Source organism: Streptomyces sp. NPDC007991 (assembly GCF_042958445.1).
Classification (GTDB): domain Bacteria; phylum Actinomycetota; class Actinomycetes; order Streptomycetales; family Streptomycetaceae; genus Streptomyces.
On sequence record NZ_JBIBJD010000014.1, the window covers coordinates 1 to 179,754 of the forward strand.

The window sequence follows — 179,754 nt, forward strand, 5'->3', positions numbered from 1 at the left end:
GCACTCACCAACGTCGTCAGCGGCTCCACCGCCTGCGACGGCATCGACGCCACATCCAGGCGCCCCTCACGCAGCTCATGCACCGCCGCGACACTGGCCCGCGCCGTCTGAAGACTGCGCACGGCCTCCCGGGCAGGCTCGATCAGGGCCCTTCCGGCCTCCGTCAGCACTGCCCTGCGCCCGATGCGATGGAACAGCTCGGAACCCAGATCACGCTCCAGAGCCCGCACGGCCTGCGACAGCGACGGCTGCGACACATACAGAGCCGAGGCCGCGCGGTTGAATCCCCCACGATCAACGATCGCGAGGAAGTACTCCAGCTGCCGAATGTCCATACGCGCCCTCCCGCCGTCCAGGATTTCCTTTCCCAGGGGTATCGCCGCCGTCCCGATGGGGGTCCAATGGTAGAAGCAGGCTCTCCGCGCAGAGCCGGTCAGAAGAGGCACGCAATGGACCCATGGTTGATTTGGTTGATCATCGCGGCCGTGCTGGCCGCAGCGGAGATCTTCACCCTCACGGCCGCACTCGGAATGCTGAGTGCCGCCGCGTTCGTCACGGCGGGGTCCGCCGCGCTCGGGCTGCCGGTGCCGTTTCAATTCCTGGTGTTCACCGTCGTCGCCACAGTCACCGTGCTGTTCGTACGCCCCATCGCACTGCGCCACGTATTCCAGCCCCCAACAGAGCGCTTCGGCGTCGACGCACTGGTCGGCAGGGCTGCCTATGTCGTCTCGGAGGTGACGGGACTGGGCGGCAGGGTCCGCATCGACGGCGAGGAGTGGACGGCCCGCGCCTACGACGAGACGCTGGTCATTCCTGCTGGAAAGACCGTCGACGTCATGGAGATCAGCGGCGCGACAGCGATCGTCTACCCCCGGGACTGAAACCATGGAAACCACGGCGTTCTTGATTGCCGGCCTGATCGTCGCGCTGATCGCGGTTTTCACCGTGGTGCGGGCGGTCCGTATCGTGCCCCAGGCACGCGCTCGTAATGTCGAGCGGCTCGGCCGTTACCACCGGACCCTGACACCCGGCCTCAGCCTCGTGATCCCTTACATCGACCGGGTTCATCCGGTGATCGACCTACGCGAACAGGTCGTCTCCTTCAAACCGCAGCCGGTCATCACCGAGGACAATCTGGTCGTCGAGATCGACACCGTTCTGTATTTCCAGGTCACGGATCCGCGAGCGGCTTTCTACGAGATCGCGAACTTCCTTCAGGCGGTCGAGCAGCTCACCGTCACCACCTTGCGCAACGTCGTGGGATCCATGGACCTGGAAAAGACCCTCACCTCACGGGACACCATCAACAGCCAGCTCCGCGGCGTGCTGGACGAGGCCACCGGCAAGTGGGGACTGAGGGTCAACCGGGTGGAGATCAAGGCCATCGACCCCCCGCAGTCCATCAAGGACGCGATGCAGAAGCAGATGCGAGCCGAGCGGGACAAGCGAGCCGCGATCCTCGGAGCCGAGGGACAACGCCAGTCGCAGATTCTCACCGCCGAAGGCGACAAGCAGGCCGCCGTCCTGCGTGCGGAGGGAAACCGAACGGCCGCGATCCTCCAGGCCGAGGGCCAGTCCCGGGCCATCGACGAGGTGTTCCAGGCCGTGCACCGCAACGACCCCGACCCCAAGCTGCTCGCCTGGCAGTACCTCCAGACGCTGCCCCAGCTGGCGCAAGGCTCGGGCAACAACTTCTGGGTGATCCCCAGCGAGATCACCGCCGCGCTCCAGGGGATGTCCCGCGCCTTCACCGAGGTACTGCCCCCGTCGCCGGCCACCGTCGCGAAGCCCTCGGACGACATGGCCGCCCAGGCCGCCGACGACACGGCACAGGCGGCGCAAGCCGCTGCCGCGGCCCTCGCCGACGCCGCCAAGGCCGAGGGCGTCAACCCTGATGCCCTGCCGTCTCAGCCGCCTCGTTGACCACGTCTGCCTGGCCGGGACGCCGGCACGCAGCAGCTGCCCGCGCACCTCGCGCATGAACGGCGGGGGCGGGGTCAGCTCGGGGCCGACCGGCCACTTCCTCCTTCTTCTGCGGTCTCTGCTCCGTCTCCCTCCCCGGCCACATCCTGCGATCAGAACCCCGATCGCGTGGGCGCCGCCGTGCTGCTTGAGCACCTCGGCCGGGTCCTCCCTGCGGGCGTCGATGAGGACGCCGCTCGGCCCTCACACGGTGCGGAATCCGGCCTTCAGCCGCGTGGCCGAGGCCACCGCTGCGCGTGCGGCCGGGCAAGCCGCCGTGCACGGTGTTCCTGAGGGATGGTTACGAAGGCTGCGAGAGGAGGGGACCGTCATGCCGAGCAGGGTGCTGGTCGCCTACGGGACGACGAACGGATCGACCGCGCAGATCGCGGAGGCCATCGCCGACGTACTGCGCAGGCAGGGACTGACGGCCGAGGCCATGCCCGCCCGCGCCGTGGCGAGCGTGCAGTCGTACGACGCCGTGGTGGTCGGCGGTGGCCTGTACGCGGGGCGCTGGCACAAGGACGCGCGCCGCTTCGTGCGACGTCACGCCCGCGAGCTGGCCCGGCGTCCGCTGTGGCTCTTCAGCAGCGGCCCCCTCGACCCGTCGGCCTCGGAACGCGACATCCCGCCCGTTCCCGGCGTCCGACGGGCGATGATCCGGCTCGACGCCCGGGAGCACGTCACGTTCGGCGGCCGCCTCGAAGAGGGAGCCAAGGGATTCATCGCCCGGAAGATCCTCTCTTCCGGAAAGGGCGGAGACTTCCGCGACTTCGGTCAGATCGAGGCATGGGCCGCGCGCATCGCCGGCGAACTCGTGAAGGAGCCGCCCCGGAGCTGAATCGACGGGGGACCCGAACCGCTGTCACGCCGCAGCCAGGGCCGCCGTCCCCAGGGCGATCAGCCCCACGGTCTTGAGGACTTCCAGGCCGATGTACATGACGTGGGCGCGTGAGCGGGGGAGATCCTCACCGGTGAGCACCCGGTCGGTGCGGCGGTTGAGAACCGGGCGGACAACCGCGAGCTGCACGGCGAGCAACGTCACCGCACAGGCGGTGCACACCGCGACGAACACGCTGGGCGAGCCGGTCGCCACGGCCGCCACGACGACCACGGCGAGGACCGACTCGACGATGTTGAGGGCCCGGAAGACCAGCCGGCCGATGCCCAGCCCCAGCGGGACGGTCACGCCCGGCGCGCGGAACTTGAGGGGTGCCTCCAGGAACGAGATGCCCAGGACCATGCCCAGCCAGGTGAAGGCGGCCGCGCCTGCCACGGCGGCCGAGGGTGCGTTCATGAGACGGCTCCCGGTCGTCGGTTCGTTCGACCGTCCAGTGTGCGGCCCCGGCGCCCTCTCGGGATACCGGGGCCGGGATCCGCAGCACCCATCTACTGACGGACGAGCCGTGACATCGCGGGCCTGCCTGGCAGCTGTCGTAGCCGGGGGCTCTGTGTCGTCGATTGTGTGCGCCGGTCAGGGGATCGCCTCCTTCACCTGCTGGCAGCGGGCGCAGTAGCGGGCCTGCGGCACGATCATCAGCCGTCGCCGGTCGACGGGGCGCCGGCAAAGTTGGCAGGTGCCGTAGGAGCCCTCCTGCATGCGGGCGAGAGCCGCTTCGACGTCGGCGAGGACCATACGGGCGGACGCCGCGAGTTTGACGCGGACCTCCACCTGCGCGGCGGTCTGCCGCCCGCGCCGGTCGTCGGCACGGGAGGCGGCGGGCCCGGCGAGCTGACGCAGTTGCTCTTGGCGGAACAGACGCTGTTCGTGCAGGTTGTCGCGCAGCGCGGCGAGGTCGTCGGCCGACAGATGGGCCGTGCTCCCGCCGATGGTCTGGTGGGTCACCACGTCACCCCTTTTGAGGCAGGGCGTAGGAGGTCGGTACGGGCGTCGGGCAGTCGGTCGGTCAGGTGGCGAGGCGCCGGCAGGCGACGCAGTAGCGGGTGTAGGGCAGGATCTCCAGGCGTTCCGGGGGGACGGGTTTGGCGCAGCCCAGGCACGTTCCGTAGGTGCCGTCCTCGACGCGGGTGAAAGCTTCGTCGATCTCTTTCAGGACCCGCTCCATCGCGGTCTTCTGCACGGCCAGCAGGTGATCGTCGTCCGCGCTGGGCCCGGCCTCGTCGAGGGCCTGCAGCTGCGCCAGGCGCGAGGTGCGGGCATGTTCCAGCCGCTGACGGGCGTCGTGAAGGTGGGGCTCGGCCCGGGTGACATCGAGCGACATGATCGGTCCCTTTCTCGGCGGCACAGGCGGCATACGGCACACCTGGGCGGGTTCGTGTGTCTTCCACCCTGGCCGGACCGGTGGCGGATACCCATCGGGCGCGGGGCCCATTTGTGCCGGGGCGGGGGATCCACGCGGTCGCGTCGTGAGTGGCGCGCGACCTGGGAAATGGGGGCCGGGCCCCATCGACGGGCCGCCGCGCACGGCCCGATGATGGAGGTGAACCGAGGTTTTCCAGGGGTTTTCCAGGAGAGGCGGAGGGCCGGTGTCCTTGTTCTGGCGGATCTTCGCCCTCAACGCCGTGGTACTGGGCACAGCCACGGCCCTGCTGCTGTGGGCCCCGGTGACCGTCTCCGTGCCCGTTCTGCTCACCGAGGCGGTCATCCTCGTCGGGGGGCTGGTCGTCATGCTCGTCGCCAACGCCGCGCTGCTCAGGCTCGGCCTGGCCCCGCTGGGCCGGCTGACCAAGCTGATGACCACCGTGGACCTGCTGCGTCCCGGCCAGCGCCTGCCCGCGTCCGGCGGCGGCGAGATCAACGAGGTGATCCGTACGTTCAACGCCATGCTGGAGCGGCTGGAGCACGAGAGGGCCACCAGCAGTGCCCGGGCCCTGCTGGCCCAGGAGGCGGAACGGCGCCGCATCGCGCAGGAACTCCACGACGAGGTCGGCCAGAGCATGACCGCGATCCTGCTGGAGCTCAAGCGAGCCTCGGACGAGGCACCGCCGCCGCTGCGCGAGCAGTTGCACGAGGTGCAGGAGATCACCCGGGAGAGCCTGGACGAAGTGCGCCGGCTGGCCCGCAGGCTGCGGCCCGGAGTGCTGGACGACCTGGGTCTGGTCAGCGCGCTGATCTCGCTCACCGAGGACTTCGCCACCCACACCGGATTGCAGGTCACCCGTCGTTTCGATGCCGACCTGCCGGCCCTGGCGCCGGAGACGGAACTGGTCCTGTACCGCGTCGCCCAGGAGTCGATGACCAACGTCGCCCGGCACGCGGACGCCACCCAGGTCACCGTCGCCCTGCGCCGCACCGACGACCAGGTGGTGCTGGCCGTCACCGACGACGGCTGCGGTGTCGAGGCCCCCCGAGAAGGCGCCGGCATCCGCGGCATGCGCGAACGGGCGCTGCTCGTCGGAGGCAGCCTCGAGATCACCCCGGCACCCGACACCGGCACCCGGGTCCAGCTCACCGCGCCCGTGTCCAGGAAGCAGCCCTGACCATGCCCGAAACGACCACGAACGCCACGACGGGGACGAGCACGATCCGCATCCTGCTCGCCGACGACCACGCGCTGGTGCGCCGCGGCGTGCGGCTCATCCTGGACCGGGAACCGGACCTCGAGGTGGTCGCCGAGGCCGGGGACGGCGCCGAGGCCATCGAGATGGCCCGCACCCGCGACGTCGACCTGGCCGTGCTGGACATCGCCATGCCGCGTCTGACCGGCCTCCAGGCCGCCCGTGAACTGGCCGCCCTCAAGCCGGGCCTGCGGATCATGATGCTCACGATGCACGACAACGAGCAGTACTTCTTCCAGGCCCTGAAGGCCGGTGCGAACGGGTACGTGCTGAAGTCCGTCGCCGACCGGGACCTGGTCGCCGCGTGCCGGGCCGCGATGCGGGACGAGCCGTTCCTGTATCCGGGCGCGGTCACCGCGCTGATCCGCAACTACCTCGACCGGGCCCGCCACGGCGAGGAGACGCCCGACCAGATCCTGACACCCCGCGAGGAAGAGGTGCTCAAGCTGGTGGCCGAGGGGCATTCCTCCAAGGAGATCGCCGACCTGCTGTTCATCAGCATCAAGACCGTCCAGCGGCACCGCGCCAACCTGCTCCAGAAACTCGGCCTGCGGGACCGCCTGGAACTCACGCGGTACGCCATCCGCGCCGGCCTGATCGAGGCCTGAGCCGCCGGGGCGCACGACCATGAAAGAGGGATGGTGCATGCACCGCATCGCGCGCACCGCCCCCGCTACCGGCGGCGCCCGACGCCCAGTCGCGCTCCTGGCGGCCGTCCTCCTGGCACTGCTGACCGCACTCGGCATCGCCGGTCCGCCGCCCGGCACGACGGCCGAGCCGGTGGCCGCCGCGGTGGCAGGGGCCGGCTGGTACGGGGACACCGGCCCGGGGGCGGGGGACGGGTGCGACGCCGTTGGGGCCTGTGGGCCGAGCGTCGGCGAGGGGTGTGACGTCGTCGGTGCCGGCGGGTCGCGCACTGGCGATGGGTGTGACGTCGTCGGTGCTCACGGGACGCGCACCGGCGACGGGTACGACACGGTCGGGGCCTGGGGGCCGAGCGTCGGTGAGGAGTGTGACGTCGTCGGTGCCGGCGGGTCGCGCACTGGCGATGGGTGTGACGTCGTCGGTGCCCACGGGACGCGCACCGGCGGCCCGTGCGACACCGTCTCTGAAAGCGGGCCGCGCGCCGGCGACGGTTGTGGCGCCGTCGGGGCCAACGGGCCCTCCGCCGACGCCGGATGCAAAACCGTCGGTGTCCACGGGCCGCGCGCCGGCGAGGGGTACGACACGGTCGGTGCCCACGGGCCGCGCGCCGGCGAGGGGTACGACACGGTCGGTGTCCACGGGCCGCGCGCCGGCGAGGGGTACGACACGGTCGGGGCCTGGGGGCCGAGCGTCGGCGAGGGGTGTGACGTCGTCGGTGCCCACGGGCCGCGTGCCGGCGGTGGATGCGACGCCGTCTGCGCCGTCCGCGTGGCAACCCGCCCGGAGCCCCACAGCGAGCATCCCGGCCCCCGCGGGCACCCCGCCACCCGCCCCACCGGCACTGACGTCGCCCCAGCCGTCAGCGCCGCGCGGGCCCCCGCACCGGCCGTGCACACCCCCTGCTCGGATCCCCACGCACTCCGTGACCGCGGTCGGGCACCCCCTGCGGCCTCCGGCATCTGACACCCCCCTTTCCCTCCCTCTCCTCGACAGCACCCCGGCCGCGTCCGCGTGGTCGTGGTCGCGCCTGCCGGAGGCCCCCGTTGAACCGTTCCGTGCGTGTGAGGGCGCTGCTCGCCCTCGCCGTGATCGCCCTGTCCCTCTACATCGCCGTCACCGTGCCGGTCCGCCTCGGACTCGATCTGCGCGGTGGTACGCAGCTCGTGCTGGAAACCCGCTCCACCCCCACCACCGACGCCGACCGTGAGGCCACCGACCGCACCCTGGAGGTACTGCGCGGCCGTATCGACGGACTCGGCGTCGCCGAACCCACCCTCGTCCGCTCCGGTGAGAACCGGATCATCGTCGAACTGCCCGGCGTGCAGGACCCGGAGAAGGCGGCCGAGGTGCTGGGCCGTACCGCACAACTCACCTTCCATCCGGTGCTCGGCACCGCCGACCAGGCCGTCGACCGCACCGACGAGTCCTCCCGGCCGCTGCCGAAGCGGCCCCGGGAGCACGTCCTGCCCGACGAGTCCGGCACGCCGCTGCGTCTCGGGGCCGCCGCGCTGACCGGAGAGGACGTCAAGGAGGCCGCCGCCCGGTTCGACCAGCAGGGCGGAGCCGGATGGCACGTCACCGTCGGCTTCGAGGGCGACGGCCGCGCCGGCTGGGCCCGGCTGACCGGTGAGGCCGCCTGCCACCCGGCGGGCGATCCGGCCCGGCGTGTGGCCATCGTCCTCGACGACAAGGTCATCTCCTCGCCGCAGGTCGAGCCGTCCGTCGCCTGCGGGACCGGCATCCGCGACGGCGCCACGCAGATCACGGGCTCCTTCACGCCGGAGGAGGCCCGGGAGCTCTCCCTGCTCGTCAACGGCGGGGCCCTGCCCGTGCCCGTCGAGACCGTGGAGCAGCGCACCGTCGGCCCGACGCTCGGGGCGCAGGCCATCACCGCGAGTGCCTGGGCTGCGGCCATCGGCACCGCGCTGACCTCGCTGTTCATCATCGGCGTCTACCGGCTGATGGGTGTCCTGGCCGCTGTCGGCCTGGTCTGCTACGGCCTCGTCTCCTACGCCGCCCTGGCCGCGCTCGGCGCCACCCTGACCCTGCCGGGCCTGGCCGGTTTCGTCCTGGCGATCGGCCTGGCCGTGGACGCCAACGTGCTGGTCTTCGAACGGGCCCGGGAGGAGTACGCGGCCCGCCGCCGGCCCAGTACGCGCTCGGCGCTGGCGGCCGGCTTCCGCAACGCCTTCAGCGCGATCGCCGACTCCAACATCACCACGCTGATCGCGGCCGCCCTGCTGTTCTTCCTCGCCTCCGGGCCGGTGCGGGGCTTCGGCGTCACCCTGGGCATCGGGGTGCTCGGCTCCATGTTCAGCGCTCTGGTGATCACCCGCGTGCTCGCCGAGGCCGCCGTGAGCCCCCTCCGGGTACGCCGCCGCCCCCGCCTCACCGGCATCGCCACCACCGGCGCGGTCCGCGACCGCCTCACCCGCCGCGCCCCCCGGCTGATGCACCGGCCACGCCGCTGGCTGGCCGTGTCGACCGCCGCGCTGGTCCTGGCCGGCTCGGGCATCGCGGTGCGCGGCATCGACCTCGGTGTGGAGTTCACCGGTGGCCGCCTGATCGAGTACTCCACCACCGGCCCCGTCGATCCCGACCGGGTCCGCACCGCCCTCGCCGACGCCGGATTCCCCCGGGCCGTCGTGCAGTCCTCCGGCGGAACGGGCCTGACGGTGCGCACCGATCCGCTGACCGACGCCGAGGAGACGGAGGTCACCGGGACCGTGCGCGATCACGCGCGCGGGGCCGACAAGGTCCGTGACGAACTGGTCGGCCCCAGTCTGGGCGAGGAGCTGCGGCGCGGTGCCCTGATCGCGCTCGCCGTGGCGCTCGGCGCCCAGTTCGTCTACCTCGCGGCACGCTTCCGGTGGGTGTTCGGCACGGCGGCGGTCGTCGCCCTCGCACACGACGTGGTGATCCTCGTCGGCGTCTTCGCCTGGCTTGGCAGGCCCGTCGACGGAGTGTTCCTGGCGGCGCTGCTCACCGTCATCGGCTACTCGGTCAACGACTCGGTGGTCCTCTTCGACCGTGTGCGGGAACTCGCCCGCAGGACCCCCGGTGCGCCGCTGCCCGACCTCACCGACCGGGCCATCGCGCAGACCCTGCCCCGGACCGTGAACACGGGCATGGGCGCCGCGTTCATCCTCACCGCCCTCGCCGTGCTCGGCGGGTCCTCGCTCACCGACTTCGCCCTTGCTCTGCTCATCGGTCTCGTGGTCGGTACGTACTCCTCCGTCCTCACCGCCGCCCCGGTGGCGATCGGGCTCCACCACCGCACCCCGTACCGGCAGCCGTCCGTCCGTACCTGACCCGGCCGGGGGACCGGGCGCGGGAGAGGCGGGTGAGCTCGATGCTCACCCGCCTTCCCCCGTCCGTGCGCGCCGCCCTGTCAGTGCGGCTGCCGCTCGCCGTGGTAGCGCTGGGCGAGCCGGGCGAGGGCGACCGCGCCGAGCAGGAGACCGAAGTCGCGCAGCGCGATGTCGTAGTAGTCCGGGATGGTCAGCAGGTTGACGATGATCCCGGCCAGCCATCCGGCCACCAGCCAGGCCCCGAAGCGCGGGGCGAGAGCGACGACGAGACCGGCGACGATCTCGACGACGCCCACGGCGTACATGGCGTCCTGGGCGCTGCCGGGCACGATGTCGTTGATCCACGGCGCGAGGTACTTGGGCCAGTCCACGAGCAGGTTGGCGAACTTGTCCAGCCCGAACAGGATCGGCGCCACGGTGAACCCGACGCGCAGGATGACGAACGCCTGGTAGCCGGGATCGCCGAGCTCAGCCCTCCGGGACGCGACGGACCGGGAGGGGCGGGTGGTGGACGTCATGGCGCACCGTTCCTTCTATCGGCAACTCTCACCAACAATAGAAGCGCGGGCGGCTTCTTTAGTCAATGCCCATGGGTTTTACACTGGTGTTCGTGGATCACCCGAAAGAAGCACCCCACCCCGACGTCTCCGCGGTCGCCGCCCTGGACGAGCCGACCCGCAGGCGTCTGTACGACCACGTCGTGCGCCAGCCGGGGCCGGTCAGCCGCGACGAAGCCGCCACCGCTCTGGGCCTGGCGCGCCAGACCGCGGCCTTCCACCTGGACCGCCTGGCCGACGAAGCGCTCCTCGACGTCGTCTACGAACGGCGCAGCGGACGCACCGGTCCCGGAGCGGGCAGGCCGGCCAAGCTCTACAAGCGCTCCGCCAAGCAGGTCACCGTCAGCCTGCCCGAGCGCCACTACGAGCTCGCCGGACGGCTCCTCGCCCAGGCCCTGGAGGAATCCGAGGCCACGGGCGAACCGGTCCGCGCCGTCCTGCACCGAAAGGCCCACCGCCTCGGCGCACGGCTCGCCGGGCAGAGCGGCCCAGGAGTGTTCGACCTCCTGGAGGAGCACGGGTTCGAGCCCCGCCTCGACGGGGACGCGATCGTGCTGGGCAACTGCCCCTTCCACGCGCTCGCCCGCGAACACACCCAGACGGTGTGCGGCATGAACCTCCACCTGCTCCGCGGCGTCCTCGACGGGCTGGAGGACACCAGTCTCCACGCCCGCCTGGCGCCCAGCCCCGGCCACTGCTGTGTCCGTCTGGAGCCGGTTCCCGCCCCGCCCGCGACCGCGAGTCCCTGACCCACCACTCGCCGCCCGCCAGCCCCTTCCCCCGTCACACGAGAGGCACGTCATGGACCTCGCCGGATCGATCACCAGCCACGCGTCGGGCAGCCGCACATCGGGCAGCGACGACCTGCCCGCCCCCTCCGCGAGCATCCCCCGCCCGCAGGCGTCGGCACCCGCCCCCAAGCCCCTGCGCGTCGTGCACGACACCGACGGCATAGACCTGGCCGAAGCCGAACGCGCCGCCGCGAGCTTCCTCGCCGCACTCGGCCTCGACACCGGCACCGAAAGCCTGCACGGCACCCCCGGCCGTATGGCCCGTGCCTACGCCGAGCTGTTCAGCCCCCGCCCCTTCGACCTGACGACCTTCCCCAACGACGAGGGCTACGACGAGCTCGTGCTGGCCCGCAGCATCCCGGTGCGCTCGGTGTGCGAGCACCATCTGCTGCCCTTCACCGGCACCGCCCACGTCGGCTACCTCCCCGGCCACCGCATCCTCGGCCTGTCCAAACTGGCCCGCGTGGTCGAGCACTTCGCCTGCCGGCCCCAGGTCCAGGAACGCCTGACCAAGCAGGTCGCCGACTGGCTCCAGGCCCATCTCGAACCCAAGGGCGTCGGCGTCGTCATCGAGGCCGAGCACAGCTGTATGACCCTGCGCGGCGTCCAGGCCACGGGCTCCAGCACGCTCACCTCCACCCTCCTCGGCACCCTCCGCCACGACGCCCGCTCACGCGCCGAGTTCCTCTCCCTGACGGGGCTGCACTCCTGAAGCGCCGCGGGGCTCCTCAGGAACCCGGACGTACGCTCGCGCCCGCTCCCGTGCGGCGCGAGCGGGCCAGGACCAGCCCGCCGAGGACCGTGGCGATCAGCCCCACCAGCATCGCCACATAGGCCCCGCCCAGCCCGTTGCCGGTGCCGATACCACCGTCGGCGGTGGCCGCGACCAGCCCGCCGAGGGCCAGGCCGGTCAGCCCCGCCGCCATGGCCGCCCCGGCCACGAGAGAGGGGTTGACGGAGCCGATTCGGCCGGCCGGGCGGGCCAGGGCCAGACCGGCGACGACGAGGCCGGCCAGCCCCAGCAGCGCGCCCGTGGCGGCTCCGAGGCGCCCGGGACCGGAGTCGTAGACGGCGGCGGCGAACACGTGATGAGCAGACATCGAGATGCTCCTTCTCTTCCCATGACCGGATGCCGTCCGAGCATGTCCGCCCGGGCCGGCCCCGGTCGTCCGGCGGACGCGGACACTTCGCACTGCCGCCGACGCCGCAGCGGCCTGCCGCGAAAGCCGCACGGAGGCGTGCGCGTACCGCATGTGCGGTAGCCGGCCACTCGCCCGCGAGGCGGACTCGCCCGGGGCGGCGGCCGGTTAGGGTGCGTGCATGAGTGCAGGTGAGACCCGGGTCCGGGCTCTTGTCGGCGACTGGGTCATCGCCGTGGGCGTGGCGGGGACGCTGCTGGTCACGGGCGTGTCCGGGCAACCCTCCGCCACGGACCGGGACATGCTCGGGTACGCGCTGCTGACCGCCGGCGGGCTGGCCCTGGCCGCGCGCCGCCGGGCTCCGGTCCCCGTCCTGGCCGTCACCGGGCTGTGCGCGGTGGCGTATCAGGCGGCCGGCTTCGATGTGCCCGCCGTCGCCTATCTGTTCGCGGTGTACGCGGCCGTGCGGGCGGGACACCGGGCCGCCGCCGTCGCGGCGAGCCTGACCGTGCTGGGCGCTCTCCCGCTCGCCGCTCTCGCCTCGGGACTCCACGACACGGGCGAGGCGTTCGCGCGGGCCCGGGGCGCCCTCGAAATCGCCTGGCTGATCGCCGCCGGGGCCGCCGGGGAAGCGCTGCGGCAGGCCGAGCGGCGGGCGGACGAGGCCGAACGCACCCGGGAAGAGACCGCACGACGCCGCGCCGACGAGGAACGGCTGCGCATCGCACGGGAACTGCACGACGCTCTGACCCATCAGATCTCGGTCATCAAGGTGCAGGCCGACGCGGCCGTCCACGTGGCGCGCAGACGAGGCGAAGAGGTACCGGAGGCCCTGCTGGCGATCCGGGAGGCCGGCCGCGAGGCGGCCAGGGAGCTGCGCGTGACGCTGGAGGCGCTGCGCGACGACGACACGACCCCGCCGCGCGGCCTCGACGACGTGCCCGACCTGGTGGAACGGGCCGGCGGAACGGGTCTGAAGGCGACCCTGACGATCGAGGGACAGCGGCACGACGTGCCGGCCGCGGTCGGCCGGACCGTCTACCGGATCGTCCAGGAGTCGCTCACCAACATCGCCCGGCACGCGGACGCCGACACGGCCTCGGTCCGCATCGACTGCCGTCCGGACGCCCTGTCCCTCCGTATAGACGACGACGGCAAGGCCACCACGGCCGTCGCGCCGGCGCCCGGCGTCGGGCTCCAGGGCATGCGTGAGCGCGTCACCGCCCTCGGCGGCCGGCTGCGGGCGGAGCCGCGCGGCGAGGGCGGCTTCACCGTCCAGGCCGAACTCCCCCTGGACGGGGCGTCATGATCCGGGTCCTGCTCGTCGACGACCAGCCGCTCATCCGCAGCGGATTCCGCGCGCTCCTCGACCTGGAGGACGACATCGAGGTGGTGGCGGAGGCCGCCGACGGCGGCGCGGGCCTGGAACTCGCCCGCGAGCACCTGCCCGATGTCGCGCTCGTCGACATCCAGATGCCCGTCGTCGACGGCATCGAGGCGACCCGGCGCGTCGCCGCGGACCCGGACCTGGCCGGGGTGCACGTCGTCATCCTGACCAACTACGGCCTCGACGAGTACGTGTTCGACGCGCTGCGCGCCGGCGCCGCCGGATTCCTGGTCAAGGACATCATGCCGGAGGACTTCCTGCACGCCGTACGCGTCGCGGCGCGCGGCGACGCCCTGCTCGCCCCCTCGATCACCCGCAAGCTCATCAACCGGTACGTCACCCAGCCGCCCCTCGCCCTCACCGGCTCGGCGCTTCAGGAGCTGACCGGCCGTGAACGCGAGGCCGTGGTCCTGGTCGCGCGGGGCCTGTCCAACGACGAGATCGCCGACCGGCTGGTGATCAGCCCGCTCACCGCGAAGACCCACATCAACCGGGCCATGACCAAGCTCCACGCCCGTGACCGGGCCCAACTCGTGATCCTCGCCTACGAATCCGGCCTGGTCGCCCCACGCGACTCCTGACACCGGCGGCCCGTCGTCGCGGTTCGCCGGACCCGCCGGCCCGCAGCGGGCTACTGTACGCACACGCCGCGCCGCTCTCGGTCGACCGAGGAGGAAACCTGTGTCATCGCCCTGCGGCCCCGAGCACGCTCCCGCCGGAGATGTGGGCGCAGCACTCATGATGATCGACTCTCGGCTCAAGGCCATCCACGACGGCAGGTCCGGGACCGACGCCGAGCAACAGGCGCTGACCGACCAGTTCGCCGCGTCCTTGGGGCCGCGCGGGGTCGACGACATCCTCGACGGCGCGTGCACGCTCATCTACATGTTCATGCAGTGGCTGCGGATGGCCTACGAGGACCACGACAAGGACGTCATCGAGTGCGTCGTGCCCAACCTCGTGGCCACGATGCGCATGATGCCCAGGAGCGTCCGTCCCGAAGCCATCCCCACCATGGCGGGACTGGTCGTCGCGGCGGGCACCGGCCTGAGCCCCAGTCTGTGGCGCAAGCAGTACGGAGACTGGACCATGGACGAGATGAATGCCCTGGAAGCCACCGCCTTCCTGCTCGCGGAGCACATCAACCGAATCACCGACGACCGCGACTTCGCCACCCGCATGATCACCGAAGCCCTGACCAGGGTGGACGAAGCCTGAGGCGTTCAACCGGTGTGGAGGATCCGGAAGCGATCGGGATCCACCGGGTCTCGGTCGACGACGTGGACCGGCGGCACGGCCCATTGCCACACGTTGATGCCCGGCACGCGCGAGAACCGGATCCGACCGCGGGTGCCCGCCACGTCCACGCGCGGCCAGGACGCTGCCGTGCGCGCCCGGTCCGTGCCGTGCGTACGCAGCAGGCCGGCGAGGACGGCGATCGTGTCGTAGCCCTCGAAGGCCACGAAGGAGGGCGCTTCGGCCAGGCGTTCGCGGAGGGTCGTCTCGACGCGTGCACCGAGTGGGCCGAGGCGCTCGGGCCGGTAGCGCAGGAACGGGATCGCGGCGCCGTCGTCGCCCAGCGACGTCGCCCATTCCGTGAACTCCGGCTGCCCGGCCGGAGCACCGATCATGACCTGGGCGAGGCGCTGGTCGCGGCGGACGGACCGGACGATCGGCACGGCCGGCTCCGGATGGCCGACCAGAAGGAGGAGCGCTGTCGCGCCATGACCGGCGAGTTCGTCGCAGACGGCCGCCGGGGTGAGCACGCTCATGTCGAGCTCGATGACGGTGCCGCCGCGCGTGGTGAGGTGCTCCCGCAGAATGCTGGTCCCGGAGGCCCAGTAGACACTCGGCTGGGCGGCCACGGCGATGCGGCGGTGGCCCGCGCCGAGGAGGAAGTCCGCGTAGACCCGCCAGCCCCGGGACTGCGGCGGGGAGAGGCGCGCGACCCATTCCGTCGGCTGTTCGGTGAGCGTGTCGAGAACCGCCGACGAGCAGAGGAACGGCAGCCCGAGCGCGTCCGCCCTGGCGGCGGCGGCGCGAGCGACCACGCTGTGATACTCCCCGGCCAGGGCGGCCACGCCCAGGCCGGCCAACTCGTCCACGGCCGCCGCGGCCCTCTCGGGATCAGCCGCGGTGTCCCGGACCACCAGCTCGAGAGCCCTGCCGGCGATCCCGCCCGCGTCATTGACCTCATCGACGGCCAGCTCGAGCCCGGCGAGCAGGTGCCGGCCCGCCTCGACCCAGCCGGGCCGGGCCAGCGGAACGAGAGCGCCGATCCGCACGGCTGGTCCGTCGGTCCGCTCCACTCCAGGGGCCATGGCGGCGTATGCATGGGTGGGCGCCTCCCGCGTGACGATTCCGTCGCCGAACCTATACGACCCCAGGTCCCGCGGGTTCACGGGTAGTCCGCGCTCCGGGTGGCGATGTGCCGTGACCGGGGGCGCTGTTCAGCCGCGGTCGGAGGTGGCCGAGGCGTCCTCGGTGGACGCCCACGCGGCCAGCAGCCGGAGGGTGTCGTGGTCCGGGGCGGCGGGCTCGGCGGAATAGGCGGTCAGGGTCAGGCCCGGCTGCGAGGGCAGTTCCATCGCGTCGAAGTCGAGGGTGATCTCACCGACGGCCGGATGGCGGAAGGCCTTGCGGCCGGTGTGGTGCAGGCGCACGTTGTGCTTGGCCCAGGCGGTGCGGAACTCCTCGCTGCGAGTGACGAGTTCGCCGATCAGCCCGGTCAGCTCGGTGTCGCCGGGGGCCCGCCCGGCCTCCGTGCGCAGCAGGGCCACCGTGGTGTTGAGGGACTGCTCCCAGTCGGGGAAGAAGTCCCTGCCCGCGGGGTTCAGGAACTGGAAGCGGGCGATGTTGACCGTCCGAGCGCCGTGGTCTTCGAACAGGGGGGCGTACAGCGCGCGCCCCAGGCGGTTCACGGCGAGGATGTCCAGACGGCCGTTGCGGATGAAGGCCGGGGAGTCCGACATGGAGTCCAGGACACGCAGCACGCTGTCCGGCAGCGGGCCGCGGGCGCGGTTCGTGCGGCGGGCGGGACGCCTGGCGACGGCCCGGGCCAGGTCGTACAGGTGGGCGCGCTCGGCGTCATCCAGCCGCAGAGCACCCGCGACGGCGTCGAGGACCTCCTCTGACGCCCCGGCGAGGTGACCGCGCTCCAGACGGACGTAATAGTCGACGCTGACCCCGGCGAGCAGCGCGACCTCCTCACGCCGCAGCCCCGGCACGCGCCGGTTGCCTCCGTGGGCGGGCAGGCCGGCCTGCTGCGGGGTGATCTTCGCGCGCCGGGAGGCGAGGAACCCGCGGATGTCGCTCTCGGTACTCACGGGTTCCAGGCTAGGGCGGCCGGTGCGGATGAGGGGGGTCCTGTCGGTACCTGGAACGACCGTGCCTTCCCCGCCCGGCCGGCCCGCGGTTTCCTCGAAGGCGGTGGATCCGCGGATCCACCGGAACGTACGCGAAGTCATCGCAGGGAGTCATGAGATGCCGAAGCAGTCCGCGCCTCAGGAGCTGGCCCGGATCGCGCCGAAGCTCGTCGAGGTCACCGACGACGTGCTCTTCGGCGACGTATGGGAACGTGCCGAGCTGTCCCCGCGGGACCGGAGCCTGGTGACGGTGAGCGTGCTGGCCGCGCTGTACCGCAGCGAGCAGTTGCCCTACCACCTGGGTGTCGCGCTGGAGAACGGGCTCACGGTGGAAGAGCTGTCCGAGGCGATCACGCACCTGGCCTTCTACGCCGGCTGGCCCAACGCCATGACCGCCGTCACCCAGCTGAAGAAGACCGCCGACGAGCGAGCCTCGTGACGCCCGGCCCGCCCGCACTCGGCCACTTCTTCGGAGCAAGGAGAACAGTCGTGGAACACATCACGCAAACCCCCACCGTCAAAGCCCCGGCAGAGCGTTTCGCCGGCGAGGTCTACCTGAACATGATCGAGGCCCCCTCCGACCCGGCCCGCCTGGCGTCCGCGCTGGTGCGGTTCACGCCCGGTGCCCGGACGAACTGGCACTCCCACGCCAAGGGCCAGGTCCTGTACGTCACCGACGGCGTCGGTCTGGTCGGCACCCGCGACGGCGGCGTGGTGCGGATCACCGCCGGGGAGACCGTCAAGTGCCCGCCCGGCGAGGAGCACTGGCACGGTGCCACCGACACCAGCCTCATGGCGCACATCGCCATGGTCGTCGGCGACGAGGACGGGGACGGCACGACCTGGCTGGAGCCCGTCACCGGCGAGCAGTACGCCGCCGCCCTGGCCGCCGTCGGCCACTGACAGCGCGTCCGCTCGCCGACGGCACACCGCCGTCGCCCGAGGGCTGGGCGCGCCCACGACGACGGCCGGCGAGTGCCGCAGCCGGGTGGGAACTCACCGGTCCCGCTTCACCGTTCGCGCGTCGATCCAGGTGCGGATCGCCGACGCGGTCGTCCGCGCGTGTTCCCGCATCATCGTCAGGTGGTCTCCGGGGACGTCCACGACATCGTGCGCCGCGGGCCAGGACGTCCGCCAGTCGTCCGCGCCGGCCGAGGCCGCCATGGCGGGCGTGGGCCGCAGCGCGCGGACGAGGAGCGTGGGCGTGGCGACCGGCTCGGGGTCCCAGCCGAGGAAGATCCGGTTGTAGGCGCCGATCGCGGCCAGGGCGCTGTCGTCGTCCCCGGCGACGAGGGGCTGTCCGGTGTCCTGCGCCGGCGGGGCGGCCAGGGACAGCAGCCAGTCCTTGCCGCTGTTGTCCGGCGATATGTGGTACGTGTCCAGCAGCACCAGGCCCGCCGGTGCCCGGCCCATGGCCTCCAGCTCGTGGGCCACCACGTGCGCCACGTTGCCGCCCGCCGACCGCCCTACGACCACGAAGGGCCCGTCCCCGACATGCCGCAGGACGCTCTCGGCCTGCGTGCGGGCCAGGGCGTGGCGGTCCTGGGGTACGGCCGCACCGGCGCCGATCCCGGGGTGCGGGAACTCCAGGACCTCCAGATCGTCCTGCAGAGCGCGGTGAAAGCGGGGGAAGTCCCCGCCGTCCGAGGCGACCGACGGATGGTAGGCCGGGACGTAGACGACCGTCGGCCGTCCGGAACCGGAGCGGCCCGAGGAGCGGCGGATCGGGGGCAGCGCGTGCTCACGGCCCTGGGCGGCCGTGAAGGCGGGCAGCGCCCAGGACGCGGTGACGAGCAGGTGCATCGCCGCCACCGGCTGTCCGGCGGCACTGACCGTCCGGAACAGGGAGGAGAGGGTGTGCGCCGGCCGCTCGGGCCCGGTGGCCCCGGCGGCGTCGGCGGCTTCTGCGGTCTCGGGAGCCGGTTCGTCGTCCAGCAGGCCGAGCAGGTGGCGTGCCAGTTCCTCGGCCGTACGGTGCTCGAACACCACCGCGGCCGACAGCCGGAGCTTCAGCGCCGTGCTCAGCCGGTTGCGGATCTGCACGGCGGTGAGGGAGTCGAACCCCAGGTCGGCGAGGGACTTGCCGGCCGGCAGCGTCTCGGCGTCCGGGTAGCCGAGCACCGCGGCCACGTCGCCCCGCACCAACTCCACGAGCGCCGGCTCCCGTTCGCCGGGGGCCATCGAGGCCAGCCTCTTCCGCCAGGTTCCCGGCTCCGGCATCCGGCCGGGGGAGTTCGAGGCCGTCGTCACGGCGGGCGGCCCGCTGTGCCGGACGAGTCCGCGCAACGGCGCCGGCAGGTGCCCCGCACCGATCCGGCCGGACCGAAGCGCCGCCCGGTCCAGCAGGATCGGCGCCAGGACCGGCTCCGTCGAGCCCAGCGCGGCGTCGAACAGGGCCATGCCCTGCCGGGTGGACAACGCCATCAACAGGTCACGTGCCCGCGGGCGCTGGGGGATCTGCCCCGCCGCCATGCCCCCGGTGTGCTCCCACGGCCCCCACGCCAGCGAGACCGCCGGCAGCCCCTCGGCGGCGCGGCGGAGGGCGAGCGCATCGAGGAACGAGTTCGCGGCCGCGTAGTTGCCCTGCCCCGCCCGGCCCAGCAGACCGGAGACGGAGGAGAACAGGACGAACGCCGAAAGACCCAGGTCCCGGGTCAGTTCGTGCAGGTTCAAGGCGGCGTCGGCCTTCGGCCGCAGCACCGCCGCCATCCGCTCGGGGGTCAGCGAGTCCAGCACGCCGTCGTCGAGAACCCCGGCGGCGTGCACCACAGCCGTCAGCGGCGGCTCGCAGCGCTTGACCACCTCGGCCAGCGCGGCACGGTCGGCCGCGTCACAGGCGACGATGCCGACCCGGGCCCCCAACTCCTCCAGGGCGGTGCGCAGTTCCGCCGCCCCGGGCGCCTGCGGCCCACGGCGCCCGGTCAGCAGCAGATGCCGTACGCCGTGTTCGGCGACCAGGTGACGAGCCAGCTCCGCGCCCAGCGCGCCGGTGCCTCCGGTGATCAGCACCGTACCGTCCGGGCCGAAGGAAGCCCCCGCGCCTGGGGCGGCACCGGCCGCGGCCAGCCGCAAAACCGTCACCTGCCCGTCCCGCACCCGGAGTTGTGACTCCCCGGTGGCGACGGCCGACGGCAGCATCCGCAGTGACTCGGGCCGCCCGTCGACATCCACCAGGACGACACGACCGGGCAGCTCCGACTGCGCCGTGCGCACCAGTCCCCAGACCGCCGCACCGGCCAGGTCCGGTACCGGGCCGGTGGCGTTCCGCGTGACCACGACCAGCCGTGAGCCGGCCGTGCCCGGGTCGTCCTGCCAGTCCTGGAGCGCTGCGAGGACGCGCCCCGTCAACTCGTGCGTCGCCGGCAACGGATCGCAGCCGGTCGCACGGGCGACGGCTGTGACGGCGACGAGATCGGGATCCGTGCCGCCGGGCAGATGCCCGGCGAGGTTCAGCTCGTCCGGCCCGCGCACGGCCCACGCGCCCTGATCGGCGTCACCGGAGACGTCGAGGACGTCCCACTCGGGCCGCAGCAGACCCCTTCCGACGAAGCCGTCCGTCACATCGGCCCCGTCTGTCCGGTCGGCGGGGAGTTCCCTGGTGGTCAGCGCGTCCACGCGGGCCACGACCTGGCCGGACGAGTCGGTCAAGACCAGCGAGACCGTGTCCGGGCCCGTCGGCGTCGCCCTGACCCGCACCTGCGTGGCTCCCCAGGCGTGCAGGCTCACCCCGCTCCACGCGAACGGCACCCGGACCGTGCCCGAGCCGGCGGACGCGGCCAGCAGCGGCGCGTGCGACGCCGCGTCGAGCAGTGCCGGGTGGAGTCCGAAGCGGTCCGCTTCCGAGCTGGCGGACGCGGGCAGCCGGACCTCCGCGAAGACGTCGTCGCCGCGCCGCCACACGGCGCCGACCCCCTGGAAGGCAGGCCCGTAGGCCAGGTCGGCGTCGGCGAGGGCGGCGTACGCGCCGGTGAGGTCCACCGACTCGGCGCCCCGGGGCGGCCACTGGGCCGGCTCCTCCCGCGGAGCGCGGACCCGGCCCAGATGTCCCGAGACGTTCCGGGTCCATGGGGCCGCGGACTCCTCCGGCCCCGGCTCCTCCGGTCGGGAGTAGACGTCCACCGGCCTCCGGCCCGAGTCGTCGTCCCGCGCACCCACCACGACCTGGACCCGTACCCCCGCGGAACCGGACAGCGCGAGCGGCGCCGGCATCACGAGTTCGTCGACCGCCCCGCAGCCCACCTCCTCGCCCGCCCGCAGGGCCATCTCCACGAACACCGTCGCCGGCACGACCACCCTCCCGGCGACGACATGGTCCGCGAGCCAGGGCTGCGTCGCGAGGGACAACGACCCCGTCAGCACCGTCCGGTCGGTGTCCGGCACCGGGAAGGCCGGCCCCAGCAGGTCCCCGGCGTGGGCCGTCGCCGGGCGCGGTGCGTCCAGCCAGTACCGCTGCCGCTGGAAGGCGTACGTCGGCAGATCCACACGGCGCGCACCGGAACCCGCGTACACCGCCGCCCAGTCGACCGCGGCCCCGGCCACATGCAGCCGCGCCACGGCCGACAGGAGTGTCTCCGGTTCGTACGCACCGCCGCGTGTGGCCACGGCGAGAACGGAGCCGCTCGCGGGTGCCTCGGTCAGACAGTCGGTGGCCGCCGCGGTGAGTACGGGGCCCGGGCCGAGTTCCAGGCAGACGCGGACTTCGTCGTCCGCGAGCCGGTGCACGGCGTCGGCGAAGCGCACGGGCAGCCGGGCATGCCGCGCCCAGTACTCGGGCGAGCACAGTTCCTCGGGCTCGGCGAGCCGGCCCGTCACGGTGGAGACGATCGGGATGCGCGGCGGTCGGAAGGTCAACTCGCGTGCCACACCCAGGAATTCGTCGAGCATCGGCGTCACCAGGGGCGAGTGGAAGGCATGACTCACCCGCAGCCGTACCGCCCTGCGGCCGCGTGCCTCGAAGCCGGCCGCTACCGCGAGCGCGGCGTCCCGTTCCCCGGAGATCACGACCGAACGGGGCCCGTTGACGGACGCGATGGTCACCTGCGCCTTAGACCCCGCGAGCGCTGTGACGACTTCCTCCTCCGTCCCGTCCAGCGCCACCATCGCACCGCCGTCGGGCAAGGCCTGCATCAGCCGGCCGCGCGCGCCGACGAGCGTCGCGGCGTCGGGCAGATCGAGCACGCCGGCGACGTGCGCGGCCGTCAGTTCGCCGACGGAGTGGCCCACAAGGCGGTCGGCCCGCACGCCCCACGACTGGAGCAACCGGAACAGCGCCACCTCGAAGGCGAACAGTCCGGCCTGTGCGAAGTCCGTACGGTCCACCAGAGCCGCTTCCGGCGAGCCCGGCTCGGCGGACAGCACCGCGCTCAGCGGCCGGGGGAGACGGTCGTCCAGGTAACGGCAGATCTCGTCGAAGGCGTCGGCGAAGACAGGGAAGACGGCACGCAGTTCGGCGCCCATCCGAGGGCGCTGGGCACCTTGCCCCGTGAACAGGAAGGCCGTACGGATCTCCGGGTCGGCCAGTCCTCGGACGACTCCCGGGGCGAACCGGCCCTGCGCGAAGGCGTTCAGCGCCTCCAGCATCCGGGCCCGGTCACCGGCCGGCACGAACGCGCGGTGGGGGAGGGCGGAGCGCGACACCGCCAGCGAGTGGGCGATGTCGGTGGGCGACAGGCCCGGCCGGTTCGCCGCAGCGACCGCCAGCCGCCGGGCCTGGGCGCGGAGGGCGGTCTCGTCGGCGGCGGAGATCAGCCACGGTACGGCGGCGGAGAGCGGCCCGGGATCGGCAGCCGTCGCGGCTGTCTCCCGCGAGTCAGCCGACTCCGGCGAGACAGGCGTCTCGCTTCCCGGCGCCTCTTCCAGAATCACATGCGCGTTCGTCCCGCCGATCCCGAAGGCCGAGACCCCGGCACGCCGTGGCCGGTCCGAGGCCGGCCACGGCCGGGGTGCGGTCAGCAGTTCCACGCGGCCGGCCGACCAGTCGACGTGCGGTGTGGGCGAGTCGGCGTGCAGGGTCCGGGGCAGTTCGCCGTGCCGCAGGGCCTGCACCATCTTGATGACGCCGGCGACACCGGCCGCCGCCTGGGTGTGCCCGAGGTTGGACTTGACCGACCCGAGCCACAGCGGCCGCTCGCGGCCCTGCCCGTACGTGGCCAGCAGGGCCTGCGCCTCGATTGGGTCGCCCAGCCGCGTGCCCGTACCGTGGGCCTCCACCGCGTCCACGTCATCGGCGCGCAGCCCCGCGTCCGCCAGCGCCCGCGTGATCAGCCGCCGCTGTGCCGGGCCGTGGGGCGCGGCGAGCCCGTTGGACGCGCCGTCGGAGTTCACGGCGGAGCCGCGGAGCACGGCCAGGACCGGATGGCCGCGCCGCCGCGCGTCGGACAGCCGCTCCAGCAGGACGAGCCCCACGCCCTCGCCCCAGGCCGTGCCGTCGGCCGCCGCCGAGAACGACTTGCAGCGCCCGTCCGGCGACAGCCCGCGCTGCCGGCTGAACGCCAGGAACGGCTTGGGCGTCGCCATCACCGTGACCCCGCCGGCCAGCGCCAGCGAGCACTCGCCCGAGCGCAGCGCCCGCGCCGCCCAGTGCAGCGCCACGAGTGAGGACGAGCAGGCGGTGTCGACCGTGATCGCGGGACCGCGCAGACCGTACACGTACGAGATCCGCCCGGAGGCCACACTGCCCGCCGAGCCCAGCCCCAGGTGCGCCTCCAGCTCGTGGGAGCGGGTGAGGCGGGCGGAGTAGTCGCCGTACATCACGCCCACGAACACACCGGTGTCGCTCTCGCGCACCGACGCCGGGTCGATCCCGGCCCGTTCCCACACCTCCCAGGACGTCTCCAGGAGCAGCCGCTGCTGCGGATCCATCGCGAGCGCCTCGCGCGGCGAGATCCCGAACAGCCCGGCGTCGAACTCCGCGACCCGGTGCAGGAACCCGCCGTGTCGCGTGTACGACCTGCCGATCCGGTCGGGATCGGGGTCGTACAGGGCGTCCAGGTCCCAGCCGCGGTCGGCCGGGAACTCCGAGACGGCGTCCCGCCCCTGCGCCACCAACTCCCACAAGTCTTCGGGGGAGTTGACGTCACCGGGATACCTGCAGCCCATGGCGACGATCACGACGGGATCGTCGTCCTCGCCGGACCGGCCCCATCCGCCGTACGCCTGCGGATGCCCCACGGGCCCGCCCTCGAAGAGCGCCCCGCGCAGGTACCGGGCCACTTCGGCGGGTGTCGGGTGGTCGAAGACCAGCGTCGACGGCAGGTCCAGACCGGTCAGCGCGCCGAGTCGGTCCACCAGCTCGACGACGCCGACGGAGGTCATGCCGAGATCGGTGAACGGGCTGTCCGCGCCGGGCAGATCGCCCGGTGCACGCCGGCAGACCTCGGCCGTTTCGGTGAGCACCGTTTCGCGCAACGCGCGCTCCTGGTCGCCCTGCGAGAGGGGCACAAGCCGCTCCCGCAGGGCGGCAGGGGCGGTGTCGGTCGCGGCCGGGGCGGGGGCGGCCAGCTCGTGCCGGGCGATCTTGCCGGAGGCGGTACGCGGGACGGCGGCGATCTCGCGGATCTCGGCCGGCACCTTGTAGTCGGCCAGCCGGGACCGGCACTCGGCGAGCACCTGCCGTGCGTCGAACCCCTCCGGACCCGGTACGACGTAGGCGACCGGCACTTCGCCGAGCACGTCGTGCGGCGCCCCCACGACCACGGCCTCGGACACACCGGGGCACTGCGCCAGCGCCTGCTCGATCTCCGTCGGGTGGATGTTCTCGCCGCCGCGGATGATCAGCTCGCTGACCCGGCCGGTGAGCCGCAGATGCCCGTGCTCGACACGGCGCCCGAGGTCGCCGGTGCGGTACCAGCCGTCCCGCAGCGCGGCGGCCGTCGCCTCGGGCTGCTCGTGGTACCCGGTCATCAGGCCCGGCCCCCGCACCCAGACCTCGCCCTCGGACCCGTCCGGGACGTCCTCGCCGCCGAGCGGGTCGACGACGCGCACGACCATGCCCGGAACGGGCGGCCCGCAGGAACCGTCGACCCTCGGCCCCTCGGGACGGTTCACCGCGATCATGCCGCAGGTCTCGGTACTGCCGTACGCGTCCAGGAGCGGCGCCCCGAGGGTCTCCTCCACCGCCGTGCGCAGTGCGGGACCGCTCGGCGCGCCGGCCACGAGGCACAGCCGCAGCGCGGGCGGGGCCTCGCCGCCCCCGTCGAGCAGCTGGTGATATGTCGCGGGGACGCCGGCCAGCAAGGTGAAGGGCCCGGCGTGCGCGGTGAGCAGCTCCTGCCGCAGACCGCCCGGCGGCAGCAGGTCCCCGGCGATCCGGGCGCTCGCGCCCACGGCCGTCACGCCCAGGATCGCCAGCGAGTGGCTGAAGCTGTGGAACAGCGGAAGCGGCCAGAGCAGCCGGTCGTCCGGCGAGAGACCGAAGATCGGGGCGTAGCAGGCGGCCACGGACCACAGCGCGGCCCGCTGCGTGGACAGCACGCCCTTGGGCCGGTGCGTGGTGCCGGAGGTGTAGAGCATCCAGGCCGGATCGTCGAGGCCGAGCGTGTCGATCTCCGCGTCTGCGCTGCTCTCGGCCGCGCTCCGGAACGATTCGGCGCCGTCCGGGACCGGTCCGCTCCCGGTGACCAAGGCGCCCAGGCCGTCGTACGGCGCTCCCAGGCGCCGCAGTTGTGCGAGGTGCGCGGCGTCGGTGATGACGAACGCGGCGCCGCTGTCCCGGAGAAAGTGGGCCAACTCGGCGTCGGAGGACCGCGGATTGAGCGGAACGCCTACCATCCCGGCGCGCAGGACGGCGAGGCAGCTCTCCACCGTCTCCACGCGGTTGCCGAGGCAGATCACGACCCGGTCGCCGCGCCGCAGCCCTGTCCGGACGAGGTGCGCGGCCAGGGAGCGCGTGCGCCGCTCCAACTCGGCGTAGGTGACGCCGCGCACGGAATCGGAGTAGGCGATCCGCTGCCCGGTCACCTCGGCGTGCCGCCGTAACAGCTCCGGCACCGGTCGGATCAGCTCGTCACGCCTCATGTCCCGCCTTCCGCAACCCCGCGCCGCAAATGATGTTGAGCCTAAGCGAACCCCGTGGCCGGCAACGCAGCACACCCGCCGCAACTCATCGGACGGCCGGCCCGGCAGCTCCGCCCGGTCGGTCCAGCCGGGTCCACGGCCAGGCGATGTCCGGATACGGCGGCGGCGTGAGGTCGGCCGGGTCCCAGAGCCGGGGGCTGCTCGTCGCCGACAGAGCGGGAGGACGCCGTGCTCGGCCGCCACCGCGGAGACCAGGTTGACATCCCGCCCGGGTGAGCAGTGAGTCCGGAGCGCACAGCCCCTGCCGGACCGCCACTGGGCCGGGCCATGCGTGCCTCTCGGGGTGGTGAGCGGTGGTGGCCGTCCGCCCGGCGAGCCGGGACGGCGCGCCAAGGAGCTTCAGGCTGCAGGCCGGGCGGCCTCCAGGTCGGCGATGGTGCCCGACATGATCGTCCGCACGTGCTCGGTGATGTGCTCGGCCGGCCAGTCCCACCAGGCCACCGCCAGCAGCCGGGCGACGTCCTCGTCGCTGAAGCGGGTGCGGATGAGGCGGGCCGGGTTGCCGCCGACGATGCCGTAGTCCGGGACGTCGCCGGTGACCACGGCGCCGGAGGCGATGATCGCACCGTGCCCGATCCGCACGCCGGGCATGACCGTCGTGCTGTGGCCGAACCAGACGTCGTTGCCGACGACGGTGTCACCCCGGTTGGGCAGGCCGGTGAGCAGGTCGAAGTGTTCGGCCCAGGAACCGCCCATGGTGGGGAAGGGGAAGGTCGAGGGGCCGTCCATACGGTGGTTGGCGCCGTTCATGATGAACCGCACCCCTGTGCCCAGCGCGCAGAACCTGCCGATGACCAGCTTCTCCGGCCCGTAGTGGTACAGCACGTTGCGCGTCTCGAACGCCGTCGGGTCGTCCGGGTCGTCGTAGTAGGAGTACTCCCCGGCCTCGATCAGCGGGGACTTCACGAGCGGCTTGAGTAAAACCACCCGGGGGTGCTCGGGCATCGGATGAAGGACGGTCGGGTCGGCGGGTACCAGCATGGGGGAGGGGTCCTCATCGGTGGCGGGGTCGTGTCCGGTCCATGATCCCCCGAGGGCGGCCCGCGCGGGGGCGAGTGCGGCACGCCGAGGCATCACTCCTGCGTCTTCCGGGCAGGGGAGACGGTGTTCCGGTCCGTGTCGAGCGCCTCAGGGAGCTTTCGTGTCCACAACCGACAGGGATGCAGCCGCGCCGGAAAGAGGGGACGACACCCCGCTGCGGCGCGCCATAGGCCCCAAACTCCTGGTGCTGTTCGTGATCGGGGACATCCTCGGCACCGGCATCTACGCCACCACAGGGCAGGTCGCCGGCAAGGTCGGCGGGGCGCTGTGGCTGCCGTTCGTCATCGGGTTCGTCGTCGCGATCCTCACAGCCGCCTCGTACGTCGAACTTGTCGGCAAGTACCCGAAGGCCGCCGGAGCCGCGCTCTACACCCAGAAGGCGTTCCAGGTCCCGTTCGTGACGTTCATCGTCGCCTTCATGGTCATGTGCTCGGGCCTGTCCTCGGCGAGCGCTGCGGCCCGCGCGTTCAGCGGTGACTACTTGTCCGAGTTCACGGACCTCCTCCCGCCCACCCTCGTCGCGATCCTGTTCATCCTCGCGCTGGCGGGCCTGAACCTGCGAGGCGTGTCGGAGTCGGTGAAGACCAACGTGGTCCTCACCGTGGTCGAACTGACCGGCCTGCTCGTCATCCTCACGATCGGAGCCTGGGCCGTCCTGACCGGTGACGGTGAACCCTCCCGGCTGGGCGAGTTCCAGGCGGAGGGCACCGGATACACCCTGCTCACCAGTGTGCTGGGGGCGACGGCCCTCGGCTTCTTCGCCTTCGTGGGCTTCGAGGACTCCGTCAACATGGCCGAGGAGACCAAGGATCCGGTGCGGACGTTCCCGCGCGCCATCTTCACCGGCGTCGCCGTCACCGGCACCATCTACGTCCTGGTCGCCCTGGTCTCCTCACTGCTCGTCGACTACCGCGTCCTGGAGGACTCCAGCGGTCCGCTGCTGGAGGTCGTCAAGGCCGGCGGGCTGGACTTCCCGCCCAAGCTCTTCGCCCTGATCGCCCTGTTCGCGGTCACCAACTCGGCACTGATCAACATCATGATGGCGTCCCGCCTCTGCTACGGCATGGCGAACGAGCGCATCCTGCCGCGCGCCCTGGGCCGGGTACTGCCCCGGCGCCGCACCCCGGTCGTCGGCATCGTCTTCGTCTCGCTGCTCGCCATCGGCCTCGTCTCCACCGGGGAGATCGAGGGCCTCGGCGACACCACGGCCTTCCTCCTGCTGTGCGTCTTCGCCGTCGTCAACATCGCCGTCCTCGTCCTGCGCCGGGACCGCGTCGAGCACCGCCACTTCCGTACGCCGACCGCTCTGCCGGTGCTCGGCGCGCTCACCGCCCTGATCCTGGCCAGCCCGTTGTCCGACCGGCCCGCGGAGGTCTACATCCGGGCGGGCGTGCTGGTGGCCATCGGCATCGGCCTGTGGGCTGTCAACAAGGCAGTACTGAAGGTGCGCGGCGAGGCGTGAGCGAGGCGTGAGCGGCGCGACTGCCCGGCGGTGCGCCGCGAACCGCACCGGGCCACCACGGCTCCCGCGCGACGGCGGGAGCGTGATGGCCCGGCAGAGGGGTGTTTCCCAGTGGCCCGGTCAGCGGGTGAAGGTGACCCGGTGTTCCTTCAGGGCGCCGCAGTTGGAGCCGTACACCTGCACGTACACGTTGCTGATGCTGCCGCCCCAGTCGACGCAGTGGCCCTTGCCGTAGACGTAGGTCGGTCCGGCGAAGGACGAGAAGCGCCCGGCGTCCTCGTGGAACTCCTCGGTGTCGGGCACGGAGATCCACGCCGACATGTCCACGGCGGTGCCCGGGTTGTTGCGGATGGTCGTGACGCAGTTCTGTCCGTTGGCCGCGTTGTACGTCAGGTAGACCGTGCCCAGGGAGCCGACGGCCGCGGAGTTCACGGTCTTGTAGGCGCTTCCGCAGACCTTCTGCGGAGTGGTGTTGGGCGCGGCGGAGGCGGGTGACGCGAGGGCGGTCGTGGTCCCCACGGTCAGCGCCGCCAGGGCCGACGCGGCCAGGACGGAACGGGTGAATCGCATATTTCCCCCTTGCAACTCTTCGAGTGGTTGCTCCTGCATGATGTGACCCGCCGGACGCTCAAAGGGTTGTGCGTCAGTTCGCGGGAAAATTCGGGGAGTTGGGGGCGTGAGCGCGCGAATCCGGCTCGCCGGTCCGGGGGCCGGTGTCTCGTCGTCGGCGGCCGGTGTCCGAGGATGCCCACGCTCCGACGTGTTTACTCGTGAGTCACTTACAGTGCACGGGAGATCCCGAGGATCTGCTCAGGGGTGTCACACATGCTGCACATCCCCCTACCGAAGTCTCGTTAGCGTTACAGCTCGATCCCACGTACGAACGGGACCAGGGCGCGGCCGGCGAGCCGCCGACACAGCAAGATCGGGAAGACCACACATGGACTACTGCTCCTCGTGCCGTCGGCACCTCAACGGCGCCTTGGTCTGCCCGGGGTGCGGCGCCTACGCCCCGGACATCGACCCCGCCGCCGACGGCCTGACCGGCCCGGCCGCCTCCGGCGCGTGGCGCGACGCGAGCGTGTGGGACGACGGCAGCGTGTGGGAGACGGACCGCGCCGGCACGCGTGAGCTGCCCCTCGCGTACACCGGAACGTCCTTCAGCTCGTCCGGCGGCCACGAGGCCCAGGCCACGGATCCGTCCGACGGACACGACGCCCCGGAGACCGCCACCGACGGATACCAGGCCCCGCAGCAGGGCCGCGCGGCGCGGCGCCGTCAGATGGCCCGCTGGAAGAAGAACCAGCGCCGGGCCGTGGTGGCGACCGCCGTCGCGCTCGTCGGAGGCGGTCTCACCGTCGCCGCCATGAAGGGCGACTCGTCGCAGGGCATACCGTCGGCCATGGCGCCCGGGGACACGACCATGGGCGGCGCCGACGGTCAGGCGCCGGAGTACACCGAACCGACGTCGACCCGGCGCGAGAACCAGCGGTCCTCGCCCACGCCCGCCGCCCCGCCGCACGCCGACCGCACCGCGCAGCGCGAGCAGCCCCGGGCCGCCGCTCCCCGCAGCACTCCGGCGGACCCGCGGACGGACGCGGCCACAGCGTCCCGCGAGCTGCCGAAGACGACCCAGCCGAAGACCAGCGTTCCGGACACCGTCGGCTCCGCGACCGGCGGCGCCGGCAAGTCCACATCGACGGTGACCGAGCAGCGGACGACCCCGCCCGCGGCCGGGACCGGCGACGACTCCCAGCAGGCCGCGTCCCCCGAGACGTCCACGGCGAGCCCCACCCCGTCCGCGACGCCGCCCTCGAACTCCGGTTCCGGCTCCGACTCCAAGGAACTCTGCCTGCTCGTCATCTGCTTGGGCTGAGTAGCCTCGGACGCATGACAGACGAGTGCTTCCGGCATCCGCGGCTCGCCGCGGTCTACGACCCGCTCGACCCCGGCCGTGCCGATCTCGAACCGTACCTGCGCATGGCGGAGGAGTTCGGGGCGCGCCGGGTGCTCGACATCGGCTGCGGCACGGGCGTGTTCGCGCTGCGGCTGGCGGAACGCGGCGTCGACGTCGTCGGTGTCGACCCCGCCGGCGCGTCCCTGGACGTGGCCCGCGGCAAGCCGGGCGGCGAGCGGGTGCGGTGGATCCACGGCGATGCGACGACCCTTCCGCCCCTGACCGCCGATCTCGCGACGATGACGGGCAACGCGGCCCAGGCGGTCGTCGATCCCGAGGACTGGCGAAGGACTCTGCGAGGGGCCCGTGCGGCACTGCGGCCCGGCGGCCGGTTCGTGTTCGAGACCCGGGTGCCGGCCCGCCGCGCCTGGGAGGAGTGGAACCGCGAGGCCACGCACTCCGTGACGGACGTCCCCGGCGTCGGCGCCGTCGAGTCCTGGGCCGATCTGCTCGATGTGCGCGGACCGCTGGTGACGTTCCGGTGGACCTATGTGTTCGCCGCGGACGGGCAGGTGCTGACGTCGGAGTCGACTCTGCGCTTCCGCGAGCGGGGCGAGGTCGAGGCGGAACTCGTCGCGCAGGGCTATGTCGTGGAGGACGTGCGCGACGCGCCCGACCGGCCGGGCCGGGAGTGGGTGTTCGTCGCGCGGCGTCCGCGAACGGCCGGCTGACGCGCGGGCCCTGCCGCCTCCGCGCGAGCGGGGTCCGCCCGGACAATCCCGGTCGGCAGCAGTGTGACGACCGAGGCGGACCGGAACCGGCCGTCCCCGGCCGGGGAGCCGCAGCCCGCACCGCCCGTGAGCGACGCGACCGTCACGAGGACCGCGAGCGCGGCGGCGCCGCGCGGGAGCATGCGCCGCGCGCACAGCACAGGGGGCGGCCGGTGTCCCGGTCCGCCCCCTCACGGACTGCGTGTCAGCAGTCCGGGACTCCGGCGATCTTCTGGCCGCCCCGGATGTACAGGTTGTTCACCCAGGCGATGTCACTGCCGGCGAACTCCTGCACCGCCGTCCACCAGTTGTTGGTGCCGACGGCCGGGTCGTGCACGGTCTGGCCCTGCGTCTGGCACACGGCGTCCGCCCACCACTTCGAACGGACCGCGAGACGCGGCGAGTCGGAGGTCGGCTGCTGGCGCAGGTTGACGTCGGTGGCCCAGACGTAGACGTCGGTCAGGGCCGGGTCGCCGTTGTTGGCGGCGGCGGCCGGGGCCGCCTGGGCGGTGGTGGCGAGGCCGCCGACGGCGAGCGCGGCGACGGCGAGGCCCATGGCGGTACGGCTGATCGTTCGCTTCATGTGTCTGTCCCCCGTTGGACGATGGTGTGGTGGGTGGAGCGTGGTCATGGTCGGGTCAGCAGCGCGCCGAGGCGGGCAGGTCGCCGTGCTCGTCGCCCTTGAGGTAGACGGCGCTGACGTAGCCCTCGAGGAGCTTCACCCAGACGTCGTTGGAGTAGCCGTTGTCGGTGATGCGCTCGCCGCGGGTCCAGCAGTAGGCGCCGAGCGGCTGGCCCGCCGCAACGGTGGCGAGGATTCCGTAGGAAGTGCCCGGCCCGTAGCGGACGTTGACGTTCTCGTACGGCACGACCGCGTACGGTGCGGCCATGACGCGGGCGCCGCCCTGCCCGCCGGCGGCGGACGCGGCGGCGGTCCCGGCGGTGAGCGGGCCGAGCAGTGCGAGCGCCCCGGCGCCGACGAGCGCGGCTCCGGCCAAGATGCGAGTGGACATGGTCGAGTTCCCCCTGAGGTGTGTCCGACGCTCACCACTGTAGGGAGGCCAAGGGCGCCGCGGTCCCTGACAATTGTCAGGGTCGTGCGCGCCAACAGGGGTACGGGCGAGGGTAATTGGCCCGCTGACCGCGGGCGGCGCGATACGGCCGAAAACCGCTCGACGACCACACCCGCCGCTGTCTACGATCCACGGCGCGGCATCGCGTGTCGGTCACCGGCCGGGTGAGACATGGAGGCGCCGCGGAGATGCCCGTGGAGGCATTCAACCGTGTCAGTCGAGTTCAACCACACCATCGTCCTGTCCCGTGACCGGGAGAAGTCCGCCCGCTTCCTGGCGGAGATCCTGGGTCTGGAGGTCGGGGCACCGGCCGGGGTGTTCCTGCCGGTGACGACCGCCAACGGCGTCACGCTGGACTTCCTCACCATCGACGCCGACATCCCCATGCAGCACTACGCGTTCCTCGTCTCCGAGGACGAGTTCGACGAGGCCCTCGCCCGGCTCGTCGCGGCCCGGATCCCCGTTCAGGCCGACCCGCACGGCAACCACCCGCGCAAGATCAACCGCAACGACGGCGGCCGGGGCGTGTACTTCCTCGACCCGGCGGGGCACGGCCTGGAGATCATCACCCGCCCGTACGGTGCGGACCCGTCATCGCCGCTGAACGGCGTCACGGAGGACGTGCCCGGGGCGATCTGAGCCGGCCCGGGCCGGGGGCGGGAGTGGGCGGACCGAGCTGCTCTGGGCCCCGGCCCGGCCGTTCAGGCGCCGTCCTTCAGCGCCACGGGAGCCGGCTCCGGGCCGGGGTCCGGCGCGTGGTCGCGGCGGGGGAGCAGGACGGGGGTGAGGAGAAGGAAGACGCCGGCCAGGGCGATGGCCGTACGGGGGCCGGTCAGGTGGGCCACCAGGCCCCACAGGGCGGTCACGGCGGCCGTGGTGGCCTTGCCGGTGGCCGACCATGCGGACAGGGTGCGGGTGACCCGGTCCGCGGGGGTCCGGTCGAGACGGTACGTGGCGAACACCGGGTTGAACACGGCACAGCAGGTGATCAGCCCGAACTCGACCACCATGACCAGCGCCAGCCCTGCCGCACCGGGACCGACGAAGGCCAGCCCGAGCGACCAGCACGCCCGCAGCACCCCCGCCGTGAACAGGACGCGGTGCCGGCCCCACCGCTCGACGAGCCGTGGTGCCAGACGTGAGCCGAGCAGGCCGCCCGTGCAGGGCACCGCGAAGGCGAGCGCGTACTGCCAGGGGGCGAACCGCAGCTCACCGACCATCAGGACCATGAGCGGGGGAGAAGCCGCCATGATCAGGGAGTTGGCGAGGACGGTGTTGAAGAAGAGCGGGCGCAGCGCCGGGTCGGCCAGGATGTACCGCCAGCCCTCCAGCAGGTCGCCCGCCCGGGGCCGGGTCTCGCCGGTGGCGGGGCGCGCCGGGTGGGTCTCCTCGCCGCCCATCGCCCGGAGGCCGAACGCCGAGAGCAGATAGCTCACCGCGTCGGCCACCACGGTCGTCACCGGACCGAACAGGCCGATCGCGGCCCCGCCCAGCGGCGGCCCGACCATGCTGGCCGTCCAGCTCGTCGCCTCGAACCGGCCGTTCGCGACGAGCAGGTCCCGCCCCGGCACCAGATCCTTCAGGAACGCCCCGGCCGCCGCGTTGAAGGTGATGTCGGCCGCAGCGACGGCCACCGACACCAGCAGCAGTTGTACGAAGCCCAGCCGTCCCAGGGCGAACGTCACGGGGATGCTCAGCAGCACCGCGCACCGGACCAGGTCCGTCGCGATCATCACCGGCCGTTTGCGGCGGACCTCCACCCACGGCCCGAGCGGCACCGACACGGCCGCGCCGACCGCCGGTCCCACCGCCGCCAGCAGCGACACCTGCGTCGGACCGGCGTCCAGCGCAAGCACCGCGAGCAGCGCGAACGCGTCGAACGCGAGCCATGTGCCGGCCGTGCTGACCGCGTACGCGCCCCACAGCCACCGAAACCGCCGCCCCAGCGACCGCCTGCCCGCCATACCCGGCGCACACCCCCAGCTCCCGCGGACAACCCGGTGTTGACCGGCAGCCATCCTTGCGGGCGGCGGGGAGCCCGGGCAAACAACCGTCCCGCACCCGTGACACAACGGTTGGTTGTGCCAGAGCGAGGGACGGTCCGCCTGTGGGACGTCTCAGCGCTGGTAGAGACCCACCAGCGTGCCGTCCGCGATGCGGCGCTTGTAGACCTCCTCGTGCACCTGGTCCGGGCGGGGCGCGTCGGGCAGGACGCACGGCTCGGACAGGGCGTAGAGCCGGAAGAAGTAGTGGTGTGCGTCGTCCCCGGGCGGGGGATGCGGGCCGCCCCAGCCCGGCTGCCCGTAGCCGTTCACGAGTTCCGTGCCGCCCGGCGGGCAGTGCCCGGCCTCGACGCCGTCGCTGTGCGGGTCGATGCCGACGACGACCCAGTGCGCGAAGGTGCCCGACGGGGCGTCGGGATCCTCGCAGAGCAGGACCAGCTCGGCCGCGTCGTCCGGTACGCCGCTCCAGGTCAGCGGCGGAGAGACGTTCGGTCCCTCGTACGCGTACCGGCGCGCGATGAAGGAGTGGTCGTTGAACGCGTTGCTGCGCAGTTCGATGCCGGTCATGTGCCCCGGGGTACCCCCGCGGGACCCGGACATGCGGTTCGGGACCGACCGCCTCGGGTACCCGGGAACCGGAAAGAGGTAGGGGACGGAGGATCACGAGGATGTCTCCCCTGGCAGAGGACCCGGCGGCACACCCCCGGGAGGACCGCCGCGCCCCCGCCCGCACCGCACGGCTGCGCAACCGCATCCCCGAGCCCGACGAGGAACCCGACCTCCTCGGCCAGTACCTCACGCAGATCGCGGCGACACCGCTGCTCACGGCGGAGGACGAGGTCCGGCTGGCGCGGCGGATGCAGGCCGGCCTGCGGGCGCTGGAGGAACTGGAACGGGCCGACGCCGGTGAACTCGCCCTCGCGCCTCGGCGGCGGGGAGAGCTGGAGGAGGCCGCACGGGACGGGCAGGCCGCCAAGGACCACATGGTCCGGGCCAACCTCCGGCTCGTCGTGTCGATGGCCAAACGGCACGCCCGCCGGGGGCTGCCCCTGCTGGACGTCATCCAGGAGGGCAACCTGGGGCTGATCCGGGCCGTGGAGAAGTTCGACCACACCAAGGGCTTCAAGTTCTCCACCTACGCGACCTGGTGGATCCGCCAGGCGATCGAGCGTGGCCTGGCCGCGCACGCGCGCACCGTCCGGCTGCCGATGCACGTCGTCGAGCAGCTCCAGAAGGTCGCCAAGATCGAACGGCGTCTGCAACTCGACCTGGGACGCGAACCGAGCGTCGACGAAGTGGCCCGCGAGAGCGGCCTCACCGCCGACAGGATCGGCTGGCTGCGCCGCGTCGGCCGGGAGGCCGTCAGCCTGGACACGCCTGTGGACGAGACCGGCGAGACCGTCGTCGGCGACCTCATCCCCGACACCGAGGTGCTCCAGGCCCCGGAGGTGGCCGAGTACCAGGCCCTCGCCGAGGAACTGCACGAGGCCGTGGGCCTGCTCGCGCCCCGCGAGGCCATGATCCTCAGCCTCCGCTACGGCCTGCACGACGGCCACACCCGCAGCCGCGACGAGGTCGCCCGCCGCGTCGGCCTGACCCGCGAGCGGGTACGCCAGCTGGAAAAGGAGTCCCTCGCCCACCTCCGGGCACCCGAGAACCGCGAGCGCTTGATGGCCTGGGCGGGCTGACCCCCCGGCCTGATGCGGCACCGCTGGACCGAGCGGCCCCTCGTTCCTCCGCCCGACGGCATCGCAGGACCGGGCGGTCTGCGCCGCCTGCGGTTCGCCGCCTGGGGGGTGCTGTCGGCTGGCGGCCGGTCGAGGGGTCACCGCTCATCGGCTGTGCGCCGTGCCGGGCTGCGCGGTCGAGCGGCCTCGCGTTCCTTCGCCGGCGGCCTTGCCGGACCGGGCAGCCGGGCTGTCCTCGGGGTCCATGGCCTGATGGAGTTGTGGCCCGGCGACCGGCCGAGTTGCCACCGGTCCGTCTGCAGGCCGCGCAGCCGGGCGGGGCGGCTGAGCCGCCTGGGGTCCGTCGCCTGAGGGTGATGTGGTCCGGCGGCGGGCCGAGCTGCCTCCGGTTCGTCCGTCGGCGGCGTTGTCGGGCGGCCACCCGCGTTCCTCGGCTGGCGGCAATTCGGACTCGGCGGTTGGTGCCGCCTGCGGTTCGCCGCCCGGGGGGTGCTGTCGGCTGGCGGCCGGTCGAGGGGTCACCGCTCATCGGCTGTGCGCCGTGCCGGGCTGCGCGGTCGAGCGGCCCCGGAAGTCGCCGGCGGCCTCGCCGGACCGGGCAGCCGGGCTGCCCTCGGGGTCCATGGCCTGATGGAGTTGTGGCCCGGCGGCCTGCCGAGCTGCCCCGCTTCATCCGTCGGCCGCACTCCCGGGCCGGGCAGCCGGGCCGTCGCCGCTCATCGGCTGTGGGGACGGCCGGACCGGTGGCCGGTCGAGCTGTCCCCGGTCCATCGGCCCGGGGCGTTGTCCGGCCGGCCGCCCGGCTGTTACCGGTTCGTCCGCTCGGGGCGTCGTCCGGCCGGCCCCCGAGCCGTCACCGGTTCGTCCGCCCGCTGCCCCGTCCCACCGACCGCCCGAGCAACCACCCCCTTCACCAGCCCGTCAACGTCAGAGAGCCGTCCGGCGCCGGCGTCACCCGCACCCCGTCGCTGATCCGGTCGAGTATCAACCGCAGCCACCTGCGGTCCGCGTGGGACGCGGCCTGCAGGCGCATCCGGCGGGCCCGGAACGGCACCATGCGCAGGTCCGTCAGGCGGCCGCTGTCCGCCTCGACCGAGGTGAGGTACGCCAGGCGCAGGTCGTCGCGGTACTCCTCGTAGCCGGTGATGCCCTCGTAGTCGTCGACGAAGTCGCCGCAGCCGTACAGGATCAGCCGGTCCCGGTACACCTCCAGCGGGCGGGGGTGGTGCGAGGAATGGCCGTGGACGACGTCGACCCCGCCGTCCACCAGGGCGTGCGCGAAACGGACCTGCTCGCGGGGGACGTGGAACCCCCAGTTCGTCCCCCAGTGCACGGAGACGACGATCAGGTCACCGGCCCGGCGGGACCGCCGGACGTGCCCCAGTACGGTGTCGGCCGCGGCGGGCGAGAGCTCCGGCAGGTACGCCACACCGGGCCGGTCCGCCGTCGCCGCCCAGCCGGACGGGATGCCGCTGGAGCGCGCGCCGAGGGCGAAGACCAGCAGTCGGCGGCCACCGGGGAGGGGAACCGGTGCGGGCGCGTACGCCTCGGCGGCGTCACGTCCCACACCCGCCGTCCGCAGGCCCGCCCGGGCCAGCGCGTCCAGCGTCTCCAGCAGACCCGGGCGGCCGAAGTCCAGGACGTGGTTGTTGGCCAGGACGGCCACGTCGGGCCGGGCCACGGCCAGGGCGGGCAGGTTGGCCGGGTGCATCCGGTAGTGGATCTCCTTGTCCGGGGCGAACGTGTCCGCGGACGTCACCGACGTCTCCAGGTTCACGATCCCGGCGTCCGGGGCGGCCTCGTCCAGCACCCTCAGCGCCTCGCCCCACGGCCAGGACGGGCCGACGGGCGCGGGCACCGGGCCGTGCGCCGACTCCGCCAGCCGGACGTAGGTCCGCGCGTCCTCGACGTACGCCTCCCGCAGTGCCGGATCACCGGGGTGCGCCAGAATCTGGTCGACGCCGCGCCCGAGCATCACGTCACCGCACAGGAACAGCGTCACGACGCCGCCGCCCACCCCTCCACGGTAGGCGCCCGGCCCGCGGGGTCACGCGTCGACCGTCACCGCGCACGACCACCCGTACGGCCCCGGCCCGATCCGCAGTTCCTCCCACGCCACCGCCCTCGGGACCGCCCCGGTGATCTCCACGTCCGCGAGGCCGGTGACCGCCAGCCGTACGTCCAGCCCGCCGTCCGCCTCGTCCGCCTCCACGTCCACGGGCACCTGGCCGTACACCTCCAGCCGGAAGATGATCTCGTCCAGCAGCGAGGCGAGCAGGTCGTCGTCGCTGGCCTCGGCCAGCCGCACCCGGTCCACGGCGGTCGGACGCACTCCGGAGACGTCCGCGAAGCACTCCACCATCGCCAGGACGGCCTCGGCCAGACAGTGCTCCCGGCACGCCGCCCACGCCTCGATCCGGATGTTCTCCGGATGCGGCACCGCCCGGTGCCCGCACTCGCCCGTCCGCCGTCCCTGCCCGTCGTCGCCCCTGTCAGCGCCCATGAACATCGACTGCCCGAGGCTGCCGCACCCATGCAGTGAGCGGCCCGGCGGCGGATCAGACGGGCTCGTCCGCGAGGTACGGCGGCGCCGGGTCGTACTGGATGTGGCGCCGTACGGCCCGCGCGTGGTCCCGGCCGTGCAGCCGCCCCACCAGCCACAGCGCGCTGTCGATACCGGCCGAGACGCCCTGGCTGGTGACCAGGTTGCCGTCCACGACGTAGCGGACGTCCCGGACGACCGTCACGTCGCCGCGTGCCTCGAGGGCGTCCTCCTGGCCCCAGTGCGTGGCCACCCGCCGCCCGCGCGCGGTCCCCGCGGCGTGCAGCAGGAACGTGCCGGTGCACACGCCGTGCACCCACGCGGCCCGCTCCGCCGTCTTCCCGACCCAGTCGGTGACCACCGGGTTGTGCAGCTGCACCTGCGTGCCCCGGCCGCCCGGCACGTGCAGCACGTCCAGCGGCGGATGGTCGTCGAAGGTGCGGTCGGGCAGGACGCGCATGCCCTTGTTGCAGCGCACGGGGCCGGAGTGCTCGGCGACGAGCACGGCCGAGTCGGCGCCGTCGCGGAGCATGGCGGAGACCGTGAAGACTTCCCAGGGCCCCACGAAGTCGAGCTCCTCGGCTTCCTCGAAGACCAGCAGGCCGTATGTCGTCATACGGGTTCCCCTTTCTGTGAGACGTGGTGAGCGTTCCTACGGGACGTGGTGCGCGCCGGCGGGTTCCGCGGTGGAGCGGAAGCGGGCGCGGTAGTCCGACGGCGCGATGCCGAGCCGGCGGTGGAACGTGCGGCGCAGGGTCTCCGCGGTGGTGAAGCCGTAGCGGCGGGCGATGGCCTCGACCGGTTCGTCCCCCTCGGTGAGGGCGCGCTGCGCCGCCTCGACGCGCACCCGCTCGACGTACGCGGCCGGCGGCACACCCAGTTCGGCGGTGAAACGGCGCTGCAGGTGCCGCGGGCTCAGCCCGGCGCGCGCGGCGAGGCCGGCGATGTCGTGCCGGGCGCCCGGATCGGCGTGGATCGCGGTGACGGCGGCCCGCACCGGGTCCGTCGCAGGCTGCCGTGACCACAGCGCCACGCTGAACTGCGACTGGCCGCCCGGCCGGCGCAGGAACAGGACCAGGTGGCGGGCCACCGCGTGCGCGACGTCCCGGCCCAGGTCGTCCTCGACGAGGGCGAGCGCCAGATCCATCCCGGCGGTCACACCGGCCGACGTCCACACCGGCCCGTCCCGGACGAAGATCGGTTCGCAGTCCACCCGCACCTCGGGGTGCTCCCGGGCCAGCTGCTCCCCGCGGGCCCAGTGCGTGGTGACCCGGCGCCCCTCCAGCAGCCCCGCCGCCGCCAGCAGGAACACGCCGCTGCACACCGAGGCCACGCGCCGGGCACCGGCCGCGGCGGCGGCGATCCAGGAGACCAGCGCCTCGTCCTGCCGCGCCTGGTCGACACCCCGGCCGCCGACCACCACGAGCGTGTCGATCCCGGCCGGGCCGAGGTCCGCCACGCCGTGCCCGGCATGCACCAGCAGCCCGCTGACCGACCTGACCGGTCCCGCCCGGGATGACACGACCTCGATGACGTAGGCGTCGCCCGCGCTGTGGAACACCTCGTGCGGACCGGTGAGGTCGAGCGGCTGGAAGCCGTCGAAGACGACGAAGACGATACGGCGGGACGTCATGCCCTCCACGCTCCTGCGGCCCCGGGTCTGGCGTCAACGACACGCACCCCACCGATCGCGCCATGGCGGCGGCGGGGTGGGACGGCTGCCGCAGTGTGGGTAGGCGGGCGGCAGGACGATCGAACCGGGGGAGAGGAGGCCCGTGATGATCTCCCAGACGGTCACCGTGCCCGTCGGCGGGGCGGCCCTCACCGGCGATCTGGCCGTGCCGCTCGCCGCCCGCGCGGTCGTGCTGTTCGCACACGGCAGCGGCAGCTCCCGGCACAGCCCCCGCAACCGCGAGGTCGCCGCCGGCCTGCGCACCGCCGGGCTCGGCACCCTGCTGATCGACCTGCTCACCGAGGAGGAGGAACGGCTGGACGTTCGCACCGCCGAACTCCGCTTCGACATCCCCCTGCTGGGCCGCCGGCTGGTGGCCGCCATCGACTGGCTGGCACAGTGGCCCGGTACCCAGGGCCTGCCCGTCGTCCTGTTCGGCGCCAGCACCGGCGCGGGCGCGGCCCTGGTCGCCGCCGCCCGACGGCCCGACCGGGTGCCCGGAGTCGTCTCGCGTGGCGGGCGGCCCGACCTGGCCGGCGACGCCCTGGACGCCGTCCGGGCGCCGGTGCTGCTGATCGTGGGCGGCCGGGACCAGCACGTGCTGCGGCTCAACGAGGAAGCGGCCCGGCGGCTGCACGTCCCGCACACCCTCCACGTCGTGCCCGGCGCGACGCACCTGTTCGAGGAGCCGGGCGCCCTCGACCAGGTCACCGAGGTGGCCCGCCAGTGGTGCCACGACCAGCTGCGGACCGCCGCGGGCTGACGGCGGCCCGGCGTCAGCCGCCCACCGGCAGGTCGATGCGCAACCGGGCGCCCTGCCGCAGCAGTTCCCGCTGCACGAGCCGGTACGGCACACCGCGCGGCCCGTGCCCGTGACGCACGGTCAGCGCGGCGCACACCCCCGCCGCCTGCCCGGTCGCCATCGCGATCGGCATGACCCGGTACGACGAGTGCGCGACGTGCGTCCCCGAGATGCACCGGCCCGCCACCAGCAGCCGCTCCGTGCCCTGCGGCACGAGACAGCGCAGCGGGATGTCGTAGAAGCTGCCAGCGGGCACCCGTTTCAGGACCGTTCCGGAGCCGCGCGGGTTGTGGATGTCGACCGGGTAGGCGCCGTGCGCGACGACGTCCGGGAAACGGCGGGCGGCCAGGATGTCGTGGCCGGTGAGGTGGTAGTCGCCCATGATCCGCCGCGTCTCCCGGACGCCGATGTGCGTGCCGCTCTGCACCACGTACGACTCCTCGAAGCCGGGCACGCGGGTGCGCAGGAAGCGGTCGATCTCCGCGAGTTGGCGCCGGGCGGTGTACTCGGCCCGGGTCAGGTCCCACACGCTGGTGCCCAGGACCCTGTTCACGCGGGTGCTGTTGACACTGACCTCGCGCGGATGCGGCGTCGCGAAGAACAGGATGTCCTCGCGTGGCAGCCGCAGATCACCGTCCGCCCGGGCCTCCTCGACCAGGTCCCACAGGCCGTGCACCCCGCGCCACTGGTCGGGGTGCTCCCGCACGTACTCCGCGAAGTCCGGCCGGGCGAAGTCCGCGACCCGGAACATCAGCGTCATCGGCTGCACCAGCCCGTCCTCCGGCCGCCCGATCTCGTACGGCGCCCCGCAGGCCGCCGCGACGTCGCCGTCGCCCGTGCCGTCCACGACCACGTCGGCGTCGATCACCACCGGCCCCGACTTGGTCTCGAACACCACACGCCAGCCGTCGTCGAGGCGCAGCGCCGTGGAGGCGAAGGCGTGGAACAGCATCCGCACGCCCGCCTCGTCCATCATGTCGAGCAGGACCAGCTTGAAGAGCTCCGGATCGAAGGGGACCGTGTACCCGGTCCTCGGGGAGGGCTTCAGACAGCCGCCGCGCCCCATGAGCCGGTCCAGCAGCCGCCACAGCACGCCCTGCACGACCGGCTCGCCCTCGCCGTGGTCGGTGGGCAGCAGCCGGGCGTCCACGCCGGACTCGGTGAACGTGGCCTGCTTGTGCTCGTTGTGGAACGACATCAGCGGCATGACCAGCGCCGCCGTCGCGTTGCCGCCGAGGAACCCGTAGCGCTCCACCAGGACGACCTCGGCCCCGGCGTCGGCCGCCGCGACCGCCGCGGCGAACCCGGCCGGGCCGCCGCCGACCACCAGGACCTCCGTGCGGCCGCCGTGCCGGGCGGGCCGCTCGGGCAGGGTGACGGTGCGGGGATCGCGCGGTTCTTGCAGGATCGGCATCGGTGTCCTCCCGCGGGCGGGGCCTCGGCGGCGCCGGCGTCACACGCCCAGCGGGCGGGGTTCGGCGGTGGGCGCGGGCGGTGGATCCGCCTGCGTGTCCAGGAGGGCGGCGGCGCCGAGGGCGGGCTCCGTCCCGCCGTCGACCTCGTCCAGCAGCAGTCCGCAGCGCGTGCAGGTCACCAGGGCCTGCCTGGACAGCTCCCGCACGCGGGAGTGCAGCTCCTCCCGGCGCTCCGGGTACTCGTCCCACAGCCGGTCCACCTCCGCCAGCAGCAGCCCGGCCTGCTCCCGCGCCACGCCCACCAGGGCCGGAGCTCCCATCCGGCGTGCGAAGTCGAAGACCTTGCCGGAGTAGGGGAGCGGCAGCACCGGCAGCCCGGAGAGCGCCGCGAAGATCACGAAGTGCAGGCGCATACCGACCGCCAGGTCCAGGTGGCGCATGAAGCCGAGCACCTGCCCCGGGCTGTACGCGCCGTGCAGGATCCGCCCCTTGTCGGGCGCGGTCATGTGGGACAGCACGGCGTGCGCGTGCCGCACGTCGTGCCGCTCCATCGGCAGGAACACCACGTGCGCGTCCAGCCGGCGGACGAGGAAGTCGGCGACGTCGGCGAGCAGCGCGTGGTAGTCGCCCTCGTCCAGCTTCTCGGCCGCCCGGCCCGGCTCCCGCACCGACATCCCCACCAGACGCGAGTCGGTGGGCACGCCCTCCTGGCGCATCATCTCGTCGGTGAACGGCTGCGGCTCCAGCAGCAGCGCCGGGTCGGCGGTGACGACGACGTCGCGTTCGACCCCGACGTCCTCCAGCACCAGCTTGGACTCCTCGTCCCGCACCACGACGTCGTCCATGTCCGCCAGTACCGTGCGCACGGCCTCCCGGTCGTCGGGCTCGCGCAGCGGGCCGGCGCCGATGGCGTAGGCGAAGGTGCGGATGCCGCGCTCCTGGGCGGCCCGGACCAGGCGCAGATAGCGGCGAGCCTCGCCGTCGAAGAGGAGCCCGCCGCCGCCCAGGACCAGCAGATCGAGCGAGGCCAGGGCGTCCAGGACCTGGTGGCGGCTGACGCCCTCCCAGTCCACCACCTCGTCGGCGCCCGGGTGGTGGGCCCGGGTGTGCTCGGCGTTCCGGCTGAAGACGACCAGCCGCGCCCCGGGCCGCTGGGCGCGCAGACAGTGCAGGACACAGGTCAGGATCGACTCGTCGCCGATGTTGAAGCCGCCGTACGAACCGAGCACGCCGATGCGCGGGTCCGGCCGGGCGGGCTGCGGATGAGAAGGGGCCGTGGTCATCCGGGTGCTCCCGTCGCGTCGGAGTCTGCTCAGTGACTGGTGCGCTGCGCCGGTGGTGCGGAGGGTCGTGCCGCACGGCCGGAAACACCCCGCGCTCCGAGTGTGACGGAGGTCCGGAAAGTACGCATTGTCCGGTAGGTGAGGTGTGCATTGTCCGGTGGGCGGAGGGTACGCGGGAGCCGGATCGGCGAAGGGCCCTCTCCGTGCGGGAAGCAGAGGTGACCGTCATGCGCTTCCGTGATCGCCGGCAGGCCGGCGGGGAACTGGCCGAAATACTGCGCACCCGGCAGAGCGAGGGGGCGCTGCCCGATCCCCTCGTCCTCGCCCTGCCCCGCGGCGGGGTCGCCGTGGCGCGCGAGGTGGCCGCGGCGCTGGACGCCCCGCTCGACGTCCTCGTCGTACGGAAGATCGGGGCGCCCTTCCAGGAGGAGCTCGGCGTCGGCGCGATGGCCGGGGACGAGGTGCCGCTCCTCGACGAGGACACCATGCGTCACCTGGGCCTGCGGGAGGCCGCCCTCGCGCCCGTCATCGAGCGGGAGCGCGCGGAGCTGCGCCGCCGCGAGCGGCTGTACCGGCAGGGCCGCCCCGCACCCGAGCTTCGCGGACGCACCGTGATCGTGGTCGACGACGGCCTGGCGACCGGTTCCACGGCCCGGGCCGCGCTGCGATTCGTCCGGCGTCAGGCGCCCGAACGGGTGGTGCTGGCCGCGCCGGTGTGCTCCCCGGAGGCGGCGCAGCTGATGCGCGCCGAGGCCGACGAGGTGATCTGCCTGTACCAGCCGGCCGCGTTCATGGCCGTGGGCCTCTGGTACGAGAACTTCGACCAACTGACGGACCAGGACGTCCTGGAGGCGCTGCACGCGCAACTGTGATCCATTGTTCACCTGTCAGGTATGGCGGAAATCGGCCACGACGGACAACGATGTCCCATCCCCACACCTGCAACAGGAGCAACAGTGAACGTGTCCACCACCGTGTGGCTGCTGACCGTGGCGGCCCTGTGTCTGCTCGTCGCCGTCGACTTCTTCGTCGGGCGCAAGCCCCATGACGTGTCCGTGAAGGAAGCCGGGACATGGACGGTGGTGTGGATCGTCCTGGCCGTGCTGTTCGGGCTGGGGCTGTGGTACTTCGGTGGGAGCGGGCCCACCGGCGAGTTCTTCGCCGGGTACATCACGGAGAAGTCGCTCAGCGTCGACAACCTCTTCGTGTTCGTCCTGATCATGGGGAAGTTCGCGGTGCCCTCGCAGTACCAGCAGCGGGTGCTGATGGTCGGCGTCCTGATGGCGCTCGTGCTGCGGGCCGGCTTCATCGCGGCCGGCGCGGCGATCATCTCCGCGTTCTCCTGGGTGTTCTACCTCTTCGGCGCGTTCCTGATCTGGACCGCCTGGAAGCTGGTCCAGGACGCCCGCAAGCAGGACCACGAGGAGGAGTACCAGGAGAACAAGCTGCTGAAGATGGCCGAGCGGCGCTTCGGTGTGGCCGACCGCTACCACGGCACGAAGCTGTTCATCACCGAGAACGGCAAGCGGATCATGACGCCGATGCTGGTCGTGATGCTCGCCATCGGCTCCACCGACGTGCTGTTCGCCCTCGACTCCATCCCCGCGATCTACGGCCTCACGCAGGACCCGTACATCGTGTTCACCGCGAACGCCTTCGCCCTCATGGGTCTGCGCCAGCTGTACTTCCTCATCGGCGGCCTGCTGAAGAAGCTGGTCCACCTCTCCTACGGCCTGTCGATCATCCTGGGCTTCATCGGCGTGAAGCTGGTGCTGCACGCCCTGCACGAGTCGGGCGTCCACGTGCCCGAGATCAGCATCCCCTTCTCACTCGGCTTCATCGTGCTCGTCCTGACGGTCACCACCATCACCAGCCTGCGGGCCTCGAAGAAGCAGGAGGCCGAGACCGAGGCCGAGGAGGCGGAGGGGGTCACCGGGTCCCGGTAGGTTCTGCCGGCCGGGGGTCAGACGACGCCGTCCGCGCGCAGGGCCGACACCTCCTCGTCGGTGCGCCCCAGCTCGGCGAGGATCGCCTCGGTGTGCTCGCCGACCGCCGGCACGGGGTCCATCCGGGCGGGCAGGCCCGCGAGGTCGGCCGGCGGGAGCAGGGCCTCCACCGTGGCGCCCGGCACCGCGACCTCGCTCCAGCGGCCGCGGGCGGCCAGCACCGGGTGGTCCAGGAACGCGGCGACGTCGTTGACCCCCGCGCAGGCGATGCCGATGGCCTCCAGGTCCTTGAGGATCTCCGCGGAGCCGGAGCGGGCGAAGCGCTCGGCGACGATCGCGTTGAGCTCCTCGCGGTGGGCGACGCGGTCGGAGGCGGTGGCGAAGCGCGGATCGCCGACCAGTTCCGGCCGGCCGAGGAACTCGGCGCACAGGGCCGCCCACTCCGGCTCGTTCTGGATGGAGAACAGCACCTCCTTGCCGTCGGCGGCCTCGTACGTCCCGTACGGCGCGATGGTGGCGTGCTGGGTGCCCAGGCGCGGGGGCTGGGTGCCGCCGTACCGGGTGTAGTAGGCGGGCTGGCCCATCCACTCCGCCAGTGCCTCGAACAGCGACACGTCCACCGGGTGGGCCTCGCCGGTGACGGCACGGGTGTACAGGGCCGTGAGGACGCCGCTGTAGGCATACATCCCGGCGGCGATGTCGGCGACGGAGATCCCGGTCCGGGCGGTCCCCTCAGGGGTTCCCGTCAGGGACACCAGACCGGTCTGGCACTGCACGAGCAGGTCGTAGGCCTTGCGGTCGGCCCAGGGGCCGGTCGTGCCCCAGCCGGATATCGTGCACGGGATCAGACCGGGGCGGCGGCCGGCGACGGTGGCGGCGTCCAGACCGAGCCGGCCGGCGGCGCCCGGGGCGAGGTTCTGTACGAACACGTCGGCGCCGTCGAGGAGTTCGTGCAGGATCTCGCGGCCCCGTGGATCCTTGAGGTCCAGAGTGAGGGACTCCTTGGAGCGGTTGAGCCACACGAAATAGCTGGAGTGGCCGTGCACGGTCGTGTCGTACCGGCGGGCGAAGTCGCCGCCGCCCGGCCGCTCCACCTTGATGACACGGGCGCCGAGGTCGGCGAGCTGCCGGGTGGCGTAGGGCGCGGCCACGGCCTGCTCCAGGCTGACCACCGTGACCCCGGCCAGGGGATACCGCTGCACGCTCATGCCTCATGCTCCTGAACCTCGTACCGGACGGCGCCCGGCCAGTCTCTCCCAGCCGGACGGCGGTGGCTAAGGGGTCCTTGCACGATGAGCGCAAGGACCCCTAAGGCCGGGCCAGGTGCCGCATCGCCAGCGCCAGTTGCAGCCGGAGCCGGCCCTGCGGGGTGCGCACCGGCCAGCCGAGCAGGTGCTCGGCGTGCGCCAGCCGGTCCTGGAGCGTGGAGTGGTGGACGTTGATCTCGGCGGCGGCCGCCCGCAGGCTCGCAGTGGACGCGACCGCGTGCAGGGTCGCCGGCAGCCAGGGCGTGCTCGCCGCGGCCGTCTCCAGGGCACGGACGTCCGGCGGCGGCTCGGCGCCGGGTACGACGAGATCGGCGAGGAGGGCGATGCCGCCCAGCTCCTCGGCGTACACGACGCGCGGTCCGGGGTCCTGCGGGGTGCCCTCGGCGGTGAACCGCAGGGCGATATGGGCCTCGGCCCACGACCGGGGCAGCTCCAGCACGGGCACGGCGGGCCCGACGCCGAGCCGTACGCCGGCGCCGGCCTCCGCTCCCGCGGGTACGACCGCGTCGGTCTCCGCCCCGGCGGGTACGGCCCGCGGCCGCTCGTTCAGCGGGGCGAGAGCCCGGGCCGGAAGAGCGGGATCGAGGCCGAGGCGGCGGGCGGCATGCAGCCGGGCCGCTTCCGGGGCCGTGCCGTCGAGCAGGGTCTCGACCAGCGCCGGATCGTCGGCCGGGGCCCGTCCGCGGGTACGGTCGAGCACGAGCCGCAGCACACCGGCGGCCCGCTCGAGAATCACCGCGTCGACCACACTGGACGCGCCCCGGGCGTGCCCGACATCGACCTTGTTGTGTGCCGCCCTGACCCGGTCCGTTGTCATGGTGTCGGGCGCTGCTCCGGTACGGGCGGTGCCCGGCGCGTCGTGGGCGGCAGCGGGTCGGTGCGTGCCGTTGGCGTCGGCCGCCGCGCGGGCATGGTCGGTCTCGACCGCTTGGGCCACTGCCCCCGCGCGGTCGATGTCGGCCAGGTGGGATGCGGACCGGGCGCTGTCCGCTCTCACGGCGCCGGGCGTCGAGCCGTCAGGGCCGGCGTTCGCAGGGCCCGGCGCCGGCCCGTCGACGTCCGCGTTCGCAAGGCCGGGCGTCGGCCCGGCGGTGTCACCGTTCATTGCGGCGGGCGCCACCCCGGCCGGGATGGCGTTCACCACGTCGGGCGCCGTGCCGGACCGCTCCAGCCACAGGGCCGCCGTGCCGTGCGGGGACAGCCGTGCGGACGGCCACGTGGGGTCCGGGGGCACCTCCGTGTCCTGTCGCGTGCCGTCGGGCTCCACGCGTACGTGCACGCGCCGTTCGGGGTCGACCAGCCGGGCCGGGCAGCCGGCCAGTACGGCGGCACCGCGTACGAGTGCCTCGACACCGGCCCTGGACTCGGCCAGGCGGTCGAAGTAGGCGATGACCCGGACCGCCGCACCGGCATCCGGATCGAGCGCGCTCAGGCGCCCGGCCAGCTCTTTCATGGGCCCATGGTGCGGCATGCGGCCGCCGAACGGGTCCCGCTCGCCCGGTCTCCCCGCCCGTCACACGCCCAGCAACCTCCGCAGCCAGTTCACATGCGCCGCCCGCGCCGACTGGGACAGCGCCGCCTGGGGTGCGAAGCCGTCGAAACCGTGGAAGCCGCCGGGCCAGACGTGCAGCTCGGCCACTCCGCCGGCCTGCCAGATGCGCGAGGCGTAGGCGACGACCTCGTCCCGGAAGGTCTCCGCGGAGCCGACGTCGAGGAACGCCGGGGGCAGCCCGGTCAGGTCCTCCGCACGGGCCGGTGCCGCGTACGCCGGTACGTCGGGGCCGCCGCGCCGTGAGCCCAGCAGCGCCGTCCAGCCGGTCTCGTTGGCGGTGCGATCCCACACCCCGAGGCCCGCCATCTGGTACGTCGACGGCGTGTCGTTGCGGTCGTCGAGCATCGGGCACATCAGGACCTGCCCGATCGGCTGCGGCCCCTTGCGGTCCCGTGTGAGCAGGGCCAGGGCCGCGCACAGCCCGCCACCCGCGCTGGCGCCCGCGATGACGATCCGCTCGGGGTCGGCACCGAGCTCGGCGGCGTGGTCCGCCGTCCACAGCAGCCCGGCGTAGACGTCCTCGATCGGCGCGGGGTGCGGATGTTCCGGCGCCAGCCGGTACTCCACCGACACCACCACCGCGTCCAGCACCTGCGCCCACGCCAGCGGGACGTCGACGCCGACCCTGTTGTTCCCGATGACCATGCCGCCGCCGTGCACGTGGTAGATGACGGGCCGCGCTCCGGCGCTCGCCGGAGCGGTCGGCCGGCAGATCAGCAGCGAGATGCCGGGCTCGCCCTGCGGCCCGGGCACCTGCCGGTCCTCCACCTCGAACGTCCCGCCCATCGTCAGGTCCATATCGGCCAGCAGCTGTATCCCCGGGCCCTGGCGCACCTCGGCGATCCCGTCCAGGGTGAGCCCCGGGCTGATCATGTCCTTGATCAGCTCCAGGGCTCCGGCGAGTTCCGGGTCGAACGGGGGCGGAACATGCGTCATGACGTCTCCTCGGGTGAGGTCGCGGTGGCTCGTGCCGCCAGGATCGGTCCCGCCGCGCCGGACCCGGGCGCCGCCGTCCGGCGGAACCTCCCCGCCGTACGGCGGGTGGCACACCGGTGGCGGGCGAGGGCCACGGCCGTGAGCGCCGCGACCAGCGCGCACACCCCGGGCCACCCGAAGCGGCCGTACGCCCGCACACCCAGCCACGAGCCGACGGCGCCACCAAGATACGCGCAGGTCATATAGGCGGTGGTGAGCCGGCTGCGCACCTCGGCACGCAGCGCCTGGATCCGCACCGTGTTGGCGACCATGCCGGACTGCATACCGACGTCGAGCAGCAGCGTGCCCACGACCAGGGCCGCCACCCCCACCGCACCGCCCGCACCACCCAGCGCCAGCACCGCGGCCGAGACGCCCACCACCAGGAAGCACACCCGGTTGACCGCGTCCGGCCCCCGACGGTCGACCTGGCGGCCCGCGACCGGCGTGCACACCATGGTCACCGCGTTGACCAGGGCGAGCAGCCCCACGGCCCCCGTGCCCAGGCCGTACACCGGCCCGCTGAGCAGCAGCGCCGCACCCGTCCACACGGCGGAGAAACCGGCGAACACCAGCGCCTGGTACAGGCAGGAGCGGCGCAGCCCGGGTTCCGTACGCAGCAGCCGCAGCGGCTCGGCCAGGAGCGCCGGACAGCCCTGTGAGGAGGGCGGGGACGTCCGGGGAAGCAGGCGCGCCGACAGCGCGGCCACCGTCAGCGACAGCACGGCGGCCAGGACGTACGGGGCCCGCCAGCCCAGCCAGTCGCCGAGCGCGCCGCCTGCGGTGCGCGACAGCAGCATGCCCGCGAGGGAGCCGCTCAGCAGGGTGCCGCCGGTGACGCCCCGCCGCTCCGGCGGCACCAGACCGGCCGCCAGCGGCCCGGCGAGCGGGGCCGCCACCGTCGTCACCCCCACCAGGGCACTGGCGGCGACCAGCGGCACCAGCCCCGGCGCGGCGCTCGCCGCGAACAGCCCGAGACCGGTGAGCGTGAGGAGGGTGACCAGCAGCGGGCGGAACGGAAGGCGGTCGCCGAGGGGGACGAGCAGGCAGATCCCGGCCGCATAGCCGAACTGCGTCGCGGTGACGACGCCGGCGGCCGCGTCGGGCGAGACGTGCAGCCCGGACGCGATCAGCGGGCTGAGGGCCTGCGGGAAGTAGACGTTGCCCACGGCCGCGCCGCAGACGAGCGCCAGGGCGAGGACCACCCGGGGACTCGCGCCCGGGTGCGCGGTAGGCTGCCGTCGATCGTGATCCGTCATGGACCGAAGTCCACGCCATGGCAGGGCGGTTGCCAAAGGATGTAGCGGGGGCCTTAATGATCAGCTTCCGGCTCGACACCGCGGACCTCGCCGACACCCGCTTCGCGATCTCCCCCCTGCGCGAGGTGATGGGCAGCCTGCGAGCCCTGCGCGCCCCGGCCCTCTACCCCCTGCACGTCCGGTGGCGCGCCGCCGTGCTCCAGCGGCTCGACCCGGCCGACGTCCGGCTGCTCGCGGCCCTGGTGGGGGACACCCTGGCGCTGCCCGACTTCCTGACCCCCCGGCCGGAATCCTTCGCGCCCGCCCTCGACGAGCAGCTGACCGTCGTTCGCGCCACACCCGCCCAGACCGTACGCCGCGACCTGCTCGCCGCCCACGCGCCCCGGCCCCTGCCGCCGGCCCTGCGGGCGGTCACCGCGCCCGGCGACGCACCCGTCGCGGAGCTGCTGGAGGAGCTGTGCGCACTCCTGCGGCGGTACTGGGAGGCGGCGCTGCTGCCGTCCTGGCCCCGGATGCGGCTCGTACTGGAGGCCGACATCACCCACCGGGCACGGCGGCTGGCCACGGGCGGTGCCCGGCTGCTCTTCGCCGACCTGCACCGCAACCTGCGCTGGGACGACGGTGTCCTGCGTGTCGACCGGATGCGCGGACACCACCACGTCGACGGCTCGGGACGCGGCCTGCGCCTGGTGCCGTCGCTGTTCGCGCACCAGCCGGCGCCGCCGGTCAGCGCCGCGGAACCGCCGATGCTCGCCTACCCGAGCCGGGGCGCCGCCACCCTGTGGGAACCGGAGCCCGAGCCGGACGCCCCCGCCCTGACGGCCCTGCTCGGCGCGCCCCGCAGCACCCTGCTGCGGCTGCTGGCCGAGCCCCTGCCGACGGTGGAGCTGGCCCGGCGCCTCGGGGTGACCCCGAGCGCCGTGTCCCAGCATCTGCGCGTCCTGCACGCGACGGGCCTGGTCACCCGCGCCCGCGACGGCCGCCACGTCCTCTACCGGCGCAGCCCGCTGGGGGAGAGCCTGGCACAGCACGGCAGGGCCTGACCCGTCAGCGGTTCGCCGTACCGCACCGGGCCGGAGCGGACCCGGACGGCGGCCTGCTGCGCGAGACGACGCGCATGCCGCAGCCGTCGACGACCCGGACCTGGAGCGAACCGCAGCCGCAGCGCGTCCACTCCGTGCGGCCCGTCGCGGTGGTGTGCCGGGACAGCACCTGGAACGGCTCGCCTCCGTCCGGCCAGCCGCAGTGCGGGCAGACGGTGCCGGTGGTGCTGGTCATGTCGGTGACTCCTCGTATGTCCTGGCTGGTTGACCGTCGCGACACAGCCAGGGTGCGCCGAGGATCCGTACACGTCCAGGTTGACTTTGTGGACGTCATTGTGAAGCGTGGGCTTCATGATTGACCTGCGCCGGCTGCATGTCCTGAGGGCGGTCGCCCACTACGGCACGGTCACCGCGGCCGCCCGAGCCCTGCACTTCACCCCGTCCGCCGCCTCCCAGCAGATCCGGCAGCTCGCCCGTGACCTGGGCGTCGACCTGCTGGAGCCGCAGGGGCGCGGGGTCCGCCTCACTCCGGCCGCCGAGAGCCTGCTGGCGCACGCCGACGCCATCCAGGCCCGCTGGGACCAGGCGGAACTCGATCTGCGGGCGGACCACGGCGCGCCGTCCGGGGTGCTGCGCGTGACGGGTTTCCCCGTGGCCATCTCGGTCCTGCTGGCGCCGATGGCGGCCCGGCTGGGGGAGCGGCACCCGCGGCTGTCCGTACGGATCACCGAGGCGGGCGTCCCGGAGAGCTTCGACCTCCTCTTCGAGGGTGACATCGACCTGGCGATCGTCGAGTCGACCCCGCACAACCCGCCGTTGAGCGACACACGCTTCGACCAGCGGCCGTTGCTCGACGACCCGTTCGACCTGGTCGTCCCCGACGGGCACCGACTGGCCGGACGGACCCGGGTCGATCTCGCGGAGGCGGCGCACGAGGCGTGGATCGCGCCGGTGGAGGAGAGCGCCTGCCGCCCGCACGTCCTGTCCGCCTGCGGCGCGGCCGGTTTCACCCCCGACGTCGTCCATCACGCCCTGGACTGGAACGTCGCCGCCCATCTCGTCGCCCACCGGCTGGGCGTCGCCCTCATCCCGCGCCTCGCCCATCTGACCCCGCATCTCCCGATCACCCGGGTGCGCTGCGAAGGCAACCCCCACCGCAAGCTCCTGACCTGCACCCGCGGCGGCGGCCACGCCCGCCCGGCGGTGGCGACGGCCCTGAGGGAACTACGGGAACTGGCCCCCACGACAGTCGCCTGAAGCGCTGACTGCTTCAGGGGCGCGGGGAACCGCGCGAACCCTCGTCACCGCCCGGGCGCCCCCACCCGCAGCGCGTCCATCACGAGGTCCAGCAGGCGATCGGCGCGTGATTGCCAGTCGGTGGCGGGGTCGATCGTCCAGAGGCCGCCGACGGCCAGGAAGAGATCGTCCGCGGTGATGCCCGGGCGGATGGTGCCGGCCTTCTCGTTGGCGCGCAGGAGGAGTTCGGCCGCCTCGGTCAGCGGCGTAGGGGCCGGTTTCGCCGGCTTTCCCGGCCCGCCGGTGGCCTGGCGGATCGCGTCGGCCAGACCGGCCTTCGTCATCGCGAACTGCGCGCAACGGTCCAGCCATTCACGCAGCGCCCGGTCCGGCTCCCGGCACTCCAGCAGCGGTGCCGCGGTGTCGGCGACCTGCTGCATCTCGTGCCGGTAGATCTCCATGACGAGCGCCTCGCGGCTCGGGAAGTGGCGGTAGAAGGTGCCCTGCCCGACGCCCGCCTTCTTGGCGATCGCGCTCAGCGGCGCGTCCGCCGCACGGGTCAGTTCGACCAGCGCAACCTCCAGGATGCGCTCGCGGTTGCGCTGCGCGTCCGAGCGCAGAGGAGCGTTGCTCTTGTGCCGCACTGGCCCTCCTCGCGGTCCTTGGCCGAAACCCGGCCCTTGTTAAGCGGACAGTTGTCCGTTACGTTTCCGGGTAACGGACAAGTGTCCGCTTGCTCCATCGTATCGGCGGGACGCCTCTGCCGACAGTCCGAGACGGCTGTGCCGCGGCCGGCCTGCCCCGCATCCTGCACCGTTGCGAACCTGCCCCGCCACCCGCACCCCTGCCGCCTCATCTTGCGACGTGAGAAAGAAGACTTCCATGCCCCCATCGACGTCCAGCGACCTCACCCTGTCCGTCAACGGCGAGAAGTACACGCTGACCGTCGACCACCGCACGACTCTCCTCGACGCGTTGCGCGAGCGCCTGGATCTGACCGGCACGAAGAAGGGCTGTGACCAGGGTCAGTGCGGTGCCTGCACGGTCCTGGTCGACGGTCGCCGGGCCGTGTCCTGCCTGCAGCTGGCGGTGGCGGCCGAGGGGCGTGAGATCACCACCATCGAGGGCGTGGCCGACGGCGATCAACTGCACCCGGTGCAGCAGGCGTTCCTCGACCTGGACGGTTTCCAGTGCGGTTACTGCACGCCGGGCCAGATCTGCTCGGCCATCGCGGTGATCGAGGAGCACGCGGCGGGCTGGCCCAGCGCCGCCACCGACGACATACGCCCCGAGGCGGGAGCGCCACCGCTGACACCGGAGGAGATCCGGGAGCGGATGAGCGGCAACCTGTGCCGTTGCGGCGCGTACGTGTCGATCGTCCAGGCCGTGGCCCGCGCCGCCGAGGCCAAGGGGGCTGCGGCATGAGGGAGTTCGGCTACCAGCGCGCCTACGACGTCTCGGGCGCCGTGGCGCTCCTCGAAGGCGACGCAGAAGCCCGTTTCCTGGGCGGCGGCACCAACCTCGTCGATCTGATGAAGACCGGTGTCGAGCGGCCGGCTCTGCTGGTCGACGTCCGGGAACTGCCCCTGGACGGTATCGAGCCGACCGGTGAGGGCGGGCTGCGCATCGGGGCCACCGTCACCAACAGCGACCTCGCCGCCCATCCCGAAGTCCGGCTCCGTTACCCGGCGTTGGCGCAGGCGGTGCTGGCCGGGGCCTCCGGGCAGCTGCGCAACATGGCCACCGTCGGCGGGAACCTGCTCCAGCGCACCCGCTGCGGCTACTTCGCCGACGTCTCCTCCGCCTGCAACAAGCGCGATCCGGGCAGCGGTTGTCCCGCGATCACCGGTGAGCACCACAATCACGCCATCCTGGGCGCCTCCGACCACTGCGTGGCGACGCATCCCTCGGACATGGGTGTGGCGCTCGCCGCGTTCGACGCCGTCGTGTCCTACGAAACGGCCGACGGGCCCGGCGAGGTGCCGCTCGCCGACTTCTATCTGCCCGTGGGTGAGACCCCGCATCTGGAGACGGCGCTGCCACCCGGTGCGCTGATCACCGCCGTCACGCTGCCGCCCGCCCCGGTCGCGGCCCACTCCCGCTACCGCAAGGTGCGCGAGCGGGCCTCGTACGCCTTCGCCATCGGCTCCATCGCCGCCGCCCTCACCGTCCAGGACGGGCGTGTGCAGGACGTGCGCCTGGCCTTCGGGGCGGTCGCCTCCCGCCCCTGGCGGGCCCGCACGGCCGAACACACCCTGATCGGCGCCCGGGCCGACGCGGAGAACTTCGCGGCCGCCGCCGACGCCGAACTGGCCGAGGCGAAACCGCTGCCCCACAACGGATACAAGGTGACCCTGATGCGCAACCTCGTCGTCGCCATGCTCAGCGAACTCGCCGAGGAGGCCACCCGATGACCACCGCCGCCCAGCGCCACGTCGGCACCGCCCACACCCGCGTCGAAGGCCGCGACAAAGTCACCGGCACCGCCCGCTACGCCGCCGAGATCCCCTTCGCCGAACTCGCCCACGGCTGGCTGGTCCTGTCCACCGTCGCCCGTGGCCGCATCCGCGCCGTGGACACCGAACCCGTCCTGGCCATGCCCGGTGTCCTCACCGTGCTCCACCACCACAACGCCCCGCGCGTCGACAGCGACTACGTCGGCCTGCTGGGTGCCCGGCCGGACCCGACGGTCGCCCTCTTCCAGCACGACCGGGTGGCCCACATGGGCTGGCCGGTGGCGCTGGTCGTGGCCGAGACGTCCGAGCAGGCCAGGGAGGCCGCCGAGGCCCTCGTCGTGACGTACGACGAGGAGCCGCACGACGTCGCGTTCTCCGCCGAGCGGCAGACCGAGGCGTATTCGGTCGACGGCCACCTGCCGGCCGTGGTGGAGAAGGGCGACCTGGACGCCCAACTGGCCTCCTCCGCCGTCGTGGTGGACGCGGAGTACACCACTCCGGAGGAGTACCACAACCCGATGGAGCCGCATGCCGCGACGGCCCTGTGGGAGGGCGGCCGGCTGGAGGTCGTCGACTCCAACCAGGGCACCATCTGGGTCGCCGGCGAGCTCGCGAACCTGTTCTCCCTCGACCCCGCCTCGGTGCGGGTGCGCTCCGAGCACGTCGGCGGCGGCTTCGGCAGCAAGGGCGTCCGTGCGCACCAGGTGGCCGCCGTGATGGCCGCGACCGTGCTGCAGCGCCCGGTCAGGGTCGTCATGACGCGTCGGCAGATGTTCTCCCTCGCCGGCTACCGCAGCCCCACGGCCCAGCGGGTCCGGCTCGGCGCCGACGCCGACGGGCGGCTGCGCGCCCTGGAGCACCAGTCCCTGAGCATGACCTCGTCCGTGCACGAGTTCGTGGAGCCGAGCGCCGCGGCCTCCCGGGCGATGTACGACGCCGACGCGCATCACACGGCCAGCCGGATCGTGCGGCTCGACGTGCCCACCCCGACCTGGATGCGGGCCCCCGGGGAGGCGTCCGGCTCGTTCGCGCTGGAGTCGGCGTTCGACGAACTCGCCGAGCGGTGCGGCATCGACCCGATCGAGCTGCGCGTGCGCAACGAGCCCGAGCGCGGTCCGGTGTCGGGGCTGCCGTTCAGCAGCCGCAACCTGATCGCCTGCTTCCGGGAAGGCGCCCGCAGGTTCGGCTGGGCCGACCGGGACCCTCGGCCCGGCGTGCGCCGCGACGGCCGCTGGCTGCTCGGCACGGGGACGGCGGCGGCCTCCTTCCCCTCGGGAGCGATGCCCTCCACGGCGGCCGTCACCGCGGAGGCGGACGGCACCTTCACGGTGGGGATCAACGCCGCGGACATCGGCACCGGCGCCCGGACCGCGCTCACCCTGGTCGCCGCCGACGCCCTCGGGGTGCCGGCGGACCGCGTCCGGGTGCGCCTCGGGGACAGCGACCTCGGCCCGGCGATGATCGCCGGTGGTTCGATGGGCACCCGCTCCTGGGCGTGGGCCGTCACGGCGGCCGCCGAGGAGCTGCGGCAGAGCCTCGCGCCGGGTGCCGACATTCCGCCCGAGGGCATCACCGTACGGTCGAACACGGCCGAGGCCATCGGCGGCCTCGCCCAGAAGGAACGGCACTCCTTCGGGGCGCAGTTCGCGGAGGTCGCCGTCGATCCCATGACCGGTGAGGTCCGGGTACGCCGCATGCTGGGCATCTTCGCGGCCGGCCGGATCGTCAACCCGCTCACCGCCCGCAACCAGCTGGTCGGCGGCATGATCTGGGGCATCTCGATGGCGCTGCACGAGGAAGCCGTCCGGGACCGGTCCACGGGCGGTCTCTACGGCGCCGACCTCGCGGGCTACCACGTCGCCGCGCACGCCGACATCCCGCACATCGAGGCGGACTGGGTCGACGACCCCGACCCGGACGACCCGGTCGGCATCAAGGGCATCGGCGAGGTCGGCATCGTGGGCGCCGCCGCGGCGGTCGCGAACGCCGTGTGGCACGCGACCGGCGTGCGCCACCGGAACCTGCCCATCCGCCCCGACCGTGTCCTGCTGGCGGGCGGCGATGCTTGACCTCGCCGGGCAGCTGCACGAATGGGCCGAGGAGGGCCGGGACTTCGCCGTCGCCACCGTCGTGGCGGTCGGCGGCAGCGCTCCGCGCCCTCCCGGCGCCGCCCTGGCCGTCTCCGCCGACGGTACGGCCATCGGCTCGGTCTCCGGCGGCTGTGTGGAGGGCGCGGTGTACGACCTGTGCCTCCAGGCCCTCCAGGACAGGGAGACCCGGGTCGAGCGGTTCGGCTACAGCGACGAGGACGCCTTCGCCGTCGGACTGACCTGCGGCGGGGTCATCGACATCATGGTCACCCCGTACGACGCCGACAGTGCGGCCCAGACCGCCGCACTGTCGGCCGCCGCCCACGACGAGCCGGTCGCTCTCGCCCGGGTCGTCCACGGACCGGCCGGCCTTCTCGGCCGGGCGGTGCTCGTACGCCCCGACGGCACCCACGAAGGCGGCCTCGGCGGCCACCTGGACCTGGACCGCACGGCGATCGCCCAGGCCCGCGCCCTGCTGGAGAACGGCCGCACCAGCACCGTCGAGATCTCGGAAGACGGCTCGCACTGCCCGGGCGGTCTCACCCTGCTCGTCGAGTCGGCCGTCCCACCACCCCGCATGATCGTCTTCGGGGCGATCGACTTCGCCGCCGCCCTCGTACGCGCGGGCAAGTTCCTCGGCTACCACGTCACCGTCTGCGACGCCCGTCCCGTCTTCGCCACCCGGACCCGTTTCCCCGACGCCGACGAGATCGTCGTCGACTGGCCCCACCGCTACCTGGCGAGCACCGACACCGACGCCCGGACCGTGCTGTGCGTGCTCACCCACGACGCCAAGTTCGACATCCCCCTGCTCACCGAAGCGCTGCGGCTGCCCGTCGCCTACGTCGGCGCCATGGGCTCCCGTCGCACCCACCAGGACCGCAACCGGCGGCTGCGGGAAGCGGGCGTGAGCGAGCGCGAGCTGGCCCGGCTCAGGTCTCCCATCGGCCTCGACCTCGGCGCCCGCACCCCCGAGGAGACCGCCCTGTCCATCGCGGCCGAGATCATCGCCGTACGGCACGGCGGCACGGGCCGGCCGCTCGCCGGCGCGGACACCCCGATCCACCGGGACGGGCGGACGGCCGGGCCGCTGCCGCAGCCGGTCTGAGCGGTGCCGTCACCGACTACGTGCAAGAGCCGACGAGATGCGGAGCCGACGGCATGCCGGAGGGGCCGCGGCCGGTGACGGCCGCGGCCCCCTCCGTGGCACCGCGCGTGAGCGGGTCAGGCGGCGGCCGGCTCCGTGGCGTGGCCGTGCAGACGGGCGATGACCTCGGTCAGCTGCGCGGCGACCTCGGCGTCGTCGGCCGGGTGCGTCTCGGCGAAGCGGGTCATCGAGCCGGGGATGGACAGCTTGACGTCCTCCAGCACCTTGCCGCCGGCCACGCCCACGGACTTGCGGGTCTCGTCGTGCGCCCAGACACCGCCGTACTGGCCGAACGCGGTGCCGACCACGGCCACCGGCTTGCCGCTGAGGGCACCGGCACCGTACGGGCGGGACAGCCAGTCGATGGCGTTCTTCAGGACGGCCGGGATGGTGCCGTTGTACTCGGGCGTGAACAGGATCAGGCCGTCGGCGGCGTTGGCGGCCTCACGCAGCTTCGCGGCGGCGGCCGGTACGTTGCCCTCGACGTCGATGTCCTCGTTGTAGAAGGGGATCTCCGCCAGCCCCTCGAACAGCTCCACCTCCGCACCCTCGGGGGCGAGCTTGACGGCGGCCTCGGCGAGCTGGCGGTTGTGCGAACCTGCGCGAAGGCTGCCGACGAGGGCGAGGATACGAACAGACATGGTGACTCCCACGTAGTGAAGGACGGCTCCGAAACACCGCCGTTACGATCCGGACCGGGGTCCGTTTATTGTTCTAGCATCCTAACCGGACCGCGGTCCAGTTTTGTTCCCGATGCTTTACGCTGGCTTCATGGCCACCGTTCCGCCCTCCCTCCCGACGCCACAGGAGTCCGTCGGCCACCCTGAGCTGCTCCAGCTGGGCACCGCCCTGGAGCCCGACGAGCCGTGCCTGCGGGCCGACGCCGCGCGCAACCGGGCCCGGCTGCTGGAAGCCGCCGCGCGGCTGGTGGCGGAGCGCGGCGCGGACGCCGTGACGATGGAGGCGGTGGCCGCCGAGGCCCGCGTGGGCAAGGGCACGGTCTTCCGCCGGTTCGGTGACCGCACCGGCCTGCTGACGGCGCTGCTCGACCACTCCGAGAAGAAGTTCCAGGCCGCGTTCCTCGCCGGGCCGCCGCCGCTCGGACCCGGAGCGCCGGCCGTGGAGCGGCTGCGCGCGTTCGGCCGCGCGATGCTGCGCCGCTCGGCCGAGGAACTGGAGCTGCAACTGGCGGCCGAGCCGGGCGCCAGCCGCCGCTTCACCACCCCGCCCCGCCGCGTGCTGCGCCACCACGTGGCCATGCTGCTGCGGCAGGTCGTCCCGGAGGCGGACTGCGAACTGCTCTCCCACACCCTGATGGGCCAGCTCGACCCGGCGCTGATCCACCACCTGACCAGGCAGTGCGGGATACCCCTGGCCCGTCTGGAGGATGCCTGGGCCGACCTCGTCGACCGGGTGACGGGCACGGCCGCCGGCGGCTGAGCGCCCGTCCGGGGCTCCCGTGACCGCTCACGGCTTCCTCACAACTCCCCCGCCCGACAAGCGCATTGGGGCTTCTGCCAAGATGCCGTACGTCATGGTGCAGATACCCAAAACGCCCGCGCCCCCGTCACCCGCACCGCTGCGCTCCGTGCCCACGAGCGCCGATGTGGCCCGCCTGGCCGGCGTCTCGCGCGCGACCGTCTCCTACGTCCTCAACAACACCAGCGCCGTACGGATCAGCGAGCCCACACGCCGCCGGGTCCACGAGGCCGCGAGGGAACTCGGGTACGTCCCGCATGCGGCGGCCCGCAGCCTGCGTGCCGGGCACAGCCGTATGGTCCTGATCCCCGCGCCGACCTTCCCCGTCGGCCCGCTCTACAGCCGGTTCCTCACCGGCCTCCAGGGCGCGCTCGGCAGCCTGGACTACACGGTGGTGCAGTACGGCACCGGCGGCCCGCACGGCGACGAAGCCGCCCGCGCCTGGGCCGAGCTGCGGCCCGTGGCGGTGCTCGTGCCCGGTTCCGGGCTCGGCCCGCGCGGGGTGGCGGTGCTCAAGCGCTCGGGGGCGCGGGCCGTGGTCACCCTCGGCCCCGAGACCATCGAGGGCGCGCACGCCCTGCTCATGGACCACGACGTGGTCGGGCACAGCGCGGGCTCTCACCTCTACGACCGGGGCAGGCGCCGTATCGGCGTCGTCGTCCCGCAGGAACCCGGCCTGGAGGCGTTCTCCGCGCCCCGGCTCGACGGTGTGCGCCAGTCCCTGCGGGGCACCGACGCGACCGTGACCGAGCTGCCCCTCGCGTACGACGAGGAGGCCGCCGCGCGTCTCGCCGCCCGCTGGCGGGGCCTCGGCCTGGACGCCGTGTTCACCTACAACGACGAGTACGCGATGCTGCTCATGCGGGCCCTGAAGGACGAGGGCATCCGGATCCCCGAGGAGACGGCCGTGATCGGCGCCGACGACCTGATGCTCGGCCGGCTGCTGCGGCCACGGCTCAGCACGGTCCGCCTGGAACTGCCCTCCGGCCGGGAACTCGCCGAACTGGTCGACCGAGCCGTGCGCAAGCCCGGCACCGAGCCGGAGACGCACAAGGTCCTGGGCGCGACGGTGCTGCACCGCGAGTCGAGCTAGGTGTGCTGTCCGGGCAGCGTTTCCCGACCGGCTGGACTGGTACCGACCTGCCCGGACAGCACACCTGGCGAGTCGAGCCGGCCGCCCGGCCGGGGTGGGGCGGCGGCCGGTCGGGTTCGCGTTGTCACTGGACTCGGTGACCGGCTCGCCATCGCAGGGCGACGGCACGCGACGGACCGGTTGTGTGCCGGCCTGCGCCTGCGTGTACGGGTTGCACGTGGACGCGGCCGGCGGCGTCGGACCGCACCCGCCGCAGGAGGCCGGTCAGCCGGCTCGGCGCCCCGCAGTATGGCTAGGATGTTGCATGCTCAACAAAATGGGGACGCGTACGAACGCCGCCGCGGCACGCACCGCTGCGGCCCGGTCGGCGCGTCCCGCCATGTGACCGCCGAACCGGCCGCGCACGCACGGGAGTTCCGCTCGCCCCGTCAGCCGGTGACCGATCGATCGGAGAGCCGTCATGCCGTTGCTCGACACCAGGACCTGGCAGCCCCAGACCCTGACGGGCCCCGGGTACACCGTCACCGAGCCCGCCACCGGCCAAGCCCTCGGCACCCTCGCTCTCGCTGGCCCGAAGGACGTCGAGGCCGCCGCCGAGAGGGCCGCCGCAGCCCAGCGCGAGTGGGCCCGCGCCCCGCACTTCGCCCGGGCCGCCGTGCTCCGCAGGGCCGGTGACCTGTTCACGGAACACACCGCCGAACTGCGCGAATGGCTCATCCGCGAGTCCGGGTCCGTCCCCGGCAAGGCCGACTTCGAACTGCACGTCGCCGCCCAGGAGTGCTACGAGGCCGCCGCACTCGCCTCCCGCCCGGCCGGCCAGGTCCTGCCCAGCGAGGCCCCGCGCCTGTCGTACACGCGCCGCGTCCCGGCCGGTGTCGTGGGCGTGATCTCCCCGTTCAACGCCCCGCTGATCCTGTCCATCCGCTCCGTCGCACCGGCCCTGGCCCTCGGCAACGCGGTCGTCCTCAAGCCCGATCCGCGCACCGCCGTCTGCGGAGGGCTGTCCCTCGCCGCGGTCTTCGCCGCCGCGGGCCTGCCGCAGGACCTGCTGCACGTGCTCCCCGGCGGCCCGGACGCCGGACAGGCCCTGGTCGCCGACCCGCGCGTGCCGGTCATCTCCTTCACCGGATCCACTCCCGCCGGGCGGGCCGTGGGCGAGGCGGCCGGCCGCCACCTCAAGCGGGCCCACCTGGAACTCGGCGGCAACTCGGCCATGATCGTGCTGGCGGACGCCGACCTCGACGCGGTGATCTCCACCGCCGCCTGGGGCTCGTTCTTCCACCAGGGCCAGATCTGCATGACGACCGGACGCCACCTGGTGCACGCGTCCCTGTACGACGAGTACGTCGAGCGGCTCGCCGCCAAGGCGGACTCGCTCGCCGTCGGCGACCCGTACCGCGAACAGGTCCACCTGGGCCCGATCATCGACTCCGGCCAGCTCGCCAAGATCAGCGGCCTGGTCGAGTCCAGCCAGGCCGCCGGCGCCAAACTCGCCGCGGGCGGCACCCACGACCGGCTCTTCTACCGGCCCACGGTCCTCGCCGGCGTCGGCGACCACACCCCGGCGTACACGGAGGAGGTCTTCGGGCCCGTGGCGCCCGTACGCTCCTTCACCACCACCGACGAGGCGGCGGCCCTGGCCGCACAGAGCCCCTACGGACTCTCCCTGGGCATCGTCACCCGCGACCCCGCCCGCGGCCTGGACCTCGCCGAGCGCATACCGACCGGCATCGTCCACATCAACGACCAGACCGTCAACGACGAGGCCGTGGCACCCTTCGGCGGGGTCGCCGCCTCCGGCACCGGCGCCCGCTTCGGCGGCGAGGCCAACCTGGAGGCCTTCACCGAACTGCGCTGGACGACGGTACGCGGAGACGTGGCCCCCTACCCCTACTAGGCCCTGTCGTCACATTCCCGCCTGCCCCGCGACGCCATGCACGCTCCCCCACTGCCTTAAGGGCGTGGGAGGTGCCCCCACTCGCCGCACCGGGCACAGCCCCACGTACAACCAGTACGCGGGCCTGCGCCCGGCACGGCGAGAGCACGCACCCGACGCCGCGGGGCCCGCCCTTCGGGCGGACGACGGGAATGTGACGACAGGGCCTGGTCCTCAGCCCTGCGGCGCCTGCTGGCCCTCCTGGGCCTGCTGCTCGGCGATCGCCTTGCGGACCTCGTCCATGTCGAGATTGCGGGCCTGCCCGATGACGTCCGTCAGGGCGGCCTCGGGCAGGGCGCCCGGCTGGGCGAACACGGCGACCTGGTCACGGACGATCATCAGCGTCGGAATCGACTGGATACCGAAGGCCGCGGCCAGCTCCGGCTGCGCCTCGGTGTCCACCTTGCCGAACACGAGGTCAGGGTTCTCCTCCGCGGCCTTCTCGTAGACCGGCGCGAACTGCTTGCACGGCCCGCACCAGGACGCCCAGAAGTCGATCAGGACGAACTCGTTGTCCGTGACCGTCTGGTCGAAGTTCTCCTTGGTGAGCTCCACGGTGCTGCTCATGGCGTAAATCCCTCTTCCTGGTGTGGGTCAAGCCGTCGGCACAACACGGCCGACCTGGTACGTATTCCGCGCCCCTACCCGTGTGGCCAGGGCGCACACCACCCACCAGACTGACCCCATGACGGAAACGGAAACCAACGCGTACGACGTCGTGGTGCTCGGGGCCGGGCCCGTGGGGGAGAACGTCGCCGACCGCACCCGCGCGGCCGGTCTGACCACCGCGGTCGTGGAGAGCGAACTGGTCGGCGGCGAATGCTCGTACTGGGCGTGCATGCCCAGCAAGGCCCTGCTGCGGCCGGTCATCGCCCGCGCGGACGCCCGCCGCGTGCCGGGCCTGAGCCAGTCGGTGCAAGGCCCCCTCGACGCGTCCGCGGTCCTCGCCCACCGGGACTACTACACCTCGAACTGGAAGGACGACGGCCAGGTCGGATGGCTCGACAGCATCGGCGCCGACCTGTACCGCGGCCACGGCCGCCTCACCGGCCCGCGCACGGTGACGGTCACCGGCCCGGACGGCGCTGACCGTGTCCTGACCGCCCGGCACGCCGTAGCCGTCTGCACCGGAAGCCGCGCCGCCCTGCCCCGCCTGCCCGGACTCGACGAGGTCCGGCCGTGGACCAGCCGGGAGGCCACCAGCTCCAAGCACGTGCCCGGCCGCCTGATCGTGGTCGGAGGCGGCGTCGTCGCCACCGAGATGGCCACCGTCTGGCAGGCCCTCGGCTCGAAGGTCACCATGCTGGTGCGCGGCAAGGGCCTGCTCGCCCGGATGGAGCCCTTCGCCGGAGAACTCGTCGCCGAGGCGCTCACCGAGGCCGGCGCCGACGTCCGCACCGGCACCTCGGTGGAGTCGGTGACCCGCCGGAACGGCACCGTCGTCGCCGTCACGGACACCGGCGACCGCTTCGAAGCCGACGAGATCCTCTTCGCGACCGGCCGCGCACCGCGCACCGACGACCTCGGCCTGGAGACGCTCGGCCTGGAACCCGGCTCGTGGCTCGACGTCGACGACAGCCTCCGCGTCACCGGCCACGACTGGCTGTACGCGGTCGGCGACGTCAACCAGCGCGCCCTCCTCACCCACCAGGGCAAGTACCAGGCCCGCATCGCGGGCGCGGCCATCGCCGCGCGGGCCACCGGCGAGAACCTCCTCGCCGAGCCCTGGGGCGGGCATGCCGCGACCGCCGACCACGCCGCCGTCCCGCAGGTGGTCTTCACCGATCCGGAGGCGGCGGCCGTCGGCCTGTCACTCGCCGAGGCCGAAGAGGCGGGGCACCGGGTGAAGGCCGTCGACGTGGACCTGTCCACCGTCGCGGGCGCGGGCCTGTATGCCGACGGCTACAAGGGCCGCGCCCGCATGGTCGTGGACCTGGAGGACGAGATCCTGCGCGGGGTGACCCTCGTCGGCCCCGGCGTCGGCGAGCTCATCCACTCCGCCACGATCGCCGTCGCCGGCCAGGTCCCGATCGGCCGCCTGTGGCACGCCGTCCCCTCGTACCCGACGATCAGCGAGGTGTGGCTGCGGCTGCTGGAGGCCTACCGCGACGCCTGACGTCCGGGCCGTCAGGACGTCCTGCCCGTCCGGCTCCGGGGCGGTCCCGCCAGGCGCGGGACCGCCCCCGGATTTCCGGCGGCCGGTCGGGATCCGACAGGATCACGCGTGCGCCGGCACCACCAGTTCCCGGTAGTCGTCGCTCCACAGGTCCTCCTCCGCCTCCGGCAGCAGCAGCACCCGGTCCGGCCGCAGCGCGTCGACGGCGCCCTCGTCGTGCGTGACCATGACGATCGCGCCCGGATACGTGCCCACCGCGGCCAGGACCTCGGCGCGGGAGGCCGGATCGAGGTTGTTGGTGGGCTCGTCGAGGAGCAGCACGTTCGCGCCCGAGTGCACCAGGCCCGCCAGGGCGAGCCGGGTCTTCTCGCCGCCGGACAGGACACCGACGCGCTTGCCGGCGTCGTCGCCCGAGAACAGGAACGCCCCCAGGACCTGGCGCACTTCGCCGTCGGCGAGGTGCGGGGCGGCACCCGCCAGATGCTCACGCACCGTCAGTTCCGGGTCCAGCGTGTCGTGTTCCTGGGCGAAGTAGCCGAGGCGCAGCCCGTGCCCGTGGACCACCCGGCCGCTGTCCGGCGTGTCCTGCCCGGCGAGGATCCGCAACAGGGTCGTCTTCCCCGCGCCGTTGGGCCCGAGCACCACCAGGCGGCTGCCCCGGTCGACGGCGAGATCGACACCGCGCAGGATCTGCTGACCGCCGTAGGACCTGGTCAGGCTGACCGCGCCGAGCGGGATCCGGCCACAGGGCGCCGGCTCGGGCAGCCGGATCCTGGCCGTCTTCTCGGCGCGCCGGGCCGGTTCCAGGTCCGCGAGCATCCGGTCGGCGCGGCGGGCCATGTTCCGCGCGGCCACCGCGGTCGAGACCCGGGCCCGCATCTTGCCGGCCTGGGCGTGCAACGCCGCCGCCTTGCGCTCGGCGTTCGCCCGCTCGCGGGCCCGTCGCCGCTCGGCGGCGTCCCGCTGGGCCAGATACTCCTGCCAGCCGGTGTTGTGGACGTCGAGCGCGGCCCGCCCCGGATCCAGGTGGAAGACCCGGTTCACGGTGGCGGCCAGCAGGGACGTGTCGTGACTGATCATCACGAGCCCGCCCTGGTAGGCGGTGAGGAACCCGCGCAGCCAGGCGACCGAGTCCGCGTCCAGATGGTTCGTCGGCTCGTCCAGCAGCAGCGTGCCGTGCCCGGCGAACAGGATGCGGGCCAGCTCCACGCGCCGGCGCTGACCGCCCGACAGGGCGCGCAGCGGCCGCTCCATCAGCCCCGTAGGCAGTCCGACCCCGGCGGCGACCCGGGCGGCCTCCGCCTCGGCCGCGTATCCGCCGCGCGCCTGGAACTCGGCCTCGGCCCGCACATAGGCGTTCATCGACCGCTCCGTCCCGTCGGCCATCGCGGTCTCGGCGCGGCGCAGCGCCCGTACGGCGTGGTCCAGGCCGCGCGCGGACAGGATCCGGTCGGTGACCGTGACCGACTGGTCGGCCGCCCGCGAGTCCTGCGGGAGATGACCGACGTCACTGGTGCGGGCGACGGTCCCGGCGGCGGGCCGCAGGGTGCCGGCCAGGGTGTGCAACAGGGTCGTCTTCCCCGCGCCGTTGCGGCCGACCAGGCCGATGCGGTCGCCGGGGGAGACATGGAAGGAGATGCCGGACAGCAGCAGACGCGCGCCCACGCGCACGTCGACACCACGAACGGTGATCATGAGAAAACGCTCCGAACAAGCAATCCGAACAAGCAAGAGGACACACGGGTGGCGTGGAAGCGGGTCCTCGGCTAGGAAATTCGGGGCGTAGACATGGACGTCACGGTAACGGAGAGGCCCCGCCGGGCGCCTCCCGATTTCGGCGGCAGCCGGCGTTACGGCAGCTCGAAGCCGAGTGCCCGCGCGGCCTCCTCCGGCGTCGGCTGAGCCCAGCGCTCCGTCACCGCCTGGTTGGACGACAGCGAACGCGACTCGGCCCGGTCGAGATACAGGACCCCGTCGAGATGGTCCGTCTCGTGCTGCACGATCCGCGCGGGCCACCCCGTGAACACCTCGTCCAGCGCCTGCCCGTGCTCGTCCTGCCCGGTCAGCCGCACCTCGGCGGGCCGTGCCACCACCGCCTGCCAGCCCGGCACGCTCAGACAGCCCTCGAAGAACGCGGCCCGCGCGCCGGCGACGGGCTCGTAGACGGGATTGACCAGCACCCGGAACGGCTGCGGCACCCGTCCGCGCGCCAGCCGCACCTCCTTGGGCACCGGCGCCGGATCCTCGATCACCGCGATCCTGAGCTCCACACCCACCTGCGGCGCCGCCAGACCGACCCCGGGCGCCGCGCGCATGGTGATCCGCAGGGCCTCGATGAACCGGGCCAGCAGCGCGGGCCCCAGTTGACCGTCGTACGGCTCGGTGCCGCGCCGCAGCACCGGATCGCCGGCCGCCACGATGGTCAACGGGCCGTCATCGGCGAGGAGTTCCTCGACCCGCTCGGCCAGGGGTGCGCGATCGCTCGGAGTTCCCATCGCGTCAGGATGACATGGCACCCCCACTCTCGTGTGTCACACGTCACACGCACTCCCCGGGAACTGGACGCCCCTTCGGCCCGACTACCGCACCGCCAGCCCGACCACGTGCACCGCAACGGCCACCACGACGTCCCCGGGAGAATCCGCCGATGACCACCGCTCCCTCGACCACCACGGACGAGGCACCGCCACCCGCCGCCCCGGCACCGTCGAAGAACAGCTGGGCCCCCCTGCGCCCGCTGATCCTCCGCCTGCACTTCTACGCCGGGGTACTGGTGGCGCCGTTCCTCCTCGTCGCCGCCACCACCGGCCTGCTGTACGCCGCCTCCTTCCAGGCCGAGAAGATCGTGTACGACCACGAACTGACCGTCCCCGCGGGCGAGCGGAAGCTGCCGATCAGCGAGCAGGTGGCCGCCGCCCGCGAGGCCCACCCCGAGGGCACGGTCTCGGCCGTACGCCCCTCACCCGAGGCGGACGCGACGACCAGGGTGATGCTGTCCGGTGTCCCGGGCGTCGACGAGGGACACACGCTCGCCGTGTTCGTCGACCCGTACACCGCGACGGTGCGCGGTGCACTCGACCAGTACGGCTCGACCGGCGCGCTGCCCCTGCGCACCTGGATCGACGAGTTCCACCGGGACCTGCGCCTGGGCGAGCCGGGCCGGCTGTACAGCGAACTGGCGGCCAGCTGGCTGTGGGTGATCTCGGCCGGCGGACTGGTGCTGTGGTTCTCCCGCCGCCGTGCCCTGCGCAAGGTGCGGGGCACGAACGGACGGCGCCGCACCCTCGGGCTGCACGGCACCGTCGGCGTGTGGGCGGCGGCCGGGTTCTTCTTCCTCTCGGCGACCGGCCTGACCTGGTCGGCCTACGCCGGGGCGAACATCGACGAGTTGCGGACCTCGCTGGGTCAGGCCACCCCGGCGGTGTCGGCGTCGGCGAGTGGCGAACACGCCGGCCACGGCTCGGCCGCAGGGCAGGCCCAAGACGCCGCACACGGGGTGGGACTCGACACGGTCCTGGCGGCGGCGCGGGCCGAGGGTCTGGGCGACCCGGTGGAGATCGTGCCGCCGGCGGACGCGCGGTCGGCGTACGTCGTCCGGCAGGTGCAGCGCAGCTGGCCGGAGAAGCAGGACTCCGTCGCGATCGACCCTGGCAGCGGCGAGGTCGTGGACGTGGTGCGGTTCGCCGACTACCCGGTGCTCGCGAAGCTCACCCGGTGGGGCATCGACCTGCACACCGGCATCCTGTTCGGCCTCGCCAACCAGCTCGCCCTGATGCTGCTCGCGCTCTGTCTGACCCTGCTGATCGTGTGGGGCTACCGCATGTGGTGGCAGCGTGGCCGCGGCACCGCCTTCGGCCGCCCGGTCCCACGCGGCGTCTGGCAGCAGGTGCCGCCACAGATCCTGGTGCCGCTGCTGGCGGGCGTCGCCGTACTCGGCTACTTCCTGCCCCTGTTCGGCGTCCCGCTCGCGGCCTTCCTGGCCGTCGACATCCTGCTGGGGGAGATCGCCTACCGACGGGGGCGGCGGACGTACGGGGCGGGGACGCCGGCGCAGTAGCCGACCGGGCGGCGCGCAGGTGCCCGGCTCCCCATGGAGAGCCGGGCACCGTCAGGGTACGTACCGGTCAGCGCTGCTCGAAGTCACCCGCGAGCGCCGAGGCGATCCGCAGATGCGGCTCCGCCTCCTCGTGCCGGTTCTGCCTCTGGAGCGTGCGGCCGAGCATCAGCCGGGCGTAGTGCTCGACCGGGTCCCGCTCGACGATCGTCCGCAACTCGGCCTCCGCGCGGCGCAGTTGGGCCGAGTGGTAGTAGGCGCGCGCCAGCAGCAGCCGGGGCCCGGTCTGCTCGGGCACCTCCTCGACCAGCCCGCCCAGGACCCGCGCGGCGGCGGCGTAGTCCTTGGCGTCGAAGAACATCTGCGCGCGCTCCCAGCGCTCCGCCGGTGTCCCGTGGGCGTAGTACGTCGCGTCGTAGGTCGTGTTCACTCGTGCCTCCTTCGACGCCGACAACGGAACGGGTTGGTTTAATATTCCACTACTGAGTCGGCTGGTACTCGCCGAGGGCGCCAGGTTCGGTCGTGCCGGGACGCCCGGCCATGGCCCGGATGACGCGCTGACGCGGGCCCTCCCGCCGGACTAGGTTGTGCGCCATGAGCAATCTTGAACGCGAGGCGGCTCCCTCCCTGTGCGGCGGCCGCGGCTTCGTCGTAGCCGAGCCGGTTCGCGAACTCCTCAGTCCGCGCCACGTCAAGCTGGGCGAATCCAGCGAGGTCCGCAGGCTGCTGCCCAACCTCGGCCGCCGCATGGTCGGAGCCTGGTGCTTCGTCGACCACTACGGCCCCGACGACATCGCCGACGAACCCGGCATGCAGGTTCCGCCGCATCCCCACATGGGCCTCCAGACGGTGAGCTGGCTGCACGAGGGGGAGGTGCTGCACCGCGACTCCACCGGCAGCCTCCAGACCATCCGGCCGCGCGAACTGGGCCTGATGACCTCGGGCCGGGCGATCAGCCACTCCGAGGAGAGCCCCCGCTCGCACGCCCGTTTCCTGCACGGCGCGCAACTGTGGGTCGCCCTGCCGGACGGCCACCGCCACACCGACCCGCGCTTCGAACACCACGCCGACCTGCCGGTCGTCACGGCACCCGGCGTCAAGGCGACGCTGATCCTCGGCGACCTGGACGGCGCGACCTCACCCGGCACGGCGTACACCCCGATCACCGGCGCCGACCTGGCCCTCACCCGAGGCGCGGACGTACGCCTTCCCCTGGAACCGGACTTCGAGTACGCCGTCCTGTCCATGTCCGGCGAGGCCCATGTGGACGGCGTCCCGGTCCTGCCCGGATCGATGCTCTACCTCGGCTGCGGCCGCAGCGAACTGCCCCTGCGGGCGGAGTCGGACGCGGGCCTGATGCTCCTGGGTGGAGAGCCGTTCGAGGAGGAACTGATCATGTTCTGGAACTGGATCGGGCGGTCCCAGGAGGAGATCGAACAGGCGCGTAGGGACTGGATGGGAGGGACACGGTTCGGCGAGGTGAAGGGCTACGACGGCGACCCGCTGCCGGCCCCCGAGTTGCCGCCGACGCCTCTGAAGCCACGAGGAAGGGTCCGCTGACCTGCGGGGATGTTGGACTGCTCGGCGACGGGTGGGCGACTTGCCGTCGTGCGTTGTCTGCTGCCCGTCGACCGCTCTCGGGAGGGCGGCGGGGCGTGCTGCAGGCCCGATGTGCGGTGCTGGGCCATTCCAAAGTCGGCTGTCTGTGGGCGGCTGTGGCGGGACGGTTGCCAACCCAACGCCAACTTTACTGATGCGGCGTCAGTTAGTTGCGGGGGTCAACCTGTGGCAGTCCTCTGCCGACCAGGAGAACCAGAACCCAACGAAGCACTACCAGGCCGTGTCCGGGCGATCTTGCAGGGCCTTGGTGATGAGGTCGTGGATGAGGTATTCGCCGGGGGCCCGGTTCTCCTTGAGGCGGGGCAGGTCGTCGGGGCCGAACCAGTCGTAGGCGGTGTGCTTGGACCATTCCATGACGGGATGGTCCAGGTCACCGTCGACCTCGACGAGATAGTCGGCCTCGTGCCGTGTTCCGTCCCCGTCGTCGCCGGTCCAGGTGGTAATCCCCAGGAGGCGCTGGACGCGGCGCAGGTGCCACCCGGTCTCCTCATCGACCTCGCGGGCGAGGGCGTCCAGCAACGATTCGCCGGGCTCGACGTGACCGCCGACGATGTCCCAGCAGTCCGGGAAGAGCCGCCGGTGAGGGCTGCGTCTCTGGGCGAAGGCTTTGCCATCTTGGTTGAGGATGACCGCGCCGACCGCCCAGAGTTCGCTGTCGGCGGGGACCGGAATCTCGACGTCGGCCTCCACGGCCACGCGCTGCTGATCGTCTGACATGCCCTCACTGTAGGACCGCGTCCGGCCGCTGGCCTGGAACATTGTCCGGAGCATGATGGTGCGGGGGAGATCTTCCGGATGGGCAGTGGGCGCGGCTTGAACGGCTATTGCCGGCGGGCGACAACCGGTGGGGGCGGTGGCGGGACCACCGGCAGGTGATCAACACCCCCGGACAGCAGGCGGATTGCACAGCGCACCGCGGCTGCTGCAATCAGTGTCGCCCGGGTGATCAGGTGGTGGTCGTCTCTGGCAACGGCCTATCCAGGCAGCAGTGGACGAAGTCCTGCACGACGGGGTTGCCGTCGTCGGCGACGGCCCAGGCGACGCCCACCTGACTGGGGCTGACGCCGCTGACGGGGCGGTAGGTGATGCCGGGCCGGGCATAGAAGCGAGCGGCAGATGCCGGGGCGAGGGCGATGCCGTAGCCGTTGGCTATGGCGCTGAGCCAGTCGTCCGGTTGGTCCGTGACGGCGCCGATGCGGACCGGGTGGCCACCGCGTTCATCGGTGGCCAGCCATTGGTCTCGCCACCAGCCTGTTTCAGGCGGAGCGGCAACGAACGGCTCATCCCACAGGTCGCGGAACGGGATCACGTCGCGCGCTGCGAGAGCGTGTCCCTCGGGGAGGGCGACCCAGCGGGGCTCGGTGAAGAGTACCGCCGTCCGCAGAGTGTCCTGGCCAGGGAAGGGCAGCCGCAGCAGGGCGACGTCGACGTCTCCGTCGGCGAGCCCGGCGCTCGGATTCGACCAGGTGGCCTGCCGCATATCCACCCGCCAGCCTGGCCGACGCCGGGAGAACTCCGCGATGATGCGCGGGGTCGCCTCGTTGGCGGCACTGGCAATGAAGCCGACCCGCAGCAAGCGGGCTGCCCGGCCGGCGGCGCTCTTGGTCTCCCGCAGCACCTGGTCCCAGTCGGCTAGCAGCGCGGGCACCCGCTCTGCCAGGGTCCAGCCCGGTTCTGTGAGGGTCATGCCGGTGCGGGACCGCGTGAACAGTCGCACTCCGAGCTGGATCTCCAGTCGCTTGATCTGTTTGGTGAGCGCCGGCTGGGACACGAACAGTCGTTCTGCGGCTCGGCTGAGGGTTCCCTCCTCCGCTACAACGATGAAGTAGCGCAGCAGCCGCGTGTCCACATCCATGCCTCCAGGTTATAGAGACAGGTATTGGACGCCGCTCAAGGGCTCGGGAAGGCTTGTCGAGGTGAGCGCGCAGGGCTCGCCAACCTCATGGGCGCTCGGCTGAAAGGCGAGGCACATGCTCACCGGGTACGCGGTTGTGGCTCGCTGCGCTCAAAGCCGCTGGAGTCGCCGGTCTCCTACTCGGACTCATGGGTGTCCCGGTCATCGGCGTTGCCGCCGCGACAGGACTCGTCCTGTTCTTCATCGGTGCCACCGCCGCGCACATCCGTGCTCGCGTGTACTACAACATCGCTTTTCCTGGCGGCTACCTGGTTCTGGCGGCAGCGTCTCTCGTGCTCGCTGTCGCGCGATGAACGTCAGAGTGCCGCGCGAAAGGCGGGCGTGTGGCGTTCGCGGGAACGTCACCGTGACGGCTGGGCGAAGGCCTCGGGGTCAGGGCTGCCGACCGCACAGCGTCCGGGCCACGGCTCCTTGCCGAAGGCTCGACGCTACCCGGATTTCGGGTGGTCGCCGCGATCCCGGGACGGGAGCTGGTCCTCCAGGGACGCCATCGTTTCTCGTCCTACGCCCTGATCTTCCGCCTCGAACACGTCGGTCCGGGGAGATCGCGGCTAGGTGGCGTGGCGACAAGAGGGCTCTGTGCTTACCTCTGCAATGCCCTCCTCTGTTGCCTTCTTGCGTGCTGAGGACGGTGGAGAGGTGGCTGTCATTGGATGAGAGGACGGGAGAACGTGGATGTGTATGAAGCCGTGGACAGTCGCCGGGCCGTGCGGGCGTTCAGTGATGAGCCGGTACCCAAAGACATACTCGACCGAGTGCTGGCCGCAGCGACACGGGCACCGTCGAGTGGGAACCTCCAGCCGTGGCACGTGTATGTCGTGACCGGCGAGCCCTTGGCCGAACTGAAGAGGGACGCGACGGCCAGGGCACTGGCGGGAGACCCGGGTGACGAGCGGGAGTATCCGATGTATCCGGCCGAACTGACCTCGCCGTATCTGGACCGCTTTTCCGCCGCTGCCGCCCAGCGGTACCAAGCGCTGGGAATCGAGCGCGACGACCCCGATAGGCCCATGAAGATCGCCGCCTTGAACTCGGAGGCCTTCGGGGCGCCGGTCGTGCTGTTCTGCTACCTCGACCGGACGATGGGGCCCGGACAGTGGGGGGACGCGGGGATGTACTTGCAGACGGTCATGCTGTTGCTGAGGGCGGAAGGGTTGCACAGCTGCCCCCAGGTGATGTGGACGATGTATCGCAAGACCGTCAGCCAGATAGTCGGAGCGGATGACGGCCTCGTACTGTTCTGCGGTGTCTCGGTGGGGTTCGAGAAGGAAGGCGTGCCCCGGCTGCGCACCGGACGAGCGGATGTGACGCAAACAGTCAGCTTCATCGGAGTGTGACGGCTGGGTGGTGGATCAGCATGCGCGACCGTCTCGATGTCCCCGCACTCACCGACCAAGGTCAGTCGCAGGTCGGCCGATTAGGGTCGGTGGCATGACGACATCCCTTGCCAGCAGTGCATTCGACTCGCTCCGCCTCGACGCCGTGCCCGACCAGGACGCGTTGCGCCGGGTCTACGAACTGCCCAAGGACACGGCCATACGCAAGCAGATGACCGAACTCACCGAGCAGACCCAGCGGTTGATCGGATGCTCGTCGCTGGTCTTGGTCGCCAGCGCGGACGCCGACGGCAACTGCGACGTTTCCCCGCGCGGCGGCCCCGCAGGGTTCGTCGCCGTCCTGGACGCACGGACGGTGGCGATACCGGACGCAACCGGCAACAAGCGTCTGGACACGCTGCAGAACGTCGTCGCCACCGGACGGGCCGGGCTGCTGTTCGTCATCCCGGGGCGCACCACGACGCTCAGGGTGAACGGCCGGGCCTGCGTCTCCACCCGCCCGGAGCTGCTGTCGCAGCTGACCGCCGTGGGCAAGCCGCCGGCCAGTGCGCTGGTGCTGGGGATCGAGGAGGTCTATCCGCACTGCCCCAAGTCGTTCCTGCGCAGCGGGGCCTGGAAGCCGGAGCAGTGGCTGTCGGCAGACGCCCAGCCGACCTCGGCCGAGGTGACCCTGACCCAGCTGCGGATGCCGGGGCTGACGATCGCTGACGTCGAGCAGGCGGAGGCGGATTCGCTGAAGTACCGGTACGAGTAACGGGCCGACCTGCGCTTGCTGAACCACCAGCCCGCCGAACCCCAGGCCAGCGCGCCCCGAGATCAATCGCGGGGCGGCCCTAATAGGGACGGCCGTGCCCGGCAGCTCGTAGAGGCTGAGATTCCATGTTCGGCCTCCGCCCTTCGGGACCTGACCGTGCCCTGCACGATCTCACCCGCGACCGGCTGTCTGTGTGCACCGGCTGAGGGCACGGCGGGAGGCGAAGTCCTCCCCGCCCGGGCGCGGTCCACGCGGGCGCGCGGTCACTGGCCGCAGGTGGATGCGGGCATCGAGGCCGGTGCCGTCGTGGTGGGAGTCGCAGGAGCGCCAGAAGCGGTCGAAGGCGCGAGATTGTCGATGATCTGCTCCAGGGCGCCGGGGATCGCCCACACGGGGCCGGCGGGAGGGCCGGTGATGTCGAGGGCGACGTACTGCTCGGCGGCCAGTGGTTCCCACCTCGCCACACGGTCGGCGAGGACGGCGGATCTTACGAGAACCTGACGTGCCCCGAATCCTCCTCCGCACCGGTGTCACCACAGGCAACTCTGGACCCGTCCACCGACCGGTGGCGCAAGGCCCGAGGAGGAGTTCATGAGCAGGCACACCAGGCGCAGGTCGCCGCTACAGGTCCGGTTGCTGACCGCGGGGGCCGGGATCCTGGCTGCCGCGGCGGCCGTGGCGACGGTGACCGTGGCCTCGGCCGGCGAGCCCGGCGGCCGGGCCGAGGCGTCCGCGAAGGCCGACCACGCCGTTTTCGTCCAGGGCAACGAACTCGACGGCAACTCCATCCACGTCTTCAAGCGCGGCGAGGACGGTGCGCTGACCGCCGCCGGCCGCTATGCCACGGGCGGCAAGGGCGGCGACCAGGTCGACGCGCCCACGGACTCGCTCGCCTCCCAGGGCTCCCTTGTCTATGACGAACGGTCGGGCTTGCTGTTGGCGGTCAACGCGGGAAGCGGCACGGTGACCTCCTTCCAGGTGCACGGCCAGAAACTGACACACCGGCAAGTGGTCGACTCCGGCGGGGACTTCCCCTCGTCGATCGCGGTGTCCGGCAACCTGGCCTACGTCATGAACGCGGGCGGTGACGGAAGCGTGCAGGGCTTCCGGATCGACGCCAAGGGGCTGAAGCCGCTGCGGGGTTCCCACCGTTCGCTCGGACTGGACAACGACAAGGTGCCGCTGTTCAGCAGTTCGCCCGGCCAGGTCGCCTTCACCCCGGACGGCCGGTCGCTGGTCGTGACCACCAAGTCCGCGAACACCATCGAGGTCTTCCCGATACGGCACGACGGACGCCCGGCCCACCGCGCCGTCGTCAACGACTCCGCCGGCGGGGTGCCCTTCGCGATCACCTTCGACCGGGCGGGCCGCATGCTGGTGGCCGAGGCCAAGGACTCCACCGTCAGCACCTACAAGGTGCGCCCCGACGGCCGCCTCAAAGTCGTCCAGCGGCCGTTGCCCAACGGGCAGGACACGTTGTGCTGGCTGGAGCGTGCCGGTGAGTTCTTCTACGGCGGCAACACCGGCAACTCCACCGTCACCGGCTACCGCGCCGACGGACGTGGCAGGCTCACGCTCACCAACGACGTCGGCATCGCCACGCCGCCGTCGGCCAAGTCCCAGGGGGTCATCGACCTGGCTGTGACCCAGGACGAGCGGTTCCTGTACGTGCAGAACGCCGTCTCCGGCACGGTCGACGGCTTCCGTATCGGCCGGGGCGGTTCCCTGACCAAGGTCACGACCGTCACGGGACTGCCCGCCTTCGCGGAGTCCGGCATGGAGGGCATCGCCGCCGTGTGAACGAAGGCGGTCACCGCGCCCCGGCGCCCCGGACGTCTCGTCCGGGGCGTCACGCGCGCCCGCGCCCCTGTCGGCGCGACCCGTCGGCGCTCTCGAGCCGTACGAAGGGGACGGCTCGCCCCGCCTCGCGAAGCGACGCCTCGCCGCCGTCATGGGGAAGCCCCATGAACGCGCACAGCCGACGGGCCGTGCGCGGGTGCCGGCGGGCGTAGTCGGCCATGACCTCGGCGCCTTCGTCGGGTGAGAGGAAGCGGGCGGTGACGGCGCGCGAGTGGTTGCGGAACTGGAGGATCGTCTTCGGCTGCGCCTGCAGGTTCTGGTACCAGTCGGCCTTCGGTCCGAAACCGGAGGCGACGATCCAGCTTTCGCCGTCCGGGTCGTAGGACACCACTTCGAGGACTGTCATGCGGTCGTGGCCCGTGAGGCGGCCGATGTGGTGCAGCAGGAGGAAGCGCTTCCCGAAGACGGGGCCCAAGCCGACCCGGAAGAGCAGGATCGGCAGTCGCAGAGTCAGGCGACGCCACCCGGTGGGGAGTTGGGGGCGGTGGTGTGCGGTGTCTCTGTGCGTCATGGTCGCCTTCCGTGCGTCTTCCGTGCGTCGGGAATGTCGGCTCTCGGACTCGATTGGGTAAAGGGGCAGTGGCGAGTGAGGTCTCACACGGACAACCTTTGCATAGTCTAAAGGTGGGGAGGGGCGCCTGCGGCGACAAGACGGGGCGGCTCTCGAGCGTCCACGACACACCGCTGGAGTACGCCATGGCCGACCAGAACCCGTCGAGAAGCTGGACTCTGCTGTCCCGCATGCCGATCGTGGTGATGGCCGTGGTGGCGGTCGCTGACGTCGTGGCGGGGCCGGGTGTGGGGTTCCTCCCGCTGGTCTCGCTCGGCCCCGCGTTCGCCGGGCTGGTCGGAGGGTGGCGTCGCACGGCGGTGTTCGGAGTGGCGGCGCTGCTGCTGTGCGTGGCACTCGGCGTGTACGACGGGCTGTTCGAGGAGCGTCGGGGCTACTCCGCGCTGGCGTCGGTGGCCGGTGTGACCGGTGTCGGTGTCGCGGCGGCCGTGATGCGCTCGCGCCGGGAGGTGGAGCTGGCCAGTATGCGGTCGATCGCGGAGGTCGCCCAGCGGGTGTTGCTGCGGCCCGTGCCGTTGACCGCGGGGCCGCTGCAGGCGGCCGTGTCGTACACGTCGGCCGTCGCTGAGGCCCGTATCGGGGGCGATCTGTACGAGCTGGTCGCTTCGCCGCACGGCATCCGGGTCATCGTGGGCGATGTCCAGGGCAAGGGCCTGGCCGCGGTGGAGACGGCGGCCGTCGTCCTCGGGGCTTTCCGGGAGGCGGCGCACGACGAGCCGAGCCTGGTCGGGCTCGGCGAGCGCCTGGAGCGCAGCATGACCCGGGAACTGGAGGGGGAGAAGTTCGTCACCGCGATCCTTGCCGAGATCGGCACGGGCCACGACGCCGTCTTCCTCAACTACGGCCATCCGGCCCCGATGGTCGTACGCCGCGACGGAACCGTCGAATTCCCGGAGCCGCCCGCCTACGCCCTCCCGCTCGGGCTGGGAGCGCACGGCGGCGAGTGCCCGGATCCCTATCGGGTGGACTTCGCCCCCGGTGATCAACTGCTGCTGTACACCGACGGTGTCACAGAGGCCCGCGACGACAGTGGCCGCTTCTACTCCGTCGGCGAGCGAGCGCATCTGCTGAAGGAGCGCGACGCGCACCGGGCCCTGGAGGCACTGCGTGCGGATCTCGCCCAGCACGCCGGCGGACCGCCCCACGACGACGCCGCGATGCTTTTGTTGCGCTATCACGGTCATGGGCAAGGAAAATCTCTTCCCCTCGCGTGAGTGAGCACGACCTTCGGCACGATAGAAAGGACGTATGCCGGAGCGTGAGACCCCTGCGGGGGTGATGGACGATGTGGATGTGGTGACTCGGTCGGTGCTGACCGCGTCCCGGCTGCTGGTGGCGGTCTCCGCCCGTTCCCTCGCCGAGGTCGAGGAGCGGGTGACGCTGCCGCAGTTCCGCATGCTGGTGGTGCTGTCCACGCGCGGGGCGACCAAGTTGGTCACGCTCGCCGACCTGCTCCAGGTGGCCCCCTCCACCGCGATGCGGATGGTCGACCGGCTGATCGCGGCGGGGCTCGCGGACCGGCAGTCCAACCCCGACAACCGCCGGGAAACGCTGTTGCAGCTCACGGACGAGGGGCGGCGCACGGTCGAGGACGTCACCGGCCGGCGTCGCGCGGAGATCGCAGCGATCGTCGAACGGCTCACTCCGACGCAGCGGCTGGCGCTCATCGAGGCCCTGGCCGCCTTCAACGAGGCCGGGGGAGAGCCCCTCGCACCGGCGCAGGCGCTGGACGGTGCGGAGCCGCACCCGCTGGGCTGGGCGGTGGATCTGCCGGTGGGCCGCGACGCCTGACGCGCGCTTTATCCGACCCGCTCTCCTCAGCACCCCACATCTTTTGCATAATGCAAGGGAGTCGTGCAGGAGTGTGGCCCTGCTGCCGGATGCCGTCGGCGCCGGCCGCATGAGCACGCGTCCGGCCGAGGGCGGTGCGGGGCCTCCGCCGACAGGTGAGGACGACGGTCGCGGAAGGACGCTGGGAGGCAAGGTGCGCATGCGGCGGAGACGTCAGCCCGTGGCCGCGCCGGAGCCGCATCTGATGGCGCATCTGCGGAGCATGGTGTGGGGGCCGGCCGAGTTCGTCGGCCTGCCGCCGTGGTGGCTGACCGCGGAGGGGCTCCTGGGCGGATGCATGGCAGCGGCGGCCATCACCGGTAGCGCGGTCGCCGGGGCCTGGTACGGGATCCCGGGGCTGGCGGACGGCGAGGGCGGACTGGTCTGTGCCGGCGCCCTCGTCCTCTATCTCTGCGTGATCCGGGCCGGGCGCGCGCTGATCGGCCTCGTCGCCGTGCTCGGGGCGTGCCTGGCGCTTCACGCGCCCCAGGCGGCCGTGGGCGTCGTGCTGGCGGTGCGCGGGCAGGTCGAGTCCGCTGTGGTGACCTCGGTCGACGGCGGGCCCGGAGCCGTACCTGGTGGCGGCCGCTACCTCTGCTCCGTGGCCGACCGGGACGGCGTCCCCCTGAAGGTCCGCATCTGGCGTGGTTGTGGACAGTCCACCCGTCCCGGCGACGCGCTCGCCGTCGTGTACGACCCCGAGGGGCAGGTCCCGCCGCGCGGTGTCCAGCTGGGGGAGTCCTCCCTGGAACCGCTGCGCGACCTGTCCGGCTGGGCTGCCGGCTTCGTCGCCGCCTGTGTGGTCGCGATCGTCCGTTCCTACCGGCTCTCCGCCCCGAGGTCCGACACCTGTGCGTCTTCGCCGGGATCATGACGTGACGCGGATCTTGTGGCTCGCAGGCGGGACACCGCGGAGGTCGAAGCGGTGTCCTGACCGTCTTCGGGGCGCTGTTCACGCGGACGCGTGCACCGCCCGCAGCGCGCTCTGGTGACTGAGCCAGCCGACCGGCCTGCCGTCCACCGGGTCGAGGACCGGCACTCCGGTCCCCGCCGTCGAGAGCAGGGCGTGCAGTGCCTGCGCGAGGGGCTGGTCGGTCAGGACGGGGGTGGGTGGCTCGGCGAGCTGCCCGACCGTGGCGGGGTGTGCGTCCGGCTGCTCCGCCAGCGCCTCGGCGATGGCCTGGGCGGTGACGACGCCCACGTACCGCTCCGTGGCGTCGACGACCGGCAGGGTCCCGTATCCGGAAAGGCTCAACAGGTCGGCGGCGTCAGCCAGTTCGGTCGACGCGGGCAACGACGAGGGCAGTGGGTCCATGACGGAGCCCACCTGCTGGGCGCCGATCCGCGCCCCGGGGGCGGGGCCCTCGAGGTCGATGCCGCGACGGCGCAGCTTGAGGGTGTAGATCGTGTCGCGGGTCAGCAGGTGGCTGACGGCGGTGGCCAGCACGATGGCCAGCATCAACGGCAGGATGATCGAGTACTCGCCGGTCAGCTCGAAAAGGATCACCACCGCGGTGATCGGCGCCCGGGAGGCCCCTGCGAACACCGCGCCCATCCCCACCAACGCGTACGCCCCCACGGAGCCGGCCGTCGCGGGCAGCAGATGGTGGACGCCCGTGCCGTACGCGGCGCCGAGCATCGCCCCGATGAACAGACTGGGCGCGAACACCCCGCCCGAACCGCCGATGCCGATGGTCAGGCTCGTCGCCAGCATCTTGCCCAGGATCAACAGGAGCAGGAAGCCGACCGCGTACCCGCCCTGGGTGGCCTTCTCCAGCACCGGGTAGCCGACCCCGTACATCTCCGGCAGGGCCAGCAGTACCAGGCCGAGTACCAGTCCGCCGACCGCCGGGCGCAGCCACTCCGGTCCCCGCCACAGCCAGTCGCAGGCGTCCTCGATCAGGTAGAGCACCCGGGCGAAGCCCACCCCGACCACGGCCGCGACGACGCCGAGGAGGGCGAACAGGCCGTACTGCGCGAGGTGGCCGACATGGAAGGCGGGCAGGGTCAGGAAGGCGACGTCGCCGAAGGCGGCCCGGCCGATCACGCTCGCGGTGACGCTGGCCACGACGGTCGCGCCGAACGCCTCCGCGGAGAAGGTGCCCAGGATCAGCTCCATGGCGAAGAAGACCCCGGCCAGCGGTGCGTTGAAGGTGGCGGCGATGCCGCCCGCCGCGCCACACGCGACCAGCAGCTTCATCCGCCCGTCGGTCACCTTCGCCACCCGGCCCAGGGTGGAACCGAGAGCGGAGCCGATCTGCACGATCGGCCCCTCACGGCCGACCGAACCGCCGGAGCCGATGGTCAGCGCGGAGGCGAGTGTCTTGACCACCGCCACCTTCGGGCTGATCCGGCCGCCGCGCTGGGCCACCGCCAGCATCACCTCCGGGACCCCGTGCCCGCGCGCCTCCTTGGCGAACCGGTTCACCAGAGGGCCGTACAACAGGCCGCCGACCACAGGGGCGAGAAGCACGAAGTACGGACCGAGCCACGGCACGTGCGGGTTGCCCATACCCGGGGAGGCCGCGTAGTCGGCGTGACCGGAGAACAGACGGGTGAAGGTCGTGATGCACCAGCGGAAGACGACCGAACCCGCACCGGCCCCGCCCCCGATCAGCACCGCGAGCACCATCAGGCCCCAGGGAGCGGCGCGCAGCCCCGCCGCTCTGCGAGCAGGGATGGACATCCTGTTCGCGGCCGTCGCAGGCCCGCTGTGCTCGATCGCCTCAGTGGTGCGCATTCATTCCCCTTCCTACTTTTGCATTATGCAAAACTTGTCAAGGGGTTCAGCGCTGAGGTGGTCCGCTATGCCGAGGTCGGTTCAGAAGCGACCCGTGTCCTGGCGGCCATGGCCGTGCATCCGTGCTTCAGACGGCGATCGCGAGCACGGCGCACAGGTAACCGCAGAGTCCGAGCACTGTGGCGAGCCAGACGGTGACGGTGTGGACGGCGAGTCGGCCGGGGGCCGGGAGCATGCCGAGATGGACCAGCGCCGCCCTGCTCACCCGCGGCTGGGGTCCGCGCCCGGGCGGGCGTTCGAGGGCTCGACGCAGTGCCCTGCGGGAGGCCGGACAGGTGAGACCCAGCGACGTACCGCTGGCGTCACGCACCAGCAGAACACGCTCCGAGACACCGCTGCGGGAAAAGTAGGTCATCAGCCGTACCCGCTCGATCCGGGACAGGTCCACGGTGCGCTCACCGGTCAGTGTCCGCGCGATCAGAAGGGTTCCAGAGCGGCGCGGTGGCGACTTCTCCTTGTTCAGTGCGGTGAGCAGCAGGAGTCCGGCCGGTCCGGCGGTCAGCGCCAACGCGATCGCCACCCCTGCGGGAAGCACGCCGACGGCCGCCACGGCGAGCGCGGCGAAGGGCGACAGGACGAGCGCCCCGGCGAAGGCGGTCCAGCGGCGCGCCCGTCGCCGGGCCGCCGCTGGAGACGTCCAGAGGTGCGCGTACGTCGCTTTCACCCGGCTCTTGAGCATCGTGACTCCTCCATGGTCCGCCGTCCGAACCAGTCGGAGAGGGCCGCGCCGCCCTGCAGCCCGAAGCGCAGGAACGTCAGATGAGGTGCGGCCGCGGCCAACTGGGACCAGCGTGCGCGAGCCTTCTTCGGTGCCCAACCTCGGAGCCCTTTCCCCGCTTCCCTGACGGGAAGTCTGCCCCCGCGCACGGTCCGCCGTCACTGCCGGACTCCGGAAGCCTCAGGACGGCCTGACTGCCGGGTGAACGCGAGAGGCGCCCCCTGGAGTCGATGGAAGGCGGTGCATGCCAGTTCTGCTGAGACGGAGCATTGTTGTCCCACCGGAGAAGTCTTGACGCATATTTGACAGCTCACTGACGTCTTTCTGGCTTACGCTGGTCTGCGGTGTGCCGGGAAGCCTGGTCGGCGAAGTGTCCTCAACGCGTCCGTTCGCAAGCACGGACAGGAAAGGTCTTCGCGTGACCCTCTCGACGTCGGCCGCCGCCATTGCGGCCAACCCCTCGGTCGCCGCGCGCGGTCGTGGCCCGCGCCGCTCCATCCTCTTCTTCGCTTTCGCCTTCGCGGTGATCGCCGACCCGGTCTCCTCCGTCGCGTACGCCATCGAGGCCGCCCTGCGTGCCCTGCACGGTGACCTGGCCCTGCTGCTGCCGACGATGAGCCTGGTCATCGGGCTCGTCGTGGTCGTCACCGCCAACTACTGGCAGCTGGTCCGGCGCTTCCCCAAGGGCGGCGGCGCGGCGGCCGCGGCCGGGCGGGCCTTCGGTGCCCGCTGGACGTTCTTGCCCATTGGCGCGCTCGTCGTCGACTTCGTACTCACCATCGGCATCTCGATCGCCGCCGCGGCCAGCGCGGTCATCGCCCTCTTCCCGGGCCTGGCTCCACTGCGCATCCCGCTTGCACTGGTGTTGCTCGTGGTGGTGGCCGGGCTGACCTGGTTCGGGCACGGCGGACGGCTGCTGTTCGCCGTGATGACCGTGGCCTTCGTCGCCATCTCCGTGGCCGTCCTCATCCTGGGCTTCACCTCGCCCCACACCGCAGGCCACGCCGTCGCGACGACCGACCCGGGCCACTCGGCCATGCTCGCCGTGGTCCTGGCCTTCCCCGTCGCCATGGCCCTGGCCACTGGCATCGAGGCGCCCTCGACGGCGATTGCCCAGCTCGGCCAGCTCGACGACACCCACCGCCGCCGCTTCGGCCGGGGCACCCTCGCGCTGCTCCTGGTCATCGTCGGCGGCCTGACGCTGGCCCTGACCGGGCTCGCCGTCCGGCTGCACATCGGCATCCCCGGCACGGACTCCACCCAGATCGCCGACATCGCGCACGCCGCCGCCGGACCGGGCTGGCTCTACGGCGCCTTCCAGCTGACCAGCTCCCTTCTCCTGCTCGCCGCGGCCAGCTCCTCCTTCCAGGCCGGCCCCGGCCTGCTGAAGGCGCTCGCCGGCACCGCCGAGCAGCCCGGTGTCCTGCCGCCGGTTCTGGGGCGGACCAACCACCACCACACCCCGTACTGGTCCGTGGTGGTCTACCTGGCCGCCGCCGCCCTGGTCATCGTGGCCGCCGCAGGGCAGGAGCAGGAACTCGTCCTGTTCTACGCCGTCGCCGTCTTCGTCAGCTTCCTGGTCGGCCTGATCGCCATGGCCCGCTTCGCCCACCGGGAGAAGAAGAGCGCCCTGGCCTGGATCAACGCCTTGGCCGCAGTCGCCGTCGTCTTCACCCTCGCGGTCAACCTGCTGCGCGGCTGGCCGGTGCTGTCCCTGGCCGCGACCGTGCTCATCGCGGGCGGCCTGTACGCACGCTGGACGCGGGCCGGACGCCCGACCGGCATCGAGGACGTCGAGGCACGCGCTGAGGTGGCCTGACCCGCCGCCTACGCAGAAAACGCACATTTCAGCGCCCACATGCTGTGGGCAGGGGGAGATCAAATGACCATCAGGAGACCGGAGAGCTCCGGAACACCGGAAGACGGAGATCGTACGGCGTCCATCGCGGACTCCCTGTGGCAGAGGCTCCTCGAGGACAGCGAGCGAGCCATCCGAGAGTCCGCGCCGAAGGAGCCGTCGGCGCAGGAACGGGTGGCCGGCGCCGCGTTCCGGCTGCCCGAACCCGCTGTGGTCCGGCCGCAGTGGTGGCAAGGAGGGCAAGCGGAGCAGGACGGGTTGGAGGCAGTCGGAGAACTGTGGCAGCCCGAGGACCGGCGGATCGGACCGGCATGGCGTGATATGGACGCTCGGGCCAGGCTCCGCCGTGTCGGTCGCGTGCTCGGCACGGTCGTCGCGATCGCCGTGGTTCTGGGAGTGATGTCCCGGGTGCCCTCTGGCCCGAAAAGCCGCGACGAGCAGTACAGCGAAGCAACCCCGCAGGAGTCGGAAGACGTGCCTGACGATCTGCTGCCCACGGCGACCACGCGCCCGTCCGTCCTGGTCTCGGGACAGCCTTCGTCACCCACCGCTCACCCCAGGTGAGTCGCCAGAACGCTTGGCCCCTTTCACCGTCCAGTCGGAAGACATGGTCCGTGCCCTCGAATTTCTCGCCCAGCAGCGTGTAGCGCGCGTCTTGGACGCTGCCGGCCGATGCGTGGGCGAAGCGTTGGAAGAAGTCGCTGCCCTTCAAGATGCCGATGCTCACCCTGCGGATAGGGACCGGTCGGCCCATGCGGGGGCCTGTCGCGCGTGGCACGTTGGTTACAACACCATTCTGAGGAGAGGGCGGCGATCATGCGAGCTCACCTCGGCGACCAACTCGTCATCGAAAGCCCGGCGACCGGCGCCACCAGGCGCGACGGCGAGATCGTCGGGCTCCACCACGAGGACGGCACACCTCCCTACGACGTGCGCTGGTCGGACACGGACGAAGTGACGCTCGTGTTCCCCGGCCCCGACGCGCACCTCCGCCACGTCGAGCACGGACAGCAGCCCAGGACTACCCAGGGGACTTCCCGGCCGGACACGGCTGAGCCGGGATCCGTCTCCGCGGCAGCCCCGCCGGCCGGGGCTCCCAACCCCGGCGATATCGGCCGACGCGTGGCGGCGCAACGCCACAGGAGTGGGCTCAGCCTGGGAGAAACGGCCCGCCGCGCCCGCATGTCGCCCGACTACCTGGCATACCTGGAGGAACAGCCCGCCGACCCGAGTCTGGGGACTCTCGTCAGGCTGGCCGACGCGCTGGGCACCACCGTCGCCGCCCTGCGTGGGGGCGGCATCGATCTGCCACCCGGCCAAGGCCAGGCGCTCCTGCACCCGCAACTGAGGGATCTCACCCCGCAGGAATGCCGCACTCTGCTCTCCACACACGGTGTGGGGCGCGTCGCGCTCCCGGCGTCCGACGGTCGCCCGGCGGTGGTCCCGGTCAACTACGAGGTCGTCGACGACGCCATCGCTTTCCGGACCGCCCCCGGGTCGGTGCCCGCGGCAGCGGTGGGAAAGGAGGTCGCCTTCGAAGTGGACCACGTGGACGAAGCCATGAGCCAGGGCTGGAGTGTGCTGGCAGTCGGCCCGGCGCGCGTCGTCACGGAGCCCGACGCCGTGCGCGGGCTCACCCGACGCGCCCACACCACGCCCTGGGCGGGCGGTGAACGCGAGATCTGGGTATCGATCCGGCCCGCGACCCTCACGGGCAGACGCATCACCCCCGCCGACGAGTAAGCCACCGCAGGACTGGTCCCCTCCTGGCCTGCCGCCGACTCGCGAGAGGAGACTCCGGTGAGCGGACAAGAACCGTCCGACGAGCGCCTGACGGACCTGGTCCACGACGCTGCCGCCGCCCCGTCGATGCACAACGCACAGCCCTGGCGCTTCCGCTACGTCCGGCGCAGCCGCACGTTCGAGATGCGCGCCGACTTCGAGCGTGCCATGCCCCGCTCCGACCCCCGGACCCGCGGCCTGCACATCGGTTGCGGCGCCGCCCTGCTGAACCTTCGGGTCGCCGTGGCCCACGAGGGCTGGCATCCGGAGACCCGGCTGCTGCGCGACCCGTCCGATCCGGCGCTCCTCGCGAGCGTGCGGCTGACCGCACCCGGAATCGGGGAGAACGACCTCGGCGCGCTGTATCCGGCGATCCACGAACGGCACAGCAGCCGCTTCCCGTTCGACGAGACGGAGATTCCCCATGCCGTGCGGGAGGCGCTCAGCGAGGCCGCCCGGCGTGAGGGAGCCGTGCTGACGTTCCCCACCTCATGGCACCTGCAGGAGGTGCTGGAGGTGGTCCAGGAAGCCGAGGCGCGCAACCTCACCGACCGCGGCAGCGACCAGGACCTGGCCGAATGGACCCGCATCGACGCTCCGTCGGCGAACATGACCGACGACGGAGTCCCGGAATACGCCTTCGGGCCGCGCAAGCGCGGGGGCAAGGCTCCCATGCGGGACTTCGCGGGCCCACGGCAGGTGGCGGGACGGGACGCCGCGGACTTCGAACAGAGCCCCCAGGTGGCCCTGGTCAGCACGAGCCACGACCGCCCGGAGGACTGGCTGCGGGCCGGCCAGGCCATGGAACGCGTCCTGCTGCTGGCCACCCTGGAGGGCCTGGCCAGCTCCTTCGCCACCCAGCCCCTCGAATGGGCGGACCTGCGCTGGCCGCTGCGTGATCCGGTCACCGGGACGGGCTACACGCAGATGCTGCTGCGCCTGGGATACGGCCCCAAAGGCCCCCGCACGCCGCGCCGGCCGGTGTCGGACGTACTCGACATCCGGCCCTGACCCGCCCGTCCGGACCGGCTGACTGGCCGGTGAGCTGCGGCTCGACGTCCACAGCGGATCGGCACGGCTGACGATGCCCTGGAGCATGCCCACCTGGTCGACCACGGGCAGCCGCTCCCAAGGCTCCGTTCCCGCTCCCGGCCACCTGACTCCACAATCGTCGCAAAAAGGTGCTGTGCAACCTGGGCGTGGATGCCCCTGCCAAGAGTCGGTCCACATGTCGCGTTGGCCCCAGGGCGGTGCGACGGTATTGACAGGGACTTCCCGCAGTGCCTGGGGCAGGGAGGTGATGGTGACCATGGAACTCCCGATGGTCGTCGGTGTCGACGGATCGGACTCCAGCCTGCAGGCGGTGGACTGGGCGGTGGACGAGGCGGCGCGTCTCGGGCTGTGTCTGCGGCTCGTCCAGCGGTCGAAGGCCCCGCACACAAGGCCCTCCAGGATGCCTCGGCCGAGGCCGATCCGGTGGTCGTGGGCGCATTGAGGAGGCACGGTCACTTCGGTCTGTGCCTGATCCGGCGCGCCTCTCACGCTCCTGCACATCTCGTCGAGCGAGAAGGGGAGGGCGCGAGTGTCGGACTGGACATGGGAGTACAGGGGCTGCGACCCCACGGCCGAGCAGTTGCGTGAATCACTCTGCACGCTGGGCAACGGCTACTTCGCCACGCGCGGCGCGGCGCCCGAGTGCCGGGCGGGCCTGGTGCACTACCCGGGGACCTACGTCGCCGGGTGCTACAACCGCCTGGAGTCGACCGTGGCGGGACGGCACGTGGTGAACGAGGACCTGGTCAACCTTCCGAACTGGCTGCTTCTGCGGTTCCGTGTGCGCCGCGCCGGGGGAGCGTGGTGCCCGTGGTTCTCTCCTGACAGGAGCGCGCTACTGGACTACCGGCACGTCCTGGACCTGCGCCGGGCCACGCTCACCCGCACGCTTCGTTTCCGGGACGACGATGTGGGCGTGCTCGGCGTCCGGCAGACCCGCCTGGTGCACATGGGGGACCCTCACCTGGCGGCCCTGCGGACGGTCTTCACGCCCGAGGACTGGTCGGGGGAGATCGAGATCCAGTCCTGCCTCGACGGTGACGTGATCAACGGCAATGTGCACCGTTACCGCGCCCTCAACGGGAGCCATCTGACCCATGTGCGGACGGGGGCACAGGAGCCCGACACGGTCTGGCTGAGCTGCCGCACCAGCAGCTCGGGCATCGGTGCCGCCATGGCCGCCCGGACGGTCGTCGCCGGCCGAACCGCGGCCTCCTCGGAGTTGCGTCCCGGCCGGCGGCGTGCCGTGCACCGCCTGGTGGTCCCGATCGCTCCGGGCCGGCCCGTCGACGTGGAGAAGACCGTGGCGCTGTTCACCTCACGCGACACGGCGATCAGCGACCCGCTCGAGGCAGCACTCGACCGGGTGTCCACGGCGGGAGGCATCTCGGAGCTGCTGGACTCCCACATCGGCGCGTGGGAGCGATTGTGGCGGCGCGCGGACATCCAGGTGCCCGGTCGGGCAGGCCGCGTCCTGCGCCTCCATCTCTTCCACGTCCTGCAGACGCTCTCGCCGCACACCGCGGACCTGGACGTGGGGGTGCCGGCCCGGGGCCTTCACGGTGAGGCGTACCGGGGCCATGTGTTCTGGGACGAACTGTTCGTGCTGCCGTATCTCAACCTGCACTTCCCAGAGGTCTCCCGGGCCCTGCTGAACTACCGCTACCGACGCCTCCCGCGAGCGTGCCGGGCGGCCGCCGCCATCGGCCGGGCCGGGGCGATGTACCCGTGGCAGAGCGGCAGCGACGGCCGCGAGGAGACACAGGTGTGGCATCTCAACCCGCACTCGGGGCGCTGGCTGCCCGACCACTCCCGGCTTCAGCACCACGTGGGCTCGGCAGTCGCTTACAACGTGTGGCAGTACTGCGAGGCCACCGGCGACACGGAGTACCTGCACACCAAGGGCGCGGAGATGCTGCTGCAGATCGCCCGCTTCTGGGCCGACCTCGCCGACTTCGACCCCGGCACGGGCCGCTACCGCATCCGCGGCGTCGTCGGCCCCGACGAGTACCACGACGGCTACCCCGGTGCCACCACGCCGGGGCTGGATGACAACACGTACACCAATGTCACCGCCGCCTGGGTCCTCACCCGTGCCCTGGACCTCCTGCGGCGCCTTCCCGCCTGGCGCCGGGAGGAACTGTTCGAACGCGTCCGGCTGGACGGCGACGAACTCCCCAAGTGGGAGGAGGTCTCCCGGCGGTTGCGGGTGCCCTTCCACCAGGGCGTCATCAGCCAGTTCGAGGGCTACGACGACCTCGCCGAGCTGGACTGGGACGCCTACCGGGCGCGCTACGACAGCATCCGGCGCCTGGACCGGATCCTGGAAGCCGAGGGCGACACGGTCACCCGCTACAAAGCGTCCAAACAGGCCGACGTCCTCATGCTCGGCTATCTCTTCTCGCCCGCCGAGCTGCGGGATCTGTTCCGGCGCCTCGGGTACGACCTGGACGACGAGGTCTGGCGCAGGACCGTCGACTACTACCTGCGGCGCACCAGTCACGGCTCCACGCTCAGCGGGCTCGTCCACGGACTGGTCCTCGCCCGCGCCAGACGGGCCGAGGCATGGACGTACGTCCAAGAGGCCCTGCAGGCGGACATCGCCGACATCCAGGGCGGCACGACCGGCGAGGGCATCCATCTCGGGGCCATGGCCGGGACCCTGGACCTGGTCCAGCGTGGTCTGACCGGGCTGGAGACGCGCGAGGACGCCCTGTGGCTGGACCCGGTCCCCCTCCCGGCGCTGTCCGAGTACGGATTCTCGCTGCGCTACCGGCGTCACTGGGGTGTCGTCGTACGGCGCCGCAGAGGGCAGTTGGAGATCGGTGTGCCCGACTCGGAGGAAGCGCCGATCCGCGTGGTGCTGGCCGACCGGGCTGTGACCGTCGCGCCCGGGGAGACCTGCACGCTCGAGCTGCCGATGAGTTGAACAGCGCACAGGGCGTGCCGGGCCCCGCGGCTGCCTCATGATCCACCCCAAAGGCCATAGGCTCCGAGAAAGCGGGTTCCGCTTCAGGAGACAAGGGCCGTGGGAGACGTGGATGAAGTGGCTGGTCTCGCTGGTCGGTGCCGGGCTCGTCATGATCACCCTGCGCGATCTGTTCCACACCCTCTGGCACCCCACCCGCCACGGTGGCCTGAGCCGCCTCGTCATGACGGCGCTGTGGCGACTGGCCCGGCGCTTTCGTGCGCGTAGGCGGGTGGTCGGGCTCGTGGGACCGCTCGCCATGGTGACGGTGGTGAGTATGTGGGCCGTCACCGTCATCCTCGGCTGGGCCATCGTCTACTGGCCCCACATGCCCGGGGCGTTCACCTTCTCGCCCGGTTCCGAGGCGGCGCGTGAGCCGGCGCTGCTCGACTCCGTGTACCTGTCGCTCGTCACGGTCGCCACCCTGGGCCTGGGGGACATCACACCTGCTGAGAGCTGGCTTCGCCTGGTCTCACCCGTGGAAGCCCTCGTCGGTTTCGCCCTCCTGACGGCCACGGTCTCCTGGGTGCTGGAGATCTACCCGGCGCTGACCCGCAGAAGGGTCCTGGCCATTCGGCTGGCCCTGCTGCGCGACGCGGACCCGACGACGCGGCAGATCGACTGCACGGCGGGGGCGCTGCTGCTGGACAGCCTGGCCACCGAGGTCGTACGCGTCCGTATCGACCTCACCCAGTACGCCGAGGCGTACTACTTCCATGACGGGGAGGACCACTCGTCGCTGGCGGCCACGGTCGGCTACGCCGATGCCCTTGCCCGACGCGGGCAGGCAGCGCGGCGGCCGGAGGTGCGACTGGCCGGTGACCTGCTCGCCGGTGCCCTGAAGGACCTCGCCGCCATCCTTGACCAGCGCTTCCTCCATACGGGCGGAACGCCGACGGAAGTGTTCGCCGCGTACGCCGACGACCACGGCCGCAGCCGTGCGCTGCCTTGAGCAGTGGAGACGGGCGTGTGCGGCGAGCACGGCGGCGATCCGGAGTCCATCCACTTCCTCCACCGGGCCGGGCGGCGCTCGTCGGTGCCGTCGGCAGTGACGGCAAGTGACGTCCATCAGCCGTATCGCCTGATCGTCGGCGCGGGGCACTTCGTTCCTCGGGGAGGCCGGATGCCGCATGCCCGCGTCGGTGTCACCCGGCTCACCGCTCAGGGGGCCTGCGGTTTCGCACCCGTCGAGTGGCCACCGCCGACGGAACCGGGGGAGGCTGGAGGAAGGCGGCGATCCACATGCCCCCCGGCAGCCGTCCCCGGTCGCGACGAGGGCCGCGACCGGACAGGGTGTGCATCGGATGGGAGAAGACCCATGAAGGTCGGAGTGCTGACCGGCGGCGGTGATTGTCCCGGCCTCAACGCCGTGATCCGCGCCGTCGTCCGCAAAGGCGTCCAAGAGTACTCATTCGACTTCGTCGGTGTGCGGGACGGCTGGCTCGGATTGCTCAAGAACGACGTCGTTCCACTCGATATCTCCAGCGTTCGGGGAATTCTTCCCCGCGGCGGGACCATCCTCGGGTCCTCCCGCACGAACCCGTTCAAGCACGAGGAGGGGCTGCGACGAGTGCGGGACACGCTCGCGGCGCACGATGTGGACGCGCTTGTCGTGATCGGCGGGGAGGACACGCTGGGGGCGGCCACAGAGCTCAGCCGACATGGGATCAATCTGGTCGGCGTGCCGAAGACCATCGACAATGACGTCTCGGGTACCGACTACACCTTCGGCTTCGACACCGCCGTCGGTATCGCGACGGAGGCCATCGACCGCCTTCACACCACCGCCGAGTCACACATGCGCGCCCTTGTGGTGGAGGTGATGGGACGGCATTCCGGCTGGATCGCCCTGCACGCCGGCATCGCCGGCGGCGCCAACGTGATCCTCATCCCGGAGCGGCCGTTCGACATCGAGCAGGTGTGCGAGCAAGTGAAGCGCCGGTTCCAGATCAACTACGCGCCGATCGTCGTCGTGGCCGAAGGGGCGGCCCCAAAAGAGGGGCAAATGATCGTCAAGGACCAGTCTCTGGACGAGTTCGGCCATGTGCGGCTGTCCGGCATCGGTGAATGGCTGGCCCAGGAGATCTCCGCACGCACCGAGAAGGACGCCCGCACCACGGTCCTGGGGCACATTCAGCGCGGCGGCACCCCGAGCCCCTTCGACCGGTGGCTGGCCACCCGCTTCGGGCTGCACGCCATCGACGCGGTCAAGGAGGGGGACTTCGGCTGCATGGTCGCCCTGCGGAGCACGCGAATCGTCCGCGTGCCCCTCGCGGAAGCCACAGCGGAGAACAAGGTGGTGGAGCCGTCGCTGTACGACGAGTTCGAGGCCTTCTACGGCTGACCCCTCATCCGGCGTGCGGTACGACCCCGACCGGACAGCGGGCGTGGTGCAGTACGGCGTGGGTGACCGGGCCCAGCCGGCCTTCGGCCGACTGCGGCTCGGTGCGGCGCCCCACGACGAGCAGGCCCGCGCTCCGGGAGGCATTCAGGAGTGCTTCCGCTGGGTGGAGCAGCATGACATCGGAGTCGACCGTCACACCCGGGTACTTCTTCTGCAACGGACGCAGGGCGTCAGACAGCCGCAGCACCTCCTGGTCTTCCCAGGTGGCTCGATCCTCCTCGGTCACCACCAGGATGCGGGGTGAGACAGACTCGACGGGAAGGGCCCAGGCCCGCACCACGCGCAGAGATGCCGCGCGGGCCTCGGCGGCCGAGAAGGCGAAGTCGGCCGCCTCACCGGCCGGCCGCCGCGCGTCGAACCCCAGCACGACCTGGCCGGTGCGGCGTGCGGCGGACGCCCCGTCGGCGAAGGTGCCGGAACGGTGGGGGACGAGCACGACGGGGCAGGAGGCCACTGCCGCCGTCCGCAGGGCCACCGAGCCGACCGCCAGCCCCTTGAAACCGCCCGTTCCGCGGGTGCCGACAACGAGGAGTGCGGCATCACGTGCCGCGCTGCGCAGGGCGTCGGCCGGGGAGTCATCTACATGCTCGCCCTCCACTTCCAGGCCCGGGTGACGGTCGGCGAATTCCGTGACCGTCCGCTGGACCAACTGGGCGCCCATCTCCTGCAACCGCTCCATTGCCGGGCCCGGCACGACGGTCCCGGGAAGCCGCGGCGACGCGTGGAGCAGCCGCAGCGGAACGCCGCGCAGCGCGGCCTCTCGCGCCGCCCAGTCGGCTGCCGCCGCGGCGCGCTCGGACCCGTCGATGCCCGCCATCACAGGGAGACGCATCCTGGCCTCCTTCGTCCGGCCCGCACCTTCGCGGGGGCCATGGGCCCATGACTCCTCTCGTCCACTGTTCCACGGCGGGACCGCTCCGGCGCCCGGGCCGGATCCTGAAGCCACACCCAGAGCGGTCAGGAGCTCGGTAGTCCCACCCGCCGGCGCGGCTCAGACCGAGGGACGTCCGTCGCTCAGCGCAGTGAGAGTGGAATCGAGGTCGGTCGCCTTGGGCCGGTTGTACGGGAGCTTGGCGAGCAGGCGGGCCATGCCGCACGTGTCGGTGACCGCGGAGAAGACCAAGCCACCGGCGACACCTGCGGAGATCCACCGCGCCGCCGGGCGGAGCCGTCCGGCGAGGAGGCCCGACAGGACGAGGGAACCGGCGGCCAGGCGGACCTGCCGTTCCATCGGCCAGGGTGTGCGGACGCCGGCGGGGCGGTGGACGTCGTGGCCGAGCCGGGTCCAGGTGCTGGTGCCTCCGGTGAGGGTGGCGGCTGTGATGCCGGCCTCGGCCAGTCGCCGGCAGGCTTGTGCGGAGCGGGCGCCCGAGGCGCACACGACCAGGAGGTCGCCGCGCTCGGCGGCCACGTTGAGCGCGGGCAGGGCCGCGTCGAGGTGGTCGAGGGGGATGTTGTGGGCGTCGGGCAGGTGGCCGGTCGCGTATTCGCCGGGGGTGCGTACGTCGATGATGGTCAGCTCGTGAAGGCGGGCGCTGGCCTGGTCGGCGGTGAGGGCGGTGTGTGCCACGGGAATTTCCTTTGCTCTCTGTGCGTCACCCCCTTCGGTAGGATACCCATGGGGGTATCAGCGAAGGAGTGTGGGCTGTGGAACTGGCGATGGCGGCTGAGGAACTGAGGACGGTGGTCAACAGGCTGCGCCGGGCGCAGGGTCAGATCGCCGGTGTGATCAAGATGATCGAGGAGGGGCGGGACTGCGAGGACGTGGTCACGCAGCTCTCGGCGGCTTCCCGGGCGCTGGACCGAGCGGGCTTCGCGATCATCGCCACTGGCCTCCAGCAGTGCCTGACAGACGGGGACATGGCGGCATCCGAGGACCGCGAGGTGATGCGGGCGCGGTTGGAGAAGCTCTTCCTCTCATTGGCCTGAGGGAGGCGTGCCGTCCCTGGCCTCCCCTGGCTGTCCGGTCATGTCAGGGCGTCGGCGAGCATGAAGGCGGCCACGGCCAGCAGTACGACGGCGAACGTACGTTGCAGCAGGGTGCCGGAGATTTTGGTGGCCAGCCGTTTGCCGTCCCAGGCGCCCAGGATCGCGGCCCCGGTGAACGGCGCGATCACCGTCCAGTCGACGCCCGCCGTGGTGGCGCCCCTGGTGGCCAGGGAGGCGAGCGAGTTGGCCGAGATGATCAGCAGGCTCGTGCCGATCGCGGCCTGCATCTCGAAGGCCAGCACCGTGACCAGAGCCGGAACGGCCAGAAAGCCTCCGCCGACGCCGAGCAGTCCGGTCAGTGCCCCCAGTCCCGCGCCCGCGCCGCCGGCCCGGGCCGGCCGTAGGCCCTGGGGCCTTGCGGGAAGGTCCCGGGCCGGGCGCAGCATGCGGACGGCTGCGGCACCGGCGACGGCGGCGAACGCAGCGGTCAGCAGCGATTGCGGCAGGTGCCCCGCAAGGGCCCCGGCCAAGGCGGCGGGCAGGAGACCTGCTGCCGCGAACAGGGCACCCGTTCGCCAGCGCACGTTCCCGGCGCGGGCGTGGCCGTACAGGGCGGTCAGCGAGGTCGCGACGACGATGAGAAGTGCGGCCGTGGTGGCGGCCGCCGGTGTGAAGCCGAGCAGATAGATCAGCGCGGGCACCGCCAGGACGCTGCCGCCGCCACCGAGCGCGCCGAGCGCCAGCCCCACCACCCCGCCGGCGATGAGGGCCAGGAACAGCTCGCTCACGTTATGACACCGCCGCTGCCGTTCACGCCGGTGACCGGCAGGCCCTGCCGGGCCCAGGCGGTCATGCCGCCGGTGACGTCGGTGGCCTCCACGCCGGTGGCGGTCAGCAAGTCCGCGGCCGTACGGGAGCGGTTCCCGGAGCGGCAGATGGCCACCACCCGCCTGCCCCGCACGGCGGCGGGCAAGGGCGCTCCCGCCATCAGGCGCGTGAGAGGCAGGTGCAGTGCGCCGGGCGCGTGCCCGGCGTTCCACTCCTGCGTCTCGCGGACGTCGAGGAGGACGGCTTGCCCGTCGGCGACCAGCCGGTGGGCCTGTTCGGGGGTGACGCGGCCGGAGCCGCGTCGGAGGAAGGGCGACATGGTGCGTGTCTCCGTGCGGAAGGTGGGATGTGGTTCAGTCCTTGCCGACCGGCCCGATGAGCGACAGCCCGGCTTCGCCGGCGGCGGTGAAGGCGTCGTCGACGGCGACCACCTCACGGCCGACGGCGTCCAGAAGGGAGGCGGCGATCGCCGCGCGCATCCCGCCGGCGCAGTGCACCCACACCACACCCTCGGGCACCTCACCGAGTCGGCCGTGCAGCTCGTGGACGGGGATGTGCACCGAGTCCTCGACGAACCCGTCGGCCCGCTCGGAAGCGCGGCGCACATCCAGCACCACGACCTGCTCACCCCTCTCGCGGGCCTCGGCGAGATCGGCGAAGCGGGCGCGACGGAACGAAGCCGGCCGCTCGCCTTCGCGGACCCAGGTGTGTGCCTCTCCGGTGGCGGCGGCGGCCGGACGGTCGATGCCCACGCGGGCCAGTTCCCGTTGCGCCGCGGTGATCTGCTCCGGTGTGGAGGCCAGCAGGGTGACGGGCTTGCCCCAGGGGATCAGCCATGCCAGGTAGGTGGCCAGTTTGCCCTCGCCCTCGAAGTTGAACGAGCCGGCCACATGGCCCTCGGCGAAGGCGACACGGTTGCGCAGGTCCACCACCCACTCTCCGGCCGCCAGCCGGGAGGCGATCTCCTCGGCGTCGGCCGACCGCGGTGGAGTGAGGTCGACGGGCGCGGGGCCGGAGGTGTTGGCCGGACCCATGTGCGCGTAGTAGGCGGGTACGTCGTCCAGGCCGGCGAGCATCTCCGCGACGAAGGTGTCGACGTCCATGGTCAGAGCGTCGTTGTTCTTGCGCTCCGCGCCGATTGTCGTCGCGTCTCCCTCGGCCTGTGAGGAGGAGCAGAAGCTGCCGAAGCCGTGCGTGGGCAGCACCCGCACCTCGTCGTCGAGGGTGTCGGCCAGTCGATGTGCGGAGGCGTGCTGGGCGCGGGCCAGCAGCTCGGTCAGCCGCGGCTCGACCAGGTCCGGCCGCCCGACGCTGCCGATCAGCAGCGATCCACCGGTGAAGGCCGCCACGGGCCGCCCGTCCTCCTCAAGGACATAGGACGTGTGGTGCGGCGTGTGACCGGGAGTGGCCATGGCGCGCAGCAGCAGCCCCTCGTCCACCGCGATCGAGTCACCGTCGGCGATGGGCGTGCGGTCGAAGGACACCGAGGCCCCGGCCGGAATCAGGTAGCGGGCGCCGGTCGTGCGGGCCAACGCCAGGCCACCGGAGACGTAGTCGTTGTGCACATGGGTCTCGGCCACGTACGCGATGCGCACCCCGCGGCGGGCGGCTGCCGCGACGACCTGATCGATGTCACGCGAGGGATCCACCACAACTGCGGCACCGGGCCCGCCGGCCAGGTAGCTGCGGTTGCCCAGGCCCTCGATTTCCAGGGTGTCTACGAAGAACACGGCTACGACTCCTAGAGGGACGGCGTACCCCGGGGGGTATCTGTTCCTCACTTTAACAGAAATACCCCCGGGGGTATTTCCCGGGGGTGTGCGGGCTCTCGTGTGAGCCTCTCCCTGTCCTGAAGCACAGGTCAGCGCGGTCGGTGACCTGGAAGGCGGCGCTGCGGGACCGCGTCGCGGTCAGCCAAGCCGGGTCGGCGGTCCCGCACGGGAAGCCGGCATGCCCGTCCGGACGGGCATGCCGGCAGACCGCTGCCCGGACTGTTCGCCGGCCGAAGGACGGCCGACCTCCTGGGCGGGGAGCACCCCCTGGATGGAAGGGACATGGTTCGGCGAGGTGGAGGGGTACGACGGGGCGTCACTGCCCGCGCCGGAACCGCCGCCGGTGCCGTTGAAGCCGCGGGGAAGGGTGCGCTGATGGCACTTCGGCCGTTGCGGACGTCGCCGGCCGGCGATCGGTCAGACGCGGGTCCACTTCTGGTTGGCCGCGCCGCCGCAGTCCCAGATCTGGACCTTGGTGCCGTTGGCGGTGGCGCCGCCGCTGACGTCGAGGCACTTGCCGGAGCCGACGGCCGTGACGGTGCCGTCGGCGTTGAGGCGGAACTGCTGGTTGGACTGGCCGTTGCAGTCCCAGATGTTCACGGCGGTACCGTTGGCGGTGGCGGCGCCGACGACGTCCAGGCACTTGGTGCCGCCGTAGACGCGCAACTCGCCCGCGCCGGTGCTGGTGAACCGTTGGTTGGCGGCGCCGTGGCAGTCCCAGATCTCGGCGAGGGTTCCGTTGGCCTGGGAGCCGCCGGTGATGTCCAGACAGCGGCCGGAGCCCTGGCCCCTCAGCGAGAAGGTGCTGTTGCCGGGCGGCGTCCCGCCGCCGGAGACGACGTACATCGCGGCGCCGTGGGCGGGGACGGAGGCGCTGATGGAGCCGCTGGTCGAGCTGGTGGTGTGCGCCCACAGGTCTCGTACGGAGTAACTGGACGCCGGGCCGAGGCCGATCTGCGCAGCGGAGGTGGAGATGGTGGTCGTGCCGCTGCCGCGGTTGAGGAGGACCACTGCGACGGAGCCGTCCGCCATCGGCTTGGTCCACACCTCGGTGTTGCCGTTGTCGACGAGGCGGTTGCCCTGGCGGCCGCCCCAGTCCTGGTTGACCCCGATGACTTCGGTGTTGGTCAGGATCGACTTGGTGGCGGCGCTCATGGTGCGCAGGTCGTTGCCCGCGATCAGAGGCGCGTTGAGCAGTGCCCAGAGGCTGAAGTGGGCTCGGGACTCGGTGTCGGACAGGCCGTTGCCCACCTCCAGCATGTCCGGGTCGTTCCAGGCACCGGGGCGGGAGAAGCCCGCCCACCCGGGCTGGGCGTCCAGGATGCCCATCACGGAGTTCCAGTTGGCCTGGATGTCGCCGGTGGTGCGCCAGGAGTTGCCGGCGGCGGGGCCCCAGGTGCCGACCTGGTCCTGGCCCCAGTTGCACAGGGCGAAGAGGATGGGGCGGCCTGTCCTGGCCAGGGCGTCGCGCATGGCGGTGTAGCGTTCCTGGCCGCTGCGGCCCTGGTGGTCACCGCAGTTGTCGTACTTGAGATAGTCGATACCCCAGGAGGCCCACAGGTCGGCGTCCCGCTGCTCGTTGCCGAGGCTGGCGGGATAGCCGGCGCAGGTGGTCAGGCCGGCCGACGAGTAGATGCCGAGCTTCAGCCCCTTGCCGTGCACGTAGTCGGCGACCGCCTTGATGCCGTTGGGGAACTTGACGGGGTCCGGGACCAGGTTGCCGCGGGCGTCACGGTTGCGTGTCGACCAGCAGTCGTCGATGTTGACGTACTGGTAGCCGGCCGCGGCCATGCCGCTGGAGACCATCGCGTCGGCGGTCTCCCGGATCAGACGGTCACTCACATTGCAGCCGAAGCTGTTCCAGTCGTTCCAGCCCAACTGCGGAGTACGGGCGAGGCCGTTGTCGAGCGCCTGGGCCTCGGGGGCGGGTAAGAGGGCGAGAGGTACCGCGGCGGCGACCAGGGCCGCCGACAGCACCGCGCGGACGAGTCTGAGCATGGATTCTCCTCGATCGGTCGTGCGGATCCGAGGGCGTCGAGCGTGGTCCCGAGCCCGTTGTGCGCCGGTGCCGATGTCGTCCCCGACAGTGCCTGCCCCTGGGGCAGGCGGAGCCTGATCGCTCAGAAGGAAGCAGAAAACAGCGATCCAGTGTTCGGAAACGTGGGATTGCGGTGGGCAGTGTTGCACTGCATACGTACCACCGCAATGGTCCGCGCGGGCCTCGTCAAGACACCCGTCACGATCACCTCACTCGGCCCGTGGCGGCCTCCTTGAGCCGCGCCGACACCAGGCACGCCGGCCCGCAGTTGAGGATGATGACTTGGCCGCGCCGGGTCACCGCCTGCTTGACCGCTGTGGTCATCATGCTCGGCGGAACCCGGTACTCGACGACGGATTGGTCGTCGGAACTCAGCCGGCCCCGATCTGCTGCGGGGCGAGACGGGGCCGGTCCCGGAGTAGGGGCTCCGGGACCGGCCGTGGGGGGAGGGGCTGCGTCAGCCGGCGGCGGGCACGGGGGCGCGGTCCGTTCCCGCCGCTGCCTTCGGGCCGGTCTCCGCGGGCTGCTCACCGGGGACGGGGTCGGCCTGCGGCTCGGCGGTGTGATCGGCCTCGGGGGCGCAGGCGTAGGGGATCTCGCCGCGGAGGACTGCCTTGGCGCGGTCCTCGTCGAGTTGCCCCTCCCACTTGGCCACCGCCAGGGTGGCGACGCCGTTGCCGACGACGCTGGTCAGGGCGCGGGCCTCGGACATGAAGCGGTCGATGCCGAAGATGAGGGCCAGGGCGGCGACGGGGACGTGCGGAACGGCGCTGAGTGTGGCGGCCAGGGCGATGAAGCCGGAGCCGGTGACGCCGGCGGCGCCCTTGGAGGTGAGCAGCATGACGGCGAGCATCGTCAGTTGCTGGGTGAGGCTGAGGTCGATGCCCAGGGCCTGGGCGAGGAAGACCGAGCCCATGGTCAGGTAGATCGCGGTGCCGTCGAGGTTGAAGGAGTAGCCGGCGGGCAACGTGATGCCGACGACCGGCTTGGAGGCACCCGCGTGCTGGAGTTTGGCCATCATGCGCGGCAGCACCGGCTCGCTGGACGAGGTGCCCAGGACGATCAGCAGCTCCTCCTTGATGTAGCGGAGGAAGGGCAGCAGACGCAGGCCGTTGACGCGCATGACCGTGCCGAGGACGACCAGGACGAAGAACAAAGCGGTGAGCCAGAAGGAGCCGACCAGCAGGGACAGCTGGCGCAGGGTGTCCAGACCGTAGCTGCCGATCGTGAAGGCCATGGAGCCGAAGGCGCCGATCGGGGCCAGCCGCATGACCCAGCGGATGAGCGTGAACAGGACCTTGGACAGCTTCTCGACACCCTGGGTGATCCCCGCACCCGCCTCGCCGGCGGCGTTCAGCCCGAAGCCGAACAGGACGGAGATCAGCAGCACCGGCAGGATCTCGTGGCCGGTCAGCGCGCTGGGCAGGGTGTCCGGAATGATGGAGAGGACGAACGCGGAGACGCTCTCATGGCTTTGGGTCGCCTCCGGCGGCAGGCCCTCGGTGGAGAGGGTGGAGGGATCGACGTGCAGTCCGCTGCCGGGCTTGACGATGTTGACGACGACCAGGCCGATCACCATGGCGACGGTCGTCAGGACCTCGAAGTAGATCAGCGCCTTGAGGCTGACCCGGCCGACGGCGCGCGCGTTGCCCATGGAGGCGATGCCGTGGACGACGGTACAGAAGATGACCGGCGCGATCATCATGCGCACCAGGGCGATGAACCCGTCGCCCAGGGGTTTCAGATCGGCTCCGAGTGTCGGCCACAGCCAGCCGACCGCAGCCCCGGCAAGCACTCCGATCAGGCACTGGACGTAGAGCAGGGACAGCGCGCGGCGGATGCGGCCGGGTGGCTCGGTGACGGTACCCGGGGCGGCGTCGTTGCGGCTCATGCGGGGCGTCCTTCCAGGACGGGAACGAGGAGTTCGGCTCGGGCGATGCGGCGGGCGGCACGGTGCAGCAGCACCGTGGGGGAAGCGCCGTCCGCCGCGGGGACGGCTCGGGCGGTGATGACACCGGCCGGGGTGCCCAGGCGCAGCGTGCCGTCGGCGGTCTGCCGGGTGACGCGGTGGGCGAGGGTGCCGGGGGTGGCGGCCGCGGTGGCCAGGGCGACGGCCGAGGTGAGGCCGATCGCCGGGTGGGGAGCGTGCATGGAGACCATGCGTACGGCCAGGTCGTACTGGTCCTCTCCGACCTGGGCGCCGTCGGTGGTGCGGTAGGCGGCGGGGCGGGCGACCACGCCGACCTTCGGCACGGCGTGGCTGACGGGATCGTGCTCCTTGGCCAGGCCCATGGCAAGGGCGGCCTGACGGCGCAGCACGGTGAGCGCGGGCAACGCCCCGGCGAACTCGGCCAGGGACTCGGTGCCCCGCAGACCGAAGGCCTTGGCGTCGAACAGCGCGGCCGGGGCTCCGGCGTCGACCAGGGACGCCTCGATTCGGCCGGTGGGCCCGCTCAGGGTGTCCAGGGCACGGCCGGTCGGCAGGGTACGACCCGTCGTCGAACCCGCCGGGTCCTCGAAGCCGAGCAGGACCGGCACACCGAGTGCGGCGGTACCGGGCACCGCGGCCGTGCCCTCGTCGGGAGCCGTACACCCCGGGGTGGGGATGGTGCCGGTGAGCCGTGCTCCGGTGTTGACGTTGAGCATCCGCACCGTGGTGGACTCCGACGTGACCGGGACCAGCCCGTTGTGGACGGCGTAGAGGGCGACGGCGGTGGCGCAGTTGCCGCAGTTGCTGGCCCACTCCACGCGCTCGTCACCGATGCCGACCTGTGCGAAGGCGTACTCGACGTCGATGCCCGGTTCGGTCGAGGTCCGGACGATCGCGGCCTTGGACGTGGTGGAGGAGGCACCGCCGACGCCGTCGATCTGGCGGGGGTCGGCGGCGTTGTAGGCGGCGAGCAGCAGGGTGTCGGCGTCCACGCCGGTCGCGGCCACCGCGTGGTGGTCGAAGATCCAGCACTTGCTCGTACCGCCGCGGATCATCTCGCCCTGCAGACGCAACACAACAGACTCCTCATGGCAGCCCCGACGGCACTTCCGTGCGGGGTGCGATCCACACTGGGCTCGAAGAGCGTGAAGTACAATCTCGGAAATCTGCACAGCTATTAAGTTGCAGTTAATGCTGGAGGTGGTGCGGTGCTGGACGTCCGGCGCATCCTGCTCTTCACCGAAGTCGCCCGCCGGGGCTCGGTCACCGCGACCGCACGGGCCCTCAACTACACGCCGTCAGCCGTGTCCCAGCAGGTCAGCCGCCTGGAAGCGGAGGCCGGGCAGCCCCTGTTGGAACGCCACGCGCGGGGCGTCACGCTCACCGACGCGGGCCGCGCACTGGCCGAGCGCGGGGAGCGGATCGAGCGCGAACTGACGGCCGCGCAGAACGAGCTCGCCGACTTCGCGGGACTGCGCGCGGGCACGCTCCGGGTCGGAACCTTCCCCACCGTCGGCGCCTCCCTCCTCCCACGGGCCGTGATCGCCTTCCGGGAAGCGCACCCCGAGGTACGGCTGACCGTGCGCAGTGCTCGCATCGCGGGTCTGTGGGCGATGCTGGAGAACCGGGAAATCGAGATGTCCCTGATGTGGGACTACGACTGGAACCGCATCGACCGCGAGGACATCGCCGTCACCTCACTCGCTGACGACCCGCCGGCCCTCCTCGTCAGCGACGGCCATCCCCTCGCCGGCCGTTCTTCGGCCGCCCTCGCCGACTTCGCGGACGACCCCTGGATCACCCGTGCCGAGAACCACCCGGTGGCCGAGGCCCTCGCCCGCAGCTGCCACGCGGCCGGTTTCGAGCCGCAGATCGCCTACGAGGCCCACGACTACCAGGAGGCCCAGGCCATGGTCGCCGCGGGCATCGGCGTCGCCCTCGCACCCACCCTCGCCCTGGAAGGCATCCGGGCCGGCGTCAGCGTCCTGCCTCTCCAACCGCCCGCCCCCGTACGCCGTATCCTCCTGGTCCGCATGAGCGACCACGTCCTGACGCCTGCCGCCCAGGCCTTCGCGGGGTTCCTGCGCGACGCCGCCTCGGTCGGCGCGGCGTCATGACGGTCAGCCGTTCGCGCCAGGGCGCCGGCCGCGGAGCGAACCGGACCCGGGCGAAGTCAGCGGCGTGAAACAAGTCCGGATCACTGCTCTCCTGCGAGCCGCCGCGCCATCGTTTCGGACTGGTCCTCAACCATCGCCCAGGCAGAAGGCCGACGGAAGGCACAAGGGGCGGGGCAGGGCGTACACAGGGACGTCACCAAGTCTCATTCCAGAGGAGTGTTGTCCGTGCGGCCTGCCTGGTGAAGCGCTTCGATGATTCACCCGCCCTTGTGTCGCCATAAGTTCCTTATTACCTTGCAGGCGCCAGGTGAAGCGCTTCGACGACCGGCTCTGGAAGGCCTCTCATGACTGAACTGCCCGCGCGCGTCCTGTTCGGCGCCGCCTATTACCACGAGTACCAGCCGTACGAGCGGCTCAAGACCGACCTCGATCTCATGGCGGAGGCGAAGTTCACCGTCATCCGCGTCGGCGAGTCGGTCTGGTCCACCTGGGAGCCGGAGAACGGCCGCTTCGAGCTCGACTGGCTGCAACCCGTCCTCGACGGCGCCCACGAGCGCGGCATCTCCGTCGTCCTCGGAACTCCCACCTACGCGGTGCCGCCGTGGCTGGCCCGGCAGTACCCGGAGATCGCCGCCGAGGACGCCACCGGGCGCCGCGCCGCGTGGGGCGGCCGGCAGGAGGTCGACTTCACGCACCCCGCCTTCCGTTTCCACGCGGAGCGGGTCATCCGCGCGATCGTGGCCCGTTACGCCGCCCACCCCGCGGTCATCGGCTTCCAGGTCGACAACGAGCCCGGCCCGCGACTGCCGCACAACCACGGTGTCTTCCAGCGGTTCGTGGACGACCTGCGGCAGCGCTACGGCGATGTGGAGACCCTCAACCGCGAATGGGGACTGGTGTACTGGTCGCACCGGCTGTCCACCTGGGCCGACCTGTGGACCCCTGAGGGCAACGCGCAGCCGCAGTACGACCTGGCCTGGCAGGCCTTCCAGGCGCGCCAGACCACCGAGTTCATCGCCTGGCAGGCAGGCATCGTGCGCGAGTACGCGCGGCCCGGCCAGTTCGTCACCACATGCCTCGCCTACGGCTCTCCCGGCCTGGAGGACGACGAGCTCACCGACAGCCTGGACATCACCGCGGGCAACCCGTACTACGACATGCAGGACAGCCTCACGATGCCCGAGCCGCCGCGCGAGAAGCTGCCGCAGCAGTGGATGGCGTACGGGGCGTGGGCGCTGCACCACAGCGCCGACCGGATCTACTCCTCCCGCCAGGAGCCGTTCCTGATCACGGAGACCAACGCCCAGGCCATCGGCGGCACCTCCGACAACCGGCCCGCCTTCGACGGGCAGTGGCGGCAGGCCGCGTGGGCGCTGGTCGCGCGCGGGGCCCGCATGATCGAGTACTGGCACTGGCACACGCTGCACTTCGGCACTGAGACGTACTGGGGCGGGATCCTCCCGCACAGCGGCCGGCCGGGGCGCGTTTACCGCGAACTGGCCCGGCTGGGCGCTGAGTTCGAGCGCGCCGGGGACCTGGTCGCGGGGATCACACCGGACGCCGACATCGCGATGGTGTACTCGGCGCCGAGCAAGTGGCTGATGCGCAAGTACCCGCCGCTCGCCGGCCCCGACGGCGGTCCGGACGCTGGTGCCTACGAGGGCATCTTCGAGCCGTTCCACCGGGGCGCGTTCGAGGCCGGGCGCCAGGTACGGATCCTGCACACACGCCAGTTGCACGACCCGCGCGGCGAACGCCCAGGGCCGGCACCCGAGTCGGCGGCCGAGCTGCACCCCGTGCTCATCGCTCCCGCGCTGTACGTGGCGGACGACGGGATGCTCGACTGGCTCGGCGCCTACGCTGAGGCCGGCGGCCACCTCGTCCTCGGCCCCCGCACCGGCTACGGCGACCACGAGGCGCGGGCCCGCCACGAGGTGACACCGGCACGACTGGTGCGGGCCGCGGGCGTCCGGTACGACGAGTTCAGCAACCTGCACACCGACCTGCCGCTGCGCACCCCGCCGGACAGCCCGCTCCGGCTGCCCGCCGGCGCGGTGGCCACCCGTTGGGTGGAGGGCCTGGCCGTCGAGGACGCCGACGTCCTGGCCGAGTACGACCACCCGCACTTCGGGCGCTGGCCCGCCGTCACCACCCGCCGCCACGGCGCGGGCCGCGTCACGTGCGTCGGCACCGTGCCCGGCCGCGATCTGGCCCGCGCGCTCGCCGCGTGGCTCGCGCCCTCCCCGTGCGGCGGCTGGCAGGACCTGCCGGACTCGGTCACCGTCGCCACTGGCACCGCCCCCGACGGCCGGCGCGTCCATGTCGTCCACAACTGGAGGTGGCAGCCGGCCACCGCCCAGGCCCCGTTGGACCTGACCGACGCCCTGGACGGCAGTGTGGTCCCGCCCGGTGCGCCCGTGCGGCTCGGTGCCTGGGACGTCCGCGTCCTCGCCGCCGCACCGGAGTCCGCCGCACCGGGGTCCGCCGCGCGGGAGCGGTGACGCGAGCCCTTCCTCGAACGCGGTCCTGAAGAAGCCGAGTCCGGCACCGTGACCTTCCGGTGCCGGACTCCTTTTTGACGTTGTTGTGACGTTGAGTGGCCGACACATGGGATCTGTTGAGATGCGGCGATGCCTTCTTTCGAAGCGCTTCGATCCACTTGGGGCGCCAAACCCGCCTCCTCGCCCCTCCGATACCGAGGAGAAATCTTGGATTCTACCCCTTGTGCCCCCATGGGCGTTCACCTAACCTCAGGCGACATCGAAGCGCTTCGACTGTGATTCGACGTCTCAGTGATGGGACGTTCGATGTAGCTCAGCCAGTTCCAGCGGTGTGCCACGAAGGGTTGACGCAATGACGCCGAATGCCGCCTCCTCCGGACCGAACCGGAGAAGCTTCCTCGCCTCCACGGCGGTCGCCACCGCAGCGGTGGCCGGGGGAATGCCGCTGCTCACCGCCTGCAGCGGTTCGGACAGCGGCTCGCGAGAGGGCGCCACGGCGGGCAAGGCCGCCGACAAGCTGCTCCCGACACACGTCGCCAGCACGATCGCCAAGCCGGACCTTCCGTCGAAGAACGGTTCGGCGGACGGCTACACCGGCAAGGTCGATCTCGCGGCCCTCACCACCTCGGTACCGGACAAGCTCGGCACCGGCGCCCCCTTCAAGATCATGGCCCCGTTCTGGGGGAGCCCGCCGAAGCCCGGGTGCGCGTACTACAGGGCGGTCGACGCGGCGGCGGGCACCAAGGTCACCTGGCAGAACCAGGACGGCAACACGTACGGCGACAAGCTCGGCGCCGTCCTCGCCTCCAGCTCCCTGCCCGACATGGTGGTCGTGCCCAGCTGGGAACTGAACAACAGCAAGATCGGGAGCGCGGTCGCCGCGAAGTGCATGGACCTCGGCCCCTACCTGGCGGGCGACAAGGTCAAGAAGTACCCGAACCTGGCCGCGATACCGTCCGACGCCTGGCGCATGGGCATCTTCGGCGGCGCGCTGCGCGGCATTCCGATGCCCACCGCCCCCGCGAGCGTCATCGTCCCCTACTACCGCAAGGACATCTTCGAGAAGAAGGGGTACTCCGTACCCAAGTCGGCCGACGAGTTCCTCAGCTGGGCCAAGGACGCGACCAGCGCCAAGGCCAAGGTGTACGCCTGCGGTGACATCTCCTGGATCGCGGGCAACATCTTCGGCGTCGCGCCCAACTGGAACATCGATGACGACGGCAAGCTGCGGTACAGCATCGAGCGTCCCGAGTACCTCGAATCCCTGGCGTGGGTCCGCAAGCTGTTCGACGCCGGCGTGGTCCACCCCGACGACAGGGCGCGCACCGGCGACGTGGGCCAGCGGTTCACCGCCGGACAGATCCTGGTCTGCACCGGCGACCTGTCCTTCTGGTACGTCAAGGCCGCCGAACAGGCCCGGGCCAACCCGGAGTTCCAGATCGACGGCATGGATCTCTTCGGTGCCGACGGCGGCAACCCGACGACGTACGCGTCCGCGCCCGCCAACATCTGGTCGATGATCCGCAAGGGCGCCTCCAAGGAAACGGTCGAGAACGCCCTGGCCGCCGCGAACTTCGCTGCAGCGCCCTACGGCACCAAGGAGCGGATGCTCGTCGACTACGGCGTCGAGGGCAGCCACTACGCGGTCAAGGACGGCACTCCGGTCAAGACCGAACAGGGCAACAGCGAGGTGGTCAACGCCTGGGCGATGCTCGCGGCCCCGGCGCCCTACCTCGCGCACCCCGACCTCCCCGAAGTCGCCCGCGCGCAGGTCGAGTGGCAGCAGCGGATGGGTGCCTTCTTGAAGAAGACCTCCATCTACGGCATGACCATCATCGAGCCGGCCCGCTACGCCAACCTCTCCAGCCAGCTCGAGCAGCTGCAGATCGACTACGTGCGCGGCAACAAGAAGATGTCCGACGTCCAGGCCTTCATCGCCAACTGGAAGTCCTCCGGCGGTGACAAGCTACGCGACTGGTACAAGGAGCTCATCGACAAGAACGGCAGTGGCAACTGATGTCGCTGACCACCGGGAGCAGGCCGGACGGGACCCGTCCCCCCGCGGCCGTCGAGGAGCCGGCGGCCGCGGTCGCCGCCGCCAAGGCGCGGGTGCCGCGCGGGACGGGCAAAGCCGGAAAGGTCCCGTTCCGGGTCCGGTGGCACCGCGATCGCGCGCTCATCCTGATGACGCTGCCCCTCATCGCGCTGCTCCTCGTCTTCCACTACGTCCCGCTGCTCGGCAACGTCATCGCCTTCCAGGAGTACGACCCGTACATCGCGGGCAACGGGATCACTGCGATCTTCCACAGCCCGTGGGTGGGCCTGGACCAGGTCGTGCGGATGGTCGAGGACCCGCTGTTCTGGGATGCCACGCAGAACACCCTCCTGCTGTTCGTGATCCAGCTCGCGCTGTTCTTCCCCGTGCCCATCGCCCTCGCGCTGCTCATCAACAGCGTGATACGGCCCCGGGTGAGGGCCGTGGCGCAGGCGATCATGTACCTGCCCCACTTCTTCTCCTGGGTCCTCGTGATCACCGTCTTCCAGCAGATCTTCGGCGGCGCGGGCATCATCGCCCAGACCCTGGAGAACCACGGCGTGAGCGGCTTCGACCTGATGACCGACGCGGACCTGTTCAAGTGGCTGGTCACCGCGGAGGCCGTGTGGAAGGACGCCGGCTGGGGGATCATCGTCTTCCTCGCCGCGCTGTCCGCCGTCAGCACGGATCTGTACGAGGCCGCCGCCATGGACGGCGCCGGGCGCTGGCGGCGCATGTGGCACGTGACGCTGCCCGCACTGCGCCCGGTGATCGCGCTCCTGCTGGTCCTGCGGGTGGGCGACGCATTGAGCGTCGGCTTCGAGCAGTACCTGCTCCAGCGGGACGCGGTCGGCGCGGGAGCCGCCGAGGTCCTCGATACCTACGTATGGAACATGGGAATCAAGAACGGCGACTTCAGTTACGCGGCTGCGGTCGGCCTCGTCAAGGGGGTCATCGGCGTCGCTCTCGTCCTGGGCGCGAACAAGTTCGCGCACCTGCTGGGCGAGCAGGGGGTGTACAAGAAGTGAGTCTCAACACCACGCTCATCCGCAGCCTCAAGGCGCCGCCCCGGCCGGTGTGGGAGGAGCCGCCCAGCAAGGCCGGACTCACCGCGAAGGGCGGCCTGCTGCTCCTGTGCTGCCTCGGCGTACTGGGTCCGCTGTGGATCGTGGTCGTCACCAGCCTCTCCCCGAAGTCGGTGATCGACCAGGTCGGCGGCCTGGTCGTGATCCCCCGCGGCATCACCTTCGTCAACTACACGGAACTGCTGAGCGGCGGACAGGTCAGCCGGGCGATCATGGTCTCGGTCGGGGTCACCTTCTTCGGCACCCTGTTCTCCATGGCGGTCTCGGTCCTCGGCGCTTACGGCCTGTCCCGGCCGGGGAGCCTCGGTCACCGGTACTTCCTGATGACCATCATGGCCACCATGTTCTTCGGGGCCGGCCTCATCCCGACGTATCTCCTGGTGCAGGCGCTCGGCCTCACCGACACCTATCTGTCGCTGATCCTTCCGAGCGCGGTCAGCGTCTTCAACGTCCTCGTCCTGCGCGCCTTCTTCATGGGGATCTCCCCCGAACTCACCGAGTCCGCCCGCATCGACGGGGCCGGCGAGCTGCGGATCCTGCTGACCATCATCGTGCCGCTGTCGCGGGCGGTGATCGCGGTCATCTCCCTGTTCTATGCGGTCGGTTACTGGAGTGCCTGGTTCAACGCCTCCATCTACCTCTCCGACCAGGAGATGCTGCCGCTGCAGAACGTGCTCATCCAACTGGTGCAGAAGAACACCGAGGCGCCGACCGGCCTCCAGCAGGCGGTCCGCACCGGCCAACTCTCCTCCCTGGGACTGCAGATGGCCGTCATGGTCCTCGCCCTGATCCCCGTCGCGGTGGCCTCCCCCTTCGTCCAGCGGCACTTCAAGAAGGGCATGCTCACGGGGGCCATCAAGGGCTGACGCCAGTGGCACGAGGCGAGCGCTCCACCACCGGCATGGGCCCCGCACGAACGGCGGGGCCCACGGCCGTCGAGGTGTCAGCAGGTGGAGTTGGTCTGGGTGAGCAGGCCCAGCCGCCACGGCAGATTGTTGTAGTCACCGCCGGCGTTGGGATCCTTGCCCTGGTACAGGTACTGCAGCCTGCAAGCCGGGATCGTGAGCGTCTGGTCGTTGCCGGCGCGGATCATCTCGCCGTGACTGATGTCCCGGGTCCAGGTACCGGCGGGGAACGTCACGTTGTTGGACTTGGCGAAGGGGTTGCCTTCGGACGCCGCCAGCGGGGACCACGAGCCGGCGAGGCTGTTCGAGGTCCAGGAGCGGAAGTAGCGCCGGCCGTCCGAGGCGATGGCCTCGACGAGGAGCAGGTACTGGTTACTGCCCTGCACCCTGTAGACGTTGCTCGCTTCGAACATGGCGTACTTGGAGTCCCGCGCCGCGATGACGGTGTTGGTGAAGCCGTTCGGGAACTGGCCGACGGTCGTCTGGGAACGGTACAGGTGCCCGTTGTCGTCGGAGGAGAACAGGTAGCAGTTGGCGCTGTCGCAGATCACCCACATGTCGACCCAGAAGCCGTTGCCGATGTTCTGCCGGATGATGTCCGGCATCGACGAGTAGAAGTTGCGCGGTGCGCTCCACCCGTTGGGGTTGCTGATGTCGGGGTTGGTGGAGTACGAGGCGTTGCCCGTCTGGTAGACGAGGTACCACAGCTTCTGCGGCGCGTAGTAGAAGACCTGCGGTGCGGCCCGGTACCCGGAGCCGATGGCAGTGCGGTCGAGGTAGTGGTGGGTGGCCGACCCGGCCTGCGACCAGTCACTGAAGTTCAGGTACACCAGGTTGTACCCGGAGGAACTCGCGGTGCTCGCGAACACGTGGTACTTGCCGTTGTGGTAGACCACCGACGGGTCCTTGATCCCGGCGATCCTGTGGGTCGCGTCCGGCTTGGGGGAGATCAGGGATCCGCTCGAGTTCCAGCGGAACGAGGAGGGCAGTGCGGCGGCGGACCGGGGCGAACGGGTGTCAGCCCGCTGCGCCGCGGCCGAGCCGCCCAGTGCGTTGAGCGTTGCCTGGTAGGCCGGTTTCTTGTTGCCGTTGCGGTCGAACAGCAACGGGTTCTCCCCGCTGCGCCAGGAGTCGCTGTCGCGGATGCCCCAGACGGTGATGCCGGTGCAGCGCGGCACGTTCATGCAGGCCCGCACCGTGTTCGCGTACGCGTTCGGCGACGCCTGCGCGATGTCCAGCTCGGTGATCTGCACGTCCACGCCGAGCGCGGCGAAGTTCGCCAGCGTCGTCTGGAAGCTGCCGGGGGGACCACCGGCGCCGAAGTGGGACTGGAGGCCGACGCAGTCGATGGGCACGCCGCGCGCCTTGAAGTCGCGGACCATGCGGTAGACGCCCTGGGTCTTGGCGTCGTTCCAGTTCTCGATGCTGTAGTCGTTGTAGCAGAGCTTGGCAGCCGGGTCGGCCGACCGCGCGGTGCGGAAGGCCTGCTCCAGGAAGCCGGTGCCCAGGACGTCCCGGAAGACCGAGCCGCGCAGCTGGCCGCTGCCTCCGTCGGCGAAGGCCTCGTTGACCACGTCCCAGGAGTGGATCCGGCCCTTGTAGTGGTTCATCACCGTGGTGATGTGGTTGTTCATCACGCCGCGCAGCGTGTTCGCGTCCCTGATGCCCTTGACCCAGTCGGGCAGTTGCTGGTGCCACACCAGCGTGTGGCCGCGCATGCGCTGGCCGTGGGCCGCCGCGCGGTTCACGATCTGGTCGGCGGCGCCGAAGGTGAACTGTCCGCGGGAGCGCTCGGTCGCGTCCCACTTCATCTCGTTCTCGGGCGTGACCGAGTTGAACTCGCGGTCCAGGATGCCGGTGTACCTGCCGTCGCCGAGCCTTCCGGCGGCCACCGCGGTCCCGAAGTACCGTCCGGACTGGGCGGCTTGGGCCCCGAGCGTGGAGGCCCGGGCGGCGTCGGGTGCGTCGGGTGCGGCGGTCGCGGCACCGGGCGTCACCAGGGCGCCCAGGGCCAGCAGGGATAACACCGACGCTCGGCGCCGGCCGAGCCGTTTCAGCGGGTTCATGCTTCTCCTCGTGGTGGGGGGTGTTGGGTGGTGCGGTCGGTGGGATGGGATCAGGGCGTCGACAGCTCGAACCGCAGGACGCGGACCGCCCCGCCGAGCGCCTGGGTGGCGTGGTTGAAGAGGGCGAATCGGTAGCCCATGAAGAACCGCCAGTCGTTGCCCAGGGAGAAGGCGGGCCCGAGGCGGGTGAACCGGGTGCCGTCGGTGCTGTAGGAGAAGGTGCCGGGGCGGGCGGCGCCGGGGCGGATGTCCGCGCTCGCGCGCAGCCAGACGCGGCCGCCGGAGACGGGCGCGCTCGCGACCTCGGTGCCGGTGCCGGTGGTGTTCCAGTTGCCGTCCATGGTCAGCCCGTTGACCATCACCAACCGTGTCGCGCCGCCGTCGCGCTTGACGCCGATCCAGGCGGAGGAGTCACGCAGCAGCGCGAGTCCGGCCCGGTCGCCGTCACGCATCGCCGAGACGTCGAGCAGGGCCGTCGCGGTGGAGGTGGGACCCTGGATGCGGTGCGTGAGCGTGTTGCGCGCCCAGTACAGGTCGTTGGTGACGGTCGCGGTCCGCAGCGTCAGTCCGTTGTCGACGGACCACTTGGTGTTGTCCGGGTTGTGGTTCCACTCCCACCTCGGCTTGAGGCGCGTGCCGTCGAAGGTGTCCACGCCGGTCATGGGGGTGACCTGGCGGGGCGGAGCGGGCACGGCCGGACTGGGATACGACGTGCCCCAGGCACCGTTCACCAGTTGCACGACGGGCCAGCCGTCCGCAGTCCACGTGACCGGTGCCAGGGCGGGCATCCGGCCGCCGGGGTAGGCGTCCACGAAGGCCATGTAGTACCAGGCGCCGCTCTGCGTCTGGACCAGCCCGCCCTGGTGCGGGACGCCACCGCCGGGGATCGGCCCGCGCAGATCGAGCAGGACCTGGCGCATCGTGTACGGGCCGAAGGGGCCACTCGACGACTTCAGGATGTACTGGCCGTTGGCCGGGCGGGTCAGGAAGATGTAGTACTGCCCGTTGATCTTGTAGAAGCGGGAGCCCTCCAGAGTGCCGACACTCGACGGTGTGCTGAACACCTGCTGTGTGCGGACCTGGGAGCGCCCGTCGCGCGAGAGCTGGGCCACGTTGATGGTGGTGTTCCCGTACGCCACGTAGAGGGTGTCGTCGGTGTCGACGAGCAGTCCCGCGTCGTAGTAGGGCGTGCCGATCGTCGTGAGCCGGCTCCACGGACCCTCGACGTCGGTGGCGGTGTAGACGTACGTCCTGGCGAAGTCGATCTGGCCGAGCCAGTAGAAGGTCCTGTTGCTCGGCCGGTAAGCCAGCGACGACGCCCAGATGCCCCGGACGTAGCCACGGGCGCCGTTCAGGTCGTACTTGGCGCCGAAGTCGAGGACGGGCACCGAGTGACCGGCGATCTCCCAGTTCACCAGGTCGTACGAACGCAGGAGAGGCGCGCCCGGCGAGTAGTGCATCGTCGAGGCGGAGGCGTAGTAGGTGGCGCCGACGCGGATGACGTCGATGTCCGCGAAGTCCTGCCAGATGACCGGGTTCGTGTACGCCGCGGCGGCCGCGGCGGTTCCGGGGGCTCCGGCCGACGGCAGGAAGGCACCGGTGACCAGGCCGGTGCCGACGGCCAGTGCCTGACGGCGATCCATGTATTGACGAGGGCATGACATATCCATGTGCCGCTCCCTCTGGTGGTGTTCGGGGTGGCGAACGGTAATCGACTGCTGAGCATCCTGGATGCTAGGGGGTTCAGAGCTCCCGTCAATACGTCTCGCATGATTCGTTCGTATCGCCGAAATGTTTCGCCGATCCGGGCCTGTGATCAGGGTGCCGACGGACATCCCGAACGCTCGCAGAAGTTGACGGTCCCTGCTTCCTCTCCAGCGTCCGTGGCGTCGACGATCCGAAAGCAGGGCGAAATTTCGAATCCAGATAGTGTCATGCCCATGCCAAAAACCGGTAGCGGTGCCACATCCATCCCCTGTCTCGGTCCCCGGTGCACACAGACGCCGATGCCCTGGTTGCCGGGGAGGTGGCAACCAGGGCGAGGGGCGGGTCGGTCAGGAGATGGGCGGGACGTGCGTGCCGGTGACCGAGTCTCCGGACTTCTTGACGTGATACATGACCTTCTTGCCGCTGTAGAAGTTGAAGGTCAGCGTCACCAGTTCACCGTCGCGCAGCGAGTCCAGGAACTCGGGCTTCAGGATGATCGTGCCGTTGCGGTAGTCCGGCGAGAAGGTCGCGTTGAACTCCTGGTACGCGGTCCAGTCCTTCGGGCCGGCGTAGCTGCCGTCGCCGTACCTGGCCTCCATGGCCGCCAGCACGTCACCCTTGTACTGCGTGGGGATCGACAGCGCGTCGGTGTCGCCCGTGGCGTCGGACAGCACCGGCTCGTCGTAGGTGACCACCTCGATCTGCCAGGGCAGCCCGCGGGAGAACCGGGCCTGGAGCGTGGCGTTCACCCCGTAATCGCGGTCGCCCGACAGCCGGGTCAGCGCGCCGGCCGTGAGGATGAGCCGCGTCTGGTCGAAGAGGGTGTAGTCCCGTCCCTCGACGAGCTTGGTCTCGCCGTGCCACAGGCCCCGGAACTTGGTCCCGTTCAGATTCAGGGTGACCCCCTTGGCGGTGATCGGCTCCTTCTTCTCCAAGAACACCTTGTCGAAGGAGGCCGTTGCCGAACGGGTGGTCCAGCTGGACTTGATCCAGGCCATCAGAGCGGGGTCCGACCACTTCAGGGTCTCCCGGTTCAGGTAGGCCCAGGTTCCGGGGTCCCACAGCGCGGTGGTGACTCCGGCGAGGCGCGTCGCGTGTCCGACGTGCTCGTAGTACTTCAGCGCCTCGCCCCGCTCGACGCGGGAAGGATGGTTGTGGTCGGGGTAGCCGAGCAGGCCCAGCTCACCGACGTAGACGGGGATGCCCCTGGCGACGAAGGTGTCGCGCATGCGGGCGAAGGCGTCGTTGAGGTCGCTCTGAGCGGCGTGGTCGTAGTGGGTGCCGCCCGCGATGTTCACGCTGAACGGGTACCAGCTGTAGTAGTGCACGGTGGCGACCAGCTGACGGTCGTTCAGCGACTTGATCGTGGTGTACAGGTCGTCCATGAGCACCTGGGACGGGGTGCCGCCCTGTGTGGTCAGGACGAGCAGGCGGCCCTTGTTCCCGCCGCCCGAAGCGCGGACGATCGTGTGGAACGAGGTGTTCAGCTCGTTCATGAGCCGGGTCTTCTGCGCGGCCGTGGCGTTGTCGAAGCTCGGCTCGTTGACGCTCTCGAAGAGCAGGGTGCGCGGCTCGTCCCGGAACGCGGCGGAGATCTGGGTCCACAGGGCGTTGTACCGGGCGAGCACGTTGTCGTGGTCGGTGGGGATCTTCGAGATCCAGTCCCACGAGTCGTGGTGGACGTTGAGCACGACGTAGAGGTTCTCGGCCTGCGCCCAGTCGACCACCTGCTTGACGCGGCTCATGTACGCGGCTTCGACGGCGTAGGGCGCGGTGGCGGACTGGTGGGCGCTCCAGGTCACCGGGATGCGGACGCTGCGGAAGCCCTCCGCCCGGATGGTCTTGAACAGCTCCCTGGTGGCCTTGGGATTGCCCCAGGACGTCTCGTCCGGCATCGCGTCCAGGGTGTTGCCCAGGTTCCAGCTGGGCTGCATCGCCGCGACGGCGTCCATGGCGCGGGCCGGAACCCGGGCCGTGGAGCCTGCTTGCCGGGCCGTGCCGCCGGGCGCGGCGAGCGCGGTGCTGCCGGACAGTCCCAGGATGACGAGCAGCGTCATCAGCAGACCGGCCAGGCGGCCGGGGCCGCGTCTGCGGCGGTGTGCGGGTTGCCGTATGCCCTTCATATGGCATGCCTTTCGGTCGAGCGCAGGGGGAGGGGAACCTGGTTCAGCCGTCGAGGGGCTCGTAGTCGAACCAGTCGAAGTGGACGGTTCCTTCGGCGACGTACATGCCGATGACCCGGCCGGTGAAGCCGCCGGCGACCTCGGTCGACAGGTAGCGGCCGTCGAGGGCCGCGAGTTCGGTGAGCGTGCCGTCGGGCTGCTCGACGCCGAGGGAGACGATGTCGGGTCCCGTGCACGGGCCGTGCGGTGGCGGCGGGTCCGTGATCGTGACGGCGAGGACCACCGGCCCGGCGGGCACGGACTGCGCGGCCACGACCGTGCGCAACGAGCCGACCCGCGCGATCACCTGGACCTGTGTGCCCGACACCTCGATCTCGTAGTGGTGCCGCTCGTCGAGCCGCACGGCGAGCCCGCCCCGTCCCTGCCCGGCGTCGACGACGGTGCGCGCCCGGCAGGAGAGGTGCTGCTGGCGGCGGCCGGTGAACACCACGTCGGGCTCGTCCAGGGAGCCGCCCCGCGCGCGGAGCGTCAGCCATCCGGGGCGCTCCTTGGTGGTGCAGTGCTCGGCGGGCCGGTCGCGCACGGAGATCCAGTACGGCCGCAGTTCGGCGAGCTCGAAGTCGTCCCGGTGCTCCTGGACCGGGCCGGGGGAGAGCGGCCACGGGAGCTCGGGCAGGTCCAGGGCGACCTCGCCGACGACCGGCCAGTCGTCCACCCAGGTCACGGGGGCCAGGAACGTCTCCCGGCCGAGCACGTGCCAGCCCGGGGTGCCGCCGCCCGGCCGCACGCCGAGCAGCACCATCCACCAGGAGCCGTCGGGCCCTTGGACCAGGTCGGCGTGCCCGGTGTTCTGGACGGGGTGGTCGGTGCCGCGATGGGTGAGGACCGGGTTGGCCGGACACGGCTCGAACGGGCCGTGGGGGGTACGGCCGCGGGCGATCGACACGCCGTGGCCGCGCTCGGTGCCGCCCTCGGCGATGAGCAGGTACCAGTAGTCGCCGATCCGGTACAGGTGCGGCGCCTCCGGGGCCTTGGCGCCGGGCCCGCCGGACCAGAGCTTGTGCGGTGTCCCGTACGTCTGCCCGGTGGAGGGGTCGAGGCGGACCTGCGAGACCCCGGCGACCGTGCACCAGCAGGTGCCGTCCTCGTCCCAGACCAGGTCGGGATCGATGCCGGGGACACCCGGCGCCGGGATGGGGTCCGACCAGGGTCCGGCGGGGTCGGTGGCCGTGACGATCAGATTGCCGCCGCCCTCGCCGCAGTTGGTGACGATCAGCCAGAAACGGCCGTCGTGGTGGCGCAGGGTGGGGGCGTAGATCCCGCCGGAGGACCAGGCGCCCGACAGGGGCAGCTGCTCCGGCCGGTCCAGGACGTTGCCGATCTGCGTCCAGTGCACCAGGTCACGGCTGTGGAAGAGGGGCACCCCGGGGAAGTACTCGAAGCTGGAGCAGGCGAGGTAGTAGTCGTCGCCGACGCGGCAGACACTGGGGTCGGGGTGGAAGCCGGGGAGCACGGGGTTCGCGGGGTCGGCGACGCGTCCGTCCGGCTGACTCAGAGGGGGCACCCGAGAGGTCCCTTCGTCGATTCGTGATGCGGGATGGGTGGTTCAGGAAGCGCCGGCGTCCGTGGGCGTGATGCGGAGCAGAACGGCGGACGGCGCGGCGGGCAGGGTCAGACTCAGCTCGGCCGTCTCGGGCGTCCAGGCGCAGACGGCCCGGCTGACCGAGGGATAGAGCAGGTCGACACGGGCGGCGGTGTCCCGCAGGTGGGGCAGGCGCAGCGGCGCCGTGGTGTCGGTGCCGGGGCGGCGCCAGGCGGTGAGGTACGTGGTGGCGGGAGTGCGCAGGGCCAGGGCGATCCAGGGGTCGTCCCAGGTGGGAAGGCCCAGCGGCCAGCACGGCACGGCGTGCGGCAGGTCGGCGCGGATGGCCTTGTACGCCGCTACCGCCTCGTGGACCAGGGCACGGGCCTGCGGGGCGAGTTCGGGAATCCGCCCGGAGAGATGGATCCGGCCGAGGAGCGCATTGGCCATGGTGAAGGCCACCTCGTCGAGGGAGTCCTCCGGCTGGGGGTAGGCCCAGACGGCGCCCTGCTCCGGGGTGACGGCAGTGGGCGCGGACGCCGCGATCGGCGCGTAGAGGTGGAGGTTCTGCTGATCGCTGGTGGACTGCAGCTGCATCCGCGACAGCAGGGCGTGGTCCCAGCGCATGCCGCCGGAGGAGCAGTTCTCCACCACCAGGTGCGGATAGCGGTCCAGGATGCCGTCGAGCCAGTCGAGGTGCGCCCGGTTGTGGCCGAGAAGACCGGCGCCGGGGGTCTCGCCGGGGTGGGCGCTGGTGCCCGAGCCGGGGTCGATGTTGTGGTCGAGCTTGAGGTAGCCGACGCCCCACTCGCCGACCAGGCGGTCCACGACCTGGTCCAGGTGGGCACGGGCGGCCGGGTGGCGCAGGTCCAGGTGGTGCCGGCCGGTCTCCGTGACGCGGACGCCGTCGCGGCGGAAGAACGCCTCGTCGGGCAGGGACGTGGCCATGGGGCTGCGGACGCCGATCACCTCCGGCTCCAGCCACAGGCCGGGAACCATGCCGCGCTCCCGGATGCGGTCCAGCACCTCGTGGATCCCCTTCTCCCCGGGGAATCGTGAGGCGGCCGGTTCCCAGGCGCCGACGGTGGTCCACCAGCCGCCGTTGTCGTTGTCGTACCAGCCGGCGTCGATGACGAAGTACTCGGCGCCCGCGTCGGCCGCCGCGTCGATGTGCGGCAGCAGCTTCTCCGTCGTGGGGTCGCCCATCAGGCAGTTCATGTAGTCGTTGAAGATGACGGGCAGGCGCTGGTGGTCGGCGTGCGGGCGGCGCTGGGCGCGGCGGTAGCGGGTCAGCGCGGCGAATGCCTCGTCGGGACCGCCGTCGGCGCTGAAGGACAGGGCGGCGGGCACGGTGCGGAAGACGGCGCCGGGTTCGAGGGAGTGCCGCCAGCCGTGGTGGGTGTCGGTGGGTCCGAACAGCGCCGTGTAGGCCGCCCTGTCCCGCTCGCCGCACTCCCAGTGCCAGCCCCCGCCATTGTGCTCGATCTGCCATACCCAGGTGCGGCCGGTGCGGCGGTCCGTCAGGCCGCCCATGGGGAGGTGTCCGCAACTGGACCAGGTGCCTTGTCCGTTGAGGGCGAAGCCGGCCTTGCCGTGCGCGTTGCTCACGCGCCCGCTGTGGACCGGTGTGGTCAGGCGCATCGGCTGTCGCTGCCAGCGGCATTCGGTGAGCCAGTCGTTCTCCGCCCACAGCAGGTTCGCGGCGTCGATGGCCGCCGGGTCCTGCGGGGTGAGGCCGCCCACCACGAGCGAGCTGGCCGACTCCAGGTGCAGCGCGGTCCGCCCTTCGTTGCGCAGGGTCACCTCGCTGCGGAGCACGGGGATGCCGTCCGGTGACCGGTAGGTCACCTCCGCGGCCAATCCGGTTTCCGGCTCGTGAAGTTGGACGGTCAGCGTGTGCCAGTCGCCGTCGCGGGTCGCGCGGTGGGACCGGTGGCGCAGACGCCGGCCGAGATCGGTGCCCACGAGGAGGCTGCCCGACCAGCCACGGCCGTGGCCCGCGGCCGTCACCTCCACCAGGGGCAGGGACGCACCCGGGACTCTCCGCGCTTCGCCGGGCAGCCCGAGGTGCGTGAGGCTCGGGCTGCCGTCGTCATCGAGGGCGATCTCGAGGTGAAGGGCCTCGTGCCCCCAGTGGAAGGTCCCTTGTTCCTTGGACATGTCGGCCCTTTCGGCGGCTGTCGAAGCGCTTCACTGCCACGCGCAAGGTAACGGACAAATTTCATGTGGAACAAGGGGTTGGACCGCTACACGCAAGCTACTGCTGGGTTTATTGCTGTCTGTCTGGATGAATGACCTAGTCGAAGCGCTTCGACACCCACCTCGTACTGAGGGCGCGGGTCATCCGGCGGCCAGAGTGGTCCACTTCTGGTTGGAGCCGCCGTTGCAGTCCCACAGCTGGAGCTGCGTGCCGTCGGCCGTGGAGGAGCCCGGGACGTCGAGGCAGCGGCCGGAGGCGGGGTTGCGGTAGCCGCCGTTGTAGGGCTGCCATACCTGGTTGGAGCCGCCGTTGCAGCTCCAGGTCTGCACCTTCGTGCCGTTGGCGGTGCCCCAGCCCGCGGCGTCGAGGCACTTGCCCATGGAGCGCAGGGTGCCGTCGGTGTAGGCGGACCAGAGTTGGTTGGCGGAGTTGCCGCAGCCCCAGATCTGGACGGCGGCCCCGTCGGCGGTGCTCGCGCCGTTGACATCCAGGCACTTGCCGGCGATGCCGGAGGACACGCGGGCGGGGGCTGGGGCGGGGTTCCTCAGCCACCCGGCGCCGTCCGCCTCCCGGACGCCGCGGTGGAAGGCGTCGGCCATCTTCTGGTACCCCGCGTCGTTGGGATGCAGGGTGTCGGCCAGATCGGCCGTGGTCAGACCGCTCATGTCCACGAACGCCACATGCTTGCCCGCGGACTGCGCGTCCCTCACGATCTGAGGGATCGCCTGGTTGTACGCGGCCCGGTACTGCTCCTCCGAGCCGCTGGTGGACACGACCAGGGAGGCCACGAGGACGGTGGCGTCGGGGGCCGCGGCGGTGACCTGGCCGACCAGTGACTTCAGCCGGGCGGTGGCGGTGGAGACCTGGTAGCTCTCGTTGAGGTCGTTGGTGCCGATCATCAGCGTCACGACGTTGGGCCGGTAGCGCGTCAGCGAGGCGTCGGCCAGCGCCGCGATCTGGTGGATCTTGTATCCGGGGTGGCCTTCGTTGTCGGGGTCGGACATCGAACCGCTCCGCACCGTGCCGACGAAGTCCAGCGGATGGCCATCCGCCGCGAGCTGGTTCCACAGCGGAGCCCGGTAGCCGTTGCCCGTACTGCTTCCCACGCCCCACGTGATCGAGTCGCCCAACGGCATGACCCGCAAGGGCGTGTTCGAGGCGGCGGAGGCAGGGGCCGCACCGGCCGCCGTCAGCCCGAGCGCGGCGGTGACAAGCGTGACCAGGGGGAGAAGCCAAGGCTTTCTCATGAAGGTTCCTCTTCTGTGAGTGATTGCTCAGCCTGGCCAGGCCCCTTGAGCGCACTCGTACAGATATCACGCACTATCCCTGTCTGGACATCCCATGGATGCAGGGAACCTGGGGAGGAGAGACGCAGAGGCGGGTTCTGCCCGGTTTCGTCCCAACGCACATGAAAGGGCGGGGTGTTCACCACCGCTGGCTCTCCGGTGCCGCCTCGTTTAACATCCCATGTCTAGAGCGGCTGGGGCTCGCCGAGGGACTGCGCGCACCAGATCGTCTTGCCGTCGGTGGTGTGCCGGGTGCCCCACCCCTGGGTGAGCTGGGCGACGAGCAGCAGCCCCCGGCCGCCCTCGTCGAAGGCGCGTGCCCGGCGCAGGTGCGGGGCGGTGTTGCTGGCGTCGGAGACCTCACAGATCAGGGAGGAGTCGCGAATCAGTCGCAGCATGATCGGGGGCTCGCCGTATCTGATGGCGTTGGTGACCAGTTCGCTGACCACCAGTTCGGTGACGAACGACGCCTCCTCCATGCCCCAGGCCTCCAGCTGCTCCAGGGCGAACTTCCTGGCGAGGGGCACCTGTGCGGGGTCAGGTACGACGTCCCAGTCGGCGACGTGCTGGGGATCCAGCGCGCGCGTGCGAGCGACCAGCAGGGCGGCGTCGTCGGTGCGGCGTTCGGGAAGCAGGGCGTCCAGCACCGTGTCGCACAGGCCCTCCAGCGAGGTGACCGAGTGGTCCAGGACCCGCAGCAGCTCGGCGGCCCCCTGGTCGACGTCACGCTCACGGCTCTCCACCAGTCCGTCCGAGTAGAGGGCGAGCAGGCTGTCCTCGGGCAGTTCGAGTTCCGTGGCCTCGAACGGCAGCCCGCCGATGCCGAGCGGTGGTCCCGGCTGCGCGGGCGCCGGGATCCTGGTGCCGTCCGGGGAGATGATCAGCGGCAGCGGATGACCTGCGCTCGCCATCGTGAAGCGCCGGGAGACCGGGTCGTAGACGGTGTACAGGCAGGTGGCCCCGAACTCGCCGGTCGGCTGGAAGCGGCCGGCGGGCTGGAGGTCGCTGGCGAGGTGGATGACCAGGTCGTCCAGGTGGGTCAGCAGCTCGTCCGGCGGCAGGTCCACGTCGGCCAGCGTGCGGACCGCCGTGCGCAGCCGCCCCATGCTGGCCGAGGCGTGCAGGCCGTGACCGACCACATCGCCGACGACCAGGGCGACCCGCGCGCCGGAGAGCGGAATGACGTCGAACCAGTCGCCGCCCACTTCCGCGCCGGTCCCGGCGGGCAGGTAGCGGGATGCCACCTTGAGCGCCTCCTGGCTGGGCAGCTGCTGCAGCAGCAGACTGCGCTGCAGCGTCAGTGCGGTCGTGCGCTCGCGCGAGTACCGGCGGGCGTTGTCGATGGCGACGGCCGCCTTGGCGGTCAGCTCCTCGGCGAGGATCAGGTCGTCGGCGGTGAAGGCCTCGGGCCGGTCGCTGCGGGAGAACGCGACCACGCCGAGCAGCGCGCCGCGGGCCCGCAGCGGCACGGTGATCCGGCCGGTCAGCCCTTGCGCGGTGATCGACTCGTCGATCAACGGGTTGCCCGGCGGCCAGTGGGCCGGGTCGGCGGCGAGGCCGGGCCCGAAGGCCCATTCGCCGCCCTCGCCCGGTTCGGCGGCGAGCTGCACCGTGGACCTGCCGGTGGCCATGCAGCGGGCGGCGACGGAATCGGGATCGTGGCTGACTGGCATGGGGGGCCCGGGAGCCCGGTCGGTGTCACACGTCGCGTTGTGCCGGGCGACGCGGCTGAGCGCGACGGCCCCGCCGGAGGCTGAGGCGGGGGAACGGGGCGGTTCCTCGCCCCGCAGCACCTCGTCGAAGAGATCCACGGTGACGGAGTCGACGAATCCCGGCACGGAGGTCCGAGCCAGTTCCTGGGCGGTGCCGATCACGTCGAGTGTCCGGCCGATGCCGCGGCTGGCCTCGTTGAGCATGAGCAGGCGCTGCCTGGCCCAGTACTCCGCGCTCATGTCGAATCCCCAGTTGGCGACCGCGCGGACCCTGCCCTCGGCATCCCGGACGGGCCAGATGCTGGTGGCCCAGGCGTTGGCGTAGTTACTGCCGAGCGGTTGGAAGACGGTGATGAGACGTGCGGGCTTGCCCGTCCTCGCCACTTCGGCGAGCTGGTCGGTGTAGGGCTTGTCGTCCCTTTCGGGGAACAGTCCGCGGTCGAATTCGGGCAGCACCTCGCGGTACTTCTTACCGAGCACTTGCTCCTCGGAGTGCGCGATCACCCGGCCCGAGGAGGCGTTGATCCATAGAAACCGCAGCTCAGGGTCGTAGGCGCCCAGAGCGAAGGGGCTCTGCTCGAAGGCCAGGTCGGCGATCACCGGGCGGCGATCCCAGCGCTGGACAGTCACCGCATGGCCCAGTGCCCGGCCGTCGGCGCCGAACAGCGGGTGAGTCGACACCAGAGCGTCCACGGTGGAGCCGTCCCGGTGGCGCAGAGGGATGAGGGCCGTAAGATCGGGGCTGCCGTCGGAGCTCTCCGGGAAGCCGGGTGGCGGGGGAGCGGCCAGCAGGTCGGTCACGGGGTGCCCGACGGCGTCCTGAGCCGTCCAGCCCAGCAGCCGCCGCCCGCTCTCGCTCCAGCCGCTCACCACGCCGTCCGGGCCCACCACGAGCGCGGCAGCGCTGGCATCCTGCCTGCCGGCCATGTCCACGCGCCTCGCCTCCGTCCGGACACCTCGCCCGTCAGGGCCGGTTTCCAGCCGCAGCTTCCAGCCTAGGTCGGCTTCTGCCCCACGGCGCTCCGGCAGTGGTGGTCCCGGGCGGCCGGTGCCGTCACCAGTTCATCGGCAGTCCGGCGATGAAGGTGGTGAGCCGGTCGGAGATGACCCGGTCGTCATGGGCGGAGTAGTGCCAGTGGCAGCCGAGGAAGTCCAGGCCCGAGGTGTCCAGGGACCAGTAGCGGACCCCGCCGTCGCCGGCGTCGTTGCGCGCTGTGACCACCTGCTGGACCTGGTCGGCGAACTGGCCGGTGCCGACGGCCACGATGGTCGTGCCGGTCCCGTAGCGCGTCCGCAGCTTCTGGAGGAAGTCGCCGTAGGCGCCGCGGTAGGCGGCCGCGAGGCTGTCGGACGTCCACGGCTCACCGGGGTTGACGGGGGTCGAGAAGTCGTTGGTGCCGAGGTTGACCACCACGAGCTGGGGCCGCCAGGTGCCCGGGTTCTGCCAGACGTCGCCGGACACGTTCAGCAGGGCACGGTCGTAGAAGGTCCGGTACGTGACGTCCGGCGAGCCTCCGTTGTAGTTGCGCACCATGCCGAGGCCCGAATAGCCGTTGATCTGGTAGTCGGCGTTCAGCCGCCGGGCGGTGAGGGCGCCGTAGCTCAGGTCGGTGTTGGTGGTGCGCTTGACCTGGTCCGAGGTGCAGTCGCGGGACGTCGAGAGGTTGCCGTAGCCCACCGTGAGGGAGTCGCCGATGAACTCGATCTGGCGGTCGCGGGCCGCCGGTCTGCTCAGTACGGCCCCGCCGGGCGCGGCCCTGAAGCCCCCGAACGTGCTGGTGTCGCCCGGGGTGTCGTTGCGCTTGACGAGCCGGACGGTGTGCTCCTGGTTCTGCAGCCCGTTGATCCAGTGTGTGGTGTTGCCGGGCGTGACCAGTGTGGCGACGGTGGTCCCGTCGACCTGGACGTCGTAATCGGCGGCCGAGTCGCTCAGCACGATGCCCACGCCGGTACCGCGGAAGCGGCCCTCGAAGTACACGCCGGGCCAGCTGTACTGCACCGTGTTTCCGGCGTCCTTGACCCGCCCGGCGGTGTGCACCTGTTCCAGCACGTTTCTCGCGTTCGTGTCCACCGTGGCCGCCTGCGCCGTTGTGGCGGCACCGGTGCCCGTCAGGAGCGTCGCCGTCACAGCGGTCACCGCGGCGAGCACTCCCGGGCGTCTCCCGCGTCCCCGCCTCGACGGTGTGAATGTCAGATACATGCCGTCTCCTGTTGGTCGTGCTGCTACAGCGCGGTGAAGGTCCACAGCAGGTTGGTGCTGTTGCCGTAGGTCCACTGCTTGGTGGGGGAGCCCGAGGCGACGTTGCCGCCGCCGTCGAGGACGAGGCCGGTGGTGCGGTTGGCGATCGAGTAACGCTCGCCGCCCCGGTGGGTGAGGGTCCACTGCTGGTTGGTGCCGCCGTTCCAGGCGGCCTGCCGGGCCGCGGAGCCGTCGGCGGTGGCCCCCCAGCCGTCGGCGACCATGCCGTTCGTGCGGTTGACCAGCCTGTAGTAGCCGCCTCCGACCGCCTCCGCGTGCCACTGCAGGTTCGGACTGCCGTCCCAGGTCCACTGCTTGAGGTCGGAGCCGGAGGCGACGTCGCCTCCGCTGTCCAGGGCGAGGCCGTTCGTGGCGTTGGTGATCCGGAAGTACGCCGCCGGGTCGAACTGGACACTCAGTGAGGTGATCTGGTCGTTGTTGCCGGTGACCCTGAGGTCGGGGTTGTCGGCGGCGAAGGTCCAGGAGGTACCGGTGAAGTTGTCTCCCGAGTAGCCGATCACCCGGTACCCGGGGGCCGGCCGGAGGGAGGAGAGGGTGCGCGGGCCCGGTCCGGCCGCGGACAGGTCGGCCGCGGTGTAGTCGCCGACGGGGAGGACGGCCCAGCCGCCGGTGTAGTCGACGTCCGTGAAGGCGACGGCGCCGGCGAGCGGCCGCAGGCCGGGGATCGTGCCGGAGAAGTCGAGCCTCAGGACGTAGGCGCCCGCGCTGTAGGGCGCCGACGACGGCAGGGTGACCCTGAGGCCCGAGGCACTCTGGGCCGGCGCGGGCAGGTCGATGTACGTGCCGGCGGTGCTCCCGCAGAGCTTCACCGACGTCAGCGAGGAGAGGTTGATCCGGTCCGAGCCCAGGGTCTTGATCGTCAGGGAGCTGCCGGGCCAGCCCAGGACGGTGGCGTACAGGACGTCGTTCGCCTTGTTGCGGGTGAAGCGGATGTCCTGCGCGGTGCCGGCGTGCGGAGTGGTGAACGAGCCGCCGCCCATCTTCGTCGGGCCCTCGCCGTACGCCGTCCAGGCCCGGGTCGCGTACACCGACTCCCCGAAGCGCTTCAGGTGGTCCCCGATACCGAGCAGGATGTCCTTCTGCGCCTGGGGGATGGTGCCGTCGGCCATCGGCGCGATGTTCAGCAGCACGTTGCCGTTCTTGCTGACCCGGTCGATGAACGAGTGCAGCATCTGCTGGGTGGTGTAGTAGCCGATGCCCTGGGTGTAGCACCAGCTGCTGCTGGAGATGCTGTCGTCGGTCAGCCAGTACGGGGTGGTGAGATCGGCCGGGCCGCCGCGTTCGTAGTCGAAGACCTCGCCCTTGCCGTTCATGCCGTCCTTGTAGGTGGCGACGACTTCGCGGCCCCAGCTGTGTGCCTGGTTGTAGTAGTACGCCAGGAAGTTCAGGCGCTGCTGCTCGTCGACGGCGTCCAGATTGAAGTCCTGCCACAGGATGTCGGGCCGGGCGCGGTCGACGACCTCCTTGAGCTTGTCGAACCACAGCTGGTTCTGTGCGGCCGGCCCCAACTGTCCGTAGAGCTTCTTGAGGCTGGGGTCCGTCTGCGCGGGGGCGTACTCGTAGAAGCCGGTGAAGTTGTACGCGTGGTGCATGGCCACCAGCAGTTTGAGGCCCTTGGCGCGGATGGCCGTGGAGAACAGCCGCAGCAGGTCGAGACCGGGGCCCTTCTTCACCGAGTTCCACTCGTTGACCTGGCTGTCCCACATGGAGAAGCCGTCGTGGTGCTCGGCGACCGGGCCGGCGAACCTGGCGCCGGCGTCGACGAACAGCTGCACCCACTCGTCGGGGTCGAACCTCCCGCCGGCCGACTTCAGCTTCGGCGCGAACTTCACGGCGTTGCCCGCCAGGTCCTCCGCCCCGTCGATGAAGTTGTGGTAGGGCCACGCCGACGGCCGGCCGTAGGTCGCGATGTGGTGCTGGTTGGCGTCGTTCCCGCTCTCGTACATGTTGCGCGGGTACCACTCGTTGCCGAAGGCGGGGACGCTGAAGGCGCCCCAGTGGAAGTAGATCCCGAACTTCGCGTCCTGGAACCACTCCGGAGCAGGCGGGTGCTGGTCGACCGAGTCCCAGTCGGGCGTGTACGTGCTCGGCGCCGCCTCGGCGACACCGGCGGCGAACAGCTCTCCGGCAACGGCCGCCGCGGCCACGCAGGTTGCCGAGGCCACGAACTGGCGTCTGTTGATCGAGCTCGACATACACACATCCCTGATGCGGAAGGGGGTGGGGGGAATGCAGGGGTCAGGCATGAAGGTCGGCCATGTGACCAGGGAATGTCAACCAGCATGCAGGGATGAAAGTGCCCCTTGCTTCAGGTGAGTTGAGTGATTTGACGTGATTCGGCGTGCATTTCGATCAGCAGACATGGCATGTCTTGCGGTGCTTCATCTCAGGGTGATCGCCGTCTCGCGCTCGCGTCCCAGTATCATCAACGTCACGCTGATCAGGTCGGACGTGCTCACGGGCACGGTGGGGGGAGGGACGAGCGGTGTCTCTGACGGACAAGGCCATCGAGCGCATCCGTGAGCTGATCCGGACCGGCGCCCTGCCTCCGGGCTCCAAGCTCCCTCCGGAGCCGGACCTGGCCGCCCAGCTGGGCCTGTCCCGCAACCTCGCCCGCGAAGCGGTCAAGGCGCTGGCCGTCGCGCGGGTCCTGGAGGTCAGGAGGGGCGACGGCACGTATGTGACCAGCCTGCAGCCGAGCCTGCTGCTGGAGGGTCTCGGCGGCGCGGTGGAACTGCTGCAGGGCGACTCGGTCGCCCTCCAGGACCTCATGGAAGTACGGCGGCTCCTGGAACCGGTCGCCACGGCCCTGGCCGCGACCCGGATCTCCGACGCCCAACTGGCCGAGGTGAAGGGGCACCTGGACGCCATGCGCGAGGCCCGCGACGACGTCGAGCAGCTCAACGCCCACGACGCCGCCTTCCACCGCGCGGTCGTCTCGGCCACGGGCAACGAGAGCCTCCTCACCCTCCTGGAAGGGATCTCCGGCCGCACCCTGCGTGCCCGCATCTGGCGCGGTCTGGTCGACGACAAGGCCGCGGGCCGCACGCTCGCCGAGCACGAGGCGATCTTCAACGCGCTCACCACCCGTGACGCAGCCCTCAGCCAGGCCGCCGCGCTGCTCCACGTGAGCAACACCGAGCAGTGGCTGAGGGAACACCTGCGCTCCGGCGAACTCCTGTCCTTCGAAGTGGCAGAGCGGAACTGACGGGCGGACGGCGGTCACCTCAGCGCACCAGCCGCACCTCGCGCAGCCGGATGGTGGTCGCGGAGCCCACCGCTTCGAACCGGACCTCGGCGGTCCCGGCACGACGGTCTGCGTCCAGCGGGAGCACCTGGGTGACTTCCGTGTCCTCGGGATGCGACGAGGGCGTGAGCGTGCCGAGCACTCGGCCGTCGACCAGCACACGCGTCGCTCCCGCGCTCCCGTCCGAGAGGTGGGTGACCTGTAGGCCGGTGGCGGTGCAGTCCGGGTCGGTCAGGCGGTAGGACCACCATCCGGTGGCGGCTCGCCACCTCATCCCGTCGGTGAGGCCCGACCAGGTGTCCTGCCCCTTGAACCGGTGGTCGCTCTCGGGCTGTTGCTCACCGGCGGCCACGGCGTCGACGGTGCGATCCCGCAGCGCGAGGTCCGCCTCGTCGGCCGCGCGCAGCTCCGCCCGCCGCTCCTGGAGCCGCTCCGGTTCCGCCAGCGGGAAGTAGAGGTGGTAGCGGGAGTCGTGGATGCCGGCGAACGGGACGAGGGTGACGGACTCGTCCGGTCGCGCGTCCACGTGTTCCAGGGTGAACTCCGGCCGGTCCGGGGCGAGCCGGCGTACACCGGCCGCCGGATCGGCGGTGCCCGGTGCGAGCACGACGGGCAGGTGCTCCAGGGGGCGCAGCGGGCCGTCGGCGACGTGACCCATCCGGGAGTCGTCGGCGAAGTGCCCGACCAGGTCGTTCCGGTCGCCCTCGGCCGCGAGGACGGTGGGCCCGTAGCGGAACGACACCCACGGCGAGCCGTCGGGGAGCAGCTCGGCGCTGATGCGCGGGCGAAGACGCAGGGTGATCGTGTCCCCGGCGTGCCACCGCCGCTCCAGACGTACGTAGGTCAGGGGCTGTCCGCCCGCCCCGCGGCGTGTCGTGAGCGCGGCGGGTCGGTCTTCGGGCGGTGCTCCGTTGACAGTGACCTGCGGGGTCCCTTCGTGCCAGCCGGGGACGCGGATGTGGATCGCCACAGAGGTGGCGGGAGCCGCGCGCAGCACGAGTTCGATCTCGTCGTCGTAGGGGGCTGTCCCGGTCTGCTCCAGCGCCAGGTTCTGTTCGGGGAGGCTGAGCCGGGAGGCGATGAAGAGATTGACGAACAGGTCGCCGCCGTCGGCGGAGTACACCAACTCGCCGTACTTCGCGTGGTTTTCGAGCCCGGTGCCGACGCAGCACCAGAAGCAGTTCTGGGGTGTCGACACCACGCGGTAGTGGCCCGGTCGCACGGGCGTGAAGTACACCAGCCCGCCCTTGGGATGCAGGGACGACAGGATGTGGTTGACCGTGGCGCGCTCGTAGTGGTCGAGCACCTCGGCGTCGGGCTCTTCGAGGAACAGCGCACGGCTCAGTTTGAGCATGTTGTAGGTGTTGCAGGTCTCGGGGCCCTCCGGCGACTGAAGCGCGGAGCTGAAGTCGTCACGGGGGTGCAGGTGCTCGCGTACGGAGTTGCCGCCGATGGAGAACGTCCGGTGCCGGGTCATGGTCTGCCAGAAGAACCGGGCGGCGTCCCGCAGGCCCGGGTCGTCGGCGACCTCGCCGAGGCGCTGGTATCCGACGACCTTGGCGATCTGGGTGTTGGCGTGCATCCCGTCGAGGACGTCGCGGTGCTCGTGCAACGGGCCGAGCAGGGACCGGTCGAGGAAGCGCCGTGCCAGGGCCGCGTACCGGTCTTCGCCCGTGACGTCGGCGAGGTCCGCCAGAACCTCGCACATCCCGCCGAACTCCGTGCGGAGCATGGCTTCGTGGGTGTCGTCGTCCATGCCCGCCGCCACCTGGTCCCACCAGTCGGCCAGCCGCCGGACGGCGGTCAGCGCCAGGTCGCAGCCGGCGTGCCGGTGGGCGTCCAGCAGGCCGGCGAAGAGCTTGTGCAGGTTGTACCACGGCACCCAGGCACCACCGAGCTCGAACGAGCCCCGCTCCACCTGCCCTGCGGCCACCCGCTGCCACAGCCGCACGCCGTCGGGTATGCCCCCGACGTAGCCGGTGCCCAGGGCGTCCTGGCACTCGACGACGCCCTGAACCAGACGCTCGACCATGGCTTTCGGCCGGGGGTCGTCCGTCACCGCGCTCATGAGGGCGGCGCCCGACAGGGCGTGCCCGACGGTGTGGCCGTCGAGACCGGAGTTCTCCCAGTTGCCGTAGGACTCGGCGACCGGCGGCAGGCCGGCCTCGCGCCGCAAGGGTGCGAGAAGCCGGTCGGTGTCGAGGGACAGCAGGTAGTCCAGGGCGGTGGCCTGCGCGTCCAGGAACGGGCCGGGCAGAAGGCGTACCGCGCTGCGGGGGAGTGACTGCATGACTGCTTGTTTCCTTCGTGAGAACGCTTCGGCCCTGTGGGGGAGGCGGGTCAACGGTCGCCCTTCTGCCCGCCGTAGGCACGCAGCAGCCGGTCGTACTCCGCCTGGGTGAGGGGGAGTACCGAGCCGTGCTTGGCCTCGGGGGGCAGTCGGTAGCTCGTCGACGGGGTCCACTTGCCGGAGTCGAGATCGGTCGTCTCGAACGGGACGTAGTTGCGCCCTCCGAACTCGTCGATGAACATGTACCACTTCTCCTCCGTGTTCGACTTGAACACGGCCGGGCCCTCACCACGGGTGACATCCCCCTCGCCGATGCGGTCGGCCACGAAATCGTATGTGGTGGAGGCCAGTTCGCGGGACTTCTCGGCGATGATGAGCTTCGCGCCGGGCACGGCGGGCGTCTGGTCCCGCTCGTCCTTCGTGTAGCGGTAGTACACCCCGTTGTGCTTGATCACGGCTGAGTCGATCACGGCGTGCCCGGGATCGTGCCAGAGGGCGGGCTCGCTGAAGATGCGGAAGTCCGTGGTGGTGGCGTACAGCATCTTGTTGTACGTGGTGCCGGTGTGATCGGGGTCGTCCTGGGCGTAGAGCTTCGAGGCCCAGAAGACGACGTACGCGCCGAGTTCGTCCGCGTAGTACGCCTTCGGTGCCCAGGTGTTGCCGGCGTTGTCGGGTGACACCTTGACGAGGCGCGGGCCGGTCCAGTTCACCAGGTCGCAGGAGTCCCACACCACGATCGACTTGCTGCCGGCGCGCTCGGCTCTGTCCCAGATGAGCGGCACTTGGGTCCCGGCGCCGCCGGAGGTCCGCAGATCCGTTGCGATCAGGTGGAACCTGTCGCCGTCGGGGGAGCGGATGACGAAGGGGTCGCGTACGCCCCCGGTGCCGAGGCCGGAGGCCAGGACGGGTTCTCCGGCGTTGAGTTCCCGGTAGTGCAACGGGTCGTTGCCGCAGCTGAGCGCCATCCGGATCCGTTCGTCGTCGGCTGCCGGGTTGCCGGTGAAATAGACGAGCAGATAGCCGACATGGACCGGTTTCGACTGGTACACAAACGCTCCTGAGATGTCATGAGGGGGCAGGTCCGCCCGGCGGCAGGGCGATCGTGATCCGGGTGTGTTGCCCGGCGGTGAGGGAGATGGTCCGGGCATGCGGGCCGAGCATCGAGGGACGGACCTGCGCGGAGGTGGTGACGGCCGTGATGCCGCGGCGGCTGATCAGTGTGACGTCCTGGGTCCGGTCCGAGGTGACGGTCGCGGTCGTGGTGCCGCCGGACAGATCCCAGTCCAGGCTGTGCACCCGGATGCCGCCCCGGCCCCGGATCCCGGTGATCGTGCCCTTGTCCCACTGCTCGGGCAGTGCGGGAAGGAGTTCCAGGACGCCGGGCCTGGTGTAGAGCAGGGCCTCGGCCAGGACGGCGGGCAGGGCGTTCGCCGCGTCGGCGTTGTAGATGTGGCGGCCCGGGTTGTGGGAGGTCATCAGCGACCGGAAGAGCATCTCACCGCCGATGATCTTCCGGAGGTTGTCGTAGACCTGGGGGCCGTCCTTGAGCCGGGCGGCGGCCAGGGCGCGATGGAGGCTGCCGTGTGCGGAGAGGTTCTGGTCGCCGCGCAGTTCGAGCGCCTTGAGGGCCGGGGGCACGAGGTCGGGGCGCTCCTCCGGGTTGATCTCGTGCAGGGGCCAGGCGGCGTACAGGTGCTGGGTGTGGCGGTGGTCGTAGTGGTCGGTCAGGCCGGGCCAGGACCATTCGGCGAGGGCGCCGTCCTCGTTGATCCGGTAGTCGGGGATCTTGCCGAGCAGTGCCGTCCAGCGTTCGACGCCCTCGCCGCGGCCCTGTTCGACGCCGAGGGCGCCCGCGGCGTCGATGGCGGCCTGGAGGGCGTGTCGGCCGGCCGTGATGTCGCCGGTGGCGTTGACGGACAGGTACTCGGCCGTGTTGCCCGGGGCGTTCTCCATGGAGAAGGACGGCACGAAGACCGCCTTGCCCTGCGCGTCGGTGCGGGTGAGGAAGTCCTCGTAGAACAGGGCCAGTTCCATCAACGCGGGACCGAGCCTGTCCCGCAGGAACGCCTGGTCGCCGGTGACCTCGTAGTACTCCAGGAGCGGCTGGAGCAGCCAGTCGGCGCCGCCGGTCCAGCAGTGGCCGGGGAAGTCGCCGCCGTCGAAGTGCAGCATGTGGCCGTACTCGCCGTCGGTACGGGAGGGGGCGAGGAAACCGCGGGCGCCGTAGAGGTTCCTGGCGTTGGTGCGCCAGTGGTCGAGCTGGCCGAGGATCAGGTCGAAGTAGCCCTGCATGGCCTCGGTGAGGTCGAGGATGGTGCCGCCTGCGACCTGGAGGTTGACGTTGGCGTCGGTGGTGAAGTCACCGGCCCAGGCAGCGGTCCACGCGCCCGTCCAGATGCCGGTGAGGCGCGGTGGCAGGATGCCGCTGGAGCTGAGGAAGAGGTAGCGGCCCGAGTCGTAGAGCCGCTCCAGCAGGGCAGGGTCGATGACGCCGCGATCGGCGTTCTGACGTGTGGTCAGCTCGGTGGTCGACAGCCGGCGGTCGGCCTCGGGGACGTTCAGGTCGAGACGGGAGCGGTCGTACAGGTCCGAGTGGATCTCCGTGTGCCGGGCGAGCAGGACCGCGTAGTCGGCTTCCAGGGCGGCCAGCCCCGCGTGCAGCGGCCTGGTGTCCCAGGCGGTGGGCGTCTTGTACCTGTCAAGGCGGGTGAGGAGAGTGAGCCTGGCCGCCCCCGTGACGACGAGGGTCGAGCCGCTGACGGTCACCGTGCCGCCGGTCGGCACGACGCGGGTGACGCCCTCGTAGCCGTGGGCGCCCAGTCCCTCGGGGTAGGTGCCACGCAGGTTCAGCCACCCGGAGCCCTCACCGACGCCGGCCAGGGTGGTGAACGTCATGCGGGTGTGCAGGGCGTCGCCCCCGCCGTGGACGGTCGCGGTGTCGTCGAGCGCGGTGTGCGCGCCCAGGGTGACGTCGACGGTACGGCCCGGGGCCGGCACCAGTTCGTGGACGACGACCCGGTCGGCGCGGGAGACGAAGACCCGGCGGGACCACGTGCCGTGCCCGTCCGACCAGGCGGAGGTGACCTCGCCCGTGCGGAAGTCGGTGACCCGGACGTACTCGTCGCCTGCGGGGGCCTCCGCGGTGGCGATCCACAGCTCGTACGCGGGGTGGTAGGTCTGGGTCCAGCGCAGCTCCCACCCGGCGGCGAAGTCCCGTGAGGCTCCGGCGTAGTCCCCGGCCAGCGCCTTGTCCCGCACCGCTTCCAGCCGGTCGGCGAGCACCGGCGGGGTGACGTCGCGGGTGCCGTTCGGCAGGACGAGGCGGTGGTGGTCGAAGACGATCTTCTCCAGCGCCGGATCCCCGTACACCACGGCCCCGTATTCACCGTTGCCGGTGAGGAAGCCGTCGGTCCACGACTCGGCGGGAGCGCTGTCATGGATCCCGCGGTCGGGGAGCGGGACCAGGGCCGGGGCGGGCGAGGTCGTGGCCCCCGCGGAAGGGCGTACGGAGTGCATGGCTTTCCTGTCTTTCGTGCGGAGGGGCGTCACGGTTCGGCGAAGACGCAGGGGTGCCGGGACGCCGCCGGTCCCATCGTGCCGCGTGATGGTGGCCTCCACGGTGCCGAGAAGTCCGAGGAGGCCACCAGGGGCCGGTCAGCTCAACCGCGCCGCGACATCGGCCCCCTCGCGGACGAAGACCGGGATGCGCTCCAGCGGGGCGTTTGCGTCGAGCGTCGTACCGCCGTCCACCACGCTGCCGGTGACCGGGTCGAGCCAGCGCGCCCCGAACGGCAGGTACACCCGGCGGGTCCGCGCGCCCGCCTCGTACACGGGCGCCACCAGCACATCGGGACCGAGCAGGAACTGGTCGTCCACGTCCCAGGCGCGCTCGTCGTCGGGGAAGTCGAAGAACAGCGGGCGCATCGGCGGGGCGCCGGTGCGGTGGGCCTGATCGGACAACTCCCTCAGGTAGGGGCGCAGCCGCTCGCGCAGCAGCAGGTGCTCCCGGAGGATGCCGTACGCCTCGTCGCCGTAGGACCAGACCTCGTTCGGCCCGCCGCTCATGTCCGCGGAGAACGTGGGGTGGTTGGGCTCGCGGTCGCCGTGCAGGCGCATGACGGGGCTGAAGGTGCCGTACTGGAACCACCGGACCAGCACCTCGCGATAGGCGGGGTCGTCCGGGTCGCCGCCGCCGAAGCCACCGATGTCGGTGTTCCACCAGGGGATGCCGCTCATCGCGACGTTCAGCCCGGCCCTGATCTGGCGCGACAGGGAGTCGAAGGTGGTGGGGATGTCGCCGGACCACAGCGCGGCCCCGTACTTCTGGCTGCCGGCCCACGCGGACCGGACCAGGGACAGCGGCCGGTCGTCGCCCGCCTCGGCCAGGCCCTCGGCGACCATACGGGTGTGCAGCACGGGGTAGAGGTGCGCGGCCTCGGCGGCCGGCCCGGCCGCGTAGACGGCGCGCTCGGCGGCCTCCCGGCTCAGGTCGGGCTCACAGGCGTCCAGCCAGAAGCAACTCACTCCGAGCGAGCGGTAGTTGTCGTTCAGTCGCTGCCACAGCGCGGTGCGTGCGCCGGGGTGGGTGGCGTCGTAGTAGGCCATCGGGAGTGTCAGTGCCTCCCCGGCCTCCCGGGACGGCCAGGGGAAGGTGAGGAGGCCGCCGTCCGCGTCCTGGACGAGATGTCCTGACGCGCGCAGTTCGTCGAAGGAGTCACTGCCGGGCTCGACGGTCGGCCACACCGAGACCGCGAGCCGCACCCCGAGATCGGTCAGCTCCTTGACCATGGCGGCGGGGTCGGGCCACTCGCTCTCCTCGAAACGCCAGTCGCCCATGTGCGGCCAGTGGAAGAAGTCGCAGACGATGACGGACAGCGGCAGCCCGCGCTCCTTGTACTGCCGTGCCACCGCCAGGAGTTCGTCCTGGGTGCGGTAGCGCAGCTTCGACTGCCAGAAACCGGACGCCCACTCGGGGAGGAGGGGTGGGCGTCCGGTGACCAGGGTGTACGCGTCGATGATCTGGGCCGGGGTGTCGCCCGCGGTGACCCAGTAGTCGACGCGCCCGCCGCCGTCGGCGACCCACCGGGTCGTGTCGGTGCCGAGTTCGACGCGGCCGGTGGCGGGGTTGTTCCACAGCAGTCCGTAGCCCCGCGAGGAGTGCAGGAAGGGGATCGTGGCCACGGTGTTGCCCTGGACGAGGTCGATCACACAGCCCTTTTGGTCCAGGAGCCCGTGCAGATGCTGCCCGAGGCCGTGCAGCCGCTCACCGTCGTACCCCTCGAAGTGCTGTTCCGTACGGCCGCCCGCCGCATGGACGCGGGGACCCTCGTGGTGGTGGTACGGGGTCTTGTCGGCGAGCAGTTCACGGCCCGAGTCGGCGTGCAGGAACCTCAGCCGGCCGTGGGCCGAGGCCTCGACGGCGAGGCGGCCGTTGACCAGGCGGGCACAGCCGTCGTCGGAAACGGACAACTCGGCGCCGGGGGAGGGCGGGGGGTTGTCCAGCGCGCCGGGGGCCGCGGGGTCGACGGTCCCCGAGGAGGCCCGCACCCGGACCGCGTGCGGTCCCCAGGGCTCGATACGGAGGATCTCTTCGGCGGTGTGGCGCTCCAGAGCGCCCGCGCGGATGGTGTAGGACAAGGCTTTTCCTCTGTTCTTCTCATAAGCCGCTGAAGAATCGTGCGGCGCCTTCAGCGGAGCACATACGTCTGCCCGGTGCTGCCCAGGCACCCGTCACTTCAGTCCCGAGGTGGCGATTCCGGAGACGAAGCCGCGCTGCATGATCAGGAACAGTACGAGCACGGGCACGACGTACATCACGGCGCCCGAGGCGACGAGGTTGGGCATCGGTTCGCCGTGCGCGTTGACGTAGCCGTTGGCGAGCTTCACCGCGAGTGTGGTGTGCGCGTCGTCCAGGAACAGCGCGGGGCCGATGTAGTCGCCCCATGTCCAGTTGAAGGAAAGGATCACGCTGGTGGCGATGACAGGCGGACTTCTGGGTCATCTGCGACACCACCAACTGCCACCTGTTCTTCAGCGACGACAACGGCCACTTCTACCGCGCCCAGACCAGCCTGGCGAACTTCCCGAACGGATTCGGGAACACACGGATGGTGATGTCGGACACCAAGAACAACCTGTTCGAGGCGACCAACGTCTACAAGGTCGCCGGCAGCAACCAGTACCTGCTGCTCCAGGAGGCCATCAACAACACCACATGGCGGCGCTACTTCAAGGCCTTCACCGCCACCAGCCTCACCGGTGACTGGACCCCTCTGGTCGACCCCAAAGCCGACGGCGACTACCTCACCAAGCCCTGGCGGATGGGCCTGCTCACCCAGACCAACTCCCCTTGCTGACCGCCCGCCTGACGGTGACCGCCGACCCTGGCCCGGTGTCGGCTCGCGCGTGGGCGCCGCCTACGGGCGGGGCGCGGTCTGCTCCCCCGAGCCCCGGACGATCAGCCGGGTGGGAACGGTGATGGTGCGCGCCCGGGAGCGGTCGCCGTCGAGGCGGGCCAGGGCGGTGGCCGCGGCGCTGCGGCCGAGTTCTTCGGGGTCCTGCGCGACCACGGTCAGGGCCGGTTCCAGTGCCTCGGCGAGGGAGACGTCGTCGAAGGCGACGACCGCGACGTCCTTGCGCTTGCCGCGGGCGAGTTGGGCGACGATCCCGAGCGCCATGATGTTGTTCCCGGCGAACAGGGCGGTGGGCGGATCGGCCAGTTCGAGGAGCCGGGCGGTCGCGGCCTCGGCGCCCGGCTGGTCGTGGGCGTTGGCGACGAGCGAGCGGTCGTAGGGGAGACCGGCTGCCTGCAAGGCCGCGCGGTATCCGGCGAGGCGCTCGCGGCGGGTGTACAGCCTGACCGGCAGGTCGCCGACGAATCCGATACGGCGATGCCCGTGGGCGATGAGGTGGGCGACGCCTTCCTGGGCCCCGGCCCGGTTGGAGCTGACGATGCTGTCCGTGGGCAGGCCGGCTCCCGGGCGGTCGAGGAAGACGACGGGCAGCCCCGCCGACCGGTGGGCCTTGAGGTGGGAGTGGTCGGCGCCGACGGACGGCACGACGACGAGGATGCTGACGCGACGGGCGAGGAACTTGTCCGTGAGGGCGCGTTCGCGGTCGGGGTCGTCCGCGGACGAGCCCATGAGCAGGGTCAGCCCGCGCTCGCGGACCGTGTCCTCGATGGCGCGGGCCACCGCTCCGAAGAAGGGGTTGCCGAGGTCGGGGATGACCAGTCCGATGGTGGTGTCCGGACCGCCGACACGCATGTTGCGTGCCATCAGGTTCGGCTGGAAGCCCAGCTTGGCCACCGCGACGAGGACCTGTTCCCGCGTCTGAGCCGAGACGGGACCGTCCTCGTTGAGGACGCGCGAGACCGTCTTGGCGCTGACGCCGACTTCTCGTGCGACATCGGCAAGGGTGGGGCGGCGGCTCGCTGCCATGGAGGAAACCGTTTCCTGTGTGCTCTCCGGTTCCGGCCGCGGCCTCGGCCGGAACCTGCGAGAGCGGGGTTGAGTTGTCAAGTGGCCTGGACTCCGGCGGCCTTCGCCGCCGCGGAATCCGCTACGACAGTATCTCCCGCCGCGTCGACGGTGAGCGCGCCGGTCATGATGGCGACGACCTCCGCCATGGAGTAGTCGGAGGGCTTGATCACGGCGGCGCGCCGGCCCAGCCGGTGGACGTGGATCCGGTCGGCGATCTCGAAGACATGGGGCATGTTGTGGCTGATCAGGACGACCGGCATGCCCTTGTCGCGGACGCGGCGGATCAGGTCGAGGACCTGCCCGGACTCCTTGACGCCGAGGGCGGCGGTGGGTTCGTCCATGACGACGACGCTGCGGGCCCAGGCCACGGCCCGGGCGACCGCGACGGCCTGCCGCTGTCCGCCGGAGAGGGTCTCGACCGACTGGGTCAGCGACCGCAGGCCGATCTTCAGGTCGGCCATGTGCTCGGCGGCCTCCTTGCGCATGCGCTTCTTGTCGAGCATGCGCAAGGCGCTGCCGAGGACGCCGGGCCGGCGCAGTTCGCGGCCGAGGAACATGTTGGAGGCGATGTCCATGGAGGCCGCCACGGCCAGGTCCTGGTAGACGGTCTCGATGCCGTGGGCGCGTGCGCTCTGCGGGCCGGAGAAGGTGATGGGCTCACCGTTCAGGCGGATCTCGCCCGCGTCGGGCACCACCGCGCCGGTGAGGGCCTTGATGAGGCTCGTCTTGCCGGCGCCGTTGTCGCCGATGACGGCGAGGACCTCGCCGGGCATCAGGTCGAAGTCGGCACCGTCGATGGCGGTGACGTGGCCGTAGCGCTTGACCAGGCCGCGGGCCTGAAGGACAGGGGTGGGGGAGGTCATCGGGCCTTCTTCCGGGAGATCTGGTCCACGGTCACCGCGAGGATCACCAGGACTCCGGTGATGAGGGTCTGGTAGATGGAGGCGACGCCCATCAGTTGCAGTCCGTTGCGGAAGACGCCGACGATGAGGACGCCGATGAACGTGCCCAGGACCGAGCCGCGTCCGCCGAAGAGGCTGGTGCCGCCGAGCACCACGGCGGTGATGCTGTCGAGGTTGTCGGTCTGCCCCGCCTGGGGGTCGCCGACGCCGGTGCGGGAGATGAGCAGCAGGGCGGCGACGCCGTACATCAGGCCGGCCACGGTGTAGACGCCGATGGTCAGCCGGGAGGTGCGGATGCCGTTCAGCCGCGCCGCTTCCGGGCTGTTGCCCAGGGCGTAGACGTGCCGGCCCCAGCTGGTGCTGCTCAGCGCGTAGGCGAAGAGGAGGAACAGGGCGATCGTGACCAGCGAGCCGTAGGTGATGTCGGTCCTGCCGAGCGGGAAGGTCTGCCCGAGGGCCGTCAGCGGGCCGGGCAGGTTGGTGACGGTCTGCTCCTCGGAGTAGATGTGGGTCAGCGCGAACGCCACGTTGAGCATGCCGAGGGTGACGATGAACGGCGGGAGCGGGATCCGCTGCACCAGCGCGCCGTTGAGCAGACCGAAGCCGGCGCAGACCACCAGGCCCAACCCGATCGCGGCGAGCGGCGGCAGGGAGCCCTCGGCCGCCATCTTGGCGATCACGATGCTGCCGAACGCCATCACCGCACCACAGGACAGGTCGATGCCCGCGGTGAGGATGATCAGCGTCTGGCCGATGGCGAGGGTGCCGACGACCATGACCTGCTGCACGATCAGCGAGAAGTTCCCGCCGGTGAGGAACTGGTCGGTCGAGACGGAGAAGAAGACACAGGCCAGGAGCAGGGCGGCCAGCGGGCCGGTGGTCGGCTGCGTGAGCAGTCTGCGGAGCGTGGTCGGTGCTTTGAGCTCGGCGTACGGGGTGGAGGTGGAGGGTGGCGTGGACGTGGCAGTCATGCGAGGTCCTTGTCGGAAGACAGAAGTCCTTGTCGGTCCTTGTCGGACGGGAAGACCAGTCCTTGTCGGACGGGAGCGTCAGTCCTGGTCGGACGGCAAGAGGACGAGGGGGCGGCCGTCCCCGGTCGGGGAGGAGGGGCCGGCCGCCCCGCTGCGGGTGTCGAACGGCGGCAGTCGGGGGTCGGCTCAGCCCCAGCAGTTGTCCAGGCCGTAGGCGGTGTCCTTGGACGTGACGCCGTCCTGCGCCTTGTCGGTGATCAGCGTGACGCCGGTGTCGGTGTAACCGGAGGCCTTCTTGCCGTCCTTGGCGTACGTCGCGACGGCCTTGACGCCCTCGGCGGCCATCTTCAGCGGGTACTGCTGCGAGGTCGCGGCGATCTTGCCGTCCTTGACGGCCTTGGTGCCGGTGCAGCCGCCGTCGACGGAGACGATCAGCACGTCCTTCTCCCGGCCCTTGGCCTTCAGCGCGGTGTACGCGCCCAGTGCGGCCGGTTCGTTGATGGTGTAGACGACGTTGATGCCGGGTTCCTTCTGGAGGCAGTTCTCCATCGCCGTCTGGCCCTTGGACTGGTCGCCGCCGGTGTCCTGAGCACAGGCGACGTCCTTGTCGGTGGCGCCGAAGCCCTTGAGGAAACCGTTGTGCCGCTGAACGCCGACGGACACACCCGGCGCGAGGTCGAGGGCGGCTATCTTCGCGGTCTTGCCCTTCATGGCGGCCTTGGCGTACTCGCCGATCAGCTCGCCGGCCTTGAGGTTGTCGGTGGCGAAGAGGGCGTCGGCCGCGCTCTCCGGGTCGGTCGGGGTGTCCAGGGCGATGACCAGAACACCCTTGGCCTTGGCCTTCTCGATCGCCGGCACGATCGCCTTGGAGTCGCTCGGCGTGATCAGGATGCCCTTCACCCCGGAGGCGACCATGTTCTCGACGGCGGTGACCTGCCCGGCGTTGTCACCGTCGAACTTGCCCGCCGCGGTGACGAGTTGGACGCCGTTGTCCTTGGCGGCCTTCTCCGCGCCTTCCTTCATCTTCACGAAGAACGGGTTGGTGTCGGTCTTGGTGATCAGGCCGACCTTGACGCTGCCCGATCCGGCGTTCGCCGTGCCCGACCCGGATCCGGATCCACAGGCGGTCAGGGTGAGGGCCGCGATGCCCGTGCACGCGGCGACTCGGAGCATCGAGGAAGACGGACGAGAGATACGTGACATGAACGACTCCTGCGGGATTGCGGACGAGCGGCCGGCATCGGGCGCATGCCGCCCGAGATGTCATCGTTGACTCATGTCAGCGTTGACACTGCTTGGCGAGGATGATGGACTCCGCCTTCAGGCAACGTCAATGCCTTTCACTCGTCACAAATCGGCAACGCCGTGGCCGCCACCCGCCCGAACCGGTCTGGGGACAGCCCGGAATGTGCCCATTTCGCCGACGCGTCCCAAGAGAAGAGCCGCCCATGTGCCCGCGTCAGATCACCGTCCTGGGGGAGTGCGTCGCCGACGCGTTCACCCAGTCCGCAGGGACCCGGAACGAACTCGCCCTGCGCGTCCTGCCGGGCGGCGGACCCGCCAACACGGCCGTGGCCCTGGCCCGGCTGGGCACCCCGGCCCGCTTCCTCGCACGGCTGTCCGGCGACGTGTTCGGCCGCCTCTTCCGGACCCACCTGGAGGCCTCCGGGGTGGACCTGTCGCACGCCGTCGAGGCCGCCGAGCCGAGCACGCTGGCCGTGGCCGAACTGGACGACCGGGGGCAGGCCGCGTTCTCCTTCCACGCCCAGGCCACCGCGGACTGGCAGTGGACGAGCGCGGAACTGGCCGGGGTGGACCTGGCCGGCACCGCCTGCGTCCACACCGGGTCACTGGCCCTGGTCAAGGACCCCGGGGCAGGCGTGGTGGAGGACTTCCTGGCAGCGGCCGCGCCCCGCGCCACCCTCAGCATCGACCCCAACGTCCGCCCCCTGCTGGTGCACCCCGAGGTCTACCGCGCCCGGCTGGCGCACTGGTGCGGCCTCGCGGATGTGCTGCGGCTGAGCGAGGACGACCTGGAGCTCCTGCTGCCCGGGACAGCGCCGGAGCAGGCGTGCGACACCTGGCATGCGGCGGGGGCCCGGCTCGTCGTGATCACACGGGGCGCGGACGGCGCGCTGGCCTCACTCGACGGGGAACGGGTGCGGGTGCCCGCGGCGCCGGCGCAGGTCGTCGACACGGTCGGGGCGGGGGACTCCTTCACCGCGGGACTGCTGCACCACCTCGGCACCCGCGGACTCCTCGGCGGCAGGCTGACGGACCTGCGACTCGGCGATGTCGAAGCGGCCTGCGTGTTCGCCGCGCGGGTCGCGGCCCTGACCTGCTCGGTCGCCGGCCCGAACCCGCCCTGGCAGGACCAGCTGGCCCAGGCTCCGACGGACAAGCCCGTCGTCCGGCAGCTCGACTCCACCCACTGAAAGGACAGGAAACATGACGAAAACCCTGCTCGCCGAGTTCACCGCCTGTGAGGGAGCGGAGGGCGAGGTCGCCCGACTGATCCGGGAGTACGCGCTGAAAGTGCGCGAAGAAGAAGGCAACCTGGCCTTCGACGTCTACACCAAGGCGGCCGCCCCGCGCGCCTACTGGATCTTCGAGGTCTACCGGGACGAGGAGGCCTTCAAGGCACACCTGGACGCCCCGTACGGGCCCCCGTTCAACGCCGCCCTCACTCCGCTGATCGAGGAGGATGCCTCGGTACTGACGTTCCTCGATCCGCTGGCCACGCATGCGTAGTTGAGCTCGGAGCCTGTGTGGCCGGGACGTCGACCTGGTCGCGAAGTCGTCGGCACCGAGCAGTTCGAACAGGGCGCGGGCCTGTGGCAGCACCCGGTCGGCGAGCAGGCCGCCCCCTCGGCGCAGATCCCCTTCGCGGGCGCCGGGAGCTCACGGCGGCGCACCCTGTCTTCGGCTCCCGCCTCTCGCCTCGACCTGGACGGCATCGCCCGCAGGACGGACGGTTTCGCGCGACTACGTGCGGAGGGGCCACCGGGCGCGCCCCCGGTGACCCCTCCACTGGCGTGGCCTCCCTGTCAGGCCGTCAGCGTGGAGACCCGGCCGCGTACGGGCCGCGGTTCGAGGACGCGTTCGGCCAGGTAGCCGAACAGGAGCCCGAACGCGGACCACAGCACGGCCTGGATGCCGATCGAGGCCAGGCGGAACTCCCAGAGATCGGCGGCGGGGAAGCCCTTGGGGATGTTGTCCCCGTGAGGCAGGACCGCCATCGCGACTCCGACCGCCGCCACGAAGGCGACGCCGGCGGTGATGGAGGCGTTCCAGTTCCCCCAGCCCGGGGCGAGCCTGCGGCCCAGCAGAACGGCGCCGGTGCCCAGCAGGACGCTCAGGGCGATCATCAGCACGAACAGGGCCGTGCGCTGGCCGATGGTGTCCGGGGCGCCGACGGCCGGAGGGCTCGCCGGGTACTTCAGGATCGGCACCAGGTAGACGAGGAGGAACCCGGCGAGCGCGGTCAACGCGGCGGTCGCCCGGGCGCCGAACCGGCCGATGCGGCCCAGCGCGAAGCAGAACGCGAGGGCCGCGATGCCGCCGATGGCGACGCCGAAGACGAGGACGCCTGTCGCGAGCCCGGCCGTCGACTGCAGGGACCGGCTGACGAGTTCCTCGCCGTGCTCATGGGAGTGGGACTCTTCGAACGCGATGGCCGCGTCCACGGATCCCTCTCCCACGACATAGGCGAAGACGAAGGCGAGCACGCCGGCGGCGAGGCCGGCGAGCATGCCGTGCACCAACAGGGTGCGTACGGTCGTGGAGTTCATGAAGGGCGCCCTGTCAGTGGCAGGGGAAGCCGAGGAGGTGGCGGGCGTCGTGCACCCACTCGTGTACGCCCTCACCGGAAACCAGTGCGGTGGCGCCCTGCTCGGCGCCGACGAAGTAGAGCAGAACGAGCATCAGGACGCCGAAGAAGGCGGCCCAGGGGGCGATCGCCCGCAGCGGCAGCGGGGTGAGGGTCTGGGTGGTGGTGGGAGTGGGGGCGGCAGTGGACTGCGCCATGGCGAGACCTCCTCGGGAACATCGCGTCCCGCATCGTGTGGAGCACTCGACGACGGCGTTGGGTCTGACTCACCACACCTCGGTGGAGGGTGGCACACAGTGGCGCGACCGTGCCGGGCTTGCACCGGACTTCCGTGGCGCCGTCGTCCTTGTCGTCCCAGATGGTAGGGGCAAGCGGGGCTCCGGCCAACATGGCGTACGCCACGTACGATGAACCGCCCACTGGCGGAATCCGGCGAAGGGACTGCCATGACCGTCCGGCTCACGCTGCTGTGTGCCGCCGCCCCGGCGGAACGCGACGTGCGCTTCGGCGACACGCCGCTCGACGAACGGGCGGTGCGGCGGGCGCGAGCAGCCGCCGGGGCCCTGCCCGCGGCGTCGGCCCGGTATACGGCGCCGTCAAAGCGGTGCCGGCAGACGGCGCGGTCCCTGGGCTGGGACGAGGTCGTGGTCGAACCGCCGCTGAGGGACATGGACATGGGGAGCTGGCAGGGCCGGACCCTCGCCGAGGTCGCCGCCGATGACGGTGCGGGCCTGGCTGCCTGGATGTCGGATCCGCAAGCCGCTCCGCACGGCGGCGAATCCGTGGCGGACGTCTGCGGTCGGGTTGCCGCCTGGCTGGACACGCTGCCGGCTGATACGGGACGGGCGCATGCCGTGGTGGAACAGGCCGTGGCCCGCGCCGCGGTGCTGCGGGCACTGGACGCGCCGATGTCGTCGTTCTGGCGCGTCGATGTTCCGCCGCTGTCCGCGGTCGTCCTCACCGGCCGCGACGGCCGCTGGAATCTGAGGATGAGCGCTGTCGACGGAACCCGGTCCGGCTGATGGTCAGTGGTAGCCGTGGACGACGGCGTGGCCCTTGCCGCGGCCGATCATCCACTTGTTGACCGGCGTGGTGATCAGGAAGGCGATCGCGAAGCCGCCCAGCAGTGTGTACCAGAACAGCCCGTCGGACAGGTTGGCGTCCATCGCGCCGGGCGTGACGGCGACGATGCCGTTGTCGACGATCTCCATCAGGGCGATGGAGACGGTGTCGGCGGCGAGCGCGACCTTGAGCGCGGTCTTGACGTCGAGGCCGGCACGGCGGACCGCGAACAGCGTGAACGAGTAGCCGAAGAGGAACGCGAGCGCGATCGCCAGGATCATGGTGGGCAGGTTGCCCCACATCAGGGCCGTGCCGACGACCATGCCGAGGATCTCGCCGATGGCGCAGCCGGTCAGGCAGTGCAGCGTCGCCTTGACCGCCGTTCCCCAGGACGCTCCGGCGTTCCCGTCATGATCCGCGTGGTCGTGGTGACCCGCGTGAGCGGTGTGGTCCATGACCTTCTTCCCTCATTCCGTGGAGTGCGGCCCGCTCCTTGAGCCCTCAATCGGAAGCCTATACCCCTAGGGGGTATATCACCAAGGCTTTCGCGACACCGGGCATGCCGTCACGCGCCCGCGGAGTTCCGCACGGCACGCGGCGACGCGCCGAGTTCCTTGCGGCAGGTCTTGTTGAACGCCTGGAGGTCGGGGATCCCGACCGTCGCCGCCACGGCCGGGATCGCCAGCGTCGAGGCGATGAGCAGGTGACGGGCGCGTTCCATGCGGCGGCGCCGGACGTAGCCGACGACCGTGTACCCGGTGTCCTCGCGGAACAGCCGGGTCAGGTGCGTGTGCGACACCCCGGCGGCCCGGGCGATCCCGGGAACGGACAACGGGTCGGCCAGATGCTGCTCGATATGGGCCATGGCTGCCCGCAGCGCCGGGTGCCGTGACCCGGAACGCGCCTCGGCGGCCTCGGCCAGGCCGGTCGTGCGCCACAGCACCGTCCACAGCTCCGCGGAGGCCCGGGTCGGCGACTGCGCGCCGGCCGCGATCGTCTGGCGGAGCAGTGCGCTCAGCGTCGCCGCCTCCGGGCCGGCGTCCTGCATCGCCGGGAGCCGGCGCCTCTCCCCGTCACCCGGGAGCCGGAAGTGGGCGTAGAGGTGCTCGCAGCGCGGGGCGTCGTAGTGGAAGTGCACCTCCGTCCCCGGTGGTACGAGGCTGAGGTGACCGGGGCGGATGGGGTGCCGCACGCCGCCGAACTCCAGGGTGCCGGAGTAGCCGTAGAGATGGAGCTGCCACAGGTGCGGGAGGCGGAAGACCTCGTGCGGGCCGGCGGAGCCGTGCACACCCACGCCCGCGTGCACCTGGTCCGGCGGCAGAGCGAGCGGCAGTTCCACGACGATTGACATGGTGGAAAATTACCAGTGGTTGGCGGTTACGCCCCACGACCACCCGCGTCTGCGCTTCTACGGTTGCGTCATGTCAACCACAAAGCAGCTGCTGAGCTCCGCCGAGGTGGCGCGGTTCACGGCCCACGGTTTCCTGCGCCTCGACGGCGTCGTGCCCCCGGAGATGAACGAGGAGGCGCTCGGCCTCTTCGCCGCCGGACCGCTGCCCGCCGTGCCGTACGGCACTCCCGTGCCGATGGCGTTCCCCGGGGGTTCCTTCACCCGTCGGCTCCTCGAACTGCCCGTCGTCGCGGGCGCGTTGGAGAGCCTGGTGGGGCCGGATCCGGCCGTCGACCACCACTTCGTCCACACCCGCCTGCCCCGTGAGGGCAGTGCGCAGCCGCTGCACGCCGACGCCCTCATCGATGTACGGGCCGACGCCTTCGACGTGCAGCTCATGTACTACCCGCAGGAGGTCACCGCAGAGATGGGCGGCACGCTCGTCGTGCCGGGCAGCCATCTGCGCCGCACCAACGAGTCCGACACCGGCCGCTACCAGAACCTGCGCGGTCAGACCCGGCTGACCTGCCCGGCCGGCACCGTGCTCCTGCTGCACCACGGCATCTGGCACGGTGGGCGGCGCAACGACAGCGACACCGTCCGTCACATGTACAAGATCCGCTTCAACCCGACCGTGCCCCAGGTGCGGCTGTGGGACACGCGGGACGTGGACTCTCCCGCCGTGCGCGAGGAGTTGCTGCGCACGTTCCCCTGGTACGAGGGGGCCACCGCCCGGCTGGAGATCCACAACCGGATCCTGCTGTGGCGGTCCCTGTCCGGCGACCCCGGCTTCGACATCGACCACTGGGTCACCCGCATCGCCAACCGGCCCGCCGCGCACGTCTCGCAGAGGAGCACCGCATGACCACCACCCGGCAGCAGGTCCTCGTCCTCTACCTCGACACCTCCGCCCTCGACTCCAAGGTCGTCGGCTGGGCCCGTTACGACGGCACGGGCGCGACTCGCCCGACGACCGGCGACAGCGACGAACCCCCGTACGAGACGGGGGTCGGCGCACTGGAGGACGGGTGGCGGCTGTTCCAGGCGGCCCCGCTCGTGCCGCCGTATCCGGGGGCGGAGCACGCGACGTCGTTCCTGAAGCACGAGTTCTTCTTCGAGAAGCTCGTGCCTCAGTGAACACGCGTGACAGGCCGTCGAAGCAAACCGGTCATGTGTGTGGCGCGTTGACGCGCTGTGGTGCGGGAGTTGACGGTCCAAGGTCCACGAGCCGTTAGGATCACGGCATGATGACGGCCTGGTCACTCCCGCGCCTGGTGCGGGCTCGCGCGTCTGCGGGTTCCTTGCTGCGCGTGCTGGCCATGGTCGTGTTGCTGTTCGGCGTCGTGTCCGCCCACGGCCTGAGCGCCGAGAGCACGGAAGGACACCTGGTGACCAGCGCGGTGGCCCCCGCGGCCCCGCTGCACGGGAAGGTCCTCGCAGCCGGGGACGAGCAGGCCGCGCCGCGGCTCGTCGCGATAGGCGAGCCGGGCGGTGGTCACGGCTCCTCGCACACCCGTGAGCACTGCGTATCCGGCCAGCCGCAACAGGGCCCGGTGCTGACACCGCCGTGCTGCGCACAGTCGGTTGCCGAATCGGCCGACGCCGGGCGCGTCTCGGGCAGGCCGAGCCGCAACGAGCCGGCGCTGCCTGCCGCGTCGTCGCCCGCTCTGAGACTGTCCGTGGTTCAGCAGGTCTAGAGACAGCGGTCCTCGTTCTTCTGCGGCCGCGCCGACGCCGTACTTCCCCCACCCTGCCCGCCGTTCCTTCCTGCCGTGGCTGCCGCCGCGGCAGGAAGGGGCGAGCGCACGGAGACCCTGTGCCGACACCCTCCCGTACCTCCACGCCTGCCCCGCGCGCCCCGGCCGACTCGTGCCGGCGCCCGCTTCTCGCTCTGCTGTCCGGAGCCCTGCTCGTGATGCTCGGGCTGTGCGCCCTGCCGCACGGGCAGTTCGAACAGCCCGAGCGGCTCGCACCCGCCGTCGCCACGGCCTTCGGACGGCCGGCGGTGGCGAGCGACGTCGTGCCTCATGGGCCGCACCGGCACCACGAGGCCGAGGAGTGCGGCCTGGACGGGGCCGCCCGCACGACGGCGCAGACCGCACACCAGCCACCCGCCGAGGCGGGGACGACCGCACTCGCCGCCCTCCCCGAGGCTCTCGTACGGCCGCAGCCCCGGCGTCGGCAGTTCCGCACCCGCATAAGACGTACCGGCAGAACCGCGCTGGTCCGCACCTCGCGGTGGCGTATCTAGACCTCTCGCTCGCGGCCGGCCCCGCCCGGCTGCCGCGCGACGGCCCCACAGCCCCGGACGGAGCGACCGTCCCGGTGCGGCCGTGGCGCGAGATGAACGTGCACCGCGTACTCATCGAGCGAGAGCGAAAAGACATGCAGTCGATGACGAACACCGCCGCCATGCCCGAGCGGTCCGCCTTGTCGGCGCTGGTGGGCAACACGCCGCTGCTGCGGGTGTCCCAGCCGCTGACGCCCCCCGACCGCGGCTTCTGGGCGAAACTGGAGGGCTTCAACCCCGGCGGCATCAAGGACCGGCCGGGTCTGCACATGGTGGAACGCGCCCGCTCCCGGGGCGACCTGCGGCCCGGCGCCCGGATCATCGAGTCCACCAGCGGCACCCTCGGACTCGGCCTCGCCCTGGCCGGAATGGTGTACGGCCACCCCGTCACCCTGGTCACCGACCCCGGCCTGGAGATGTCGATGACGCGGCTGCTGACCGCGTACGGCGCCCAGGTCAACGTCGTATCCGAGCCGCACCCCACCGGCGGCTGGCAGCAGGCTCGCCGTGAGCGCGTGGAGCAGCTCGTGGCGCGGCATCCGGATGCGTGGTGCCCGGATCAGTACAACAACCCGGACAACACCACCGCCTACACCCCGCTCGCCCTGGAACTGGCGTCCGAGCTGGGCCACATCGACGTCCTGGTGTGCAGTGTCGGCACGGGCGGGCACTCCGCCGGCGTCTCCCGGGTACTGAAGCAGCTCTACCCCGAGCTGAAGCTGGTCGGCGTCGACACCATCGGCTCCACGATCTTCGGCCAGCCGGCCCGGCCACGGCTGATGCGGGGCCTGGGGTCGAGCATCTACCCCCGCAACGTCGCCTACGGCCAGTTCTCCGAGGTCCACTGGGTGGCCCCCGCCGAGGCGGTGTGGACCAGCCGCCAGTTGGCCGGCTCGCACTACGCCACCGGCGGGTGGAGCGTCGGTGCCGTCGCCCTGGTCGCCGGATGGCTGGCCCGCACCCTGCCCGCCGACAGCAGGATCGCCGCGATCTTCCCGGACGGTCCGCAGCGTTACCTCGGGACGGTCTTCGACGACGACTACTGCGGCGCGCACGGCCTCCTCGACGCCCCACCCGCTCCCGAACCGGAGGTGATCGGGCGCGTGGACGAGAAGGAGGTCGCTCGCTGGACCCGGTGCACCACCGTGGTCGACCCGCTCGCCCTGGCCGAGCGGGCACAGGAATCCGACGTGCTCGACGCACTCGACCGCGAGGCCGACGCCGCGGAGGAGAACCGGTGAAGGGCACCCTCGCACAGGTACGCGGTCACGAACGCAGCGTCCAGCTGTTGATGGTCAATCAGTTCACCATCAACCTGGGCTTCTACATGCTGATGCCCTACCTGGCCGCTCACCTGTCCGGCACCCTCCAACTGGCCGGCTGGATGGTCGGACTGGTCCTCGGCGTGCGGAACTTCAGCCAGCAGGGCATGTTCCTCGTCGGCGGCACGCTCGCCGACCGGTTGGGGTACAAGCCGATGATCGTGGCCGGATGCGTGCTGCGCACCGCCGGCTTCGCCACGCTCGGCCTGGTCGACTCACTGGCCGCGCTGATCGCCGCCTCCGCGGCCACCGGGCTCGCCGGGGCACTGTTCAACCCGGCCGTCCGGGCGTATCTCGCCGCGGACGCGGGGGAGCGCAGGGTCGAGGCGTTCGCCCTGTTCAACGTCTTCTACCAGGCCGGCATCCTGCTGGGTCCCGTCGTGGGCATGGTGCTGACCGGCGTGGACTTCCGCGTCACCTGCCTGGTCGCGGCGGGGATCTTCGCGCTGCTGAGCATCGTGCAGATCCGTGCCCTGCCGGCGCGACGGGCCGACGACACCCAGGGCGGCAAGGAGGTGCAGGATCGCGAGGGCGTGCTGGCCCAGTGGCGCGGCATCCTCGCCAACCGGCCGTTCCTGCTCTTCTCCGGCGCCATGATCGGCTCGTACGTCCTCTCCTTCCAGGTCTATCTCGCGCTGCCGCTGGAGGTACGACGGGTCGGCGGTGACGGGGAGTTCGGCACAGCGGCGGTGGCCGCGCTCTTCGCCGTCTCCGGGCTGAGCACGATCGCCGGCCAGACGCGGGTGACCGCCTGGTGCAAGGCCCGCTACGAGCCGGGCCAGTCCCTGAGCCGGGGACTGGCCGCGATGGGCCTGGCCTTCGTGCCGCTGTCGCTGGCCACCGCGGTGCCCATTCCGGACTCGGGCGTGGGCCTGTGGCTGCTGGCCGCGGTACCGCCCATGCTGGCCGCGCTGCTGCTGGCCGTCGGCACGATGATCGCCTATCCCTTCGAGATGGACACCATCGTCCGCCTCTCCGGTGACCGGCTCGTCGCCACCCACTACGGGCTCTACAACACCATCTGCGGCATCGGCATCACCCTCGGCAACCTCCTCACCGGCGCGTCGCTCGACGCCGCCCGCGAGGCGGGGATGCCCGCGCTGCCGTGGATCTGCCTGTGCGCACTCGGCCTCGGCTGCGCGGCCGCCCTGTGGGGTCTGCATCGGACGGGCCGTCTGGCGGCTCCGGCGGCCGGGCCGCAGCCCGTCGCCGCCTGACCGCATGAACCGCTGACCGTGTGCGGCTGGATCGGATCAGCCGCACACGTGTCGGCCCGGCCGCAACCGGGCTCTTGACCCTCGGTGCGCTCCTCCGCGATGCTCGGTTGCGTATAGCGGTGCGTGTAGCGAATGAGGCAACGCACTCGCGAGATTCCCGCTTGAGGAGCAGCTCATGGCTCACGAGGTTCGTGCTGTCGTCGCCCGTAAGAAGGGCGCACCCGTCTCCGTCGAGACGATCGTCGTCCCCGATCCCGGTCCGGGGGAGGCACTGGTCAAGGTCGAGGCCTGCGGCGTCTGTCATACCGATCTCCACTACCGCGAGGGCGGGATCAACGACGACTTCCCCTTCCTGCTGGGGCACGAGGCGGCAGGTCGCGTCGAGGCGGTCGGAGAGGGAGTCACCGGCGTCGCGCCCGGCGACTTCGTCATCCTCAACTGGCGTGCGGTGTGCGGCCAGTGCCGGGCCTGCAGCCGGGGCAGGCCCTGGTACTGCTTCGCCACCCACAACGCCACACAGCCGATGACGCTGCTCGACGGCACCCCGCTCTCGCCGGCGCTCGGCATCGGCGCGTTCGCGCAGAAGACGCTGGTCGCCGCCGGGCAGTGCACCAAGGTGGACCCGGCAGCCCCGGCGGCGGCAGCCGGTCTGCTCGGGTGCGGCGTCATGGCGGGCTTCGGTGCGGCCGTGAACACCGGTGCCGTCGGCCGGGGCGACTCCGTCGCCGTCATCGGCTGCGGCGGCGTCGGAATGGCCGCCGTCGCGGGGGCGAGGCTGGCCGGAGCGAGCAAGGTCATCGCCGTCGACATCGACCGGCGCAAGCTGGACCGGGCCATGGCCATGGGGGCCACCCACACGGTCGACGGGGCGAAGGGTGACGTCGTGGAAGCGGTGCGCGAGCTCACGGGCGGCTTCGGCGCGGACGTCGTCGTGGAGGCGGTCGGCCGCCCCGAGACGTACCGGCAGGCCTTCTACGCCCGCGACCTGGCCGGCACGGTCGTGCTGGTCGGCGTGCCCACCCCGGAGATGAAGGTGGAGCTGCCCCTGCTCGACGTCTTCGGGCGGGGTGGCTCGCTGAAGTCCAGCTGGTACGGCGACTGCCTGCCCTCCCGCGACTTCCCGGCCCTCATCGACCTGTATCTGGGAGGCCGGTTCGACCTGGACGCGTTCGTCTCCGAGACCATCGGCCTCGGTGACGTGGAAGAGGCCTTCGAGAAGATGCACCGCGGCGACGTGCTGCGCTCGGTGGTGGTGCTGTGATGGCCGGCGCGCCGCGCATCGAACATCTCGTCACCAGCGGGACCTTCAGCCTCGACGGCGGGACCTGGGACGTCGACAACAACGTCTGGATCATCGGCGACGACGACGAGGTGGTCGTCATCGACGCGGCCCACGACTCCGACGCCGTCCTGGCGGCCGTCGGCGACCGTCGGCTGTCGGCCGTCGTGTGCACCCACGCGCACGACGACCATGTGCGCGCCGCGCCGGACGTCGCCCTGGCCACGGGCGCGCCCATCCTCCTGCACCCCGACGACCAGGTGCTGTGGAAGATGACGCACCCGGGCCGGCGTCCCGACAGGCCGCTCACCGACGGCGATGTCCTCACGGTGGCGGGCCTCGGCCTGCGTGTCCTGCACACGCCCGGACACGCTCCGGGTGCCGTGTGCCTGTACGCACCCGACCTGGGTGCGCTGTTCAGCGGTGACACGCTGTTCGCCGGCGGGCCCGGCGCGACGGGGCGCTCGTACAGCGACTTCGGCACGATCATCGGCTCCATCGGTGACCGGCTGCTGACGCTCCCGGGCGAGACGGTCGTCCACACCGGACACGGCGAGACGACGACCGTCGAGGCGGAGGCGCCGCACCTGGAGGAGTGGGCCGCCCGCGGCTGGTGAGCGCACCTCACCACGCTGACCTGCGTTTCCTATGGCGCAGGAAGTTGTGCATTACGCAACGCAGATTGAGGGCGTCAGGTGTCCCGCGAACTGCTTGACAAGCGTTTGAAGGCGCCCTCAAACTGGCGTTGCGTTCACCGCAATCCGTTTCGCTATACGCACCGAGGTGTCATGATGATTGCCGCGTGCCGTCTCGTGGATCTGCCCCGAGGCGAGGCCCACAGGCTCGACATCGACCCGCCGGTCTCGGTGTTCCACACCGACGACGGCGAACTCTTCGCCATCGACGACACATGCACCCACCAGGACGCCTCGCTCGCCGACGGCTGGCTGGAGGGCTGCGAGGTCGAATGCCCGCTGCACGCCTCGAAGTTCAACCTCAAGACCGGAGCCGTCGACGCCCCGCCGGCCAAGCTCCCGGTGCGCACGCACGAGGTCTTCGTCGAGGACGGCATGATCTACGTCCGGCTGTCCACGGCAGCCCCGAACCTGCCCCCCTGCATCGCCGCCCGGCTCGCCGGGGGCGTCGCGTGAGGACCGTGGCCGTGGTCGGCGCGTCGCTGGCCGGCCTGTCGACGGCGCGCTCGCTGCGCAAGCAGGGATACGACGGACGGCTGGTCGTCATCGGCGACGAGATCCACCGCCCTTACGACAGGCCGCCCCTGTCCAAGGAGTTCCTGGCCGGCGGCATCGGCGAAGCCGAGCTCGCGCTGGAGCCGGACGACGAGGACCTGCGAGCGGAGTGGCTGCTCGGAGCCCGCGCCGCCGGACTCGGCACCACGCCCCGCGCCGTGCGGCTCACCGACGGCCGCGAGGTGCGGGCCGACGGCATCGTCATCGCCACGGGCGCCGCCGCCCGGACCCTGCCCGGCACGGACGGACTGGCCGGTGTGCACACCCTGCGCACCCTGGACGACGCCCGGGCCCTGCGGGACGAACTGGCCCGGGGCGGACGCCTGGTCGTGATCGGCGGCGGCTTCATCGGTGCCGAGGTCGCCTCCACCGCCTCCGCGCTCGGCCTCGACGTGACCATCGTCGAGGCGGCGCCCACCCCCCTGGCCGGACCGCTCGGCGCGGCCATGGGACGCATCGTCTCCGCCCTCCACGCGGACCACGGCGTACGCCTGTTGTGCGGCGTGGGCGTCAAGGGGCTGAGCGGCGAGACCCGGGTCGACGCCGTCCTGATGGAGGACGGCCGCAGCATCCCCGCCGACATCGTCGTCGTGGGGGTCGGGGCCCGTCCCTGCGTGGAGTGGCTGGCCGGATCCGGCATCGCACTCGACGACGGCGTCAGGTGCGGTGCGGACGGCCGCACCAGCCTGGCCGGAGTGGTCGCGGTAGGCGACTGCGCCTCCTGGTACGACCCGCGCGCGGGCACCCACCGTCGCGTCGAGCACTGGACCGGCGCCCGGGAACGCGCCGATGCGGCCGTCGCCGCCCTGCTGTCCTGGGGCGAGTGCGAACCGGCCCTGCCCCGGCCGCCGTACTTCTGGTCCGACCAGTACGGCGTGAAGATCCAGTTCGCCGGCAACGCGGCCCGCGCCGACAGTGTGACGATCGAGGCGGGCGCCGCGGACGACCGCGACGTCCTCGCCGTCTACCGGCGTGCCGGACACCCGGTCGCCGTGCTCGGGATGAACCAGCCGAAGCTGTTCACGCGCTGGCGCAAGCAACTCGCGGCCAAGGCGCCCTGACCGGGGCGATCCACCACACTTCCCCGAGGAGTGCACAGTGACCTCGACCGGCCTGCCGGACAGCCTGATCGCCACCCTCCCCGGCTCCTCCTACACGGATCCCGCGGTCTTCGCCCAGGAGCAGGAACGCATCTTCGAGGCGATGTGGTTCTGCGCCGTGCGCTCCGCCGACCTCGCCCGGCCCGGTGCCTTCCGCACCGTCGAGGTGGGCCGCGAGAGCGTCCTGATCACCCGGGCCCGGGACGCCTCCGTCCGTGCCTTCCTCAACGTCTGCCGACACCGCGGAGCCAGGCTCTGCACGGCGCAGGCCGGGGAGGTCAAACGCGCCTTCCAGTGCCCCTACCACGCCTGGACCTACGACCTGACGGGCAAACTCGTCGCGGCGCCCAACCTCACCAAGATGCCGGACGTCAGCCGCACCGAGTACGGCCTGGCGGCGGTGGCCACGCGGGAATGGCTCGGCTATGTGTGGGTGTGCCTCGCGGCGAACCCGCCCCCTTTCGACGATGTCGTGGACGATGTGGTCGCGCGCCTGGGCGACACGGAGTCGATCGAGCACTACGACATCGACAACCTCGACGTCGGCCGGCGGATCGTCTACGACGTGAAGGCGAACTGGAAGCTCATCGTCGAGAACTTCATGGAGTGCTACCACTGCGCGACGATCCACCCCGAACTGACCGAGGTGCTCCCCGAGTTCGCCGACGGCTACGCCGCCCAGTACTACGTCGGACACGGCGCGGAGTTCGGCTCCGAGGTCAAGGGCTTCACCGTCGACGGCTCGGAAGGCCTCGACCGCATTCCGGGCATCACCGAGGAACAGGACCGCCGCTACTACGCGATCACCGTCCGGCCGCAGGTGTTCATCAACCTGGTGCCCGACCATGTGATCTTCCACCGGATGTATCCGGTCGCCGTGGACCGCACCATCGTCGAATGCGACTGGCTCTACCTCCGGCACGTCGTCGAGAGCGGCAAGGACGTCAGCCGGTCGGTGGAGCTCTTCGACCGGGTCAACCGGCAGGACTTCGACGCGTGCGAGCGCTGTCAGCCGGCGATGAGCTCCCGGCTCTACGCCAAGGGCGGAGTGCTCGTGCCCAGCGAGCACCACATCGGCGCGTTCCACGCCTTCGTCCAGGAGCGCCTCGGCATGGGGCGGCCGCAGTAGCTCAACCCAGGTAGCCCATGCGGTGGCTGATCTCGTCCGCGCCCTTGACCAGCACCGGAGCGAGGTCGTGCATCCGGTCCTCGGTGAGCCGGTACGCCGGTCCCGAGGCGCTCAGCGCCGCGACGACCTCGCCGTCCCTGTTGCGGACCGGGGCGGCCATGGCGTGCAGTCCCACCTCGAACTCCTCCAGGGTCCAGGAATAGCCTCGTTCGAGCGCCTCGGCGAGGTTCCTCTCGAGCTTCGTCTTCGCGGTCAGCGTGCGGGGGGTCAGCTTCTTCAGGCCGGTCTCCGACAGCAGCGCGGCACGCTCCTTCGGCGGCATGTGGGCCAGCAGGATCTTGCCGCTGGAGGTGGCGTGAAGCGGCGTCAGCTGGCCGACCCAGTTGAACGCCGTGACAGCGCCGGGACCGCGCACCTGGTACAGGTTGATCGCGTAGTGCTCCTGCATCACCGCGAGGTTCACGGTCTCGCCGATCTCCTCGGCGAGACGCTCGCAGACCGGGCGGCTCTGCTGGGTGATGTCGATACGGCCGGTGACCGCGCCGGCGAGCCGGACGAGGCCGAAGCCGAGACGGTACTTGCCGCGCTCGCCCGCCTGTTCCACCAGGCCGCGCACCTCCAGGGCGCCGAGCAGCCGGAACGCGGTCGACTTGTGGACATCGATCTCGGCGGCCACCTCGCTGACTCCCGCCTCGCCGCGCCGGGCCAGGATTTCCAGCACGGTGATGGCGCGGTCGACGGACTGCACCCCACCGGTCGGCGCGGTTGTCGTTTCGGCATCTGCAGGGTAGTTGCTCACAACGCAACTATACGGGCGTTAAACATAGCGGCCAGCGGTGCAGGTCAAGGCCCTGTGCAGAACTCGGAGAAGTTGCGCGGCTCGCAACCTGGTGCACATAGCGGTACGAGTACTAGCATGCCGCGCATTCTCAACGGCGCGAGCGAGACGAGGCCCCATGGCTCAGGTGCAGTACGACTTCGTCATCGTCGGTGGTGGATCGGCCGGCAGTGCGCTGGCCAACCGGCTCTCCGCGGACCCGGGCAACCAGGTGCTGGTCCTGGAGGCCGGCCGGCCCGACTACCCCTGGGACGTCTTCATCCACATGCCCGCGGCGCTGACCTACCCGATCGGCAGCCGGTTCTACGACTGGAAGTACGAGTCCGAACCGGAGCCCCACATGGGCGGCCGGCGCGTCTACCACGCGCGGGGCAAGGTGCTGGGCGGTTCCAGCAGCATCAACGGCATGATCTTCCAGCGCGGCAACCCCATGGACTACGAGCGCTGGGCGGCCGACCCGGGCATGGAGACCTGGGACTACGCGCACTGTCTGCCGTACTTCCGGCGGATGGAGAACTGCCTCGCCGCCGACCCGGACGACGAGTTCCGCGGTCACGACGGCCCTCTCGTCCTGGAGCGCGGCCCGGGAACCAGTCCGCTGTTCGAGGCCTTCCTGAAGGCCACCGAGGAGGCGGGCCACGCTCCCACCGACGATGTGAACGGCTACCGGCAGGAAGGTTTCGCCCGGTTCGACCGAAACGTCCACCGCGGCCGCCGCCTCTCGGCCTCCAAGGCCTACCTCAAACCCGTACGCAAGCGCCCCAACCTCACGATCAGGACACGCGCTCTGGTCACTCGCGTCCTCTTCGAAGGCAAGAAGGCCGTGGGCGTCGAGTACCGGCGGGGCCGTGGCAGACCCCAGCGGGTGCGTGCCCGCGAAATCATCCTGTGCGGAGGGGCCATCAACTCCCCGCAACTGCTCCAGCTCTCGGGCGTCGGCAACGCCGGGGAACTGCGCGCCCTCGGCATCGACGTCGTACACGATCTGCCGGGCGTCGGCGAGAACCTCCAGGATCACCTGGAGGTGTACATCCAGTACGCCTGCAAGCAGCCCGTCTCCATGCAGCCGTACCTCGCGAAGTGGCGCGCTCCCTTCATCGGCCTCCAGTGGCTCCTGCGCACGGGCCCCGCCGCGACCAACCACTTCGAGGCGGGCGGCTTCGTCCGTGGCAACGAGGACGTGGCCTACCCCAACCTGATGTTCCACTTCCTGCCCGTCGCGGTCCGCTACGACGGCTCCGTGCCCGCCGGCGGGCACGGCTATCAGGTGCATGTCGGGCCCATGTACTCCGACGCCGTCGGCTCGGTGAAGATCAAGAGCAGGGACCCGGCCGAGCACCCCGAACTGCGCTTCAACTACCTGTCCACCGAGCAGGACCGCCGCGAGTGGGTCGAGGCCGTCAGGGTCGCCCGCAGGCTGCTCAATCAGCCCGCCATGGCCCCCTACAACGCCGGGGAGATCTCGCCGGGGCCGTCCGTCGAGACGGACGAGGAGATCCTCGCCTGGGTCGCCAAGGACGGCGAGACGGCGCTGCATCCGTCATGTACCTGCAAGATGGGCACCGACGAGACGGCCGTCGTGGATCCTGCCAGTATGCGGGTGCACGGGGTGGAGGGTCTGCGTGTCGTCGACGCGTCGGTGATGCCGTACATTACCAACGGAAACATCTACGCACCGGTGATGATGATCGCGGAAAAGGCGGCCGACCTCATCCTGGGGAAGGATCCACTGCCACCGTCCGCCGCCGCCTATTACCGGCACCGTCCCCTGCCGTAACCAGCAGTTTTCAGACAGCCGACCGGCCCGGAGGGCGAGGTGTACCGGGCCTGCCGGTGCTGCGCCCTCGTGGCTGTCTCCTTGGCGAAACCGTCATCGCCAACCCCTTGACGTGGGTTGCGGCCTTCTCCAGAGTGTTCCACCACAAGCAATTCGATGCACGATGCGCAACGCTATTCGCTCGAAGGGCCCTCGACGTGGCAGACCTGTACGTGGACGGAAAATGGCGGGATCCCGTGGCCGGCGGCCACCGGGAGATCCGCTGCCCCGCCGACGGCTCGCTCTCCGTGACGGTCTCCGAAGGCACCCGCCCCGACGCCGAGGCGGCCATCGCCGCGGCCCGCCGGGCCTTCGACGACGGGCCCTGGCCGCGCACCCCCGAGCGCGAGCGCGGCGCGCTCCTCCTGCGCACCGCCGACCTCCTCGAACGCGACGCCGACGCCTTCGCCCGCGCCGAATCGCTGGACACCGGCAAACGGCTGGTGGAGAGCGAGTACGACATCGCCGACGTCGTCTCCTGCTTCCGCTACTACGGAGGGCTCGGCGGCACCGACGCGGGCCGGGTGATCGACACCGGCCGCGACGACGCCGTCAGCCGCGTCGTGCACGAGCCGATCGGCGTGTGCGCACTGATCACCCCCTGGAACTACCCCTTGCTCCAGGCGAGTTGGAAGGTCGCGCCCGCTCTCCTCGCGGGCAACACGATCGTCCTCAAGCCCAGTGAGCTCACCCCCTCGACGTCCGTCCTGCTGATGAAGGCGCTGGCGGAGGCCGGGCTTCCGGACGGTGCCGCCAACCTCGTCCTGGGCGCCGGGCCCGAGGTGGGCGCACCGCTCGCCGAGGACCGGGCCGTCGACATGGTCTCCTTCACCGGCGGCCTGGACACCGGCAGACGCATCATGGCCACCGCCGCCGCGACCGTGAAGAAGGTCGCGCTGGAACTCGGCGGCAAGAACCCCAATGTCGTCTTCGCCGACGCCGACTTCGAGACGGCCGTGGACTTCGCGCTCACGGCCGTCTTCCTGCATTCGGGCCAGGTCTGCTCGGCCGGCGCCCGGCTGATCGTCGAGGACGCGCTGCACGACCGGTTCGTCGACGAGGTGGTCCGCCGCGCCCGGCGGATCCGGCTCGGCGGTCCCTTCGATCCGCACGCCGAGACCGGCCCGCTGATCTCCGCCCAGCACCTGGCGAAGGTCGAGGCGTACGTCGCGGCCGGTCTCGCCGAGGGCGCCGTCCTGCGCTGCGGCGGCGCACGCCCCGACGACCCGGCCCTGTCCGGCGGCCACTTCTACCCGCCCACCGTGCTCGACGAGTGCGGTCAGGAGATGCGGGTGGTGCACGAGGAGTCCTTCGGGCCCGTGCTCACCGTCGAGCGCTTCACCGACGAGGACGACGCCGTACGCATCGCCAACGACACCGAGTACGGACTCGCCGGCGCCGTCTGGACCCAGGACGCCGGCAAGGCCCAGCGGGTCGCCCGCCGGCTGCGTCACGGCACGGTGTGGATCAACGACTACCACCCTTATGTGCCGCAGGCGGAATGGGGCGGGTTCGGGCACTCCGGCGTGGGCCGGGAGCTGGGCCCGACCGGCCTGGACGAGTACCGGGAGCCCAAACACATCTGGCAGAACATCCAACCCAGGCCGCAGCACTGGTTCCGCGGCTGAACGCCGAAAAGAGGTCGAACATGACCCCAGCAACGACCGAGGTGCCGCAGCGGCGCGGCACACCCCAGGACTCGGCAGGCACGCCGGTCATCTCCGTACGCGAGATGTGGAAGGTGTTCGGACCGAAGGCGGACCAGGTACCGGTCTCCGAGGAGCTACGCGGGCTCACCCGCCGCGAACTGATGGACCGTACCGGATGCACCGCCGCCGTGCGCGACGTGAGCTTCGACGTCGCGCCCGGCGAGGTGTTCGTCGTCATGGGCCTGTCCGGCTCCGGCAAGTCCACCCTGGCGCGCTGTCTGACCCGGCTCATCGACCCCACCGCCGGCGAGATCCTCTTCGAGGGCGAGGACATCCGCGACGCGGACGCGGGCCGCCTGCGCGAGCTGCGCCGGAGCAAGTTCTCCATGGTCTTCCAGCACTTCGGGCTGCTGCCGCACCGGCGGGTCGTCGACAACGTGGCCTTCGGGCTGGAGATACGCGGCATGAGCCGGGCCGAGCGCACCAGGCGGGCCCTGGAGGTCGTCGAACTCGTCGGCCTCTCCGGGTACGAGAACTCCTACCCCGACCAGCTCTCCGGCGGTATGCAGCAGCGCGTCGGTCTCGCCCGCGCACTCGCCGGCGACCCGGACGTGCTCCTCTTCGACGAGCCGTTCTCGGCGCTCGACCCGCTGATCCGCCGCGACATGCAGAGCGAGGTCATCCGGCTGCACCACGAGGTCGGCAAGACGATGGTGTTCATCACCCACGACCTGTCCGAGGCGCTCAAGCTGGGCGACCGCATCCTCATCATGCGCGACGGCAGGACCGTCCAGTGCGGCACCGGCGACGAACTGGTCGGCGCCCCCGCCGACGACTACGTACGCGACTTCGTCAGGGACGTGCCCCGCGGTGACGTCCTGACCCTGCGGTGGATCATGCGCCCGGCGGAGCCCGACGACCCCCTGGACGGCCCCGAACTCGGCCCCGACGTCGTGGTGAAGGAGGCCACGCGCGCGGTGCTCGCCGCCGAGAAGCCGGTCAAGGTCGTCGAGGACGGCAAGCTGCTCGGCATCGTCGGCGACGAGGAGATCCTCGCGGTGGTCGCCGGGCAGGAAGGCGACGCGTGATGACCGTCGCGATGGAGAAACCGGAGAAGACCGGGACCGTCGAACCACCCGCCCCCGCCCGGCGCGTGCGGACGGTCAACCGCGCCGTGGTGGTGGCCGCGATCCTGCTCCTCTGGCTGGTGCTCTTCGCCGTGCTGCGCGGCAAGCAGACCCTGTCCCTCGCGGCGGCCGACCTGACCGATCTGCACCGGTGGTTCAACGACGTCAACGACTCGATCGGCGCCGACCGCAACTCCAACCCCCTGTTCCTCTACTTCTTCAACGAGATCCGCCTGGTCATCGACACCCTGGTGACCTTCGTCCAGGAGCTGATCTCGCAGCCGACCGCGGACCGCCCGGTTCCGCAGATCGGCTGGCTCGGCGTCGTCGGCATCGCCGGCTATGTCTCCTGGGCCGTGGGCAACTGGCGGGTGGCGCTGCTGGCCGTGGCCGGTTTCACCTTCCTCGGCCTGCAAGGGCTCTGGCAGGAGAGCATGGACACCCTGGCGCTGACCCTCTCCGCGGTCTTCGTCGCGCTGCTGTTCGCCATTCCCCTCGGCGTGTGGGCCGGGCTGTCGGACCGGTTCCACCGGATCATCACGCCGTTCCTGGACTTCATGCAGACGATGCCGACCTTCGTCTATCTGGCGCCGCTGACCCTGTTCTTCCTGATCGGTCCCGCCTCGGCCACGATCGCCACCGCCATCTACGCGGCGCCCCCGGCGATCCGCATCACCGCGCACGCCATCCGCTCCGTACCCGAGACCACGGTCGAGGCGGCGGACTCGATGGGCGCGACGCGGCGGCAGGCGCTGCTCAAGGTCCTGCTGCCGATGTCCAAGCGGACCGTGGTGATGGGCGTCAACCAGACCATCATGGCCGCCCTGGCCATGGTGACCATCGCGGCCCTGATCGACGCGCCCGGCCTCGGCAAGACCGTCGTCCAGGCCCTGCAGTCGCTGGACGTCGGCACGGCCTTCAACGCCGGTCTGGCCATCGTCGTCATGGCCATCGTGCTGGACCGGGTCACCACCGCGGCGAGCGCACGGGCGGAGACGGCCCGGGGCTCGTCCAGCCCCTTCCTCAAGTGGCGGCGGCAGCTGCTCGCCGCAGGCGCCGTGGTGGCGCTGGTGCTGGCATACCTGTCGCACACGTACGTGTGGGCGGCCGAGTTCCCCGGCGACGGCGGCCTCGGCAGCGGCATCGCCAGGACGGCGGCCGATGTGACCACCTGGGCACAGGACAACCTGTCGGGCCTGACCAACGCCTTCCGCGACGCCCTCACCAACGGCCTGCTCAATCCGTTCCAGACCGTGCTCACCGACTCCCCGTGGTGGCTCGTCGGCGCCGCCCTCGTCGGCCTCGGCACGGTACTCGGCGGGTGGCGCGCCGGGATCACCACGGCCGTGTGCGTGGGCCTGCTGGTCGGTACCGGTGTCTGGTCGGACGGCATGACGACACTGGCGTCCACGGCGGTGGCGACGGTGCTGGTCATGCTGCTCGGCGTCGTCCTCGGGGTGTGGATGGGACGCAGCGCGCTCGTGGACCGGCTGCTGCGGCCCACCCTGGACGCGGCCCAGGTCATGCCGCCGTTCGTCTATCTCGTGCCGTTCCTCGCGCTGTTCGGCGCGACACGGTTCACGGCCATCATCGCCGCGGTCGTCTACGCGGCACCGGTCGCCATCAAGATCATCGCGGACGGGGTGCGGGCCGTGCCCGAGACCACCGTCGAGGCGGCCACGTCCACCGGATGCACCACCTGGCAGATCATCACCAAGGTGCAACTGCCCATGTCCCGGGGCGCCCTGACCCTCGCGACCAACCAGGGCCTGATCTACGTGCTGTCGATGGTCGTGGTGGGCGGCCTGGTGGGTGCGGGCGCCCTCGGCTACGACGTCGTGGCCGGGTTCTCACAGGGCCAGCTGTACGGCAAGGGACTCGCGGCGGGGCTCGCCATCGTCCTGCTCGGAGTCATGTTCGACCGGATCACTCAGGCAGCGGCTCGCCGCGCCGGCGCATAAGGAGCACCACACCATGGCACGACACTTCAGAGCCGGCGCTGCCGGCCTGGCCGTCCTCGGCCTCACCCTCACGGCCTGTTCGGGCGCGAAGGTCGGCGACGACAGCGCGGGCGGCTCGGGCAGCTCGGGCAAGTGCGGCACCTTCAACCTCGCGATCAACCCCTGGGTCGGCTACGAGGCGAACGCGGCGGTCCTCGCCTACGTCGCCCAGCACGACCTCGGCTGCAAGGTCGAGCAGAAGAACCTGAAGGAGGAGATCGCCTGGCAGGGCTTCGGGACGGGCGAGGTCGACGCCGTCGTCGAGAACTGGGGCCACGACGATCTGAAGAAGAAGTACATCACCCAGCAGAAGACCGCCGTCGACGCGGGCCCGACCGGCAACGAGGGTCTCATCGGCTGGTACGTGCCGCCGTGGCTGGCCAAGGCGCACCCGGACATCCTGGACTGGAAGAACCTGAACAAGTACGCGTCGAAGTTCAAGACCTCGGAGTCGGGCGGCAAGGGGCAGCTCCTCGACGGCGACCCCTCGTACGTCACCAACGACGAGGCGCTGGTGAAGAACCTCAAACTGGACTTCAAGGTGGTGTACGCGGGCAGCGAGACCGCGCTCATCCAGGCGTACCGCAACGCCGAGAAGAACAAGGAATGGGTGATCGGCTACTTCTACGAGCCGCAGTGGTTCCTGTCCGAGGTGCCGCTCAAGAAGGTCAGCCTGCCCGAGTACAAGACGGGCTGCGACGCCGACGCCGAGAAGGTCGCCTGCGACTACCCGGTGTACAAACTCGACAAGATCGTCAGCGCCAAGTTCGCCAAGTCGGGCAGCCCGGCCTATGACCTGGTGAAGAAGTTCACCTGGACGAACGACGACCAGAACACCGTGGCCAAGTACATCGCGGTGGACAAGATGGCGCCCGAGGCCGCGGCGAAGAAGTGGGTCGAGGCCAACCGCGACAAGGTCGACGCCTGGATCAAGTAGGGCGCACGACTGTTTGTGCGAACCCCGCCGGAAAGGTCCGGCAGGCTGTGTCTCCAGCCTGCCGGGCCTCTTCGTTTTCTGGTGATTCCTCCCCGCCGCTTCCGGGGTTTTTCAGGCGTCGCGGACCCCTTGACACGCCTGTCCACGGCGGGCACATTGAGTTGCGCAACCTGAACTCTGTTGCGCACACAGCAACTGCATCGCTTTCAACGTCGGAGGTGCGGCGATGGCGGGACCCCGGGTGGTCATCATCGGAGCGGGCGTCGTGGGGGCAGCGCTCGCCGATGAGATCTCCGCGCGAGGCTGGACCAACGTGACCGTCGTCGACCAGGGCCCGCTGCCCGCCACCGGGGGATCGTCGTCGCACGCCCCGGGCCTGGTCTTCCAGACCAACCCCTCCAAGACCATGACCGAGATGGCCCGCTACACCGTCGAGAAGTTCTGCTCGCTCGACGTCGACGGCGAGCCCTGCTTCCTCCAGGTCGGCGGGCTGGAGGTGGCGACCAGCCCGGAGCGCGTCGCGGAGCTCCAGCGGCGCCACGGCTGGCTCACCTCCTGGGGCATCGAGTCCCGGCTGCTGAGCACCGAGGAGTGCGTCGCACAGCACCCGCTGGTCAACCCGGACAAGGTCCTCGCCGGCCTCCATGTGCCCACGGACGGCCTGGCGAAGGCGGTCCTCGCCGTCGAGGCGCAGATCCGCCGGGCCACCGAGCGCGGCGTGCGCTTCCTCGCCCGCCACGAAGTCCTCGACGTCCCAAGGGCCGACGGCGAGGTGACCGGCGTCCTCACGGACCAGGGCGAGATCCCCGCCGACATCGTCGTGTGCTGCGCCGGCATCTGGGGCCCGAGGATCGCCCGCATGGCCGGCATGAACCTCCCGCTCACGCCGCTCGCCCACCAGCTCGCCTGGACGGGCCCGGTACCGGCCCTGGCGGGTCAGACGCGGGAGGCGGTCCGCCCGATCCTGCGCCACCAGGACGCCGACCTCTACTACCGCGACCGCTTCGACACCCTGGGCATCGGCTACTACGGCCACCGCCCGATGCCGCTCTCCGCCGACGACATCCTCTCCGTGGACGAGGCCGAGGACATGCCGTCCGTCCTGAAGTTCACCGAGGAGGACTTCGAAGCGGCCTGGAGCGAGACCCAGTCGCTGCTCCCCGCGACCAAGGACGCCAAGGTCGAAGAGGGCATCAACGGCCTGTTCTCCTTCACCACCGACGGCCTGCCGCTGCTCGGCGAATCCCCGGACCTCAAGGGCTTCTGGGTCGCCGAGGCCGTCTGGGTCACCCACTCCGCGGGCGTCGGACGGGCCATGGCCGAGTGGCTGGTCGACGGCCACTGCTCCTCGTTCGACCTGCACGAGTGCGACGTCAACCGCTTCGAGCCGCACCAGCTCTCGCCCGAGTACGTGCTGGCCCGCGACTGCCAGAACTTCGTCGAGGTCTACGACATCCTCCACCCCCTCCAGCCGTCGGGGGAGCCGCGCCCGATCCGCACGAGCCCGTTCCACGCCCGCCAGCAGGAATCGGGCGCCTTCTTCCTGGAGGCGAACGGCTGGGAGCGCCCGCAGTGGTACGAGGCCAACGCGAGCCTGGTCGAAGGCCGTTCCATCCCGACCCCCAACGACTGGGCCGCGCGCTACTGGTCGCCCATCGTCGGCGCCGAGGCCCAGGTCACCCGCGAGACCGTCGCGATGTACGACATGACGGCCCTCAAGCGCCTGGAGGTGAGCGGCCCCGGTGCCGCCGCCTTCCTGGAGCGGCTGTGCACCGGCAAGGTCGCCAAGTCCGTCGGCTCGGTGACGTACACGCTGCTGCTCGACCACGACGGCGGCATCCGCAGCGACATCACCGTCGCCCGGCTGGCCCCCGACCGCTTCCAGGTCGGCGCCAACGGCAACCTGGACCTCGACTGGTTCACCCGTCACCTCCCGGCCGACGGCACGGTCCAGGTCCGCGACATCACACCCGGCACGTGCTGCGTCGGACTGTGGGGCCCGCGCGCCCGCGAGGTCCTGCAACCCCTGACGGACGCGGACTTCTCCAAGGACGGTCTGAAGTACTTCCGCGCCAAGCGCGCCCACATCGGCTCCGTCCCGGTGACGGCCATGCGCCTGTCATACGTCGGCGAACTGGGCTGGGAGCTGTACACCACAGCCGACCTGGGCCAGAAGCTGTGGGACACCCTCTGGCAGGCGGCCGAACCGCTGGGCGGCATCGTCGCCGGCCGCGGCGCCTTCAACAGCCTGCGTCTGGAGAAGGGCTACCGCTCCTTCGGCACGGACATGACCTACGAGCACGACCCCTACGAGGCCGGAGTCGGTTTCGCCGTCAAGCCCGACAAGGACGACTTCATCGGCAAGGCGGCGCTGGAGCGGCGCAGGGCCGACGTGCGGCGGAAGCTCACATGCCTCACGATCGAGGACCCGAGGGCCGTCGTGATGGGCAAGGAGCCGGTGTACGACGGTGACGACGCGGTCGGGTACGTCACGAGTGCGGCCTACGGCTACACGATCGGCAAGGGCATCGCCTACGCGTGGTTGCCGGCCCGTCTTGCCGCTCCGGGGACCGTGGTGCACATCGGGTACTTCGACCAGTCCGTCGAGGCAGTGGTGGCCGAAGAGCCGCTGTTCGATCCGACGATGTCCCGTCTTCGTGGCTGAGTTCGCCGGAAGGAACTCCAGGTGATGGCACAACTCCTCGACGGCAAGGCGACCGCCGCCGCCATCCGTCACGAACTCGCCGAGCGTGTGGCCAAGTTGACCGCGACCACCGGTCGAGCGCCGGGTCTCGGTACCGTGCTGGTCGGTGACGATCCCGGCAGTCACGCCTACGTCGGCGGCAAGCACCGCGACTGCGCCCAGGTGGGGATCGCCTCCCTCCGCCGGGAGCTGCCCGCCGACGCCTCGCAACAGCAGGTCGAGGACACGATCGACGAACTCAACGCCGACCCTGCCTGCACCGGCTACATCGTCCAGCTCCCGTTGCCGCGCCATCTCGACGCGGGCGCCGTACTGGAACGCATGGACCCGGCCAAGGACGCCGACGGACTGCACCCCGTCAACCTCGGCCGGCTCGTCCTCGGCGTCGAGGCCCCGCTGCCGTGCACCCCGCGCGGCATCCTCGAACTGCTCCGCCGCCACGACGTGCCGCTCGCGGGAGCGCGGGTGTGCGTGATCGGCCGGGGCATCACCGTCGGACGGCCCATCGGACTGCTGCTCACCCGCAGGTCCGAGAACGCCACCGTGACCCTGTGCCACACCGGAACCAAGGGCCTGGCCTGGCACGTACGCGAGGCGGACATCGTCGTCGCGGCCGCCGGCTCGCCCGGACTGATCACCAAGGACATGCTGCGCCCCGGCGCGGCCGTCCTCGACGTCGGCATCACCCGCACCGACCAGGACCTGGTGGGGGACATCCACCCGGACGCCGCCCAGGTCGCCGGATGGCTGGCGCCGATGCCCGGGGGCGTGGGCCCCATGACCCGGGCCATGCTGCTCGCCAATGTCGTCGAGGCCGCCGAGAGGAACGCGAACGCCGTATGAACGCGCTGAACACCCCCCTGGCGGAGCTGGACCCCGAGGTCCACACCGCGCTCCGCGCCGAACTGCACCGCCAGCAGTCCACCCTGGAGATGATCGCCTCCGAGAACTTCGCCCCCACCGCCGTGATGGAGGCCCAGGGCTCGGTCGCGACCAACAAGTACGCCGAGGGCTACCCCGGCCGCCGCTACTACGGCGGCTGCGAACACGTCGACGTCATCGAACGGCTGGCCATCGAGCGCGTCAAGTCCCTCTTCGGCGCGGGCTTCGCCAACGTGCAGCCCCACTCGGGCGCCCAGGCCAACACCGCCGTCTTCTTCGCCCTGCTCCAGCCCGGCGACACCGTCCTCGGCCTCGACCTCGCGCACGGCGGGCACCTCACGCACGGCATGCGCATCAACTACAGCGGCAAGATGCTGAACATCGTGCCGTACCACGTGTCCGAGGGGGACAACCTCGTCGACATGGACGAGGTCGAGCACCTCGCCAAGGAACACCGCCCCAAGATGATCATCGCCGGCTGGTCGGCGTACCCGAGGCAGCTGGACTTCGCGGCCTTCCGCAGGATCGCCGACGAGGTGGGCGCGCTGCTGATGGTCGACATGGCGCACTTCGCGGGACTGGTGGCAGCGGGACTGCACCCCAACCCCGTCCCGCACGCCCACGTCACGACCACCACGACCCACAAGACCCTCGGCGGCCCGCGCGGCGGCGTCATCCTCACCGACGAGGCCGACCTCGCCAAGAAGATCAACTCGGCGGTGTTCCCCGGCATGCAGGGCGGCCCACTGGAGCACGTCATCGCCGCGAAGGCGGTGTCGTTCAAGGTCGCCGCGTCACCGGAGTTCGCCGAACGCCAGGCCCGCACGCTCGCCGGCTCCCGCCTCCTCGCCGAACGCCTCACCCGGGCGGACGCGGCGGCGGCCGGGGTGAAGGTCCTGACCGGAGGAACGGACGTCCACCTCGTCCTGGTCGACCTGCGCGACTCGGAGCTCGACGGCCGGCAGGCCGAGGACCTGCTCCACGAGATCGGCATCACCGTCAACCGCAACGCCGTGCCCTTCGACCCGCGCCCGCCCATGGTGACCTCGGGCCTGCGCATCGGCACCCCGGCCCTGGCCGCCCGCGGCTTCACGGAGGCCGACTTCGCCGAGGTCGCGGACGTGATCGCCCTCGTGCTCCAGCCGGACCCCGACGTGGCCGCCCTGCGCGCCCGCACGGAGGCCCTGGCCGCCCAGCACCCGCTCTACCCCCACCTGTCCGAGGACGGAGACGCCCGATGAGCCCCCGCACCCCCGGCGCCGAGCTCCCCGAACACCCCGACTGGCTGTGGCGCAACCCCGAGCCCAAGCGCTCGTACGACGTCGTCGTCGTGGGCGGCGGCGGCCACGGTCTGGCCACCGCCCACTACCTGGCGAAGAACCACGGCATCACCAACGTCGCCGTGCTGGAGAAGGGCTGGCTCGCGGGCGGCAACATGGCCCGCAACACCACGATCATCCGCTCCAACTACCTCTGGGACGAGAGCGCCGGCATCTACGAACACGCGCTCAAACTGTGGGAGGGCCTCGCCGAGGAGCTCGACTACCCGATCCTCTTTTCCCAGCGCGGCGTGCTGAACCTCGCCCACAGCCTCCAGGACGTCCGCGACAGTGTGCGCCGCGTCGAGGCCAACCGCCTCAACGGCGTGGACGCCGAGTGGCTCGACGCGGACGGCGTCAAGGACGTCTGCCCGATCGTCAACATCTCCCCGGACGTGCGCTATCCGGTCCTGGGCGCGACCTACCAGCCGCGCGCGGGCATCGCCAAGCACGACCACGTGGCGTGGGGCCTGGCCCGCTCCGCCGATGCCGCCGGGATCGACATCATCCAGAACTGCGAGGTGACCGGCCTCGACGTCGTCGGCAACCGGGTGGTGGGGGTACAGACCACCCGCGGCCCGATCGCGGCGGGCAAGGTCGCGCTCTGCTCGGCGGGTCACACCTCGGTGCTCGCGGCCATGGCGGGCATCGAACTCCCCCTCCAGAGCCACCCCTTGCAGGCACTCGTGTCGGAGCTGCTCGAACCCGTCCACCCGACGGTCGTCATGTCCAACGCGGTCCACGTGTACGTCAGCCAGGCCCACAAGGGTGAACTGGTCATGGGAGCGGGCATCGACGCGTACAACTCCTACACCCAGCGCGGCGCCTTCCACATCATCGAAGAGCAGATGTCGGCGGCCCTGGAGCTCTTCCCCGTCTTCGCCCGGGCCCACGTCCTGCGCACCTGGGGCGGCATCGTCGACGTCAGCCCCGACGCCTCCCCGATCATCGGCCTCAGCCCCGTGGACAACCTCTACCTCAACTGCGGCTGGGGAACCGGCGGCTTCAAGGCCACCCCGGGCGTCGGCTGGGTCTACGCCCACACCATCGCCCACGACACACCGCATCCGCTGAACGCCCCCTTCTCGCTCGACCGTTTCACCACCGGCGCGCTCGTCGACGAGCACGGCGCGGCCGCGGTGGCCCACTAGGACCATCAGGGAGTCCGACCCATGCTGCTGATCCCCTGCCCGTGGTGCGGGCCCCGCGACGAGGCCGAGTTCCACTACGGCGGCCAGGCCCATGTGCCGTACCCGCAGGACCCGTCCTCCCTCTCGGACGAGGAGTGGGCCCGCTACCTCTTCTTCCGCGACAACCCCAGGGGCCCCTTCGCCGAACGCTGGACCCACGCGGCAGGCTGCCGCCGCTGGTTCAACGCGGTCCGGGACACGTCCACGAACGAGATCCTGACGGTGTACCGGGCGGGGGAGGAGCGCCCGGCCACCTTCGAGTCAAGCCAGGTACGTCCAGCCCGCCCGGCGCTTGAGGACGAGGCCGTTCAGGCCGAAGCGGGGCCCGGGACGGCAGCCCCGGTGGGGGTGCGGGAGGCGGAGGCTTCGCAGAGGTCTGGGCCCGCAGTGCCGGTGGGGGTGCGGGGGGAGGAGTCCCCGCGGGGGTCCGGGTCTGGGCCCGCAGCCCCGGTCGGGGTGCAGGGGGCGGAGCGCTCGCGGGGGTCTGGGGGCGTAGCCTCCAGTGGGGTCGAAGGGGCGGAGCCCCTGGGGGATGGGACGGGTAGGGGCGGCGGGGGCGAGACAACCCAGCCGTTCCGCCACCCCACCCGCGGCCGAATCCACCGCGACACCCCGATCACCTTCACGTTCGACGGCACCGAATACCAGGGCTACCAGGGCGACACCCTCGCCTCCGCCCTCCTCGCCAACGGCGTCATCCAGACCGGCACCAGCATCAAACTGGGCCGCCCCCGCGGCATCTTCTCGGCCGGCGCCGAGGAACCCAACGCGGTCGTACAGATCGAGGCCCCGTTCCCCGAGCCCATGCTCCCCGCCACCACCGTCGAGCTGTACGACGGCCTCGTCGCGACCGGCCTCCCCGGCCAGGGCCGCCTCGCCACCGCCCCGGACCCGGCCCGCTACGACGCCGTACACGCCCACTGCGACCTCCTGGTCGTCGGCGCGGGCCCGGCCGGCCTCGCCACAGCGGCAGCCGCCGCCCGCTCAGGTGCCCGCGTCATCCTCGCCGACGACCAGCCCGAACCCGGCGGCAGCCTCCTCGGCACCGGCGAGCACCTCGACTGGGTGACCGACACGACCGCCCGACTCGACGCGGCCCCCGACGTGCGCGTCCTGCGTCGCACCACCGTCTTCGGCTACTACGACGACAACCACCTCCTCGCCGTGGAGCGCCGCACCAACCACCTCGGCGCCGAGGCCCCGGCCAGGGTCTCCCGCGAACGCGTCTGGCGCATCCGCGCCCGACGGGTCGTCCTCGCCACCGGCGCGCACGAACGCTCCCTGGCCTTCGCGGACAACGACCGCCCCGGCGTGATGCTGGCCGCCTCGGCCCGCGCCCACCTGAACAAGTACGGCGTCCTGCCCGGCCGTCACGCGGTCGTCTTCACCACCAACGACAGCGCCTACCCGGCGGCCCTGGACCTCGCCGCGGCGGGCATGGCCGTCGAAGCCGTCGTCGACACCCGCGTCGAGCCGGGGGAGTGGGCGCAGCGTGCCCGGCAGGCCGGCATCGAGGTGCTGGCGGGCCACGCCGTCACCGGCACGGAAGGCGCTCCCCGTCTCACGGCCGTGGCCGTCGCGCCGTACGGAGAGACAACAGGCCGACGCCGGTTCGCGGCCGACCTGCTCCTGGTCTCCGGCGGCTGGAACCCGGTCGCGCACCTGTTCAGCCAGGCGGGAGGCAAGCTCCGCCACGACGCGGAACTCGGCACCTTCGTCCCCGACACCTGCCGCCAGGCGGTCGAGGTCGCGGGCGGTGCGAACGGCGTCTTCGACCTGGCCCGAGTTCTCGCCCAAGGGGCCGCCGCCGGAGCCCGCGCGATCGAGGCCGAGGGCTACACCCCGGAAGAGGCCCACCTGCCCCAGGTGGCCGGCATGCCGCAGACGCCGCCCATGCCGGTCTTCGCCGTCCCGGGCCGGGACGGCGCCCCGCGCTTCGTCGACCTGCAACGCGACGTCACCGTCGACGATCTGGCGCGGGCGACGGGTGCCGGCCTGCGCTCCGTCGAGCACACCAAGCGCTACACCACGGCCGGCACGGCGAACGACCAGGGCAAGACCTCCGGCGTCCTGGCCAGTGGCGTCGTCGCCGAACTGCTCGGTGTGGACATCTCCGCGCTCGGCACAACCACCTTCCGGCCGCCGTACACCCCGGTCTCCTTCGCCGCTCTCGCCGGCCGGCACCGCGGTGCCCTGCTCGACCCGGTCCGCACCACCGCCCTGCACGCGTGGCATGTCGCGCACGGCGCCCTGTTCGAGAACGTCGGCCAGTGGAAGCGGCCCTGGTACTACCCTCAGGACGGCGAGGACATGGAGACGGCCGTACTGCGCGAGTGCGCCGCCGCCCGGGAGGGCGTCGCCTTCATGGACGCCTCCACCCTCGGCAAGATCGACGTCCAGGGCCCGGACGCCGGTGTCTTCCTCGACCTGCTCTACACCAACATGATGAGCACCCTGAAGGTCGGCATGATCCGCTACGGCGTGATGTGCCGCCCGGACGGGATGGTCTTCGACGACGGCACGGTGATCCGCCTCGACCAGGACCGCTATCTGGTCACCACCACGACGGGCAACGCCGCCGCCGTGCTGGACTGGATGGAGGAGTGGCTCCAGACGGAATGGCCCGAACTGCGCGTCCACTGCACGTCGGTGACCGAGCAGTGGGCCACCGTCGCCCTGGTCGGCCCGCGCTCGCGCGAGGTCCTGGGCTCGCTCGCCCCCCGACTCGCCGTAGCGGCCGAGGACTTCCCGTTCATGGCGTGGCGTGAGACGACCGTCGCCGGCATCGACGCGCGGGTGTGCCGGATCAGTTTCTCCGGCGAACTCGCCTATGAGATCAACGTGTCACCATGGGAGGCCCTCGCCCTGTGGGAGGCGCTGTACGAGGCCGGCGCCCCGTACGGCATCACCCCGTACGGCACGGAGACGATGCACGTCCTGCGTGCGGAGAAGGGCTATCCGATCGTCGGCCAGGACACCGACGGCACGGTGACGCCGCAGGACCTCGGTATGAGCTGGGCGGTGTCCAAGAAGAAGAAGGACTTCATCGGCAAGCGTTCCTTCGCCCGTGCCGACACCGCCCGCCCCGACCGCAAACACCTGGTCGGGCTGCTTCCGGACGACCCGGGCACGTTCCTCCCCGAAGGCACCCACCTGGTCGCCGGCAGTGTGCTGCCCGCGCCGCCCGTCCCGATGCTCGGCCACGTCACGTCCAGTTACCGCAGCGCGGCCCTCGGCCGGACCTTCGCCCTCGCGCTCGTCAAGGGCGGCCGGGACCGCATCGGTGAGCGCCTCTACGCCCCCGTGGGCGACCGGCTGGTCCCGGTGACCGTCGCGAGCCCCGTCCTCTACGACCCCGAGGGAGCCCGCCGCGATGGCTGACACCGCCGTTACCACCCCGCTCCGCAGCCCCCTGTCGCATGCCGCCGGCCGGCTGGCCACCGCGACCCGCGCCTCCGGCGGCGCGATCCGGCTGGCGGAACTGCCCTTCCTGGCCCAGATCGATGTGCGCCTCGACCCCAAGGGAGCGGCGGTGGACGCCGTGGGACTGGCGCTGGGCCTCCAACTCCCCGTCGAACCCGGCACCGTCGTCCGCGCCGGGGAGCTGACCGCGCTGTGGCTCGGGCCCGACGAGTGGCTCGTCGTGGGCCCGCGGGGCAGCGGGCAGGACCTGGAGAGCCGGATCCGTGAGGCCGCGGGCGACGAACCCGTGTCCGTCATCGATGTCTCGGCCCAGCGCACGACGCTCCTCGTCGCCGGCCCCCGGGCCCGCGACCTGCTGGCGCACGGCTGCTCGCTCGATCTTCACCCGCGGGTCTTCGGCCCGGGGCGCTGCGCCCAGACGAACCTGGCCCGCGCCCAGGTCGTCCTGGTCGCCCGTGACGAGCCCAGGGCCGGGTTCTGGGTGCTGGTCCGGTCGTCCTTCGCCGGCTACCTGACGGACTGGCTGCTGGACGCGGCCGTGGAGTGGACGGGCTGACGCCGGCAGCGAGAAGCGGCGGCCGGTGATCCGGTGTCAGGATCACCGGCCGCCGCGTGTCATGAGAGGCCGGTTCTGCGGTGGTCGTGCACCTCAGTCCGCATGGGCGGCGAGACGGCGGCTGAGCTCGTCCGCCCCCGCGAGCAGCAGCGGCGCGAGTTCATGCATCCGCTCCACGGTGAGCCGGAAGGCCGGCCCCGACGCGCTGAGGGCGGCGACGACCTCGCCGTCCGGCGAACGCACGGGGACGGAGAGGGCGTTGAGGCCCTCCTCGTATTCCTCCAGCGTGATGGCATAGCCCTGCTCACGGGCTTCGGACAGGTCCGCCTCCAGTTTCTTCCTGGAGGTCACCGTGCGCGGTGTCAGACGAGGGAGGCCGGCCTCGGCGAGGAGTTCGTCGCGTTCCTCGCGGGTGAGGTGGGCCAGGAGGACCTTGCCGCTCGACGTGCAGTGCAGCGGCGTCAGCCGTCCCACCCAGTTCTGCGCGGCGATGGCCGAGGAGCCGCGCACCTGGTAGAGGTTGATCGCGTGGTGGGACTCGAGCACGGCTATGTTCATCGTCTCGCCCACATCGTCGACGAGACGCTCACAGATTCCGCGCCCGTGCCGGGTGACGGCGATACGGCCCGTCACGGCGCCGGCCAGGCGCACGACGCCGAAGCCGAGACGGTACTTTCCCCGTTCGCTCTCCTGCTCGACCATTCCATGCGCTTCCAGCGCGCCGAGCAGACGGAAAGCGGTGGACTTGTGGACGTCGATCGCCGCGGCCACCTCACTCACACCCGCCTCCCCGTGCTGGGCGAGGATCTCCAGCACGGCGACGGCACGGTCAACGGATTGCACTCCGCCACTGGGAGCGCCTGCGGTCTCAGCGCCGAGGTTGCTCATGGCGAAACTCTAGGTGGAATAGGCAACACGCGTGAGGGGGTGGACGCCATTTTTCTCAACGGGCCCCTCGGCGGATTCCTCAACGGAAGACGACCGTACGGTTGCCGTTGACCATGACGCGGCTCTGAGTGTGCCATTGCACCGCCCGCGCCAGGACCTGCGCCTCGACGTCGCGCCCCAGGGCCACCATACTGTCGGGCCCCTGTGAGTGGTTCACGCGGATGACGTCCTGCTCGATGATGGGACCCTCGTCGAGGTCCGGGGTGACGTAGTGGGCCGTCGCTCCGACGAGCTTGACGCCGCGCTCGTACGCCTGGACATAGGGGCGGGCGCCCTTGAAGCTCGGCAGGAACGAGTGGTGGATGTTGATCGCCCGGCCTTCGAGCTGCTTGCACAGGTCGTTCGACAGGATCTGCATGTAGCGGGCGAGGACCACCAGGTCGATGTCCAGCTCGTCGACGAGCTCCATCAGCCGCGCCTCCGCGTCGGGCTTCGTCTCCCGGGTGACGGGCACGTGGTGGAAGGGGATCCCGTAGCTCTCGGCGAGCGGTTCGAAGTCCCGGTGGTTGGAGACGATCGCCGGCACCTCGATGTTCAGCGCGCCGGTCCGCCGGCGGAAGAGCAGGTCGTTCAGGCAGTGCCCGAACTTCGACACCATGATCAGCGTGCGCGTCGGCGTCGACGCCTCGTACAGCTGCCAGGAGATCCGGTACGCCTCCGCCACCTGCGCGAAGCCGGACTTGAGGTCCTCCAGCGACGTGCCCGGGTCCGAGACGTCGAAGTGCACCCGCATGAAGAAGCGGTCCTGCAGCCGGTCGTCGAACTGCTGGCTCTCCTGGATGTTCCCGGAGTGCCGGACCAGGAAGCCGGTGACGGCGTGGACGAGTCCCGAGCGGTCCGGGCACGACAGGGTGAGGACGAACTCGCGGCAGGCTGTGGGTCCAAGAGACACGGAGCCCTCCCAGAGGGAAGTGCGCATTACGCAACGAGCTGACTGATACGCAACATGGTCCTGGCTGTGACGGCCTGCGGTCAAGGGCTTGACACCGCTCCGGGTGGACTGCACCGTGAGTTGCGTAGCAAGAAGCACGTTGCACATGAGGCAACCGCTCGCCCGCCCGAGGCGCTTCACTCCGAGGTGAACCATGACGACGACCGGCCTGCCGGAGAGCCTGATCGCGACCCTCCCCGGTGACCACTACACGGACCCGGAGATCTTCCGCCTGGAGCAGGAACGCATATTTGAAGCCATGTGGTTCTGCGCGGCGCGCGCGTCGGAACTGGCGAAGCCGGGCGCCTTCCGGACCGTGGACGTCGGGCGGGAGAGCATCCTGCTGACCCGGTCGCGGGACGGCTCCGTCCGGGCCTTCTTCAACGTGTGCCGGCACCGGGGAGCGAAGCTGTGCACGCAGGAGTCCGGCGAGGTCAAGCGAGCCTTCCAGTGCCCGTACCACGCCTGGACGTACGACCTGAACGGCAAGCTCGTCGCGGCGCCGAATCTGACGAAGATGCCGGACGTCGGCCGCACGGAGTACGGGCTGGTGAGCGTGGCGGTGCGCGAGTGGCTGGGCTATGTGTGGGTGTGCCTGGCCGAGAACCCGCCCTCGTTCGAGCAGTCGGTGATCGCGGACGTGGTCGCGCGCCTGGGCGACGTGGAGTCCGTCGAACGGTACGACGTCGAGAGCCTGGAGGTCGGCCGGCGGATCGTCTACGACGTCAAGGCCAACTGGAAGCTCATCATCGAGAACTTCATGGAGTGCTACCACTGCGCGACCATCCACCCCGAGCTGACCGAGGTCCTCCCGGAGTTCGCCGACGGCTACGCGGCGCAGTACTACGTGGGGCACGGCGCCCAGTTCGGCTCGGACGTCCAGGGCTTCACCGTGGACGGCTCGCAGGGCCTGGACCGTATCCCCACGGTCTCCGAGGAACAGGACCGCCGGTACTACGCGATCACGGTGCGCCCGCAGGTGTTCGTCAACCTGGTCCCCGACCACGTGATCTTCCACCGGATGTTCCCGGTGGCGGTCGACCGCACGATCGTGGAGTGCGACTGGCTGTACCTGAAGGGCGTGGTGGCAAGCGGCCGCGACGTCAGCCGGTCGGTCGAGCTGTTCGACCGCGTCAACCGGCAGGACTTCGACGCCTGTGAGCGCTGCCAGCCCGCGATGAGCTCCCGGCTGTACGCCAAGGGCGGCGTCCTGGTGCCCAGCGAGCACCACATCGGCGAGTTCCACGACTGGGTACAGGACCGCATCGGTACCCGCGCGAACCTCGCGACCGGCTGACAGCAGCCTTCATCCGCCCGATCAGGTATCACAGTTCCACGACCGGTCGGATGGTTGAGTGTCGTATGTGATGCCGACCCGGTCGTTACAGTGGGGACCGCCCTACTCGACGCGTCGGAGCGGACCTTGGCGAACCTGTCCCACCTCGAGGAGATCTTCTCCGGCGACGGCACCAGTCCGATGCGGTTGCCGCGCTGGCAGGCCGGCGGTTCACCGGCGAGCCTGGCGGTCACCTTGATCGCTGACTACACGTTTCCGCACCGGGCCTGGCTGCCGGCGGCGGCCATCGTCGCGTTGCTGGGGGAGTTCGACGTGGCCGCGGGCGCCGCCCGTACGACCATCAGCAGGCTGGCGCGTCGAGGGGTGCTGGAGGGCAGCCGGCAGGGGCGGTACAGCTCGTACCGGCTGACGCGTCAGGCCGCTGTCGATCTGTGGAGCGGCGGTGGCTCCATCGCCACGTTCACCACGCAGCCCGACTCATGGGACGGATGGTGGACGCTGGTCGCCTTCTCCGTGCCGGAACAGGAGAGCACACGACGCCGCGCGCTGCGCACCGCGCTGCGGTGGCGGGGGTTCGCGCCCCTGTACGACGCGGTCTGGGCGTCGCCGCACCCGCTCACCCCCAAAGGGCGTGCCGAACTGGCCGACTTGGCGCTGGGAGCGGTGAGCGTGTTCCGCGCGCGACAGGTGGATCTCGAGACGGAGGCCAACCGCAACCCGATCGAGGCCTGGGACCTGCCCGGCATCGCCGAACAGTACGAGATCTTCATCCGGCGGTGGAACGGCCTGCGGCCTCACATCAGCGCCGGTGACGTCACCGGCGCCGCGGCGGTGCGCGCCCGCACCGAAGTGATGAACACCTACCGCCACTTCCCGGTGCTGGACCCCCTGCTGCCCATCGATCTGCTGCCGGCCGACTGGCCCCGGTCCCGGGCGCGGGAGGTGTGCGTCGCGGTGTACGACGGTCTGGCCCACCCCGCCCAGCAGCACGTCCGTTCCGTGGCGGCCCGGTCCGGGGACGGTCCGCACCTCGACATCAGTGCCCACTCGATCGCCGGCATGAGCGCTGGAATCGGTCACAGCCACGGCTGAAGACCCATCACCTGACCCTGAGTTCAGACGGATTGGGTCACAGCGATTGACAGATGAGAGCCCGATGGTGACTCTTTCTGTTATTCGACCTGGTGTGGGAGCGTTCACAGTCATGTGACTCGAAGAGTGGGTCGCATCGTCGCTCCTCGCCGCCTCGGGCTCCGTACGTGCAACCCCCACTCACACAGGAGTTCATCCATGAGCATGCAACGGCGCACCTTCCTGGCCCTGAGCGCGGCCGGAGCGGCGGGCATGGGCGCGTCCCTGCTCGGCACCGGACACGCAGGCGCCATCGCCGGGCCGCAGAGCGCACCGACCACGCCGTTCGCGGTCGGCGTGCGCCGGTACGACTGGACTCGCGGCAGCCGCCGGTGCACCACCTACGTCTACTACCCCGCCACCGGCACCCCCGGCGGCAACCCGGTGACGAACGCCCCGGTCGCCCATGGCGTCTTCCCCGTCTACAACTTCACCCACGGCTACGGAAGCAGCCCGCAGAACTCCCTGTTCATCATCCGGGCCCTGGCCTCGGCGGGCTTCGTCGTCCCCGCCCCGCACTTCAACCACAACTTCAGCGACGTCAACAACGGCAACACCTCCAAGGACGTCTCGCAGATCATCACCAACACCCTCGCGCTCAACGCGAGCGGTCCGCTGGCCGGGCACATCAACACCGGGATCGGCGTCGGCGTCTCGGGCCACTCCCTGGGCGGCATGATCACCCATGGCCTGCTGACCTCCTGGCCCGACCGCCGGATCATCTCCGCCAACCCCCAGTCCTGCGTGGACATGGGCAACCCGTCCAGCTCGGTCTCGGCCAAGGTCCTGTTCGTCCACGGCGACCGGGACTCGACCACGCAGTACTCCTCGGCCCGGCAGGCGTACAACGAGATCACCTGGCCCAAGGCGTTCCTCACCTTCGTCGGCGGCAGCCACACCAGCTTCTGGAGCGACCAGCGCTTCCCGAGGACCGTCGTCGACTGGGCCCGCTGGAGCATGTACGGCGACACCGCCGCACGGGACCGCCTCCCTGCCGACGCGGCCGGGTCCAACACCAGGTGGGAATCCGTCCTGCGCTGAGGAGCAGCCGCTCCACGCCCGGCCTGACGTTCCCGCACGTGAGACTCGTCAGAACAGACGATTGTCATGATCACGTCACTCAGTAAACCCCCCACACCGGAGGTCACTGTGACCGACTCTCACCCGCGCCCCCCTACGGGGCCGCGTCCACGAAGAATCCGCCGAGCCTCAGGTGGCCGTGCGGCAGGCGTGCTCGCCGCCGCCTTCGCGCTGGCCGCCTCCGCGCTCACCGTGCTGCCCCAGGCCGCGGAGGCCGCGACCGCGCGACAGGTGGAGCACCTCGACCGGGGACTCACCAGTGTCCACACCAGCGGTGGGAACCTGGTGTCGTGGCGCTGGCTGGCCACCGACCCGAACGATGTGGCGTTCAACGTCTACCGCGGCGCCACCAAGCTCAACTCCTCGCCGATCACCGGCTCCACGAACTACTTCGACTCCGGCGCCCAGGACTTTGCCGACTACACCGTGCGCCCGGTGGTGAACGGAACCGAACAGGCCCCCTCCGAGCGCGCCCTGCAGTTCCGCACCGGCTACAAGGACGTCCCGATCTCGCCGCCGGCGGGTGGCACCGCTCCGGGCAACTCGGCGTACACCTATGAGGCCAATGACGC

151 protein-coding genes and 6 pseudogenes are annotated in these 179,754 nt (G+C 71.4%); 86 read left to right on the forward strand and 71 right to left on the reverse strand.

The features are described from left to right. On the reverse strand, positions 1-335 hold a 335-nt coding region (locus ACFZDA_RS34050), incomplete at its 3' end, for a LysR family transcriptional regulator (protein ID WP_391089106.1). A 114-nt stretch (positions 336-449) separates the two neighbouring features. On the opposite strand from ACFZDA_RS34050, the gene ACFZDA_RS34055 reads away from it, so the two are divergent. The 3 genes from ACFZDA_RS34055 (at position 450) to ACFZDA_RS34065 (ending at position 2,803) form a co-directional block, all read left to right on the forward strand. Next, positions 450-881, forward strand: a complete 432-nt coding sequence (locus tag ACFZDA_RS34055; RefSeq protein WP_391089108.1) for an NfeD family protein — start codon at positions 450-452, stop codon at positions 879-881. Between the two features lie 4 nt (positions 882-885). Further along, positions 886-1,923, forward strand: a complete 1,038-nt coding sequence (locus ACFZDA_RS34060; RefSeq protein ID WP_391089109.1) for an SPFH domain-containing protein — start codon at positions 886-888, stop codon at positions 1,921-1,923. A gap of 370 nt (positions 1,924-2,293) precedes the next feature. Beyond that, positions 2,294-2,803 carry a flavodoxin domain-containing protein gene (locus ACFZDA_RS34065; RefSeq protein ID WP_391089111.1) on the forward strand — a complete coding sequence of 170 codons (510 nt, stop codon included), beginning with the start codon at positions 2,294-2,296 and terminating at the stop codon, positions 2,801-2,803. Between the two features lie 24 nt (positions 2,804-2,827). Here ACFZDA_RS34065 and ACFZDA_RS34070 read toward each other — a convergent pair whose 3' ends face one another. The 3 genes from ACFZDA_RS34070 to ACFZDA_RS34080 all read right to left on the reverse strand — a co-directional run bounded on the left by ACFZDA_RS34070 (position 2,828) and on the right by ACFZDA_RS34080 (position 4,184). Further along, positions 2,828-3,259 carry a hypothetical protein gene (locus ACFZDA_RS34070; protein ID WP_391089113.1) on the reverse strand — a complete coding sequence of 144 codons (432 nt, stop codon included), beginning with the start codon at positions 3,257-3,259 and terminating at the stop codon, positions 2,828-2,830. A gap of 177 nt (positions 3,260-3,436) precedes the next feature. Next, entirely contained in the window at positions 3,437-3,811 is a 375-nt protein-coding gene (locus ACFZDA_RS34075; RefSeq protein ID WP_391089114.1) for a TraR/DksA C4-type zinc finger protein, read from the reverse strand. Positions 3,812-3,869: 58 nt separating this feature from the next. Continuing rightward, positions 3,870-4,184 (reverse strand): TraR/DksA C4-type zinc finger protein, encoded by a 315-nt coding sequence (locus ACFZDA_RS34080; RefSeq protein WP_391089115.1) that lies wholly within the window; start codon positions 4,182-4,184, stop codon positions 3,870-3,872. 265 nt (positions 4,185-4,449) lie between these two features. On the opposite strand from ACFZDA_RS34080, the gene ACFZDA_RS34085 reads away from it, so the two are divergent. The 3 genes from ACFZDA_RS34085 to secD all read left to right on the forward strand — a co-directional run bounded on the left by ACFZDA_RS34085 (position 4,450) and on the right by secD (position 9,437). Further along, on the forward strand, positions 4,450-5,403 hold the full coding sequence (locus tag ACFZDA_RS34085) for a histidine kinase (RefSeq protein ID WP_391089117.1): 954 nt from the start codon (positions 4,450-4,452) through the stop codon (positions 5,401-5,403). A 2-nt stretch (positions 5,404-5,405) separates the two neighbouring features. Next, positions 5,406-6,089 carry a response regulator gene (locus ACFZDA_RS34090; protein WP_391089119.1) on the forward strand — a complete coding sequence of 228 codons (684 nt, stop codon included), beginning with the start codon at positions 5,406-5,408 and terminating at the stop codon, positions 6,087-6,089. A gap of 1,080 nt (positions 6,090-7,169) precedes the next feature. After that, complete coding sequence (gene secD, locus ACFZDA_RS34095) at positions 7,170-9,437, forward strand: protein translocase subunit SecD (RefSeq protein WP_391089121.1); 2,268 nt, start codon at positions 7,170-7,172, stop codon at positions 9,435-9,437. A gap of 80 nt (positions 9,438-9,517) precedes the next feature. Here secD and ACFZDA_RS34100 read toward each other — a convergent pair whose 3' ends face one another. Then, positions 9,518-9,955 carry a hypothetical protein gene (locus ACFZDA_RS34100; RefSeq protein WP_391089123.1) on the reverse strand — a complete coding sequence of 146 codons (438 nt, stop codon included), beginning with the start codon at positions 9,953-9,955 and terminating at the stop codon, positions 9,518-9,520. Between the two features lie 86 nt (positions 9,956-10,041). Here ACFZDA_RS34100 and ACFZDA_RS34105 point away from each other — a divergent pair, with 86 nt between their 5' ends. Beyond that, a complete protein-coding gene (locus ACFZDA_RS34105; RefSeq protein ID WP_391089358.1) occupies positions 10,042-10,743 on the forward strand; it encodes a helix-turn-helix domain-containing protein in 702 nt (233 codons plus the stop codon). A gap of 52 nt (positions 10,744-10,795) precedes the next feature. Continuing rightward, on the forward strand, positions 10,796-11,497 hold the full coding sequence (gene folE / locus ACFZDA_RS34110) for a GTP cyclohydrolase I FolE (RefSeq protein WP_391089125.1): 702 nt from the start codon (positions 10,796-10,798) through the stop codon (positions 11,495-11,497). Positions 11,498-11,513: 16 nt separating this feature from the next. Here folE and ACFZDA_RS34115 read toward each other — a convergent pair whose 3' ends face one another. Beyond that, positions 11,514-11,885, reverse strand: coding sequence for a DUF6223 family protein (locus ACFZDA_RS34115; RefSeq protein WP_391089127.1), 372 nt, complete (start codon positions 11,883-11,885; stop codon positions 11,514-11,516). Positions 11,886-12,105: 220 nt separating this feature from the next. On the opposite strand from ACFZDA_RS34115, the gene ACFZDA_RS34120 reads away from it, so the two are divergent. The 3 genes from ACFZDA_RS34120 to ACFZDA_RS34130 all read left to right on the forward strand — a co-directional run bounded on the left by ACFZDA_RS34120 (position 12,106) and on the right by ACFZDA_RS34130 (position 14,529). Further along, on the forward strand, positions 12,106-13,233 hold the full coding sequence (locus tag ACFZDA_RS34120; RefSeq protein ID WP_391089129.1) for a histidine kinase: 1,128 nt from the start codon (positions 12,106-12,108) through the stop codon (positions 13,231-13,233). Continuing rightward, positions 13,230-13,892 (forward strand): response regulator, encoded by a 663-nt coding sequence (locus ACFZDA_RS34125; RefSeq protein ID WP_391089130.1) that lies wholly within the window; start codon positions 13,230-13,232, stop codon positions 13,890-13,892. The genes ACFZDA_RS34120 and ACFZDA_RS34125 overlap by 4 nt, the downstream gene beginning before the upstream one ends. A 100-nt stretch (positions 13,893-13,992) precedes the next feature. Continuing rightward, positions 13,993-14,529: a hypothetical protein gene (locus ACFZDA_RS34130; protein ID WP_391089132.1), complete on the forward strand. Its 537-nt coding sequence runs from the start codon at positions 13,993-13,995 to the stop codon at positions 14,527-14,529. 5 nt (positions 14,530-14,534) lie between these two features. Here ACFZDA_RS34130 and ACFZDA_RS34135 read toward each other — a convergent pair. Beyond that, a pseudogene (locus ACFZDA_RS34135) lies at positions 14,535-15,646 on the reverse strand (ABC transporter substrate-binding protein). A gap of 115 nt (positions 15,647-15,761) precedes the next feature. Next, positions 15,762-16,637, reverse strand: a complete 876-nt coding sequence (locus ACFZDA_RS34140; protein ID WP_391089134.1) for a helix-turn-helix domain-containing protein — start codon at positions 16,635-16,637, stop codon at positions 15,762-15,764. A gap of 157 nt (positions 16,638-16,794) precedes the next feature. Between ACFZDA_RS34140 and ACFZDA_RS34145 the strand changes: the two genes are divergently transcribed. Next, positions 16,795-17,115 carry a carboxymuconolactone decarboxylase family protein gene (locus tag ACFZDA_RS34145; protein ID WP_391089136.1) on the forward strand — a complete coding sequence of 107 codons (321 nt, stop codon included), beginning with the start codon at positions 16,795-16,797 and terminating at the stop codon, positions 17,113-17,115. Positions 17,116-17,165: 50 nt separating this feature from the next. Next, a complete protein-coding gene (locus ACFZDA_RS34150) occupies positions 17,166-17,579 on the forward strand; it encodes a cupin domain-containing protein (RefSeq protein WP_391089138.1) in 414 nt (137 codons plus the stop codon). Positions 17,580-17,672: 93 nt separating this feature from the next. Here ACFZDA_RS34150 and ACFZDA_RS34155 read toward each other — a convergent pair whose 3' ends face one another. Beyond that, the gene (locus ACFZDA_RS34155; RefSeq protein ID WP_391089140.1) at positions 17,673-25,691 is read right to left on the reverse strand and encodes an SDR family NAD(P)-dependent oxidoreductase; all 8,019 of its coding nucleotides are present in this window, start codon (positions 25,689-25,691) and stop codon (positions 17,673-17,675) included. A 399-nt stretch (positions 25,692-26,090) separates the two neighbouring features. After that, complete coding sequence (locus tag ACFZDA_RS34160) at positions 26,091-26,732, reverse strand: CatB-related O-acetyltransferase (RefSeq protein WP_391089142.1); 642 nt, start codon at positions 26,730-26,732, stop codon at positions 26,091-26,093. Between the two features lie 160 nt (positions 26,733-26,892). Here ACFZDA_RS34160 and ACFZDA_RS34165 point away from each other — a divergent pair, with 160 nt between their 5' ends. Next, entirely contained in the window at positions 26,893-28,254 is a 1,362-nt protein-coding gene (locus ACFZDA_RS34165; protein WP_391089143.1) for an amino acid permease, read from the forward strand. Positions 28,255-28,374: 120 nt separating this feature from the next. On the opposite strand, the gene ACFZDA_RS34170 is transcribed toward ACFZDA_RS34165, so the two are convergent. Continuing rightward, positions 28,375-28,824 carry a spore-associated protein gene (locus tag ACFZDA_RS34170; RefSeq protein ID WP_391089145.1) on the reverse strand — a complete coding sequence of 150 codons (450 nt, stop codon included), beginning with the start codon at positions 28,822-28,824 and terminating at the stop codon, positions 28,375-28,377. Between the two features lie 370 nt (positions 28,825-29,194). On the opposite strand from ACFZDA_RS34170, the gene ACFZDA_RS34175 reads away from it, so the two are divergent. Then, a complete protein-coding gene (locus ACFZDA_RS34175) occupies positions 29,195-30,130 on the forward strand; it encodes a hypothetical protein (protein WP_391089147.1) in 936 nt (311 codons plus the stop codon). 14 nt (positions 30,131-30,144) lie between these two features. After that, positions 30,145-30,882, forward strand: a complete 738-nt coding sequence (locus tag ACFZDA_RS34180) for a methyltransferase domain-containing protein (protein ID WP_391089149.1) — start codon at positions 30,145-30,147, stop codon at positions 30,880-30,882. Between the two features lie 244 nt (positions 30,883-31,126). Here the strand turns inward: ACFZDA_RS34180 and ACFZDA_RS34185 are convergent, their stop codons facing one another. Continuing rightward, entirely contained in the window at positions 31,127-31,504 is a 378-nt protein-coding gene (locus ACFZDA_RS34185; RefSeq protein WP_391089151.1) for a peptidase M23, read from the reverse strand. A gap of 55 nt (positions 31,505-31,559) precedes the next feature. After that, positions 31,560-31,934, reverse strand: a complete 375-nt coding sequence (locus ACFZDA_RS34190) for an SH3 domain-containing protein (protein WP_391089153.1) — start codon at positions 31,932-31,934, stop codon at positions 31,560-31,562. 270 nt (positions 31,935-32,204) lie between these two features. On the opposite strand from ACFZDA_RS34190, the gene ACFZDA_RS34195 reads away from it, so the two are divergent. Beyond that, a complete protein-coding gene (locus tag ACFZDA_RS34195) occupies positions 32,205-32,633 on the forward strand; it encodes a VOC family protein (RefSeq protein ID WP_391089154.1) in 429 nt (142 codons plus the stop codon). A gap of 62 nt (positions 32,634-32,695) precedes the next feature. Here ACFZDA_RS34195 and ACFZDA_RS34200 read toward each other — a convergent pair whose 3' ends face one another. Together ACFZDA_RS34200 and ACFZDA_RS34205 are read right to left on the reverse strand one after the other, a co-directional pair. After that, entirely contained in the window at positions 32,696-33,958 is a 1,263-nt protein-coding gene (locus tag ACFZDA_RS34200; RefSeq protein ID WP_391089156.1) for an MFS transporter, read from the reverse strand. Positions 33,959-34,111: 153 nt separating this feature from the next. After that, positions 34,112-34,564, reverse strand: coding sequence for a YbhB/YbcL family Raf kinase inhibitor-like protein (locus ACFZDA_RS34205; RefSeq protein WP_391089158.1), 453 nt, complete (start codon positions 34,562-34,564; stop codon positions 34,112-34,114). Between the two features lie 101 nt (positions 34,565-34,665). Between ACFZDA_RS34205 and ACFZDA_RS34210 the strand changes: the two genes are divergently transcribed. Continuing rightward, positions 34,666-35,685: a sigma-70 family RNA polymerase sigma factor gene (locus ACFZDA_RS34210; RefSeq protein ID WP_391089160.1), complete on the forward strand. Its 1,020-nt coding sequence runs from the start codon at positions 34,666-34,668 to the stop codon at positions 35,683-35,685. 910 nt (positions 35,686-36,595) lie between these two features. Here the strand turns inward: ACFZDA_RS34210 and ACFZDA_RS34215 are convergent. The 4 genes from ACFZDA_RS34215 to ACFZDA_RS34230 are packed head-to-tail and all read right to left on the reverse strand — an operon-like array spanning position 36,596 to position 39,860. After that, positions 36,596-37,702 carry a CapA family protein gene (locus tag ACFZDA_RS34215; protein WP_391089162.1) on the reverse strand — a complete coding sequence of 369 codons (1,107 nt, stop codon included), beginning with the start codon at positions 37,700-37,702 and terminating at the stop codon, positions 36,596-36,598. Between the two features lie 30 nt (positions 37,703-37,732). Then, the gene (locus tag ACFZDA_RS34220) at positions 37,733-38,188 is read right to left on the reverse strand and encodes an archease (protein WP_391089164.1); all 456 of its coding nucleotides are present in this window, start codon (positions 38,186-38,188) and stop codon (positions 37,733-37,735) included. Between the two features lie 55 nt (positions 38,189-38,243). Further along, on the reverse strand, positions 38,244-38,843 hold the full coding sequence (locus ACFZDA_RS34225; RefSeq protein ID WP_391089166.1) for a DJ-1/PfpI family protein: 600 nt from the start codon (positions 38,841-38,843) through the stop codon (positions 38,244-38,246). A gap of 36 nt (positions 38,844-38,879) precedes the next feature. Continuing rightward, complete coding sequence (locus tag ACFZDA_RS34230; RefSeq protein WP_391089168.1) at positions 38,880-39,860, reverse strand: DJ-1/PfpI family protein; 981 nt, start codon at positions 39,858-39,860, stop codon at positions 38,880-38,882. Positions 39,861-40,005: 145 nt separating this feature from the next. On the opposite strand from ACFZDA_RS34230, the gene ACFZDA_RS34235 reads away from it, so the two are divergent. Next, a complete protein-coding gene (locus ACFZDA_RS34235) occupies positions 40,006-40,662 on the forward strand; it encodes an alpha/beta family hydrolase (RefSeq protein WP_391089170.1) in 657 nt (218 codons plus the stop codon). Positions 40,663-40,675: 13 nt separating this feature from the next. Here the strand turns inward: ACFZDA_RS34235 and ACFZDA_RS34240 are convergent, their stop codons facing one another. Continuing rightward, positions 40,676-42,115 (reverse strand): FAD-dependent oxidoreductase, encoded by a 1,440-nt coding sequence (locus ACFZDA_RS34240; RefSeq protein WP_391089172.1) that lies wholly within the window; start codon positions 42,113-42,115, stop codon positions 40,676-40,678. A 39-nt stretch (positions 42,116-42,154) separates the two neighbouring features. Further along, complete coding sequence (locus ACFZDA_RS34245; RefSeq protein WP_391089174.1) at positions 42,155-43,399, reverse strand: polysaccharide pyruvyl transferase family protein; 1,245 nt, start codon at positions 43,397-43,399, stop codon at positions 42,155-42,157. A gap of 227 nt (positions 43,400-43,626) precedes the next feature. Here ACFZDA_RS34245 and ACFZDA_RS34250 point away from each other — a divergent pair, with 227 nt between their 5' ends. Both ACFZDA_RS34250 and ACFZDA_RS34255 read left to right on the forward strand, forming a co-directional pair. Beyond that, entirely contained in the window at positions 43,627-44,271 is a 645-nt protein-coding gene (locus ACFZDA_RS34250) for a phosphoribosyltransferase family protein (RefSeq protein ID WP_391089176.1), read from the forward strand. A gap of 84 nt (positions 44,272-44,355) precedes the next feature. After that, positions 44,356-45,345, forward strand: coding sequence for a TerC/Alx family metal homeostasis membrane protein (locus tag ACFZDA_RS34255; protein ID WP_391089177.1), 990 nt, complete (start codon positions 44,356-44,358; stop codon positions 45,343-45,345). Positions 45,346-45,362: 17 nt separating this feature from the next. On the opposite strand, the gene ACFZDA_RS34260 is transcribed toward ACFZDA_RS34255, so the two are convergent. The 4 genes from ACFZDA_RS34260 to ACFZDA_RS34275 form a co-directional block, all read right to left on the reverse strand. Beyond that, entirely contained in the window at positions 45,363-46,553 is a 1,191-nt protein-coding gene (locus ACFZDA_RS34260) for a CoA transferase (RefSeq protein ID WP_391089179.1), read from the reverse strand. Between the two features lie 100 nt (positions 46,554-46,653). Then, entirely contained in the window at positions 46,654-47,610 is a 957-nt protein-coding gene (locus ACFZDA_RS34265) for a helix-turn-helix domain-containing protein (RefSeq protein ID WP_391089360.1), read from the reverse strand. Positions 47,611-48,126: 516 nt separating this feature from the next. Then, positions 48,127-49,101, reverse strand: coding sequence for an alpha/beta hydrolase fold domain-containing protein (locus ACFZDA_RS34270; protein ID WP_391089181.1), 975 nt, complete (start codon positions 49,099-49,101; stop codon positions 48,127-48,129). Next, entirely contained in the window at positions 49,098-50,399 is a 1,302-nt protein-coding gene (locus tag ACFZDA_RS34275) for an MFS transporter (RefSeq protein ID WP_391089183.1), read from the reverse strand. Before ACFZDA_RS34275 ends, ACFZDA_RS34270 begins: the two co-directional genes overlap by 4 nt. A 56-nt stretch (positions 50,400-50,455) precedes the next feature. On the opposite strand from ACFZDA_RS34275, the gene ACFZDA_RS34280 reads away from it, so the two are divergent. Then, positions 50,456-51,442: an ArsR family transcriptional regulator gene (locus ACFZDA_RS34280; protein WP_391089184.1), complete on the forward strand. Its 987-nt coding sequence runs from the start codon at positions 50,456-50,458 to the stop codon at positions 51,440-51,442. A 4-nt stretch (positions 51,443-51,446) separates the two neighbouring features. Here ACFZDA_RS34280 and ACFZDA_RS34285 read toward each other — a convergent pair whose 3' ends face one another. Then, a complete protein-coding gene (locus ACFZDA_RS34285; protein WP_391089186.1) occupies positions 51,447-51,677 on the reverse strand; it encodes a hypothetical protein in 231 nt (76 codons plus the stop codon). A gap of 116 nt (positions 51,678-51,793) precedes the next feature. On the opposite strand from ACFZDA_RS34285, the gene ACFZDA_RS34290 reads away from it, so the two are divergent. Next, complete coding sequence (locus ACFZDA_RS34290; RefSeq protein ID WP_391089188.1) at positions 51,794-52,699, forward strand: LysR substrate-binding domain-containing protein; 906 nt, start codon at positions 51,794-51,796, stop codon at positions 52,697-52,699. 44 nt (positions 52,700-52,743) lie between these two features. Here the strand turns inward: ACFZDA_RS34290 and ACFZDA_RS34295 are convergent, their stop codons facing one another. Continuing rightward, the gene (locus ACFZDA_RS34295) at positions 52,744-53,322 is read right to left on the reverse strand and encodes a TetR family transcriptional regulator (protein WP_391089189.1); all 579 of its coding nucleotides are present in this window, start codon (positions 53,320-53,322) and stop codon (positions 52,744-52,746) included. Between the two features lie 238 nt (positions 53,323-53,560). Between ACFZDA_RS34295 and ACFZDA_RS34300 the strand changes: the two genes are divergently transcribed. From ACFZDA_RS34300 to ACFZDA_RS34315, 4 genes are read left to right on the forward strand one after another with little or no spacing between them, the layout of a single operon-like run. Continuing rightward, a complete protein-coding gene (locus tag ACFZDA_RS34300; protein WP_391089190.1) occupies positions 53,561-54,103 on the forward strand; it encodes a 2Fe-2S iron-sulfur cluster-binding protein in 543 nt (180 codons plus the stop codon). After that, the gene (locus ACFZDA_RS34305; protein ID WP_391089192.1) at positions 54,100-55,092 is read left to right on the forward strand and encodes an FAD binding domain-containing protein; all 993 of its coding nucleotides are present in this window, start codon (positions 54,100-54,102) and stop codon (positions 55,090-55,092) included. The genes ACFZDA_RS34300 and ACFZDA_RS34305 overlap by 4 nt, the downstream gene beginning before the upstream one ends. Further along, a complete protein-coding gene (locus tag ACFZDA_RS34310; RefSeq protein WP_391089193.1) occupies positions 55,089-57,203 on the forward strand; it encodes a molybdopterin cofactor-binding domain-containing protein in 2,115 nt (704 codons plus the stop codon). Before ACFZDA_RS34305 ends, ACFZDA_RS34310 begins: the two co-directional genes overlap by 4 nt. Further along, positions 57,196-58,332 carry an XdhC family protein gene (locus ACFZDA_RS34315; protein ID WP_391089195.1) on the forward strand — a complete coding sequence of 379 codons (1,137 nt, stop codon included), beginning with the start codon at positions 57,196-57,198 and terminating at the stop codon, positions 58,330-58,332. Before ACFZDA_RS34310 ends, ACFZDA_RS34315 begins: the two co-directional genes overlap by 8 nt. A gap of 116 nt (positions 58,333-58,448) precedes the next feature. Here the strand turns inward: ACFZDA_RS34315 and ACFZDA_RS34320 are convergent, their stop codons facing one another. Beyond that, positions 58,449-59,012: an NAD(P)H-dependent oxidoreductase gene (locus tag ACFZDA_RS34320; protein ID WP_391089196.1), complete on the reverse strand. Its 564-nt coding sequence runs from the start codon at positions 59,010-59,012 to the stop codon at positions 58,449-58,451. 130 nt (positions 59,013-59,142) lie between these two features. On the opposite strand from ACFZDA_RS34320, the gene ACFZDA_RS34325 reads away from it, so the two are divergent. The 3 genes from ACFZDA_RS34325 to ACFZDA_RS34335 all read left to right on the forward strand — a co-directional run bounded on the left by ACFZDA_RS34325 (position 59,143) and on the right by ACFZDA_RS34335 (position 62,840). Continuing rightward, complete coding sequence (locus ACFZDA_RS34325) at positions 59,143-59,811, forward strand: TetR family transcriptional regulator (protein WP_391089198.1); 669 nt, start codon at positions 59,143-59,145, stop codon at positions 59,809-59,811. A gap of 82 nt (positions 59,812-59,893) precedes the next feature. Next, positions 59,894-60,943, forward strand: coding sequence for a substrate-binding domain-containing protein (locus ACFZDA_RS34330; RefSeq protein ID WP_391089200.1), 1,050 nt, complete (start codon positions 59,894-59,896; stop codon positions 60,941-60,943). A 460-nt stretch (positions 60,944-61,403) separates the two neighbouring features. After that, on the forward strand, positions 61,404-62,840 hold the full coding sequence (locus ACFZDA_RS34335; protein ID WP_391089201.1) for an aldehyde dehydrogenase family protein: 1,437 nt from the start codon (positions 61,404-61,406) through the stop codon (positions 62,838-62,840). Between the two features lie 213 nt (positions 62,841-63,053). Here the strand turns inward: ACFZDA_RS34335 and trxA are convergent, their stop codons facing one another. Beyond that, the gene (gene trxA, locus ACFZDA_RS34340; RefSeq protein WP_020273887.1) at positions 63,054-63,446 is read right to left on the reverse strand and encodes a thioredoxin; all 393 of its coding nucleotides are present in this window, start codon (positions 63,444-63,446) and stop codon (positions 63,054-63,056) included. Between the two features lie 118 nt (positions 63,447-63,564). On the opposite strand from trxA, the gene ACFZDA_RS34345 reads away from it, so the two are divergent. Then, a complete protein-coding gene (locus ACFZDA_RS34345; RefSeq protein WP_391089203.1) occupies positions 63,565-64,995 on the forward strand; it encodes an FAD-dependent oxidoreductase in 1,431 nt (476 codons plus the stop codon). Between the two features lie 102 nt (positions 64,996-65,097). Here the strand turns inward: ACFZDA_RS34345 and ACFZDA_RS34350 are convergent, their stop codons facing one another. Beyond that, a complete protein-coding gene (locus tag ACFZDA_RS34350; RefSeq protein WP_391089205.1) occupies positions 65,098-66,690 on the reverse strand; it encodes an ATP-binding cassette domain-containing protein in 1,593 nt (530 codons plus the stop codon). Between the two features lie 155 nt (positions 66,691-66,845). Beyond that, the gene (locus ACFZDA_RS34355; RefSeq protein WP_391089207.1) at positions 66,846-67,490 is read right to left on the reverse strand and encodes a peptide deformylase; all 645 of its coding nucleotides are present in this window, start codon (positions 67,488-67,490) and stop codon (positions 66,846-66,848) included. Between the two features lie 152 nt (positions 67,491-67,642). Between ACFZDA_RS34355 and ACFZDA_RS34360 the strand changes: the two genes are divergently transcribed. Then, positions 67,643-69,052, forward strand: coding sequence for a PepSY domain-containing protein (locus tag ACFZDA_RS34360; protein WP_391089208.1), 1,410 nt, complete (start codon positions 67,643-67,645; stop codon positions 69,050-69,052). 67 nt (positions 69,053-69,119) lie between these two features. Here the strand turns inward: ACFZDA_RS34360 and ACFZDA_RS34365 are convergent, their stop codons facing one another. Next, positions 69,120-69,410 carry a tetratricopeptide repeat protein gene (locus tag ACFZDA_RS34365; RefSeq protein WP_391089362.1) on the reverse strand — a complete coding sequence of 97 codons (291 nt, stop codon included), beginning with the start codon at positions 69,408-69,410 and terminating at the stop codon, positions 69,120-69,122. Positions 69,411-69,643: 233 nt separating this feature from the next. On the opposite strand from ACFZDA_RS34365, the gene ACFZDA_RS34370 reads away from it, so the two are divergent. Further along, the gene (locus tag ACFZDA_RS34370) at positions 69,644-70,609 is read left to right on the forward strand and encodes a pirin family protein (RefSeq protein WP_391089210.1); all 966 of its coding nucleotides are present in this window, start codon (positions 69,644-69,646) and stop codon (positions 70,607-70,609) included. Between the two features lie 270 nt (positions 70,610-70,879). Here the strand turns inward: ACFZDA_RS34370 and ACFZDA_RS34375 are convergent, their stop codons facing one another. Together ACFZDA_RS34375 and ACFZDA_RS34380 are read right to left on the reverse strand one after the other, a co-directional pair. Then, the gene (locus tag ACFZDA_RS34375) at positions 70,880-71,386 is read right to left on the reverse strand and encodes an NUDIX domain-containing protein (RefSeq protein WP_391089212.1); all 507 of its coding nucleotides are present in this window, start codon (positions 71,384-71,386) and stop codon (positions 70,880-70,882) included. Between the two features lie 229 nt (positions 71,387-71,615). Next, positions 71,616-72,524, reverse strand: coding sequence for a LysR substrate-binding domain-containing protein (locus ACFZDA_RS34380; protein ID WP_391089214.1), 909 nt, complete (start codon positions 72,522-72,524; stop codon positions 71,616-71,618). Positions 72,525-72,658: 134 nt separating this feature from the next. Here ACFZDA_RS34380 and ACFZDA_RS34385 point away from each other — a divergent pair, with 134 nt between their 5' ends. From ACFZDA_RS34385 to ACFZDA_RS34400, 4 genes and pseudogenes are all read left to right on the forward strand, one after another. Continuing rightward, the gene (locus ACFZDA_RS34385) at positions 72,659-72,877 is read left to right on the forward strand and encodes a DoxX family protein (RefSeq protein ID WP_391089216.1); all 219 of its coding nucleotides are present in this window, start codon (positions 72,659-72,661) and stop codon (positions 72,875-72,877) included. Positions 72,878-72,955: 78 nt separating this feature from the next. Continuing rightward, a pseudogene (locus tag ACFZDA_RS34390) lies at positions 72,956-73,138 on the forward strand (hypothetical protein); the annotation flags it as partial. A gap of 117 nt (positions 73,139-73,255) precedes the next feature. Beyond that, positions 73,256-73,921 carry a nitroreductase family protein gene (locus ACFZDA_RS34395; protein WP_391089364.1) on the forward strand — a complete coding sequence of 222 codons (666 nt, stop codon included), beginning with the start codon at positions 73,256-73,258 and terminating at the stop codon, positions 73,919-73,921. Between the two features lie 94 nt (positions 73,922-74,015). Next, the gene (locus ACFZDA_RS34400; protein WP_391089218.1) at positions 74,016-74,675 is read left to right on the forward strand and encodes an MSMEG_1061 family FMN-dependent PPOX-type flavoprotein; all 660 of its coding nucleotides are present in this window, start codon (positions 74,016-74,018) and stop codon (positions 74,673-74,675) included. 263 nt (positions 74,676-74,938) lie between these two features. Here the strand turns inward: ACFZDA_RS34400 and ACFZDA_RS34405 are convergent, their stop codons facing one another. After that, positions 74,939-75,139: a hypothetical protein gene (locus ACFZDA_RS34405; protein ID WP_391089220.1), complete on the reverse strand. Its 201-nt coding sequence runs from the start codon at positions 75,137-75,139 to the stop codon at positions 74,939-74,941. Positions 75,140-75,266: 127 nt separating this feature from the next. Between ACFZDA_RS34405 and ACFZDA_RS34410 the strand changes: the two genes are divergently transcribed. Further along, positions 75,267-76,475, forward strand: coding sequence for a beta-propeller fold lactonase family protein (locus tag ACFZDA_RS34410; protein ID WP_391089222.1), 1,209 nt, complete (start codon positions 75,267-75,269; stop codon positions 76,473-76,475). 49 nt (positions 76,476-76,524) lie between these two features. On the opposite strand, the gene ACFZDA_RS34415 is transcribed toward ACFZDA_RS34410, so the two are convergent. Further along, on the reverse strand, positions 76,525-77,046 hold the full coding sequence (locus tag ACFZDA_RS34415; protein WP_391089224.1) for a nitroreductase family deazaflavin-dependent oxidoreductase: 522 nt from the start codon (positions 77,044-77,046) through the stop codon (positions 76,525-76,527). Positions 77,047-77,231: 185 nt separating this feature from the next. Here ACFZDA_RS34415 and ACFZDA_RS34420 point away from each other — a divergent pair, with 185 nt between their 5' ends. From ACFZDA_RS34420 to ACFZDA_RS34430, 3 genes are all read left to right on the forward strand, one after another. Further along, the gene (locus ACFZDA_RS34420; protein WP_391089366.1) at positions 77,232-78,320 is read left to right on the forward strand and encodes a SpoIIE family protein phosphatase; all 1,089 of its coding nucleotides are present in this window, start codon (positions 77,232-77,234) and stop codon (positions 78,318-78,320) included. A gap of 34 nt (positions 78,321-78,354) precedes the next feature. Beyond that, positions 78,355-78,897: a MarR family transcriptional regulator gene (locus ACFZDA_RS34425; protein ID WP_391089226.1), complete on the forward strand. Its 543-nt coding sequence runs from the start codon at positions 78,355-78,357 to the stop codon at positions 78,895-78,897. Between the two features lie 199 nt (positions 78,898-79,096). Further along, positions 79,097-79,810, forward strand: a complete 714-nt coding sequence (locus ACFZDA_RS34430; RefSeq protein ID WP_391089228.1) for a hypothetical protein — start codon at positions 79,097-79,099, stop codon at positions 79,808-79,810. A gap of 78 nt (positions 79,811-79,888) precedes the next feature. Here ACFZDA_RS34430 and ACFZDA_RS34435 read toward each other — a convergent pair whose 3' ends face one another. Continuing rightward, positions 79,889-81,568, reverse strand: coding sequence for a chloride channel protein (locus tag ACFZDA_RS34435; RefSeq protein WP_391089368.1), 1,680 nt, complete (start codon positions 81,566-81,568; stop codon positions 79,889-79,891). 235 nt (positions 81,569-81,803) lie between these two features. Then, positions 81,804-82,415 (reverse strand): hypothetical protein, encoded by a 612-nt coding sequence (locus ACFZDA_RS34440; protein ID WP_391089230.1) that lies wholly within the window; start codon positions 82,413-82,415, stop codon positions 81,804-81,806. A gap of 457 nt (positions 82,416-82,872) precedes the next feature. Between ACFZDA_RS34440 and ACFZDA_RS34445 the strand changes: the two genes are divergently transcribed. The 7 genes and pseudogenes from ACFZDA_RS34445 (at position 82,873) to ACFZDA_RS34475 (ending at position 92,459) form a co-directional block, all read left to right on the forward strand. Continuing rightward, a complete protein-coding gene (locus tag ACFZDA_RS34445; RefSeq protein WP_391089232.1) occupies positions 82,873-84,273 on the forward strand; it encodes an amino acid permease in 1,401 nt (466 codons plus the stop codon). Positions 84,274-85,128: 855 nt separating this feature from the next. Further along, positions 85,129-86,055 carry a DUF1918 domain-containing protein gene (locus tag ACFZDA_RS34450; protein WP_391089233.1) on the forward strand — a complete coding sequence of 309 codons (927 nt, stop codon included), beginning with the start codon at positions 85,129-85,131 and terminating at the stop codon, positions 86,053-86,055. 57 nt (positions 86,056-86,112) lie between these two features. Continuing rightward, positions 86,113-87,105 (forward strand): Acg family FMN-binding oxidoreductase, encoded by a 993-nt coding sequence (locus tag ACFZDA_RS34455; RefSeq protein ID WP_391089235.1) that lies wholly within the window; start codon positions 86,113-86,115, stop codon positions 87,103-87,105. Between the two features lie 298 nt (positions 87,106-87,403). Then, positions 87,404-87,520, forward strand: a pseudogene (locus ACFZDA_RS34460) (universal stress protein); the annotation flags it as partial. 156 nt (positions 87,521-87,676) lie between these two features. Continuing rightward, positions 87,677-90,076 (forward strand): glycosyl hydrolase family 65 protein, encoded by a 2,400-nt coding sequence (locus ACFZDA_RS34465; protein WP_391089236.1) that lies wholly within the window; start codon positions 87,677-87,679, stop codon positions 90,074-90,076. 112 nt (positions 90,077-90,188) lie between these two features. Then, positions 90,189-91,067, forward strand: a complete 879-nt coding sequence (locus ACFZDA_RS34470) for an ion channel (RefSeq protein WP_391089238.1) — start codon at positions 90,189-90,191, stop codon at positions 91,065-91,067. 366 nt (positions 91,068-91,433) lie between these two features. Continuing rightward, complete coding sequence (locus ACFZDA_RS34475) at positions 91,434-92,459, forward strand: ATP-dependent 6-phosphofructokinase (protein WP_391089370.1); 1,026 nt, start codon at positions 91,434-91,436, stop codon at positions 92,457-92,459. Positions 92,460-92,463: 4 nt separating this feature from the next. Here ACFZDA_RS34475 and ACFZDA_RS34480 read toward each other — a convergent pair whose 3' ends face one another. Next, positions 92,464-93,351 carry a universal stress protein gene (locus ACFZDA_RS34480; RefSeq protein ID WP_391089241.1) on the reverse strand — a complete coding sequence of 296 codons (888 nt, stop codon included), beginning with the start codon at positions 93,349-93,351 and terminating at the stop codon, positions 92,464-92,466. Between the two features lie 159 nt (positions 93,352-93,510). After that, entirely contained in the window at positions 93,511-94,089 is a 579-nt protein-coding gene (locus tag ACFZDA_RS34485; RefSeq protein ID WP_391089243.1) for a rhodanese-like domain-containing protein, read from the reverse strand. Between the two features lie 77 nt (positions 94,090-94,166). Between ACFZDA_RS34485 and ACFZDA_RS34490 the strand changes: the two genes are divergently transcribed. Then, positions 94,167-94,448, forward strand: coding sequence for a metal-sensitive transcriptional regulator (locus ACFZDA_RS34490; RefSeq protein ID WP_306959848.1), 282 nt, complete (start codon positions 94,167-94,169; stop codon positions 94,446-94,448). Between the two features lie 38 nt (positions 94,449-94,486). On the opposite strand, the gene ACFZDA_RS34495 is transcribed toward ACFZDA_RS34490, so the two are convergent. Genes ACFZDA_RS34495 through ACFZDA_RS34505 form a run of 3 tightly spaced genes read right to left on the reverse strand, consistent with a single transcriptional unit; the run spans position 94,487 to position 97,006 of the window. Beyond that, entirely contained in the window at positions 94,487-95,236 is a 750-nt protein-coding gene (locus ACFZDA_RS34495; protein WP_391089245.1) for a TSUP family transporter, read from the reverse strand. Beyond that, positions 95,233-95,595: a rhodanese-like domain-containing protein gene (locus ACFZDA_RS34500; protein WP_391089246.1), complete on the reverse strand. Its 363-nt coding sequence runs from the start codon at positions 95,593-95,595 to the stop codon at positions 95,233-95,235. Before ACFZDA_RS34500 ends, ACFZDA_RS34495 begins: the two co-directional genes overlap by 4 nt. A gap of 34 nt (positions 95,596-95,629) precedes the next feature. After that, positions 95,630-97,006, reverse strand: a complete 1,377-nt coding sequence (locus ACFZDA_RS34505; protein ID WP_391089248.1) for a rhodanese-like domain-containing protein — start codon at positions 97,004-97,006, stop codon at positions 95,630-95,632. A 310-nt stretch (positions 97,007-97,316) separates the two neighbouring features. Between ACFZDA_RS34505 and ACFZDA_RS34510 the strand changes: the two are divergent. After that, positions 97,317-97,424, forward strand: a pseudogene (locus tag ACFZDA_RS34510) (pirin family protein); the annotation flags it as partial. A gap of 41 nt (positions 97,425-97,465) precedes the next feature. On the opposite strand, the gene ACFZDA_RS34515 reads toward ACFZDA_RS34510, so the two are convergent. The 4 genes from ACFZDA_RS34515 to ACFZDA_RS34530 form a co-directional block, all read right to left on the reverse strand. Further along, positions 97,466-99,046 carry a lectin gene (locus ACFZDA_RS34515; protein ID WP_391089250.1) on the reverse strand — a complete coding sequence of 527 codons (1,581 nt, stop codon included), beginning with the start codon at positions 99,044-99,046 and terminating at the stop codon, positions 97,466-97,468. A gap of 244 nt (positions 99,047-99,290) precedes the next feature. After that, positions 99,291-99,413: a hypothetical protein gene (locus tag ACFZDA_RS34520; RefSeq protein ID WP_391089252.1), complete on the reverse strand. Its 123-nt coding sequence runs from the start codon at positions 99,411-99,413 to the stop codon at positions 99,291-99,293. Between the two features lie 130 nt (positions 99,414-99,543). After that, positions 99,544-100,977 (reverse strand): C4-dicarboxylate transporter DctA, encoded by a 1,434-nt coding sequence (gene dctA, locus ACFZDA_RS34525; RefSeq protein ID WP_391089254.1) that lies wholly within the window; start codon positions 100,975-100,977, stop codon positions 99,544-99,546. Then, positions 100,974-102,092 (reverse strand): PrpF domain-containing protein, encoded by a 1,119-nt coding sequence (locus ACFZDA_RS34530; protein WP_391089256.1) that lies wholly within the window; start codon positions 102,090-102,092, stop codon positions 100,974-100,976. Before ACFZDA_RS34530 ends, dctA begins: the two co-directional genes overlap by 4 nt. A 132-nt stretch (positions 102,093-102,224) precedes the next feature. On the opposite strand from ACFZDA_RS34530, the gene ACFZDA_RS34535 reads away from it, so the two are divergent. The 5 genes from ACFZDA_RS34535 to ACFZDA_RS34555 all read left to right on the forward strand — a co-directional run bounded on the left by ACFZDA_RS34535 (position 102,225) and on the right by ACFZDA_RS34555 (position 109,620). Beyond that, positions 102,225-103,133: a LysR substrate-binding domain-containing protein gene (locus tag ACFZDA_RS34535; RefSeq protein ID WP_391089258.1), complete on the forward strand. Its 909-nt coding sequence runs from the start codon at positions 102,225-102,227 to the stop codon at positions 103,131-103,133. Between the two features lie 344 nt (positions 103,134-103,477). Continuing rightward, positions 103,478-105,634 (forward strand): beta-galactosidase, encoded by a 2,157-nt coding sequence (locus tag ACFZDA_RS34540; RefSeq protein ID WP_391089259.1) that lies wholly within the window; start codon positions 103,478-103,480, stop codon positions 105,632-105,634. A 352-nt stretch (positions 105,635-105,986) separates the two neighbouring features. Beyond that, the gene (locus ACFZDA_RS34545; protein ID WP_391089260.1) at positions 105,987-107,651 is read left to right on the forward strand and encodes an extracellular solute-binding protein; all 1,665 of its coding nucleotides are present in this window, start codon (positions 105,987-105,989) and stop codon (positions 107,649-107,651) included. Then, complete coding sequence (locus ACFZDA_RS34550; RefSeq protein ID WP_391089261.1) at positions 107,651-108,697, forward strand: ABC transporter permease subunit; 1,047 nt, start codon at positions 107,651-107,653, stop codon at positions 108,695-108,697. The genes ACFZDA_RS34545 and ACFZDA_RS34550 overlap by 1 nt, the downstream gene beginning before the upstream one ends. After that, the gene (locus ACFZDA_RS34555; RefSeq protein ID WP_391089263.1) at positions 108,694-109,620 is read left to right on the forward strand and encodes a carbohydrate ABC transporter permease; all 927 of its coding nucleotides are present in this window, start codon (positions 108,694-108,696) and stop codon (positions 109,618-109,620) included. Before ACFZDA_RS34550 ends, ACFZDA_RS34555 begins: the two co-directional genes overlap by 4 nt. Positions 109,621-109,697: 77 nt before the next feature. Here the strand turns inward: ACFZDA_RS34555 and ACFZDA_RS34560 are convergent, their stop codons facing one another. The 9 genes from ACFZDA_RS34560 to ACFZDA_RS34600 all read right to left on the reverse strand — a co-directional run bounded on the left by ACFZDA_RS34560 (position 109,698) and on the right by ACFZDA_RS34600 (position 126,790). After that, positions 109,698-111,725 carry a non-reducing end alpha-L-arabinofuranosidase family hydrolase gene (locus ACFZDA_RS34560; protein WP_391089265.1) on the reverse strand — a complete coding sequence of 676 codons (2,028 nt, stop codon included), beginning with the start codon at positions 111,723-111,725 and terminating at the stop codon, positions 109,698-109,700. Positions 111,726-111,775: 50 nt separating this feature from the next. Further along, positions 111,776-113,368, reverse strand: a complete 1,593-nt coding sequence (locus ACFZDA_RS34565) for a family 43 glycosylhydrolase (RefSeq protein WP_391089267.1) — start codon at positions 113,366-113,368, stop codon at positions 111,776-111,778. Positions 113,369-113,779: 411 nt separating this feature from the next. Further along, positions 113,780-115,555, reverse strand: a complete 1,776-nt coding sequence (locus ACFZDA_RS34570; protein ID WP_391089269.1) for a cellulase family glycosylhydrolase — start codon at positions 115,553-115,555, stop codon at positions 113,780-113,782. A gap of 43 nt (positions 115,556-115,598) precedes the next feature. Then, complete coding sequence (locus ACFZDA_RS34575; RefSeq protein ID WP_391089270.1) at positions 115,599-117,119, reverse strand: family 43 glycosylhydrolase; 1,521 nt, start codon at positions 117,117-117,119, stop codon at positions 115,599-115,601. Positions 117,120-117,161: 42 nt separating this feature from the next. Beyond that, positions 117,162-119,297, reverse strand: coding sequence for an alpha-galactosidase (locus tag ACFZDA_RS34580; protein ID WP_391089272.1), 2,136 nt, complete (start codon positions 119,295-119,297; stop codon positions 117,162-117,164). A gap of 180 nt (positions 119,298-119,477) precedes the next feature. Further along, positions 119,478-120,584: a ricin-type beta-trefoil lectin domain protein gene (locus ACFZDA_RS34585; RefSeq protein ID WP_391089274.1), complete on the reverse strand. Its 1,107-nt coding sequence runs from the start codon at positions 120,582-120,584 to the stop codon at positions 119,478-119,480. Positions 120,585-120,808: 224 nt separating this feature from the next. Continuing rightward, positions 120,809-123,262 (reverse strand): SpoIIE family protein phosphatase, encoded by a 2,454-nt coding sequence (locus ACFZDA_RS34590; protein WP_391089276.1) that lies wholly within the window; start codon positions 123,260-123,262, stop codon positions 120,809-120,811. Positions 123,263-123,389: 127 nt separating this feature from the next. Beyond that, positions 123,390-124,472 (reverse strand): SGNH/GDSL hydrolase family protein, encoded by a 1,083-nt coding sequence (locus tag ACFZDA_RS34595; RefSeq protein WP_391089278.1) that lies wholly within the window; start codon positions 124,470-124,472, stop codon positions 123,390-123,392. Positions 124,473-124,558: 86 nt separating this feature from the next. Further along, positions 124,559-126,790: an alpha-L-fucosidase gene (locus ACFZDA_RS34600; protein WP_391089279.1), complete on the reverse strand. Its 2,232-nt coding sequence runs from the start codon at positions 126,788-126,790 to the stop codon at positions 124,559-124,561. A 290-nt stretch (positions 126,791-127,080) separates the two neighbouring features. Between ACFZDA_RS34600 and ACFZDA_RS34605 the strand changes: the two genes are divergently transcribed. Further along, positions 127,081-127,803 (forward strand): FCD domain-containing protein, encoded by a 723-nt coding sequence (locus ACFZDA_RS34605; protein WP_391089281.1) that lies wholly within the window; start codon positions 127,081-127,083, stop codon positions 127,801-127,803. A gap of 19 nt (positions 127,804-127,822) precedes the next feature. On the opposite strand, the gene ACFZDA_RS34610 is transcribed toward ACFZDA_RS34605, so the two are convergent. The 4 genes and pseudogenes from ACFZDA_RS34610 to ACFZDA_RS34625 form a co-directional block, all read right to left on the reverse strand. Continuing rightward, positions 127,823-130,132 carry a beta-L-arabinofuranosidase domain-containing protein gene (locus ACFZDA_RS34610; protein WP_391089283.1) on the reverse strand — a complete coding sequence of 770 codons (2,310 nt, stop codon included), beginning with the start codon at positions 130,130-130,132 and terminating at the stop codon, positions 127,823-127,825. A gap of 74 nt (positions 130,133-130,206) precedes the next feature. Further along, positions 130,207-133,594, reverse strand: a pseudogene (locus tag ACFZDA_RS34615) (glycoside hydrolase N-terminal domain-containing protein); the annotation flags it as partial. Between the two features lie 192 nt (positions 133,595-133,786). Next, positions 133,787-135,769 (reverse strand): TIM-barrel domain-containing protein, encoded by a 1,983-nt coding sequence (locus tag ACFZDA_RS34620; protein ID WP_391089285.1) that lies wholly within the window; start codon positions 135,767-135,769, stop codon positions 133,787-133,789. Positions 135,770-135,862: 93 nt separating this feature from the next. Continuing rightward, positions 135,863-136,099 carry a hypothetical protein gene (locus ACFZDA_RS34625; protein ID WP_391089287.1) on the reverse strand — a complete coding sequence of 79 codons (237 nt, stop codon included), beginning with the start codon at positions 136,097-136,099 and terminating at the stop codon, positions 135,863-135,865. Positions 136,100-136,155: 56 nt separating this feature from the next. Here ACFZDA_RS34625 and ACFZDA_RS34630 point away from each other — a divergent pair, with 56 nt between their 5' ends. Beyond that, positions 136,156-136,488, forward strand: a complete 333-nt coding sequence (locus tag ACFZDA_RS34630) for a non-reducing end alpha-L-arabinofuranosidase family hydrolase (protein ID WP_391089372.1) — start codon at positions 136,156-136,158, stop codon at positions 136,486-136,488. Between the two features lie 60 nt (positions 136,489-136,548). Here ACFZDA_RS34630 and ACFZDA_RS34635 read toward each other — a convergent pair whose 3' ends face one another. The 4 genes from ACFZDA_RS34635 to ACFZDA_RS34650 form a co-directional block, all read right to left on the reverse strand. Further along, positions 136,549-137,571, reverse strand: coding sequence for a substrate-binding domain-containing protein (locus tag ACFZDA_RS34635; RefSeq protein WP_391089288.1), 1,023 nt, complete (start codon positions 137,569-137,571; stop codon positions 136,549-136,551). 77 nt (positions 137,572-137,648) lie between these two features. After that, positions 137,649-138,476, reverse strand: a complete 828-nt coding sequence (locus ACFZDA_RS34640) for an ATP-binding cassette domain-containing protein (RefSeq protein WP_391089290.1) — start codon at positions 138,474-138,476, stop codon at positions 137,649-137,651. Beyond that, positions 138,473-139,486, reverse strand: a complete 1,014-nt coding sequence (locus ACFZDA_RS34645; protein WP_391089291.1) for an ABC transporter permease — start codon at positions 139,484-139,486, stop codon at positions 138,473-138,475. The genes ACFZDA_RS34640 and ACFZDA_RS34645 overlap by 4 nt, the downstream gene beginning before the upstream one ends. A 186-nt stretch (positions 139,487-139,672) precedes the next feature. Then, the gene (locus tag ACFZDA_RS34650) at positions 139,673-140,689 is read right to left on the reverse strand and encodes a substrate-binding domain-containing protein (protein ID WP_391089293.1); all 1,017 of its coding nucleotides are present in this window, start codon (positions 140,687-140,689) and stop codon (positions 139,673-139,675) included. Between the two features lie 245 nt (positions 140,690-140,934). Here ACFZDA_RS34650 and ACFZDA_RS34655 point away from each other — a divergent pair, with 245 nt between their 5' ends. Next, on the forward strand, positions 140,935-141,921 hold the full coding sequence (locus tag ACFZDA_RS34655; protein WP_391089295.1) for a PfkB family carbohydrate kinase: 987 nt from the start codon (positions 140,935-140,937) through the stop codon (positions 141,919-141,921). A gap of 13 nt (positions 141,922-141,934) precedes the next feature. Continuing rightward, positions 141,935-142,237, forward strand: coding sequence for an antibiotic biosynthesis monooxygenase (locus ACFZDA_RS34660; RefSeq protein ID WP_391089297.1), 303 nt, complete (start codon positions 141,935-141,937; stop codon positions 142,235-142,237). 296 nt (positions 142,238-142,533) lie between these two features. Here the strand turns inward: ACFZDA_RS34660 and ACFZDA_RS34665 are convergent, their stop codons facing one another. Then, on the reverse strand, positions 142,534-143,277 hold the full coding sequence (locus ACFZDA_RS34665; protein WP_391089299.1) for a CbtA family protein: 744 nt from the start codon (positions 143,275-143,277) through the stop codon (positions 142,534-142,536). A gap of 13 nt (positions 143,278-143,290) precedes the next feature. Continuing rightward, the gene (locus ACFZDA_RS34670) at positions 143,291-143,512 is read right to left on the reverse strand and encodes a CbtB-domain containing protein (RefSeq protein WP_391089301.1); all 222 of its coding nucleotides are present in this window, start codon (positions 143,510-143,512) and stop codon (positions 143,291-143,293) included. A gap of 249 nt (positions 143,513-143,761) precedes the next feature. Between ACFZDA_RS34670 and ACFZDA_RS34675 the strand changes: the two genes are divergently transcribed. Continuing rightward, entirely contained in the window at positions 143,762-144,337 is a 576-nt protein-coding gene (locus ACFZDA_RS34675; protein WP_391089303.1) for a histidine phosphatase family protein, read from the forward strand. 3 nt (positions 144,338-144,340) lie between these two features. Here the strand turns inward: ACFZDA_RS34675 and ACFZDA_RS34680 are convergent, their stop codons facing one another. Together ACFZDA_RS34680 and ACFZDA_RS34685 are read right to left on the reverse strand one after the other, a co-directional pair. Continuing rightward, complete coding sequence (locus tag ACFZDA_RS34680; RefSeq protein WP_391089305.1) at positions 144,341-144,832, reverse strand: DUF4396 domain-containing protein; 492 nt, start codon at positions 144,830-144,832, stop codon at positions 144,341-144,343. Between the two features lie 110 nt (positions 144,833-144,942). After that, positions 144,943-145,728 (reverse strand): helix-turn-helix domain-containing protein, encoded by a 786-nt coding sequence (locus ACFZDA_RS34685; protein ID WP_391089307.1) that lies wholly within the window; start codon positions 145,726-145,728, stop codon positions 144,943-144,945. A 70-nt stretch (positions 145,729-145,798) separates the two neighbouring features. Between ACFZDA_RS34685 and ACFZDA_RS34690 the strand changes: the two genes are divergently transcribed. The 11 genes from ACFZDA_RS34690 to ACFZDA_RS34740 all read left to right on the forward strand — a co-directional run bounded on the left by ACFZDA_RS34690 (position 145,799) and on the right by ACFZDA_RS34740 (position 155,354). Continuing rightward, complete coding sequence (locus ACFZDA_RS34690) at positions 145,799-146,632, forward strand: phytanoyl-CoA dioxygenase family protein (protein WP_391089309.1); 834 nt, start codon at positions 145,799-145,801, stop codon at positions 146,630-146,632. Then, positions 146,629-146,904 carry a hypothetical protein gene (locus ACFZDA_RS34695; RefSeq protein ID WP_391089311.1) on the forward strand — a complete coding sequence of 92 codons (276 nt, stop codon included), beginning with the start codon at positions 146,629-146,631 and terminating at the stop codon, positions 146,902-146,904. Before ACFZDA_RS34690 ends, ACFZDA_RS34695 begins: the two co-directional genes overlap by 4 nt. 107 nt (positions 146,905-147,011) lie before the next feature. Further along, complete coding sequence (locus ACFZDA_RS34700) at positions 147,012-147,464, forward strand: hypothetical protein (RefSeq protein WP_391089313.1); 453 nt, start codon at positions 147,012-147,014, stop codon at positions 147,462-147,464. A gap of 119 nt (positions 147,465-147,583) precedes the next feature. Next, positions 147,584-148,018, forward strand: coding sequence for a hypothetical protein (locus ACFZDA_RS34705; protein WP_391089315.1), 435 nt, complete (start codon positions 147,584-147,586; stop codon positions 148,016-148,018). 134 nt (positions 148,019-148,152) lie between these two features. Further along, positions 148,153-149,298, forward strand: a complete 1,146-nt coding sequence (locus ACFZDA_RS34710) for a pyridoxal-phosphate dependent enzyme (protein WP_391089374.1) — start codon at positions 148,153-148,155, stop codon at positions 149,296-149,298. After that, complete coding sequence (locus ACFZDA_RS34715; RefSeq protein ID WP_391089317.1) at positions 149,295-150,596, forward strand: MFS transporter; 1,302 nt, start codon at positions 149,295-149,297, stop codon at positions 150,594-150,596. Before ACFZDA_RS34710 ends, ACFZDA_RS34715 begins: the two co-directional genes overlap by 4 nt. A gap of 175 nt (positions 150,597-150,771) precedes the next feature. Further along, positions 150,772-151,857: an S-(hydroxymethyl)mycothiol dehydrogenase gene (locus ACFZDA_RS34720; RefSeq protein WP_391089319.1), complete on the forward strand. Its 1,086-nt coding sequence runs from the start codon at positions 150,772-150,774 to the stop codon at positions 151,855-151,857. Next, positions 151,857-152,492, forward strand: a complete 636-nt coding sequence (locus ACFZDA_RS34725) for an MBL fold metallo-hydrolase (protein ID WP_391089321.1) — start codon at positions 151,857-151,859, stop codon at positions 152,490-152,492. Before ACFZDA_RS34720 ends, ACFZDA_RS34725 begins: the two co-directional genes overlap by 1 nt. A gap of 171 nt (positions 152,493-152,663) precedes the next feature. Then, the gene (locus ACFZDA_RS34730) at positions 152,664-153,026 is read left to right on the forward strand and encodes a bifunctional 3-phenylpropionate/cinnamic acid dioxygenase ferredoxin subunit (protein ID WP_037673830.1); all 363 of its coding nucleotides are present in this window, start codon (positions 152,664-152,666) and stop codon (positions 153,024-153,026) included. Beyond that, positions 153,023-154,186, forward strand: coding sequence for an FAD-dependent oxidoreductase (locus ACFZDA_RS34735; RefSeq protein WP_391089324.1), 1,164 nt, complete (start codon positions 153,023-153,025; stop codon positions 154,184-154,186). Before ACFZDA_RS34730 ends, ACFZDA_RS34735 begins: the two co-directional genes overlap by 4 nt. Positions 154,187-154,223: 37 nt before the next feature. Further along, positions 154,224-155,354: an SRPBCC family protein gene (locus tag ACFZDA_RS34740; RefSeq protein ID WP_391089326.1), complete on the forward strand. Its 1,131-nt coding sequence runs from the start codon at positions 154,224-154,226 to the stop codon at positions 155,352-155,354. Position 155,355: 1 nt separating this feature from the next. Here ACFZDA_RS34740 and ACFZDA_RS34745 read toward each other — a convergent pair whose 3' ends face one another. Next, entirely contained in the window at positions 155,356-156,102 is a 747-nt protein-coding gene (locus ACFZDA_RS34745; protein ID WP_391089376.1) for an IclR family transcriptional regulator C-terminal domain-containing protein, read from the reverse strand. Between the two features lie 208 nt (positions 156,103-156,310). Between ACFZDA_RS34745 and betA the strand changes: the two genes are divergently transcribed. The 11 genes from betA to ACFZDA_RS34800 all read left to right on the forward strand — a co-directional run bounded on the left by betA (position 156,311) and on the right by ACFZDA_RS34800 (position 173,795). Then, on the forward strand, positions 156,311-157,969 hold the full coding sequence (gene betA / locus ACFZDA_RS34750; RefSeq protein ID WP_391089328.1) for a choline dehydrogenase: 1,659 nt from the start codon (positions 156,311-156,313) through the stop codon (positions 157,967-157,969). 197 nt (positions 157,970-158,166) lie between these two features. Continuing rightward, positions 158,167-159,636, forward strand: a complete 1,470-nt coding sequence (locus ACFZDA_RS34755) for an aldehyde dehydrogenase family protein (protein ID WP_391089330.1) — start codon at positions 158,167-158,169, stop codon at positions 159,634-159,636. Between the two features lie 20 nt (positions 159,637-159,656). Next, positions 159,657-160,745, forward strand: a complete 1,089-nt coding sequence (locus ACFZDA_RS34760; protein ID WP_391089332.1) for a betaine/proline/choline family ABC transporter ATP-binding protein — start codon at positions 159,657-159,659, stop codon at positions 160,743-160,745. Then, positions 160,745-162,745, forward strand: a complete 2,001-nt coding sequence (locus ACFZDA_RS34765; protein ID WP_391089334.1) for an ABC transporter permease subunit — start codon at positions 160,745-160,747, stop codon at positions 162,743-162,745. Before ACFZDA_RS34760 ends, ACFZDA_RS34765 begins: the two co-directional genes overlap by 1 nt. 13 nt (positions 162,746-162,758) lie before the next feature. Further along, complete coding sequence (locus ACFZDA_RS34770; RefSeq protein ID WP_391089336.1) at positions 162,759-163,721, forward strand: glycine betaine ABC transporter substrate-binding protein; 963 nt, start codon at positions 162,759-162,761, stop codon at positions 163,719-163,721. Positions 163,722-163,947: 226 nt separating this feature from the next. Further along, positions 163,948-166,386, forward strand: a complete 2,439-nt coding sequence (locus ACFZDA_RS34775) for an FAD-dependent oxidoreductase (protein ID WP_391089337.1) — start codon at positions 163,948-163,950, stop codon at positions 166,384-166,386. Positions 166,387-166,407: 21 nt separating this feature from the next. After that, complete coding sequence (locus ACFZDA_RS34780; protein WP_391089339.1) at positions 166,408-167,268, forward strand: bifunctional methylenetetrahydrofolate dehydrogenase/methenyltetrahydrofolate cyclohydrolase; 861 nt, start codon at positions 166,408-166,410, stop codon at positions 167,266-167,268. Then, on the forward strand, positions 167,265-168,548 hold the full coding sequence (gene glyA / locus ACFZDA_RS34785) for a serine hydroxymethyltransferase (RefSeq protein WP_391089341.1): 1,284 nt from the start codon (positions 167,265-167,267) through the stop codon (positions 168,546-168,548). The genes ACFZDA_RS34780 and glyA overlap by 4 nt, the downstream gene beginning before the upstream one ends. Then, positions 168,545-169,777 (forward strand): sarcosine oxidase subunit beta family protein, encoded by a 1,233-nt coding sequence (locus ACFZDA_RS34790; RefSeq protein ID WP_391089343.1) that lies wholly within the window; start codon positions 168,545-168,547, stop codon positions 169,775-169,777. Before glyA ends, ACFZDA_RS34790 begins: the two co-directional genes overlap by 4 nt. Positions 169,778-169,798: 21 nt before the next feature. Then, the gene (locus tag ACFZDA_RS34795; protein ID WP_391089345.1) at positions 169,799-173,197 is read left to right on the forward strand and encodes a sarcosine oxidase subunit alpha family protein; all 3,399 of its coding nucleotides are present in this window, start codon (positions 169,799-169,801) and stop codon (positions 173,195-173,197) included. Beyond that, positions 173,190-173,795: a sarcosine oxidase subunit gamma family protein gene (locus ACFZDA_RS34800; RefSeq protein WP_391089347.1), complete on the forward strand. Its 606-nt coding sequence runs from the start codon at positions 173,190-173,192 to the stop codon at positions 173,793-173,795. The genes ACFZDA_RS34795 and ACFZDA_RS34800 overlap by 8 nt, the downstream gene beginning before the upstream one ends. 93 nt (positions 173,796-173,888) lie before the next feature. Here ACFZDA_RS34800 and ACFZDA_RS34805 read toward each other — a convergent pair whose 3' ends face one another. Both ACFZDA_RS34805 and purU read right to left on the reverse strand, forming a co-directional pair. Continuing rightward, complete coding sequence (locus tag ACFZDA_RS34805; protein ID WP_391089349.1) at positions 173,889-174,683, reverse strand: IclR family transcriptional regulator C-terminal domain-containing protein; 795 nt, start codon at positions 174,681-174,683, stop codon at positions 173,889-173,891. Positions 174,684-174,762: 79 nt separating this feature from the next. Beyond that, the gene (purU, locus tag ACFZDA_RS34810) at positions 174,763-175,662 is read right to left on the reverse strand and encodes a formyltetrahydrofolate deformylase (RefSeq protein ID WP_391089350.1); all 900 of its coding nucleotides are present in this window, start codon (positions 175,660-175,662) and stop codon (positions 174,763-174,765) included. A 166-nt stretch (positions 175,663-175,828) separates the two neighbouring features. Here purU and ACFZDA_RS34815 point away from each other — a divergent pair, with 166 nt between their 5' ends. The 4 genes and pseudogenes from ACFZDA_RS34815 to ACFZDA_RS34830 form a co-directional block, all read left to right on the forward strand. After that, entirely contained in the window at positions 175,829-176,971 is a 1,143-nt protein-coding gene (locus tag ACFZDA_RS34815) for an SRPBCC family protein (protein WP_391089352.1), read from the forward strand. A 126-nt stretch (positions 176,972-177,097) separates the two neighbouring features. Continuing rightward, complete coding sequence (locus ACFZDA_RS34820; protein WP_391089354.1) at positions 177,098-178,063, forward strand: PaaX family transcriptional regulator C-terminal domain-containing protein; 966 nt, start codon at positions 177,098-177,100, stop codon at positions 178,061-178,063. 198 nt (positions 178,064-178,261) lie between these two features. After that, the gene (locus ACFZDA_RS34825) at positions 178,262-179,143 is read left to right on the forward strand and encodes an alpha/beta hydrolase family protein (protein ID WP_391089356.1); all 882 of its coding nucleotides are present in this window, start codon (positions 178,262-178,264) and stop codon (positions 179,141-179,143) included. Positions 179,144-179,209: 66 nt separating this feature from the next. Next, a pseudogene (locus tag ACFZDA_RS34830) lies at positions 179,210-179,754 on the forward strand (rhamnogalacturonan lyase); the annotation flags it as partial.

Coding starts and splice junctions, on each gene's coding strand:
- ACFZDA_RS34055 (WP_391089108.1), top strand. CDS start 450: ATGGACCCATGGTTGATTTGGTTGATCATCGCGGCCGTGCTGGCCGCA.
- ACFZDA_RS34060 (WP_391089109.1), top strand. CDS start 886: ATGGAAACCACGGCGTTCTTGATTGCCGGCCTGATCGTCGCGCTGATC.
- ACFZDA_RS34065 (WP_391089111.1), top strand. CDS start 2,294: ATGCCGAGCAGGGTGCTGGTCGCCTACGGGACGACGAACGGATCGACC.
- ACFZDA_RS34070 (WP_391089113.1), bottom strand. CDS start 3,259: ATGAACGCACCCTCGGCCGCCGTGGCAGGCGCGGCCGCCTTCACCTGG.
- ACFZDA_RS34080 (WP_391089115.1), bottom strand. CDS start 4,184: ATGTCGCTCGATGTCACCCGGGCCGAGCCCCACCTTCACGACGCCCGT.
- ACFZDA_RS34090 (WP_391089119.1), top strand. CDS start 5,406: ATGCCCGAAACGACCACGAACGCCACGACGGGGACGAGCACGATCCGC.
- ACFZDA_RS34100 (WP_391089123.1), bottom strand. CDS start 9,955: ATGACGTCCACCACCCGCCCCTCCCGGTCCGTCGCGTCCCGGAGGGCT.
- folE (WP_391089125.1), top strand. CDS start 10,796: ATGGACCTCGCCGGATCGATCACCAGCCACGCGTCGGGCAGCCGCACA.
- ACFZDA_RS34115 (WP_391089127.1), bottom strand. CDS start 11,885: ATGTCTGCTCATCACGTGTTCGCCGCCGCCGTCTACGACTCCGGTCCC.
- ACFZDA_RS34120 (WP_391089129.1), top strand. CDS start 12,106: ATGAGTGCAGGTGAGACCCGGGTCCGGGCTCTTGTCGGCGACTGGGTC.
- ACFZDA_RS34125 (WP_391089130.1), top strand. CDS start 13,230: ATGATCCGGGTCCTGCTCGTCGACGACCAGCCGCTCATCCGCAGCGGA.
- ACFZDA_RS34145 (WP_391089136.1), top strand. CDS start 16,795: ATGCCGAAGCAGTCCGCGCCTCAGGAGCTGGCCCGGATCGCGCCGAAG.
- ACFZDA_RS34155 (WP_391089140.1), bottom strand. CDS start 25,691: ATGAGGCGTGACGAGCTGATCCGACCGGTGCCGGAGCTGTTACGGCGG.
- ACFZDA_RS34160 (WP_391089142.1), bottom strand. CDS start 26,732: ATGCTGGTACCCGCCGACCCGACCGTCCTTCATCCGATGCCCGAGCAC.
- ACFZDA_RS34170 (WP_391089145.1), bottom strand. CDS start 28,824: ATGCGATTCACCCGTTCCGTCCTGGCCGCGTCGGCCCTGGCGGCGCTG.
- ACFZDA_RS34175 (WP_391089147.1), top strand. CDS start 29,195: ATGGACTACTGCTCCTCGTGCCGTCGGCACCTCAACGGCGCCTTGGTC.
- ACFZDA_RS34180 (WP_391089149.1), top strand. CDS start 30,145: ATGACAGACGAGTGCTTCCGGCATCCGCGGCTCGCCGCGGTCTACGAC.
- ACFZDA_RS34185 (WP_391089151.1), bottom strand. CDS start 31,504: ATGAAGCGAACGATCAGCCGTACCGCCATGGGCCTCGCCGTCGCCGCG.
- ACFZDA_RS34190 (WP_391089153.1), bottom strand. CDS start 31,934: ATGTCCACTCGCATCTTGGCCGGAGCCGCGCTCGTCGGCGCCGGGGCG.
- ACFZDA_RS34200 (WP_391089156.1), bottom strand. CDS start 33,958: ATGGCGGGCAGGCGGTCGCTGGGGCGGCGGTTTCGGTGGCTGTGGGGC.
- ACFZDA_RS34205 (WP_391089158.1), bottom strand. CDS start 34,564: ATGACCGGCATCGAACTGCGCAGCAACGCGTTCAACGACCACTCCTTC.
- ACFZDA_RS34210 (WP_391089160.1), top strand. CDS start 34,666: ATGTCTCCCCTGGCAGAGGACCCGGCGGCACACCCCCGGGAGGACCGC.
- ACFZDA_RS34220 (WP_391089164.1), bottom strand. CDS start 38,188: ATGGGCGCTGACAGGGGCGACGACGGGCAGGGACGGCGGACGGGCGAG.
- ACFZDA_RS34225 (WP_391089166.1), bottom strand. CDS start 38,843: ATGACGACATACGGCCTGCTGGTCTTCGAGGAAGCCGAGGAGCTCGAC.
- ACFZDA_RS34230 (WP_391089168.1), bottom strand. CDS start 39,860: ATGACGTCCCGCCGTATCGTCTTCGTCGTCTTCGACGGCTTCCAGCCG.
- ACFZDA_RS34235 (WP_391089170.1), top strand. CDS start 40,006: ATGATCTCCCAGACGGTCACCGTGCCCGTCGGCGGGGCGGCCCTCACC.
- ACFZDA_RS34240 (WP_391089172.1), bottom strand. CDS start 42,115: ATGCCGATCCTGCAAGAACCGCGCGATCCCCGCACCGTCACCCTGCCC.
- ACFZDA_RS34245 (WP_391089174.1), bottom strand. CDS start 43,399: ATGACCACGGCCCCTTCTCATCCGCAGCCCGCCCGGCCGGACCCGCGC.
- ACFZDA_RS34250 (WP_391089176.1), top strand. CDS start 43,627: ATGCGCTTCCGTGATCGCCGGCAGGCCGGCGGGGAACTGGCCGAAATA.
- ACFZDA_RS34260 (WP_391089179.1), bottom strand. CDS start 46,553: ATGAGCGTGCAGCGGTATCCCCTGGCCGGGGTCACGGTGGTCAGCCTG.
- ACFZDA_RS34270 (WP_391089181.1), bottom strand. CDS start 49,101: ATGACGCATGTTCCGCCCCCGTTCGACCCGGAACTCGCCGGAGCCCTG.
- ACFZDA_RS34275 (WP_391089183.1), bottom strand. CDS start 50,399: ATGACGGATCACGATCGACGGCAGCCTACCGCGCACCCGGGCGCGAGT.
- ACFZDA_RS34280 (WP_391089184.1), top strand. CDS start 50,456: ATGATCAGCTTCCGGCTCGACACCGCGGACCTCGCCGACACCCGCTTC.
- ACFZDA_RS34285 (WP_391089186.1), bottom strand. CDS start 51,677: ATGACCAGCACCACCGGCACCGTCTGCCCGCACTGCGGCTGGCCGGAC.
- ACFZDA_RS34290 (WP_391089188.1), top strand. CDS start 51,794: ATGATTGACCTGCGCCGGCTGCATGTCCTGAGGGCGGTCGCCCACTAC.
- ACFZDA_RS34300 (WP_391089190.1), top strand. CDS start 53,561: ATGCCCCCATCGACGTCCAGCGACCTCACCCTGTCCGTCAACGGCGAG.
- ACFZDA_RS34305 (WP_391089192.1), top strand. CDS start 54,100: ATGAGGGAGTTCGGCTACCAGCGCGCCTACGACGTCTCGGGCGCCGTG.
- ACFZDA_RS34310 (WP_391089193.1), top strand. CDS start 55,089: ATGACCACCGCCGCCCAGCGCCACGTCGGCACCGCCCACACCCGCGTC.
- ACFZDA_RS34315 (WP_391089195.1), top strand. CDS start 57,196: ATGCTTGACCTCGCCGGGCAGCTGCACGAATGGGCCGAGGAGGGCCGG.
- ACFZDA_RS34320 (WP_391089196.1), bottom strand. CDS start 59,012: ATGTCTGTTCGTATCCTCGCCCTCGTCGGCAGCCTTCGCGCAGGTTCG.
- ACFZDA_RS34325 (WP_391089198.1), top strand. CDS start 59,143: ATGGCCACCGTTCCGCCCTCCCTCCCGACGCCACAGGAGTCCGTCGGC.
- ACFZDA_RS34330 (WP_391089200.1), top strand. CDS start 59,894: ATGCCGTACGTCATGGTGCAGATACCCAAAACGCCCGCGCCCCCGTCA.
- ACFZDA_RS34335 (WP_391089201.1), top strand. CDS start 61,404: ATGCCGTTGCTCGACACCAGGACCTGGCAGCCCCAGACCCTGACGGGC.
- trxA (WP_020273887.1), bottom strand. CDS start 63,446: ATGAGCAGCACCGTGGAGCTCACCAAGGAGAACTTCGACCAGACGGTC.
- ACFZDA_RS34345 (WP_391089203.1), top strand. CDS start 63,565: ATGACGGAAACGGAAACCAACGCGTACGACGTCGTGGTGCTCGGGGCC.
- ACFZDA_RS34350 (WP_391089205.1), bottom strand. CDS start 66,690: ATGATCACCGTTCGTGGTGTCGACGTGCGCGTGGGCGCGCGTCTGCTG.
- ACFZDA_RS34355 (WP_391089207.1), bottom strand. CDS start 67,490: ATGGGAACTCCGAGCGATCGCGCACCCCTGGCCGAGCGGGTCGAGGAA.
- ACFZDA_RS34360 (WP_391089208.1), top strand. CDS start 67,643: ATGACCACCGCTCCCTCGACCACCACGGACGAGGCACCGCCACCCGCC.
- ACFZDA_RS34365 (WP_391089362.1), bottom strand. CDS start 69,410: ATGTTCTTCGACGCCAAGGACTACGCCGCCGCCGCGCGGGTCCTGGGC.
- ACFZDA_RS34370 (WP_391089210.1), top strand. CDS start 69,644: ATGAGCAATCTTGAACGCGAGGCGGCTCCCTCCCTGTGCGGCGGCCGC.
- ACFZDA_RS34375 (WP_391089212.1), bottom strand. CDS start 71,386: ATGTCAGACGATCAGCAGCGCGTGGCCGTGGAGGCCGACGTCGAGATT.
- ACFZDA_RS34380 (WP_391089214.1), bottom strand. CDS start 72,524: ATGGATGTGGACACGCGGCTGCTGCGCTACTTCATCGTTGTAGCGGAG.
- ACFZDA_RS34400 (WP_391089218.1), top strand. CDS start 74,016: ATGACGACATCCCTTGCCAGCAGTGCATTCGACTCGCTCCGCCTCGAC.
- ACFZDA_RS34410 (WP_391089222.1), top strand. CDS start 75,267: ATGAGCAGGCACACCAGGCGCAGGTCGCCGCTACAGGTCCGGTTGCTG.
- ACFZDA_RS34415 (WP_391089224.1), bottom strand. CDS start 77,046: ATGACGCACAGAGACACCGCACACCACCGCCCCCAACTCCCCACCGGG.
- ACFZDA_RS34420 (WP_391089366.1), top strand. CDS start 77,232: ATGGCCGACCAGAACCCGTCGAGAAGCTGGACTCTGCTGTCCCGCATG.
- ACFZDA_RS34425 (WP_391089226.1), top strand. CDS start 78,355: ATGCCGGAGCGTGAGACCCCTGCGGGGGTGATGGACGATGTGGATGTG.
- ACFZDA_RS34430 (WP_391089228.1), top strand. CDS start 79,097: ATGCGGCGGAGACGTCAGCCCGTGGCCGCGCCGGAGCCGCATCTGATG.
- ACFZDA_RS34435 (WP_391089368.1), bottom strand. CDS start 81,568: ATGGTGCTCGCGGTGCTGATCGGGGGCGGGGCCGGTGCGGGTTCGGTC.
- ACFZDA_RS34440 (WP_391089230.1), bottom strand. CDS start 82,415: ATGCTCAAGAGCCGGGTGAAAGCGACGTACGCGCACCTCTGGACGTCT.
- ACFZDA_RS34450 (WP_391089233.1), top strand. CDS start 85,129: ATGCGAGCTCACCTCGGCGACCAACTCGTCATCGAAAGCCCGGCGACC.
- ACFZDA_RS34470 (WP_391089238.1), top strand. CDS start 90,189: ATGAAGTGGCTGGTCTCGCTGGTCGGTGCCGGGCTCGTCATGATCACC.
- ACFZDA_RS34475 (WP_391089370.1), top strand. CDS start 91,434: ATGAAGGTCGGAGTGCTGACCGGCGGCGGTGATTGTCCCGGCCTCAAC.
- ACFZDA_RS34480 (WP_391089241.1), bottom strand. CDS start 93,351: ATGCGTCTCCCTGTGATGGCGGGCATCGACGGGTCCGAGCGCGCCGCG.
- ACFZDA_RS34500 (WP_391089246.1), bottom strand. CDS start 95,595: ATGTCGCCCTTCCTCCGACGCGGCTCCGGCCGCGTCACCCCCGAACAG.
- ACFZDA_RS34515 (WP_391089250.1), bottom strand. CDS start 99,046: ATGCTCAGACTCGTCCGCGCGGTGCTGTCGGCGGCCCTGGTCGCCGCC.
- ACFZDA_RS34520 (WP_391089252.1), bottom strand. CDS start 99,413: ATGATGACCACAGCGGTCAAGCAGGCGGTGACCCGGCGCGGCCAAGTC.
- dctA (WP_391089254.1), bottom strand. CDS start 100,977: ATGAGCCGCAACGACGCCGCCCCGGGTACCGTCACCGAGCCACCCGGC.
- ACFZDA_RS34540 (WP_391089259.1), top strand. CDS start 103,478: ATGACTGAACTGCCCGCGCGCGTCCTGTTCGGCGCCGCCTATTACCAC.
- ACFZDA_RS34545 (WP_391089260.1), top strand. CDS start 105,987: ATGACGCCGAATGCCGCCTCCTCCGGACCGAACCGGAGAAGCTTCCTC.
- ACFZDA_RS34550 (WP_391089261.1), top strand. CDS start 107,651: ATGTCGCTGACCACCGGGAGCAGGCCGGACGGGACCCGTCCCCCCGCG.
- ACFZDA_RS34560 (WP_391089265.1), bottom strand. CDS start 111,725: ATGAACCCGCTGAAACGGCTCGGCCGGCGCCGAGCGTCGGTGTTATCC.
- ACFZDA_RS34565 (WP_391089267.1), bottom strand. CDS start 113,368: ATGGATCGCCGTCAGGCACTGGCCGTCGGCACCGGCCTGGTCACCGGT.
- ACFZDA_RS34570 (WP_391089269.1), bottom strand. CDS start 115,555: ATGAAGGGCATACGGCAACCCGCACACCGCCGCAGACGCGGCCCCGGC.
- ACFZDA_RS34580 (WP_391089272.1), bottom strand. CDS start 119,297: ATGTCCAAGGAACAAGGGACCTTCCACTGGGGGCACGAGGCCCTTCAC.
- ACFZDA_RS34585 (WP_391089274.1), bottom strand. CDS start 120,584: ATGAGAAAGCCTTGGCTTCTCCCCCTGGTCACGCTTGTCACCGCCGCG.
- ACFZDA_RS34590 (WP_391089276.1), bottom strand. CDS start 123,262: ATGGCCGGCAGGCAGGATGCCAGCGCTGCCGCGCTCGTGGTGGGCCCG.
- ACFZDA_RS34600 (WP_391089279.1), bottom strand. CDS start 126,790: ATGTCGAGCTCGATCAACAGACGCCAGTTCGTGGCCTCGGCAACCTGC.
- ACFZDA_RS34610 (WP_391089283.1), bottom strand. CDS start 130,132: ATGCAGTCACTCCCCCGCAGCGCGGTACGCCTTCTGCCCGGCCCGTTC.
- ACFZDA_RS34635 (WP_391089288.1), bottom strand. CDS start 137,571: ATGGCAGCGAGCCGCCGCCCCACCCTTGCCGATGTCGCACGAGAAGTC.
- ACFZDA_RS34640 (WP_391089290.1), bottom strand. CDS start 138,476: ATGACCTCCCCCACCCCTGTCCTTCAGGCCCGCGGCCTGGTCAAGCGC.
- ACFZDA_RS34645 (WP_391089291.1), bottom strand. CDS start 139,486: ATGACTGCCACGTCCACGCCACCCTCCACCTCCACCCCGTACGCCGAG.
- ACFZDA_RS34650 (WP_391089293.1), bottom strand. CDS start 140,689: ATGTCACGTATCTCTCGTCCGTCTTCCTCGATGCTCCGAGTCGCCGCG.
- ACFZDA_RS34655 (WP_391089295.1), top strand. CDS start 140,935: ATGTGCCCGCGTCAGATCACCGTCCTGGGGGAGTGCGTCGCCGACGCG.
- ACFZDA_RS34660 (WP_391089297.1), top strand. CDS start 141,935: ATGACGAAAACCCTGCTCGCCGAGTTCACCGCCTGTGAGGGAGCGGAG.
- ACFZDA_RS34665 (WP_391089299.1), bottom strand. CDS start 143,277: ATGAACTCCACGACCGTACGCACCCTGTTGGTGCACGGCATGCTCGCC.
- ACFZDA_RS34670 (WP_391089301.1), bottom strand. CDS start 143,512: ATGGCGCAGTCCACTGCCGCCCCCACTCCCACCACCACCCAGACCCTC.
- ACFZDA_RS34675 (WP_391089303.1), top strand. CDS start 143,762: ATGACCGTCCGGCTCACGCTGCTGTGTGCCGCCGCCCCGGCGGAACGC.
- ACFZDA_RS34680 (WP_391089305.1), bottom strand. CDS start 144,832: ATGGACCACACCGCTCACGCGGGTCACCACGACCACGCGGATCATGAC.
- ACFZDA_RS34685 (WP_391089307.1), bottom strand. CDS start 145,728: ATGTCAATCGTCGTGGAACTGCCGCTCGCTCTGCCGCCGGACCAGGTG.
- ACFZDA_RS34690 (WP_391089309.1), top strand. CDS start 145,799: ATGTCAACCACAAAGCAGCTGCTGAGCTCCGCCGAGGTGGCGCGGTTC.
- ACFZDA_RS34695 (WP_391089311.1), top strand. CDS start 146,629: ATGACCACCACCCGGCAGCAGGTCCTCGTCCTCTACCTCGACACCTCC.
- ACFZDA_RS34700 (WP_391089313.1), top strand. CDS start 147,012: ATGATGACGGCCTGGTCACTCCCGCGCCTGGTGCGGGCTCGCGCGTCT.
- ACFZDA_RS34710 (WP_391089374.1), top strand. CDS start 148,153: ATGCAGTCGATGACGAACACCGCCGCCATGCCCGAGCGGTCCGCCTTG.
- ACFZDA_RS34720 (WP_391089319.1), top strand. CDS start 150,772: ATGGCTCACGAGGTTCGTGCTGTCGTCGCCCGTAAGAAGGGCGCACCC.
- ACFZDA_RS34725 (WP_391089321.1), top strand. CDS start 151,857: ATGGCCGGCGCGCCGCGCATCGAACATCTCGTCACCAGCGGGACCTTC.
- ACFZDA_RS34730 (WP_037673830.1), top strand. CDS start 152,664: ATGATGATTGCCGCGTGCCGTCTCGTGGATCTGCCCCGAGGCGAGGCC.
- betA (WP_391089328.1), top strand. CDS start 156,311: ATGGCTCAGGTGCAGTACGACTTCGTCATCGTCGGTGGTGGATCGGCC.
- ACFZDA_RS34760 (WP_391089332.1), top strand. CDS start 159,657: ATGACCCCAGCAACGACCGAGGTGCCGCAGCGGCGCGGCACACCCCAG.
- ACFZDA_RS34765 (WP_391089334.1), top strand. CDS start 160,745: ATGACCGTCGCGATGGAGAAACCGGAGAAGACCGGGACCGTCGAACCA.
- ACFZDA_RS34770 (WP_391089336.1), top strand. CDS start 162,759: ATGGCACGACACTTCAGAGCCGGCGCTGCCGGCCTGGCCGTCCTCGGC.
- ACFZDA_RS34775 (WP_391089337.1), top strand. CDS start 163,948: ATGGCGGGACCCCGGGTGGTCATCATCGGAGCGGGCGTCGTGGGGGCA.
- glyA (WP_391089341.1), top strand. CDS start 167,265: ATGAACGCGCTGAACACCCCCCTGGCGGAGCTGGACCCCGAGGTCCAC.
- ACFZDA_RS34790 (WP_391089343.1), top strand. CDS start 168,545: ATGAGCCCCCGCACCCCCGGCGCCGAGCTCCCCGAACACCCCGACTGG.
- ACFZDA_RS34795 (WP_391089345.1), top strand. CDS start 169,799: ATGCTGCTGATCCCCTGCCCGTGGTGCGGGCCCCGCGACGAGGCCGAG.
- ACFZDA_RS34800 (WP_391089347.1), top strand. CDS start 173,190: ATGGCTGACACCGCCGTTACCACCCCGCTCCGCAGCCCCCTGTCGCAT.
- ACFZDA_RS34805 (WP_391089349.1), bottom strand. CDS start 174,683: ATGAGCAACCTCGGCGCTGAGACCGCAGGCGCTCCCAGTGGCGGAGTG.
- purU (WP_391089350.1), bottom strand. CDS start 175,662: ATGCGCACTTCCCTCTGGGAGGGCTCCGTGTCTCTTGGACCCACAGCC.
- ACFZDA_RS34815 (WP_391089352.1), top strand. CDS start 175,829: ATGACGACGACCGGCCTGCCGGAGAGCCTGATCGCGACCCTCCCCGGT.
- ACFZDA_RS34825 (WP_391089356.1), top strand. CDS start 178,262: ATGAGCATGCAACGGCGCACCTTCCTGGCCCTGAGCGCGGCCGGAGCG.